The organism is Bradyrhizobium sp. CER78, from assembly GCF_029846235.1.
Lineage (GTDB): Bacteria > Pseudomonadota > Alphaproteobacteria > Rhizobiales > Xanthobacteraceae > Bradyrhizobium.
The window spans coordinates 57,045-284,305 of sequence record NZ_JARVWP010000006.1; the positions used below are offsets into that span (position 1 = coordinate 57,045).

The following is a 227,261-nucleotide window of genomic DNA, read 5'->3' on the forward strand; positions in this document are numbered from 1 at the left end:
TCATCCGTAAGGGCCAGGACAATCCGATCGACGTCACGCTGGTGCGCGACAACATCCGCGTCCGCTCGGTGCGCGCGCGCGTCGAGGCCGACGACATCGCCTATATCCGCATCACCACCTTCAACGAGCAGACCACCGAAGGTCTGAAGAAGGAGGTCGCCAACCTGCAGGGCCAGATCGGCGACAAGCTGAAGGGCTACATCATCGACCTGCGCAACAATCCCGGCGGCCTGCTGGAGGAAGCGGTCACCGTGTCCGACTCCTTCCTGGAACGCGGCGAGATCGTCTCGACGCGCGGACGCAATGCCGAGGAAACCCAGCGCCGCGCCGCGCATCCGGGCGACCTCACCAAGGGCAAGCCGGTCATCGTGCTGATCAACGGCGGCTCGGCGTCGGCCTCCGAAATCGTCGCCGGCGCGCTGCAGGACCACAAGCGTGCGACGCTGGTCGGCACCCGCTCGTTCGGCAAGGGCTCGGTGCAGACCATCATCCCGCTCGGCTCGGGCAACGGCGCGCTGCGCCTGACCACCGCGCGCTATTACACGCCGTCGGGCAAGTCGATCCAGGCCAAGGGCATCGTGCCCGATATCGAGGTGCTGCAGGACGTGCCGGACGAGCTGAAGGCGCGTACCGACACCAAGGGCGAGGCTTCGCTGCGCGGCCATCTGAAGAACGATGGCGACGAGAAGACCGGCTCGCAGTCCTATGTCCCGCCGGACGCCAAGGACGACAAGGCGCTGAAGATGGCCGACGACCTGCTGCACGGCATCAAGTCGACCTCGAACGCCACGCCGGTACCGGCCGGTGACAAGGCGCCCGGTGACAAGGCCGCTGCCGACAAGCCGGCCAACAAGTCCGCGAACTGATCCAATCCAATCCAATCGTCTAGGCGAACAGGGCGGCCCTCGGGCCGCCCTTTTTGCTTTCGGCATCCACCACCGTCCGTGCTTTGCCGGGGAGGCCGGCGCGCGGGAATGCACCGCATCGTGCTATCGTTCGCGCTGTTGATTCGGGGAGGGGCATGGCAGAAGCGGCCGACGAACTGAGCACGCCGCTTGGGCAACAGACCGCGGGCAGGACGCGCCGTTTCCGCCTGCCCTTCACGGCGATGCAGGCGCTCGCCGTGCTGCTGGGGCTGGTGCTGGTCGGTTTCGTTGGCGTTGCGTTGTTCAACGACAACCCGCTCGGCGGCGAGCCGATGGCCCGCATCACTCTCCTTAATCCCCCACCTGCATCCGCCGACGACAAGCACGCCCCGGCCGAACCGGCGGTCAAATCCGCCGCCAAGGCACCGGCCGCAGCCGGCGACGCCAAGAATGACGCGAAGAATGACGCGAGGACGGTCACCATCATCGACGGCTCGAGCGGCAAGCGCCAGGACGTGGTGATCGGCGCCGGCGACCTGGCGGCTGAGAAGGCTGACGGCGACGCGCCGCCGCTCGCGATGACCGGCATCGACCCGCGCCTGCTGGAAAAGTCGCGCTACGGCATGATCCCCGTGGTCGCCGACGGCCTGAAGCCGTTCACGGTCTATGCGGCCGAGGCCGACCGCGCCAAGGCGGCCCGGATGCCCGTGGTGGCCGTCGTGGTCGCCGGCCTCGGCGTCGGCGCCGCCAAGACGGCCGATGCGATCATGAAGCTGCCGCCGGCCGTGACGCTCGCCTTCACGCCCTATGGCGCCGACCCCGGCAAGCTCGCGGAACGCGCCCGGGCACAGCGCCACGAGATCCTGCTGCAGATCCCGATGGAGCCGTTCGACTATCCCGACAACGATCCGGGGCCGCAGACCCTGCTGACCACGTTGAGCAGCGAGCAGAACCTCGACCGGCTCTATTGGCACCTCAGCCGCCTGCAGGGCTATGCCGGGATCGCCAATTTCATGGGTGCCCGCTTCGTCGCGACCGATCCCGTGATGCAACCCATCGTGCGCGAAGCGGCCAAGCGCGGCCTGAGCTATTTCGACGACGGTTCCACCCCGCGCAGCGTGGCGCAGAACCTCTCCGCCGGCCAATCGCTACCATTCGCCAAGGCCGATTTCGCCATCGACGCCGTGCCGACCTCGGCCGAAATCGACCGCGCGCTGGTCAAGCTGGAAACGATCGCCAAGGAGCGCGGCACCGCCGTGGGCGTCGCCTCGGCGCTGCCGGTCTCGATCGAGCGGCTCGGCGCCTGGCTCAAGACACTGGATTCCAAGGGCATTATGCTTGTGCCATTGACAACGGCGATGCTGAAATCAAAATCGGGCTAAAGATCAATCTGTTGGTGCAGCATGACCTAGCCGGGGGGCCGGGTCTGATGGCATCAGGAAATGCGAGGTAGCGGCAGCATGGCACGTTATGAGGACCTGCCCTATCGAACCTGCGTCGGCATCATGCTGCTGAATACGGCCGGACTGGTCTTCATCGGACGCCGCGCGGGCGGCATCGAGCATGTCGACGACGCGCATGTCTGGCAGATGCCGCAAGGCGGCGTCGATCCCGGCGAGGACACGTTTCAGGCCGCGCGGCGCGAACTCTATGAAGAGACCAGCATCAAGTCGGTGGAGAAGCTCGGCGAGGTCTCGGACTGGCTGATCTATGACATCCCGCGCACCGTCGCCGGCCGCGCCTGGAAGGGCCGCTATCGCGGCCAGCGGCAGAAGTGGTTCGCATTGCGCTTCACCGGCGACGAGAACGAGATCAACGTCGCCAATCCCGGTGGCGGCCACAAGGCCGAGTTCATCACCTGGCGCTGGGAGCCGATGAAGAATTTGCCGGAGCTGATTGTGCCGTTCAAGCGCCCGGTCTATGAGCGCGTCGTGAAGGAATTCGCCGGTCTGGCGGCGAAGTGAACGGCCGGATGATCGGCTAACTCAACGCGCGACGCAGCCATCGAGATGTCATCGGATAAGCCCTATCGCCCCAACGTGGGCATCGCGCTGTTCAACAGCTTTGGACGCGTGCTGATCGGCCACCGGATCAAGGACGATGGTCCGGAGATCGTGCTGCCCGGCCTCGAATGGCAGATGCCGCAGGGCGGCATCGACGCGGGCGAGGATCCGCGCCAGGCCGTGATGCGCGAATTGTGGGAAGAGACCGGGGCGGTCAGCGCCGACTATCTCGGCGAGACCGACTGGATGACCTACGAATTCCCCGCCTATGACGGCCCGGCATCGCATCGGCTCGCCAAATTCCGCGGCCAGCGCCAGAAATGGTTTGCGCTGCGCTTCACTGGACGCGACGAGGAGATCGATCCGCTGACGCCGCGCAACGGCCAGCCCGCGGAATTCGATCGATGGCGCTGGGAGCGCCTCGACCGCGTCGCCGACCTCGTGGTGCCGTTCCGCCGCGACGTCTATCGCGCGGTCGCGACCCGGTTTGCGCAATTCGCCGGCTGATCCTGCGGCGGCGTGCGCCGCGCATCGCCTGGCGTCATCCCATAGGTCGCGCGGAACACGCGATAGAAGGTTGCGATGCTGTCGAAGCCGCATGCGAACGCGATCTCGTCGATGCCGCGTTCCTGCAAGCTGTAGAGCAGCCGCCTCGCCTCCTGCAACCTCGTCGCCGTCAGCGTTCGCGCGAACGACAGGCCGGTCGGCTCGAACAGCGCATGCAATTGCCGCAGTGAAATGCCGAGCTCGGTTGCGACCGCGGCCGGCGTAAGCGAGGCGCGATGCAGATCGCGCAGCAGGATTTCGCGCGCGGCATGCAGGTAGCCCGCATGCAGCGCGGCGCGGATCTCATCCTGCCGCGGCCGCAAACGTCCGCGCGCAAGCAACGCCAGCCGCACCATATGCGTGACCTCGTCGGCGAACTGCCCGGCGTGCGCCGGGTCGCGGGTCATGGCGCCGACCAGCCGGGTCAGCCGCGCATCGCGCGCCAGCGCGACCGGCGGCGCATCCTCGATTTGCGCGCCGAGCACGAACTCGTCGGAGACCGGGATCTTGAGGCTGAAGAAATGGAAACCGTCGGTCCGTTCGGGCGTCGAGAAATACGGCAGATTGGAGTGGCCGAACACCAGATCACCGTTGTGCACGAAGTGAACACGATCGCGCCCGATATTCAGGTGGCCGGGGCCACGCACCTGCCAGGCGAGTTGCAGGCTGTTGCTCGGGACGCGCGTAATGTCCGATGAGGTACGGCTGACCCGATAGGAGGATGCCGACATTTCCGCCAGCACGGCATCGCCCACCGGCGTCGCGGAAAAGTGCCCGCGGAAGTCAGGCCGCTTGTCGCGCTCGAGCTCGATCGTGACCCCGAACAGGCTCTTGCCGCGCACGTCGCACCAGTGCTCGAAACGGTCCTGCGGGCGGAGCGCATCGGTGGAGAAGGTCAGCACGGAATCTTGTCCATTACGTCCAAAGCGGAATCGCGATCCGATCAAGTCGGTTCGTCGTTGCGCCGCAGCTTGTCACTTGTGCCCGATCTCAGCTGTAAGCTGCTTCACATTTTCCGGATCGGTTCACCACTTTGCAGGTTCTAGTTCGGGCCGACCGTGAACGGGCCGATCGCGATGACATGACAATCGCTGTCGCGCCTGGCGCATTCGCCGAGCGCGGCGTCGACCGCGCCCTGCTCGTTCTCCGCCTTCAATCCAAGTCCCGGCCGTCCCTGCGTCCCGACCGCGACCGCATTCCAGCCTGCCGTCGCATCGGCAAGCTTGCGGACGACATCGGCCCGCTCGCTCGGAACGATGACCGAGCTGTCCGCCGCCCTGAGGAAGCCGGTCACACGCAACGTCGCCGGAATCGGCACCACGAAGACGTCGTCGACCGCGACGATCGTGCAGGGCACGCCGGCGACCGCGCCACAGGCTTGCAGATTGCGCCGCGCCGATTCCTCCAGCGAATCGATGCCCGCATTGAAGAAGTAGTGGCCGCCCGGGCCGAGCGCGATGGTTCGCGTCTTGCGGCCCGGCACGAACAGACTGTCGAGCCGGGCCCTGGCCGCGTCGCGCAGCAGCGGCACATCCTTGGTGGCGTACGGCTTCTCGACCAGCACATCACGCTTGACCCACGGCAAGGGCGGCACCGGAGGCTGGCCATGGGTGTACACGATCGTGTTGCCGACGGCGTATAGTTCGCATTTGCGCGGCGAGCCCGCATTGTCGGCGCGCTTCTGGCATAGATCCAGCGCCGCCGTCTTCGCCGCGTCCTCACTGGGCTGCGCCACGCTCCAGCCGACGAAGCCATTGATGTTGAGAGCGACCGCCTTGGAATCGCCTGCGGGCAAATACTCGGTCGCGAGCATGTTGCGGGTGCGATCGCTGACGAACGGAACGATGTCGGCCGCGAGCTTATCACCGAGTTTATCACCTAACGCAGTCGATGCCGTCGCCGCCAATGCCGGCGCGGGCTTCGAAGGCGCAGATGGTGCAGTCGATGCCGGCGGCGACGGCGCAACCAACGGGGCCGGTGAGGCTGATAGCAACGGCGCGGGCGCCGGTGTTGAACTCGCCACGGAAGCGGGCTTCGCCGCCGAGGTTTCCAGCTTGGTGTAGGCGAGGAAGCCGCCGACGCCGATCGCGGCGAGCAGCACCACGGTGATGGCAGCGGGCCACATCCAGGCTGGCGTACCTGAAGGCACGGCCTTGATCGGCTTCTTGACCTGCGGCGTTGCGTAGCTGCCGTCCTCGCGCCGCATCGCCACCATGTAGGCGTGCACCGGGGTCGGAATGTTCTTCACGTCCTGAGCACCGATGTCGGCGAACTGCACCGACAGCTTGTTGACGACCTGCTCGTGCACGGCGCGCGACACGCAGATGCCGCCGACCTCCGCGAGGCCCTCGAGCCGGGCTGCGATATTGACGCCGTCACCGAGCAGATCGCCGTCGCGCTCGACCACATCGCCGATGGTGATACCGATCCGGAACGACATCTGCCGGCTTGGCGGATAGGCCATGTTGCGCGTGCGCAGACTTTCCTGGATGTCGATCGCGCAACGCACGGCCTCGACGGCGCTGGGAAATTCCGCGAGCACCGCATCGCCTGCGGTGTTGAAGATGCGGCCACCGCATTTTGCAATGAAGTCGTCGGTGACCTGACGATAGGAGGCGAGCCGCCGCAGCGTCTCTTCCTCATCCTCGGCAACCAATCGACTATAGCCTGCAATATCGGCCGCAAAGATCGCCGCGATCTTGCGCTTCATGAGCACCAGCCCCGGAATCCAAATATGCCGGGGAGAATGCCGCCAGACGTTTGCGGGTGCAATAAGCATTCAACGCCCGCCAGGGTGCGGCGAGCGTTGAATCATTCAAGTCCTGACGGACGATGACTGGAAAACTGTGAGCGATTTCACAAAGGGGGCCGGCTCACTCGACACATCGGCGCGATCGCTGGTCGGCAATCGCGCCTTAGTGCATAGCCGTGGTGTTGAGCTCGTTCTGTATGCTCTTGAAGTGGTCGAGCCGTTCGATCGCGTGATCGAGCTCGGAGCCCTCCTTCTCGGCGAGCTTCTCTTCCATCTCCTTGATGGTCTCCGCGAACTTCACGCGGTCGAGTTCGGCAATCGTGGTCGCGACGTCGGCGAGCACGGTGAGGCCCTTGTCCGACATCTCGGCGAGGCCACCGAGCACGATCACCTTGTCGCGCTTGCCGGCGGCCGTGATCGTCAGGATGCCCGGACGAACCGTGGCGACGACCGGAGCGTGGCCGGCGAGCACGCCGAAATCACCCTCCACGCCGGGGACGTCAACCTGATCCACCTCGCCGGAGAAGGCGAGCTTTTCGGGAGAGACGAGATCGAAGTGGAAGGTGGCCATGGTCTTTCCGTTCTTTGCGCTGTCACCCGCGGGCTCGACCCGCGGGTCCATCAGTCAAGACAGTTTTCGTTCGATGGATCGCCGGATCAGGTCCGGCGATGACGACATCATGAAGCTCAGGCCGCTTCGGCGGCGAGCTTCTTGCCCTTCTCGACGGCTTCTTCGATGGTGCCGACCATGTAGAACGCCGCTTCCGGCAGATGGTCGTACTTGCCCTGGCAGAGATCGCGGAAGCCCTTGATGGTGTCGGCGAGGTCGACGAACTTGCCCGGCGAGCCGGTGAAGATTTCGGCGACGTGGAACGGCTGCGACAGGAAGCGCTCGACCTTGCGGGCGCGGGCGACCGTCAGCTTGTCCTCTTCCGACAGTTCGTCCATGCCGAGAATGGCGATGATGTCCTGCAGCGACTTGTAGCGCTGAAGGATCTGCTGGACGAGACGCGCGGTGTTGTAGTGCTCTTCACCGACGACCAGCGCCGAGAGCATGCGCGAGGTCGAGTCGAGCGGGTCCACCGCCGGATAGATGCCCTTTTCCGAGATCGCGCGCGACAGCACCGTGGTGGCGTCCAAGTGCGCGAACGAGGTGGCGGGCGCCGGGTCGGTCAAGTCGTCGGCCGGCACGTAGATCGCCTGCACCGAGGTGATCGAGCCCTTCTGGGTGGTGGTGATGCGCTCCTGCAGCGCGCCCATGTCGGTCGCGAGCGTCGGCTGATAGCCCACCGCCGAAGGAATACGGCCGAGCAACGCCGACACTTCCGAACCCGCCTGGGTGAAGCGGAAGATGTTGTCGACGAAGAACAGCACGTCCTGGCCCTGATCGCGGAAGTGCTCGGCGACCGTCAGACCGGTCAGACCGACGCGGGCGCGGGCGCCCGGCGGCTCGTTCATCTGGCCGAACACCAGTGCGCACTTCGACTTCACGCTCGGATCCGGGTTGTGCGGATCGGCGTTGACCTTGGACTCGATGAACTCGTGATAGAGGTCGTTGCCCTCACGGGTGCGCTCGCCGACGCCGGCGAACACGGAGTAACCGCCGTGCGCTTTCGCGACGTTGTTGATCAGCTCCTGAATCAGCACGGTCTTGCCGACGCCGGCGCCGCCGAACAGGCCGATCTTGCCGCCCTTGGCGTACGGAGCAAGAAGATCGACGACCTTGATGCCGGTGACGAGAATTTCAGCTTCGGTGGACTGGTCGGTGTAGGTCGGCGCTTCCTGATGGATGGCGCGCACGCCGTCGGCCTTGATCGGGCCGGCTTCGTCGATCGGCTCGCCGATGACGTTGATGATGCGGCCGAGCGTGCCCTCGCCGACCGGCACCCGGATCGGCTCGCCGGTGTCGGTCACTTCCTGGCCGCGGACCAGACCTTCGGTGATATCCATCGCGATGGTGCGGACGGTCGATTCACCGAGATGCTGTGCGACTTCGAGCACCAGGCGGTTGCCGCCGTTCTTGGTCTCGAGCGCGTTCAGAATCGCCGGAAGGTGGCCTTCGAACTGCACGTCGACCACGGCGCCCGTGACCTGGGTAACGCGACCGATCGGATTGGCTGCTGTAGCCATGGACTGTTCTCCTTCGAAAATCTGCCTTAGACCGCCTCAGCGCCGGAGATGATCTCGATCAGCTCCTTCGTGATCTGGGCCTGACGGGTACGGTTGTAAATCAGGGTTTGCTTGCGAATCATCTCGCCGGCATTGCGGGTCGCGCTGTCCATCGCGCTCATCTGCGCGCCATAGAACGAGGCGTTGTTCTCCAGCAGCGCGCGGAAGATCTGCACCGCGAGGTTGCGCGGCAGCAGGCTGCCGAGGATCTGGTCCTCTTCAGGCTCGTATTCATAAGACGTGGCAGGAGCCGTGCCCGCGGCGGGCGCGGCGACCTCGAGCGGGATGATCTGCTGCGCGGTCGGGATCTGCGCGATCACCGACTGGAAGCGCGAATAGAACAGCGTGCAGACATCGAACTCGCCGGCCTCGAACCGCGCCAGCACCTTGCTCGCGATGTCCTCGGCATTGACGAAGCCGATCTGCCGTACCGAACGCAGGTCGAGATGCTCGACGATCCGCTTCTCGAACGTCCGACGCAGCTGCTCATAGCCCTTGCGACCGACGCAGAAGAACTTCACTTCCTTGCCCTGCGCGAGCAGCGCGTTCGCCCGCTCGCGCGCCAGGCGCACGATGGCCGAGTTGAAAGCGCCGGACAGGCCGCGCTCGCCGGTGCAGACCAAAAGCAGGTGCACCTGGTCGTTGCCGGTGCCGGCAAGCAGTGCCGGCGCGCCGGGCGTCCCATTGGCCGCGGCTGCGATGTTGGAAATCACCGCATCCATCTTGGTGGCATAGGGCCGCGCCGCTTCGGCGGCGTTCTGCGCACGGCGCAGCTTCGAGGCTGCGACCATCTGCATGGCCTTGGTGATCTTCTGCGTCGCCTTGGTCGAGGCGATGCGGACCCGCATGTCTTTTAGTGACGCCATTCTTCGTTCACCCCGGCGATCCGACCACAATGGTCAGATCGCAAGCCTCTGTTCGTCACGCCCGGCGGCGAGCCGGGCGACGCCCCATTCGTTATGCAAACGTCTTGGCGAAGCCGTCGACCGCCGACTTCAGCTTGGCGGCGCTGTCGTCAGACAGGTCGCGGCTGTCGCGAATCGCGTTGAGGATATCGACGTGCTTGCCGCGCAGCAGCGACAGCAAGCCATCCTCGAACGCCTTCACCTTGTTGAGCGGAAGCGCATCGAGATAGCCGTTGGTGCCGGCCCAGATCACGCAGACCTGCTCTTCCATCTTCAGCGGCGAGAACTGCGGCTGCTTGAGCAGCTCGGTCAGGCGCGAACCGCGGTTGAGCAGGCGCTGGGTCGAGGCGTCGAGGTCGGAGCCGAACTGCGCGAACGCCGCCATTTCGCGGTACTGCGCGAGCTCGCCCTTGATCTTGCCGGCGACCTTCTTGGTGGCCTTGGTCTGCGCCGACGAACCGACGCGCGACACCGACAGACCGACGTTCACCGCGGGACGGATGCCCTGGAAGAACAGGTCGGTTTCCAGGAAGATTTGACCGTCGGTGATCGAAATCACGTTGGTCGGGATGTAGGCCGACACGTCGTTGGCCTGGGTTTCGATGACCGGCAGCGCCGTCAGCGAGCCCAACCCATGATCCTTGCCGAGCTTGGCGGCGCGCTCGAGCAGGCGGGAGTGCAGATAGAACACGTCGCCCGGGTAGGCTTCGCGGCCCGGCGGGCGGCGCAGCAGCAGCGACATCTGGCGGTAGGCGACGGCCTGCTTGGACAGATCGTCATAGATGATCACGGCATGCATGCCGTTGTCGCGGAAGTATTCGCCCATTGTGCAGCCGGTGAACGGCGCGATGTACTGCATCGGAGCCGGATCGGACGCCGTCGCCGCGACGACGATCGAGTATTCTAGCGCGCCCTGCTCTTCGAGCACCTTGACGAACTGCGCAACCGTGGAGCGCTTCTGGCCGACCGCGACGTAGACGCAGTACAGCTTCTGGCTCTCGTCCGGCTGGGCGTTGAGCGGCTTCTGGTTCAGAATGGTGTCGAGCGCGATCGCGGTCTTGCCGGTCTGACGGTCGCCGATGATCAGCTCGCGCTGGCCGCGGCCGATCGGGATCAGGGCGTCGATTGCCTTGAGGCCGGTGGCCATCGGCTCGTTCACGGACTTGCGCGGAATGATGCCGGGCGCCTTGACGTCAACGCGCTTGCGTTCGGTGGCCTGGATCGGGCCCTTGCCGTCGATCGGGTTACCCAGCGCGTCGACGACGCGGCCGAGCAGGCCCTTGCCGACCGGCGCGTCCACGATGGCGCGGGTGCGCTTGACGGTCTGGCCTTCCTTGATCTCACGGTCGGCGCCGAAAATCACGATACCGACGTTGTCGGTTTCGAGGTTCAGCGCCATGCCGCGCGTGCCGTTCTCGAACTCGACCATTTCACCGGCCTGAACGTTGTCGAGACCGTAGACGCGGGCGATACCGTCGCCGACCGACAGCACCTGGCCAACTTCGGTGACCTCGGCTTCCTGGCCGAAATTCTTGATCTGGTCCTTGAGGATCGCAGAAATTTCTGCGGCGCGGATGTCCATCAGCCTGCCTCTTTCATCGCGTTCTTGATCGAATTGAGTTTGGTGCGAAGCGAACTATCCACCATGCGGCTGCCGAGCTTGACCACCAGGCCACCAATAATGGAGGGATCGACCTTCACGTTGAGCGCGACGTCCTTGCCCGTCACTGACTTCAGTGCGGTCTTCAGGGCGTCGAGATTCTTGTCACTGAGCTGCTCGGCGACGGTGACTTCCGCAGTCGCCTCGCCCTTGAACTTCGCCACCAGCGCGCGGTAGGCGCGGATCACATCGGCGACGGCAAACAGCCGGCGATTGGCGGTGAGAACCTTGAGGAATTTTGCCGACGTGCCGGCGATGCCGGCCTTGTCAAGCACCGCGGTCAGCGCCTTCAGCTGGGCCTCGGCGGCAAACACCGGGCTGCGAACGAGGCGCTTGAGATCGGCGCTGTCGTTGAGCATGGCTTCGAATTTGTCGAGATCGGCCCTGACTTGATCGACGGATTGCTCGTCGCGTGCCAACTCGAACAGGGCCGTTGCATAACGACCGGAAACTCCCGAAACGGACGGATCTTCAGCAGCCACGAGCTCGCTCTTTTTTGCTGTCAAATTCGCAAGGGAAAAACCGTCGCCACCAAAGCAGCGCCTAGCGATCCAAGCCCTTGGAATTCAAGCGGGACTTCGATTTTCGACCGGCACAGGACATGCCGGGACCGTTAAAATCGCGGCTTTGCTAACATAGCAATCGCGCAGGTGCAACATGACGGCATCGTGAGAGCCGCCTTGTCGCATGCGGTTTTTCGCGACCGCGGCCGCTGGTCGAATCAGAAAAATTCGGCGCGCGGAAATCCGATGCAGCCGGCTCCGAATCGCGTCCCTCGATTTTGTTCCATCGAAATTTGCATGGCCCTATGGGCTCGGCCGCAAGGAACCCGCAGCGGGCTGCCGTTTCATTTCGCGATTACTTACTGAAAACTTACAACCAGAAAGATAATCAGTATTCGTTAGTATTCGAATCGTTAAAAATTCGTTAACGGCCAAGGTTACGGAACCTCGATTGAATACCCCAAAGCGGTAACAAGATATTTCAGCCCGAGACAATTGGGATTTACTGCCTAATTCGTGCCTCATTGCGAAACCAAACGGCCTTGGTCAACGAAGGGACGGGGGTTCCACTTGCCGTGTTAGCGGCAATACTGTCTGAGGGTCTTATCAATGCTGAATATCAAGAAGGCGGCGGGCAACGTAACCCGCTCGCGTACGGCGCTTGCGTTTGTAGCCGCAACTATCCTGGTCGGGGGCAGCGTGACCGAGGCGTCCGCGAAGTCCAGGCACCATCATCACCGCCACCATCATCACCAGGCCCGCGCCGAAGGTTCGTCCTGGCGCGATGCCAATGCATCGATCCAGCCGTCCGGCGGCCACTCGTTCTCGGGGATGGCCTCCTTCTACGGCAATGAGTCGGGCAGCCGCACCGCTTCCGGTCAGCGCTTCAATCAGAACGCCATGACCGCTGCCCACCGCTCGCTGCCGTTTGGCACCAAGGTCCGCGTCACCCATGGCGGCCGCAGCGTCGTCGTCACCATCAACGATCGTGGCCCGTTCGTCCGCGGCCGCGTGCTCGACCTCTCGACCGGCGCAGCCCGCGCCATCGGCCTGACCGGCGCCGGCGTCGGCCGCGTCACCGCCGAGGTCGTGTCCTAAGCGTTCAGTAAGCGTTGCGTTGCGTAACGGCCGCGAGGCCTGCTTCGCGCCAATAGGCCTGCCGTCGCGAATGACGGCAGGCATTTTCTTTTCGTCATTCCGGGGCGATGCGCAGCATCGAACCCGGAATCTCGAGATTCCGGGTCTGGTCCTTCCGGACCATCCCGGAATGACGGCCTCTACAAAAAGCTCTGCGGATCGACGTCGACCTCGAGTTTCAGATTGCCCGTGGTCTTCGGGCCCGCCTCGAGCCATTCGCGCAGATATTGCGACAGGTCGACATTGCGCAGCGACTTCACCAGCAGGCGGAACCGGTAGCGGCCCTTGATGACCGCCAGCGGCGCCTCGGCGGGACCGAGCACCTGGATCCGCTCATCGAGCGGCGCGACCGCGGCGAGCTTGCGGGCAAATCCTTCCGCGGTCGGGCGATCGCCGGCGGAGACGATCAGGCTCGCCAGCCGGCCGAACGGCGGATAACCGGTGCGCTCGCGGATATCGATCTCGCTGGCATAGAACGCCTCGCGGTCGTTCGCGATCAGGGCCTTAATGACCGGATGCTCCGGCTGATGGGTCTGCAGATAGCCGACGCCGCGGCCCTGCTCGCGGCCGGCACGTCCGACCACCTGGTTCAACAGCTGGAACGTCCGCTCGGCGGCGCGGGGATCGCCGTTGCTGAGGCCGAGATCGGCGTCGATGACCCCGACCAGATTGAGCCGCGGGAAATTGTGCCCCTTGGCCACCAGCTGGGTGCCGATGATGATGTCGACGCGGCCCTCGGCGATCTCGTTCAGCTCGCTGCGCATGGTCTCGATCGAGGTGATGAGATCGCTCGACAGCACCATAGTGCGGGATTCGGGAAAGATGCTCGCGGCCTCCTCCTGCAGGCGCTCGACGCCCGGGCCGACGGCGACCAGCGATTCCTCGGCCGCGCAATGCGGGCAGATGTTCGGGCGCGGCATCGAGAAACCGCAGTGATGACAGACCAGCCGCTGGCGGAAGCGATGATCGACCAGCCAGGCGTCGCAAATCGTGCAGGCGAAGCGATGGCCGCAGGCGCGGCACAGCGTCAGCGGCGCATAGCCGCGGCGGTTGAGGAACAGCAGCGCCTGCTCGCGGCGCTCGATCGCATGACGAATTTGCTCGGCCAGCACAGGCGAAATGAACCGCCCGCGCGGCGGCGGCGCGCGGCGCATGTCGATCGCCTCGATATGCGGCATGTGCTGGCCGCCGAACCGCGACGGCAGCGCGACGCGCTGGTAGCGTCCCTTGCGCGCATTGACCTCGCTCTCGACCGACGGCGTGGCCGACGCCAGCACGATCGGGATCTTGGCGATATGGGCGCGGACCACCGCCATGTCGCGCGCGTGATAATGCGCGCCGTCGTCCTGCTTGTAGGCCTGGTCGTGCTCCTCATCGACGATGATCAGCCCGAGATCGGCATAGGGCAGGAACAGCGCCGAGCGGGCGCCGACCACGACCGGCGCCTTGCCCTCTGAGATCGCCGCCCAGTTGCGCGCCCGCGTGCGCGGCGTGAGCTCCGAATGCCATTCCAGCGGACGTACGCCGAAGCGCTGCGCGAAGCGGTCGAGGAACTGGCCGGTCAGCGCGATTTCCGGCATCAGGATCAGCGTCTGCTTACCGCGGCGGATATTCTCCGCGATCGCCTCGAAATAGACCTCGGTCTTGCCGGAACCGGTGACGCCGTCGAGCAGCGCGACATGAAAACTGCCGCTCGCCGCCAGCGTCCGCAGCACGTCGACCGCACTGCGCTGCTCGCGCGAGAAATCCGGCTGGGCGTAGGAGGGGTCCGGAACGGGCGGCGCGGCCGGCGGCGGCATCGCCTCGACCGTCAGCGTGCCTTCGTCGACCAGGCCGTCGATTACGCCCGAGCTGACCCCGGCCTCCCGTGCCGCCTCCGACTTGCCGTGCAGCAAGCGGTCCGACAGCACCTCGATCACCCGCCGGCGCGCCGGCGTCAGGCGCCGCGGCGGCTCGCCGATCAGGCGGACGCCGAGCCGCGTGCGCTCCGGCCCGAGATTCTCGCCCATCCGCAGCGTCATCCGCAGCACCATGCCGCGCGCCGACAACGTGTAGGTGGAGACCCAGTCGACCAGCTGGCGCAGCTCCGCCCGGAGCGGCGGAACGTCGAGCTTCTCGCTGACGTCCTTGAGCCGGTTGTGCAGCCGCGGATCCGGCCTGGCATTCTCGGCCCACACCACCGCGACGACTTCGCGCGGCCCGAGCGGAACAGAGATCACATCGCCGGGCGCAAGGTCCATGCCGCGCGGCACACGGTAGGAATAAGTCTGGTTCAGCGCCACAGGCACCAGCACGTCGACGACACGTGTCGTCGATGCGGCGGCTGGGCTGGGGCGCGTGGTGTGATCCATTGAATCAGGGCTTTTGAATCCGAACTTTGCACCGGGCTGGAGATTTGGTTCTGAATGAATCAGAACCAAATCTCCAGCTTCTTGTTTTGACGCGTTTTCTTCACGCGAACCGGCCTCCACTTCGCTCGAAAACGCTCTGTCACCGCTGCGCGGTCTTAGCGATCGGTAAACGAAGGCAGTGCGATATAATCAGGAGATTAGCAGCGCCAATAGCCCTTTGCAGATGGCCCGGACCGATCAACCCATCCCACCGCTCGAGCTCGACTGCGCCGACACATCAGTCACGCAGGAGATGATGCGCTGGCTGTCGCATCTGCGCGCCGAGCGGCGGCTGTCGCCGAAGACGCTCGAGGCCTACGCCCGCGACGTGCGGCAATGCCTGGCCTTCCTCGCTGAACACTGGGGCGCACGCGTGACGCTTGCGGCCTTCTCCGCGCTCGAGGCGAGTGATGTCAGGGCGTTCATGGCGATGCGGCGCGCAGACGAGATCGGCGGACGGTCGCTGATGCGGGCGCTGGCGGGGCTGCGCTCGTTCGGACGCTTCCTGGAACGCGAAGGCAAGGGCAAGGTCGGCGCACTCTCGGCGATTCGCGCGCCCAAGGTGGCAAAGAGCCTGCCGAAGCCGATCCATATGGAGGCGGCGAAACGCTTTGCCGATGCCGATGAGCGTGCCGGCGAGGAGCGCGAGATCTGGATCCTGGTGCGCGACGCCGCCGTGATGGCGCTGCTCTACGGCTCGGGCCTGCGCATCTCCGAGGCACTGGGGCTGAAGCGCCGCGACGTGCCGAAGCCGGGCGAAGGCGACGTGCTGGTCGTGACCGGCAAAGGCAACAAAACCCGCATGGTGCCGGTGCTGCAGAACGTACTGCAATTGATCGAGGACTATGCGGCGATCTGCCCGCACCAGCTCAGCCCCACGGGTCCGATGTTCGTCGGTGCGCGCGGCGGCCCCTTAAGCCCCCGCATCATCCAGCTCACCATGGAGCGGCTGCGCGGCGCGCTCGGCCTGCCCGACAGCGCGACGCCGCATGCGTTGCGGCACTCCTTCGCCACCCACCTGCTGAGCCGCGGCGGCGACCTGCGCGCGATCCAGGAATTGCTCGGCCACGCGTCGCTGTCGACCACGCAGATCTACACCGGCATCGACAGCGAGCGCCTGCTCGAGGTCTACCGCTCCGCGCACCCGCGCGGCTGAATGGCCGGATCCCGGTCCAGATAGGACGCCGGATCTGGCTCGCCGTCATGCTGCGTTCATCTTCATACGGCTAACCACAAACTGCCGCCCCTTGCCTTGTGCACCGCATTCGGCAATCGTGGCACAGTCTCATCGGAGGGGAATCATGAGCGCACATGAAAGTATGGAGCAGGCGGAGCATGCCGAGCATGCGTCGGGCGAGAACAAAAAGATCGCGCTCCTGATCGCCGTGATCGCGCTCTGTCTGGCGCTGTCGGAAACGCTCGGCAAGGGCGCCCAGACCGAATCGATCAGCAAGAACGTCGAAGCCTCCAACCTCTGGGCCTTCTTCCAGGCCAAGAGCATCCGCCGCACCGCGGTGCAGACCGCCGCCGAGCAGGGCAAGCTGAACCTCGCGACCACCACCGACGAGGCGGCCAAGGCCGCGCTGCAGAAGCAGATCGACGACTGGCAGAAGACCGCGGCGCGCTATCGCTCGGAGCCGGAGACCGGCGAGGGCACCGAACAGCTCGCCGAGCGCGCCAAACACGCCGAGCATGAGCGCGACGAGGCCACTGCGAAATATCACCACTTCGAGCTTGCCTCCGCCGCCTTCCAGATCGCCATCGTGCTGGCGTCCGCGACCATCATCACCGGTATTGCCGCGCTCGTCTGGGTGTCCGGCCTGGTGACACTGGCCGGCATCGTGATGACCGTGCTCGGCCTATTCCAGCCGCACTTGCTGCCTCTGCATTGAGGCGGCAGGCTGGCGCCTTGCTATCCCCGTCATCCTGAGGTGCGAGCGGAGCGAGCCTCGAAGGATGCACGGCCACAGTGGTGGCCGTCGACCCTTCGAGACGCGCGCCATGCGCGCTCCTCCAGCGACAAAGGCATCGCCTTTGCGCGGGGGTGACGGAGCAGGAGCGCCGCCTAGAGAACCTTGCTGGTCTGATGCACGCTTTTGCGGAAGCGAGCGATCAGGCGCAGCGTGCGCGCGGCCCAGCCCTCGCCGTCGCCGCTGATCATCTCGCGGATGCGCCGCTTGATCGGCTCGACCAGCGCGGTGGCCTTGGCCCGCAGCGCCATCACGTAATTATAGAGCGCCTCGAACCAGGGCATCTCCAGCAGCTTCGATCGCGTCACGTCGAACAGGAAGGCCGTGACGCCGACGCCGAGGAATTTGGCGAACAGGATCAGCGAGACTGCGCTGAACCAATATTGGTTCGCCAGCAGCCAGAGCCCGACCAGCTTGAGCGGAAACAGCGGGATCAGCGGCACGACGAAGACGATCAGCGTCATCGCCGGCGACAGCGAATCGACCCGGTCGGCAAGCCATTGCTTGAGCGCACGGAGCGGGATCCAGGCGACCACCCGGGCCACGATCGGCTCGAGGTGGTCCCACAGCCAGGCCTCGATCAGGAAGATGATCGCAAGCAGGACCCAGAACGGCTGAAGCAGGCGGCGCAACATCGGTATGATCCTAAAGCGCGATGAGACCGAGTTGAATCATCACGCTTCAGCTCCTTGTTCGAGTATGATCTTCTCGGAAAACCGCTTCACACTTTTCCGGATCATGCTCCAGCCCGGCTCGCGCCGGACGTTCGATCATCACATATGGATGGCGCGCTTGGCTACCGCAAGCGCAGCTTCCTTGATCGCCTCGGAGCGGGTCGGATGTGCGTGGCAGGTGCGGGCCAGATCCTCGGCCGAGCCGCCGAATTCCATCAGCACGCAGGCTTCGTGGATCATTTCGCCGGCCTCGATGCCGACAATGTGGACGCCGAGCACCCGGTCCGTCTTCGCATCTGCGAGAACCTTCACGAAGCCGTCAGTGGTCTGATTGACCTTGGAGCGGCCATTCGCGGTGAACGGGAATTTGCCGACGGTATACGCGACACCCGCCTGCTTGAGGTCTTCCTCGGTCTTGCCGACCGACGATACTTCCGGCGTGGTATACACAACACCTGGAATGACGTCGTAGTTCACGTGGCCGGCCTGGCCCGCGATGATCTCCGCGCAGGCAACGCCCTCGTCTTCCGCCTTGTGCGCGAGCATCGGCCCGGCGACGACGTCGCCGATCGCGTAGATGCCCTTCACATTGGTCGAGAAGTGCGCGTCGATCTCGACGCGGCCGCGATTGTCGAGCGCAACGCCGGCCTCCTTCAGCCCGAGGCCCTCGGTGTAGGGCACGCGGCCGATGCACACGAGCACGACGTCGGCCTCGATGGTCTCCGCAGCACCGCCTGCGGCCGGCTCAACCTTGGCCTGCAGCGTCTTGCCCGAGGTGTCAACCGCAGTGACCTTGGTGCCGAGCTTGAAGACAAAGCCCTGCTTCTCCAGCATGCGCTGGAATTGTTTTGCCACTTCGCCGTCCATGCCAGGCAGGATGCGGTCGAGGAATTCCACGACCATGACATCCGCCCCGAGGCGGCGCCAGACCGAGCCGAGTTCGAGCCCGATCACGCCGGCGCCGATGATCAGCAGTTTCTCCGGCACCTTCTCCAGCGACAGCGCGCCGGTCGACGACACGATACGCTTCTCGTCGATATCGATGCCCTTCAGGCGTGCGATGTCGGAGCCGGTGGCGATCACGATGTTCTTGGTCTCGACGGTTTCGGACTTGCCGTCACCGGAGACCTCGACCTTGCCGGCACCGAGGATCTTGCCGGTGCCCTTGAGCACGTCGATCTTGTTCTTCTTCATCAGGAACTCGACGCCCTTGACGTTGCCGTCGATGCCCTGCTGCTTGAAGTTCATCATCGCGGGCAGATCGAGCTTCGGCGCCGGGACGCTGACGCCCATCTTGGCGAAGGAGTGCCCGGCTTCCTCGAACATCTCGGAGGCGTGCAGCAGCGCCTTCGACGGCATGCAGCCGACATTGAGGCAGGTGCCGCCCAGCGTCGCATTCTTCTCGACGACGGCGACCTTCATGCCGAGTTGCGCCGCGCGGATCGCGCAGACATATCCGCCCGGGCCGGTGCCGATGACGACGAGATCGTAAGAAGCCATGATGGAAGGTCCTGTAGCTAACTCTGTGACAATGAGGCGGGTCCGATCTGACCGGCAGATCGGGATCCGCGTCGGATTTATGTTTTAGCGACCGCCCGACACGTCGAGGATCGCGCTGGTGACGTAGGACGCCTCGTCCGAGATCAGCCAGACGATGGCGTTGGCGATTTCATCCGCGGTGCCGACGCGCTTCATCGGCACCATATGGGCGAGCCGATGCGCGCGATCGGGCTCACCGCCCGCGGCATGGATGTCGGTGTCGATCAAGCCGGGCCGGATGCCGGCGACGCGGATGCCTTCATTCGCGACCTCGTAGCCGAGGCCGACCGTGAAGGAATCGATTGCGCCCTTGGAGGCGGCATAGTCGACATAGGTGTTGGGCGCGCCGAGCTTCGCCGCGACCGAGGACAGGTTGACGATGACGCCGCCCTTGCCGCCGTGCTTGGTCGACATCCGCTTCACCGCCTCGCGCGCGCACAGGATACTGCCAGTGACGTTCACCGCCATCATCTGCTGGATGCGCTCGGCGGACATCTCGTCGACGCGCACACCGCTCTTGCCGACGATGCCGGCATTGTTGACGAGCGCACCGAGCGTACCGAAGCCATCCGCAGCCTTGAACAGCGCCAGGATGTCGGCCTCGCTGCCGACGTCGCACTTCACCGCGATCGCCTTGCCGTTCCTGGCCTCGATCGCGGCGACGACTTCATTGGCCGCACCCTGGTTGGATGCGTAGCCGACGACGACGCGATAGCCGCGCGCGGCAGCTGCAAGCGCGGTGGCGCGGCCAATGCCGCGGCTGCCGCCGGTGATGACAACGACCTTGTCCGTCACATTGATCCCCAAAGGTAAGCACCCAACGAATCGCGGCGCCCGATCCGATCGGACGCCGCGCGCGATATGACCTTAGAGGTCCAGCACCAGGCGGGCCGGATCCTCCAGGCTCTCCTTGACGCGCACCAGGAAGGTGACCGCTTCCTTGCCGTCGATGACGCGGTGATCGTAGGACAGCGCCAGATACATCATCGGGCGCACCTCGATCTTGCCGCCGACCACCATCGGCCGCTCCTGGATCTTGTGCATGCCGAGGATGCCGGACTGCGGCGCGTTGAGGATCGGCGTCGACATCAGCGAGCCGTAGATGCCGCCATTGGTGATTGTGAAGGTGCCGCCCTGCATCTCGTCGATCTTGAGCTGGCCGTCGCGGGCACGCCGGCCGTAGTCGGCGATCGACTTCTCGATCTCGGCAATCGACTTGTGATCGCAGTCGCGCACGACGGGCACCACCAGGCCGCGGTCGGTGCCGACCGCGACGCCGATGTGGTAGTAGTTCTTGTAGATCAGGTCAGAGCCGTCGATCTCGGCGTTGACGGCCGGAATGTCCTTCAGCCCCTGCACCACCGCCTTGGTGAAGAAGCCCATGAAGCCGAGCTTCGAGCCGTGCTTCTTCTCGAACGTGTCCTTGTAGAGGGCGCGCAGCTTCATCACCTCGGTCATGTCGACCTCGTTGAAGGTCGTCAGCATCGCGGCGGTGTTCTGCACATCCTTGAGGCGGCGCGCGATGGTCTGGCGCAGCCGGGTCATCTTGACGCGCTCCTCGCGCGCGGCGTCGTCCGCCGGCGACGGCGCACGGACCTGAACGGCGGCGGCCGGCTGGTTGACCGGGGTCGGCGCCGAGGCGGCCTTCTCGATCGCGGCCAGCATGTCGCCCTTGGTGACGCGGCCGTCCTTGCCCGAGCCCGGAACGGTCGAGGCGTCGACGCCGCTTTCGGCGGAGAGCTTGCGCACCGACGGCGCGAGCGGCGCATCCGCCGGCGGCACCTTGGGTGCGGCAGGCGCCGCTGCGGGAGCGGCGGCAGGCGCCGGCGCTGCGGCCTTGGCGGGAGCTGCGGCTGCGGCAGCGGGCTTGGCCGCTGCGACGGCACCGTCATTGATCTGGCCGAGCAGCGCGCCGACGGCAACGGTCTCGCCATCCTTGGCGATGATCTCGCCGAGCGTGCCGGCGACCGGCGCGGGCACCTCGATGGTGACCTTGTCGGTTTCCAGCTCCACCAACGGCTCGTCCACCGCAACGGCCTCACCGGCCTTCTTGAACCAGCGGCCGATCGTGGCCTCGGTTACGGATTCGCCGAGCGTTGGAACGCGAATTTCAGTCATGGTCTTTTCCTCGATAACCTTGCGGTCGAAAATTTATCCGGCCACCATCCGCCAAAGCGAACGACCCGGTACTCCGTGACGACAGCGCTTGTGCTGGATGACGCGGGATACCGGATGCCCCGCTCCAGTGCGCAATTGCGCACAAGGCGGGGCATGGTGTTGGTGAAGATCGTTAGTTCAGTGCGTCGTCGAGCAGCGCCTTGAGCTGCGCGAGATGTTTCGACATCAACCCGGTGGCGGTCGCCGCCGATGCCGGACGGCCGGCATAGCGCGGACGCTTGTTGGCTGCGTGGACCTGGTTCAGCACCCACTCCAGATAGGGCTCGATGAAGTGCCAGGAACCCATGTTGCGGGGCTCTTCCTGGCACCAGACCATCTCGGCATTCTTGAAGCGGCCGAACTCCTGGACCAGCGCCTTCAACGGCACCGGATAGAGCTGCTCGATGCGCATCAGATAGATGTCGTCGATGCCGCGCTTCTCGCGCTCCTCGTACAGGTCGTAATAGACCTTGCCGGAGCACAGCACGACGCGACGGATCTTGTCGTCCGGCACCAGCTTGATCTTCTCGTCCGGCAGCATCTGCGCGTCATCGTACAGGATGCGATGGAACGTGGCGTTCTTGCCGAGCTCATCGAGCCGCGACACGGCGCGCTTGTGGCGCAGCAGCGACTTCGGCGTCATCAGGATCAGCGGCTTGCGGATCTCGCGATGCAGCTGGCGCCGCAGCACGTGGAAGTAGTTCGCCGGCGTGGTCGGATTGACCACCTGCATGTTGTCCTCGGCGCACATCTGCAGATAACGCTCGAGGCGCGCGGAGGAGTGCTCCGGTCCCTGCCCTTCATAGCCGTGCGGCAGCAGGCAGACGAGGCCCGACATGCGCAGCCACTTGCGTTCGCCCGAGGAGATGAACTGGTCGAACACCACCTGGGCGCCGTTGGCGAAGTCGCCGAACTGCGCTTCCCAGAGCGCCAGCGCATTCGGCTCGGCCAGCGAGTAGCCGTATTCGAAGCCGAGCACGGCTTCTTCCGACAGCAGCGAGTTGATGACCTCGTAATGGCCGGTGTCTTCGCCGCCGAGATGATTGAACGGCGTGTAGCGGCTCTCGTCCTCCTGGTCGATCAGGACCGAATGGCGCTGCGAGAAGGTGCCGCGCTCGGAATCCTGGCCGGACAGCCGCACGTGATGGCCTTCCTGCAGCAGCGTGCAGAACGCCAGCGCTTCGCCGGTCGCCCAGTCGATCCCTTCGCCGGTATCGATGGCCTTGGCACGATTGTCGAGGAAGCGCTGGATGGTTCGGTGAACCCGGAAACCGTCCGGCACCTTGGTGATCTTGCGGCCGATCTCCTTGAGCACGGCGACATCGACGCCGGTGACGCCGCGGCGGGCGTCTTCTTCCTGATCGGCCGACTTGAAGCCTGCCCATTTGCCGTCGAGCCAGTCGGCCTTGTTCGGCTTGTAGCCGGCGCCGGCCTCGAGCTCGGCATCGAGCCGCGCGCGCCAGTCGGCCTTGGCCTTCTCGACCTCGCCGTCGGTCAAAACGCCGTCGGCGACCAGCCGCTTGGCGTAGATCTCCAGCGTGGTGGGGTGCGAGGCGATGCGCTTGTACATCACCGGCTGGGTGAAGGCCGGCTCGTCGCCCTCGTTGTGGCCGTGGCGCCGGTAGCAGAACATGTCGATGACGACCGGCTTGTGGAATTTCTGCCGGAACTCGATCGCGACCTTGGCCGCGAACACCACAGCTTCGGGATCGTCGCCGTTCACGTGGAAGATCGGCGCATCGATCATCTTCGCGACGTCGGACGGATAGGGCGACGAGCGCGAGTAGCGCGGATAGGTGGTGAAGCCGATCTGGTTGTTGACGATGAAGTGCAGCGAACCGCCGGTGCGGTAGCCCTTCAGGTCGGACAGGCTGAAGCATTCCGCCACCACGCCCTGGCCCGCGAACGCCGCGTCGCCGTGCATCAGCAGCGGCAGCACCGAGATGCGCATGTCGGGCGGATCGCCGTGCTGGTCCTGCTTGGCGCGCACCTTGCCCATCACGACGGGATCGACGATCTCCAGATGCGACGGGTTCGCGGTCAGCGACAGATGGATGTTGTTGCCGTCGAACTCGCGGTCCGAGGAGGCGCCGAGGTGATACTTGACGTCGCCGGAGCCTTCGACCGAGTCCGGATTGGCCGAACCGCCCTTGAATTCATGGAACAGTGCGCGGTGCGGCTTGCCCATCACCTGGGTCAGCACGTTGAGGCGGCCGCGATGCGGCATGCCGAACACGATCTCCTTCACACCGAGATTGCCGCCGCGCTTGATGATCTGCTCGAGCGCGGGGATCAGCGATTCGCCGCCGTCGAGGCCGAAGCGCTTGGTGCCGGTGAACTTGGTGTCGCAGAACTTCTCGAAGCCGTCGGCCTCGATCAGCTTGTTGAGGATCGCGCGGCGCCCCTCGGGCGTGAAGCTGATCTCCTTGTCCGGACCTTCGATGCGCTCCTGGATCCAGGCCTTCTGCGCGGCGTTGGAGATGTGCATGAACTCGACGCCGAGCGTCTGGCAGTAGGTGCGCTCGCAGATCTGCACAATCTCGCGCAGCGTGCCGTATTCGAGGCCGAGCACGTGATCGAGGAAGATCTTGCGATCGAAGTCGGCCTCGGTGAAGCCGTAGGAGCGCGGATCGAGCTCCTCGCGATCGCGCGGCGCCTCGATGCCGAGCGGATCGAGCTTGGCGTGGAAATGGCCGCGCATGCGGTAGGCGCGGATCAGCATCAGGGCGCGGACCGAATCGCGCGTAGCCTGGTGCACGTCGGCGTCGGAGAGCGCGGCGCCCTTGGCCTGTGCCTTGGCCGCCAGCTTGCTGCCGACCGCCTTTTCGACCTGGGCCCAGTTGCCGTCGAGCGCCGAGGTCAGCTCGTCGCGCGGCGTCACCGGCCAGTTGGCGCGGCCCCACGAGGCGCCTTCGGCGTTCTTCTGCACGTCGGCCGGGGCGTCCTTCAGGCTCTTGAAGAAATCCTGCCATTCGGCGTCGACCGACGACGGGTCCTGCTCGTACCGAGCATAAAGATCGTCGATGTAGGCGGCGTTGGTGCCCTGCAGGAATGAGGAGAGAGCAAAAGCGGCGTTCGCGTCTTGGCGAGACATGAGGCAGTCCTGGTGATTTTTTTCGGTTCGCGCGTAGGAGACGGCGCAAGTGCCGGTCTGGGAAGAGCGCCGGCTGGATGGATATCCTTTACCCTATCTAGGTCGGATATTCCTGCCTAAAAGAACTAAAGAATGAATCAATTTTCATATTTTATTGATCGGCGTTCTGACGGCAAAACGCATGAAAAAGGCGGGTTCTCCAAGGAGAACCCGCCCGAAATCGCGCCAATATCGCAGGGAACCTCGCCGGACGGCGATTACTTCAGCATCTCGGCCAGCGTATGCCCGAGCCGCGCCGGGGACGGCGAGACCTTGATGCCGGCGGCTTCCATCGCCGCGGTCTTGGAACCGGCGTCGCCCTTGCCGCCGGAGATGATCGCGCCGGCGTGGCCCATGCGGCGGCCGGGAGGTGCGGTGACACCAGCGATGAAGCCGACCATCGGCTTCTTGCGGCCGCGCTTGGCTTCGTCCTTGAGGAACTGGGCGGCATCTTCCTCGGCGGAACCGCCGATTTCGCCGATCATGACGATCGACTTGGTCTTCTCGTCGGCCAGGAACATCTCCAGCACGTCGATGAACTCGGTTCCCTTGACCGGGTCGCCGCCGATGCCGACCGCGGTGGTCTGCCCGAGGCCTTCCTGGGTGGTCTGGAACACCGCTTCATAGGTCAGGGTGCCGGAGCGGGAGACGATGCCGACCGAGCCGGGCTTGAAGATGTTGGCCGGCATGATGCCGATCTTGCACTCGCCGGCGGTCATCACGCCCGGGCAGTTCGGCCCGATCAGCCGCGACTTCGAGCCCGACAGCGAACGCTTCACGCGCACCATGTCGAGCACCGGAATGCCTTCGGTGATGCAGACGATCAGCGGGATCTCGGCATCGATCGCCTCGCAGATCGCGTCCGCCGCGCCCGGCGGCGGGACATAGACCACGCTGGCGTCGGCGCCGGTCTTCTCGCGCGCGTCGGCGACGGTATCGAACACCGGCAGATTGAGATGGGTCGAGCCGCCTTTGCCCGGCGCGACGCCGCCGACCATCTTGGTGCCGTAAGCGATCGCCGCTTCCGAATGGAACGTGCCGTTCTTGCCGGTGAAGCCCTGGCAGATGACCTTGGTGTTCTTGTCGATCAGAATGGACATGGTTCGAGATGCTTTCGCGAGACAGCGGTGAAGGACACTATGGTTTGAGCATGATCATATCGGAAAACCGGGGGCCACTTTTCCGGATCATGCTCAGTGGATACGCCGGTACACGCCGGTGAGCACGTCGGCCCACCCTTCCGCGTCAGGCGAGAACTGGATCTTCATGTTGTAGGTGTTGTCGTCGACGACCTCGTAGACGTGACGGGCATTGCCGCGCAGCGAGCCGCGCACCAGGATCAGCGACTTGCCCGCCCAGCCGCCGGAGGCCGGCGACGGCGGGTAGTAGCCGAGCGAATCGTGCCAGAACAATTTGTAGGCCCGATCGTCGCGGTCATAGGTGAAGACGCCGTGGGTGGCGAAGCTTTCCTTGCCGTCGCGGGTCTGCACGCTGTCCTGGATCAGATAGAAGCCGTTGAGCGCGATGCGCGCAACGACATGCGAGGTGGCCGGACCGCCGGCGGTCCAGCGCGACGGAAAGACCATCTCTTCGCCGTTCCACTCGCCGGCGAAAACCGCGAGCTTGCGGTGTTCTTCCAGTGGTGTCGGAGCGTCGAGATGATCGGCCATCGTTAGCCTCCCTTGACGGCTTTCACGATCTTCTGTGCGGCGTCATCGAGGTTGTCGGCGGGCAGAACGTTGAGACCGCTGTCGCGGATGATCTTCTTGCCCTGCTCGACATTGGTGCCTTCGAGGCGCACCACCAGCGGCACCTTGAGGCCGACCTGCTTCACCGCGGCGACCACGCCCTCGGCGATCACGTCGCACTTCATGATGCCGCCGAAGATGTTGACCAGGATGCCCTTCACGTTCGGATCGGCGGTGATGATCTTGAACGCGGCCGCGACCTTCTCGACGCTGGCGCCGCCGCCGACATCGAGGAAGTTCGCCGGCTCCATGCCGTAGAGCTTGATGATGTCCATCGTCGCCATGGCGAGGCCGGCGCCGTTGACCATGCAGCCGATCGTGCCGTCGAGCGCGACATAGTTGAGGTCGTATTTCGACGCCTCGATTTCCTTGGCGTCTTCCTCGGTCTCGTCGCGCAGCGCGACCACGTCCGGGTGACGGTAGAGCGCGTTGCTGTCGAACGACACCTTGGCGTCGAGCACGCGGAGCTGGCCCTGCTTGGTGACGACCAGCGGATTGATCTCGAGCATCGCCATGTCCTTGGCCGCGAACGCCGTGTAGAGCTGGGCGGTCAGCTTCTCGGCCTGCTTGGCGAGATCGCCCTTCAGCTTGAGCGCCTCGGCAACCGCGCGGCCGTGATGTGGCATGATGCCGGTGGCGGGATCGACCGAGAAGGAGACGATCTTCTCCGGGGTCGAATGGGCGACCTCTTCGATATTCACGCCGCCTTCGGTCGACACCACGAAGGAGATTTCCGAGGTCTCGCGATTGACCAGGATCGAGAGGTAGAACTCCTTGTCGATGTCGGAACCTTCCTCGATGTAGAGGCGGTTGACCTGCTTGCCGTGCGGTCCGGTCTGCACCGTGACCAGCGTCGCGCCGAGCATCTGCTTGGCGAACTCGTCGACCTCGGCAACCGACTTGGCGATGCGGACGCCGCCCTTGTCGCCGGCGGATGCTTCCTTGAACTTGCCCTTGCCGCGGCCGCCGGCATGGATCTGGCTCTTCACCACCCAGATCGGGCCGGGGAGCTGCTTGGCCGCCGCGTCGGCTTCTTCCGGCTTCAGCACCGGAACGCCGCGCGAGATCGGCACGCCGAATTCGTGCAGCAGTGCCTTGGCCTGGTATTCATGGATATTCATGGAAAGACGCTCCCAAACCCTCGTGCGGCGAACTAAACGTCAGCCCTGACGCTGGCATACCATATACCAAGGCTCGCGCAACTACAAAATCCGCCAGAATTTCATCATCTTGCACCCGACAGGCGATCGGAATCGCCTATCGGGTCATTGCCGATTGAGATTACTTGCCGAGCAGATCGGGCGCGATCTTCTTGCAGGCGTCGACCAGGCCCTGCACCGCGCCGACCGACTTGTCGAACGCTTCGCGGTCCTTGCCGGCGAGCTCGATCTCGACCACGCGCTCGACGCCCTTGGAGCCGATCACGGTGGGCACGCCGACATACATGTCCTTCACGCCGTACTCACCGTTGAGATAGGCGGCGCAGGGCAGCACGCGCTTCTTGTCCTTCAGATAGCTCTCGGCCATCGCGATCGCGGAGGCCGCCGGCGCGTAGAATGCCGAGCCGGTCTTGAGCAGGTTGACGATCTCGGCGCCGCCGTTGCGGGTGCGATCGACGATCTCGTCGATGCGCGCCTGCGAGGTCCAACCCATCTTGACGAGGTCGGGCAGCGGAATGCCGGCAACGGTCGAGTAGCGGGTCAGCGGCACCATGGTGTCGCCGTGGCCGCCGAGCACGAAGGCGGTGACGTCTTCGACCGAGACGTTGAATTCATCGGCCAGGAAATAGCGGAAGCGCGCGGAGTCGAGCACGCCGGCCATGCCGACCACCTTCTTGTGCGGCAGGCCAGAGGCCTTCTGCAGCGCCCACACCATCGCGTCCAGCGGGTTGGTGATGCAGATGACGAAGGCGTCGGGCGCGTACTTCTTGATGCCGGCGCCGACCTGCTCCATGACCTTGAGGTTGATGGAGAGGAGATCGTCGCGGCTCATGCCGGGCTTGCGCGGCACGCCGGCGGTGACGATGCAGACCTTGGCGCCGTCGAGCGCTTCATAGGAGTTGGCGCCGACCAGGTTGGAGTCGAAACCATCGACCGGCGACGACTGCGCGATGTCGAGCGCTTTGCCCTGCGGCACGCCCTCGGCGATATCGAACAGCACGACGTCTCCGAGTTCCTTGAGGCCAACGAGGTGCGCCAGCGTTCCGCCGATCTGTCCGGAGCCAATCAGTGCAATCTTGTCGCGTGCCATGGGAAATCAGTCCTTTGAACTGGATGCAGGAGGGAGGGAAGTCGGTTGCAAGGGTGGTTATCCCTTTCGAATGATCCATTCAAGTCAGGGCCTGCCCGATTGCGGGCCCTGCCTGCAATTCGGTCAGGCATGCCAGCAACGTCCGCCCGGAGACACGAAAAGTTGCTCCGAACCGGGCCGCGGGCAAGAGCAAATTTCGAGACCAAATTTCAGGGCTGAATGTCAGGTCTCGACCAGTCCGGTCGTCGAACCGCTCGCCGACGAATCCTTCCGGCCGTGCGGCAAAGCCAGGTAGGATTCCGAGCTCATCTCGATCAGGCGCGAAGCCGTGCGCTTGAACTCCATCGCCTCGATGCCTTCGTCGGCAAGGTACAGCGACACCGGATCGGCCTCGGCCGAGGCCATCAGCTTCACGGCATTGTCATAGAGCGTGTCGATCAGCGAGATGAAGCGCTTGGCGGCGTTGCGCTCGGCGTAATCCATCACCGGAATGTGGTCGATCAGGATCGTGTGGTAGTCGTGCGCGAGCCTCAGATAATCGGACGCGGCAAGCGGCTTCTCGCAGATGTCCATGAAGCTGAAGCGCGCGACGCCGTGCGCCGAGCACGGCACGTTCAGGATGCGCCCCTTGATCGGGATGAGGCGCGCCTTGCACGGCGCATTGCCGGTCATCTTGCGCCAGGCCGCGTTGAGCGCGGCATCGGCCGCATCGTCCGCGGGCACCAGCCACATCTTCACGCCGACGAGCTTCTCGAGCCGGAAGTCGGTGCGCGCATCGAGCCGCAGCACATCCATGTATTCGGTGATCTGCGCGATGAACGGCAGGAACAGCGCGCGATTGAGACCGCCCTTGTAGAGATCCTCCGGCGCGACGTTCGAGGTCGCGACCACGACGGTGCCGAGATCGAACAATTTTGCGAACAGCCGCCCGAGGATCATCGCGTCCGCGATGTCGGTGACATGGAATTCGTCGAAGCAGAGCAGCCAGGCTTCGTCGAAGATCGCCTGCGCGGTGAGCGCGATCACGTCGCCGTCTGAGATCTCGCCGCGCGCGATCTGCTGGCGGTAGCCGTAGATGCGCTCATGCGCCTCGGCCATGAATTCGTGGAAATGCGCGCGGCGCTTGTGCTCGACCGGGCTCTGCTGGAAGAACAGATCCATCAGCATGGTCTTGCCGCGGCCGACCTCGCCATGGACGTAGAGCCCGCGCGGCGGCTTGTCGTCCTTGTCGCCGCCGAACAGCCGTCCGAACAGGCCCTGCTTGCGCTGCGGCTTGTAGCTCGCGAGCCGCTCCTCCAGCGCGCCGAACGCATCGGCGGCGACGGCCTGCGCGGGGTCGGCCTCGATCGCGCCGGAGGCGACCAGGGATTTGTAGTGTTCGAGGAACGAATTGGGTGAGGCGGACAGCATGAGCCCACCTTACGGCCCTAGTGCGCGGCAAATTGCAAGCCGTGAATTGCGCCAAGGAGCATGCAGCAGGTATGCAAGCGCGAACCCTTGCATACCACGGCCGACCGCACGCGCCTCGCCGGCGCCTCAAACCGCGATCTCAGGAGACCTTACGCGCAGAGCTCGTAGGCATCCTCGACCACGTAGGGGCCGCCGCCTGTCGACGCACGCGACGAGAACAGCACGAAGCGGTCCGCCAGGAAGGTGCGGCTCGGGAAGTAGCCGCGCACGGACAGATAATCCGCGACGTCCTGGCTCGACGCGTCGTGCAGACGCGCGAGCGTGACATGTGGCGTGAATTTCCTGCCCTCGGGATCAAGCCCCATCCGCTGCATCATCCGCTCGAGCTCGGCCTGCAGTTCGATCAGCGGCCGGCTCGGCTCGACGGCGGCAACCACCGCACGCGGCTTGCGTCCGCCGAAGCTCGACAGGCCTTGCAGTTTGACCTCGAACGGCTTGCGGTTCACCCGAAACAACATCGTCGCGATCTCGTTGGCCCAGAGACCATCGATATCGCCGATGAAGCGCAGAGTGACGTGATAATTTTCGGGATCGATCCAGCGTGCGCCGGGAAGGCCGCCACGCAAATTGGAGAGGGATTGGCCGATATCGGCCGGAATTTCCAGACCAGTGAACAGACGCGGCATCGCTATAATCCTCGATGCTTGGCGCGGGTTTTGGGAGCCCGCACCCTGTAACAAGCCCGGCGACGAATCACCGATGCCTATTTGTACCCGAGATATGTGACTCTGCGAAGCATGAGGCGTTAACAGCTCGTAAACCTACGGACGCAGCGCGGTGCACTGCCTGCGTTTCAACTGCGTTGCCCTGATAATGCGCCGAGAAATGCCTCCACCGTGGGCAGGATATTCTTCACAAGGATGTCCACACCTTCCGCCGTCGGATGCATGCCGTCGGCCTGATTGATCTTCGGATTAGCAGCAACGCCATCGAGGAAGAACGGATAGAGCGGCACGCCGAGCGATTTCGCCAGATCCGGATAGATCGCGTTGAACTTCTCTGCATACTCACTTCCATAATTCGGTGGCGCGAGCATGCCGCACAAGAGCACCGCGATCTTGCGCGCCTGCAACTTTGTGATGATGTCCGAGAGCGCGGCACGCGTCACCGCGGGATCGATGCCGCGCAAGGCATCGTTGGCGCCGAGCTCGACAATCACGGCATCGGTTCCGTCGGCCACCGACCAGTCGAGCCGCTCGCGGCCGCCCGAGGCGGTGTCGCCGGACACCCCGGCATTGGTCATGTCGACCTTTATCCCTTTGGCCTCCAAGGCTTTTTGCAGCCGGACCGGAAATGCCGCCTCGGCCGGAAGGCCGTAACCGGCGCTCAGGGAATCGCCCAGAACCACCATTTTGATCGGTTTCGCCGGACCTTTCCCCTCAGTTGGCGTCTGCGCGCTGGCCGCCGTCATCAAGCCCATAAGCAACACGAGTATGTGCACGAAGATTCTCAACCGGGCCTCGACCGCAGCGGCGGAAGTGCCATATGACCGAACCATGGACAGTCTCATCGAATCCTCTTCACTGACCGACGTCGAGCCGGACACCATTGCCGTCAGGAACGTCAATCTCTCGCTCGGCACCGGCGCGGCACGGGTTCATATCCTCAAAGATATCAGCCTTCGTGTGGCAGCGGGTGAGGCCATCGGCCTGATCGGCCCGTCGGGCTCGGGCAAATCGACCTTGCTGATGGTGATGGCGGGGCTTGAACGTCCTGACAGCGGAGAGGTGGTCGTCGATGGCACCTCGTTCAATGCCCTCGATGAAGATGCGCTGGCGCGCTTCCGCGGCCGCCAGGTCGGCATCGTCTTCCAGTCGTTCCATCTGATCCCGACCATGACGGCGCTGGAGAACGTCGCGGTGCCGCTCGAGCTCGCCGGCAATCCCGATGCCGCCGCGCGCGCCGCGCAGGAGCTGCAATCGGTCGGTCTTGGCGAACGGCTGCGTCACTATCCGACGCAACTGTCCGGCGGCGAGCAGCAGCGCGTCGCGATCGCACGCGCGCTCGCGCCCGATCCGGCGATCCTTGTTGCCGACGAGCCGACCGGAAATCTCGACGAGACGACGGGAAAGCAGATCGTCGATTTGCTGTTCACCAAGCACGCCGAGCGCGGCATGACCCTGGTGCTGGTGACGCATGATCTCGCGCTGGCGCAACGCTGCGACCGCGTGGTGCGGCTGCGCTCCGGCCGCATCGACGGACAATCCGCGACATGAGCATTGCGTCCGAAGTCGCGGTGCAGGTCCGCACCCAGGGCCGCGCGTCGTCGCTTGCCTTCCGCTACGCGCTGCGCGAACTGCGCGGCGGCCTGCGCGGATTCTACGTGTTCATCGCCTGCATCGCGCTCGGCGTGATGGCAATCGCGGGCGTCGGCTCGGTCGCCGCGAGCCTCGGCGACGGGCTGTCGCGCGAGGGCCGCACGCTGCTCGGCGGCGACGTCGCATTCTCGCTGATCTCGCGCGAGGCCAAGCCCGACGAGGTTGCGTATCTGCGCACCCGCGGCGAGGTTTCGGTTGCGGCCACGCTCCGCGCAATGGCGCGCAGCGGCGACGGCAAGCTGGCGCTGGTCGAGCTCAAGGCGGTCGACGGCAAATATCCGATGCTCGGCGAGCTGACGCTCGAGCCCAACATGCCGATTTCAGATCTGCTCGCCGAGCGCGACGGCGTCTTTGGGGCGGCCGCCGATTCAACGCTGCTGGCGCGGCTCGACCTGAAGCTCGGCGACCGAGTCACTATCGGCAGCTCGACCTACCAGATCCGCAGCGTGGTGGCGGCCGAGCCCGACAAGCTCGCGGGCGGCGTCGGCCTCGGGCCGCGCTTCCTGGTCAGCGAAGCGAGCCTCCGCGCCACCGACCTGTTGCAGCCCGGCAGCCTGGTGCGCTGGATCTATCGCGTGAAGCTGCCCGACGGCGCCAACGACGATCGCGCCACCATCGCGCTGATCGACGGCGCGCGCGCCGCTGCGCCCGAGGCCGGCTGGGAGGTCCGCAGCCGCAGCAACGCCTCGCCGCAGCTCGAGCGCACCATCAACCGTTTCACTCAGTTCCTGACCCTCGTCGGTCTTGCAGCGCTGCTGGTCGGCGGCGTCGGCGTCGCCAATGCGGTGAAGAGCCATATCGACCGGCGCCGCGACGTCATCGCCTCGTTCAAGGCGCTCGGCGCCACCGGCCGCGACGTCTTCACGATCTACTGCACGCAAGTCGTGGTGCTGGCCGGGATCGGCTCGGTGATCGGCCTCGTGCTCGGCGCCGCGCTGCCGTTCGTCATCGTCGGCCTGTTCGGCAAGCTGCTGCCGCTGCCGGTGGTCCCTGCCCTGCATCCCGACGAGCTCGCGCTGTCCTTCATCTACGGCCAGCTCACCGCGCTGGCGTTCGGGCTGTGGCCGCTCGGCCGGGTCCACGACGTGCCGGTCGCCGCGCTGTTCCGCGAGACCGTCGCCAGCGAGTGGCACCGCCCGCGCTGGAGCTATCTGGCGCTGATGACCGTGGTGGTCGCGCTGCTGATCGGGGTCGCGATCGGGCTCGCCTATGACAAGCGGGTCGCCACCGTGTTCGTCGTCGCCTCGATCGCGGTGTTCCTGCTGCTGCGCGGGATCGCCGAGATCCTGATGGCGGTGGCACGGCGGCTGCCGCGCAGCCGCATCACCATGCTGCGGCTCGCCATCGCCAACATCCACCGACCGGGCGCGCTGACGCCGTCGGTCGTGCTGTCGCTCGGCCTCGGGCTCGCCGTGCTCGTCACCATCACCCAGATCGACGGCAATCTGCGCCGGCAATTCCTGGCCGCGCTGCCAGAACGGGCGCCGTCGTTCTTCTTCATCGACATTCCGTCCACCGAGGCCGACCGCTTCAATGCCTTCCTGGGGCAGATCGCCGCCGGCTCGACCGTCGAGGACGTGCCGATGCTGCGCGGGCGCATCGTCGCCGCGCGCGGCGTCAAGGCCGACCAGCTCAAGCCGTCGGTCGATTCCGAGTGGGTGCTGCAGAGCGACCGCGGCCTGACCTATACCGGTGAGATTCCCAAGGGCTCGAAGATCGTCGAGGGCGAATGGTGGGGCCCGGACTACAGCGGACCTCCGCTGGTCTCGATGGAGAAGAAGATCGCCGACGGCCTGTCCCTGAAGATCGGCGACGAGATCGTGGTCAACGTGCTCGGCCGCGACGTGCCGGCCAAGATCGCCAATCTGCGCAACATCGACTGGCAGGGCCTCGGCATCAATTTCGTGCTGGTGTTCTCGCCGAACGCCTTCAAGGGCGCGCCGCACAGCCACGTCGCGACGCTGACGGAACCACATGCCAGCGCGACCCAAGCGAACTCTGACAATGACGCGCGCATCATCAAGCAGGTCGCCGACGCATTTCCGATGGTGACCAGCGTGCGGGTCCGCGAAGCGCTGGAGACCATCGGCAGCGTCGTCAGCAATCTGGTGCTGGCGATCCGCGGCGCCAGCGCCGTGACGCTGATCTCGGCGATCCTGGTGCTGGGCGGCGCGCTCGCCGCCGGACACCGCCACCGCGTCTATGACGCCGTGATCCTCAAGACGCTCGGCGCCACGCGGGCGCGATTGCTCGGCGCCTACGCGCTGGAGTATCTGATGATCGGTTTTGCAACCGCGATTTTCGGCGTGATCGCCGGCTCGGTCGCGGCCTGGCTGATCGTGACGCGGCTGATGACGCTGAGTTTTATCTGGCAGGCCGGCAGCGCCGCCCTGGTCGTGGCCGCCGCGCTGGTCGTCACCGTCGGATTGGGGCTGGCCGGAACGCTGCTCGCGCTGAACCAGAAGCCCGCCTCGGTGTTGCGGAATTTGTGACAATTTGTAGCGGCGGAAGCGCCGTTTTTTGCCTATCATGCTAGGCCAGAGCGACATTCGGCCGCGCGTGGAAGCTTGCGCCGGATGTGTTAATTTCCCACATACCAATCGGGTCGGATAGTCGGTTTGAATGACACGGAATTAATGCTCCGCAAACCGAGCCATCTGAGATAGATTTACACCGGCGCCGCAAATCCCTTGCGCTCCACCGGGACCAACCACGGGAATTCGACCATGTCGGACCTAGACCGCAACTACGCTTCTCCTTTCGGCCGGGCCGCCGGGCGCATTGACGCTGCGGCCGTCGACGCCGGTCTGCGCGCCTACATGCTGCGCATCTACAACTACATGAGCATCGGCCTCGCCATCACCGGCCTGGCCGCGCTCGGCGTCTATATGGGCGCGGTGACGACCGACCAGTCCGCCGCCGTCGCCAAGTTCGGCAATGCCTATCTGACGCAGTTCGGCTACGCGATGTTCGTGAGCCCGCTGAAGTGGCTGTTCATCCTCGCGCCCCTTGCGATGGTGTTCGTCATCTCGGCCGGCATCAACCGTCTGCAGCCTGCGACCGCCCAGCTGTTGTTCTGGGTGTTCTCGGCGCTGATGGGCCTGTCGCTGTCGTCGATCTTCCTGGTGTACACGCACACCTCGATCGTGCGCGTGTTCTTCATCACCGCGGCGACGTTTGGTGCGCTGAGCCTCTACGGCTACACCACCAAGCGTGACATGAGCGGCATGGGCTCGTTCCTGTTCATGGGCCTGATCGGCATCATCATCGCGAGCCTGGTCAACCTGTTCCTGGCGAGCTCGGCGCTGCAGTTCATCGTCTCGATCGTCGGTGTGCTGGTGTTCGCAGGCCTCACCGCCTGGGACACCCAGCGGCTGAAGAACGACTACATCTACGGCTACGCCTCGCAGGGCGGCGTGATGGCAGAGCGTGCGGCAATCACTGGTGCGCTGTCGCTCTACCTGAACTTCATCAACCTGTTCACGCTGCTGCTGCAGCTGCTCGGCCAGCGCGACTAAGGGCCTCGAGCAAGGCAACCGATCCAAGCCCCGGCCACACGGCCGGGGCTTTTTTTTGCGTGGAAAGGATGAGATCAAACGGCGTAGCCCGGATGGAGCGAAGCGCAATCCGGGGGACTGTTCCCGCGGATGATACTGCCCCGGATTACGCTTCGCTCCATCCGGGCTACAAGCCAGCCGGCGCCGCCTACACCAGCGACAGCTTGCGGTCGATTACGAACAGCACCCGCTCGAGTTCGTGGCCGCGGCGCAAGATCAGGCCGGTCGCCGAAATCACGCTGTACATGCCCTGCTTGCGCGCCAGCCGGGGATCCTTCTCGATCCGGTAGATCGGCATTTCGGACGCGCGCCGGAACACCGAGAACACGGCACGGTCCTTCAGGAAGTCGATCGCATAGTCGCGCCACTCGCCGTCGGCGACCATGCGGCCGTAGAGATTAAGAATGCGGTTGAGCTCAAGTCGATTGAATGTCACGCGGTTGGGCTGGGGTGTCGCGGCGGCGGGGCGCGCCGCGGCACGGCTCCCGCTCGGATCGGTGTCCTCCGAGATCAAACTCATCGAGCGCCTCCTGTCATCCCGGTGACGACGGTTCCGAAGGCCGGTGCCCCCTGCTTCGGGATCGTCACGAGAGTGACATGATCGCGCTAAGCGCGGGGGCCTGCAAGGGGCCATTCGCACCGCAACCAGGCCCTAACCACGGTCAGGCGCGACGGATTGTCCGGAAAACCGAAGAGTCACGGGAACGTTAGCGGAATCATATTGCTGCCCCACTTCCGCCCATCGCCCGCCCCGCTGCCCTGCGAAAAGAAAATCCTGCGTTGGCCCGGTCCTTTCGGTTCCGGATTCCTCAGCCCCCAGCCCCCCGGGGCCGTCGGGATCGGGCCTGTTCGCAGGGGAGTTAAATCCCAACACTGGGCCAACGAAAGTTGGTCCTTTTTGTTTTTGGGGGTCTGCTCAGCTCCGCGCGACCTAGACGCGAGCGCAAAGCCTCGGCGCCTTCCCTTCAGCACATCACTGGATGCACGCCACCGGATGCAGGCTTGCCGCGGCACAAGGCGGCACGACGATGCGTGCGGCCCTACGACGCGCCTGACAACAGCAGTTAGCGCAGCAACGCGCTAGTGCAGCGAGGTGAATGCGGCGCCGAGCATCGGGCCTGGCTTGTCGCGATTGCCGTCCTGGACGTACACCGCGGCGGCATCGACACCATCGCGCGTGATGTTCTCCAGCGGCACGGTCCAGCTGCCGGACGAGCCGTTCCAGTCACCGACCTTCAGCAGATTGCGCACCACGTTGTGGTAGGTGATCTCGTGGCCACGGTTCTCGCCGCGCGAGATCGAGATCGGCACCGACTTCGAGATCGAGCAGATCCAGACTTCGCCGCGCGACACCGCGGGCGACTTCGACGCGGCGACCGACACGTTGATCTGCTTGCCGGTCAGCGTCATCGTCACCGGCACCGACATCACGCTGCCGCTCTTCTCGGTGCTCGTGATGGCGTCCTCGATGCTGGCGCGATCGCTGCCGATGACGTGCGCGGAGCCGTTGATCACGGCCTGCGGCGTGTAGACGTCGCGATCGCCGCGCATGTGGGAATAGGCTTTCTGGCGCGCGCTGAAACGGGAATCGGCCAGCGTGTCCTTCCAGCCGAGATAATCCCAATAGTCGATCGGCATGCTCAGCGCGATGACGTTGGGGTCCTTGGCGAGATCACCGATGATCTTGTCCGCGGGCGGACAGGACGAGCATCCCTGCGAGGTGAACAGTTCGACGACTGCACGCGGATCGGCGTGAGCGGGGCGGATGATCGCGACGATCGCGCAGATACCAAGCGCGCTGGACCATCGCGAAATCGAATTATAGGCCATCATCGCTGTCATACTGCGAACCAGTCGTGATGATTTCCATCCGTAATTGTACGGAGCATGAAGTCTGTCCCTGAACTTGCGTGCCCCAAAACGCGAGAAAGCGGCCTTTTCATAGGCCGCCTTCTTTTTAGCCGCTACTCACTAAGCAGTGAGGCACCGATCACAAATCCGCGTTGGAGCATGGCCCGGAAAAGCGTGAAGCGGCTTTCCCCCGCGACAAACGCCAGGCGTTTGCGCGGAGACCATGCTCAAACAAGGGCCCTTAGGCCGCGAGTTTGCGCAGCACGTAATGCAGGATGCCGCCGTTGCGATAGTAGTCGAGTTCGTCCAGCGTATCGATGCGGCAGAGCAGCGGGACATCCCGCTTGCCGCCGTCGGCGGAGACGATCTCGGCGGTCAGCGTCTGCCGTGGCTTCAAATCGCCCTGCAGCCCGCGGATCGTGACCTTCTCGTCGCCCTTGAGACCGAGCGAGGACCACGACGTGCCGTCCTGGAAGGTGAGCGGAAGCACACCCATGCCGACAAGGTTGGAGCGATGGATGCGCTCGAAGCTCTGGCAGATCACCGCGCGGACGCCGAGCAGGCGCGTGCCCTTCGCAGCCCAGTCGCGCGACGAGCCGTTGCCGTATTCGGCGCCGGCGAACACCACCAGCGGCACGCCTTCGGCCTGATACTTCATCGCGGCGTCGTAGATCGACATCTGCTCGCCGTCGGGCCAGTGCTTGGTCAAACCGCCTTCCGGAATATTGCCGTCGGCACCCTTCAGCATGAAGTTCTTGATGCGGATGTTGGCGAAGGTCCCGCGCATCATCACTTCATGGTTGCCGCGCCGCGTGCCGTACTGGTTGAAGTCGGCGGGGCGCACCTGGTGCTCGCTGAGGAACTTGCCGGCGGGCGAGGTCAGCTTGATCGAACCGGCCGGCGAGATGTGGTCGGTGGTGATCTTGTCGCCGAACATCGCGAGGATGCGCGCGTCGACCACGTCGGTCACCGGGTCCGGCTGCTTCTTCATACCCTCGAAATAGGGCGGGTTCTGCACATAGGTCGAGCTCATGTTCCAGCGATAGGTCTCGCTTTCCGTGGTCTTGATCTTGCGCCAGTTGGTATCGCCCTTGAACACGTCGGCGTACTTCTTCTTGAAGATCGTCGCCGTGACGTACTTCTTCATGAAGGTGTTGATCTCCTTGGCGGTCGGCCAGATATCCCTGAGGAACACCGGCTTGCCGTCCTTGCCGATGCCGAGCGGCTCGACCGCGAGATCCTTGGTCACGGTGCCGGCCAGCGCATGCGCGACCACCAGCGGCGGCGAGGCGAGGTAATTCGCCTGCACGTCCGGCGAGACGCGGCCTTCGAAGTTGCGGTTGCCGGAGAGCACCGCGGCGGCGACGATGCCGTTCTCGTTGATCGACTTCGAGATGTCCTCCGGCAGCGGGCCGGAGTTGCCGATGCAGGTCGTGCAGCCGAAGCCGACCAGGTTGAAGCCGACCTTGTCGAGATCGGCCTGGAGACCGGAATTGGCGAGATATTCGGCCACCACCTGGCTGCCCGGGGCAAGCGAGGTCTTCACCCACGGCTTGGCCTTCAGGCCCTTGGCGGCCGCTTTGCGCGCCAGCAGGCCGGCGCCGATCAGCACGCTCGGGTTGGAGGTGTTGGTGCAGGAGGTGATCGCCGCGATCACGACGTCGCCATGGCCGAGATCGAAGTCGCGGCCTTCGACGGCGTAGCGCTTCTGCTCACCCTCGGGCTTCTTGTATTCGCCGACCAGCGCGGTCGCGAAACCGGTCGACACCGCCGGCAGCGCGATGCGGCCTTCGGGGCGCTTCGGTCCGGCCATCGACGGCACGACGTCGCCGAGGTCGAGCGTCAGCGTGGTGGTGAACACCGGGTCGGTCGACTTGGCGGTGCGGAACAGGCCCTGCGCCTTGGCATAGGCCTGCACCAGCTTGACGCGATCGGCCTTGCGGCCCGAGGTCTTCAAATAATCGATGGTCGCGGCGTCGACCGGGAAGAAGCCGCAGGTCGCGCCGTATTCGGGCGCCATGTTGCCGATGGTCGCCTTGTCCGCGACCGAGAGATAGTCGAGGCCGGGGCCGAAGAACTCGACGAACTTGCCGACCACGCCGAGCTTGCGCAGCATCTGGGTGACGGTGAGCACGAGGTCGGTCGCCGTGACGCCTTCCTTGAGCTGGCCCTTGAGCTTGAAGCCCACGACCTCAGGCAGCAGCATCGACAGCGGCTGGCCAAGCATGCAGGCTTCCGCCTCGATGCCGCCGACGCCCCAGCCGAGCACCGCAAGGCCATTGACCATCGTAGTGTGCGAGTCGGTGCCGACCAGCGAGTCGGGATAGGCGACCTCGAAGGTGCCGGTCTTCTTGCCGACCGTCATCTTCTCCTTCTTGGTCCACACCGTCTGGGCGAGATATTCGAGATTGACCTGATGGCAGATGCCGGTGCCGGGCGGCACCACCGAGAAGTTCGAGAACGCCTTCTGGCCCCACTTCAAGAACTCGTAGCGCTCCTGGTTCTGCTTGTATTCCTCGGTGACGTTCTTCGCGAACGCCTTGTTGTCACCGAAGAAGTTGACGATCACCGAGTGGTCGATGACGAGATCGACCGGCACCAGCGGATTGATCTTCTCGGCATCGCCGCCGAGGTTCTGCATCGCGTTGCGCATCGCCGCGAGATCGACCACGGCCGGAACGCCGGTGAAATCCTGCATCAGGACGCGCGCCGGGCGGAACGCGATTTCGTGCTCGAGCTGGCGCTTCCGCAGCCACTTCGACACCGCGACGATGTCTTCCTTCTTGACGGTGCGGCCATCCTCGTTGCGCAGCAGGTTCTCGAGCAGAACCTTCATCGAGTACGGCAGCTTCGAAATACCCTTCAGTCCGTTCTTCTCCGCCTGGGGCAGGCTGTAATAGACGTAGGACTTGGCGCCGACCTTCATGGTCTTGCGGCATTTGAAGCTGTCGAGTGAGGTCATGCGAGGAATCCCAATTATCAGTTATACCCGGCAAGGGTAACTAAACACCGGCGAACGACACTGGCCAAGGGATGGCCCGGGGGGTGGGTTGCGGCCGCCGATTGTGTGTGCTGCATCAAGTTCCGGGCTTATAGAACCTTTCTAGAAGCACCGCCACACCGACAAGCGTGCGGCGGCATCGCGCGACCCAAAAATTCTCACGCGGTAGCGAAAGATTTCAGAGGGCTGTGACAAGACGAACCATGCGGCTCTCCGGACAAAATTTGAAATGCGTGCGCGGCGGACGCGAGGTGTTTTCCGGCCTCGATGTTTCGGCCACCGCGAGTGAGGCGCTCGCCGTCACCGGTCCCAACGGCGCCGGCAAGACCTCGTTGCTGCGGGTGCTCGCCGGACTGCTGGTTCCAGCCGAAGGCTCGATCGCGCTCGAAGGCGGCGACGCCGAGCTCAGCCTGCCCGAGCAGGCCCACTATCTCGGCCATCGCGATGCCCTGAAGCCTGCGCTCAGCGTCGCGGAAAATCTTTCCTTCTGGCGGGAATTCCTCGGCGGCAAAACCGAGGATGCCGGCCGGTGCCTGGCCGCCGTGGGGCTCGACCACGCCGCGCATCTGCCGGCGGCCTACCTCTCCGCGGGCCAGCGCCGGCGCCTCTCGATCGCGCGCCTGCTCTCGGTGCGGCGGCCGGTCTGGCTCTTGGACGAGCCGACATCGGCGCTCGATGCGGCCGGACAGGCGCTGTTCGTCGCCCTGATGCGCGACCATCTCGCGAGCGGCGGCCTGATCGTCGCCGCGACCCATCTGCCGCTCGGCATCGAAGCGCGCGATCTGCGGATGGGAGCGCCGGCATGAGCGCGCTGGCCGCATTGATCCGGCGCGACATCCGGATCGCGCTGCGCGTCGGCGGAGGCGCGTTGATCGGGGTGCTGTTCTTCCTCACCGTCACGGTACTGATGCCGTTTGCGGTGGGGCCGGATCTGGCGCTGCTGTCGCGGCTCGGCCCGGCCATCCTCTGGCTCGGCGCATTGCTGGCGAGCCTATTGACCCTCGATCGCCTGTTCACCGCCGATCACGAGGACGGCTCGCTCGACCTCATCGCGATGAGCCGGACGCCGCTGGAACTCGCCTGCGCGGCCAAGGCGCTGGCGCACTGGATCGCCGCCGGGCTGCCGCTGATTGTCGCAACCCCGGTGCTTGGCCTGCTGCTCAATCTCGACGGCACGGCAACGCTCGCGGTTGCAGCGACCCTGCTGGCGGGAACACCGGCACTGACCTTCACCGGCATGATCGGCGCGGCCTTGGCGGTGACGCTGCATCGCGGCGGGCTCTTGCTCGCGGTGCTGGTGCTGCCGTTGTCGATCCCGGTGCTGATCTTCGGCGTCGCGGCCTCGCAGGCGGCGATCTCCGGGCCGCTGCCGTTCGGAACGCCGTTCTCGATCCTCTGCGCGCTCTCGCTTGCCAGCCTCGTGATCGGCCCGTTTGCGGCCGCCGCGAGCCTGCGGCACGGGCTGGACTGATCAAATCTCGCCGAGGGGAATTCGGCCAATTGCCTCGCTCACAGCGGACGACTATCAGGGTGCCATGAAGCTGACCGAGACGCTGACCGACCTCGCCAACCCGACCAGGTTTCTGGCGCTGACCGCGCGCATCCTGCCCTGGCTCGCGGCCGCGACTGCGATCCTGCTCGCGATCGGACTGTACCAGTCGGCGGTGGCGCCCGACGACTACCAGCAGGGCGCCACGGTCAAGATCATGTTCGTCCACGTGCCCAATGCGTGGCTGTCGATGTTCGTCTGGAGCGTCATGAGCGTGGCTGCGCTCGGCACGCTGGTGTGGCGGCACCCGCTCGCCGATGTCGCCGCGAAAGCCGCAGCTCCGATCGGCGCCGCCTTCACCTTCCTTGCGCTCGTCACCGGCTCGCTGTGGGGCCGCCCGATGTGGGGCACATATTGGGAATGGGATGCGCGGCTGACCTCGGTCTTGATCCTGTTCCTGATGTATCTCGGCCTGATCGCGCTGTGGCGCGCGGTGGAGGATCCCTCGCGTGCGGCAAGGGCGGCGGCGGTCCTGACCCTGGTCGGCGCCATCAACATCCCGATCATCAAATTCTCGGTCGACTGGTGGAACACGCTGCATCAGCCGGCATCCGTGCTCCGGATGGGCGGATCGACGCTCGACAAGGCGTTCCTGTGGCCGTTGCTGGTGATGGCGATCGCGTTCTCGCTGCTCTTCATCACCCTGCACCTCGCGGCCATGCGCAACGAGATCCTGCGCCGGCGCGTGCGCAGCCTGCAGATGATGCAGGCGAGCCGCGTCTCGTTCACGACCGAGGCGGGTGCCGGCCCGCGTGAAGCAGGCGCCTCGAAAGAAATTGGAGCGGCGTGATACGATGTCGCTTGGTCCCTACGCCTCCTTCATCGTGACATCCTATGCGCTGGTCGCAGCCGTCGTGCTGCTCCTGATCATCTGGATCGTCGCCGACTATCGCCGCCAGCAGACACGCCTCAAAGAAATCGAGGCCAGCGGCGTCACGCGCCGCTCCGGCCGCAGCGCGGCGGATATCAGATGAGCGAGCAGGCGACCAACAGCCCGCCGCAAGCCCGCCGCCTGCTGGTGGTGCTGCCGCTGCTGATCTTCCTCGGCCTCGCCGGGCTGTTCCTGCTGCGGCTCTATGGCGGCGATCCCTCGCGCATCCCGTCGGCGCTGATCGGACGGCCGGCGCCGCAGACCGCCCTGCCCGCCCTCGACGGTCTTGTGAAGGACGGCACGCCTGTCCCCGGTCTCGATCCCACCGCGTTCAAGGGTAAGGTCTCGATCGTCAATGTATGGGCGTCCTGGTGCGTGCCCTGCCACGACGAAGCGCCGCTGCTGACCGAGCTCGGCAAGGACAAGCGCTTCCAGATCATCGGCATCAACTACAAGGACTCGCCCGAGAACGCGCGCCGCTTCCTCGGCCGCTACGGCAATCCGTTCGGCATCGTCGGCGTCGACGGCAACGGCCGCGCCTCGATCGAGTGGGGCGTCTATGGCGTACCGGAGACCTTCCTGGTCGGACGCGAGGGCACCATCGTCTACAAGCTGGTCGGACCGGTGACGCCTGAGAACGTCAACAGCGTGCTCAAGGCCGAGATCGAGAAGGCGCTGCGCGCCGGACAGTAAGCGCATCGTCATTCAGCGGTGCCGTGAACCGCTGCTGAACGGCGAGCGAAAATGCCTGCGGCAAAATGTTTCGACACGTTTATCTGCGGTTCATTTCGCGGCCACGGCAACGCCACGAACGCAACCCCAACTCAGCAGCGTTGACATCAACGTTCCTCTGGAGGGGACATATGCGCAAGACCACACTCGCTTCACTGCTCGCCACCGCGCTTACGCTCGGCATGCTGACGGCCACGCCGTCGATGGCCCAGAGCGTTCAGCCGGCTACGCCCGCCACCAAGTCGGAGACCGGCAAGATGGCGCCGGCGCCGAAGACGGCGGCACCCGATGCGAAGACGACGGGAATGGCGAAAGACGACCTGCTCGACATCAACAGCGCCAGCGCAGACCAACTCGACGCGCTGCCCGGTGTCGGCAAGGCCTATTCGGCCGCGATCATCAAGGGCCGCCCCTACAAGGGCAAGGATGAACTGGTGCAGAAGAACATCCTGCCGCAGGCGACCTACGACAAGATCAAGGACAAGATCGTCGCCAAGCAGAAGAGCTGAGCTCTGAAGCATGATCCGGAAAAGTGCGAAGCGGTTTTCCCTCGCGACAAACGCGAAGCGTTTGCGCGGAGATCATGCTCAAACAAGAAACCAAAGCGCGATGACGATTCAATCCAATCTTATCGCGCTTTGAGACCTCGAACGCAGCGCGGCGCATTTGCCCGCGCTGCGTTTCGATCTACTTCCGAAGGTCGCCCGCCTCCGCCTCGCTGGTTTCCAGCGAGACCGGCTCGAGGTGATAGCGCTTGGTCAGCGGCATCTGCGCGATGGCGAAGATCATGGTCAGCGGTGTTACGCCGAACACCTTGAAGTTCACCCAGAAATCCGTGCTCTGCGTGCGCCAGACGATTTCGTTGAGGATGGCCATGCCGGCGAAGAACAGCGCCCAGCGCATGGTGAGGATGCGCCAGCCCTGCGGCGTCAGGTTGAACATCTGGTCGAACATCACGGCGATGAAGGAGCGGCCAAACAGCAGCCCGCCGCCGAGCACGGCCGCGAACAGGCCGTAGATGATGGTCGGCTTGACCTTGATGAAGGTCTCATCGTGCAGCACCAGCGTCAGGGTGCCAAACACCAGGACGATCGCACCGGTCACCAGCGCCATGATCGGCACGTGCCTGGTCACCACATAGGATGCGATCATCGCCGCGACGATCGCCACCATGAATGCGCCGGTCGCGACGAACAGATGGTACTTGGCGTTCGCGATGAAGAACACGAGCAGCGGCCCGAGTTCGGTCGCAAGCTTGAACAGCGGATGCGGCTGGGTCTTGTCCATTAATTCTCTGTGTTGGTTTGAGGCATGATTTTCGAGGTCATGCCTCGATCCCGGCAATCGCCTTGGCAAAATCCTTCGCCGTGAAGGGCGCGAGGTCCTCGACGCCTTCGCCGACGCCGATGAAATGCACCGGCAGCTTGTGCTTCTCCGACAGCGCAACAAGGATGCCGCCGCGCGCGGTGCCGTCAAGCTTGGTCATCACGAGGCCGGTGACACCCGCCGTACGATGAAACGCCTCGACCTGCGACAGCGCATTTTGTCCCACCGTGGCGTCGAGCACGAGCAGCACCGCGTGCGGCGCCGACGCATCGACCTTCTTGATGACGCGCACGACCTTCTCGAGCTCGTTCATCAGCTCGGACTTGTTCTGCAGCCGGCCGGCGGTATCGATCAGCAGCACGTCGCGCGCCTGCTCCTTGGCGGCGGTCAGCGCGCTGAAGGCGAGGCTAGCCGAATCCGAACCCTGGGCGCCCGCGATGACCGGCGATTTGGTGCGCTCGCCCCAGACCTTGAGCTGCTCGATCGCGGCGGCACGAAAGGTGTCGCCGGCGGCCAGCATCACCTTGCGGCCCTCGGCAGCAAATTTGGCTGACAGTTTGCCGATCGTCGTGGTCTTGCCGGAGCCGTTGACGCCGACGACCAGGATGACGAAGGGCTTTTTCCCGGCATCGATCTCGAGCGGCTTCGCCACCGGCGCCAGCACCTTCTCGACCTCGGTCGCAACGACGTCCTTGACCTCGTCGGCCGAGATCGCCTTGTCGTAGCGGCCCTTGCCCACCGCCTCCGCAATGCGGACCGCGACATCGGTCCCGAGATCGGCGCGCAGCAGCACATCCTCGATATCGTCGAGCATGGCCGAATCGAGCTTGCGCTTGGTGACGAGGTCCGCGACCGCGGTCCCGATCGAACTCGAGGTCCGCTTCAGGCCGCCCTTCAGGCGCTGCCACCAGCTCTGTTTTGGAGTTCCTGCAGTGGTATCGTTCATGGCGCGGACGTGTTAGCCGTTTCGGTCCATAAACGAAAGTCTCGACGAATTGATCGATGTTCCCCAATTGACCGCGGAAGAAATCCTGGGCCGGGTGCTCCACCGCGACGGGCTGATGCTGGTCATCGACAAGCCGGCCGGCCTGCCGGTGCATCGCGGCCCCAAGGGCGGCCCCAACCTGGAGGCCTCCTTCGACGCGTTGCGGTTCGGCCTGCCGCGGCCGCCGGTGCTGGCGCATCGGCTGGACAAGGACACCTCCGGCTGCCTGGTCCTGGGACGTCACCGCAAGGCGACCGCCTCGCTCGGGCTGCTGTTCAAGCACAGCAAGATCTCGAAGACCTACTGGACCGTGGTCGAGGGCGGCCCTACCGAAGACGAGGGCACCATCGACATGCCGCTCGGCCGGCTCAACGCCGAGCGCGGCTGGTGGCAGAAGCCCGACCCGGACGGGCAGAAGGCGATCACCAACTGGAAGGTGCTGGGGCGCGGCGAGGGCCTCGCCTGGCTGGCGATGGAGCCGGTCACCGGCCGCACCCATCAGCTCCGGGTGCATGCGTCGGCGATGGGCTGGCCGATCGTCGGCGACAATATCTATGGCAATGGCCCCCGCTTCGGCGAACCGACCCTGCATCTGCATTCCCGCGAAATCGGCATCCCGATCTCCCGCAACAAGGACCCGGTCCATGTGGTCGCGCCGGCGCCGGGGCATATGTGGGCGCGGCTCAAGGCCTGCGGCTGGACCGGCCAGTGATCTCCGGGGTTTTACGCACAATTATCCTTTACGGAACCTTCAGCCTCGTCCGGTAGTCCTGCAGGCGGCTTAGAAAAGCGCATCGCGACGGGCTCAGGACGAGCAATGCTGACTGGCGGGCAGGCAATTGTCGACGAAGTCGAGGCGGCGATACGCGCCGGCTCCGCCGAAAAATGCATCGCCACCGCCAAGCGCGTCACCGACCTGTTCCTCGCCTCCGCCGGCAGTTTCAACAGTGAACAGGTCGAGCTGTTCGACAACGTGCTCGATCGGCTGGTCAAGACCATCGAGCTGAGGGCGCTTGCCGACATCAGCGCCCGCATGGCGCTCACCGACATCAGCGAGCAGCTCGCCCCGGTGACCCAGGCTCCGCCCGCGATCATTCGCCGGCTCGCCGGCAATGACGAGATCAGGATCGCGCGGCCGGTGCTGCAGGAGTCGTCGCGGCTCAGCGCGGACGACCTGGTCGAGATCGCGCAGACCAAGAGCGAGCAGCATCTGCTCGCCGTCGCCGGCCGCTGGTGGTTGAAGGAGGTCGTCACCGATGCGCTTCTGGCGCGTCGCTTTGCCAGTGTGAGCCACCGCCTGGTCAACAATCCCGGCGCCAAGGTCTCGCCGGACGGATTTGCCGTCATCCTCGCGCAGGCCGAGTACGATCCGGTTCTCGCGGTCGAGACCGGCATCCGCGCCGACCTGCCGTCGGAGCTCCGCCTTCAGCTGCTGCGCCGCGCGACGGAAGAGGTTCGCGGCCGTCTGCTGGAACGCGCCCCGCCCTATTTGTTCGAGGAGATCCGGCACGCGGTCGCCGCGGTCGCCGCCGGCGTCGACCGCGACATGTCGCAGGTCCGCGATTTCACCACAGCGAGGCGCCACGTCGCAAAGCTCAGGGATAGCGGCGAGCTCAATGAAGCCGCCCTGCTCGGCTTTGCCAGGCAGCGAAGATATGAAGAGACCGTTGTCGCGCTGGCGGATATTGCACAGTCGAGCATCGAGGTGATCCGCTCGCTGATGCAAAGCCTGCGCAGCCAGGGCCTGCTGGTGCCGTGCCGCGCGGCAGGCCTCAGCTGGGAGACCACCGCCGCGGTGATGGAATGCCGCTACACGACCGGCTCCATGGGCCCCGTCGAGCTCGCCCATGCGAAAGGCCAGTTCACGAAAATGACCCGCGAAAACGCCGATCGCCTGCTGCGATTCTGGCAGGTTCGCGCGTCGCAGCCTGCAAGACCCGGCGGACGCGCCCACTGAGTGCAGAGGCGCGATGACGGGACCGGTTCTGATTCAAACAGCTTGTTCCGCGTCACCACCCGCGTGCGGGTGGTTAGCGTGAGCCCACGACTCTTTCCGTGCGTCGTCCTGGCGAAAGCCAGGACGACGGCGGTGGATCGTTCTCGATTCAAGCTGTCAAACAGCGCGGTGTCATCACCAGCGCATGGCGCATGCGGGTGATCCAGTATCCCAGAGACAGCAGTGCTTGAGCCGCGGAAGCGCTAGTTTGTCCGTCGGGTTAATTTGCCGCTCCGTTTTATTGCCAGTCCGGGGCTTGTCGCAGACATCGAATTACGATGCGCAATTGCGCATCGGATGGAGACCTTTGAACGCTGCGGCTCGAGTACGGATAGGTGTCTTGCGATGAGCCCCGGCGTCACTCCGATCGGCTACTCAGAACATACCGACCTTAGCGAGAACGAGTATCTCGATCAGGACAACGACGCTCATAACCGCAACCGTAAGGAACACGTCGCCCGCGGACAGATTGCTCATGATGCACCTCGCGTTTGCGAAGCCCCATGACAATTCACCTATGTTAAAAAGGCTCGGTTCCACCGGATCGAACACGCACGTCGCGCGTTTGCGAGATCAGCAGAGGTTTTCGCAACAACGGGAACTTGAATATGGTGGATGTTCAAACCCGACCACGCGCTTTCGATGCGCAAGGGTTCCGCGCCGCTGCTCGAAGATGAAACTGTAATTCGAATGATGCTAGCCGCGACCAGCTAATGCCCTCCACTATGACCCTTCCGCGGCTTGGTTCTGTGACTGCCTTTCGGCTTCGCCCTGGCATGCGTTACGCGCTGGCGGGACGATGAGTCAGTTCTAGATCGTGAGGAAGATTTCCGACGTTGCGATCGCCGCGCTGAGGAATGTGACTTCGTAGAATTCGACGTGCGCCAGAACGCCTTCGACAGATCCTTTATGGCCTTGAATCTGAGAACCGACGGTTCGCTCTGCCGAACAATTGTTGCCTTGCTGCGCTCGTTCGGAAGCAACAGCATCGCTCGAGCTACTGCGCATCGCAGCTTCATCGAGCCATGGTTCGTAAGCTCAACAAATTCGTCCGGATTTGCTCTCATCTTGTTTCCTCAAACAAGCAAAAGCCCCGCTCATTGACAACGCCGACCTTCTGTCAAGGTTTCTGTCGTCAGCTGCAACATTTTCCGCAGCATGATTGTTGACTGCATGATCTGGACGGTTCTCTACATACTGATTGCTGCCGCTGGCGCGCTGACGTTCGAGACACGGCTGCTCGCTTGCCAACGTCACCGCCTAAACATCGCCCAATGGTTCGGTGCGGACACGGCGATTTTAGGAGTACAACATTCTAGCCAGCGTCGCCGCGCGATCCAACGAGGCGCGCGCCGTCGTGACCGGTCACGGTGAACCGCCGCACCATGCCCGGGACATCTCCCGCGATAGCCACCGGCAGGAAATGTTCGGTGCGGCCCTGCCGGTCGCTCTCGATCAGCACCTCGCGGGTTGCGCCGATCTCCGCAGCAAGCCGCCGCAGCAGCGCGGCGTCGCCGGCCGCACGCAGCCGCCTGGCGCGTTCTCTGATCGCGCCGCCTGCGACCTGCGGCATCCGTGCAGCCGGCGTGCCGGGACGCTTCGAATAGGGGAACACATGCAGGAAGGTGAGATCGCATTCCTCGACCAGATCGAGCGAGCGCGTGAACATCTCTTCAGACTCGGTCGGGAAGCCTGCGATGATGTCGGCGCCGAACGCGATATCCGGCCGCAGCCGGCGCACCTGCGCGCAGAAATCGATCGCGTCCTGGCGTGAGTGACGGCGCTTCATCCGCTTCAGGATCATGTCGTCGCCGGACTGCAGCGACAGATGCAAATGCGGCATCAGCCGCGCGTCGTCGGCGATGACGTCGAGCAAATCACGATCCGCCTCGATCGAATCGATCGACGAGATGCGCAGCCGCTTCAGCTCTGGCACGTGGCGCAGGATCTGCCGGGTCAACTGGCCGAGCTTCGGCGCGCCCGGCAGATCGGCGCCATAGCTCGTCAGATCGACGCCGGTCAGCACGATCTCGGCATGACCGCGCTCAACCAGCGCGCGGACCTGGTCGACCACGGCGCCCATCGGCACCGAGCGCGAATTGCCGCGGCCATAGGGGATGATGCAGAAGGTGCAGCGATGATCGCAGCCATTCTGCACCTGCACGAACACCCGCGGCAGGCCGCGCTCGAAGCCGTCGAGCAGATGCGGCGCCATCTCCGTGACCGCCATGATGTCGGCGACCGCGACTTTCTCGCTTGCGCCGATGTTGAATGCCGAACGTGTCGCGCGCCAGGCGTCGCCGCGCATCTTCTCGTCATTGCCGACGACGCGATCGACCTCGGCCATCTCGGCAAACATCTGGCTTTGCGTCTGCGCCGCGCAGCCGGTGACGACGATGCGCGCCGCGGGGCGCTCGCGTTTCAATTTGCGGATCGACTGCCGGGCCTGCGCCACCGCCTCATTGGTGACGGCGCAGCTATTGATGACGATGGTATCGGAAAGTCCCGCCTGCTCGGCCTCGCGGCGGATCACTTCGGATTCGAATGAATTGAGGCGGCAGCCAAAGGTGACGACATCGACGCCCATGGCAATTAAGCGACGCTGGCGAACAGCGCCGGATCGAAGCGGCCCTCATATTCGAAATCGGCGGTGCCGGTCATCAGCACGTGGTCGTCGCGCTCGCGCCACTCGATGCCGAGCTTGCCGCCGGGCAGCGTGATCTCGACGATGCGGTTGACGCGCTTCAGCCGCGCCGCCGCGACCGCCGTTGCGCAGGCTGCCGAGCCGCACGCCCTGGTCGGGCCGGCGCCGCGCTCCCAGGTGCGGATCGTGATGTGGTCGCGATCGACGATATGGGCCAGCGTGATGTTGGCGCGCTCCGGGAAGATCGGATGGTTTTCCAGCAGCGGCCCGAACCGTTCGAGGTCGTAGGCATTGACGTCATCGACCCAGAACACTGCATGCGGATTGCCCATCGAGACCACCGAGGGCGAATGCAGCACCGGATTGTCGATCGGCCCGACCTGCAGCTCGATGTAGCGGGTGTCGCGGAATTCCTCAGCCAGCGGAATGTCCTGCCAGCCGAACTTCGGCGCGCCCATGTCGACGGTGTAGAGATCCGGCGCCGGCCCCTGCCAGCAATTGAGCAGGCCGGCGCGGGTCTGGAACGTTGCCGTGGTCTGGCCGGTCTTCTCGAAGATCCGCCGCACCACGCAGCGCATGCCGTTGCCGCAAGCCCCGGCCTCCGAGCCGTCATTGTTGTAGATCGTGATGTACGCTTCGGTGCCGTCGAGCCGCGGCGGCTGCAGCACCATCAGCTGGTCATAGGGCGCTCCGGCCGGCGACGCCACGGCGCGCGCCTCTTCGGGCGACACTTGTGCCCGACCTTGCCCTTGGGAATCGCGCAGGTCGACGACGACGATCTCGTTGCCGATGCCGTTCATCTTGGCGAATGCGTGATTGGCGAGCGCGCTCATCGATTTTCCCAAATTCTGCCCGGTTATATGGCGAGTGGTGGCCGGAAGGCCAGTCTGAATGGCCCTATGACACATCTGTCATGGGACGAATGCAGAACTCGCGTGTTAGGAATATCGCACCTCGCGGACCGCGCGCGCCGGGACAGATCGAGCGGCCGTCTGAGGAAGGGGATGGAGAAGTATCAATGAACCGTATCAACACGCTCCGCGCGGCCCTGGTCGCGCTGCTCCCTTTGGCCGCGATCGCATTGGCAAGCCCGGCGCCTGCCCAGTCGCCATCCGCCTCGCCCGCTCCCGCGGCAAGCCCGAGCCCGACCCCCGCCCCGACCCCGGCGGCAACGCCCGTGCCCCCGCCGGCCGAGACCAAGTCGCCGGCTGACAGCCCCGCCGCGTCGCAGTCTCCGACACCACCGCCGGCCGCCCCGGTGCAGACCGCCGACCCGTTCGGCGAGCCGTTCACGCTGGAGCCGAAGAAGGTCGTGATGCTGAAGGGCACGGCCAATTGGGATTCCGCCTTCGACGCGCTGATCGAGGCGTTCAAGCAGCTCACCGCCCTGCTCGACAAGGACGGCATCAAGGCATCGGGCAACCCGATGATCGTCTACACCTCGACCGACGACACCGGCTTCACCTTCATCGCCGAAATCCCGGTCGATCAGGATGCGAAGAACCTCGGCAAGAACATGAGCATGGGCAATTCGCCCGACGGCAAGGCGCTGAAGTTCGTCCACCGCGGTTCCTACGACAACATGGACAACACCTATGAGGCGATCACCAATCACCTCGACGACAAGAAGCTCGAAGCAAAGGACACCTTCATCGAGGAATACATCACCGATCCGCTGAAGACCGCCGAAGACAAGCTTGTGATCAACGTCTACGTACCCCTGAAGTGAGCCAGATGACCCGCCGACTCCCGTTCGCCGCCGCCCTCCTCACAACCACCCTGCTCGCTGCACCCGCAATGGCCGATTCCGACTTCCCGCCGGCGATCTCGGTCACCGGCGAGGCCACCGTATCGGCGGCGCCGGACCAGGCGCAGCTCGACGCAGGTGTCACGACCGACGGCAAGACCGCACGCGAGGCCACCGAAGCCAACAATGTGACGATGGGCAAGGTGCTCGCGGCGCTGAAGGGCGCCGGCATCGCGGAGAAGGATTATCAGACGTCGCGGCTGTCGCTGCAGCCGCAATTCGCCAACCGTCCGCCGTCATCGCCGAGCGCGCCGCCCAGCATCGTCGGTTACCATGCGAGCAACCGCGTCACGATCAAGCTGCACGACGTGAGCAAGGTCGCCGGCGTCATCGACGTGCTGGTGGGCGCCGGCGCCAACGATATCGGCGGCCTCAATTTCTCGGTGTCGCAGGCCTCGAAACTGCTCGACGACGCTCGCGAAAAGGCTGTCGCCGACGCACGCCGCAAGGCGGAGATCTACGCCAAGGCCGCCGGCGTCACGCTCGGCGCGCCGTTGAACATTTCGGAAGTCGGCTCGGCGCCCTTGGCGATCGGGGGCAAGATGGCAAGGTTCGCCGCGGCCCCAACGCCGATAGCCCAAGGTGAGGAAACGCTGACGGTGAATGTCAGCGTGTCCTGGGCGATCAAGCCGGCGCAATAAGGGCTTGATTCAACGAAATGTTCATGATATGTTCCAAGCATTTCGAATTTTTGCACGGTCAAGTCGTTAATGATTTCTGTGCAACCCTTGAAAATTATGATTCGTTAGGATTCGAGGGAGGTGATTCTTATGAATGATATCGCGACGACTGTCCCCTTCCTTTCCACAACCCAGCTTGGTGAACTCGCGCTCGACGCCGCCTTGGAGGCTGACGACGTAATCAATCGGCGAGGAACGCAGCTAGACCTAGTTCGAAAGCTCCTCGCGGCACTGCGAAATACGCTAGCGACAGGAGCCGGCGGGGTGAACCCTGCAAAGATAGATCTCACGTATCTTCCGATTTACGAGTCTGCGTTAGGAATCGCTGCCGACGGAAGACCTGAGCGCGTTGTCGAATTTACAGAGCAGGTTGCAATGATTCTGTCCCAATTCTTTGATGCGGATGCTGACCAGAATAGTGACCTGCTTCCAAAGATACGAGACTTCTGTCTAGCGGTTCACGATGAAACGCTATCGCAACGTCTGGATGTAGTTCAGAGCGCGCAACAAACAGCTAAGCATGTCAATCGAGTTAATTAGTCCGCTTGCGAATACTAGAAGCAAGCTTGCCGGGATCATTGCCCAGATCGAAGTAGTGTCCGGCTCCGAGTATCCGTATCAGGATAGCCGAACCGCCGTCAACGAACTCCGGTCGCTAATTGATCGTATGATGCGACGATTGGATGGCTTCGAACTTTATCCACCCAATGTACAAAAATCGCTTCTTCGACAGGGCAATTACCTCATAGTTATCGTCACAGAGCTTCTCGGTTTTATTGTAAGATCTACCAGCACCCGCAATCTCTTCGAACTCTATTACCCCTTCAAAGAAATATCGAAGAAGTTCGTTGGCGAGAACGTCAGACTCATCCTTTCATCAGATTGGCAGTACTCTCCGTTCACATATCCGTACGGATTAGACGAACTCCCGACCTTCATTCTGATTGGCCTTCCTGCTTCCGAATCCGAAAACGCGCTCGTCTTCCCGACGGCCGGACACGAGTTAGGGCACAATAGATGGCGCGCAAACGAGTACGGGAAGGCACTTGCACCTGATCTAGAGGAGTCGGTGTATGAAGCCTACGAAGCGAACCGAGCTGAATTTGAACGTGTGTTTACCCTCAAGGGAGCGGACATACGAAACGACATGTTCGTTCAACCGATCATTCGACAGAGCGTAAATCTGTCACTGAGGCAATCGGAAGAGCTGTATTGCGACTTCACTGGACTCAGCCTTTTTGGAAAGTCGTACCTGTTCGCTTTCGATTATCTAATCGCACCAGGCCTATCTAGCCATCGCGATTCGAAGTATCCGAGCCTAGAAACCCGCGTATCTCTCCTATCTAAGTATGCGGGCGAGCTTGGCTTTCAGGTGAACGGATTTGCCGAGCGCTTCAACGCCGAGAAGTTGGCCGGTGCAGAAGCATCTAACTTTATGGTGCTGATGGCTGATCGAGCCGTCGAGAGCATTACTGAGCGCCTCTTTCAAATGGCGCACTCGCACGTGGCATCGACAGTCGGAAATCCGTTTTCATCGGAGAGTGAGGCTCATGCGCTTCAATGCTTCACCAATGGTGTTCCTTCGGAAAGGGTACATACCTTAGGCGATCTGATGAATGCCGCTTGGTCTGTATTTAACGGACCAGACCTGAATCAGCTTAACAACAAAGGTCAAAGCAAGACTCAGTTTCTAACGGACTTGGTTGTGAAGTCTGCCGAGAACCTTGAATACTTGAGTTATCGTGATGCTAAACACTGACGAAGTTAAAAGGCGCCTTCATCGCTTTGATGGTACACAAAGCGATGGCATCGTTATCGTTCCCAATCCTTTTGAACACGATGCGACACAAATCGGTCGAACATCTATAGATTTGCGCCTCGGTCGCTGGTTCTCGATGCTTCAGCAAACCAAGACAAGCGCCATCGACTTCGGCGTCCCGCGCAACGAGAACGCGTTCAGTGCATCGGAAGGGCGATCTTCATTCGTGCCGTTCGGCCATCCATTTGTTCTCCATCCTGGGCGGTTTGTCCTCGCATCAACTTTCGAATGGCTATCTCTTCCTAACGATGTAGCCGCCTATATTTCAGGGAAATCGGCCCTTGGGCGGATGGGGCTGATAATTGAAACAGCTGCCGGCATACACCCGGGATTCTCCGGCAGCATCACGCTTGAGCTTTTCAATTGCGGAGAGGTCCCGATACGCATCTATCCCGGCATGCCTGTATGTCAGCTATTTTTCCACCAAGTGGATGGAGCCGTCTCCAAAGAGAACTCTGCTAAAGGGACCAAATTCGGCGGACGAAGGAAGCCTGCATTTGGCAGTTACAAGCCAGATGACGCGTTGTCGTCGATGCTAGACGTCGCAGCCATCGATCAGGATCTGTTTCGCCGATCTTGATACTCGACAATTAGCGAACCCATCGACGACGACCGACGTCGCAAGTTTTGATCTATTTAGTTCGCGATGCAACTGCATCTGAAGTTGCTAAATCTCGAACACCTGTCCCGGCTTCAACGCGACGAACTTCTCGCGCGGCACTTTTGCCGCGTCGAGCGCTTCGCCGAGCGCTGTCGCCGGTGCGTCGATCGCTTCGTCGGTCAATTGGAACGTGCCGTGGTGATGCGCCAACGCCTGGGCGGCACCGCAATCAGCCAGCGCCTTCACCGCATCCTCCGGGTTCATGTGCTGGTCCTGCATGAACCAGCGCGGCTCGTAGGCGCCGATCGGCAGGATCGCGAGCCTTAAGGGTCCATGCGCCTCGGCGACCCGGCGGAAATGCCGCCCGTCGCCGTAGCCGGAATCGCAGACGATGTAGAGCTTGCCGGCCGGCGTCTCCAGCACGAAGCTCGCCCATAGCGCCTTGTTGCGATCGAACAGGCCGCGCGCCGACCAGTGCCGGGTCGGCACCAGGGTCACTGCAAGACTGCCGCCGAGCTCGACACGCTGATGCCAGTCGAACGCCTCGGCCTTGATCGCGGCATCGGACGCCCGCATCGTCACATCATTGCCGAGCGGCGTTATCACGCGAGGGCCGAACGCGGCGTTCAGCTTCGACAGCGTCGCGACGTCGAGATGGTCGTAATGGCCGTGCGACACCAGCACGACATCGATCTTTGGCAGCTTGTCGAACGCAATGCCGGGATCATTGTGCCGCTTCGGCCCAGCGAAGCTGAACGGCGAGGCGCGCATCGACCAGACCGGATCGACAAGAATATTGAGGCCCGCGGTCTGGATCAGCCAGCTGGCATGGCCGACGAAACAGAACCGCACCTTGTCGCCCTCGACGCGCGGCGGCGGCGTATCGGCATGGGGGCTCGGCGCCCATTCCGGCCAGACCGCACGCTTCCGGCCGCCCCCGAACTGCCAGCGCAGCACCTCGCCGAGCGATTTCGGCGGCGAGCCATCGGGGTCGAAGAAGTGCAGGCCGTCGAAATGATCGGAGGCGGGGCCGTCATAGGTTTTCATATAAGTCATCCAGATCGAGGGCACGCCGATCGCAGCGGCGGCTCCGGTCAAGGTTGCGAGAACGCGGCGGCGGGTGATGGGCAAGCGGGTTCCCGAATAGGAGGCAGGCTCCGTTTAATAGGAGGCAGGCTCCGTTTATATGGGTGGCACCGGCGAATTCGACATCAACGGAGCAAAACGACGTAATTTCAACATCTTAAGGTCAAACCCAGACCGGCTGCGGCGAAACTTTCCTTGACTTTGCCGCCCCGGCAGCGTTTAACGCCGCGGCTTTCTCGGAAAGCTTCGTCTTTTCGACCCGCCGACTGGTCCTGGAGGCCAGAGGCCAACGCCCGACAGCGCGATGCGCCCTCGGGCGCGAAAGTGTTTGGACCATCGTCTTGGCACACCGTCTTGGCACGGTGCCGAGACAAACTATCTGGTCATCACCCGCGAAAGCGGGTGATCCAGTATTCCAGAGGCAGCGCGGATTGAACCGAGCCGCCGCAGCGTACTGGATACCCCGCTTTCGCGGGGTATGACGAGCAACGAGTGACGCGCGCTTACGGGCGCAACGAAGGACAACGGCATTGTTCGACAATCTGTCGGAACGGCTTGGTGGCATTCTCGATCGTCTGACGGGGCGCGGTGCGCTGACCGAAAAGGACGTCGATGCCGCGATGCGCGAGGTGCGCCGCGCACTGCTCGAGGCCGACGTCGCGCTCGAAGTGGTCCGCAGCTTCATCGATCGGGTCCGCGAGCAGGCGATCGGTGCCACCGTCGTCAAGTCGGTGACGCCGGGCCAGATGGTGGTGAAGATCGTCCATGACGAGCTCGTCGCCACGCTCGGCTCCGACGGCCAGACCATCGACATCAACTCCGTGCCGCCGGTGCCGATCATGATGGTCGGTCTGCAAGGCTCCGGTAAGACCACCACCACCGCGAAACTCGCGCGCCGCATGGTCCAGCGCGACAAGCGCAAGGTGCTGATGGCCTCGCTCGACGTCTACCGTCCGGCGGCGATGGAGCAGCTCGCGGTGCTCGGCCGCGACCTCGACATTCCGACGTTGCCGATCGTCGCCGGCCAGATGCCGCCGCAGATCGCGAAGCGCGCTCTCGAAGCCGGCAAGCTCGGCGGCTACGACGTCGTGCTGCTCGACACCGCCGGCCGCACCACGCTCGACGAAGACATGATGAAGGAGGCGGCCGAGATCAAGGCCGCCGCCAACCCGCACGAAGTGCTGCTGGTCGCGGATAGCCTCACCGGCCAGGACGCGGTCAACCTGGCGCGCTCGTTCGATGAGCGCGTCGGTCTCACCGGCATCGTGCTGACGCGCGTCGACGGCGACGGCCGCGGCGGCGCCGCGCTGTCGATGCGCGCGGTCACCGGCAAGCCGATCAAGCTGATCGGCACCGGCGAAAAGACCGACGCGCTGGAAGACTTCCATCCGAGCCGCATCGCCGGCCGCATCCTCGGCATGGGCGACGTCGTCTCGCTGGTCGAGAAAGCCGCCGCCAATATCGACGCCGAAAAGGCCGCGCGTACCGCCGAGCGGATGCGCAAGGGTCAGTTCGACCTCAACGACATGCGCGAGCAGCTGCAGCAGATGGCGAACATGGGCGGCATTGGCGGCCTGATGGGCATGATGCCCGGCATCTCCAAGATGAAGAACCAGATCGCGGCCGCCGGCATCGACGACAAGATCCTGAAGCGCCAGGTCGCGATCATCGATTCGATGACGCGGCAGGAGCGCAAGAACCCGGACCTGCTGAAAGCGAGCCGCAAGAAGCGCATCGCGGCCGGCGCCGGCCAGAGCGTCGAGCACGTCAACAAGCTTTTGAAGATGCACCGGAACATGGCCGACATGATGAAGGCCATGGGCAGCGGCAAGCGCGGCCCGCTCGCCGGCATCGCGCAGGCGATGGGCTTTGGCGGCGGCATGAAGCCGCCCTCGCCCGAGGAGATGAAGGCGCTCGCCGAGAAGATGCAGGGCGGCGCCGGCGGCGGTCTGCCCAACTTGCCGAAGGATTTGCCCGCAGGACTGCGCGGCGGCCTGCCGAATGTACCGGGCCTGACCGGTCTTTCCGGCAAGCCGATGCTGCCGGGCCTCGGCGGCTTCCCGGGCAAGAAGAAATGAGGAATTCGTCGCGACGGCCCGGATGCCGGCGCGACGCGGAATGCCAATCAATCGAACACATCGACCTTTGAAGGAGAACTAGATGTCCGTTGTTATCCGCCTCGCTCGCGCAGGCACCAAGAAGCGTCCGGTCTATCACGTCGTCGTCGCCGACTCGCGCTTCCCGCGCGATGGCCGCTTCATCGAGCGTCTCGGCCACTTCAACCCGCTGCTGCCGAAGGACAACGAGGCTCGCCTGAAGCTCGACATGGACAAGGTGAAGGCCTGGCTCGCCAAGGGCGCGCAGCCATCGGATCGCGTGACCCGCTTCCTCGACGCCGCCGGCGTCAAGAAGCGCGCGCCGCGCAACAACCCGGAGAAGGCCGTGCCGCGCAAGGAGCGCAAGGCGCAGGCTGAAGCCGCCGCCAAGGCATAAGCTGAACGGCGACCACGGTGGCTGCACCGGTCTGTGTCGCCCGTATCGGCGCTGCGCATGGTGTGCGCGGCGCCGTCCGGCTGTGGACCTTCACCGAAGATCCGCTGGCCGTGAAGGATTACGGCCCGCTGATGACCAAGGACGGCACACGCCAGTTCGAGGTCACGCATGCGCGCGAGGCCAAGGACCATCTGGTGGTGACGCTGAAGGGCGTCGCCACCCGCGATGACGCCGAACGGCTCAACGGTCTCGAGCTCTACGTTCCGCGCGACCGCCTGCCGGACACCGACGACGGCGAATATTACCACGCCGATTTGATCGGGCTCGCCGCGGTGACGACGGCAGAGCAGCCGCTCGGCAAGGTGATCGCGATCCATAATTTCGGCGCCGGCGATATCATCGAGATCGCCCCGCCGCAGGGCGCGACGATGCTGCTGCCCTTCACCAATGCGGTGGTGCCGACTGTCGATCTTGCCGGTGGCCGCGTCGTGATCGACCTGCCGCAGGAGATAGACGGCGACGATCCGTCGGCGGCCTGATCCGAAGTATTCTTCAGCCTGTCATTCTGCCCTGCTGCTCGAGCCAGTCGCAGAACACCGCGCTGTGCGGATCGTTGCTGCGGCCCGCCGGAAAATACGCAAAGTAGCTCCGCGCCGGCAGACTGACGTCCGGAAACGGCGTCACCAGGCGCCCGGCCGCGAGATCGTCAGCAATCAGCGCCGTCGGTCCCATCGCGACGCCGAGGCCATCGAGCGCGGCCTGGATCGTCAGATAGAAATGATCGAAGGTCAGCGCCGCCGCCGACTCCAGCGCGGAGTGCCCCGCTTCAGTCAGCCAGTCGCGCCACAGCCGCGGCATCGACGTGACATGCAGCAGCGTGTGTCGCGAGAGGTCTGCGATCTCGTGCAGCGGCAATTGTACGAGCAATGACGGGCTGCACACCGGCAATCGCCGCTCCGACACCAGGAAGCGTGACGAGAAGCCGTGGAAGGTGTCAGGCCCGCCGCGGATCACGACATCGAAGGATTCAGGTAGCGCATCCACCGGATCGTTCGAGGTGCTCAGCCGCACCTCGATATCCGGATGCTCGGCGCGAAACCTGCTCATCCGCGGCAGCAGCCACCGCAAACTGAATGTCGCGAGCGCGTTGACGCGCAACACCGCGACCGCGGCATCGCCGCGCCGCTCGCGATGCTGCTGCACGGCGGCGGAGATCCGGTCGAGCGCCGGCGCGAATTCCGCCAGCAACGCCGCGCCGGCCGGCGTCAGCACCACGCGGCGCACCGAGCGCCGGAACAGCGCCGGCGCGCCGAGCCATTCCTCGAGCAGGCGGATCTGCTGACTGACGGCCCCGTGCGTCACGCTGAGCTCGGCGGCGGCTTCCTTGAAACTGCCAAGCCGGGCCGCGGCCTCGAAGGCGCGGACCGCGTTAAGCGGCGGCAGGCTGCGGCGTGGAACGAACATGATCCCTTCAATATCAGATTTTCTAACCCATGATCCAATTATTACTGATTTGTGACAACGGCTTTGGCAACGCATAGTGCCGCACAAGCTACTTGCTTGGCTTTCATTTTAAGGACCACCGCGAAATGCACCGCCTCCCTATCTTTAGATTTTCTTGCATCGGATGGCGGTAATGAGCGTGTCGACGGAAACCGGCATCTCACGTCCCGCCGACCAGCGGGCGACCCGCACGCTGACGGTGACCGGGCTCAACCACGCGCTCCACGACGGCTACACCGACCTGATCTACGTGCTGCTGCCGGTCTGGCAGGCCGAATTCGGGCTGAGTTATGGATTGCTGGCGCTGCTGCGCGGGCTCTATGCCGGCGCGATGGCCGGCCTGCAGATTCCAGTCGGGCGGATTGCAGAGCGGATCGACGGCAAGATCATCCTGATCGCGGGCACGGCGCTGTCGGCGCTCGGCTGTGTGTTCGCCGGCTTCTCCGGCGGCGTGATCGGACTTGGCCTGGCGCTGGCGCTCTCCGGCGCCGGCTCGAGCACGCAGCATCCGATCGCATCCGCCGCAGTGTCGCGCGCCTATGGCGCGGGCGCGCGCGGGCCGCTCGGCATCTATAATTTCTCGGGCGATCTGGGCAAGGCGGCAATTCCCGCTGCGACCTCGATCCTACTCGTGATCATGTCGTGGCGACATACGCTGCTGGTGCTCGCGCTCGCAGGCGTGCTTGTCGCGATCTGTATCGCGCTCTGGATGCCGTCGGTCGGCAAGGGCGCCGAGCACAAGGCGAGCACAGCTTCGCACCGCGCGAGCGCAGGCGGCGGCTTTCCCTGGCTGCTCGCGATCGGAATTCTCGACACCGCGGTCAGGATGGGTTTTCTCACCTTCCTGCCGTTCCTGCTGCGCGATAAGGGCGCGTCGCTGCCGACCAACGGGCTCGCGCTGGCGCTGGTCTTCATCGGCGGCGCCGCGGGCAAATTCACCTGCGGCTGGCTCGGCGAACGCGTCGGCACGCTGCGCACCGTGCTGATCACCGAAGGCGGCACGGCAGCGCTGATCGTTGCGGTCCTCGTATTGCCGCTGGCGCCGGCCATCGTGCTGCTGCCGCTGCTCGGCGTGATGCTCAACGGCACCTCCTCGGTGCTCTATGGCACGGTGCCCGAGCTGACGCCGCCGCATCAGACCGAGCGCGCCTTCGCGCTGTTCTATACCGGGACGATCGGCTCTGGCGCGGTCGCGCCGGTGCTCTATGGCCTGCTTGGCGATGCACTCGGTCCGACGCTCGCGACGGCTGCGACCGCGCTGACGGCACTGGCGATCTGTCCGCTTGCGGTGGCGCTGGCGCGGCATCTCGCGGACGAGCCAAAGGCGGCGTGACGCGCGACTAGCCTAAGCTCGTAGCCCGGATGGAGCCAACGGGTCGCGCGAATGCGCGCCCGATGACAGGCTCCGCGAAATCCGGGGCCGCTCCTCGTTACCAGCATGATTCCCGGATTGCGCTTCGCTGCATCCGGGCTACTACTTAATCGGGATGTCGAGGAGCATCCCAATGACAAGCACGCACAAGGCCTGGCGGCTGCACGCCCACAACGATCTTCGCTTCGAGGATGTCGCAACGCCCCAGCCCGCGCCCGATGGCGTCGTAGTGCGGGTCGAAGCCGGCATGGTGCTGTCCTACACCAACAAGCTGCTCTCAGGCGCGCTGCCCTACAGCCTGCCGCCGATGCCGTTCGTGCCGGGCACCAACGCGATCGCGCGCGTCGTCGCCGCCGGCGAGAACGTCACGCATGTGCGGACCGGCGACCGCGTATTCCTGAGCCCGCATCTGCGCGGCGACGTGCCGGATCGCGATCCGCCGCAGATCCTGATCGGCCTCACGGCGACCGTGACGACGCCGGAGGCGCTGGCGTTGCAGATGCGCTGGCGCGACGGCGTGTTTGCCGAGATCGCGCACTGGCCGGCCGCCTGCGCCACGCCGCTTGCCAATCTCGACGACAAGCCGGCGACCGAGCTGATCGGATTGGCCAAACTGATCGTGCCGTTCGGCGGCTTGCAGCGCTCCGGCCTGCGCGGCGGGCAGACCATCATCGTCAATGGTGCGACCGGCTATTTCGGTTCGGGCGGCGTGATGCTCGCGGTCGCGATGGGCGCAGGCCGCGTCGTCGCGGTCGGCCGCAAGCAGGCCGCGCTCGAGCAATTGCGCGACGCATTCGGCCCGCGCGTCGTTCCCGCCGTCGTCACCGGCGATGCATCGGCCGATCTTCAGACGATCCGCCGCGCCGCCGGCGGCAGCGCCGATGTCGCGCTCGATCTGCTTGGCGCCGCGAAGAGCACCTCGACCACGCTGTCCTGCCTGCGCGCGCTCAGGCGCGGCGGGCGGATGGTGCTGATGGGCAGCGCCGAGGTGCCGCTCGAACTTTCGTTCCGCGAGATGCTGGCCAATGATTGGGAAGTGGTCGGGCAGTTCATGTACGACCGCACGGCACCTAGCCAACTCGCCGGCCTCGCTGCCGAGGGCCTGCTTGACCTGCGCAAGATCAACGTCGCGAGCTTCTCGCTCGCCGATTTCCGCCGTGCGGTGGACGCGGCCGCGATGATGCAGAGCCTCGACCTCACGGCCGTGGTGCCGTAACGAGAGGCCATGACAACGCAGCAGCCCGCATGGCGCGCCACCGTGCTGACCCTGTTCCCGGACATGTTTCCGGGTCCGCTCGGCGTCAGCCTGGCCGGCAGGGCATTGGCCGGCGGCCTCTGGGCGCTGGAGGCGCGCGACATCAGGGCGTCAGCGACCGACAAGCATCGCAGTGTCGACGACACGCCGGCCGGCGGCGGCCCGGGCATGGTGCTGCGGGCGGATGTGCTGGCGGCGGCAATCGATGCCGCCGCGGTCGCGCCTGACCGTCCACGCCTTTTGATGAGCCCGCGGGGTCGGCCATTGACCCAGACCCACGTCGCCGAGCTGGCGGCCGGGCCCGGCCCCCTGATCGTCTGCGGCCGCTTCGAGGGCATCGACCAGCGGGTGATCGAGGCTAGAAGCCTCGAGGAGGTCTCGATCGGCGATTATGTGCTGTCCGGCGGCGAAATCGCCGCGATGGCGCTGATCGACGCCTGCGTCCGCCTGTTGCCGGGGGTGATGGGGAAGCTGGCCTCGGGAACCGAGGAGAGCTTCTCCGAAGGACTACTGGAATACCCCCAATACACCCGTCCGCAGGAGTTCGAGGGCCGCCAGATCCCGGAAATCCTGATTTCCGGCGATCACGCCAAGGTCGCGGCCTGGCGGCTGGCCCAATCCGAGGCCCTGACGGCGGTCCGGCGGCCCGATCTCTGGGCTAGGCGTGCCGGCCAAAAAGCCGCTCCGCGAAGGACAAAAAACACGACAGACGGGTGACAAACCCTGCGCTTTGCCTTATAGGCACGGCCTAATCCGCACACGCGCAGGATAGATGGACGTTTGCGCAGCCCCCATACAGGCTGGGCGCGCCGCCGATGGAGATTTCGATGAACCTTATTCAGCAGCTCGAAAAAGAGCAGTTCGACAAGCTTGCCGCCACCAAGGACATCCCGGAGTTCGGCCCCGGCGATACCGTCATCGTCAACGTGAAGGTGGTCGAAGGCGAGCGCACCCGCGTGCAGGCCTATGAAGGCGTTTGCATCGGCCGTTCCGGCCAGGGCCTCAACGAGAGCTTCACCGTGCGCAAGATTTCGTACGGCGAGGGCGTCGAGCGCGTCTTCCCGGTGATGTCGCCGATGATCGACTCGATCAAGGTCGTGCGTCGCGGCAAGGTGCGTCGCGCCAAGCTCTATTACCTGCGCAACCTGCGCGGCAAGTCGGCCCGCATCGTCGAGAAGCAGGACCGCCAGACCGCCGTCGGCGAGTAATCCATCCCGCAGAGGGACGTGACGAAAAGCGCGGGGCCTGCCCCGCGCTTTTTTGTTGCGGCATACTTATCTGACTTGCAGGCCCGCGCATCGATCGATTGTCGCGGGCGCGAGCCCTGTGTTAGAAATTTAGAATGGTTCCGGATCAAGCAAGCCAGCGCTGCCCAAGTCAGAGCTGTCCAAGTCAGACCTGCAAGCGCGTCGTGATCGACGATCGCTCGCGGCTGCCCGGCCGCTTCTTCGGGCGCTTTGCGACGTCGGCAACGTCTGAGCTTAGACGCGCAGCGTAACGCTGCCTGGACGCCTTCGCCTGCTCGCGCGCTTAAGTCGCGCTCACGCCATTCACCACTGAATTTCTTCTGGAGCTGAAGCTCATGTCCAAACCGACCACGTTGTACGACAAGATCTGGAACGACCATCTGGTCCATGAGGCCGAGGACGGCACCTGCCTGCTCTATATCGATCGCCACCTGGTGCACGAGGTGACCTCGCCGCAGGCGTTCGAAGGCCTGCGCGCTGCCGGCCGCAAGGTGCACGCGCCGGACAAGACGCTCGCGGTCGTCGACCACAACATCCCGACCACCGATCGCTCGAAGCCGAACCCCGACCCCGAGAGCATCGAGCAGATGCGGGTGATGGCGGAGAACGCCAAGGAATTCGGCATTGAGTATTACAACGAGTTCGACAAGCGCCAGGGCATCGTCCACGTCATCGGCCCGGAGCAAGGCTTCACGCTGCCCGGCACCACCATCGTCTGCGGTGACAGCCACACTTCGACGCATGGCGCGTTCGGCGCGCTCGCGCACGGCATCGGCACGTCGGAGGTCGAGCACGTGCTGGCGACGCAGACGCTGATCCAGAAGAAGGCCAAGAACATGCGCGCGATCGTCGACGGCAAATTGCCTGAAGGCGTGACCGGCAAGGACATCATCCTGGCGATCATCGGCGAGATCGGCACCGCCGGCGGCACCGGCTATGTGCTGGAATATGCCGGCGAGGCGATCCGTGCGCTGTCGATGGAAGGCCGCATGACGGTCTGCAACATGTCGATCGAAGGCGGCGCGCGCGCCGGCCTGGTGGCGCCCGACCAGAAGGCGTTCGACTTCCTGCGCGATCGCCCGAAGGCCCCGAAGGGCGCGGCCTGGGATGCCGCGATGCGCTACTGGGAGACGCTGCGCTCCGACGAGGGCGCGCATTTCGACCACGAGCTGCGGCTCGATGCCGCCAAGCTGCCGCCGATCGTCACCTGGGGCACGAGCCCTGAGGACGTCATCTCGATCACCGGCTTCGTGCCGGATCCGGACAAGATCGAGGACGAGGCCAAGCGGCTCTCCAAGCATCGCGCGCTGAAATATATGGGCCTGACCGCCGGCACCAAGATCACCGACATCAAGCTCGACCGCGTCTTCATCGGCTCCTGCACCAACGGCCGCATCGAGGATTTGCGCGCCGCGGCGAAGATCGCCGAGGGCAAGACCGTCAACGCCAACGTCAATGCGATGATCGTGCCGGGCTCGGGCATCGTGAAGGAGCAGGCGGAAGCCGAAGGCCTCGACAAGATCTTCATCAAGGCCGGCTTCGAATGGCGCGAGCCGGGCTGCTCGATGTGCCTTGCGATGAACCCGGACAAGCTGAAGCCGGAGGAGCGCTGCGCCTCGACCTCGAACCGCAACTTCGAAGGCCGCCAGGGCTTCAAGGGCCGCACCCATCTGGTGTCGCCCGCGATGGCCGCGGCAGCCGCGATCGCCGGCCACTTCGTCGACGTCCGCGACTGGCGGTAAGGTAAGGTTTCGCCTCAACGTCGAGCCGTTGTGGAAACGGCTCGTTAACGGGGTGCTCGCACACTGGCTCCTTGCGAAGACCAGCTTCGCAAGGAGCGCGTGCCGTGGCCGATAAACCCGAATTCGTCGATATGATCAGCGATGCGACGCGCCAGAAGCGCCGTCGTCACGCAGCGCCGCGCATCATCGATCCGCTTCCCGAGGTGAAGGAGACCTCGCGCCTCAGCCACTGGCCGCCGGACCGCTGGACGCAATGGCGGATGGAGAACCTGACGCCCTGGAAGATCAAGCCCTGGAAGCTGAAGAACTGGGACTGAGCCCGAGGCTTCGCAATCGGGCGCCAGTCGGCGCCCGTTTGTCATTTGGGCGGTGTCCCCTGCGGGATCGGTGCTGCTAGTCACACATCTCGTGGTTAAACGTCCAGCGCCCAGCCAGAAAAGTGCGTGGCATGGTGATGCACGTCGCCGTCCGGAACGGCGAGAAGGCCATTGGTATTGCCTGCTGCGTCCGTATAGAACCCGACGATGTCTCCCTTGTCATTGATCCCATTGAACACTGTCGATCCGGCCGCGTTCGGATCGTCCAGCGTGATGAATGTCCCGGTGTGGCTATCATAGATGATGCCGTGCGTGACGCCGTTGACGACGTCTTCCCCGACCGCGATGCCGTGATCGTTCACTCCAAGGAGCTCGGTCATGGTTGCGCCGGGCGCGTCCACGGTCTTGAAGACGAAATGGTCCTCCAGGAAACCGTGAGTGGCGCCCGCGCTATCCGTGTAGAAACCGGCGACCGTGTCCTTGTTGTTGATCGCCGCCGCAACGGTGCTGACCGCAAACGGATCATTGATGTCGGCTGAAAACTTGCCGCTGTTGATGTTGTAAGTGTAGCCGTGGCTGTTCCCGGACGCGTCGTTGTAGAATCCGACCGCAATATTGTGGTCGTTTACCCCCAGAAGCTGGTTTTCGATCAGGACCCCGGGATTCGGTTGGGTTGGCGTATGCGGGTTGTTCACCTCTGTAAAAACGCCGTGCCTTTCATAGAAGCCAAACTGATTGTCAACCGCCGTCCCATTGTTCGTCGGGTAGAAGTATCCGACCGCGGTGCCGTTGTCATTGAGCCCGGTCAGCTGAGTTTGAGGCACACCAGGAAAGTCCACGGAGTGAAACGTGCCAACCGTGCCGGATGTCGTGAGCAGGTATCCCTGGTTGGGATGCCCGGCGGCTCCACTGCCGTAAAATCCGGCGATCAAGCCCTGATTGTTGATCCCTAGCAATTGATTGAAGGTGAGGTCGGCCGGATTGTCGAACGTGTGGAAGTCGTACATCGTATGCTCGCGCATGCTCTGCTCCCTTGGTGAGATGACGTGCCGAAACGACAAATCCACGCAGTGAGAAGGCGCTCGTGCATTTTCGTGTTGTTCGGGAACACCCATTCGATGCGACCGTCACGGCACGCCGCTTCTTCTGTGCGGAACGCCAGCATGCTGTCTGTGTCTCAACACCGGATGAGACGATGAGAAAGCCGCACGGCTCTCGCGATTAGACGCGGGAATTCGCAGCCGCTCAAATGACAAGCATTTTAATTTCTAAAAGGAACTGGAACACGACCTACTCAAACTGGGACATGATCCCGGACGCTTTCGTGACGGGATGACAATAAGATGAAGGCAATGAGATCAAGCTGCCGCGAGTACTCGCCCGGGAAGGAATGACAGTGACCGTCTATGTGATCGTACAACTCAAGATGACCGATCGGGCCGCCTATGACCGGTATCAGGCGCGCTTCTTCGACGTGTTCAGGAAGTTCAACGGGCGGCTGCTGTCGGCCGACGAACATCCCGCGGTCCTCGAAGGCAGCTGGGATCGCGACAAGCTGGTGCTGATGTCGTTTCCTGACGAAGCCGCCTTCCGCGCCTGGGCGGAATCGCCCGAATACGTCGAGATCTCCAGGGATCGCAAAGCGGGTGCGCAAGGCATCGTGCTGCTGGCGAAGGGCTTTGCGCCATGACGTCAGCTGGCGCAGCTCCGGTCGCGCGGAGCTGCACGTGTGTCGGTCTGCTACGCCGCGCGCATCACCAGAACGGGCCGAACCCGAAGCCGAACGTAAACGGCGCCGGCGAAGCGTAAGGATACGGCCGATAGTAGTACGGCCGCCCGTAATAATAGGAGCCGTACGGCCGATAATAGGAATAGGGCTGATAGTACGGCCGGTAATAGGGCCGGTAGCCGCGGTGATAATGGTGACGATGGTAATGGCGATGATGGCGCTGCGCGCTGAAGTCGGTCGCCTTGCCCGCGTGCCGCCCTTGTGCCGCAGCCTGCGGCTCGGCTGATGTCGCGGCAGTCGCCGATGCCGGCGCCGTCAGCGCGAATGCACAAGCGAAAGCGGCGACACCGATCCATCTCGTCATGATCAACTCCTGCAGATTTCGATTGATATCATCTCGCGCGCGCGAATCTGCCGGTTTGATGGCTGAGAACGACGACAGGCCCGCTGCTCACGGGCCTGTGTCTCAACTGCGCTGATACGCCGCGAGATCAGCGGCGCCAGTGGCGGCGATGGCCCCAGCCACGGTGATGTCCGCGATGCCAACCACGATGCCAGCCGCGATGATGTCCACGGCCCCAGCGTACCTGCGTGGTGGCCTGGTTCGCGTTGTCCTGAACCGTTGCGGCGGTGCCAGGCGTCGCCAGCGACATCGCGTTCGCGCGCTCGGCCGGCGCCGCCAAAACCAGTACGGCACCGACGGCCGCAAGCCCCAGAACGTTCATCACCTTCATGAGTTGTCTCCTTGATTTTGATTCCTGGATGTCACGTCTTGCAACGACGACTCGCGTTCGAGTCGACCCCCGTTGCCGCGACGCAGATCGCAAGCGGGATGCGGACGACGTGAGCGGGAAGTGAAAGCTGCGCCACGATCATGAATGCCGGTGGCGCACTCAGGTTCCGATTGAGCCGCAGGAATTTTCGTGTCTGTGCGTAAGACCGGCATAGACAATGGTCGTATCTTGCGAGGTGGCTCTCGCTGGAGATCGCCGATGACACAACGAGACCCGCGCAAATGGTTCACGCTTGGTGCGGCCGCGCTCGCTGGTTCCATGATTTCGATTGATGTCGCGCTCGCCTCGCAAGGCCCGGGCGGCGGCATGGGAACGGCGAGCCATCTCACGCAAATGCTGATGGCGCTCGCGGTCTATGGAACGATGGGAGCGATCGCAGCTGTCGCAGTGATCAGTGCAGCACGTCGGCGAACGCGCAGCTAGCCCGGCCGCCAGAAGCAGTTCATGCGCGGCGTGATCACGGTGCCGCTCGGCCGGTGCTCCTGCACATAGGTCGCGGTGCAGTCGCGGACCGCGTTCGGACCCGGATTGTAGCGCGGGATCACATCCGGTTCCCAATGGTCGGGCGGGTTGGACCGGTAGATCGGCACGCGCTTCAGCCGGCGGCGCTCGACCACCCGCTCGCGCACCACCGGTGCGGTCTCACCGATGCGCGCTTCGGCTGCCGCGCTCTGCGCCCGCGCCTGTCCCGCCGGGAGCAAGAGCCCGACTGATGCCGCCAACAGCGCTGCCGCCACGATCCGTTTCATCACGCCACCCGAGCCCCAATTATTGGGCGCACGGTCTCCCATTGCGCAGCCAAGGTCAACTGCGCTGGCGCCGCTAGAGGCACTCGCGCTAAAGGAGTGTCATGTGGACCACAGCAAAAGCCCCCTCGCTCGCCGAGATGGAGGCCATGGCGCATGAGGTTTTCGAGCGCCTGCCCGAGACGTTCCGGGCCCTCTGCGAGGGCCTGATCATCCGCGTCGACGATTTCCCGACCGACGAGGTGCTCGACGAGATGCAGGCCGAGAGCGAGTTCGACCTGCTCGGCCTGTTCCACGGCATCGGCCTGCCGCAGCAAAGCCATGGCGACGTGGCCCGGCTCCCCAACCTGGTCTGGCTCTACCGCCGGCCGATCCTGGACTACTGGGCCGAGCACGACGAGACCCTCGGCCACATCGTCCGCCACGTGCTGATCCACGAGATCGGCCACCATTTCGGCCTCTCGGACGCCGATATGGAGGCGATTGAGGCCGATGCGGGCTAGCTCTGCAAGATTGGCCCTTTTACCGCTGTCACATTCGCGATAAACATCCGGCCCGTATCCCCAATTTTTGCCCGGGAAGAGCACCGATGGACAAGTTCACCACGCTGGAAGGCGTCGCGGCACCGCTGAAGATCATCAATGTCGACACCGACATGATCATTCCGAAGCAGTACCTCAAGACCATCAAGCGCACCGGCCTTGGCAAGGGGCTCTTCTCCGAGCAGCGCTACAAGGATGACGGCAGCGAGAACCCGGATTTCGTCCTCAACCAGTCCGCCTATCGCAACGCGAAGGTGCTGGTCGCCGGCGACAATTTCGGCTGCGGCTCGAGCCGCGAGCACGCGCCGTGGGCGCTGCTCGACTTCGGCATCCGCTGCGTGATCTCGACCTCTTTCGGCGACATTTTCTACAACAACTGCTTCAAGAACGGCATCCTGCCGATCCGCGTGTCGCAGGAGGACCTCGACAAGCTGTTCGACGATGCCGAGCGCGGCGCCAACGCGACGCTAACCATCGACCTCCCCAGCCAAGAGATCCGCGGTCCCGACGGCGGCAAGGTCAAATTCGAGATCGATCCGTTCCGCAAGCACTGCCTGATCAACGGCCTCGACGACATCGGACTGACGATGGAGAAGAAGAAGTCGATCGACACCTATGAGGCCAAGCTCAAGGAACGTGCCTGGGCCTGAGACCCGGCGTATCATCGCGCCCCGGTGCCCTCAGGCGCCGGGGTTTTTCTTTGATCGAGCTCCGTTCCGATGAGATCGGAACGGTGCTCTAGGTTCTAGTTTTGACGCGTTTTCTTCACGCGAACCGGTATCCACTTCGCTCGAAAACGCTTTAGTCGCCCTGTCACGAACCTGCTGATGGCTGACGCGCATGCTGCCTGACATCGTCACCTTCTGGCACGGCTCCATGGACGCGCTGCGCCAGACCTGCCTGCGCTCGCAGCTGGCGGCCGGACACAAGGTCACCGTCTACAGCTTCGACCCGATCCCCGGCCTGCCCGACGGCGTCGGCAATGCCGAGGCCGAGGCGGTGCTGCCGCATGCGTTCTCCGAGAAGCTGCGTCCGGCTGAGCGCGACGGTTCGTGGCGCGACTGGACCATCCTGCAATTCAGCGACTTCTTCCGGATGCGGCTGATGGCGCAGCGCGCCGGGCTCTGGCTCGATGCCGATGTGCTGTTGCTCAAGCCCGTCGAGATCGATCCGGCAAAGCCCTATTTTGCCTGGGAGCGGCCGCGGCAGCTCGGCAACTCGGTGCTGTATCTGCCGCCACATGATCCGATCGTGCGCGCATTCGAAGCGTTGATGCAGCAGGACGAGCTGACGCCGGACTGGCTGGCGCCGCGTCACCGCCTGACCTTTGCGATGCGCAAGCTGCGCGGCAAATCCAATCGCCTCTCCGACATCCGCATCGCGATCTACGGCCCCGCAGCGCTCACCGCGCTGGCGCGCCGCGAAGGTGAGTTGCAGTATGCGCTGCCGAAGCGTTCGTTCTACGCGGTGCACGCCGAGCCAAGACTGTTCTTCGAGCCATCGGATTTCTCGCGCTATTTGAGCGATCCGCAGATCATCGGCCTGCACATCTCGCCGAAGGGACGCGGCAAGGAAGCGCCGATTCCGGGCAGCCTCTATGCCTGGGCGGCGGAGATGTTTGGCAGCTGACGCGCACCCTCCCCTGGAGGGGGAGGGTCGGATCACATTGAGCGCAGCGAAATGTGAGACGGGGTGGGGTGATCTCTCAACACGGGCAGTGCTCGAATGGAGAGATCACCCCACCCCGCTGTGCATTCCGCTTCGCTACATGCCCAGCGACCCTCCCCCTCCAGGGGAGGGTTGGATCAATGCCCCATCGCGGCGATTGCGTCGGCGATCGCGATGGTGCGCTTGGCCATTTCGGCGTGCAGGCGCTCCACCATGCGGCCGTCAAGCTGGATCGCGCCGCGCGAGGCGTTCTCCGGTTGTGCGAAGGCGGCGATGATCTTGCGCGCCTCGGCGACCTCGGCCTCCGGCGGCGTGAAGATCGCGTTGCAGGCATCGATGTGGCTCGGATGGATCAGCGTCTTGCCGTCGAAGCCGAGATCGCGGCCCTGCGCGCATTCCTCGGCGAAGCCGTCGATGTTGCTGATGTCGCCATAGGGGCCGTCGAGGATTTCGAGCCCGTGCGCGCGGGTCGCCAGGATGCAATGCGTGATCATCGGGATCATCGCGGCGCGGCCCGGCTTCATGCGGATCCGGGTTTCACGCGCAATGTCGTTCGGTCCGAACACGAAGCCGGCGAGCCGGGTCTCGGAATCCTTCGAGGCCGCGGCGAGCTTGTCGGCGTCGAGCACCGCGCGCGCGGTCTCGATCATCGCCCAGACCCGGATCGAGGCAGGGGCGTTGATGTCGCTGAGGCGATCGGCGACGGCGTTGAGATCGTCGACCGTGGAAATCTTCGGAACCAGGATCCCATCCGGCTGCGCCTTGCCGGCCATGCCGATGTCGTCGACCCACCAGGGCGTATCGAGCGCGTTGATGCGGATCAGGACCTCGCGCTTGCCAAAACCCTTGGCGGCAACCGCCTTGGCGATTTGCTCGCGGGCCACCGCCTTGGCATCGGGGGCAACGGAATCCTCCAGATCCAGGATAATGCCGTCGGCTGCCAGCGTGCGGGCCTTCTCCAGCGCCCGTGCATTCGATCCCGGCATGAACAACAGGCTGCGGCGCGGACGGGTCATCGGCATTCTCCTGCGGGCTTGGGCTCCGCCGCCGTCCATTGTTTGGGCAGCGGGCAGGAACCATCCTTCAACGCTGCCGTATCATCTCAGGCGGCACGCCGAAAGTCTTGTTCCCGTCATTGGCATGTGGTTAGCCAGAGGCCATGAAATTCTTTCCGAAGCAGTTGATCGACGGCTACCGGACCTTCGCGACCCAGCGGTTGCCGACTGAACAGTCGCGCTACCGGGACCTGTCGGAACGCGGCCAGTTTCCCGAAACCATGGTGATCGGCTGCTGCGATTCCCGCGTCTCGCCCGAGGTGATCTTCGACGCGGGTCCGGGCGAGCTGTTCGTGGTGCGGAACATCGCCAATCTGGTTCCGGTCTATCAGCCCGACAGCAGCGCGCACGGCGTGTCGGCCGCGCTGGAATATGCCGTGACCGTGCTGAAGGTGAAGAACATCGTGGTGCTGGGCCATGCCCAGTGCGGCGGCATCCGCGCCTTCGTCGACAAGATCAAGCCGCTCACGCCCGGCGACTTCATCGGCAAATGGATGCAGATGTTCATCAAGCCGGGCGAGGTGGTCGAGCAGCGCGACCATGAGAGCATGCAGGACTTCGTCACCCGCATCGAGAAGGCGGCGGTGTTCCGCTCGCTGGAGAATCTGATGACCTTCCCGTTCGTCCGCGAACGCGTGGAGAGCGGCGAGACGCAACTGCACGGCGCCTATTTCGGCGTCGCCGAGGGCTCGCTGTTCGTGCTCGACCGGGCCGCGAAGGAATTCATCAGCGTCACCGACGCCCTGAAGGCCGGCGAGTAGCGCTGTCGGCTACCCCTCGTGGGCGTTGCCCCAGCGATCGGACAGCGCGAGCAACAGCGCCGAGATCACGAACACCAGGTGCACGGCGACGAGCCAGGTCATCCGCGTCGCGTCGAACGCGGCATCGATGTTCAGGAACGCTTCCAGCACGTGGATCGCGGAGATCGCGACGATCGAGGCCAGCAGCTTCTGCTTCAGCCCGGCAAAATCGATCTTGGTGATCCAGATCGGCCAGTTCGGATTGCCCGACGTGTCGATGCGCGAGACGAAGTTCTCGTAGCCCGAGAACACCACGATGAGAATGAGATTGGCGACCAGCGTGACGTCGATCAGCGCCAGCGCATCGAGGATGACTTCGGTCGATTTGTAGCCGGCCGCATGCAGGACGAATTCCCACAGCATGCGCGCGAATTTCAGCAGCAGCACCGCGAGCGCCACGACCAGGCCGACATAGAACGGCGCCATCAGCCAGCGGCTGTTGAACAGCACATATTCGAAGCCGCGCATGATGCGCGGCGTCGCCGGACTTGCTGGGGTGGGGACCGATTGTTCCGACATGGCTCAGCCCCCCGTTTTGGTCTGTCTTAAGCCGCTTTTTGCTTGGCGGTGATCAGCTTGCGGTTGATCAGGACTTCGGCGATCTGCACGGCGTTCAGCGCCGCGCCCTTGCGCAGATTGTCCGAGACGCACCAGAACGCCAAGCCATTCTCCACGGTGGCGTCCTCGCGGATGCGGCTGATATAGGTGGCGTCCTCGCCGGCGGCCTCATAGGGCGTGACGTAGCCGCCCGGCTCGTGCTTGTCGATCACGAGGCAGCCCGGCGCATTGCGCAGAATATTGCGCGCCTCGTCCGCGGTGATCGGATTGGCGAATTCGACATTGACCGCTTCGGAGTGACCGACGAAGACCGGCACGCGCACGCAGGTCGCGGTCAGCTTGATCTTGGGATCAAGGATCTTCTTGGTCTCCGCCATCATCTTCCACTCTTCCTTGGTGAAACCGTCTTCCATGAAGACGTCGATCTGCGGAATGACGTTGAAGGCGATGCGCTTGGGAAACTTCTGATTGATCAGCTCGTCATTGGTGTAGACGGCCTTGGTCTGCGAGAACAGCTCGTCCATCGCGTCCTTGCCGGCGCCAGACACCGATTGATAGGTCGAGACCACGACGCGGGTGATCGTCGCCTTGTCGTGCAGCGGCTTCAGCGCGACCACGAGCTGCGCGGTCGAGCAGTTCGGGTTGGCGATGATGTTCTTCTTGGTGAAGCCGGCGGTCGCATCCGCGTTCACCTCGGGCACGATCAGCGGCACGTCCGGGTCCATGCGCCAGGCCGACGAATTGTCGATCACGACCGCGCCGGCGGCGCCGATCTTGGGCGACCATTCCTTGGAGACCGAGCCGCCGGCCGACATCAGGCAGATGTCGATGTCGGAGAAATCATAATGCTCGAGCGCCTTCACCTTCAGCGTGCGGTCGCCATAGGAGACCTCGATGCCGACGCTGCGGCGCGAGGCCAGCACGACGACCTCGTCGGCGGGGAATTTGCGCTCATCGAGAATGTTGAGCATTTCGCGCCCGACATTGCCGGTCGCACCGACCACCGCGACTTTGTAACCCATCGTTCACTCTCCGACGAAATATGCCCGTTCCCCCGCAATGCGCGGAAAGGGAAGAGGCAGCGCTTCTATGCGAGAAACCCCGTCAAGACAACGTTGCGTAGCGTTTGAGCATTTTGATGCGTTTATTTCGGGCCGATCCGGCCGCACCCCATCATACGAGAAATCCGTCTGCGCTGACGAGCTTCGTCGACGAGGTGTACGCAACGCTCTCCGGGCTGTTCGCCTATGCCGCCGTGCTCGCGCTGTTCGTCGTCCTCGGCGTCTATCTATGGCGGCAGCTGCCGGACGCAACGGCGATGCCGGTACCCGCCGCCGCGGGCTGGAGCCTGGCCGGCCGCCAAGCTCCGGCCTTCGCCATCAGCAGGCTAGATCAGCGAGATAAAACAGAGGCTTACGAAGTCCTCCGGCATCCCGGGGGCGGCCACAAGGACATCTTCCGCTGGGCCGATGCCAATGGCGCGCCGGCCGCTGAGCTGGAAATCTACCGCCCCGGCAGCGAGGCCGCGGGACCTGCGGTCGCCGAGATCGCCGGGCGGCTCGACCCCGGCGGCGTCCGCGAGCTCGAGGCCGCCGGTATCGTCGACAGCAAGTTCGGCAGCGTCACCCTGCTGCGCCCCGCGCGGCAGGACGGCAGCCACACCTGCCTCGGCTTCCTCAAGCAGGCCGACGCACCCGATCTGCGCATCTCCGGCTGGACCTGCCTAGGCGCGAGCCTGCCGGCCCAGCGCGCCGCGATCGTCTGCATGCTGAACCGTCTGACCCTGCTGGCCGCCGGCAATGACCCGAGGCTCGTCGCGCTGTTCGCGCATGCCGAGCTCAAGCGCACCGACTGCGTTACCTCCGGTCAGCCCGCTTTGTCGGCCGACTGGGTGATGGGCAGCGAGAACCCGCTCCTGCGCGGCGCGCTTTGATGGCGAGACCGTGGCAAGGCACTGGTTTTCATGAAACTTTTGCGCCTGGACACTAATTATCTCTGATGGTGTGGCGCAATTGACCTAGTGACGGCCCACCCACCATGGCTACAATGTGTTCCGAGTGATTTTGGCGGACGCGCCAGCCCCGACGGGGCCGTAATGACGAGGATGCGATGACCTTGAAATTCCCTGCCGCGAACAAGCTCGTGGTGTTGCTTGCAGCGGCTGCCGTCACCGCAACCGCATTCGGCATGACCGCGGCGAGCGCGCAGAGCCAGACCCCGAGCAAGCGCAAGCAGCAGGAGCAGTATGACCGCGACGGCCGCCGTTATTACGGTGCGCAGGGTCCGAACCGGGTCTATCAGCAGGGCCCGCGTACCCGCGTCTACGTCACCACGCGCTCGTGGCTCGATGCCGGCACCGAAGTGCTGCCGGGCGACCGCAAGTTCAACGACTACGCCTATCCGCCCGACGTGGGCTATCCCTCGTTCGGACGCGAGAACAACAACCGCCCGATCGACCGCCAGCCGCTCAGCCCGCCGTCCGACCTCGGTGGCTATCCGCGGACCTTCCCGCTGTACTGAGAATTCCGGCAACCAGCCGATACGAAAATGCCCGGCTCTCGCCGGGCATTTTTTTGGTTTCGTCATTCCGGGGCTCGCGAAGCGAGAACCCGGAAGCTCAAGATTTCCCGATGCGCAATTGCGCATCGGAGGTTCGACGCTCCGCATCGCCCCGGAATGACTCCGAACTCTTACGCGTGCAGCTTCTGCAATTCCTTCAGGATTGCTTCGCCCATCTGGCTCGTGCTGGCAGGCGTGGTGCCTTCCGACTTGATGTCGGCGGTGCGCAGGCCGCTGGCGAGCACGGCTGCGACCGCGGCATCGACCTTGTCGGCGAGATCGCCCATGTCGAAGGAATAGCGCAGCGCCATGCCGAACGACGAGATCATCGCGATCGGGTTGGCGAGGCCCTTGCCCGCGATATCGGGCGCCGAGCCGTGCACCGGCTCGAACAGCGAGCGCCGCTTCTTCGTCTTGGAATCGACTTCGCCGAGCGAGGCCGACGGCAGCATGCCGAGCGAGCCGGTCAGCATCGCCGCGATGTCGGACAGCATGTCGCCGAACAGATTGTCGGTGACGATGACGTCGAACTGCTTCGGCGCCTTGACCAGGTTCATGCCGCCGGAATCGGCGAGCTGATGCTCCAGCGTGACGTCCTTGTATTCGCGCGCATGAACCTGGGTCATGACCTCGTTCCAGAGCACGCCCGACTTCATGACGTTGCGCTTCTCCATCGACGTCACCTTGTTGCGGCGCTTGCGCGCCAGGTCGAAGGCGACGCGGCCGATGCGCTCGATCTCGTAGGTGTCGTAGACCTGGGTGTCGACCGCGCGCTTCTGGCCGTTGCCGAGATCGGTGATGGTTTTCGGCTCGCCGAAATAGACGCCGCCGGTGAGCTCGCGGACGATCATGATGTCGAGCCCCTCGACGACGTCGCGCTTCAGGCTCGAAGCCTCCGCCAGCGCCGGGTAGCACACCGCCGGACGCAGGTTGGCGAACAGGCCGAGATCCTTGCGCAGCCGCAGCAGGCCGGCCTCGGGCCGGACCTCATAGGGCACGCTGTCCCACTTCGGACCGCCGACCGCGCCGAAGATCACGGCATCGGCCGCGGTCGCCTTGGCCATGTCGCCTTCGGAGATCGACACCTTGTGGGCGTCATAGGCGGAGCCGCCGACCAGGCCCTGCTCGGTCTCGAACTTGGCGATGCCCTGCGCATTGAGCCAGTCGATCACGCGTTGCACCTCGGCCATCACTTCGGGGCCGATGCCGTCGCCGGGGAGAAGCAGCAGTTTATGGGTCGCCATGGTCGTTACCTCACTCAATCGGGCATGCCCGTCATCGTCAGGCGCGAGTGCTAAAACGCCCCGGGCGGATTGGCAAGGCACCCCGAGCAGGGCCAAAATGGCCCTTGAGCGAGCCCGCCGCGCCCCAAGAAGCTAACAAGAAGCCAACAAGACGGACCTCATGACCGCAGCCATCGTCTACGCCTTCGCCTCGGCGATTTTCCTCGGCGCCGGGGTGGTGCTGGCGCAGCTGGGCTTGCGCACCGTCGAGCCGCTGTCGGGCGCAGCGATCAGCGTGCCGTCCTTCACTTTGCTGTTCCTGTTGCTGTCGCCGCTGATCCTGCATGGCGAGCCGGTGGTCTGGCGCGCGCTGCCGATCTTCATGGCGATCGGGCTGTTCTTCCCGGCTTCGCTGACGCTCTTGACCTTCGCCTCGAACCGGGCGCTCGGGCCGGTCATCACCTCGACGCTGGGCAATCTGGCGCCGCTGTTCGCGGTCACCGCCGCCGTGGTGCTGCTGCACGAGCCGTTGCTGCCGCAGCAGCTGATCGGCCTCGTGGTCGCGGTGGCGGGCGCTGCCGTGATCACCGTGACCCGGCCGCGCGATCTCGGCCATTGGCGCAGCTGGGCGCTGTTGCTGCCGCTCGCGAGCGCACTGGTGCGCGGCATCGTGCCGCCGATTGCCAAGCTCGGGCTGGCGATCTGGCCGAGCCCGCTATGGGCCTGCCTGGTCGGCTATGTCATGTCCTCGCTGGTGGTGCTGACCGTGCAGCGGATCCGCAAGGGCAGCTTCATGGTGCAGGCGCCGCGCGAGGGCCGGCTCTGGTTCGCACTGACCGGGATCAGCAACGGGCTCAGCGCGCTCAGCCTGTTCGCCGCAGTCCGCAACGGCCCGATCACGCTGGTGGCACCGCTCGCCGCGATCTACCCGCTGGTCACCGTGGCGCTGAGCGCGGTCATGCTCAAGCATGTCGAGATATCAGCGCGGATCGTCGCCGGAACCCTGCTGACCGTTGCCGGCGTCGCGCTGGTCCTGATCGCCTGATTGCCCGATACGCAAGACAGTGTTGCGGCCTCTGGTGCTGGGCAGGATCGCCGCGGCCTGCCACAGTGGCGGTATTGCCGGAGTGAATTGTGAGAGCCCCCGCCCCATCCTATCCGCATCCCGCGCGGCTGATCCTGATTTTGTCGCTTGCACCGACGGTCGGTCTCGGGATCGGCCGTTTCGCCTATTCCCTGGTGCTGCCCGACATGCGCGATGCGCTGGCGTGGTCGTATTCGGCCGCCGGCTTCATGAATACGATCAATGCCGCGGGCTATCTGGTCGGCGCTCTGTTCGCCTCCCGCCTGATCCAGCGCTTCGGGCTCGCCACGTCGGTGCGCTGGTCGACGCTGGCCTGTGTGCTGTCGCTGGCGCTTTGCGCCCTCTCGGGCAATTTCGCGGTGCTGAGCTTTGCCCGCCTCCTGGTCGGCTTCGCCGCCGCGATCGGCTTCGTCGGCGGCGGCGCGCTTGCGGCAACGATCGCGCAGTCGCGGCCGGAACGCGCCAACTTCCTGCTCAGCCTGTTCTATGCCGGGCCGGGCATCGGCATATTGGCATCCGGCCTGATCGCACCCTTCGTGCTGCAGGGTTTTGGCGCCGGCTCGTGGTGGATCGTGTGGTGGGCGATGACCCTGCTCTCGGTCATCATGACGGTGCCGCTGCTGCTGGCGCCATTCCACGCCAGCGCTGCCGCAGGCGGCATCGTGCGGACCAAATTCGCCGTCAGGCCGGTCCTGATCTACCTCGCCGCCTACTTCCTGTTCGGCGCCGGCTACATCGCCTACATGACATTTATGATCGCCTATGTCCGCGACGGCGGCGGCGGCGCGGTGGCGCAGAGTGCGTTCTGGAGCCTGATCGGCGTCAGCGCGTTCGTCACGCCATGGGTGTGGCGGCGGGTGCTGGCGCTCGACCGCGGCGGGCTCGCCACAACGATCATCCTCGGCGTCAACGCGCTCGGCGCGGCTCTGCCGATCTTCGGCCATTCGCCGCTGCTGCTCGGGATCTCGGCACTGGTGTTCGGCGTCGCATTCTTCGCCGTGGTCGGCTCAACCACCGCCTTCGTGCGCTACAATTACCCGCCGGAAGCCTGGCCGACCGCGATCGCGGCGATGACCATTGCCTTCGGCGTCGGCCAAACGCTCGGACCGATCGTGGTCGGCGCGATCACGGATGCGGTCGGCAGCCTGTCATTTGCGTTGAACGTCTCAGCCGCGATGCTCGCGCTGGGGGCGCTGCTGTCGGCGTTTCAGAGGAAGGTCGGGCCGTAAGGCAATCTGTCGTTCCGGGATGGTCCGAAGGACCAGACCCGGAATCTCGAGATTCCGGGTTCGATGCTAACGCATCGCCCCGGAATGACGCTACGCGTCAGCTTCCGCTGAATGAATTATATCCCTGGTCTTCCCAGTAGCCGCCCTTGTAGTCGTTAGTGACTTCCATCGAGAGCACGTATTTCGGGTTCTTGAAGCCGAGTTTTGTGGGCACCCGGATCTTCATCGGAAAACCGTAGGCGCGTGGCAGGATCTGGTCGGCGAACTTGAACGTCATCTGGGTCTGCGGATGCAGCGCCGAGCGCATGTCCAAAGGTGAGTTGTAGCCGTCCTTGTCGGCGCACTGGAACCAGACATATTTGGCGCGCGTGTCGGCGCCGACGAGCTTGAGGAAATCGCGCAACGGCGTGCCGGTCCAGCTGCCAATCGCGCTCCAGCCCTCGACGCAGATATGGCGCGTCACCTGCTTGACCTGCGGCAGCTTGTACAATTCGTCGAGCGTCCACGACTTCTTGTTGTCGACCAGCCCGCGCACCTCGAGCTTCCAGTCCGCGCCCGCGATCTCGGGCGCATCGTCGAGATCGTAATAGGCGTTGAACGGAAACGGCTTGGTGATCATACTCTCCGGGAAGGTCGGCGCCAGCGCGTCCGGATTGAACATCCAGGCCTGCACCGCGTCGTTGAACTTGGAAACCTTCTTCAGCAATTCCTCCGCCGACGACGAATCGACCACGTCGCAGCCGGTCAGCAGCGTCAGCGCACCGAGGCTGGTGCCCGCCGTGATGAAGCGGCGGCGGGTCAGCTCCGGCATCGTCTTCACCGCATCGCGCACGAGCAGCTTCTTGTCGACACCGGGGATCAGGAGTTTTCTGAGACGACCCATAATACCCTCCCTCAACGCCCGATGAGCATCGCGCGCAGGCTCTTCGGCACCAGCAGCGCGAGCGCGACATGGATCACCAGGAAGGCGACGATCAGCGCCATGCAGGTGAAGTGAACGTAACGGGCGATGTCGTAGCCGCCGAACAGCGACACCAGCCAATGCAGCTGCACCGGCTTCCACAGCGACAGGCCTGAAAGCACGATGACGACGCCGACGGTGATGATGCCGGCATAGAGCAGCTTCTGCACCGAATTGTACTTGCTGAGATCGTCATGCGACAGCTTGAAGGTCAGCGCCGCCTTGGTGTCGGCAATCACGCCGCTAGGTGTGATCGGCAACAGCTTCTTGCGGAAGCGGCCGGTAGCGAAACCCAGCGCCAGATAGACCAGGCCGTTGACCATCAAAAGCCACATCGCGGCGAAGTGCCAGAGCAGCGCACCGCCGAGCCAGCCGCCGAGCGTGATGCTCCGGGAGAAGGTGAAACCGAACAGCGGCGAGGCGTTGTAGATCTGCCAGCCGGACATGATCATCAGGATCATCGCGAAGGCGTTGACCCAGTGCACGATCCGCACCCAGACCGGCTGGATCGCCTTCGCGGGTGTTGCGGTCTCTGCCTGGTGGTCGCTGACGGCAAGGCTCGTCATGGAAGTTCTCTGCTCGTGGTCGTTACCGGCTTATACGCCGGGAACCGGCGTTCCGTTACGGGGTGGCGCATCATCAGTTTGATATAGGCCACCTCATGTGGTCACAAAAATGCGAGCCGGGGCGAAGCTCCGGCTCGCTATTTCGTCGGACCGGTCAGGGACTAAACCGGGCGGCCGGGTGTTACGACGCCGGCATCAGCACGGTGTCGACCACATGGATGACGCCGTTCGACTGGTTGACGTTGGAGATCGTCACCATCGAGGTGCCGCCCTTGGCATCGACGATCCAGACCTTGCCGTCCTGCCGCTTCACGGTCAGCTCCTCGCCCTCGGCGGTCTTCAGCATCTTGCCGTCGGTGAGGTCGGAGGCCTCGAGCTTGCCGGGCACCACATGGTAGGTGAGGATCTTGGTCAGCGTCGCCTTGTTCTCGGGCTTCACGAGACTGTCGACGGTTCCGGCCGGCAGCTTGCCGAACGCGGCGTTGGTCGGCGCGAACACCGTGAACGGGCCCTTGCCTTCCAGCGTGCCGACCAGGCCCGCGGCCTTCACCGCCGCGACGAGGGTGGTGTGGTCCTTCGAATTGACGGCGTTCTGGATGATGTTCTTGGACGGGAACATCGCGGCGCCGCCGACCATCACGGTCTTTTCCTCGGCGCGGACCGGCGCGATGACGGTGGCAGTGATCGCGAGCGCGCTGAAGGCTGCGGCAGCGAGATAGGCAATACGCTTCGACATGATTTCGTCTCCCGATGGGTAATCCGGCCGGCGCGTTTCCGCCGGCGATGAAGGGGCAACAACGGCGCGGGTTGGTTGATGAAAGCGCCATCGTTGAGCTGAGCTACGCGAGGTTTTCCGGGCGGTTTCCGGAAATAATTCTTTGTGATTCCTGAAACCGGCGGCGCCGCGCTTCGTACTCGCGCTCATCGCACGATCTGCGCGCCATTCCATTCAGCGGAATGGGCGGGTGCGCTGCCGCGAGCAATTTGCTTGCCGCCCTGGTTCGATTGGTTCAGCCTGAGATTGCGGCGCAGCTTCGCCGCCGGCGGTCGTGGGGATGCCAATCATGAGCAGCATTACGGCGGATGGGCGCGCCGCGCCTATGGTCAACGATGCCGACAGCGACGTCGGCCCGCTCGAACAGAAACATCTGCAATACGCCAACTACCGCGCCGTCGCCGGCAGCGCCGAGCTCACGAAGACCCATTGGCACATCGCCACCGCCAACGCGCTCGGCTGGGGCTTCGACGGCATGGACGGCGTGATCTTCGCGCTGATCTCGCCGATGGTGATCAAGGACTTTGCGCTGACCCTGCCGGAGTATCGCTCCGGCATGCAGATCGCGCTGTTCGTCGGCATCGCCGGGCTCTATTTCTGGCCGTGGCTCGCCGACCGCTACGGCCGCCGCACGCTGCTCGCCGTCAACATCGCGCTGTTCTCGCTGCTGATGCCGGTGGCGGCGCTGTCGCCGACCTTCGCGGTGTTCGTAATCGCGCGCTCGCTGCTGTTCTTCGCGCTCAACGGCGAATGGTCGCTCGGCTCGATGCTGGTGGCGGAGACCTGGCCGGCGCGGTTGCGCGGCCGCGTCATCAGCATCACCCGCTCGGCATGGTGCCTGGGCGCCACGCTCGCCGGCGCGATCACCGGCCTCGTCGCCGCCAATTTCGGCTGGCGCATCGCCGTGATGGTGCCCGGTGCGATCGCGCTGCTCGCGATCTATATCCGCTCCACCTGCCCGGAATCGCCCTATTGGGTACGATCGCAGGACCGCAAGCGGCGCATCTCGGAGACGCTGGCGCGCGGCGGCACGGTCAGCGACGACGACCGCAACTGGTTCACCAAGGCCAAGTCTGTCGGCATCAGCCAGGTGTTCATGCCCGACGTGCTGCCCTCAACCTTGGTCGCGTTGTTCGTCGCCTGTGCCTCGACCTGCATCTACGGCACGGTCGGCGCCTGGATGCCGCTTTATCTGTCGACCGAGAAGCACTGGTCGACCGCCGAATACAGCCTGTTCTACGTGTTCTACGGCCTGTGCGGGTTCGTTGGCCTGTGCGTCGTCGGCTGGCTGATCGACAAGATCGGCCGCCGCCGCACCTTCATAATCACCCTGATCGAGGGCACGATCTTCATGACGCTCTGGGTCTATTCCGAAGACCGCGTCCTGCTGTGGACGTTCGGGCTTCTCTGGTGTCTCGGCTTCCTCGGCTTCTGGGGCCCGAGCACGACACTGACCGCGGAAATCTTCCCGACCCGGATTCGGGGCGCTGCCAACGGCGTGGTCTGGGCGATCGCCTATTTCGTCGGCTTCGTGCTGTTCCCCTTCGTCTCGATCGCGCTCCAGCAGCACACCGGCTCGTTCGCGCTGGCGTTCCTCTGCATCCCCGTGCTGATGATCGCGATGGCGATCGGGGTGTTCCTGTTCGTGCCGGAGCATACCGGCAAGGAGCTGAACGAGATCAGCGAGTGAGCTTGTAGGGTGGGTTAGCGAAGCGTAACCCACCTCTTCTCCCGCCGCGGAGCAAATGGTGGGTTGCGCCTTCGGCTAACCCACCCTACGCGTCGGCTTTCTCTAATCCCTGTTCGCGGGCGTCTGGATGAATCCTCGATTATGCGTCGGGCTGATCAGGATCTCGTTCATGCAGACCCGCGCCGGCATGCTGGCGACGAAGGCGATGGTGCGGCCGCAATCCTCGGGCTGCAGCATCTTGGCCTGCTCGGCTTCGCTCGGCACCACCGGCCGCTGCTTCAGGATCGGGGTCGCGACCTCGCCCGGCGACAGGCAGCAGGCGCGCAGGCCGTTGACGCATTCATCCATGTTGAAGGAATGGGTCAACGCCAGCACCGCATGCTTGGTCGTGGTGTAGGCCGGGCCCGGCATCTTCGAGACGTGACGGCCGGCCCAGGAGGCGACGTTGATGATGCAGCCATCCTGCTGCTTGCGCATCGTCGGCAGCACCGCGCGCATGCAGTAGAGCACGCCGTTGAGGTTGACCTCGACCAGCTTGTCCCAGCCTTCCAGTTCCATGTCGGCCCAGCTGCGCTTCGGCACATTGATGCCGGCGCTGTTGACCAGGAGGTCGATGCGGCCGTGCTTGGCGACGATCGTCTCGGCCGCCTTGTTGACGTCGGCCTTGTTGCTGACGTCGAGCGGGATCGCCTCGGCCTTGCCGCCCTTTTTCGTAATGTTGGCCACCACGCGGTCCAGCTCTTCCTTGCGGCGGCCGGAAATCACCACCGTCCAGCCGTCCGCAGCCAGGAATTCCGCCCCGGATTCACCGATTCCCGTTCCACCGCCGGTGACCCAGGCCACGCGTTTCCCATTATTTATCATGCAAACCGTCTCCGTTGCTTTCCGAAGGGCGTTTTTGCTAATCCAGCCAGACCTTTCCGGCTCTTTTTCGCCCTTCGGGGGATGTTGCATGAACACGACCACCAACGCCAACCTGTTTTCCCGGCTGTTCGACGGCCTCGACGATCCCAACCGGCTCGCGATCGAGCAGCTCGACGGCAGCCGCATCTCCTACGGCGATTTGATCGCGCGCGCAGGGCAGATGGCGAATGTGCTGGTTGAGCGCGGCGTCAGGCCGGGCGACCGGGTCGCGGCACAGACCGAGAAGTCGGTCTCGGCGCTGGTGCTCTATCTCGCCACGGTGCGCGCCGGCGGCGTCTATCTGCCGCTCAACACCGCCTATACGCTGAACGAGCTCGAATACTTCATTACTGACGCCGAGCCGTCGCTGGTGGTCTGCGATCCCGCCAAGCTCGACGGCATCAAGGCGATCGCCGCCAAGGTCGAGACGCTCGATGCAAGCGGCAAGGGCTCGCTGACCGAAGCTGCCGACAAGGCGGCGAAGGAATTCGCCACCGTGCCGCGGGCAAACAACGATCTCGCCGCGATCCTCTACACCTCTGGCACCACCGGCCGCTCCAAGGGCGCGATGCTGTCGCACGACAATCTCGCCTCGAACTCGTATTCGCTGGTCGACTACTGGCGCTTCACCGACAAGGACGTGCTGATCCACGCGCTGCCGATCTATCACACCCACGGCCTGTTCGTGGCGAGCAACGTGACGCTGTTTGCGCGCGCCTCGATGATCTTCCTGCCGAAGTTCGATCCGGACGCGATCCTCAAGCTGATGGCCCGCGCCACCGTGATGATGGGCGTGCCGACCTTCTACACCCGCCTGTTGCAGAACCCCGGCCTGAACAAGGATGCTACCAAACATATGCGGCTGTTCATCTCGGGCTCCGCGCCGCTGCTCGCCGACACCCACCGCGAGTGGTCGGCGCGCACCGGACACGCCGTGCTCGAGCGCTACGGCATGACTGAAACCAACATGAATACCTCGAACCCCTATGACGGCGACCGCGTGCCCGGCGCGGTCGGCTTCGCGCTGCCAGGCGTCACGGTGCGGGTCACCGATCCCGAAACCGGCAAGGAGCTGGCGCGGGAGACGATCGGCATGATCGAGGTCAAGGGCCCGAACGTGTTCCAGGGCTACTGGCGGATGCCGGAGAAGACCAAGTCCGAATTCCGCGGCGACGGCTTCTTCATCACCGGCGACCTCGGCAAGATCGACGACAAGGGCTACGTCCACATCCTCGGCCGCGGCAAGGATCTCGTGATCTCCGGCGGCTTCAACGTCTATCCAAAGGAGATCGAGAGCGAGATCGACGCCATGCCCGGCGTGATCGAGTCGGCCGTGATCGGCGTGCCGCATGCCGATTTTGGCGAAGGCGTCACCGCCGTGCTGGTCTGCAGCAAGGGCGCCGATGTCAGCGAGGCCTCGGTGCTGAAGGCGCTCGACGGACGGCTCGCCAAATTCAAGATGCCCAAGCGAGTGTTCGTCGTCGACGAATTGCCGCGCAATGCGATGGGCAAGGTGCAGAAGAACATTCTGCGGGATACGTATAAGGATATCTACGCGAAGTAGCTCAGCTTCGTAGCCCGGATGGAGCGAAGCGAAATCCGGGACCAGCCTATCCTGCAAAGAACCCCCGGATTCCGCTTCGCTCCATCCGGGCTACGCATTAATGCCCGCCGACGAGGCTGATCACAAACCGCCCACCGACGATGAAGAGATAAGCCCCGAACGCCACCTCGAGCGCCCGCTTCGACAGCGCGTGCGCGACCTTGACGCCGAGCGGCGCGGTGACGAGCGTAGTCGGCATCACCAAGAGCGCACCAATCAGCGAGACGTAGCCGAGCGCGAACGGCAGCTGCAATGCGGCGACGTCCGGAAAGCGCGCGGCGGCGGGCCAGCCGGCATAGACGTAACCCAGCGCGCCGGGGATCGAGATCAGCACGGCGAGCGCGGACGAGGTCGCGACTGCCTGATGGATCGGCCGGCCGTAGAAGGTCATCAGCAAATTGGCGAACAGGCCGCCACCGATGCCCATCAGCGTCGACAGCAGGCCGACGAAGAAACCATAGACGCGCATCAGAAAACCCTTCGGCACGTCGTCGCCGAACTTCCAGGTCTCGCGCGCCAATAGCAGCCGCGCCGCCGCCGACCAGGCCACCATCACGAACACGATCTTGAACAGCCGCTCCGGCGCGAACCGCGCGGTGACGCTGCCGGCGGCGACGCCGATCATGATCGGCAGCCACCAGCGCTTCAGGATCTCCATGTCGACGGCGCCGCGCCGATAATGGGCGCGGAACGAGCTCAGCGAGGTCGGGATGATGATCGCAAGCGAGGTGCCGATGCAGAGCGGCATCCGCACCTCGAGCGGGACGCCGGCGAGACGGAAGCACTCGTAGAACACCGGCACCAGGATCGCGCCGCCGCCGATCCCGAACAGGCCGGCGAGAAAGCCGGACAGCGCACCGACCGCGACCAGCAGCAGCGCAAGCTCGAGCAATTCCTTGGGGTCGAGGCCGGCCATCATGTCCTTCGCGCAGTGTTCGGCGGGCGGTCGCAGCACATGCATGGCTTTGCCCACGCCCTGGCGCCGTCTTCAGTTGGTGTGCGGAGAGCAATAGCCCCTTTTGGGATTCGGGAGTATCTATGCTCTTAAGCAGGCTCTGTTGCGAAATGCGGAAGGATCGAGCTTGGACCAGCTTGCGGCGATGGCAGCGTTTGTCCGCGCGGTCGAGACCGGCAGCCTGTCGGCGGCGGCGCGGTCGCTGCCGAGCTCGCTGACCTCGGTCAGCCGTCAGATCAGCGCGCTCGAACAGCATTTCGGCACCCGCCTGCTGCTGCGCACCACGCGCCAGCTCGCGCCGACCGACGACGGCCGGATTCTCTACGAGCGCGCGAAATCGATTCTTGGCGAGGTGAAGGAGATCGAGGCGGCATTGGCGCGGGACCCGCATCAGCCGTCGGGCCGGATTCGGCTGAGTTCACCGAGCCTGGTCGGGCGGCTGGTGATCGCGCCGATGCTGGTCGAGTTTCTGCGCCGCTATCCGGCAATCTCCGTCGACCTGCTGTTGATCGACCGCACGGTCGACATGGTCGAGGAGGATATCCATCTCGCTGTCCGCATCGGCCGCTTGCGCGACTCGCAGCTCGTCACGCGCAAGCTCACCGACCTGCAGATGATCGTGTGCGCGGCGCCGGACTATCTGGCGCGGCGCGGCGAACCGCAGACGCCGCACGATCTTGCTGATCATGACTGCCTGGTGTTTTCCGATTCGCCCGGCAGTGCCGCGTGGCGTTTTGCCGACGGCTCGAAGACGGGTCGCAAATTCCGCATATCCGGTCGGCTCTGGATGAATAGCCTCGACGCACTGGTTGCTGCGGCGCGGGATGGTGCGGGCATCGTCCGCGTGCCGTCCTGGCAGGTGCAGTCCGATCTCGCGAGCGGCCGGCTGCGACGGCTACTGTTGGATCATGAGCCGGCCCCGACGCCGCTGCATCTCATGCTTCAGCCGTCGCGTCTCGCATCGCCTAAGATCAGGGCATTTGTCGATTATCTGGTGGAACAGTGGGGCAAGATCGACGCCTTTCGGGCCCCGTCAGCGGTGAGTTGATCGTGGCAGCAGCCATCGAGAATTTTGATTCACTTCTTGGTTCACTCGACCTTGCATCTGGTATACCACGCTGCGGATCAACCAGAATTCGGCAAAGCTAGTAATGAACTTCGGTTCGACCGAAGGCTATTTGGCCGTTGCGCGGGCTGATCCTAGTCCGTAAATAGAACTCCTCTACCGCGTTCCCCGATGGGCCGGGCGCGGTCCCTCACATCATAAAGCCCGCCGATGACCGCCAGGATCGAACGACCGCTTTCACCCCATTTGCAGACTTATCGGTGGACGCTGACGATGGCGCTGTCCATCGTCCACCGCGCCACGGGTTTGGCCCTCTATTTCGGCACCCTGCTGCTGGCCTGGTGGCTGATCGCCGCCGCCTCCGGCCCCACCGCCTACGCCAACGTGCAGGCCTTCACCGGCAGCGCGATCGGCAAGCTGATCGTGTTCGGCTACACATGGGCGCTGATGCACCATCTGTGCAGCGGCATCCGGCATTTCGTCTGGGACCTCGGCTACGGCTTCAAGGCCAATGAGCGCGAAGCCCTGACCTGGGGCGCACTGGTCGCCGGCATCGCGCTGACCGTGCTGATCTGGATCATTGCCTACGCTGTTGGAGGTGGACGATGAGCGGCCCCTCCTCGATGCGCACGCCGCTGGCGCGCGTCCGCAATCTCGGCGCCTCGCATTCCGGGACCTCCGATTTCTGGCGCCAGCGCCTCACCGCGGTCGCGATGACGCTGCTGATCGTCCCGGTGGTCGTCGTGGTGATCATGCTGATCGGCCGCAACCATGCCGGCGCAGCGCAAATCCTCGGCTCGATCCCGATCGCCATCATCCTGCTACTCTTCATCATCGCCAGCACCTGGCACATGAAGATCGGCATGCAGGTCGTGATCGAAGACTACATCCACAATGAGAAGTTGAAGATCGCCAGCGTGATGGCCAACAACTTCTTCTGCGTCGCGGTCGCATTGGCCTCGATCTACGCAATCCTCAAATTGTCGTCGGGAGTTTGACCCATGGCCGGTGAAGGAAACGGCAAGGCCACCAATGGCGGCCCGGCCACGAACGGCAAGGCCTACCCGATCCAGGACCACACCTACGACGTCGTCGTGGTCGGCGCCGGCGGCGCGGGCCTGCGCGCCGTGGTCGGCTGCTCGGAAGCGGGGCTGCGCACCGCCTGCATCACCAAGGTGTTCCCGACCCGCTCGCACACGGTTGCTGCGCAGGGCGGCATCTCGGCTTCGCTCGGCAACATGCATCAAGACGACTGGCGCTGGCACATGTACGACACCGTGAAGGGGTCGGACTGGCTCGGCGACCAGGACGCGATCGAATACATGGTGCGCAACGCGCCCGACGCGGTCTACGAGCTCGAACATTGGGGCGTGCCGTTCTCGCGTACCGAAGACGGCAAGATTTATCAGCGCCCGTTCGGCGGCATGACCATGGACTACGGCAAGGGCCAGGCGCAGCGCACCTGCGCCGCCGCCGACCGCACCGGTCACGCCATGCTGCACACGATGTATGGCCAGTCGCTGCGCCACTCGGCCGAGTTCTTCATCGAATTCTTCGCCATCGACCTGATCATGGACGACCAGGGCGTCTGCCGCGGTGTGATCGCGCTCAAGCTCGATGACGGCACGCTGCATCGCTTCCGCGCCCAGACCACGATCCTGGCGACCGGCGGCTATGGCCGCGCCTACGCCTCCTGCACCTCGGCGCACACCTGCACCGGCGACGGCGGCGGCATGGTGCTGCGTGCCGGCCTGCCGCTGCAGGACATGGAGTTCGTCCAGTTCCATCCGACCGGCATCTACGGCTCGGGCTGTCTCGTCACGGAGGGTGCCCGCGGCGAGGGCGGCTACCTCGTCAACTCCGAGGGCGAGCGCTTCATGGAGCGCTACGCGCCGTCGGCCAAGGACCTCGCCTCGCGCGACGTCGTCTCGCGCGCGATGACGATCGAGATCCGGGAAGGCCGCGGCGTCGGCAAGAAGAAGGATCACATCTTCCTGCACCTCGATCATCTCGATCCGAAGGTGCTGCACGAGCGGCTGCCGGGCATCTCCGAATCGGCGAAGATCTTCGCCAATGTCGACGTCACCCGCGAGCCGATCCCGATCGTGCCGACCGTGCACTACAACATGGGCGGCATCGCCACCAACTATCACGCCGAGGTGCTGACCAAGCGCAACGGCGACGACAATTCGGTGGTGCCGGGCCTGATGGCGATCGGCGAAGCGGCCTGCGTCTCGGTGCATGGCGCCAACCGCCTCGGCTCCAACTCGCTGATCGACCTCGTGGTGTTCGGCCGCGCCGCCGCGCTACGGCTGGCCGACAAGCTGACCGCGAACGCCAAGCAGCCGGAGCTGCCGAAGGATTCGGCCGACCTCGCGCTCGGCCGGCTTGATCACTTCCGTCACGCCTCCGGCGGCACGCCGACCGCGAAGCTGCGCGACAGCATGCAGCATGTGATGCAGAACAATTGCGCGGTGTTCCGCACCGGCGACGTGCTGCAGGAAGGCCAGAACCTGATCCACAAGGTCTATGGCGGCGTCGGCGACATCTCGGTCTCGGACCGCTCGCTGGTGTGGAATTCCGACCTGGTCGAGACGCTGGAATTCGACAATCTGATCGTGCAAGCGGTCGTGACGATGGATTCGGCGGCGAACCGCACCGAGAGCCGCGGCGCGCATGCCCGCGAGGACTTCCCGGACCGCAACGACAAGGACTGGATGAAACACACGCTGACCTGGATCGATCCGGCCGGCAAGACCGCGATCGAGTACCGTCCGGTGCACAGCTACACGATGACCAATGACGTGCAGTACATCCCGCCGAAGGCGCGGGTCTACTGAGAACGAAGGCGAGCAAGCATGGTTGAATTCGCACTTCCGAAGAATTCGAAGATTTCCGGCGGCAAGACCTGGCCGAAGCCGGCCGGCGCTACCGAGACCCGCGAATTCCGGGTGTATCGCTGGAACCCGGACGACGGCAAGAATCCGAGTGTCGACACCTACTATGTCGACACCCATGATTGCGGTCCGATGGTGCTCGACGGCCTGATCTGGATCAAGAACCACGTCGACCCGACGCTGACCTTCCGCCGCTCCTGCCGCGAAGGCGTCTGCGGCTCCTGCGCGATGAACATCGACGGCCAGAACACGCTGGCCTGCACCAAGTCGATGCACGACGTCGGCGCGGGCGGCGCGGTGAAGGTCAATCCGCTGCCGCACCAGCCGGTCGTGAAGGACCTGGTCCCCGACCTCACCAATTTCTACGCCCAGTATGCCTCGATCGAGCCGTGGCTGAAGACCACGACGCCGACGCCGCAGAAGGAGTGGAGGCAGAGCCACGAGGACCGCGAGAAGCTCGACGGTCTCTACGAGTGCATCCTGTGCGCCTGCTGCTCGACCTCGTGCCCGAGCTACTGGTGGAACAGCGAACGCTTCCTCGGCCCGGCCGCGCTGCTGCAGGCAACGCGCTGGGTCACCGATTCCCGCGACGAGGCGACCGGCGAGCGGCTCGACAATCTCGAGGATCCGTTCCGCCTCTATCGCTGCCACACCATCATGAACTGCGCCAAGGCCTGCCCGAAGGGACTCAATCCCTCCGAAGCGATCGCCGAGCTCAAGTTCAAGATGGTGGAACGCCAGATCTGATCCGACGCGGCCGCGGCTGGCGCTGATGGTATCAGCGGCCAGCCACCGCGGGCCGGATTAAAATATCCGAGCCGACCACATCGACCCCCGGCTTGCGGAGGTCGAGCACGACGTCGACGATGCTGTGGTCCTCCGGATCCATCGTGACGGTGAAGCCGAGATCGCGGCACATCCCGATCATCGTGGTGTTCTCGGTCAGCACCTGGCCGGACAGGCGCTTCAGTCCCTCCGACTGCGCATAGTGGATCAGGAGCTGCATCAGCGCCCAGCCGAGGCCTTTGCCCTTGAGATCGGACTGCAGCAGAATCGCGTATTCGGCGTTCTCGTACAGCGAGTCCGAATGCAGCCGGACTGCGCCCATCATTTCGCCGGTGGTTGGATCGAGCGCCACGAACGCCATCGCGCGCGCATAGTCGAGCTGGGTGAGGCGTGCGATGAACGCGTGCGAGAACTCCTTCATCGCGTGGAAGAAGCGCAGCCTGAGATCTTCCGCGGTGACGCGCGTGAAGAACTCGCTGACCATCGGCTCGTCCTCCGGCCGCATGGGGCGCACCGTGACGTGCGAGCCGTCGCGCAGCGCCAGCTCGCCCTCCCATTGCGACGGATAAGGCCTGACCGCGAGCCGGGTCTGACCGGCAAACAGCCGCGTGGGCTTGCGGATCGCGACCCGCGCATCGAGCGCGAGCACGCCGCTCTCGTCCGCCAGCATCGGATTGATGTCGAGCCCGGCGACCTCGGGAATGTCGGCTGCCATCTGCGCGAGCTTGACGAGGGTGAGCGGCACCAATTCGGCCGGGACGGCCGGCACATCGCCATAGCCGCCGAGCAGCCGCGAGACGCGGGTGCGTCCGACCAGCTCATGGGCGAGATTCATGTCGAGCGGAGGCAGCGCCAGCGCCTTGTCGTTGATCACCTCGACTGCCGGACCACCGCGACCGAACACGATCACCGGACCGAAGGTCGGATCGTCGGCGATGCCGAGGATCAGTTCGCGCGCAGCACGCCGCACGATCATCGGCTGGATCGTTACGCCCTGCAGCGTAGCATCCGGCCGCGCGCTTCGCGCCCGCGCCATAACGGTCCTCGCGGCCTCGATGACGCTGTCCTTGGTACGCAGGTCGAGGATGACGCCCCCGACGTCGGACGCGTGCCTGATGTCGCGCGAGAACACCCTGACCACGATGGCGTGGCCCTCGGCGAGGAACGGCGCCGCCTTCGCACCGGCGTCCTCGGCACTGTCGGCGACAAGCGTCGTCACGATCGGAATGCGATAGGCCTCGAACAGGGCGACGATCTCGGCCGGATCGAGCCATGCCCGTCCCTCCGACAGCGCTTTCACGACCACGTGCCGCGCCGCCGCAGTCTCCGGCGTGAACACCGACGCGACGCCGGGCGGGGTCGCGGCGAGCGCCGTGGAGGCCTCGCGATAGCGCACCAGATACATGAAGGCGCGGACCGCGTCGTCCTCAGTCGGGAAGTGCGGAATCCGCGCCGCCTCGAAGATCGCACCGGTGCGCTCGTCGGCGCCGACCCAGGCCGCAAGCACCAGTGCGGCGACCGCGCTCCGTTTTGACCGGCGATCGCGCACGCATTGCGCCACCGCCTCGGCAATTCCCACGGCCGGCGCCACCGCCGTCTCGACATTTGCGACCAGAACGGCGTCGCTGTTCGCGTCGTCGAGCAGCGCGTTGAGCGCCACCACGTAGCGGGCGGCGTCGGCGTCGCCGGCGATGTCGACCGGATTGGCGCATGACCAGCTCGTCGGCAGCATCTTGTCGAGCCGTTCGATCGTCTCGGCCGCAAGCGTCGCGGGAACGCCGCCGAGCTCGGCGAGCCGGTCGGTCGCCAGGATGCCGAGGCCGCCGCCATTGGTCAGGATCGCGAGCCGGTTGCCGCGCGGGACGAAGCCGCGGCCGAGCAGCTCGGCACAATCGAACAGCTGGCGAAGATCGTAGACGCGCAGCATGCCGGCGCGGCGGAACGCGGCGTCATAGACCGCATCGGAGCCGGCCAGCGCGCCGGTATGGGTCGCGGCGGCCTTCGCCCCCTCCGCCATCCGCCCCGATTTGACGATGACGACCGGCTTCATGCGTGCCGCGGCACGCGCCGCCGACATGAACTTGCGCGCATCCTTGACCGCTTCGAGGTAGATCAGGATCGCATTGGTATGATCGTCGAGCGCGAAATAATCGAGAAGGTCGGCGACGTCGACATCGAGCTGGTCGCCGATCGAGGCGATGCCGGAGAAGCCGAGCCGCCGCTCCGCCGCCCACTCGATCATCGCCGACGCGACCGCGCCGGACTGCGAGATCAGGGCGACATGCCCGTCCGACGGCTGATGCGAGGCGAAGCTCGCATTGAGCTTGGCGCGCGGCACCATGACGCCGAGGCAGTTCGGCCCGACCAGGCGCATGCCGTGCCGCCGCGCCGTCTGCTCCACGACCGCCGCGAGCGAGCCCGCGCCATGACCGAGACCAGCCGACAGGATCGCCGCGCCGGCAACGCCGGCGGCGCCTGCTTCCGCCACGATCTCCGGAACCGCAGCCGCCGGTGCGCTGATGACGACGAGGTCCGGCGTGAACGGCAGCGACTTCAGGTCGGGAACGGCCGGCGCGCCATCGACGTCGGCATAGTGCCGGTTGACGACGCCGAGCTTGCCGGCGAAGCCGCTCGTCTTGATATTCCGGAGCACCGCCGCGCCGAGCGACGACGACCGTGGGCTGCCGCCGACCACCGCGATGCTTCGCGGCGAAAATACCCGCTCCAGGCCGAACGTCGACATAGCGTGGTCCCGCAGGAAGCGCGTGATGCGCTTCGAATGAAGTCTACTTCCTCGTTCGACCCATTGTACCCGTTGCGCCCCTTGGCTGGTATGACGGAACTCAATCCTCCGTCTAATGCAGTCCCAACGCCTGCGCCAGGTTGAAGGTCAGGAAGCTCGCGACGTAGGCCAGCGCGAGCATGTACAGGAACGTCACCACCATCCACTTCGCGCCGCCGGTCTCGCGGCGGATCACCGCCAGCGTCGAGGCGCATTGCGGGGCGAAGATGTACCACACCAGTAGTGACAGCGCGGTCGCCAGCGTCCATTTCTGCGCCAGCACCTGGCCGATCTGATCCGCCGCTTCCTTGCCGCCCTCGATCGAATAGACGGTGCCGAGCGCCGCGACCGCGACCTCGCGTGCCGCCATGCCCGGGATCAACGCCACCGCGATCTGCCAGTTGAAGCCGATCGGCCGCAGCAGCGGCTCGAGCGCATGGCCGATCATCGCGGCAAAGCTGTAATTGATCGCCGGCCCCTCGGCGCCGGCCGGCGCCTGCGGGAACGAAGCCAGGAACCAGATCAGCACCATCATCGAGAGGATCGTGGTGCCGGCGCGATACAGAAACATCTTGGCGCGGGTGAATACGCCGATCGCGATGCTCTTCAGCCGCGGCATCTTGTAGTCGGGCAATTCCAGCATGAACGGCGCCGGCGCATGGTCGCGCCACAGGAAGAATTTCGCGATCGCCGAGACCGTCAGCGCGCTGGTGATACCGGCGGCATAGAGGCCGAACATCACGAGCCCCTGCAGATTGACGAAACCCCACAGCGTCGTCGCCGGAACGAACGCCGAGATGATCAGCGTATAGACCGGAATCCGCGCCGAGCAGGTCATCAGCGGCGCGATCAGGATCGTGGTCAGGCGGTCGCGGCGGTTGTCGATCACCCGCGTCGCCATGATGCCGGGAATGGCGCAGGCGAAGCTCGACAGCAGCGGAATGAAGGCGCGGCCATGCAGCCCGGCGCCGCCCATGATGCGGTCCATCAGGAATGCGGCGCGCGCCATGTAGCCGAAATCTTCCAGCAGCAGGATGAACAGGAAGATGATGATGATCTGCGGCAGGAACACGATGACGCTGCCGACGCCCGAGATCAGGCCGTTCTGCAGGAAGCTTTGCAGCAGGCCCCAGCCTTCGGGCATCACGTCATGGATCAGCTGCCCGAGCGCAGCGAAGCCGTCGGACAATAGCTCCATCGCCGGCTGCGCCCAGGTGAACACTGCCTGGAACATCACGAACAGGATCACGGCCAGGATCACGAGACCCCAGACCGGATGCAGCACGACCGAATCGATCCGGTTGGTCAGCGTGTCCGGCTTGGTCGGCAGCGTCACCACTGCCGCGATGATGCGATCCGCCTCGCGCTGCGCCGCCTTGAGGTCGGCAATCGTCGGCGTCGTCCACTCGCTGGCCGCCGCCTCATGCGGCTTCGCCAGGAATTCGTCGGTCCGCTTCAGGAGCTCGCTGACGCCCCCCTTGCGGACCGCGACCGAGGTCACGATCGGCAGGCCGAGCTCCTGCGACATCCGGTCGAGGTCGATCGTCACGCCGCGGCGCTTTGCGATGTCGATCATGTTGAGCACGAGCATCATCGGCCGGCCGACGCGCTTCAGCTCGAGCACCAGCCGCAGGGTCAGCCGCAGATTGGTGGCGTCGGCGACGCAAAGCATGAGATCCGGCACCGCCTCGCCGTCGAAGCGGCCGAGCACGATGTCGCGGGTGATTTCCTCGTCCGGGCTGCGGCCGCGCAGCGAATAGGTGCCGGGCAGATCGAGCACGGTGACGCTCCGCCCTTCCGGCGTGACGAAGCTGCCGGATTTGCGCTCGACCGTGACGCCCGGATAGTTGGCGACCTTCTGGCGGCTGCCGGTCAGGCTGTTGAACAACGACGTCTTGCCGGTGTTCGGCGCGCCCACCAGCGCCAGACGCAGGGATGCAGTTGTCATTCGACGATCACGGCCATGGCTTCGCTCCGGCGCAGCGCGATCGTGATGTTGTCGACGCGCACCGCGATCGGATCCCGCCGGATCGTGCCTTCATGCAGGATTTCCACGCGCGCGCCCTCGACAAATCCCATCTCCACCAGGCGCTGCTCCAGCTCCTGCGGAGAGAGCGATGAGCCCGTCACGAGCGCATCGAGCCTGATGATCTTTCCGACAAAACCGCGATCCGCATGTCCGAGCCGGATGTCCTGAAGATTATCCTGGGAAGTGTCTGGATCGCCTGTCATGCGGCCTGTTTTTCAGCAGGTAGTCACAGGGTCAAGCATTTGCCCGTGAGAGGTTTTAGAACCCCTAAAAACAGCACCCGCGCCCGTCATCCCGGCCGATTTTCCGCTTGACTGCCGCGCTCCAGCTAACGAGGTCGTGATCCTTCCGGGTCCTTCCGGGCGTCGGCTTCCCGGCATGGCCGGCTGCCCGAAACTCGGCCAGCCACGCCGGCGGTATCGCCCCTCCACGCCGGACCTGAACGCGAGCCGGCAGCCGATCGAGCGCCCCGCAAGGACTTTCGTTACCACGAACGGCGGACGAGCTTCGGTACGGCCATCCTGGACGGGGATTTGCTTCCTCCGGCACAATGGTTTGCGTTAAGGTCTGCAAGGAGCCGGAGCGCCCGTGCCGACCGCACAACGCAATTCGCTGAAACTGCTGCAATGGATGATGGCCGCCTCGCTGGCCCTTCCGCTGGCACTGTTCCTGTTCGCTTCGGCGATGTCCCGGATCTCCAACAGCGAGGCCGCCGACCAGGAGATCCAGCGGACCCTCGACGTCACCCATGAGCACGCGCTCAAGGTGTTCGAGACCATCGACCGCAGCCTCGGCGAGGTCACCGAGGTCGTCCGCGGCATGAGCGATGCCGAGATCGTCGCGCGCGAGAGGAGCCTGCACGAGCGGCTGCGCCAGGTCGCCGAGGCGCTTCCGCAGGTGAAATCGATCTGGATATTCGATGCCAGCGGCCATGCCCTGGTCAACAGCCTGGTGGAGCCCGCTCCCGATATCGATTTCTCGGATCGGGACTATTTCAGGATCCATGCCGAGCGCGACATCGGCACCTATATCGGCGAGGTCTTGATCCCACGGCCGCCCTATCAGGGCGCGCGATTCTTCAGCGTCGGCCGGCGCCGCACCAACGCGGACGGCAGCTTTGGCGGCGTGATCCAGGCTTCGGTGCTTCCGGAGTATTTCGAGAACTTCTATGCGCGGATCGGCCGCGAGCCCGGCAGCTTCCTCGCGCTGATCCGGACCGACGGCGCGGTGCTGGCGCACTACCCGGTTGTCGACCACGAGGCCAGGTTCGAGCCGAGCGGTCCGCTCGGACAACAGATGGCCGCCAATCCGCAGGCCGGCACCATGACGATCCGCTCCCCCGTCGACGGCATCGAACGGCGCATGCGCTATGAGCGGCTGTCCGAATACCCGATCTATGTCAGCGCCGGCCTCGAAACCCTGGCGATCCGGGCACGCTGGATCACGACCATGGCCCAGCACCTGATCTTCGGCATCCCGGCGACCGCGCTGCTGTTCGGCTTGCTGGTGCTCGCCTATCAGCGAACCGAGCGCCTGGAGGAGGAAGCCAACAAGCGCATCGAAGCCGAGGAGGCATTGCGGCATGGCCAGCGGCTCGAGGCACTCGGGCAACTGACCGGCGGCGTCGCGCACGACTTCAACAACCTCCTCACCGTGATCCGCGCATCGGTTGACATGTTGCGGCGGCCGGACCTGCCGGAGCCGCGGCGGCAGCGTTACATCGATGCGATCTCCAACACGGTGAACCGTGCCGCCAAGCTGACCAACCAGCTGCTCGCGTTCGCGCGCCGGCAAACCCTCAAGCCCGAAGTGTTCGATGCCTGCCAGAACGTCCGCACCCTGAGCGAGATGATCGCGACCCTGATCGGCTCGCGCATCGAGATCACGGCGCAGGTGCCGGACCAGACCTGCCTCGTCAACGCCGATGCCGGCCAGTTCGAGACCGCCATCATCAATATGGCTGTCAATGCACGCGATGCGATGGACGGTGTCGGCCGGCTCACGATCGCGGTCCGCGCCGTCGACAAACTGCCGTCCGAGACCAGCACGCCGCCGAGCCCGCACGGTCATGTCGCGGTGTCGGTGGCCGATACCGGCGTCGGAATTCCGCAGGAGCTGTTCGGCCGCATCTTCGAGCCGTTCTACACCACCAAGGAGGTCGGCCACGGCACCGGCCTCGGCCTGTCGCAGGTGTTCGGCTTCGCCAAGCAATCCGGCGGCGAGGTCACCGTCACCAGCGAAGTCGGCAAGGGCTCGACCTTCACGCTGTATCTCCCGCGCGTCGTCGGCAGACACAACGCGCAATCGCTGCTCACGGAGGATGCGCCTTCGGTCGATCCAACCAGCGCGTCGGTCCTCATCGTCGAGGACAATGCCGAGGTCGGAAAGTTCGCGGCCGACACGCTGACCCAGCTCGGATGCACCTGCGTGCTGGTGGAGAACGCAACCCACGCGCTGGAGGAACTGGCCGCCGACCCCGGCAGGTTCGATCTTGTGTTCACCGATGTCGTGATGCCCGGCATGAGCGGCATCGAGCTTGCGGAGGAGATCCGCCGGCAGCGGCTCGATCTGCCGATCGTGCTTGCCTCCGGCTACAGCCAGGTGCTGTCGCAGCAGGGCAGCGGCGGCTTCGAGCTGCTGCAGAAACCCTATTCGGCCGAGCAACTGGCGCGCGTGCTGCACAAGGCCGCGCGGTCGCGCCGGCTGCGGAGGGATCAGGCGCCGGCGGGGTGAGGTGATTAGCGAAGTGGCCTCAACGGCGCTGTCGTCCCGGCGAAGGCCGCGACCCATAACCACAGGGTGACGTCGTTGGAATACAGGCTGTGGCCCTAGCGTCGCGCAACAATTCGCATTCGGGGTAATGGGTCCTGGCCTTCGCCAGGACGACGCTGGGGATAGATCGATTCAAGACTTCAGCCATGCAATGACAAGCGAGGATGCTCGCGGCCGGCTGCCGGAAACGGGATGGAACCGGCTGATTTCCCTGGCGTTGACGTGCCATGGGCAAAGCCGCGGCAAAATTCGGATCTGCGTGCAAGCAATCCTCGAGCAAGGCCGCACCGCGTCGGAAGGCAAGCGCAAAGCGAAGCGATTCTGAAAGCAAGGACCACGCGAAGACCGAAGCGGACGACAAGTCCGAACTCGTCGAAGTCGTCGCCGAAGACGACGACCATGTCGAACCGCCGCCGCCGGAAACCCTCGAACCCGATCCTGAACTGTCGCCCGAAGAGGCCGAACGGGCGCGCAAAGACTATCTGCTGACGCGGTTCTGGATCACCGCGCGCGGCTATTGGGGCCGCAATGGCGACCGGCTGGCGTGGCTGTTCACGATCGGCCTGCTGCTGCTGATCGTCGCCAACGTCGCCGTCCAATACGGCATCAACGTCTGGAATCGCGCGATCTTCGATGCGATCGAGAAGCGCGATTCGGTCAGCGTCTTCCACCTCACCGCCATCTTCTTTCCGCTCGCAATCGGCAGCGTCCTGCTGGGCGTCGCGCAGGTATTCGGCCGCATGGGGATTCAACGGCGCTGGCGCGCCTGGCTGACCAACGCCGTCGTATCGCGCTGGCTGACCAACGGCCGCTACTACCAGCTCAATTTGGTCGACGGCGATCACAAGAATCCGGAGTACCGCATCGCGGAGGACCTGCGGATCGCGACCGACTCGCCGGTCGACTTCATCGCCGGGGTGACTTCGGCGCTGCTGTCCGCCATCACATTCATCGCCGTGCTCTGGACGATCGGCGGCGCTCTGACGCTGACGCTCGGCGGCACGTCCATCAGCATTCCCGGCTTCCTGGTCATTGCCGCGATCATCTATGCGGCGATCGCGTCGGGCTCGATCGCGGCGATCGGCCGCAGCTTCGTGCAGATCTCCGAGGACAAGAACCAGGCGGAAGCGGAATTCCGCTACATCCTGACCCGCGTCCGCGAAAACGGCGAAAGCATCGCGCTGCTTGGCGGTGAAACCGAGGAGCGCGACGGCATCGACAAGACGTTCTCGAAGGTGCTGCGGCAATGGGCGCGACTCGCCGGGCAGCACATGCGCACGACGCTGGTCTCGCAGGGATCGAACCTGATCGCACCGGTGGTCCCGCTGTTGCTGTGCGCCCCGAAATTTCTCGAGGGCAGCATGACGCTCGGCCAGGTGATGCAGGCAGCATCCGCCTTCACCATCGTGCAGACAGCGTTCGGCTGGCTGGTCGACAATTATCCGCGGCTCGCCGACTGGAACGCATGCGCACGCCGCATCGCATCGCTGATGATGTCACTCGACGGACTCGAACGCGCCGAGACCGGCGACGGCTTCGGACGCATCGAACGCGCCGAGACTGAGGGCGAGGCGATGCTGAGCCTCAACGACCTCTCGGTCACGCTCGATGACGGCACCGCCGTGGTCGCCGAGACCGAGGTCGTGGTCGAGCCTGGAGAACGGCTGTTGGTCGCCGGCGAATCCGGCACCGGCAAGAGCACGCTGGTCCGCGCCATCGCCGGCCTGTGGCCGTGGGGCGGCGGCAGTGTCGGCCTGCATGCGGACCGCCGCCTGTTCATGCTGCCGCAAAAGCCCTATGTGCCCTCGGGCACGCTGCGGCGCGCAGTGGCCTATCCCGGCGCGGCGGAGGATTGGAGCGTCGAGGAGATCGGCGATGCCCTGCACAAGGTCGGCCTCGACCATCTCAAGGACAAGATCGAGGAGGATGCGCCGTGGGACCAGACCCTGTCCGGCGGCGAGAAGCAGCGGCTCGCCTTTGCCCGTTTGCTGCTGCACAGCCCCGACATCGTCGTGCTCGACGAGGCGACCTCGGCGCTCGACGAGAAGAGCCAGGACAAGATGATGGAGACCGTGACGACGGAATTGCCTAAGGCGACCATCGTCAGCGTCGCCCATCGCGTCGAGCTCGAAGCGTTCCATAGCCGCAAGATCGTACTGGAGCGCCGCAAAGGCGGCGCCAAGCTGGTCAGCGACGTCGACCTGATCCCGCGCAAGGGCAAGCGAAAGCTGCTCGGCCGCTTCCTGGGCCAGCGGCAGGCATCGGGCAAGGCGGCGTAACGGGCGTTGGCGCTCCCGTCAAAACCGGCTATGCATGCCGCGCTTTTGACGAGGGCAATGCGTGATCCCCAGCAACGACATTTCGCCGGCGCCGTTCGGCGCCCTGGCGCCCAATGCGGCGCAGGCCGCCATCATCCGGCTTGCGCATGGCACCGGATTGAAGCGCGGCGCGTTCCGGCCGTGGCTGTCGCGGCTGGTCAATCTGTTCGGTTCGGGACCGCTTGATGTGACCTACCAGGGCGCATCGTTCCGCTTCTATCACCAGCACAGCGCGACCGAGCGCGGCGCGTTGTTCAATCCCGACTACAACCTCGAAGAGCTCGCGTTCCTTCGCCGCCATGTCGGCGCTGGCGGCACCTTCGTCGATCTCGGCGCCAATGTCGGCACCTATGCGCTGGCGCTGGCGCGCGATGTCGGCCCCGATGGCAAAGTGATTGCGATCGAGCCGCATCCGATGACGCATGCGCGGCTCAAATTCAACACTCAGGCCTCCGGCTTCCCGCAGGTGCGCCTGGTTGCGGCGGCCGCAGGCCCCACCGACGGCGAGTTGATGATCGAGACCGACGGCGACAATCTCGGCGCCAGCCACATCGTCACCGGCACGCCCACGGGCAAGGCATTCAAGGTGCCGTCGCTACGGCTGCAACGGATCCTCGAGGAAGCCGGCACTGACAAGGTCGATGCGCTGAAGATCGACGTCGAAGGTTTTGAGGACCGCGTGCTGATCGGCTTCTTCCGCGACGCGCCGGAGCAACTCTGGCCGCGTGCGGTCGTGATCGAACACCTGTCGAAGGACGAATGGACCGACGACTGCATCGCGGACATGCACACGCGTGGTTACGTCGATCAGGGCCGGACGCGAAGCAACACGCTGCTGGTGCGGAGTTGAGCTGCGCGCGCGGCCGAATTCGGTCGCGCCGGAAGACTGATCGTAGCCCGGATGAAGCGCAGCGAAATCCGGGACTGGACTATCCGCGGTTAGCAGCCCCGGATTGCGCTTCGCTTCATCCGGGCTACATCTTCACGTCCCCCTTTAAGGGAAGGTGAAACGAGAACGCAGATACCAATGCTGCACAACAAGGGAGGCTCGCGATGATCGACCATATCGGCTTTTCGGTCTCTGACTACGAACGCGCGAAGGCGTTCTACCAGGCGGCGCTGGCGCCGCTTGACTACGGCCTGATCATGGAAGTGCCCGCGGAAGTAACCGGGCACGCGCCGGCGGCAGGCTTCGGCGCCAACGGCAAACCGGATTTCTGGATCGGCGGCGAAGGCGCGATGGACAAGCCGGTGCACATCGCCATCACGGCCAAGGACCGCGCCACCGTCGACGCCTTCTACAAGGCTGCGATGGCAGCGGGCGGCCGCGATAACGGCGCACCGGGCATTCGCGCGCATTATCATCCGAACTATTACGGCGCGTTCGTGCTCGATCCCGACGGCCACAACATCGAGGCGGTCTGCCACGCGCCGTGAGGAGGCGCAGAGGAACAGTGTCGCGCGTGATCCGTTGTCGCTTCGAACTGCGATGGAGCGATCGATGCGCGCGACGCGACCTGACAGCGGCAGATTTGGCGTCGGCATCCGCCGCCCGGTGTCGATGTGATGCCGATCGAGCCTCCGGACATTCCGCCGGCAACTCCGGGCACGCCGAGGGAGCCGCCACCGGGAATTCCGCCCGGCAATCCGCAGCCGGAGATTCCTCCGCCGGTGCGCGAACCCGGCGAACCATCGCGGCCGGACGAGTTACCCGGCAACACGCCCGACGAATCACCAGTGCGCGGACCGCCTGGACCATCGGGCCCGCCGCCTGCGACAGATCGACCCGCAGCGCAGTGAATCACCCTCGCGCCTTAGTTCCACATCGATTGCGACTGTGTCGAAGCGTTTCTTCTGAATGTCCAGTGAACAAAGGCACATGCAACCCGTTATAATGTCGAAATAAACTTCGCCGATGATTCGGCGCTCGCCACAATCCGGCCTAACGGCTGGCAATTCATCGTCCTGCCGAATTGTTCGGTTCTGACTTTCTCTCCTTCCTGCCCAGACTTTCTGCCGGGGACTCCAAGATCATGACAAAGCTTCGTCTCGTGCTGCTTGCCACGACTGCGCTGACGGTGATGCAATTCGCCACCTCAGCGTCGCACGCCCAAACTTCGCCGCTGGTCGTCGCACAGGCGCAGCAAAAGGAAGAGCTCGGACCTGACGGAAAGCCGAAGCCAAAGCCGGCACCGGGCGCACCCGCACATCCTGCACCGCCGGCCGCCGCCCCGCATCCGCAAGCACCGCCGCCCGCTGCCGCGCCGCCTGCGCATCCGGCTCCGCCGCCGGCCGCAGCGCCCGCGAAGCCGACCCCACCTGCAGCACCTGCTCGGCCCGAGCCGCCCGCGGCTGCCCCCGCAAAGCCGACGCCACCCCCGGCAGCTGCACCGCATCCGGCGCCGCCCCCTGCTCCCGCACGGCCTGAACCGCCTGCCGCGCGCCCGGCACCGCCGCCCCCGGCTGCAGCGCCCGCAAGGCCCGAGCCGCCTGCCGCAAAGCCGGCGACGCCGCCGCCTTCGGCTGCGCCCGCACACGAGCCCCCTGCTGCGAAGCCTGCGCCGGCACCGACACCCGCACGGCCGGAGCCGCCCGCGGCTGCACCCGCGAAGCCCGCGACGCCGCCGGTGGCTGCGCCCGGACATCCCACGCCGACCCCGCCGCCGCCTGCTGCAGCACCGCAGCGGCCGGGCACGCCGCCGACTCCGGCACCGGGAGCCGCGCACACGCCGCCGACTCCTGCGCCAGGTGCCGCAACACCGGCACCGGGTGCTGCTGCCCCGGCTGCACGCCCCGGCACGCCGCCCGCCGCCGCAACACCGACGCCAACGCCCTCGCCAACAACGGCGCCGGCCGAGCGCCGGCCTGGCGAACGCCCTGCTGGCGAACGTCCGGGTGGCGCCAAGCAACCGCCGGGCACGCCGCCTGGTGCAACATCGCCGGCAACGCCCGCGCCGGGCGCGACACCGCCAGCACCGGGTGCCGCTGCTCCGCCAGCGCGCCCCGGCACGCCGCCGGCCGCCGCAACGCCAACCCCGGCCGCACCTGCAACACCGGGAGCTGCAACACCGGCACCGGGTCAGCAGGGACGTCCCGCGACACCGCCCGGAACGCCCGCGACTCCGGGCGCCGCTATGGGCGCCCCCGGCGCCACACCGGCTCCGGGTCAGCCAGCCCGTCCGGGCGCTGCGCCCGGCGTCTCGCCGGCGCAGGGAGCCGCCATGGGCGCGCCGGCACCGTCGGTCGTCCCCGGCTCGGCCGCCGCAACGCCCCCGCCCGGCCAAGCGCAATACGCACCGCCGACGGTTTCGCCCGCGTTCCGGGCCGCGCCAGCGGTCGCAGCACCGCTGCCGCCGCCGCCGCGCCATGACAACATCACGCCGCTCGCGATCGGCGCTGCGGTCGGTGCCGGCGTGGTGGCCGGCGCCATCATCGGCGGGAGCATCGCCGACTTGCGCGGCCAGCGGCAGGAAGTGGTCGAAGACGGCCGCACCATCTACACCGAGCCGGACCGCGTCATCATCCGCGACCCGAGCGGCCAGGCCTATGTGCGCGGCGACGACGTCTATCGTTTCCGCTATGGCGCGCGTGACATCCGCACCGAAACGATCGGCGGCGAGACCCGGACTATCGTGGTCCGTCCCGACGGCAGCGAGATCATCACCGTGGTCGGTGCCGACGGTCAGATGCTGCGCCGCATCCGCAGGGATCCCGGCGGGCGCGAGCTCGTCATCATCGACAACAGCTATCGCGATCCGCGGGCGGTCGGCGGCTTCTATGTCGACGTGCCGCCGCCGGTGGTCAACATTCCCTACGATCGCTACATCGTCGACGCTCAGGAGGCGTCGCCGGACGTGATCTACGAGACCATGGAGGCACCGCCGGTGCAGCGGATCGAGCGGCGTTACTCGCTCGAAGAGATCCGCTACAGCCCCAACGTCCGCATGCAGATGCCGAGCATCGACCTCAACACGATCAACTTCGACTCCGGATCGTGGACCATCCCGCCGGATCAGGCGGCGAGGCTGCAGGTGATCGCCGACGGCCTCAACCGGGCCATCCAGCGCAATCCGCGCGAGGTGTTCCTGATCGAAGGCCATACCGATGCGACCGGCAACGACACCGACAATCTGTCGCTGTCCGACCGCCGCGCGCAGTCCGCCGCCGAGTTGCTGACACAGCAGTTCGGCGTGCCGGCCGAGAACCTGACCTCGCAGGGTTACGGCTCGCAATATCTGAAGGAGCAGACCGACGGACCGAGCCGCATCAACCGGCGCGTCACCGTCCGCCGCATCACCCCGCTGCTCAACGGCGGTACGGCCTCGGCCGCCCCGCCGCGCTGAGCCGGAAAGGCATCAGAAGACGAAATGGCCGGGAGCGATCCCGGCCATTTTTGCTTGGTGAAAGGCTTGCAGCACGCGTCAGCAGGCCAAGCTTACCAGCCCCGTCATTGCGAGGAGCGTTGGCGACGAAGCAATCCAATTCTCCGCTTGCTGCGCAATGGATTGCTTCGCTTCGCTCGCAATGACGGTGCGGCTACTGCCTCTGATCATCGCGCCATCTGCATGGGATCGTAGAAGAAGCGCTCCTCGACCAGCTCCTCGCCGCGCCAGGTCTGCCAGGCGACCTCCTCCATGCTGCGGACCTTGCCGTCCTTGCCGGCGAATTCGAACCGCCAGCAGATCGCCGAATGGTCGCCGTCGAGCAGCAACGGCCCGAGCCGCGTGGTCTTGACGCCGGAGACCGCGGCGAGCACCGCCGCCTCGCGCGCCGCCAGCGCCTCGCGGCCGACGCGCCATTCGCCGTCATTCTCCTGGGTGCGGGCATCGGCCGTGTAGAAGTTCCTGATCGCACCGACATGGTCGTTGGCTTCGACCGTGTCAGCGAAGGCTTGCAGCGTCTTGAGCGAGGGCATCGGGCAATCTCCATTTACCGACTGATGGTCGGTATTTATCGACTGTCAGTCGGTAAGTCAATTGGCTTGCGGATGGAACTGGGCTAGACATGCGCCATGGCAACACAGGCCGAACGGCGCGAGAAAACCAGAGCTTCGATCGTCAAGGCGGCGCGGCGCATTTTTGGCGAGCGCGGCTTTGCGGCCGCGACGATGGACGACATTGCGAGCGGCGCGCGGGTCGCCAAGGGTGCGGTCTATCATCACTTCGCGACCAAGGAGGCGGTGTTCGAGGCGGTGTTCGAGCAGGTGTCGATCGACCTCGTCGCCGATCTCGACCGCATCTCGCGCGCCGAGAACGATCCACTCGCGGCAATGGCGGCGGGAACGCAGGGCTATTTCGCGGCGTGCTCGAAAGGCCCGACCGGCCAGATCATCCTGCGCGACGGCCCCGCCGTGCTCGGCTGGGAGCGCTGGCGCGAGATCGACGCCAAGCATTTCGGCGGAAAATTTCCGCGCGCGCTGGCGGCCGCGATGGAGGCCGGCGTGATCGCGAAGCAGCCGATCGAGCCCTTGGCGCGACTGTTGCTCGGCGCAGTGACGGAAGCCGCGGTCGCGGTGTCAGCGGGCCCCGACATCGGCAAGACCGGCACGGATTACGCGCGGGCGTTCCGTTCGCTGCTCGATGCGCTGAGGGTGAAGTGAATCTGCAATTGTTAGGCTTTTGTACTGGGCAGGCGAAGCGTACCCATAATCTCATAGCCCCGTCACCCTGAGGAGCGCGTAGCGCGTCTCGAAGGGTCGACGGCCACCAGCCGGGCCGCGCATCCTTCGAGGCTCGCAAATGCTCGCACCTCAGGATGACGGGATGGACCGCTTCGCCTGCCCGGGACGACAGCGAGTTTGAGGCGCGGTTCGCGCCCAGCTCAGTCCTTGTCGTTCTCGAGCTGGAAGATCTGCGAGCCTTCGCCGCTCGAGATGAGACCGGTCTTGTTGTAGAGGCCGAGCTTGGCGCGGGTGTCGGCGATGTCGAGGTTGCGCATCGTCAGCTGGCCGATGCGGTCGGCCGGCGTGAAGGCGGCGTCCTCGACCTTCTCCATGCTGAGCCGCTCCGGCGCATAGGTCAGGTTCGGGCTCTCGGTGTTGAGGATGGAGTAGTCGTTGCCGCGGCGCAGCTCGAGCGTCACCTCGCCGGTGACGGCGCGCGCCACCCAACGCTGCGCAGTCTCGCGCAGCATCAAGGCCTGCGAGTCGAACCAGCGGCCCTGATACAGCAAGCGGCCGAGCCGCATGCCGCTGATGCGGTACTGCTCGATCGTATCCTCGTTGTGGATGCCGGTGACGAGCCGCTCATAGGCGATGTGCAGCAGCGCCATGCCGGGCGCTTCATAGATGCCGCGGCTCTTGGCCTCGATGATGCGGTTCTCGATCTGGTCGCTCATGCCGAGGCCATGGCGGCCGCCGATCGCATTGGCTTCCAGGAACAGCGCGACCGGATCGGCGAACGTCTTGCCGTTCAGCGCGACCGGCTGGCCCTCCTCGAACCGCACTACCACTTTCTCGGGCTTGACGTCGCAATCGGCGCGCCAGAACGGCACGCCCATGATCGGGTTCACGATGGTGATGCCGCTCGACAGGCTCTCGAGATCCTTGGCCTCATGCGTCGCGCCGAGCAGATTGCTGTCGGTCGAATAGGCCTTCTCCGCGCTCATCTTGTAGGCGAAGCCCTGCGCGGTCATGAACGCCGACATCTCGGCACGGCCGCCGAGCTCGTCGATGAATTGCTGGTCGAGCCAGGGCTTGTAGATGCGCAGGCTCGGGTTGGTGAGCAGGCCGTAGCGATAGAAGCGCTCGATGTCGTTGCCCTTGAAGGTCGAACCGTCGCCCCAGATGTTGACGCCGTCCTCCTGCATGGCCGCAACCAGCATCGTGCCGGTCACCGCGCGGCCGAGCGGGGTGGTGTTGAAATAGGTGATGCCGCCGGTCGAGATGTGGAACGCACCGGACTGGATCGCCGCGATGCCCTCATGAACCAGCTGGGTGCGGCAATCGACCAGACGGGCCTTCTCGGCGCCGAAATCCATCGCCTTGCGCGGGATCGCGTCGTAATCGGCCTCGTCGGGCTGGCCGAGATTGGCGGTGTAGGCGAACACCTTGGCGCCCTTCAGCTTCATCCAGAGCAGCGCCGCTGAGGTGTCGAGCCCGCCCGAGAACGCGATGCCGACTTTTTCGCCGGTGGGCAGGCTTTTCAGAATCGTACTCATGGGACGGTCCAATCGATCGAAATGGATGAGGTTTGACGAGGCCGAATATCAAATTTCCGAAGGCGGGGCACGCCTTTAATCAGGCTTCGGGCTTGGCTGGCTCCGCTTGGCCGCCCCGGCGCCAGCGCTGCATCCAGCGGTAGCCGGGCATTGCGAGCCGGGTCAGCGCGGCATCGACCTGGGCGTCGGTCAGCCGCGTCGCGGCCCAGCGGTAGATCAGCGCGTAAAACAGCCAGACGGTGAAGAACGACACTAGGCCGGCGATCGCCACATCGGTGAAGAAATGGCCGCCAAAGGCCATTCGAAGCCCGCTGGTGACGATGCCGAACACGGTCGCCCCGGCAAAGGCCAGCGGCCGCCAGGCAGGCGGCGTCAGCGCCGCCGGCGCATAGGTCCAGAACGCGGTGGCGCCCTCGCCGGAGAAGAACGAGCAGTTGCGGGGGCAGCCGCCGCGCGGATCCCACCACGGCATGAATTGCAAATCGCCGCCGAACTGCGTTACGAACACCGGCCGCGGCCGGCCCCAATAATTCTTGAAGGTGAAATTGGTGAGGACACCGGCCGAGAGCAGCATCGTGGTGAGCAGGAACACCGCGGCGCGGCCGGACATCAGCATCGGCCGATCCGGCCGGATGAATTTCCAGACGATGGTCACGATCGCCGGCAGAACCAGCGCCCAGGCGATCCACATCGCCGCATCGCGCGCGAACTGCGCCACCGCATCGAGCTTCAGCGGGAAGGTTTTCTCTGCGACGTCGTAGAACAGCGCCGCCAGCTTCAGGTCGAGCTCGGGATAGAGCCCGAACAGAATGCCGACGATGAGCGCCAGCGCCAGCGCGATGAAAAGTCCGGTCCGGTTCATGGCGCGCGGTTTAGCCGAGGCGGGAGGGCATGGAAAGTGCGTCGGCTTGCCTTACCCTCCTCTGGAGGGGAGCGTAAGCGTTGCATCACGGCCGCGGCGATTGCGACGGCAATGGCGGGGGTGGCGGCAAGGGGCGCGGCGGCTCGCGCCAGGCGCCGGCGGTGCGGCCGGCGATCAGCCAGTAGACCAGGCCCGCGACGATGCCGGCGCCGGTCATGATCTCCATGTGCCGGCGCACGATGCCGTGGAACTGCATCGTGTCGGGATCGAACGGGATCAGGCCGAGATAGCAGGCCGCGCCGACGATCGCGCCGCCGACGGCATAGGCCAGCACGCTCCTGATGAAGAACGCCTCGGTGATCAGCACCACGATCAGCGCGGGCAGCAGCGCAAAGCCTGAGATGAAGATGAAACCGAAGCCGAGCACGATATCGATCGCACTCTGGTCGATCTGCCCGCCGAAATCAGAGATCTCGGGATATAGCACCGCGCCGACCACGATGATCCCCGCCACGAAGCAGGCCATCAGGAAGCCGAACGCAACGACGAACAGGCGGCCGATCAGGGCCATGCTAGAGCCTCACCGTCATTGCGAGCGGAGCGAAGCAATCCATCTCTCGGCTCGCGGAGATATCGATTGCTTCGTCGCTTCGCTCCTCGCAATGACGGATTGCATGGAGAGTGGCACTGCTCAATCCGTCATCGCCATCGCGCGCAACGCCTGGCGCTCGCGGGCGGAGAGTTTTTCGGTCTCCGACTTGAGCTGGCCGCAGGCGGCGAGGATGTCGCGGCCGCGCGGCGTGCGCACCGGCGAGGAGTAGCCGGCGTTCAAGATGTATTCGGAGAATTTCTCGATCTGCTCCCAGTCCGAGCATTCGTAGGCGGTGCCCGGCCATGGATTGAACGGGATCAGATTGATCTTGGCCGGAATACCCTTGAGCAGCTTGACCAGGAGCTTCGCGTCATCGAGCGAATCGTTGATGCCCTTGAGCATCACATATTCGAAGGTGATACGTCGCGCATTCGAGGCGCCGGGATAGTCACGGCAAGCCTGTAGCAGCTCCTTGATCGGATATTTGCGGTTCAGCGGCACCAGCTCGTTGCGTAGCTCGTCGCGCACCGCATGCAGCGAGATCGCGAGCATGACGCCGATCTCGTCGCCGGTGCGCTGGATGTTCGGCACCACGCCCGAGGTCGACAGCGTGATGCGGCGGCGGGAAATGCCGATGCCTTCATTGTCGCCGACGATCAACAGCGCATCGCGCACCGCGTCGAAATTGTAGAGCGGCTCGCCCATCCCCATCATCACGATGTTGGTGACGCGGCGGGTGCCGTCCTCGCGGTCGGCCCAGTCATTGAGCCGGTCGCGCGCCACCATCACCTGGCCGACGATCTCGCCGGCGGTGAGGTTGCGCACCAGCCGCTGCGTGCCGGTGTGACAGAACGAGCAGTTCAGCGTGCAGCCGACCTGCGAGGAAACGCACAGCGTGCCGCGATCGGTCTCCGGGATGTAGACGCACTCGACCTCGTGCGGCCGCTCGACCTTGTCGCCGCTCGGGAGCCGCAGCAGCCATTTGCGCGTGCCGTCATTGGAGATCTGCTCGGCGACCACCTCGGGACGGTCGACGGTAAAATGCTTCTCGAGCTCGGCGCGCATGTCCTTCGAGACGTTGGTCATCTCGGCGAAGCTCTTGGCACCACGGAAATACATCCAGTTCCAGAGCTGCTGGGTGCGCATCTTGCGCTGGCCGGCCTGCACACCGATTTCGCCCAGGCGATCTGATATCTCCGCGCGCGACAGCCCGATCAGCGACGGCTTGGCCGGCGGCACATAGGTCTCGAGCGGAACCTTTTCGACCAGCGCGCTGGCGCCGGGCACGGCAGTGGGGATCACGGTGTCGGTCATGAAACCTCAAATAGGCCTTCCAGCCGGTGCTGGAAAGCCACCAAATACCTCGATTTTACGTCTCTGAGCGGACTTTGTCGGCCGGATCGCGCTCTAGCGCCGGCAGTCCTGCCCCAACCGGTCGAGCGCCTGCGCCAGGCCCTTCAGCGAGAAGCTGTCGATCGTCTCGGTACCCTTCGCCGAGACGGCTTTTACCGTCAGATCGGCCGATTTGCGCATGGCTTCCACCATCCGCTCCTCCTCGGCCGCATTCTTGATCCAGAGGCCGTCGCCCTGCGTGTACATCGCATAGGTCCCGCCGCCGACCTGCAGCGTCGATTCCGAGCCCGGCTTCACTGTGTAGCCGATCATGATCGAGACTTCGTTGACGACCTTTTCGGCCGGACGGGTCGAGATGAAGGCATAGGCCGGATCGCGCGGCCGGTTCGGCGGGTTGGTCTTCGACGACGACGGCTTGGCGAGCGCAAAGCACACCTTCTTGCCGTTCGGCGAGGCGGTGTAGGCACCCCAGGTGCCGAATTGGCCGATCAAGGTCGGTTCCGCACCGCCGGCCGCAGCCGCGGCGGCCGAAGGCGCCGGCTTGGCCGCTTCCTTCGCCGTATCCCTCTTGGGCGCAGCCAGCGTCGGTGCAAGGGTAATGATCCCGCACAGAACACAAGCCGCCAGTGATGTCAGAATCTGCCGCACGGCCAACTGGTTCCCCCATCATTGTGACTGCAAGATGGCCCGGCGATTCCCCCTCCGCCGGCTCGGATGGATAACCGGGAAACGCTTTTTTGGGAAGGCAGTTAGGCTTGGGCGCGCGTCAGCCAAAAGCCGCACGCGCGTTGTCGCACCTCGATGCTTGTTGTCGCTGATCAGCCTTGATCATGCCTTGGCGCGTGCTGCGCGCTGGCTCTCCCACTGCGCATCGGTCCATTGCAGCAGGTCCTCGGCACCGGAACTGCGCAAATGCGAGCCGCCGTCCTGCACCACCATCTCGCCATTGATGTAGCCGGCCTGATCCGAGATCAGGAAGGTCGCAAGATTGGCGAGCTCCGAATGCTCGCCGGCGCGGCCGAGCGGATTGCGATGCGACCAGGTCTCACGGCGCCCTTCGGGACGCAGCTGTCCGGTAGCACCTGGCGTCGGGAACGCGCCGGGTGCGATCGCCACGGTGCGAATGCCCTTCGGGCCCCATTCGACGGCAAGGCTCTTGGTCATCGCCAGCACCGCGGTCTTGGCCATCGACGACGGCACGGTGAAGGCGCGGCCGGTGATTGTCGAGGTCGACAGGATCGAGAGCACCACGCCCTTGTGCTTGCCTTCGATCCAGCGGCGGCCGGCAGCGAGCGTGCAGTACATCGTGCCGTGCAGCGTCGGCGCGAGGATCGCGTCCGCCGCACGGAATGACAAATGTTCGCTCTGCGCAATAAAGGTTGCGGCAGCATTGTTGACCAGCACGTCGATCGGCGCGTCCTGCCACACCTGGTCCATCATCGCTTCGACAGCAGCGCCATCGCGGATATCGCAGCGCGCGGTCGAGACCTTGGCGCCGAACTCGCTGCGGAATTTGCCTGCGGTTTCCTCCAGCAGCGCCTCGCGGCGCCCGCAGATGATCAGTTCGGCGCCGAGTTCGGCAAAGCGGGCGCCCATCGCCGCGCCAAGGCCGGAGCCGCCGCCGGTGATCAGGATGCGCTTTTTCGCTAGCAGGCCTTTTTCAAACATAGTTTGATCCCTCCGCTTTGTATTGTCGCTCCGCCGCAAATCCGGCATGAAGCTTGTAGTGCAAGATCTTGCAGCTCTTTCTGCGTCCGAAACTCAGGTGTGTCCATGAAAGCCATCCTCTGCTCGCAATACTGTCAACCCGACGATCTCGTGCTGGCAGACGTGCCCGATCCGGTGGCCGGACCTGGCGAAGCCGTGATCGCGATCAAGGCGGCGGCGCTCAATTTCTTCGACATCCTGATGATTCAGGGCAAGTATCAGATCAAGCCGCCGTTCCCGTTCTCGCCGGCCGCCGAAGTCGCCGGCGTGATCGAAAGCATCGGCGCTGGTGTCACCGATCTGAAGGTCGGCGATCGCGTCGTGGCTTCATGCGGTCACAACGGCGCGCGTGACAAGATCGCGCTGCCGGCGAATACGATCGTGAAGATTCCTGACAATCTCGATTACGATCGCGCCGCCGGCATCATCATCATCTACGGCACCGCGCTGCATGCGCTGGAAGATCGCGCGAGCCCGAAGCCGGGCGAGACGCTCGCGGTGCTGGGCGCCGCCGGCGGCACCGGCCTTGCCGCGTGCGAGCTCGGCAAGCTGATGGGCCTGAAAGTGATCGCCTGCGCATCGTCGGACGAGAAGCTTGCATTCGCCAAGCAGCACGGCGCCGAGCTGACGCTGAACTACGCCAAGGAAGATCTCAAAGAGGGCCTGCGCAAGCTGACCGACGGCAAGGGCGCCGACATCGTGTTCGATCCGGTCGGCGGCGCCTATGCCGAAGCCGCGTTGCGCTCGACCGCATGGGAAGGCCGCTTCCTGGTGATCGGCTTTGCCGCAGGTGACATCCCGAAGATCCCGCTCAACCTCGCGCTGCTGAAGGGCTGCGATATCCGCGGCGTGTTCTGGGGCGCGTGGGCGCGGCAGAATCCCGAGAAGAACCGCAAGAACCTCGAGAAGCTCGTGCAGTGGACCGCCGAGGGTAAGATCTCCTCCCATGTCGACCGCACCTTCCCGCTGTCGCAAACAGCGGAAGCCCTGAAGGTGCTCGCCGGCCGCAAGGCGATGGGCAAGGTGATCCTGCATCCGGGCAGCTGAGCTGGGAAACCGCGTTCCCCTATCACCGTCACCCTGAGGAGCGCGTAGCGCGTCTCGAAGGGTCGACGGCCCTGGACCGGGCCGCGCATCCTTCGAGGCTCGCAAGAGCTCGCACCTCAGGATGACGGATCAAGAGTTTAGTAGCCCGGATGGAGCGTAGCGAAATCCGGGACTGAACCATCAGCAGCTAGAGTGGCCCCGGATTGCGCTTCGCTTCATCCGGGCTACGCGTACGCGCACTCACTCCGCCTCAGGCACCCCGCGCTTCAACGCCGTGCGTGCGGCTTCGCGGTGGTCCGGCGTGATATGGCTTGCCACCATGCGGATCGCGGTTGCGAGCACCGCCGCATCGTCGGTGAAGCCGAGCACCGGCAGCATGTCCGGAATGAAATCGAACGGCAGGATGAAATAGGCGATCGCGCCGAGCAGCGCGGCCTGGACATGGCGCGGCGTCTGCCGATCGAAGGCGCAGTAATAGGCGGCCAGCAGGTCCTCGGCGAAAGGCAGGCGCGCCACCACTTTCTTGAACTTGATCCAGAAACGGCGGCGCACGCTTTCCGGGTCCTGCGCCAGCCGGTCGGCAGGCCCAAATCGCATACCGTAGTCGCTCGTTGCCATCGCCAGGGTTCCTCGACGCCGCGACAGTTCGGCGGCGGACGAAGCGAATCTGGGGATGTCCGCCAACCGGCGCAAGGCTGCGGGCAACAGGGTCAGTTGACCCCAAGCTGCCTTGCGATCGCGTTCATGGCCTTGGCGAGCTCGATATCGCGCTTGGTCACCCCGCCGACGTCATGGGTCGCGAGCACGACCTCGACCGTCTTGTAGACGTTCTTCCATTCCGGGTGATGATCGTTCTTCTCGGCGACCAAAGCGGCGCGCGCCATGAAGCCGAAAGCCTCGTTGAAGTCCTTGAACACGAAGGTCTTTGCGATCGCCTCGCGATCGGCCAGCTCGGTCCAGCCGGCCAGTTCCCACAGCGCGGCCTTCCGTGCTTCCGCTGACAGCTTTTCGACCATGGTAACCCTCCCGTTTGCCGCCGACCTTAGCCTAACAATCGGCCTCCGGGTGGGATCCATGCCGAAATTAAGGCCGAAATCGCGTCCTATCGCCGCTGGTAACCATGACGGAGATGTAACATCTGTCCGTTCAGTAATTTGCTACAAACAGAGGATGTATCCCCGTTGGTAGTTTGCGAAATTGAGCCCAGACGGTTGTTTGCGAGATCGATGATCCAAGGCCGATGACAGACGGCTCCGCCAGCATATCGCCCAAGCCGTTGCGCTCCGCCAAGCGCCGGCTGATGTTCGTTTTGATCGCGGGCGCGCTCGCCATCATCGGCGCAACGGCCGCCGGCTACTATTTCGCGGTGCGTCCGGTGACGCTCAAGATCGCGGTCGGCCCGGCGAACAGCGATGACCTCAAGGTCGTGCAGGCGCTGGCGCAGGCCTTCAACAACCAGCAGCATACCCAGGTCAAACTTCGACCAGTGCAGACCGACGGCGCCACCGCGAGTGCAAAGACGCTGGCCGACGGCAAGGCCGACCTCGCCATCATCCGCGGCGATCTCGAGGTGCCGAAGAATGCGCAGGCGGTCGCGACCTTGCGCAAGAACGTCGTGGTGATGTGGGTTCCGCCCGCAAAGGGCAAGGTTCGCAAATCCGCCAAGATCACCAAGATCGCGCAGCTTGCCGGCCGCAAGATCGGCGTCGTCGGCCGCACCCCGGCCAATGTCGATCTGCTGAAGCTGATCCTGACGCAATACGGCGTCGACCCGATGAAGGTCGAGATCGTGCAATTCCCGGCCAATGAAGCGCCGGACGCCATCAAGAACCTGAAGGCCGACGCCTACCTTGCCGTCGGTCCGGCCAACAGCAAGCTCACGATCGATGCGATCACGGCATCGACCAAGGACGGCGGCGAGCCGACCTTCCTGGCGATCGACGCGTCCGAAGCGATCGCGCAAAACCATCCGGCCTATGAGGCCGCCGAAATCCCCGCCGGCTCGCTCGGCTCGGCCGACCGGCCCGACGACGAAGTCAAGACGATCAGCTTCTCGCACCACATCGTCGCGCGAAAGGGCCTGTCGGACTCGACAGTCGCAGCCTTCACCCGGCAATTGTTCGCGATCCGGCAATCGCTCAAGAACGACTTCCCGCTCGCCGCAAAGATCGAGACGCCCGACACCGACAAGGACGCCACCATCCCGGTGCATCCCGGCGCGGCTGCCTTCGTCGACGGCGAGGAAAAGACCTTCCTCGACCGCTACAGCGATTACATCTGGTGGAGCCTGATGGCGTTCTCGGCGATGGGCTCGGCCGGTGCGTGGTTCGCCGGCTATCTCAAGCAGGACGAGCGCAACACCAACACCTCGCAGCGCGAACGCCTGCTGGAGATGCTGAAGGCCGCACGGCAGAGCGATTCGACCGATGAGCTCGACCAGCTGCAGGCCGAAGCCGACGACATCCTGCGCCACACGCTGGACTGCTTCGAGCATGGCGCCATCGAGGAAGGTACGTTGACCGCGTTCAACATCGCGCTCGAGCAGTTCCACAACGCCGTCGCCGACCGCAAGGCACTGCTGCTGAGCATGCCGCAGAACTTGCAGCGGACCGCGACGCAGTTTCGCGCGGCGGGCACGGCGTAGCCGTCAATCCCTCTCCATCCGCGGACACTCTTCGCCTCCTCCGCTTGCGAATGACTCCGTCCGTTTTCTCATCCGAAGACTTGTGAGGGAGTCACCGGCGGTAGGGTTCCCTCCCCCCTTGCGGGGGAGGGTTAGGGAGAGGGGTGCCACACGACGTGCTCTCTCCGTATGCGGTTCGACACAAGTGAGCTGCGAAGGCACCATTCTCATGTGCATCTCGCCCGGGGCCCACCCCTCTCCCCACCCTCCCCCGCAAGGGGGGAGGGTGCCTGACGTGCGTGCTCGCCTTACGAACGAAGCCCGGATCAGCTGCAAACTTCACGCACGCTGATGATCCGCCGTCCCGCCCTGTAATCTCACCGTCATGGAATTTTCCTACGTCTTTGCGAGCCCGCGGCGCATTGTCGCCGCGACCTGAGGAGGCTCCCCATGACGATCCGGTTCTCGCGAAATCTCACCCGCCGACGCTTTCTTGCCACGGCAGCGGCTACCGGCGCCGGCGTGATCGCGATGCCTTATCTGTCGCGCGCTGCCGATCGCCCGGTGATCACCCACGGCGTGCAGTCCGGCGATGTCGGCGTCGACGGCGGCGTGGTGTGGGCGCGCGCGGACCGGCCGGCGCAGATGATGGTCGAGGTTGCGACCACGGAATCGTTCAAGGACGCCCGTGCGCTGCCGCCGATCACGGCGCTGCCGGAGAGCGACTTCACCGCCAAGATGCTGCTGGAGAACCTGCCCTCGGGCCAGGACATCTTCTACCGCGTCCGCTTCCGCGACCTCGCCCATATCGACATTGTCGGCGAGCCCGTGGTCGGCCGCTTCCGCACCGCGCCGAGCGACCGCCGGGATGTTTCGTTCGTGTGGGGCGGCGACGTTGCCGGCCAGGGCTGGGGCATCAATCCCGACGACGGCGGTATGATCACCTTCGCCGCGATGAAGAAGCACAATCCGGATTTCCTGCTGCATTCCGGCGACACCATCTACGCCGACGGCGTGATCCCGGCCGAGGTGAAGCTCCCCGACGGCAAGATCTGGAAGAACATCACGATCCCGGAGAAAGCCAAGGTCGCCGAGACGCTCGACGAATACCGCGCCGCGCATAAATACAATTTTCTCGACTCCAACCTGCGCGCCTTCAATGCCGAGGTGCCGATCTTCGTGCAGTGGGACGATCACGAGGTGACCAACAACTGGTCGCTGTCTAAGCAGCTGCCTGCGGCCTACAAGGAGCGCGACATCACCGTGCTGGCGGCGCGCGCGGCCAAGGCCTTCCACGAGATGTATCCGATGCGCGAGAGCATCGTCGAGCCGGGCCGGGTCTATCGCACGCTGAGCTACGGCCCGCATCTCGATGTGTTCATGCTCGACGAGCGCAGCTATCGCGGCCCGAACGGTCCGAACCTGCAAGAACAATATGGCCCCGACGCCTATTTCATCGGGCCGGACCAGATGACCTGGCTGAAGCGCGCGCTGCTCAACTCGCGCGCCACCTGGAAGGTAATCGCCTCCGACATGCCACTGTCGCTGATCGTCTATGACGATGCCGCCAACAAGAAGGGCTCGGAAGCGTTTGCGCAGGGCGACGGCCCGGCGCGCGGCCGCGAGCTCGAGATCGCCGACATCCTGCGCTTCATCAAGACCGCGGGGATCGTCAACACGGTGTGGCTGACCGCCGACGTGCACTACGCGGCGGCGCACTACTACAACCCGAACAAGGCCCAGTTCCAGGAGTTCGATCCGTTCTGGGAATTCGTCTCCGGCCCGCTGCACGCCGGCACGTTCGGCCCGAACGAGCTCGACAACACGTTTGGTCCCGAGGTGAAGTTCGTCAAGGCGCCGGGCGAGGCCAACCAGAACCTGCCGCCGTCGGCCGGCATGCAGTTCTTCGGCCACGTCAAGATCGACGGCAAGAGCGGGCAGATGACGGTGAGCCTGCGCGATCGCGTCGACGCCGAGCTGTGGGCGATCACGCTCGATCCGAAGCCGGTGTAATCCGGCCGCCGCAGCGGGGGAACCAGACGCCCTGACCGCGATGCCCTTGTCCGAGAGGCAAGGGCATCGCGATTGACGGGGGATGGACGCGACCGGCCTCTTCCGGTACCGATATCACAGCCGTTATGCTGGGGGCCCGGAGGGGCGGAGCATGAGGCGCTGCGAGTTCTTTCGCGTGCTCGGTGGCATCGTCGCGAGGCTTCGGCCTCGCCGCTTGATTGTTGTCGCGATCGCCGTGTTCGCGCTGCTGCCGATCGAAGTCAGCGATGCCGGCTGGCTGCCTGATTTCTTCAAGACCTCGTCCAAGCATGCCAAGGCGCCAAAGCGCGCGAAGTTGGCAAGGTCGGCCAAACTGGCACGGCACCGCGCGCCGGCAAAGCACCACGCCACGCGGCTTGCCGCCCTTGGGCCGGTCGCCCTGCCGCCTTCCGTTCTCAAGCCGGCCGCAGGCAAATGCGATCCCGCGACATTCCGGATCGTTGTCGATGTCGGACATACCGCTGAATCGGAAGGCGCGATGAGCGCCCGCAACGTCGCCGAATTCGCCTTCAACCTGCGCCTTGCACGGCAGATCGAGGAGACCCTGAAGGCCGAAGGCTTTGCCGAAACCAGGCTGCTTTTGAGCGAAGGCAAAGCAAGACCCAGCCTGTTCAGGCGCGTCGCCGCCGCCAACAATCTGCACGCTGATCTCCTGCTGTCGATCCACCACGACTCCGTGCCCAACAAGATGCTCGAGGATTGGGAATTCGAGGGCAAGAAAAGCCATTTCAGCGACCGCTTCAGCGGCTACTCCGTGTTCGTCTCCCGGGAGAATCCGGATTTCGCGACGAGCTTGCGGTTCGCCGAACTGGTCGCGAAGGAAATGAAGGCCGGGGGGTTGCACTATGCCGTGCAGTACAGCCTGCCCATCATGGGTCACGACCAGCACCCGCTGCTGAACAAGGACACCGGCGTCTACAGCTATGATGAGTTGATCGTGCTGCGGAAGACCGCGATGCCCGCGGTCCTGCTGGAGGCGGGCTCGATCATCAATCGGGACGAAGAACTCGCAATGGACTCGCCGGAACGCCGCAACATCATCGCCGGCGGAGTCGCGTCTGCGGTGAAGGAATTCTGCGATCCGCACTGGGCCCTGCTCGGTCCGCTCTGACGGCCGAGCGATCGGCACGTCCTCGCTCAGCCCGGTTTGGCCGCCTTGAGCTCGCTGAGCTTGGTCAGCGCTTGTTCGAACTTGGCGTTGAACAGCCACATCGCATCGAGGATTTCGCGGAAGGTCGCGGATGATTTGGCCCGGTCGGCGCGGCCGAACGCGAAGACGCTGTTGTTGCGCAGATATCCCATGATCCTGGGATCGGAAATCCTGTAGCCGACGAGGTTGCCTGACTTCAGCGCGGCCCGCGTTGGCGTCGGAATGATCTGGATCAGTTCGAACAGCTTCATTTGATCGATCGGATCGGGCAGCGCCTTTGCGATCGCCGGGACCTGCGGGAAAATGTCCGCGTGTGCGTTCATGAGCGCGTCGCGCACCGCAGTCCAGTGATTGAACCGATGGTCGAGATTGCCGGCCCGGGCCTCTTCCGTGTCGTCGCGACGGCTCAGCGCGGGATCGAGGGCTGCGACCGATCCCTTGATGGCGGCCCACTTCTTTCGACCGTTGCGATCTTCGGACGGGCCGGTCTGCAGGCTACCCTTGTAAGTGTTCGACCGCGCATTTCCCGCATTCTGCTTGCCGTTTGTCTCGGCAAAGAACAGGCCGAGGCTGATACGGCCCGCGGTCGCGGCAGCAACGGGATCGAGCCCCTTGGCGCGCGCGATCACCGTCGCCAGGTCGACCACGTCCTTGAATGGCGTATCGGAGCTTTGCGCGTCGGAGGGCGGCGCCTCCATGACGTCGAACAGCTTCCTGTACTCGTCGAGCAGCGGCTCATTGTCGGCGTCGAAATAGGCCGGAGGGATTCCGGATCTGCCTGACTTGCCGATCCTGGATGGAAGCGCATCGGTGAGATCCTTGTATGCGCTCATCATTTCGACCCGGGCAAGGTAGAGCGCCTGACCCGGCAGGGTGGGCAGCGGCTGCCTGGAATCGATCTGCGCGCGCCGCTGTCGCAGGATCGAGACGAAGTTCTTCAGCGCATTGTCGTAGGCCTTGAGCGCGGCGGCTTGCTCGCTCGTGAGCGCGGCCGGCTCAGCGATGGCTGGACGCGCCACAACCGGCGCGAGGAGCAGCCCGAGAGCGAGCGCTGCTGCGCGCGCAGCGGCAGATATTCTGATCGCCATCCTGATTGCCATGACAGATTCCCGGGCCTGTGCGTCGCCGAATCCGATATTCCGGATCGTAGACTGCGTGGCCGAAGCCCGGCAATCCGTCAAAGCTCGTTTCTCAGCGCAGCTTCAAGCGTCTCGCTCGAGCACGGCTTGGTCAGCCGCGGTTTGTCGGCGAGCGATTCCGGCAGCCTGATGTCAGCGCCGTACCCCGTGACGAATGCGAAAGGCACCTTCAGCGCAGCGAGCCGCTCGGCGATCGCGAACGTCTTCTCGCCCCTGACGAGGCCGACGTCGAGCAGCGCGAAATCCGGCGCGCGTTCGGCGATCAGTTCGAGCGCACGGGCGACGTTCGCAGCGGTGCGTACCGTCCGGGCGCCGAAGCCGAGGATGGTATCTTCGAAATACAGCGAGATGATCGGATCGTCCTCGACCACTAGGACATCACCGGGCATGCCGGCATTGGGGGCGGATTCCATGACGCGGTGTCCAATTCTTCGATGATGGATAAAAGACCGGATCAGTCCGGCCGGATGGCCCGCGACCGGCGCCGAAAGCACGCCGGCTGTTCCCGAGATGAAACCCACCACATCGCGAGCTACCGCGTCTGTTCACTAGTGAACATAAAAGCTGGAACATTTTCAGTATGGTCCGCGTTGGGTTTCAGGATTTTCTAATGATTGCCAAACGAACCGATTTGGCCGGGACGAGCGACCGGCCATTCAACAATCTCTTGCGCCGGCTGAATGCCGCCGATTACGAGCTGATCGCACCGCATCTTGCGGTGGTCGATGCTGCGGCCGGCGACCTGCTCTACAATCCCGGCGACGACGTCCAGATCGTGCATTTCCCATGCGGGCCGAGCCTTGCGTCCTACATGGTGGCCAACGAGGACGGACGCGATGTCGAAACCATCCTGGTCGGCCGCGAGGGCGCCGTCGGCGGCATCGTCAGCCAGGGCTTCCTGCCGGCCTATACCCGCATCACCGTCAAGTTCGGCGGCCCGTTTGTGCGGCTGCCGATCAGCAAGCTCGACGCCGCCAAGCTGAAGTCGATCTCGGTGCGCAACATCTTCGCGCGTTATGCCGATTGCATGCTGGCGCAGATCTTCCAGTCGACCGCCTGCAACGCGATCCACTCGATCGAGCAGCGCGCCGCAAAATGGATCATCTCGGCGATGGAGCGCACCAACGGCAATGGCGTGGTGCCGCTCACGCATGAGCAGCTCTCGACCTTGCTCGGCGTCGGCCGCAGCTACACCAGCCGGGTGATCCAGAACTTCAAGGCGGAGGGCGTGCTGGACACCCGCCGCGGCGCGATCGTGATCCGCGACCCGGACAAGCTCCGGCTGCGCTCCTGCATGTGCAACGAGGCGGTGAAGGATCACTTCGAGGAAGTGCTGCGCGGGGTCTATCCAAGCGAGGACAACCCGGCGAACTAGGCTCACCTCGCCCCGCTTGCGGGGAGAGGTCGGATTGCATCGCCAGATGCAATCCGGGTGAGGGGGTGCAGGTCCCTCAACGTACACTGCCTGGCGGAGAGAGCCCCTCACCCCAACCCTCTCCCCGCAAGAGCGGGGCGAGGGAGAACAACTATCGCGGGCCGCGAAAATCACGCTACACTCGCCTCATGAGTGGGGCTGAACTTCACGCCGTCTTCGACGTCGCAGCATGGGGCGCGGCTGCGGCCGCCATGTGGTGGCTATCGCGTATACGCGGGCTGCAATTCCCGCGGCAATCCTTCGAGCTGCCCTACATCGCGGTGCTGGTGTTCGGCGCCGGCATCGGCGCCTACATCTTCGGCACGCTGAACCTGTGGTTCTCGGGCATGCCCGGCATCGCCCGCTCGGTCGAGGGCGCGCTGGCCGGCGGCATCGTCGCGATCGAGCTATACAAATGGCTGCACGGCATCTCGCTGCGAACGGGTGCGCGGTTCGCGCTGCCGCTTGCGATCGGCGTCGCGGTCGGCCGGCTCGGCTGCTATTTCGCGGGCCTCGAGGATTTCACCTATGGCACGCCGACCACGCTGCCCTGGGGCCATGATTTCGGCGACGGCGTGCTGCGCCATCCGGTGCAGCTCTATGAAAGCCTGGCGATGGCGGCATTCGCGGCCTTCTATGTCTGGGCCGTATTGAACCGCAACGCCGCTGTCATCACCAATGGATTCTACCTCGTGCTGTTCTTCTACGGCCTGCAGCGCTTCGTCTGGGAGTTCATCAAGCCCTACGGCGCGCTGATCGGCCCGTTCTCGCTGTTCCACCTGCTGTCGCTGTTTGTCATGGTCTATGCCGCCGTCATGCTCGCGACGGCGCCGAATGCGAGTGTGAAGCATGAACGCGCCGCTGCGTAAGTCCCGCCCCTACATCTTCTGGGGCCAGACCCAATCGCTCTGTGAGACCTGCCTCACCCTGGTGCCGACCAAGATCCAGATATCAGGCAACGAGGTCTGGTACGAGAAGCGCTGCAAACAGCACGGCGTGCAATCGACGCTGGTCTCGACCGATTCAGCCTACTGGCGGCTGTGCAAGGATTTCATCAAGCCCGGCGACCGGCCGCTCGCCTTGCAGCGCCACACCGAATTCGGCTGCCCCTATGATTGCGGGCTGTGTCCGGACCATGAGCAGCATTCCTGCCTGGCGCTGATCGAGATCACTGAGCACTGCAACCTGACCTGCCCGGTGTGCTTTGCGGATTCCTCGCCGGCACGCACCAGCTTCACGCCGCTGGCCAAGATCGAGAAGATGCTGGACGCGCTGGTGGCGAGCGAGGGCGAGCCTGACCTCGTGCAGATCTCCGGCGGCGAGCCGACGCTGCATCCGGACTTCTTCGCGATCCTTGATGCGGTGCGCGCCCGGCCGATCCGCCATGTCATGATCAACACCAATGGCCTCAGGATCGCGCGCGAACCCGACTTCGTGGCGAAACTCGCCGAGAACAAGCGCGGCCTTGAAGTCTACCTGCAATTCGATTCGCTGAAGCGCGAGGCGCTGGTCAATCTGCGCGGCGCGGACCTGCGCAAGATCCGCCAGCAGGCGCTGGAAAATCTCGAACACTACGGCGTCTCGACCACGCTGGTCGCCACCATCAAGCGCGGCGTCAACGACGCCGAGATCGGCGACATCGTCCGCCATGCGCTGACCTGGAAATGCGTCCGCGGCGTCACGCTGCAGCCGGTGCAGGACGCCGGACGTAACAAGAATTTCGACAAGAATACCGACCGCATCATGCTCTCGGAGATTCGCCAGCACGTGATCGAGACGGGGGTGTTCGGCGACAAGGACATGATCCCCCTGCCCTGCAATCCCGAGAGCATTTCGATCGGCTACGGCCTGCGCAACGCCGACAAGGTGCTGCCGCTGACCTCGCTGATCCCGCAGGAGCAGCTCGTCGCCGTGATGCCGAACACGATCAGCCCGGAAAAATATCCGGTATTGCGGGAGAAATTCGTCGACCTGTTCTCGCTGTCGTCGGGGCCGCTCAACACGAGCGAGCGGGTCTGCGAATTGCTGTGCTGCCTGCCGAGCTTCGAGGTGCCGGAGGGGCTGACTTATGAGAACGTGTTCCGCGTCACCATCGTGCAATTCCTCGATCGCTTCAGTTTCTGCGTCGGCAACGTCAAGCGAAGCTGCATCCACTTCGTCACCGAGAGCGGCGCGATCATCCCGTTCGACACCTACAATCTGTTCTACCGTGACGGGAAAATTGACGGCATCCGCGCAAGCCTGGCCGGCCAGACCTATCGCGAGGCACGGCAGGGTGAGGAGGTGCCGCGATGAGCGACGAGGGCCGCCCCATCAATCCGGACGGATCTCCGCCCTCGCTGCCTCCGCCGCTGCCGCCGCAACGCGGCGGCTGCGCGACCGCCTTTATGGCGCTGTTCGGGCTGTTCCTGCTGCTGCCCGGGCTCTGTGCGCTCCTGATCGGCGGCAGCACCTTCTTCGATTCGCGCCCCGATCCCTCGCTACTTTTCCTGGCTCTGCTCGGGCTCGCGGTCGGCTTTGCCGGCGTGATGCTGGTCCGGGCCGCGATCAAGGGGAGCTCATGAGCCATCCCGACCAGCCCCCTCCGACCGAGCCGCCGTGGCGGGAATCCCGCCTGCCGCCCGGCTGCGCGATCTTCATGCTCATCATCGGGGTGCTTTTGCTGGTCCCGGGCGCCCTCTGCGTGGTCCTCAATGTCACCCTGGGCGGGTCCGGTGACCCGCTCACCGGGGTCTCGGTGCTGGTGACGCTTGTTGGCCTCGGGTTGATTGTGTTCGCGCGGGCGCTGAAACGAGGTTGAATCACCCCCGAAAAGTCCCTCAAAACCCGCTTCCGGAACCAAAATCAGTCACCCAAACGGCCAATAAACCGTTGTTTTTTGGCGTTTTCTGACTATATTGCGCCGCAACGCGCAAGGTGCCCGGTCCTCTGACCGGGCTTCCTTTTTGGGGTGATGCGTCCCCGTCAAATTTCTTGGGTATGAGCGTGATCCGGGCCCCTGATGGGCCACGCGAGCGAGCGGCCGGCCAAACTGGTCCGGCGAGATCGCGCATCTGACCATTGCACGACCAGAAGAAGAGCCATGAACCTTCGCAACGTCGCCATCATCGCCCACGTCGACCACGGCAAGACCACCCTCGTCGACCGCCTGCTGCAGCAATCCGGCACCTTCCGTGAGAACCAGAAGGTCACCGAACGCGCCATGGACTCCAACGACCTGGAGCGCGAGCGCGGCATCACCATCCTGGCGAAAGCCGCCTCGGTGCAGTGGAAGGACATCCGCGTCAACATCGTCGACACCCCCGGCCACGCCGATTTCGGCGGTGAGGTCGAGCGCATCCTCAACATGGTGGACGGCGCGCTGGTGCTGGTCGACGCCGCCGAGGGTCCGCTGCCGCAGACCAAGTTCGTGGTGTCGAAGGCGCTCAAGATCGGCCTGAAGCCGATCGTCGTGATCAACAAGGTCGACCGCCCCGATGCGCGCCCGACCGAAGTCATCAACGAGGTGTTCGACCTGTTCGCGGCGCTCGACGCCAGCGAGGAGCAGCTCGATTTCCCGATCCTCTACGGGTCGGCCAAGCAGGGCTGGATGGCCGAGAGCCCGGAGGGTCCGAAGGACCTCGGCATGCAGCCGCTGTTCGACCTGATCGTGCGCCATGTCGAGCCGCCGAAGGTCGAAGAAGGTCCGTTCCGGATGATCGGCACCATCCTCGAGGCCAACCCTTATCTCGGCCGCATCATCACCGGCCGCATCTCGTCCGGCTCGATCAAGCCGAACCAGCAGGTCAAGGTGCTGGGCGCCGACGGCAAGCTGATCGAGAGCGGCCGCCTCACCAAGATCCTCGCCTTCCGCGGCCTTGAGCGCACGCCTCTCGAAGAGGCCGAGGCCGGCGACATCGTCGCGATCGCGGGCCTGACCAAGGGCACCGTCGCCGACACCTTCTGCGACCCCTCAGTCGAGACGCCGCTGCCGGCGCAGCCGATCGATCCGCCGACGGTGTCGATGTCGTTCATCGTCAACAACTCGCCGCTCGCCGGCACCGAAGGCGACAAGGTGACCTCGCGCATGATCCGCGACCGCCTGATGCGCGAGGCCGAGGGCAATGTCGCGCTGCGCGTCGTCGAGGCCGCCGACAAGGATTCGATGGAAGTCTCCGGCCGCGGCGAATTGCAGCTCGCGATCCTGATCGAGACCATGCGCCGCGAGGGTTTTGAGCTCTCGGTGTCGCGCCCGCGCGTCGTGCTGCAGAAGGACGAGGCGACCGGCGGCTGGCAGGAGCCGATCGAGGAAGTCGTGATCGACGTCGACGAGGAGCATTCCGGCGTCGTCGTGCAGAAGATGAGCGAGCGCAAGGCCGAGATGATCGAGATGCGCCCGTCCGGCGGCAACCGCCTGCGGCTGGTGTTCTACGCGCCGACCCGCGGCCTGATCGGCTACCAGGGCGAACTGCTCACCGACACCCGCGGCACCGCGATCATGAACCGCATCTTCCACGGCTATGCTGCCTACAAGGGCGAGATCCAGGGCCGCCGCAACGGCGTCTTGATCTCGAACGACCAGGGCGAAGCGGTGGCCTATGCGATGTTCAAGCTGGAGGACCGCGGCCCGATGATGATCGAGCCGGGCTGGAAGGTCTACAAGGGCATGATCGTCGGCGAGCACACCCGCGACAATGATCTCGAGATCAACGTGCTGAAGGGCAAGCAGCTCACCAACATCCGCACCACCTCGAAGGACGAAGCGGTGCGCCTGACGCCGCCGATCCGGATGACGCTGGAAAAGGCGCTGGCCTATATCGAGGACGACGAGCTCGTCGAGGTGACGCCGAAGTCGATCCGGCTGCGCAAGAAGCATCTCGATCCGAACGACCGCAAGCGCGCCGAGAAGGCCAAGGAAGCCGTAGCGTAAGCGGTGGCGTAAGCTATCGCGTAAACCAAACTGTCGTGCCCCGGCTTGACCGGGGCACCCAGTACGCCGCGGCCTATCGGCTCAATAACAACCGTCTCTGGAATACTGGATCGCCCGCTTTCGCGGGCGATGACAGTCATGCGTGAGGCCGCTTCAGGCCCGGCGGCGAACGTGCTAGAGCCGGGACATGAGTTCGCTTCCCTCCACGGTCGATGTTGCCATCATCGGCGCCGGCGCCGCAGGCCTCGGCGCCGCGCATGCGCTGAAGGGCACCGGCCTCTCCAGCATCGTGCTGGAAGCCCGCGACCGCCTCGGCGGCCGCGCGCACACGATCCAGGCCGCGCCTGACGTGGTGTTCGACGTCGGCTGCGGCTGGTTGCACTCGGCCGACCAGAACAGCTTTGTCGGCATCGCCAAGCAACTCGACTTCGAGCTCAACAAGGACCTGCCGCCGTGGCGCGAGCGCGCCTATGGCAAGGCATTCCCGCAGGCCGATCGCGACGCGTTCATGCTTGCGCTCGACGAATTCTACGATCGCCTCGAAGAGGCCGCGCGCAGTGGCAAGGACGGCTCGGCCGATCGCTACCTCGAGCCCGGCAACCGCTGGAACCCGATGATCGATGCGATCTCGACCTATGTGAACGGATGCGAGCTCGACCAGCTGTCAATCCTCGATTTCGACGCCTATGAGGACAGCAACGTCAATTGGCGGGTGCGGCGCGGCTATGGCGCGCTGGTCTCGGCCTACGGCGAACAAGTATCGGTCGCGCTGAACTGCGAGGTCAGGCTGATCGATCACTCCAGCAAGCGGATCCGCATCGAGACCTCGCGCGGCGTGCTGGAGGCGGACCGGGTGATCGTCACCGTGCCGACCAACCTGATCGCCGATGAGGCAATCCGCTTCTCGCCCGCGCTGCCGGACAAGCTCGATGCCGCGCGCGGGCTGCCGCTCGGCCTCGCCGACAAGGTGACCTTGGCGCTCGCCGAACCCGAGGCGCTGCCGAAGGAAGGCAATCTGCGCGGAGCCACCATGCGCACCGAGATGGGCACCTACCACATCCGCCCGTTCGGCCAGCCCTGCATCGAGGGCTTCTTCGGCGGCCGCTTTGCGCAAGCGCTCGAAGATGCCGGCGACGGCGCCATCGCCGCGCACAGTATCGACGAGATCGTCTCGTTCCTCGGCAATGATTTCCGCCGCAAGCTGCAGCCGCTCAGCGAATCCCGCTGGGCCCACGACCCGTTCGCTCGCGGCTCCTATTCGCACGCGCTGCCCGGCCACGCCGACAAGCGTGCCATGCTGGCCGCCCCGGTCGACGGCCGGCTGTTCTTCGCCGGCGAAGCGACGTCGCCGCATTTCTTCTCGACCGCCCATGGCGCGCGGGACAGCGGTGAGAGGGCGGCGAAGGAAGTGTTGTCCCGCAAGTAGCCGCATCGTCATTGCGAGCGAAGCGAAGCAATCCATTTCACCGCTTGCTGAGACATGGATTGCTTCGTCGCTTCGCTCCTCGCAATGACGGCAGAAACTACTCCAACACCCGCGCCCGCATGTCCGTGTCGGGCACGAAACACGTCTCATACTTGCCGAAGATCTTGTAGCGGTTGCGTGCGATGAGGCTGTAGACGGCGTCGCGCAGCGGTTTTGGCACCGCGAACAGCGCGCTTGTCCAGCCCCAGCCGGGGAGATGGCTCAGCACCGTCAGCGCGGCATCCGACTTCATCCAAGCGATGCCGCCATGGACAACGGCGTTGGTGTCGGGATCCTCGGGGTCGATGCCGAAGGTCTTCGCCAGCCGCGTGCCGTAATCGGACTGGATAGGGGTGAAGCGAAAGCGGCGAGCCTTATCTCGGGCGACGACGAAGCGGACCCAGCGCGAGCAGAAGATGCAGACGCCGTCGTAGAGGATCACGTCGTCGTCGGGCCAGCTCGTCATCTTGTTTTCCTTCGACGCGTTTTCTTCACGCGAACCGGTCCCACTTCGCTTGAAAACGCTATCGGTTATCCAATGTCAGCAGCGCCACCAGCATCAGCACGATCGCAGGTCCCGTCTTCACCAGCGCGCCGAGCGGCTCGATCCAGAGATCAGGCGTCAGGACCGCCGATCCCGCCATGTAGCCGAGCGAGGCAATGATGCCGGCAACAAGGCCGAACGCCGCGGTGCGGCGGATCACGATCAGCACACCGATGCTCATGTCCATCAGGCTGGTCAACACCGTCACCGGTCCGACCAGGGCAGGAGGGAAGTGATGCGCGCTCAGAATACCGGCGGCGGCATCATAGGAAATGACCAGCGCGATGAAACCGGAAGCAACCCAGAACAGCACGAGGCTTGCGAAGATCAGCGCCTTGATCAGGAACAGCCGCGCAAACCATTTGTCCTGGATCGTCGCGGGACGGCCGCCGACCGCCTGCGCGATCGTCTTCGGCACGATGCCGGTCGCTGCCATCCAGGCCGTGGGATCACCGGTGACGCCGCGGCGCAGCTCGGCGATCGCATTGGAGCGCATCGGCGGCATCCAGCCGAGACTGCTCGTGAGATCGCCGAGACGGGCGCCGAGATCGATCAGGAACGACGGGGACGCGATGCGAAAATGTTTCGCCGTGCCGAATGACCAGCGGAACTGGGCGATGACGCCGCCGAGCGAGACCGGCTGTGGCTGCATCAGGTCCCATGTCACCGAGCGCACGGCTTCGTCGGCGACATCGCGCGCCGCGAGCCAGGCGATAGTCGCGGCGATGTCCTCGACCGCAACCGGCTGGAACGGCGTTGCCGCCTCGTCGGCCGGCAAATCCACCGGCAGCGCCGCCAACGCGCGCAGCATGGCGCTACCGCCATAGGCCGATGGCGCAATCACAAAACCGGGGCGCAGGATCGCGTAGGCGATGCCGGACTCAGCGATCAGCCGTTCGGCCTCGCGCTTGGTGGTGCTGAAGGCCGTGCGATCCTCACTGGCTGCGCCGGGAATCGAAACGTGCACCAGACGGATGGCGCGATGGCTGTCGCGGATCGCTTGCAGCAGTCGCGCCACGAAGTCGCGATGCACCGCGCGCGTGTCGCTGCCCGGACCGTCCTGCAGCACGCCGAGGCAGTTCACGACGACATCGGCCTCATGCGTGCGAAGCAGTTGCGTCAGCTCAGCGACATCCATCGCCATCACGGGCAGTTCGAGGTCGGCTGCGCTCATCTTTTGTGCGGCCGTGAAATGCCGCGCGATCCCGATCGCGCGGAAGCCGCGCGCCCTCAGATCGTCGGTGACATAGCGTCCGATCAGGCCCGACGCGCCGAGCACGAGGATATTGTGTGATGCACCGTCACTCATGGGGCCCTAGACTATCGTGTGCCGTCATTCCGGGGCGATGCGAAGCATCGAACCCGGAATCTCGAGATTCCCCGGTGCGCAATTGCGCACCTGAGGTTCGCTCCGCGCCCCGGAATGACAACACTGGACTAGAATGGTTTCGCGATCATCAGCCAGAGGATGATCATCACCGAGCCGAAGCCGGGAATCCCGAACAGAAACCAGCGGCGAAACAGCGCAGCGTAACGCGGCGGCAGTGGAAGACCCTTATCGGCCGCCGCCCGTGCGAGGTCGCGCATCTCCATCTGCATGAAGACAACGGGAACCCAGAACATGCCGGCCAGTGCGTAGAGCGCCAGCGACAGCAAGAGCCAACGCTCGGTCAGACTGGTTGCCGACAACCACATCAGCAGCCCGCCGCTCACCGGCTGCAGCAGCACCGCGCTCAGCGTGAAGATCATGTCCGCGACCACGACGGTCGACGCCGTGCGCGCGATGAAAGACGCGCTTTGCGTGCGATGCGCCGCCAGCATGAAGAAGGCGATGCCGGTCCCGGTGCCGAGGATCACGATGGCGCCGAGCACATGCAGATATTTGATCAGGAAATAGAGCGTCATCGCAGTCCGCTCGCGATCGGGCCGGTTTAGGCGCGCACAAATGCCGCCGCTGCCATAGGCCGTGCGCGCGCAAAAATCCACTGCGGCTGCGCACCCGGAGTACCCACATCGCGCTTAGCCCGCACGTCAAATCCTCACGGCGAATCAGCCCCGAATGCGCTTTTTCCAAGCGCCGGCACTGTCATACTGCGCGCGCGATTCACGCTTTGCACAGGGCCGAACCAGCGATCGCTCGCTTGAACCCGGCAAGTGTCCTTTTTCGGAACAAGTTTTCATGACACTGATGCAAAAAGCCCACAGGTTAACCGATAATTAACGATGGACCTTGAAGGCGGCCCTCCGACTTGCTTTGATTAGATGCATGAGCACAACGCTAATCGAGGTCCGGCCAGCCAAAGCTGCAGACGCAGCCTCGGTGGCGTCTACCCATGACGAAGCCTGGCGCTCGGCGTATCAGGGCATAATCCCCGGCGCCGAACTCGAAAAGCTGATCAATCGCCGTGGCCCGCAGTGGTGGGACAGCGCCATCCGCAAGGGCAGCCGCGTCAGCGTGCTGGTGTTCGGCGACAGGATCGCGGGCTATGCCAATTACGGCCGCAACCGCGCTCGCAGCCTGCATTTCGAAGGCGAGATCTACGAGCTCTATCTGCGGCCGGAATTCCAGGGCCTCGGCTTCGGCCGGCGCCTGTTCGCCGCAGCCCGCCGCGACCTGATGCAGAGCGGCCTGAAGAGCATGGTGATCTGGGCGCTCTCCGACAACGAGCCGGCGACCGAGTTTTACCGCGCGCTGGGCGGCCGGATGGTGGCGCGCTCCTCGGAACGGTTCGGGCCTAAATCGCTCGACAAGGTCGCTTTCGCCTGGGCCAACTGAAAATCCTGCTTCTCTCGCAGCTGCGGCAAGGCTAAACCTGCCTGAGCGTTGCGCGCGACGGCCAGCCCGGCTCCACGGCCGGGCCTGATGCCGTTTTGCGGCCTGGCGGCGCCAAACAAAAAATCACATCATTCTCAACTTCCAAAAGGCCACGCGGAGCAATCCATGCGTATCGACGCCATATCGATCGGAAAAAACCCGCCCCACGACGTCAACGTCATCATCGAGGTTGCCGTCGGCGGCGAGCCCATCAAGTACGAGATGGACAAGGAGGCCGGCACGCTCGTGGTGGACCGCTTCCTCTACACGCCGATGCGCTATCCCGGCAATTACGGCTTCATTCCGCACACGCTCTCGGGCGACGGCGATCCCTGCGACGTGCTGATCGTCAACACCCGCGCGATCGTGCCGGGCGCCGTGATGAGCGTGCGCGTGGTCGGCGTGCTGCTGATGGAAGACGAGGCCGGCGGTGACGAGAAGATCATCGCGGTGCCGTCATCGAAGCTGACCCAGCGCTACGACAAGGTGCAGAACTACAGCGACCTGCCAGACATCACGCTGCAGCAGATCCAGCACTTCTTCGAGCACTACAAGGATCTCGAGAAGGGCAAGTGGGTGAAGGTGCTGCGCTGGGGCGACGCCGACGAGGCCCGCAAGCTGATCCTCGAAGGCATCGAGCGCGCGAAGAAGAAGTGACGGCGTAGCCGTCATTCCGGGGCGATGCGTCAGCATCGAACCCGGAATCTCGAGGTTCCGGGTTCGCCCGCTCCGCGAGCGCCCCGGAACGACATCACTACACCGCGGGCGCCGGCAGGCCGGCAATCGCGCAGGCAGCGCGCAGCGTGTTGACCAGCAGGCACGCCACCGTCATCTGTCCGACGCCGCCAGGCACCGGCGTGATCGCGCCGGCGACATTGAGCGCTTCCTGGAATGCGACGTCGCCGACCAGCTTCGGCTTGCCGCCGGGCACTGGAATGCGGTTGATGCCGACATCGATCACGGTCGCGCCCGGCTTGATCCAGTCGCCACGCACCATCTCCGGACGGCCGACCGCGGCATAGACCAGGTCGGCCTGGGCGCAGAGCTTTGCCAGATCGCGCGAGCGCGAATGCGCGATCGTCACCGTCGCGTTCTCGTTCAGCAGCAACTGCACCAGCGGACGGCCGACCAGATTGGAGCGGCCGATCACGATCGCGTTCATGCCCTCGAGCGAGGCATGCACGCTCTTGGTCAGGATGATGCAGCCGAGCGGCGTGCAGGGCGACAGCGCCGCCAGGCCGCCGGCGAGCCGGCCGGCATTGTTCGGGTGCAGGCCGTCGACGTCCTTGGCCGGGTCGATCGCGTTGATGATGGTCTCGGTGTGCAGCGATTTCGGCAGCGGCAGCTGCACCAGGATGCCGTGCACCAGCGGATCGCGGTTGAGCCGCGCGATCAGCGCCAGCAGATCGGCCTGCGACACGTCCTCCGGCAGCTTGTGCTCGAACGAGGCCATGCCGGCGGCCTGGGTCTGGGTGTGCTTGCTGCGGACATAGACTTCGCTCGCCGGATCGTGGCCGACCAGCACCACGGCGAGCCCCGGCGTGAGCGCATGCTCGCGCTTGACGCGGGCGACCTCGTCGGCGACGCGGGTGCGAAGCTCGGCGGCGATGGCTTTTCCGTCAATGATGCGCGCAGTCATGTCAGTCCTTCGTCTTTTGGTTCGGCCCGGCCGCCGTCAGCTTACGCAAGGTCTCGCCGAGACCCTTCGGGTCGCCGGCCACCGCCACCTGCTTCAGCCGCGAGGTGGCGCCGGACAGCAGCTTCACCCTGGCCTTGGGCACGCCGAGCGCCTTGGCCAGCAACTCGGTCACAGCGCGGTTGGCCTCGCCGCCTTCCGCAATGGCACGCACCCGCACCTTCACCACCGAGCGGCCGTTGGCCAGCGTTTCGATCCCGTCGATGTCGTCGCGGCCGCCGCGCGGCGTCACGCGCAAGGCGATGCTGATGCCCTCGGTGGAGTAGCGCCAAGGCTCCATCAAAAAGGATCCATCAGCGGCGGTCCATCGGCGCAGGATCAGATCACGTTGGGATAGATGTAATAGGCGATCACCCGCTGGAGGAACATGATGATCAGGATCACAATGATCGGCGAGATATCAAGGCCGCCCAGATTCGGCATCACGTTGCGAATCGGCCGCAGCACCGGCTCGGTGATCCGGTACAGGAACTCGGCCACCGCCGAGACGAACTGGTTGCGCGTGTTGACCACATTGAAGGCGACCAGCCAGGACAGGATGGCGGAGGCGATCAAGAGCCAGACATAGAGGTCGAGGACGATGATGACGATGTCGAGAACAGCGCGCATATGTTGGGGGCTCGCGGGTGGGACGACCAATTGAAGCGCAACGAGACCGGACTGAGCCGCCATCGCGCGTCTTGTTTGAGCAGGATCTTTTCGGAAAACCGCTACACGCTTTTCGCTAACGCGGCCTGCCGGGTCCGGATCATGCTCTAAATATCGGTTCATTCCCCCGCAAACAAGGGAAGTTCCCGGCGAGATGGGCTGAAAACCGTTGTTTCACCGTTCTTGACTTGGCCTTGGGCCGGACTGTAAATGGCGCCCGACTGACGGCCGGGATACTCAGCAACACCCGGCCGCGATGGGGCCATAGCTCAGCTGGGAGAGCGCGTCGTTCGCAATGACGAGGTCGGCGGTTCGATCCCGCCTGGCTCCACCACGCTTCGCCCTTCGGGCTACGCGTGGCGCAGCCACGCAGGAGCCTGAAGGGCGAAGCGTGGTGTCCGGCGAAGCCCAACGGGCGAAGACGGACTAAACCCCCTCCCCCCTCACGTCCCCGTAAACCGCGGCGGCCGCTTCTCCACAAAGCTCGCGACGCCTTCCCGGAAATCATTCCCCTTCAGCGCGATCTGCATCTCGCGGTTGGCGTCGATGGTGGCCTCGGCGAGGGTCTGGAACGGCACTTCGTAGACCTGGCGCTTGATCACCGCGATCGCGCTCGGGGAGACGAAATCGGCGAGGTCGCGGGCATAGGCGTAGGTTTCCTCGCGCAGCTTCTCCGGCGGCGAGAGCCGGTTGACGAGGCCGATGCGCAGCGCCTCCGCGGCCGACACGCGCCGTGCCGACATCAAGAGATCGAGCGCGTTGGCATGGCCGACGATGCGCGGCAGCATCCAGCTGATGCCATGCTCGGCGATCAGGCCGCGCCGTGCGAAGGCAGTCGTGAACACCGCGCTGTCGGCGGCGAAGCGCAGGTCGCAATACAGCGCGTGAACCAGGCCGATGCCGGCGGTGGCGCCGTTGAGCATCGCGATCACGGGCTTCTTGATGGCGGGGTAGTAGGCGTAACGCGTCTGCCAATCGGCGCGGCGGTTCATGTCGAACGGAATGCTCTCGCCGCGCCTGACCTCGTTGGGATCGATCCCCTGCAGCGCTTCCATGTCGGCGCCGGCGCAAAAGCCCCGGCCCGAGCCGGTCAAGATGATGACGCGAACATCGTCGTCGTTCGATGCAGCCTCCATCGCGTGGCGCACGTCGCGCTCCATAATCGCGGTCCACGCATTCATGCGGTCTGGGCGGTTGAGCGTGATGGTCGCGATCCGGTCGCTGACCTCATAGAGGATGTGCTGGTAGCTCACGGCGATCTCCCTGTGCCTTGTTGTTATTGATCCGCGCGGCGAGCCGCGCGCGGCAACCGACAGTAGCACATCCATCAGAATGAATAGGCGCCGCGAAATTCCGCGCGGCGGCTATTCGGCGGCCTGCAGCAGCACCGGCTGCGGCACACGCGCGATCCAGCCGTCGATGAAATGCTTCAGCCACGCGCGCTCGGCGGCATCGTGCACCGCGCGCTCGGCGAAGTGCAGATGACGCGGTTGCGCGCCAGGGGAATCCATTCGCGCGCAACCGCGCGCGGTCCAGCGATGCATCATCGCGTAGGTCACGTCGGGATGGAATTGCAGGCCGAAGGCGTTGCCGAACTGGAACGCCTGCACCGGAAAATCGTCGCCCGCTGCAAGCAGGTCCGCGCCCTCGGGCAGTTGAAATCCCTCGCCATGCCAATGATAGACGCGCGCCGGCCAGTCCGGGCACAGCGTGCGGCCCGCTTCCGTCGGCCTGACCGGGTAATAACCGACCTCGACACGGCCTTGCGGATGCGGCGCGACGCGCGCGCCGAGTTGCCGCGCCAGCATCTGTGCACCGAGACAAATGCCCAGGAACGGGCGCTGCTCGCGCAAGGGAATTGCGATCCAGTCGATCTCGCGCCGTATGTAGTCGTCGGGATCATTGGCGCTCATCGGGCCGCCGCAGATCACCGCGCCGGCATGCGCGTCGAGCGTTGCGGGCAGCGCGTCACCGAAGCGCGGACGGCGGATGTCGAGCGGGTAGCCCAGCGCACGCAGGGCGTTGCCGATCCGGCCGGGAGTCGAGGTCTCCTGATGCAGCACAATCAGCACCGGCCGGCGCGAAACCTGATCCAAGGTCTGATCCCAAATCTGATCTACCGGCGTGACCGCGGCCGGCCTTCGGTTTGCGAAGGGCACCACGACACGGGTTTGGTCAGACCGGAACGACATTGCCTCTGCTTGAAGGTTTGGCCTCTGCTTAAGGATTCGGCACGTAAGGTGCGATCATAGCTAAGTGGTCGTTAACATCGTGTGAGTTTGCGCACAGACGCACGAAGCAAATCGCGGGCCAGAAACAGCCTTAACGACGATCGAGGGACGTTTCGGGGAGAAGCGAGCAGCGGCTAGCGCTTGCGGAGCTGGAAACCGCCGACCGCCGTCAGGATGAAGGAGCGCGGAAACAGCCGCAGCAGGAACGGCACGACCTTGATGAAGGCGCCAGGCAGCACGGCACGCTTGTTTGCCATCAAGCCGCGATAGGCCTGGCGGGCGACCTCATCCGGCGCGACGTTGAGAATCGCGGAATCGAAGCCAGGCGCGAAGCCGGCGCGGTCCTGGAACTCGGAGGGCACGGGACCCGGGCAAACCACGGTGACGCGCACGCCCTTCGGCGCCAGCTCACAGCGCAATGCCTCGGAGAACGAGAGCACATAGGCCTTGCTGGCATAGTATACGGCCATGCCGGGGCCGGGCAGGAAGCCGGCGATCGAGCCGAGATTGAGGATACCACCGCGGTTGCGAATCAGCTGATCCGCAAAGCGCAACGTCAGGTCGGTCAGCGCGCGGATGTTGACGTTGATGATGTTGAGCTGCTCGGCACGGTCGCGCTCGATGGCGAGGCCGAACAGGCCGAAGCCGGCATTGTTGACGAGATATTCGACCTCGACCCCGGCCTCGGTCAGGGCCTGCGCGATCCGGTCGCCCGCATCGGTCTGCTGCAGGTCACAGGGGATCACGATCGGCGCCGCGGCGCCCTTGGCCCCGAGCTCGTCGGCGAGCGCCTTCAGGCGGTCGGCGCGCCGCGCCACCAGCGCCAGCCGGTGACCATTCGATGCAAACACGCGCGCCAGTTCGGTGCCTATGCCCGCCGATGCCCCGGTTATCAGCGTCACACGCTCAGTCACGTTTCAAACTCTTACTGCAAATTCTAGTGAGGTCCCCAACAAGGCGACGAGAGCATAGGCATGCGGTGGGACGCAAGCCGTGTATGGGCTTGTGGACAGCGGCCGGTGCGCCGATTTCGGGACGAAACGACCAATTTTCAGTCGGATCGCCCCCAATCGCGGCCGACATTAAAGTTTCGTCATCCGTGATGCCGGCGACGATGCTCCCGCTCGCGCGGCTGACCGTGTCAGATTGCCGCGTCCGCCGTGCCCCAGGGGCCTTTCGGCAGCTCCGCCTGCTTCTCGGCGACCCGGTGCTTGAGGTCGATGCGGTCGCGTGAGGAAATGCCGAGCAGATCGGCAGCGCGCCAGACCACATTGTCCTCGAACTCGCTGACCTGGCCGTCGGCATAGACCAGCTCCCACATCATCTCGACGATGCGCAGCCGTCCCTCCTCATTCACCGAGCGCATGATCACACTGGTAAAGTGATAGAGATCCACCGCCTCGCCTTCGACGCGCATCGCGGACGCTATCAACTTGTCGGCGGTGCCGGGATCAAGCTGGAAACGGCTCTCGATCAGGCTGTGCAGCTTGCGCGTCTCGGCGGGCGTCGGCTCGCCGTCCAGCGAGACGACATGCACCAGCAGCGCGGTGGCCGCCAGGCGATAGTCGCCGTCATCGAAGTTGCGGTCGGCCTTTGCATCGGGGGAGACGATATCGGCAATGAATTGGCGGAGTCCGTCGAGCATCGCTCTCTCTGTCGAATGAAGAAGTCTTTGATCAGGAGCATCATCTGTCTGGAAAACCGCTACACACTTTTCCGGATCATGCTCCAAAATCTATATGGCGTGGAAACAGAACCGGCGCAATCCGCGCGGGTTCCCGCTGCGGCATTACGTTTCGGCAAGCATTACATATCTGCAATATGACTACGGTATCTCGTACACCACGAGCTTGTCGGCAATGCCGCGCAGTGCGGCTTCCTTCTGGATCGGCTTGATCGCCGCGCGATCGAGGATGCCCGCAACCTCCGCCGATTCCATCACCGGCTGGGTCAGATGGATTTCCTGCGACGTCGACAGGCTCTGCACCCTGGCTGCGATATTCACGGTCTGGCCGAAATAATCCTGCCGCTCGTTCAGCGTCACCGCGAGGCACGGCCCCTCATGGATGCCGATCTTGACGACCAGATCCTCCTTGCCGCGCTCGGCGTTGAGTTCTTTCATCGCAGCCCGCATGCGCAGGCCCGCCGACAATGCGTGCTCGGGCCGGATGAAGGTCGCCATCACGGCATCGCCGATGGTCTTCACGACCGCACCGCGCTCGGAGGCGATGATCTCGAGCAGCGCGTGGAAATGCGCGCGCACCAGATCGAACGCGGCGAGATCGCCGACCCGCTCATAGAGCGCGGTCGAGCCCTTGAGATCGGTGAACAGGAAAGTCAGCGCGGTGATCTTCAGCCGCTGGTCGACGGTGAGGTTGTCGGCCTTGAACACGTCGCGGAAGGTCTGGTTCGACAGCATCCGCTTCGCGGTGAGGATCGGCTTGCGCTTGCCGAGCAATTTGTGCAGCGGATCGCCGGCGATCCATACCGATGGCAGCACGCGAACGTCAGCGTGATTTTCCAGCGAGAGCCGCAGCGGCCCGGGCCGCATCGTCGAGGTGCCGGTCGGCGCGTGTGTCTTGTTGAACGCGATCGAGAACTGCTGACGCTCGGTGGTCGGCTCGCCCTCGATGGCAAAGAAGTGCGCCGAATGCGTCACCGGCTCGAACACGATGACGAACTGGTTGGGCAGGTTGAGCGACAGGATCGCCTTTTCACCGGGCGGCAGCTCGAGCCCTTCCAGCGTCACCTCGTTGATCAGGGTCGACACCGAACTCTCGTCGAACTCGATCCCGGAACTCCAGAACATCTGGCGGAAGTATTCCCAGATCGGCAGCGTGTTGGGATCGTGCGCGGCAATGTGCCGGACGCGCGGGCTGACGGTGAAGGCAACCTCGACCAGCTCATCGACCGAGGCCTCGTAGCCGGCCGCGCACAGCGCGCAATTGTAGTCGTCATGGCGCAGCGACTTCAGCGTCGTGTGGGCATCGAGCACGCCGCCACAGCCCGGACACAGCACGTTCCAGCTCATGTCGAACAGGCCGAGCCGCGACGCATGAAGGAAGCCGGAGATCACCTTCTCCTGGTCGAGCCCGGTGCGCCGCGAGAAATCCAACACGTTGATGCGATTGAGCTCGCGATCATGGCCATCGGCGATCAGCTGCTGCATGGCATCGACGACGGCCGGATCGGTCGTCTGCTTGAGGACTGCGAAACTGGCCTGTGTATCGCTCATGGTGAGCCCTTAAGTGAGCATTGCGACATCGCCGCGCAAGGTCAGCGCGGCTTGATCGTGAACACCGGAGAGCGGTTCGGCTGAGTCGTCACCACGCCGATCGGAATCACCGGATCCTTGTCGGCCAGCGCGACGCGGAACGCGCCGACGATCTTCGCGAGCGCGAGCGTCGCCTCGACCAGCGCAAAATGCGCGCCGATGCAGACCCGCGCGCCAACGCCGAACGGCAGATAGGCAAAGCGATCGGGCGGCGTTCCCGTCAGGAAACGCTGCGGCACGAACGCATTCGGGTCGCGCCACAACTTTTCATGCCGGTGCAACAGCCACGGCGCGATCAGGATTACGTCATGCTTCCTGACCGGACGGCCCATGATGGTGTCGGGACCGCCCGCCGCACGCGCAATCAGGAACGCCGGCGGATACAGCCGCATGGTTTCGTCGATCACCGCGCGGGTGAACTTCAACTGCTCAATGTCGAGCGTGCCATCTGCTGCCACGCTCCTGACTTCTGCTGCCAATTGTTCCTGGGTCTCGAGATCGAGCGCCAGCAGATAGAGCGCCCAGAACAGCGCGGTCGCGGTCGTCTCATGGCCGGCCAGGATCATGGTCGCGACCTGGTCGCCGAGCTGGGCATCGGTGAAGGCCTGGCCGGTTTCAGGATCGCGCGCGGCGCCCATCAGATCGAACAGGTCGCGGGCCGGCGCGTTGTCATCCTTGCCGGCAGCGCGGCGCTCGGCCATCAGCATGCCGACGAATGCGGTCCAGCGCTTGCGGAAGCGGGCGCGCCGGAAATCCTGCGGGGTCGGCCAATTCACGGGCAATAGCAGGTCCAGCATGTGCGGCCGCGCCAACGTGTCGCCATACTCCATCACGAAGTCGCGCAGCGCGGCGCCGTGGCGATCCATGCCGAACGAGAACATGCTGCGGCCGGCAATCTCCAGCGTCATGCGCTGCATCACTTCGCGTAGATCGACCGGTCCACCGCTCGCGGTATTCAGTTTGGCGATCGTCTCGTCGACCGCCGCGATCATGTAGGGGACGAGCGTCGTCACCGCGCGCGGCGTGAATGCCGGCGCCAGCGTGCGGCGCTGATGCTTCCACGCGCGGCCCTCGGCGATCAGCAGTCCCTCGCCGAGCATCGGACGCAGCACGCGCAGGCCGGCAGGCGTGCGGTGGTAGTTCTCGTAATTGTCGACCAGCACATGGCGGATCGCATCCGGTGTGTTGAGGATGAAGCTCGAGTGGTTGAAGAAGCGGCCCTGGACGATGTCGTCCTCATAGGCGCGCTGGCCCCAGGTCTCGATCGGCGAGTTGCGCATCACCCGCATCCGCTGGAACGCGCCCATGTCGGCAGGCGCGCGCGGCGGGGCCGGCGGGACCAGGGGACGCCGCGTGACCGTGATATCGTAGACTTCGGCTATGCTCATGGTCCTCGCTTCCTGCCTCACGCAACGGCCGATCCGGCCATGCGATCCCGGCGCCATGAAGGCACGCGGACCCTCTACCAGACCTAATAAGTCAGCTCGGCGACCGCAATCCGGTTCTCGGACGCCGGCCAGGCCCGCATCACGATGCGCTCGGCGTTGAAGATCGCGGCCACCGGACGGCCGACCTCGGTGGCGGCGAGCCGCAACGTCGTCACCGCGTCCGTCGGCACGCCGGATTTGACGTCGGACGGCTCCTTGCCGTCGAACAGCACGATATCGCGCGGCAGCCCAAAATAACCGCGCGGCCGCGACATCAGCACGACGGCGCCTGCACCGGCATCGGCCGGCTGCATCGGCCGCGCCGCGCGCAAATGCACGATCTCGGAAGAGCGCGGAAACGGCGAACGATAAATGTGCGTCGTCACAGCTCCCGAAGAAGTCAGCACGAACTCAAGCGGCCAGGACGGATCGACCTGCGCCGGCCCCCAGCGGCCGTCGGCGCCGGTCTGCGAGCTGTGCAGCGGGCCGCCGATGCGCTCGCCGGTCTCCGCCGACACACGATAGATATCGACCGTTGCGCCCGGCACCGGCCGGTTGGTCGGCGCGCCGCCCGGCGTGCCCGTGACGAGGCCGCTCAACCGCACCGCCGTCTCCGGCACGATCTCGATCCGCGACGGCTCACGCCCGGCGATGAATTTGTAGATCTCGCGAAAGGCGCGCGGATGATACGCGGTCTCGCGATGATCGACCGCGCCGAGCACCAGATTGGTCGCGCCTTTCAGCGCCGGGCCCTCGGTCGTGACGTTGGTCGGCGTGCCCGGCTTGCCGATGAAGCGGCCGTCGGCTTGCGCATATTTGTCGAGACCATCGCTGCGCAAGGTCAGGAAGGCGGTGCCCGCGGTCACTTCGCTGTCGCCGTCGTTCAGCCCGCGCAGGAACGGGCCGCGCCCGTTGAACTCGTTGCCGAGGCCGTCGTCGGACGCATACACACCGTGATTGGGCGTGCCACACAGCACCGCGTGGCTGATGTCGCCGCCGCCACCGTTCTTGATGGTGTTGCGGATCGCATTGCCGCCGCGCGAATTCCCGACCAGGGCGATGCGCGCGGCGCCGCTCGTCTGCTTCAGCTCCTTGACCGCCTCGGCGAGTGCGCGGCGCTGGTCCTCGGTCGAGGAGCGGCCCGCCTGTTCGACCTGGTCGTCGGCACGTGCGAGGGGATCGATGAAATTGATCGCAGCCATGCGCTCGCGCGGCACGCCGTTGCACTCCATCCGCCACAGCGTCGTCATCCAGAGCGCGGCGTGATCGCCATTGCCGTGCACGAACAGGATCGGCGGGATGTCGCCGGCCGGCGCGGACTGGGCCAAGGCCGGGGCAGCGAGGCGGCCGGCCAGCAGGGTAAGGGCGCCGGCCCCTTGAAAAAATCTCCGCCGCGACAGCGCCATTGGTCCCCTTCCCCAAGCCTTTCAGGGCTTTAGCTGTGTCCTACACCCGTAAAGGATACCGTAATCGCTGGACAGGACACGCGTTTGCCGGGCATCAGTTGATGCAGCCGGAATCATTCACAAACCATAGCAGGCCAACCGGAACCGGATATGACCGAACCGCCGAAGCGCCCAGACAGTATCACTGCACCGTTGCGGCATTCAATCTTCAGGCGGATCTGGCTCGCCAGCCTGCTCTCCAATCTCGGCATCCTGATCCAGGGCGTCGGCGCCGCCTGGGCGATGACCCAGATGAGCTCGGAGGCCGACAAGGTCGCGCTGGTGCAGACCGCGCTGATGCTGCCGGTGATGCTGATCGCGATGCCGGCCGGCGCCATCGCCGACATGCATGACCGCCGCATCGTCGCGCTGGTGTCGCTTATGATCGCGCTCTCCGGCGCCACCACACTGACGGCGCTGGCCTGGCTCAATCTGGTGACGCCGAACATCCTGCTGGCGCTGTGCTTCGTCGTCGGCAGCGGCATGGCGCTGTTCGGCCCGGCCTGGCAATCCTCGGTCAGCGAGCAGGTGCCCACGGAGACGCTGCCCGCCGCGGTCGCGCTGAACGGCATCAGCTACAACATCGCGCGCAGCTTCGGCCCGGCGATCGGCGGCATCGTGGTCGCCTCCGCCGGCGCCGTGGCGGCGTTCGCCGCCAATGCCGTGCTGTATCTGCCGCTGCTCGTCGTGCTGTTCCTGTGGAATCGCATCAGCGAGCCGTCGCGGTTGCCGCGTGAGCGGCTGAACCGGGCCATCGTCTCCGGCGTGCGCTACATCACCAATTCGCCGTCGATCAAGATCGTGCTGACCCGCACCATGGTGACCGGCATCATCGGCGGCTCGGTCTCGGCGCTGATGCCGCTGGTGGCGCGCGACCTCCTGCATGGCGGCGCGCAGACCTACGGCATCATGCTCGGCGCCTTCGGCATGGGCGCGGTGATCGGCGCACTCAACATCAGCGAGATCCGCAGCCGGCTCAGCGGCGAAGCCGCGGTGCGAACCTGCGCGCTGCTGATGGGCGTCGCGATCGCAATCGTTGCCGTGAGCAAGCAGCCTGTCATCACCGCAGCCGCACTGGTGGTGGCCGGCGCGGTGTGGATGCTGGCGATCGCGCTGTTCAATATCGGCGTGCAACTCTCGGCGCCGCGCTGGGTCGCCGGCCGTTCGCTGGCGGCCTTCCAGGCCTCGATCGCCGGTGGCATCGCGATCGGAAGCTGGTGCTGGGGCCGCATCACGGACGTCGGCGGCGTCGAGTTGGCGCTGTTGATCTCCGCCGGGTTGATGCTGCTGTCGCCGCTGCTCGGCATATGGCTCCGGATGCCGCCGGTCGGCGCGCGCAACGAGGATGCGACCGAGACCCTGGCTGATCCCGAGGTGCGGCTGCAACTGACCGGACGCAGCGGGCCGCTAGTGGTCGAGATCGAGTACCGGGTGGCGCAGGACAATGCCCGCGCCTTCCACAATGTGATGCAGGACGTGCAGCTGAGCCGCCAGCGCAACGGCGCCTATGGCTGGTCGATCGCGCGCGACATCGCCGATCCCGAATTGTGGACCGAGCGCTATCATTGCCCGACCTGGCTCGACTTCCTGCGCCAGCGCAACCGCGCCACCCAGATCGAGCGCGAGCTGCATCAGAAGGCGGCAGCTTTCCATATCGGCGCGGAGCCGATCCGCGTGCGCCGGATGCTGGAGCGGCCGTTCGGCTCGGTACGCTGGAAGGACGAGACCCCGGACCGCGCCGCCAAGGAAGTGATCCCGGTGGTCGCGACCGCGGCGGGCAGCAGCACGTAGGTGCGACTGTCATTCCGGGGCGCGCGAAGCGCGAACCCGGAATCCAGAAGTTATGAGCTCGAGATTCCGGGTTCATCGCTGCGCGACGCCCCGGAATGACGGTTGATTCGTCTACTGCCCGTTATCGGTGAGCGTCTGCTGGCAGGCCTTGCTGAGGCGGCTGCGATGCTCTTTCAGGCAGGCCAGCACGACCTGATCGCCTTCGCTGAGATGGGCGCGGCAGAACCGCGAGGCATCGCGCGAACAGGCATCGCGCCCCTGCTGCTGTGCCGGGGCGGCCGACGTCAACAGAACCAGTGGAACGACGGCGAACAGAAAACGGGTCATCTCTCAAAGCCTCTAAGGAATAGAAGGCTGGTTCTATAGCGTTTCGGGGGTGCGAAGAAGCTTGAAACGGCAGACCCGGCCAGTTCCCACGGCGCCAATCACTCCGCGGCGGCCCGGCGCTGCGCGGCGAGATCGCGATCCAGCACCACGCGGCAGCCGCTGCTCAGCTGGGAGCGATTCTTGACCATGCAGGCGGTGATCCTGGGAATGTTCGGGATCTCGGCGCTGCACAGCCGGAACGCGTCGCCCGAGCACATCTGCTGCGCCTCGGCGCTGAACGCAGAGCTCGCGGTCGGCGACAGCACGGCAATTGTGGCCGCAACGGCCAATGCTACGCCGGCTCTGCGCCCGGCACGCTCAAGATCCTGAGTCCTGAAGATGGTGATCATGATCGGCTCCCATCGGCGCCGCAAATGGCGGGGCCCTTGCTTGATAGTCCGATCCTGCACGGGAGCGAGCTGGCCGACCGTGACGGTCGTCACGCACGGATAAGGCCCGCATTTTCTTGCCGTTCCGCCGTCTTGTTGGGACCGCGTTAAGACCTTGTTGGCATTAATGGCTCGTTACGGCTGTGGCGTATCCTTAAGTTCCGAGAGAGTGTGTAGCGATGCGTAGTGCGTTGGGCCTGATGCTGGCCAGTGTTGTAGCGGCGATCGTGATCGCCGGCGTGTGGTTCTGGACCTCCTCCCCGCGTGCCGACGCGGCTCCTCCGCAGACAACGGCAGCAAGCCAGGCCGATCCGCTCCCTGCGGCGGCAAGGCAGGCCGCAAGGGACGACGTCGACACGACCGCCGCGCTGTCGAAGCGCGCCGACGCCACCCAGGCGGCAGCCCCGGCCGCGGCCCCCGCACCGGCTCCGGTGCCGGCCCCCGTCGCGGCCGCGCCCAAATGCGCCAATCCCGATGGGCTCGGCATCAGCCGCACCGTCGTGGTCGACACCACAGGCGGCCCGGGCTTCGGCTTCCTGCAGTACAAGCAATATGACTTCCTGACCGACCATGAGGTCGTGCTGACCTTCGACGACGGTCCGTGGCCGACCACGCCCGCCGTGCTCAAGGCGCTGGCCGATGAGTGCACCAAGGCGGTGTTCTTCCCGATCGGCCTGCACACCACCTATCACCCGGATATCCTCCGCCAGGTCGCCGCAGCCGGCCACACCATCGGCGCTCACACCTGGTCGCACGCGCATCTGGCCAGCAAGAAGATCACCGAGCAGCAGGCCAAGGACGAGATCGAGAAGGGTTTCAGCGCGGTGAAGCTGGCGCTGGGGGCTAACCCGGCTCCGTTCTTCCGCTTCCCGGCGCTGGCACACACCCCGGCGACGACCGCCTATCTCGGCACCCGCAACATCGCGATGTTCTCAGTCGACGTCGACTCCAACGACTTCAAGTCCAAGAGCTCGGATGAGGTGATCAACAACGTGATGACCAAGCTCGACAAGGAGCACAAGGGCATCATCCTGATGCATGATTTGCAGAAGCACACCGCGCAGGCGCTGCCGACATTGCTGCGCAAGCTGAAGGCGGGCGGCTACAAGGTGGTCTGGATGAAGGCCAAGACCCAGATCGAGACGCTGCCCGAATACGATGCGATGATGGCAAAGACCGAGAAGCCGGTCGCATCGGGCCGGCCGATCGGCAACGTCGTGCAGACGGTCGCCGAGTAAACGCAGCCAACGCACCGAACACGCTCAACGCAAAGCGCCCCTGGATCCGATCCAGGGGCGCTTTCGTTTGTGGCGTCGGCGTCGACGACCGGCAGATCACTGCGGGCGCCGGTGGCCAAGTTCCCTGCCGCAGACGTGCGCGGCCAAAATATCGAAAACAACCCCATGCAAAGGAGCTGGCGGGTGCCGGCGCGCGACAAGACGCGCCGTTGCGCAGGTGCCCTGGCATGATCAAACCGAACACGCGGCTACCAGTAAATCCCGTGGCGATGCAACTCGCCGATGATGCGGCTCTCGGTCCAGCGCCGTGCGTGGCTGCGATGGCGCGGCCGGTGCGCGGTCGCGGGCCGATCCGGTGTCGGCCTTACGTCCGATGCCGCTGACGGCTGGACGTTGGCCTGCTGCGCTGGCGCCCGCTGCACGGTCGGCTGAGCTTGCGGCTGCGGTGCCGGTGCAGCGGCCGGCGCTGCCCGCTCGACATATTTTGGCGCCTCGGGCGGCTGCGGTGGCGCTTCGACGGCTGATGTCACCGGCGCATCGGCACCCTCGCCCGCCGTTTTGACCGAACTCGATGCGGCCACCGGCAGCGACGCTGCCCCGCCCAGCGACAGGCTTCGTTCGCCGGCCTGCGCGGACGCGGACGCCAAAACCATCGCAGTAACCAGGATGAGTTTGCGCATTGTTGTTCTCCCGTTGTTGGGCGGGAGACTAATGCGGTCGAGCGACGAACTTTGTGAGATGCGTCACGCCGTCAAGACAGCCCCTGCCAACGGGTTGGCCTGGTCCAGTCGGATTGTCGGAACCTGGTCCTATCGGCGGGCCCGCATCACGGTACGCGGTAGGCTATGGCCTCGAGACATGGTCTCGGCGCAACGCCCTTCGCCCATGCAGCCCAGCGTCGACAGCACAGGCTTGTGTGCCGCGCCTCCGACGACGACCTGGAATAGATTGGTCGGTCTGGCCTTCTCCTTCACGATGCCTGAACTCCGGAGAAACTCAGTGAGTGCATTTGAACAAGGTCGCGTCCGGCCCGGCGATGATGGCTTGGCGAACACGGCCGCCGAAAAACTCCGTTCGATGGTGCCGGCGGCCGGCGCGATGGCTTATCCGTTTCTGCTCGATGGATTTCATCTCGCCGTCTCGTCCGCGAGCGGCCAGCTCCCGCCCGGCCGGATGGTTCTGGCAGCGCTCTGCCTGTTGGCCGCGACCGCCGCGCCCTTGCTGGGTCTTGCCTGCGCCTATTGGATGACCAAGCGAGCGCCGTCATCCTTCGAGCTGCGCGCCCGGCGGCTCGCCTATCTCAGCATCGCCGCGCCGCCCCTGTTCGTGCTGACCGGCGTCGCTCTCGGATTGCTGCACATTCCTGTCAGCGACGAGCTGGTATGGGTCGCGGGCTGGCTCGCCGCGTCTCTCTGCGTGCTGCTCGGCAGCGAGCAGCAGCGACCGGCGAAGTCAGCCGCGATCGCCCCGTCCATTGCCCGATGGCGCGTCACGCATGGCGTCGCCGCCGCGGTCATTCTGCTCTACGTCGCGTTTCATCTCACCAATCATCTGCTGGGACTGCTCGGCCCCGAGGTGCATGGCGCCGTGATGAAGATAGGACGCACGGTCTATCGCTCCTCCGTGATCGAACCGATCCTCGTCGCCTTGATGCTGTTCCAGGTCGCAGTCGGCGCGCGGCTCGCCTGGCGCTGGAGCGCGCTGCCGGCAGATGCGTATCGCGTGTTTCAGATCGGCTCCGGCGTCTACCTCGCGGCGTTCATCGTCACCCATCTGAACTCGGCATTGGTGTCGGCGCGCGCCGTGCATCACATCGACACCAATTGGGACTGGGCGTCCGGCGCGCCGACCGGCCTGATCCACGACGCCTGGAGCATCCGCCTGGTGCCGCATTACGCGCTCGGCGTGTTCTTCGTGCTCGCGCATCTCGCGTCGGGATTGCGCGGCGTCCTGATCGCGCACGGCACGGCAACCACGATCGCCAACCGGATCTGGGTAACTGGGCTCGCGGGCGGCGCGATGGTAGCGGTCGCGATCATGAGCGGACTGTGCGGGGTGCGGATCTAGCCTTCAGGCAGGTGGCGAGAGTGAGCCGCGCTGAGAAAACATCGATCCCGTCAAGCTGACGTCGACTTGTTGCGGTCACGCCAAAGCGCAAAGATCGCTGTTGCGAGCTTGTTCGGCCGGTCGAGCCTCGCATGGCTGACCACCGGCTTGCTGGGATGATTTCTCATCAGTTCCCCAGCATCTCGTAATCAAGTTCGAGGCCGAACTTTTCGTACGGGATGGATTCGGACTTGGCTCCCTGCACAATGTAGAAGATATCGACGCGCGCCGTGTCTTTTGCGATTGCCGCGGCCTCCTGCAAGGTGGGCAGCCGTACGATCTGTATTCCTAGGAAGGATCGCTGAAGTGAAGGATCTTGCGGGTGCTGTCATCGAGCTTGCCGCGTTCTGCTTCAGAGGACGGGGGGACAAGCAGGCTGAATTTCTGCAGATTTCCGCAAGTCATCTGCGGTCCTTAAGCGTCTGTAATTGCTATTAATTTGGTCAGCAGTATAGAAATCAAAATTCGTCTTTTAAGGAGGGCGTAAGGCGCCGTGATTTTTTGGATTTGGCCGGTTCACAATTCTCTGAGCCGATCTCCTTGAAGGGACCGTCAGACGCGAGCCAAGCGGCAATTTGTCCAGCGACCGCCTCGGCGCCTTTCTGCTTGAGCGCACACTCCCAAACTACTGCTAGGCGCCAACCAAGATGCTGCAGCGCTGCAACGTTTCGCTCGTCGCGCTCGACCGTCTGATCAAATTTTGTGTTCCAGAAGCGAGCATTCGTGGCTGGCGTGGTAGCGAAGGCGCACCCCTTGTGCCTGTGCCAAAAGCAACCGTGAACGAGGATGGTCGCACGATGGCGCGGTAGCACGATGTCCGGACGCCCCGGAAGGTCCGTTGCGTGCACACGATATCGAAGCCCAAGGCGATGGAGGGCACGCCTCAGGTTCAATTCAGGCCTAGTGTCCTTTCCTCGGATGCCAGCCATCATGCGCGAGCGGGTTATTTTGTCGACGATGTCTCCCATTCGGTCTTTTTCCAGAGTCTGCTTCCAGGTATTCAACTATGGTCAGAGTCGACCTCGCTGAGACAAGCAGATGAACACGGAATATGCCATTGTTGACCTATTTGCCGGCCCCGGTGGGCTGGCAGAAGGCTTTGCCAGCATTCGCAATAAGGACGACTCACGACCTTTCCGAATCGCGTTGTCCGCGGAGAAGGAAGAATCCGCATTTGAAACGCTTCGGCTCCGAAGCTTTGTTCGCCAATTCAACGGCAAAGCACCCGCCGAATACTACAATTTTCTCAATGGGAAAGTTCCAGAACCAGATTGGAGCCTGTTGTATCCCAATGAGTGGAAAGCCGCATGCAACGAGACTGTGAGGCTTGAGCTGGGATCGAAAAAGGGAATCGAGGAAATCGATGAGCGCCTCTCGGAGATCGCTCGAACCTATAAAGGCAACGTGGTTCTGATCGGCGGCCCACCTTGCCAAGCCTACTCTCTCGTTGGAAGAGCCCGCAATAGAGGCACGAAGGGCTACGACCCGAGCAAGGATCATCGGCACTTTCTGTACAAGGAATACATCAGGATCTTGAAGAGACTGATGCCAGCTGCCTTTGTCATGGAAAATGTGAAGGGGCTACTCTCGTCATCTGTGAATGGCGAGCGCGTCTTTGATCGGGTTCTGGATGATCTCGCGAGAGTCGGAGATGGCTCGTACACGCTTGTCCCACTCGCACCGCGGTCGAAACAAGCCTTCTTCAACAGTTTGGGGCACCCGCCCGCAAGCGATTTCGTGGTTCGTGCGGAAGATCATGGGATTCCGCAGTCGCGTCATCGCGTCATCGTTGTCGGTGTTCGTGCCGACATAGCCGCGGGCCTTGATCACGTCCAAATTGCTGACGCTTTGCTTCGCCAATCTGAAGCGCCGGTTACGGTTCGACAGATCCTCAAGGGTATGCCGAGGCTCCGGAGCGGGTTGAGCGACCTTAATGATAGCGACGAAGCATGGCAGTCCGAGGTTTCCCGGCTTATGCGAAATGTTTCAAAAGTTCAGACCGACCTGCCAGATCAAGAAAGGAAGCAATTTCGCGAACTTGCCGAGAGTTTGGCTCTGCGATTGGCGAGAACCGCACGGATCGCACCGCGCGCGGGTGGATCTTACGTTGGCGTACCGCCGCCCTGTCCTCCGGAGTTGATAGAGTGGCTAGTTGACCACAAAATAGAGCGGTTTCCCAACAATGAAACTCGCGGACACATGGAGTCGGACCTGCGTCGCTACTTTTTTGCGGCGCTGTACGGCCGGATCACCGGTGCATCACCGAAAGCGAACAGTTTTCCCCGCGAACTCGCACCAAATCACCGGAACTGGAAAACAGGCAAATTCGCCGACCGCTTCAGGGTTCAGCTCTGGAACACTCCTGGGACAACAATCACGAGCCACATCTCGAAAGATGGGCACTATTTCATCCATCCTGACGCAGCACAGTGCCGCAGCCTCACAGTGAGGGAGGCCGCGCGTCTTCAGACATTTCCGGATAACTACGTCTTCAAGGGCAACCGGACGCAGCAGTTTGTCCAAGTTGGAAATGCCGTCCCGCCATTCCTGGCGCGCAAGATCGCATTATGCCTTCGTGGACTGCTTCTTAACGCTCCCACACGACGGCACAAGAGCGGCAACTATCGCGGCCGAAACGCTGGCATATCGGAGCCGGCATTGCCGTAGCTGCTGACCGAGGTCAGCTTCTGGCCCTCGCCTCGCCGGAGGCATCTGACACAGCGCCCGACCGCTGTCCCGCGGTCCTCGTTAAATGCCGTTTCCATCCCCCAAATTCATCCGGCAAGATCGTAATAAGACCCTCGTCCGACATAATTTCCGGATCATAAGTTAGGGCAAGCTGTCGGAGCACCATACCAAACCGATGTGCGCTGCCCCGTCCCCTTCCGGCGACACCCTTCCGGGGCCTCCCTGTCGATGGGTCCAAATACAGTTTGTTCGCTGCAGCGATGATGGGCTTACTCGCCAGAACTTGCTGCCGCCCACCTACCTGCTCGAGGATTTCGCCGTGAACACTTAATGGGTGATTGTTTTGTTTGGACGCAACCAGCAGGAACCGAGCGTTCTCACCGTGTTGACGCACGAGATACCATGGCGACCGCACAAGGTGTCGGTAATAGTGCCGGTAGTCACCACTGAGGATGTACCGATACTCCTCCATGACGTCGCGCAGACCATCGCTTCCTTTTGGACAGATTTGCTCAAACCATAGAAGGGCAAGCGAGGTCCAGAGATTGCGGTCACCTGAGATTACGGCTGCATCGAAAGCACCGAGAATGCTGTTCAGGTAAACGCCCAACTCATATCGGCTGTCGAACACCTTCTCACTCACAAGTACCGCCGGGACAAGCTGGTCAGATGTCTCAGGATTGTCCAATAGTGACAGAGGAGCATCACCAGAAGCACCGGCAGCCAGATACTCGGCAAATCGCCGCATGCCCTCATCATTAAGTTTCCGCAACCGCTTGGTCATGCTTCCTCTTCCTGATTCCGATCTTGCTTTCGAATTTCCCGCACAAACCCATACTCGGCGGAAAATCTGTCGACCGCGTCCTCAATCCAGCTTTGCCGCTCGTCGGGATCATTCGGAGGAGGAGCTGCTAGACCCAGCCGTTCTTGGCAGAATGTCAGCCACTCCGTCTGCCATGGCGGACTCTCGGCCTCGTCGTCGCCATCGTCATCGTTTGGGGCGGCGGAGAGAGCCTCCATCACGATACGGAATGCCGGCGGGAAGAGCGTCCCCTTCATGAACACATCGGTCTGGAGCCGATGCTGGATCCCAGGAAGATCGCGGTTGAGAATTAGTTTCGGTCGATCTCCTTCGTTGATTTCGACCTTCCACACCTGCTGCCCAAGGCTCCTGTAAAGGACCGGGAAAAGGGCCCGGCGGTCCTTGCTTTCGTCTTCACTAAGCGGCTGAACTCTTTCAGCCGAACCCAAAAGGCGACCGCGTTCGCCATCGCCGTCCGTTACCTTCACGCGAAACAGTACGGAGCCGCTCTGATCTACTTGATCCAGCAGCAGCACCGGCGGGATGCTTTGATTTCCAACGGTCCCGCACTCAAAACGCATCCCTGATGACCGATGGTATGCCTCAATCGCCAGCAGCGCATCGGCAGGAAACTTGTAGCTGGAGAGGTCGATAGCGGCAGAAGCACGCAGAGATTCGCCTGGAACAGCCGATAGCATCCGAATGTCGATGCTCTCGCGACTGATGCGCTTCCTACCAGTCGAATTGATACGACGTTTCGATTTCATATTAGGTAGCCCTTGCTTCGACGACAATGTCCCGTCGAACATCAAATCCCATGCACTCGAGTCGGAAATTCTTCGATTGCGCCGTAACCTTCAGAATGTTGGCCTTGACCGGCTCGCAAATAGCGTCGTTGGCCTTGATGTCGATCGCGTTTGCCGAGAGATCGAAGTCGAACGGGCTGTGCCGTGAGAACGGATTGGCACCGATCATGTCGTAAGCCACACGAACACGTATCGCGCGAGGGTAGGTCCAGTTTGCCGCACCCGGGCCAGCGGCTATCTCAAACCCTCCTTTCCGAGGTCTGATGGTGATAGCTGTTTCGCGCGGCGGGACATCGACCTTAACCTTTGTCACTTTTGGCTTTTTGCCCTTTCGCTTTTGATCCTCGTCAAGGATCGCGAAGAAGTCGATGAGCGCATCCTTGTCCTCGCTCTCGGGTTGTTCTGCAATTAGCCCATAGAAGTGGCGAAGAGAGTGACGGATGGCTGAAAGCGTATCCGCAGGTGAGCGCCAGCCTGTAGCAAGCTTCTTTGCCTTACTGTTCCAAGCGGTATGTGCCGGGTTTTCGGCATCGCCAAGAAAGCCCGATACGCCTTCGTCGTTCGCAATCAGCGAAGCATAGGCCGCGGCACCGGCGAAGTAACGACGTTCACCTGGAAGAGTAACTGCGTTCCTAGCAATCAGCGCAAATGGCTTTTCGTTTTCGGGAAGCGTCTTGAGATAGAGGTCAATATGGCTGCTAAGATCGCCGCCGGCTTTGGGCTTCAGCGTTACAGGCACGCGCACGCGCACTAGTTTGCCACTCACAAAGTCTTTCTTCATCTGAGCGATCTGCTCGGGCTTGAACGACGCACTATCGAGCTCGGCCTTGCCCAAGGCAGTTTGGGCTGTGGTTTGAGCTGGATCGTCTATCGTCCGGCTGATCTGCTCAACGAAGTCAAACGGGATAGGATGGAGAGGTTTATACTTATCTGCAACCGACAAGAACGACGACTTGTCGATCACGACGTTTCCAACCTCGACGATCAATCGACCAGCAAGAATGGGGAAATAGTAGTTGCTGATCACGCCTGAAATGATCGAAGTCTCGTCAATGCCGTCGAGCAAGTATGGAATTATGAGCGAAAGGCCCGTCTGGTTCTTGCGAGCCAGGCCGCCGAGCTTACAGAACTGCGCGACTTCCTCGCCCATAATCGGCTGCTGAAGCTGGAGCGGCGCAGACCTTCCGCTGAAATAGAAGCCATGCGCAGGATGAAAGGAGTTTCCGATCCTGTGGTTCTTCAGGACAACTTGGCCTAGAAGCGACGGCTCGGGGCGATCCGCCGTAACAGTTAGGCCATAAAAGAGCTTAAGCGCGGAGGCCGACGAATAGACCAGTTTTCCCAAACCCCAGCGTCCGCCGGCCTTGCCCTTTTTCCCGGAGTCGCCTACCGCGCGCCAGAAGCGATCGAAATTGCCGCCATCCACATCAACGACGCTGCCGGTAAGCCCGCGCGTATTGAAGTCCTCGATAGCGAGAACGCGAAAGCGCTTGGCCTCTATAGCTTCGGCGTCAAATTCGCATTCTTTGTAGTGACTCAAGAGTGGTTTGAGCTGCTCGGAAAGCCACTTAGCTTCGGCTCCCGAAACCTCTCGGATTGCGAAGCGGACCTTCACCGCCACGTTGGGCGATGTTGGCGCGTCCGACGAGTTCTGAATCGATTCTCGAACAAGTGCTTCCGCGAGCGAGACCTCATCGTTGTTGAACTGGTCGGCCTGTGTGACCTCCATGCGCACGGAGGACGGCTGGACGCTGTCAAATTCCCAATGCCCCACTTGATTAGTCCCTTTTCCCAATGTTGCAACAAATAGCATCCGCGCGACTTTGCGCTCAACCTCGAATTGTAATCTCGATCTGATCCGGGCGAACGCCGAATGTTCGCGCAAGACCCTCCTTTGCCTCGGCCAGCGTTAATCCCCGGATAGGGACCACGGGAGGCTTGTTTTCAATCTGGTTTGCCTGCGGAGATGTCGCTGCCAACGGCTCCGACCACAGAGCCCTTGCCCCGAAACCATCCCCCGTTCCGCGAACACCTCGATCATGCTCGTGGAATGGCGCGATCCAGCACGGCACTTTTTCCATGCCCGCCTTCTGCTGAGCTGCGAGGTTTGCCTCGAAGGCTTCCTTTAGTACCTGCTGATCGAACATGCTGACCGTGACGTCGTCGCCATCGAGCTGGGTGGGCGCCACGATTGCAACGCGATCGCATTCCGAAAGCCCGCTCCAAGTTCCGTCCGGACGTCGACCAAATGAGATGCGGCCGCCAGAACTTGTTTTGATCACGCAGCGGACTCGCTTGCCGCCTTCGTCGAACTCGATCCGCTGACCTTTCGCAATTCCTTGGCCCGACACAATTTGGCATGCGCCATGGCGGGCGCGGACCTTGTCATGAACCATAGAGAGAAGCGCCTCTCCGCTAGGTCTCTTCACTGAAGTCTCCTCGGATGGAACCCGACCTTTCTAAGGTATCGAAATTAGACCGTCAAGAACATTCCTAAGGTATCTTCATAGGTAACTTCTGACCAAGACAAAGTTACCTTGTGTGCGACAGTAAATGGCCTTTTGCGCCTAGAAGGACGGCGCCATGGGGCCCCAAAAGGGTCGGTAACTTTGGAGAAAAAATTGGCTGATGGCCTGCATCGGCTTGACCGAGGGCCCGGCTCAATTGGTAGTTACTAGGTGGTTCCAGGCAAGCAAAGCTTGTCCTCGGATCAGCGGAGATGAGCCACAAAAAAGAGCTATTTTCGAAGGGAAAAGCGTGGTGCCGCAAGAGGGACTCGAACCCCCGACCCCGTCATTACGAATGACGTGCTCTACCAACTGAGCTATTGCGGCGAACCGGTCGGCAACTGCCTGATCACGCGGCCACCTGATATCGGGCATGACCCCGATTGGCAAGATTGACGCGGTTATTTAACCGCACACCCGGTTATCTAACCGCGAATCAGCTTCCCAAACGTGACAGAAATCCGCGCCAACCGCCGATCTGGGCCTTGGGCGGGCCGATTTGTTCCGCAAACTCGTCCACGGCACCGTCCTCGTCGACCCCGGGGTCATCAGGGGCCCGGATGATCGGAATCACGGCCGGAATTGGCGCCGGCGGTGCCTTGGGCAGATCGGTCCGGGAACGGAACAGCGGGGCCGGCGCCGGAGGCGCCGATTCGGCCGCCGGCGGCGGAGCGGGCTCCGGTGCCGGGGTGCCGTCCGAAGCGGGGGCCGGCTCGGCCTCGATGGCTGCCGGCAGCGGGGCGTTATCCTGCACGGTCGGCGTGGCGGGCTCGACGGGTTTGGGCTCAATCGGCTTGGCCTCGGCCATCTCAGCCGGCTTGGCTGCCTCCGGCTCGATGGCCACCTCCTCAGTCGGTTCTTTGGGCTGCTCGACCCGACGCGGCGCCAGCATCGCCTCCTCGAACGGCGAGGGCTCGATCGCATTGCCCTTGTCGGACGGCAGCGCCGCCACCGGCGTCTGCCACTGGAAGGCATCGAGGCGGCCGGTGACCGGCGACACCGGACGCCAGCGGTCCGAGACATAACCGTCCGCGGTCCATGCCGGATCGTGCAGCGCGCGCACCGCGCGCAAGGTCCAGGCCCGCGCCCGGCCGCTGTCGCCATGCTCGGTGCGCTCGATCTCGGCCATCAACAGCGCGACGCGCTGCGTCGGTGCCGCTGTGAACGGCTCCAGCGCGGCGCGCGCTTTCGCAAACTCGGACGCATCGATCGCGGCGCGCGCGATCGCCAGCGCGCCCTCGATGTTGCCGGGCGTCTTCGCCGCCAGCGTCTCGACCCGCACCAGGCGCTGGCGCGCGGAATCGCCGAGCCGCACATGCGAATAGGCGTCGGCGAGATCGGGGTGCGGCTGCGCCAGCCACGCGGTCTCGACGATCCGCATGGCGCGACGGATCTGATGCGCCTCGCTCTCGAATTTGGCGGCGAGCACCGCGGCCGGGATCAGCGTCGGCGCCAGCTTGAGCGCCTCCATCGCACTCGAGCGCGACAGGTCACGATCGACGGTCTCGAGCTCCATCGCGCGCGCCGTGAGCAGCACGCCGCGCTGCCGCCGATAGGTCGCCTTGTCGATCAGTCCGGCGGTCTGGTTGTTGTCGATGATCGACAGCGCGCCGGCCCAATCACCCTTGGCGCAGCAGAAACCGAGCACCGCATGCGAAGCCCATGACGAGGACGGCGACGTCTTCAGCGCTTCCTCGGCGATCATCACGGCCGCCACCGGATCGTCGGCGCGCTGCGCCTCGATGAACAGGCCGCGCAGGCCGAGCAGCCGCGTGTCGGCGCGCTCGGCCATGGCGCGGAAGGCGCGCTGCGCGCCGTCGCGATCGCCGTCGAGCTGCGCCGATTGCGCGTGCAGCAACAGCGCCAGCGGATCGCCTGCCGCGTGACGCCGCGCCACCTCCGCATGCGCACGCGCCGCCGACGAATCGCCATGCCCGATCGCGAGCAGGCCTTGCGTGATGGCGTGACGGCCGCGGGCGTGGCGCCGCTCGCGCTGGCCGCGGCGGATGTGCCCGGGGACCTTCCACAGCGCGCGCAGGATCACGCCCGCGACCATCGCGACGACGATGACGAGGCCGAGCAGGTACATCGGCTGCTTGGACGTCAGCCGCAAGCCGCCCCAATTCAGCACGAGATCGCCGGGCTGATCGGCCAACCAGGCGGCACCCGCTGCAGCGAGCGCGATCAGCAGCAGGAACAGAATGATCCGGATCATCAAGAACCTATTGCAAGAATCTATTGATTGACCGTGGCGAGCGCCGCCATGGCGTTGTCGGCAAATTTCCGCGACGCGTCGAGCGCGGCGCGGCGCGCGTCCACCTTGGCGAGCCAGGGTTGCGCCGCCGTGCGATCGGCCGGCGGCAACGACTTCAATTCGCGTTCGGTCAATGCGAGATCATTATGCACGGCGGCGGATGTCACGCGCGCGACGATGCTGCCGCGGTCGGTGCCCGTGCCGTCGGTCCGCTCGATGCGGATCAGCTTGGACGCACCGGCCTGCAGACGATCGACCAGCCCGGTGCTGGCTGCCGCAGCTTCCGGCGGCGGCGGTGCGAGCTGCGGCACGATCTCGATCAGCTCGCGGCATAGTTTGTTCGGATTCGGCACGCCCGAAGCAGCGAAGACGTCGAGCGGTTTCAGCAGGTCGGGATTGTCGCTGATCGCTTTGGCGGCCTCGAGCGCCGAGGCGTAGGGATCGCCGTGACGCACCGCGACGTCGAGCAGCGATGCGGCGACCACGCGCCGCAGCGGCACGTCGTCCGCCTTCGCCTCGGCCTTGGTGTCGGCGATCTTGCTGTCTTGCCTCGCGATCGCGGCGCCCTGCGCCTTCACGGCGCCCTCGACCTTGTCGATCCGCGCCGTGATGCCGGAGATGTCGGGCGCAGCCGCGCCATCGCGCGGCGCGGCCTTCGCATCATTGACCGCAGCGGCAAGCTTGTCGGATTGCGCCCGCGTCGCGGCGAGCTCGGAGCGCAACGCGGCGATCGACTTGTCGAGCGCCTCGAGCCGCGCGGTTGCCGCTGGATCGGCGGCCGCGGCGAGCGGCTTGCTGGCCTTCGACTCAAGCGCGCTGATACGCGTGCCGAGCTCGTCGACCGTTGCGGCACTGGGCTGCGGCGCGGGCGCCGGCGGCACCGCGGGCCAGCCGAGCAGCCAGCCGACCCCGATCACCAGCGCCGCGGCGACCGCGCCCGATACCGGCGCCACCACCCAGGGCGACACCGGCCGCGGCGGCTCGGACGGCGCGGAGGCGGCCTCGGGCTGCGGCTCTGCATGAGGGGCAGGATCGGGATGGGGCTCCGCCTCAGGCGCCGCCGCTTCCGCTGCCTTGTCAGCGTCGCTGGCGGCTTCCGCGCTGCCCTCGGCCTTCGACGGCTCGCTGGAGATCTCGGTCGCCTGAAGATCGATGGTCGGCGGCGCGCGCTTGGGCCGGGAATCCGGCGAAGGTCCTGTGTCGTCGGGCCTTTCTTCAGCCATCGCGAGGGTCCTCAAAACTACTGGCCGCACACTCTACCAGAATCGGCCCGGGTTCTTAGAGCACGATCCGAAAATCGGAGCATTGCCTAACATCATGGTCAGACGAAAGAATTAATTCCGGTCACGGCCGCAGGGCGCGGTCGAGCGCCTCCAGCAGGGCATTTTCGTCCGGCCGCGCCGCCACCACCACCTTGGTCGCGCCGGCGTCATGGAGCACGGAGGCGACCGCCGCCGAGATGCAGCATTGCGGCAGCGCGAGCGCCGAAATCTCCAGGCCGTCGGCCCGGATTGCGTCCAGGAACGCCTGCGCGCTGCGGCGGGAATAATGCAGCACCGCCGTGATCCGGTTCGCCATGAAGGCGTCGCTGACCTCCCTTGGAAGAGCGGCCACCGGCGCCATCCGGTAGGTGGTGTGGGTGACGACCGTCAGGCCCTTTTCGCTGAGTTCGCCGGCGAGATCGCGCGACAGGTCGGCGCCGGCGAGATAGAGCAGCGTGGCGGACGCGGGCAGTTCGCCGGCCTTGACCCGCGCCAGCACGAGATCGCGCAGCGAGATCGCATCGCCCTTGGCCGCGATCACCCTGTCGAAGCCCGCGGCGCGCGCGGCATCGGCGGTGTGGGCCCCGACCGCGAACAGCGGCAGCCGCAACAGCCGGCTGCCGGCAAGATCGATGGCCCGCGGCGCATTGGCGCTGGTCAGGATGACCGCGTCATAATCCGCATCGTCGTCATGGAACGGCAACGGCTCGAAGCGCAGCACCGGCGCCGCGATCGCCTCAAAGCCGCGTTGGCGCAGCGTCGCGAGCGTCGCCTCATTGTCCGGATGCGGTCGTGTGACAAGGATGGTCACGGGTCAGGCCTCCCGCATTACGAATTGGCCCCTGCAGATTGGACCTTGGCGACCGATTGCACTTTGAGACCTCGCAATGCTACCCCGGAGGGGACATTTGATGAGCATGATCTTGCCGGAAACCGGTTCCGGCCTGTCCGGATCATGCTGGTAGCACAAGGGCCGAAATTGGGACACGAACCACCGATGCTGGTGTTGGGGATCGAGACCACCTGCGATGAAACCGCAGCCGCCGTGGTCGAGCGCCAGCCTGACGGGCAGGCGAAAATCCTCTCCAACGTCGTGCGCTCGCAGACCGACGAGCACGCCCGCTTCGGCGGCGTGGTGCCGGAGATCGCGGCGCGCGCCCATGTCGACCTGCTCGACGGCATCGTCGCCTCCGCCATGAAGGAGGCCGGTGTCGGCTACGGACAATTGTCGGCGGTGGCGGCTGCCGCCGGCCCCGGCCTGATCGGCGGCGTGATCGTCGGTCTCACCACCGCGAAAGCGATCGCGATGGTGCACGACACGCCGCTGATTGCGGTGAACCATCTCGAGGCGCACGCGCTGACGCCGCGGCTGACCTGCGCGCTGGCGTTTCCCTATTGCCTATTCCTGGCCTCGGGCGGCCACACCCAGATCGTCGCCGTGGTCGGCGTCGGCGAATATGTCCGGCTCGGCACCACGGTCGACGATGCGATGGGCGAGGCGTTCGACAAGGTCGCGAAGATGCTGTCGCTGCCCTACCCCGGCGGACCGCAGGTCGAGCGCGTGGCGGCCGGCGGCGACCCGACGCGGTTCGCGTTTCCGCGCCCGATGCTCGGCCGCCCCGATGCGAATTTCTCGCTGTCGGGATTGAAGACGGCGGTGCGCAACGAAGCGAGCCGGCTGGAGCCGCTCGAGCCGCAGGACATCAGCGACCTCTGCGCCAGCTTCCAGGCCGCGGTGCTGGAAGCGACCGCCGACCGGCTGACCGTCGGCTTGAAGCTGTTCCAGGAGCGATTCGGCACGCCGCGCGCGCTGGTCGCGGCCGGCGGCGTCGCCGCCAACCATGCCATTCGCAGCGCGCTGCAGGATGTCGCGGCGAAGGCGCAGACCACGCTGATCATTCCGCCGCCGGCGCTCTGCACCGACAACGGCGCGATGATCGCCTGGGCCGGCGCCGAGCGGATGGCGCTCGGCCTCATCGACACGCTGGAAGCGCCGCCGCGGGCACGCTGGCTGCTCGATGCCAACGCCAAGGCGCCGGCCGGCCACGCCAACAGCCGCGCCGGATATTGAGTCATGTTTAACAACGCGCGCCACGGACACCGCTTCACCTCGCCCCGCTTGCGGGGAGAGGCACAGGCCGCATCTCGCGGCCGTCCAAAACAACGCCGAAGCAAAGCTTCGGCTATGTTGCATCGAAGATGCAATCCGGGTGAGGGGGGCTCTCCACACGCCAGGCGCCTGCGGATGCAGCCCCTCACCCCAACCCTCTCCCCGCAAGAGCGGGGCGAGGGAGCGCAGTCGAGCTAGGGGTTTCCGATGCCCGCGCATATGTCAGTCAGCGTGATCGGAGCCGGCGCCTGGGGCACGGCGTTGGCCGAGGTCGCGGCGCGCGCCGGACGCAAGGTGACGCTGTACGCACGCAATGCCGAGCATGCCGCGCAGATCGAGGCGACGCGGATCAATCCGAAGCTCGCCGGCGTCCAGCTTCAGCCAAGCATCGCGGTGACATCGGATATCGCCGCCGCGGCGCGCGCCGACATCATCCTCGCGGTGACCCCCGCGCAGCATCTGCGCGCGGCGGTCAGCCATTTCGCGCCGCATCTTGCGCCTGCTACGCCGGTGATCGCCTGCGCCAAGGGCATCGAGCATGGCACGCACAAATTCATGACCGAGGTGGTCGCGGAAGCCGCGCCGCGCGCCGTGCCTGCGATCCTGTCGGGACCGAGCTTCGCCGACGACGTCGCGCGCGGACTACCGACCGCGGTCACGTTGGCCGCCGGGGACGAAGAGCTCGCACGCGCGCTGGTCCAGGCGCTCGGCTCGGCGACCTTCCGGCCCTACCACACGTCAGACGTACGCGGGGTCGAGATCGGCGGCGCGGCCAAGAATGTGCTGGCGATCGCCGCCGGCATCGTCGTCGGCAAGAATCTCGGCGCTTCGGCGCTCGCCGCACTGACCACGCGCGGCTTCAGCGAGCTCGCGCGGTTGGGCCGAGCCTGCGGCGCGCGCACCGAAACCCTCGCCGGCTTGTCGGGGCTCGGCGATCTCCTGCTCAGCTGCTCAACCGCGCAATCGCGCAATTTCGCGCTCGGCCTCGCGCTCGGGCGGGGTGAACCAGCGCCGGTCGGCAAGCTCGCCGAAGGCGCGTTCACCGCGCCGGTGCTCTGCGAACTCGCCGCGGCGCGAAAGGTCGACATGCCGGTGTCCAATGCGGTCGCCGCGATCCTGAGCGACCGGCTGACGATCGATGACGCGATCGAAGGCCTGCTGACGCGGCCATTCAAGGCCGAAGGCTAGCGCTTGCCGCAGTGACGCGCTTTCTCCTCGCGACCGGTGTTGGCTTCGCTTGACTACGCCCTGTCACGGCGCCGTCGCGAAGGCGACGAGGTCGTGCAGTCCCGCCCCCGCTCCATCGGGCGTCACGCCGAGTTCCTCGGCTGACGCGTTGGTGCGATTGACCCAAAAGGTCGGATAACCGAACCATCTGGCGCCGGCCACGTCCCATCCGGCGAATGCGGCAAAGACGATCTGCTCTTTCTTCAGGCCGAACGCGTCGACAGCCATTTGATAGGCGCGCGGATCCGGCTTGAAGGCCGAGACCTTGTCGGTGCTGAGGTGATCTTCGAACAGGCCTTCGAGCCCGGAATTCCTGATCACCGCGTCCAGCATCGGTGCGGTGAAATTGGAGAGAAACGCCAGGCGCAAGCCGGCGGAGCGAAGTTGCACGAGCGCCGGCACGACGTCGGGCCATGCCTTGAGCTCCAGGTGGGCCTGCATCAAGCGGTCGCGCTGCTCGGGCGAGAGCGAGATCTTCATCGCCTTCGCCGCGAACAATAGCGCGTCCTCGGTGACCCGCCAGAAGTCGGCATATTGCCCGCCGAGCGTCCTGAGCCAGCTGTATTCGAATTGCCGCGTGCGCCACACCGCGCCCAGCTGCGCTCCCATGCCGGGGAACATCTCCTCCAGCCGGGCGCCCACGGGACGCGGATCGATCACCGGGAAGCCGTCGAAAGCGACGGCCCGGAAAGGCGGGCGGCCCGCCGCGCGCGACCGATCAGGCAGCACCGCGCTGGCCGTGACAGAAGCCGCGGCCAGGGTCGTAAACGTCCGGCGGTCCAGAACCATGTGGTTTCCTCGCGTTGCACGCCGTCAACGTTCACACAATTGCGTGTTGGCACAATCGCCCGATTTCAGCAGTTATCGTTCCGCGCCTCAGAACAATCAGGGAGAGATGACGATGGACCGGCTCGACGAACTCCGCCTGTTTCTCGCGATCGTCGACAGTGGAAAGTTTGCGGCCGGCGGCCGGAAATTCGCGCGCTCACCCTCCTCGGCGACGAGGATCGTCGCCGAGCTCGAGCGGCGCCTCGGCACGCGGCTGCTGCAACGGACCACGCGAAAGCTGTCGCTGACCGACTCCGGCGCGCGGCTTGCGGCGCAGGCGCGCCGCCTGCTCGCCGATTATGACCAGGCGATCGACGGCGCGATCGGAGCGGCCACAAGCCTGCGCGGCAACATCAAGCTGTCGGCGCCGACGCTGTTCGGCAGCCGTCACATCGCACCGCTGGTGCGCGCATTCCTGGAACGTCACCCCGACATCACGCTGCAACTGGCGCTCGAGGATCGTCTCGTCGATCTCATCGACGAGCGGATCGACATCGCGCTGCGGATTGGCCATCTGACGGACTCGTCGCTGAGGGCCCGGCGCGTCGGGGAAGTCCGCCGCATTGTGGTAGCCAGCCCGGATTATCTGAAGCGGCACGGCCGGCCGCGCAGTCCCGACGATCTCGCGCAGCATCACGCCGTGACGTTCGTCAATCAGGCGAACCCCACGGCCTGGTCCTTCCGGCACAAGCAAAGCCGCCCGCGGAAGATCAAGATATCGAGCCGCATCGAGGTCAACCGCGCCGAGACGGCGATCGGGCTGACCCGCGACGGCATGGGCTTGACGCGCGTGCTGTCCTACCAGGTTGCCGGTGAACTCGCAGCGGGGTCGCTGGTCCGCGTGCTGACGGAGTATGAAGTCGCGCCGATACCGGTCCAGCTTGTCTATCCCAGCGCACGCCTGATGGCGCCTCGCATTCGCAGCTTCCTGGACTTCGCCGCCGGCGAGATTCCGCAGATCGCGTTCAACCACTCATAGCGGGTCCGCGGCTGCCGCGCTTGACGGGTGCGGACTTCCGCGCCGAGATAATGCGCGCCGCGACGGCGTTGCGGCGACCGCCGGATCCCGTTCCAACAACAAGAAAACAATCTTGGGGAAAGCACATGCGTCAGCCGCGTTTCGTTATCGCCTCGGTGAGCGTTCTGTTTGCCGTCGCCGCCTCGTCCATTGCGGTCCGCGCCCAGACCGCAACCTCATACGACGACCTCGCAAAGATCGAGGCGGCCGCCAGCGCGCCGGCGTGATTGCCGATCTCAATGTCTATGAGGGGCAGTCCCACGCCCAGTACCAGATGAACATCGATGCGCCCGAGACCAGGAAGGCGTTCACCGATATCGCCAAATTCTTCGATCGATATCTGAAGCAGTGAGCATGGGGCTTCTTCATCTGACGCGTTTTCTTCACGCGAACCGGCATCCATCCCGCATCGAGTGCGGGACAGGCTTCGCTCGAAAACGCTTTGGATCAGATGCCAGCGCTTGTCGCGGGCATCGAGCTGACTGTAGATTGCCGCGCAATCGGCGTTCGAGAACGGGGTAAAGTCGCGATGAATTACTGGCTGGTGAAATCCGAACCGTCGACCTGGTCATGGGACCAGCAGGTCGCCAAGGGCGCGAAGGGCGAGGCGTGGACCGGCGTGCGCAACTTCACGGCGCGGCAGAACCTCGTCAACATGAAGAAGGGCGACAAGGCGTTCTTCTATCATTCCAACGAGGGCAAGGAGATCGTCGGCATCGCCGAGATCATCAAGGAAGCCTATCCCGATCCGACCGACAAGACCGGCAAGTTCGTCTGCGTCGACATCAAGGCCGACAAGCCGCTGAAGACGCCGGTGACGATGGCTGCGATCAAGGCCGACAAGAAGCTCGCCGACATGGCGCTGGTGAAATATTCGCGGCTCTCGGTGCAGCCGGTCACCGCGGAGGAATGGAAATACGTCTGCAAGATGGGCGGGCTGTAAGCGTCCCAACGAACTCCACCGTCGTCCCGGCGCAGGCCGGGACCCATAACCACAGGGTTGCGTTGTTGAAGCGCGCTGTGGCCACAGCTCGTCTCTGCAATCAAGATTTGGGGTTATGGGTCCCGGCCTTCGCCGGGACGACGATGTAGGATTGGACGGAGCTTACGCCCCGGCCGCCATCACCACCTGCGCCAGCAATTGCTCGCGCTTGCTCTGGGTGCGGTAGCCGCCCATCGTCGCGGCGAAGCGCTCCAGAATGCCGTCCTCGAACGCGGTGACGATGGTGTCGTGGACATAGCTCTTGCGGCAGATCGCCGGCGTATTGGAGAGCTGGTCGGCGGCGGCGCGGATCGCGTCCAGCACCTGACGCTTGCGGCCGCGCTGGCTGGCGGCCGGCGTGATCCGCGACAGCGATTCCACGACGACGGCCGACGCCATCAGGGTGCGGAAATCCTTCAGCGAGATCTTGATGCCGGCGAGCTCGCGCAGGAACGCGTTCACCGCCGCGGTCGAGGCGGCGCGCACGACGCCGGAGCGGTCGTAATACTGGAACATGCGCTTGCCCGGGACGTCGCGCAGGATGCCGACCGCGCGCACCAGCTTGGCCGCGTCGCATTCCTTGCGCACGGCCTTGCCGCCCTTGGCCTTGAAGGTCAGCACCAGAGAATCGTCTTCCAGCGTGACGTTGGACTTCAGCAGCGTGGTGGCGCCGCGGGTGCCGTTGAGGCGGGCATAGGATTCGTTGCCGGGCCGGATCGCGGTGCGCGCGATCAGCTCGATCACCGCCGACAGCGCGAATTCGCGCGTCGGCTCGTCGCCGGACAGGAACGCCGAGACCTTGCGCCGGATCTTCGGCAGCGCGGCCACCAGCTTGCCCAGGCGATGCGCCTTGCGCTGCTCGCGGACCTTCTCCCAATCGGCGTGATAGCGATATTGCAGCCGGCCGGCGGCATCGAGACCGACCGCCTGCAGATGCGTGTTCGGATCGGTGGAGTAGCGCACCCGGCGGTAGGCCGGCGGCATCGCCATCGCGTGCAGCCGGCGGATCGTGCGAGCATCGCGAACGCGCGAGCCATTGGCGCGAACGAATGAATAATTCTTGCCGCGCTTGACGCGGCGGATGGTCAGCTCGTTCTGGTCGCCGAGCCGCAGGCCGAGGTCGCGCGCCAGATCTTCAACTGACGTCTTGATGGCAGCTGCGGCCGGGGCGTCGAACTTGATCTTGGACTTGGGTGACGGCTTGGGCCATTGGCCCAGCGCCTTCGCCAGGGCGACAGCGGGATCGGCGGACATGGGCCGCACAGCCGCGATGTTCTGCTGATCCATCATACTACTCGTCAGACGCCTTGTTCCGCTGTTCTCCCGGTAATGCCGTTGCTTCGGGCTTCGTTCCGGTGGGGCCGTCCGGCCTCGGAATGGCGATTTAGGGCGTCGGGACTGACATTGCGAGTCGCGAATCGGTTATCTACGGTTTCTAAATACCTTTCATGGGTGCCATTCGCCCGCTAACCTTGATTTTGGGCTGTCCGTCATCGGTCAAAACAACGGGAGCGCGGTCCGGGAGCCGGGCTTTGAAGGGCCCGTGACGAGGACAGGAACCGCCGGAGACAGGTCAGGGACCGTGCCGTTTCCCGCCCGGTCCCCCGAGGGACGCGCCACGGTAGCTGCGGCGGCGCTCCGGCGCGAAATCGTCGGCGCAGATGATCGCGACTGCCCTTCGACATTTCATCGAAGCGCGCAGTGAGCGGTCCAGCACGATGGGTGTCGATGCGCTACGTCCGATCGTGATTGCGAATTCTTTCGCACCACCGATCGGCTCCGCCGACGACACGAGGCGCAAGCGAGCGGCGCGGCGAACGATACCACTACGACCAAGAGACCAGTGACCTAGAGCACACGATGGCGCATAGGTTTCACTCGTCAACGAGGCGCGGTAAACCGCCCAATCAGATGTGGCAGCCGGCGCAATACCCGGCGGCTTCGACGCGACGAAAGTGACAGTCCTTTTCCCTTGCCGGGCCGGAATGCGGCAACGCATAATCGCGGCAATGATCAGGACGGCTTGCCACCGCGTTGTTTGCGATCGGCAATGAGTGGAGGAAAATGATGTCCGAGAAGATCTATGACGTGTCGGCCGATTGGGCCAAGCGCGCCTATGTCAACGACGCCAAATATCGCGAGATGTATGCGCACTCGGTCAAGGACCCGAACGGCTTCTGGGCCGAGCACGGCAAGCGGATCGACTGGATCAAGCCCTTCACCAAGGTCGAGAACGTCTCCTTCGCGCCCGGCAACATCTCGATCAAATGGTTCGAAGATGGCGTGCTGAACGTCGCCTGGAACTGCATCGACCGCCATCTCGAGAAGCGCGGCGACCAGACCGCGATCATCTGGGAGGGCGACGACCCCTCCGAATCCAAGCACATCACCTACCGCCAGCTGCACGACGAAGTCTGCAAGATGGCCAACATCCTGCGCACGCGGAACGTCAAGAAGGGCGACCGCGTCACGATCTACCTGCCGATGATCCCGGAAGCCGCCTACGCGATGCTGGCCTGCGCGCGGATCGGCGCGATCCACTCGGTGGTGTTCGGCGGTTTCTCGCCGGACAGCCTCGCCCAGCGCATCAAGGACTGCGATTCCAAGGTGGTGATCACCGCCGATGAAGGCCTGCGCGGCGGCAAGAAGGTGCCGCTGAAGGCCAATGTCGATGCCGCGATCGCCAAGACCGGCGGCGTCGATTGGGTCGTGGTGGTGAAGCGCACCGGCGGTGCGATCGACATGAACCCGACCCGCGACCTCTGGTATCACGAGGCGGCCAAGGTGGTGACATCAGAATGCCCGGCCGAGCACATGCACGCCGAGGACCCGCTGTTCATCCTCTACACCTCGGGCTCGACCGGCACGCCGAAGGGTGTGCTGCACACCTCGGCCGGCTATCTCGTGTTCGCGTCGATGACGCATCAATACGTGTTCGACTATCACGACGGCGACATCTACTGGTGCACCGCCGACGTTGGCTGGGTCACCGGCCACAGCTACATCCTCTACGGGCCGCTCTGTAACGGCGCGACCACGCTGATGTTCGAGGGCGTGCCGAACTACCCGGACAATTCGCGCTTCTGGAACGTGGTCGACAAGCACAAGGTCAATATTTTCTACACCGCGCCGACCGCGATCCGTGCGCTGATGCAGGGCGGCGACGAGCCGGTGAAGAAGACCTCGCGCAAATCGCTGCGGCTGCTCGGCTCGGTCGGCGAGCCGATCAATCCGGAGGCCTGGGAGTGGTATTACCGGGTGGTCGGCGACGATCGCTGCCCGATCGTCGACACCTGGTGGCAGACCGAGACCGGCGGCATCCTGATCACGCCGCTGCCCGGCGCGACCAAGCTGAAGCCGGGGTCGGCGACGCGGCCGTTCTTCGGCGTGGTACCCGAGATCGTCGATGCCGACGGCAAGACGCTGGACGGCGAGACCTCGGGCAATCTCTGCCTGACCAAGTCATGGCCGGGCCAGATGCGCACGGTCTATGGCGATCATGCGCGGTTCGAGCAGACCTATTTCTCGACCTACAAGAACAAGTACTTCACCGGCGACGGCTGCCGGCGCGATGCCGACGGCTATTACTGGATCACCGGCCGCGTCGACGACGTCATCAACGTCTCCGGCCACCGCATGGGCACCGCCGAGGTCGAAAGCTCGCTGGTCGCGCACGAGGCGGTGTCGGAAGCCGCCGTCGTCGGCTACCCGCACGACATCAAGGGCCAGGGCATCTACGCCTATGTCACGCTGATGAAGGGCACCGAGCCGACCGAGGCCTTGCGCAAGGAACTGGTCGCCTGGGTCCGCAAGGACATCGGCCCGATCGCCTCGCCGGATCTGATCCAGTTCGCGCCCGGCCTGCCGAAGACGCGCTCCGGCAAGATCATGCGCCGCATCCTGCGCAAGATCGCCGAGGACGAGCCGTCGAGCCTCGGCGACACCTCGACCCTGGCTGATCCCGCCGTGGTCGATGACCTCGTGCAGAACCGGCAGAACAAGAAGTAACCCGGCGACGGCAATATCGAGACATGCAGCAAGGGCCGCGCGCGATCACCGCCGCGGCCCTTCGCTTTCGTCCCACATCCCTCGAAAACGCGGTGGAAGCGGCCATTTCACGGGATTGTCAGAGGCAAGGCGCGATTGCGGCGCGTTTGTGGCCAAGTGTTGTTTTCAGGTCATTTACTTTAATCCGAACTTTTTCTTTTCTGCCCGCCATCAGGACGTGTCTCGCGGCCGGTGTGAAACCACCCGGTTAAGACACGCGGTTAATATTGCGTGCGTGAGACCGGCGGGCCCGGTTTTTTCAGGGCTCTGCACCTTCGTTTTTGGCGCCCTCACGGGAGCTGTTGGGAAGTGGAGAGGTTGATGTCGATGAAGTTTGCGGTGGCGTTCGCTGCCACCCTTGGTGCGGTTGTTTTGATGTCGCAGACGGCCGAAGCGCGGCCGGAAATGGTCGGAATCCACGCCGATAATTATGAGCCGGGCACCATCGTGGTGAAGACCAACGAACGGCGGCTCTATCTCATTCTCGATTCCGGCCACGCGATGCGTTACCCGGTCGGCGTCGGCAAGTCCGGCAAGCAGTGGGCCGGCACCACCCGGATCGACGGCAAGTATCGCAACCCGGCCTGGTCGCCGCCCGCCGAGGTCAAGCGCGACAAGCCGAGCATTCCGGACGTGATCGCCGGCGGCTCGCCGCGTAACCCGATGGGCGTGGCGGCGATGACGCTGGCCGGCGGCGAATACGCCATTCACGGCACCAACGTGCCGGGCTCGGTCGGCGGCTTCGTCTCCTACGGCTGCATCCGCATGCTGAACACGGACATCACCGATCTCTATTCGCGCGTCTCGGTCGGCACGACGGTTGTCGTCACCCGCTGATCGCGTTCAGCGATTCTCCGAAAGAAAAGCCGCACATCTGCGCGGCTCTTTGTTTGCGTCATCGGCGTCGTTGGCGACCACGAGGCGATGGCCTGACGCATGATGAGATTAGGTTGGGCTGCAACGGCGTCGAAAGTCCACCTCTCCCTTGGGAGAGGTCGATTTGCGCAGCAAATCGGGTGAGGGGCTACGGTCCATCGAGAGAGCAAGAGCCCTCACCCGGATTGCACTGGACGATGCTTCGCATCGCCAGGCGCAATCCGACCTCTCCCCGCTGGGGAGAGGTGGAACCAAGACCGCGTCAAGCCGATTTAATCAAACCCCTCGCGCTCTAACGCGCAAAATATCCGCACCAGCCGAAGCGGTGGCCGCCATTGTAGGCTCGGGCATGACCGGCCGCGAGCAGCGCGGCCGAGACGTTGTCGGTTTTCCTGGTCGCGACATCGGCGACGACGCGGCCCTGATACTTGTCGGGACCGACATTGTAGATCGCGACATCGCCCTGGCCGAGCAGATCGCGCAGCGCGACCGTCGCCGCTTGCGCCATTTGCAACTCGCGCGCACAGGATGCTTTCAGCTCCGGCGCATCGATGCCACGCAGGCGGACCCGCGTATAGAAATCCGGGCCCGGCGCGAGATGCACCCGCGCTTCGAACGTGTCGCCATCGATCGTCCTGATCACATCGACGCTGTGCCGCGCATCAGACGCACCCGAGTGCTGCAGGATCATTTCGGCATCGCGCGATCGGCTCAACGACCAGTGCGGCGGCAAGGGCACCCATTGAGGCACATATCGGCGGATCGGAAGCATGCTGCCGACGGCGATGCCGAGCACGAACACCCAAGGCAGCGCCGCGGAGACGCGGCGGCCCCAAGGGGACCTGCGGAAGGGCGGTCGCCCGGTCCCACGATAAGGATTTATTCTCTCGTATGGGGACATATTCCCAGACTGACTTGAGTCGGGCCGACAGGCAAGACAGCCAAAAGACTCTCAGAAGTCCGAGGCGATGCCCTTGGTCTCCCAATCGCCGTAACGCGTCGGTTCCAGTCCCTTCGGGCCCTGGAATTCCTTCGGCCGCGCGGCCGCATCCTTCGCGGCCAGCTCCTCGGCAGCCTTGCGCCGCGCTTCGGCTTCGGCGAGCGCGCGCTGGGCTTCCGGCGTCAGCGGCTTGCGCGGCGCGGGTTCCGATGGCGATGGCGATTTGTCATTCATGGTAAGCTTTCTCGGCAAGCTTTCTCGGCAAAACTTTCTGCCCGCGAATTTCGTATCCCGGTGTTGGCTCAGTGACGGCATCACGATCACGAAATCCCGCAACACGATTCTTACATTTGGCATATTCGCATGCCAGAGGTGGTTTCGAGTTGATGGGCATGAGCCGAATGTAACTCAGCACCTTCGAGATATCTCCGCTTCATGCCCCCTTCAAGATTTGCAGTTCCTGCCGAAGTCCCCGGTCTCGCGGCGCGCCGTATCGCGGCCGACATCCTCGACGGCGTGCTGCACAAGCACCGCACGCTCGACGACCAGCTCGACGGCGCCGGCGCGCATCCCGGCCTGAAATCGCTGGCCGATCGCGATCGCGCGCTGATGCGCCGGCTGGTCTCGACCATTCTGCGCAAGCTCGGCACGCTCGGCCACCTGCTGTCGCGCCTGCTCGATCGCGGCATCCCGACCGATGCGCCGCGCGCGCAGAGCGCGCTTCTGATCGGCGCCGCGCAGATCCTCTGGATGGACGTGCCTGACCATGCCGCGGTCGATCTGTCGGTGCGGCTCGTGCAGTCGGACCGACGCGCGGCGAAATATGCCGGGCTCGTCAACGCCGTGCTGCGCCGCTGCGCGCGCGAGGGCCAGGGGCTGATCGACGAGATCAGCACGCAGACGCTGGACCTGCCGCCATGGATGCTGGCGCGCTGGAACGCGCATTACGGCGAGGCCACTGCGCGCGAGATGGCACTGGCGCTCGGTCACGAGCCGTCGCTCGACCTCACGGTGAAGTCGGACCCGGCGCAATGGGCGAGCCGGCTGCACGGCGAGACCTTGCCGACGGGAACCGTGCGCACGCTGCTGCAGGGTTCCGTCACGATGCTGCCGGGCTTTGCCGAAGGCCAATGGTGGGTGCAGGACGCCGCCGCGGCGCTGCCGGTGCGGCTGTTCGGCGGTATCAAGGATAAGGCGATTGCCGATCTCTGCGCTGCGCCCGGCGGCAAGACGGCTCAGCTCGCGCTGGCCGGCGCGCAGGTCACCGCGGTCGACCGCTCGCCGGCGCGGGTCGCGCGGCTGCGCGAAAATCTCACGCGGCTGGCGTTGCAGGCAGACACCGTCGTCGCCGACGCCGCCGAATGGCCCGCCGAGGCCGCAAGCTTTGACGGTATCCTGGTCGATGCGCCCTGCACCTCGACGGGAACCATCCGCCGCCATCCCGACGTCGCCTGGCTGCGGCAGGAAGGCGACATCGCCGCGCTGTCGGCGCTGCAGAAGCGGCTGTTGCAAAAGGCCACCCATCTGCTGAAGCCCGGCGGCACGCTGGTCTACTGCACCTGCTCGCTGGAGCCGGAGGAAGGCGAGCACGCGATCGCCGCGCTGCTAGCGAGCGAATCAGGCCTGCGCCGTGCGCCGGTCGAGAAGGGCGAGGTCGCCGGCCTCGACGACATCATTACCGCCGACGGCGATTTGCGCACCCTGCCGAGCCATCTTCCCAACGCCGACCCGAGGCTGGGCGGGCTGGATGGCTTTTACGCAGCCCGGCTGGTTAAATCCTGATTTTAAACTTCAGTCCTCTAAGCTCGAAGTGATTCGCGCGGTAATCAAGAGGGTGTCTTGTTTATCAAGAAGGTGTCTTGGCCGCGTTTCCGGATTAAATAAGGATTCGTTGAAAATTCCCTCCCCGCAAGGTTAGGCGTGTCGGTCGCTCAAAGCAGACGCATCTCGACGCTGATTGCTGGCCGCTTTGCCCGCAGCATGCTCGCACGCGCCAGCGGAAGCACGGTTGCGCTGTCGCGGCTGTGGCCGGGCCGCACCGACCGGCTGATCATCGCCCCGCACGATCTGCGGACCGCCGACGCCACCCGCGCTGCCGAGATCTATGCCGGGCGATTCGTGTTCGCCGGCAAGATCGTCACCTGCCACGGCCGCTCGATCTTCGATCTCGAGCCGCCGTCGGAGGATTGGGAAGCCGCCCTGCTCGGCTTCGGCTGGCTGCGTCACCTCCGCGCCGCCGACACTGCGCTGACCCGCGCCAATGCCCGCTCGCTGGTCGATGATTGGATTTCGAATCAGGCGCGCAAGCGGCCGTTGGAGCGGCGCGCCGATGTGCGCGCGCGGCGCGTGATCTCGCTGTTGTCGCAGGCCCCCTTGGTGCTCGGCGACACCGACGGAAAGTTCTACCGGAAATATCTGCGCGGGCTGGCGCGCGAGATCCGCTATCTGCGCCACTCGACGCTCGACAATGACGGCGTGCCGCGCCTGCAGGTGTTGATCGCGCTGTGCTACGCCTCGCTCTGTCTTGCCAACCAGGCGCGCAATATCAAATCCGCGACGCGAAGATTGTCGGACGAATTGCAGCGCCAGATCCTGCCCGACGGCGGCCACATCTCGCGCAATCCCGGCGCGCTGGTCGAGCTGCTGAGCGATCTGCTGCCGCTGCGGCAGACCTTTGCCGCACGAAATATCGCGCCGCCGCCGGCGCTGCTCAACGCGATCGACCGCATGATGCCGATGCTGCGCTTCTTCCGGCACGGCGACGGCAGCTTCGCGCTGTTCAACGGCATGTCGACCGCACCGTCCGATCTGGTGGCGACGCTGCTCGCCTATGACGACACCCGCGGCGTGCCGATGGCGAGCATGCCGCATACCGGCTTCCAGCGCCTCGATGCCGGCAACACCACGCTGATCATCGACACCGGTCCGCCGCCGCCGGCGAGCGTCAGCCAGGATGCGCATGCCGGCTGCCTGTCGTTCGAGCTCTCCTCGGGTCCGAGCCGCATCGTCGTCAATTGCGGCATGCCGTCGACGGGGCGCGACAATTGGCGGCCGTTCGCGCGCTCCACCGCGGCGCATTCGACGCTGACCTATCGCGACACCTCGTCGTGCCAGTTCGTCGAGCTGTCGGCGATGAAGCGGCTGCTGCGCGGCGCGCCGATCACCAGCGGCCCGAGCAATGTCGAAAGCTACCGCGAAGCCATTCCCGGCGGCGACGTGCTCACCGCCTCGCATGACGGCTATCTCTCACGCTTCGGGGTGATCCATCGCCGCGTCCTGATGGTCTCCCAGGACGGCACCCGGCTGGAGGGCGAGGACCAGCTGACGCCGGCGCCGGGTGGCCGCATCAAGGGCAGCGAGGCCGATTTCGCGCTACGCTTCCATCTGCACCCCTCGGTGAAGGCGAGCCGGCTGTCGGATGCCCGCGGCGTGATGCTGGTGCTGCCGAACCGCGACGTCTGGACCTTCGAGGCTATGGACGACAAGGTCGACCTCGAGGACAGCGTGTTCCTGGCCGGCAATGACGGCCCGCGCCGCACCTCCCAGATCGTGATCCGGCAGGACGCGAGGCAAGCCGCCACCATCCGCTGGTGCTTCGTGCGCTCCTCGACCTCGGCCACCGCCACCAACGCCCGCCGCAACGCCCGCCGCGAGCCGGAACTGCCGCTTTAGGGGTGGCCGGGCGTATTGCTTCCATTCAGTGCGATTTGAACCGTCACCCTGAGGAGCGCGCACTGGCGCGCGTCTCGAAGGGTCGACGGCCACCAGCCGGGCCGTGCGCCCTTCGAGGCTCGCAAGAGCTCGCACCTCCAGCGACAAAGGCTTCGCCTTTGCGCGGGGACGACGGGGACGGTTCGGATCACCGCCATTTTCCCCGGAATCCGCCGCATGTACCGGTTTCGTACCGCACAAAACCATGCTACCCGGCTGCCTTAACAGCCAAGGATTTTCCGATATGACCGAGCAGCTTCGCCGCGTGACCCGCGCTCTGTTGTCCGTTTCCGACAAGACCGGACTGATCGATTTCGCCAAGGCGCTGGCCGACCAGGGCGTCGAGCTGGTCTCGACCGGCGGCACGGCCAAGGCGATCGCGGCGGCCGGGCTGAAGGTCAAGGACGTCTCCGAGCTCACCGGTTTCCCGGAGATGATGGACGGCCGGGTCAAGACGCTGCATCCGAAGGTGCATGGCGGCCTGCTCGCGATCCGCGACAACAAGGAACACGCCGCGGCGATGGCCGCGCACGGCATCGCGCCGATCGACCTGCTCGTCGTCAACCTCTATCCGTTCGAGGCCACCGTCGACAAAGGAGCAGGGTTCGAGGAGTGCATCGAGAACATCGACATCGGCGGCCCCGCGATGATCCGCGCCGCGGCCAAGAACCATGACGACGTCGCCGTGGTGGTCGAGGCGCAGGATTATCAGGCCGTGCTCGACGAACTCGCCGCGCACAAGGGCGCGACCTCGCTCGGCCTGCGCCGGCGGCTCGCCGCCAAGGCCTATGCGCGCACCGCGGCCTATGACGCCGCGATCTCGAACTGGTTCGCCGTGCAGCTCGACACCAAGGCGCCGGACTTCCGCGCCTTCGGCGGCAAATTGATCCAGTCGCTGCGCTATGGCGAGAACCCGCACCAGACCGCGGCGTTCTACGCGACGCCGGAGAAGCGGCCGGGCGTTGCCACCGCACGCCAGCTGCAGGGCAAGGAGCTGTCCTACAACAACATCAACGACACCGACGCGGCCTATGAATGCGTCGGCGAGTTCGATCCGCAGCGCACCGCGGCCTGCGTGATCGTCAAGCACGCCAATCCCTGCGGCGTCGCCGAAGGTCCCGATCTCGCGACCGCCTATGCCCGTGCGCTCGCGTGCGACTCCACCTCGGCCTATGGCGGCATCATCGCGGTCAACCGCACGCTCGATGCGGATGCGGCGCGCGCTATCATCGGCATCTTCACCGAGGTGATCATCGCGCCCGACGCGACCGAGGAGGCGATCTCGATCATCGCCGGCCGGCGCAATCTGCGCCTGCTGCTCGCCGGCGGCCTGCCGAACGCGCGCGCGCTGGGCCTCACCGCCAAGACGGTCGCCGGCGGCCTGCTGGTGCAGAGCCGCGACAACGCGGTGGTCGAGGACATGAACCTGAAGGTCGCGACCAAGCGCGCGCCGACCGATGCCGAGCTGCGCGATCTCAAATTCGCCTTCCGCGTCGCCAAGCACGTCAAGTCGAACACCATCATCTACGCCAAGGATCTCGCCACCGTCGGCATCGGCGCCGGCCAGATGAGCCGGGTCGATTCCGCGCGCATCGCCGCGCGCAAGGCGCTGGATGCCGCGGCCGAGCTGAAGCTCGCCGAGCCGCTGACCAAGGGTTCGGTGGTCGCCTCTGACGCGTTCTTCCCGTTCGCCGACGGCATGCTGGCCTGCATCGAAGCCGGCGCCACCGCCGTGATCCAGCCCGGCGGCTCGATGCGCGACGACGAGGTGATCAAGGCCGCCGACGAGCACGGCATCGCCATGGTGTTCACCGGCGTGCGGCACTTCAGGCACTGATCTCTCAGCATGGTCGTCCCGGCGAAAGCCGGGACCCATAACCACCGGCCATACTTGGCGAGGGACAACTAACCCCAGCGCGCCGTCGATAGATCACGCGGTATGGGTCCCGGCTCCCGTGCGCAATTGCGCACTAGGCCGGGACGACAGCGGTGGTTTACTCGCGCACCCTCACCAGCAACCCCAGTCCCACCACGAAAAACGCAACCAGCACCGCCATGCCGGCCTTCTGGCTCGCGGTCGCCGCGGTGATCGCGCCGATCAGCAGCGGGCCGATGAACGAGGTCACCTTTCCGGTCAGCGCAAACAAGCCGAAATATTGCGCGATGCGATCCTTCGGCGCGAGGCGGATCAAGAGCGAGCGCGAGGCTGCCTGTAGCGGCGCGCCGGTGGCGCCGATCAGGCAGCCCAGCACGATATAGGCGCGCTCGGCCACACCGGCGAACAGGGGACCACTAGGCACCGGCGGCGCGACCGAGATGAACAGGATGGAATCCTTGTTCACGGTGAGGATCACCACGATCGCAAACAGCAGGATCACAAGACTGCCGGTGATCACGCGCTTCGGCCCGAACGCATCGTCGAGCTTGCCGCCGATCAAGCCGCCGAACGTGCCGGCAACCGCGAGGATGATGCCGAAGGTGCCGATCCGGATCGTGTCCCAGCCGAAGGTGCCGGCCGCATAGATGCCGCCGAATGCGAACAGCGAGACCAGCCCGTCGGTGTAGATCATGTTCGCCAGCAGGAACCACGCCAGCGATCTCTGCTTCGGCAGGCTCGCAAACGATTCTCTGAGCTCGCGCAGGCCTTCGCCGAGCGCCTCGCGCATCGGACGTTTCGCCGGATAGTCCGGCGTGAACAGGAACATCGGCGTCACGAAGATGATGAACCACAGCCCGGTCAGCGGCCCGGTGATGCGGTCGCCCGCGTGCGTGACCGGATCGAGGCCGAACAGCGGCGTGAAGCCGAACAGGGTCTTGCCGGTGTCGGCATTGGCCGCGAGGAAGCCAAGCACCAGCACGAGGCTGAGGATGCCGCCGACATAGCCGGTGGCCCAGCCGGTGCCTGAAAGTCGCCCGATCCGGTCCGGCGGCACCAGAGTCGGCATCATCGCATTGTTGAACACGGTCGCGAATTCGACGCCGACGCTGGCGATCGCATAGGCGAGCAGCAGCATGGGGATGATGTCGGGATTGCCGGGCGTGCCGATCCACATCGCGCTCGATCCGATCACGAGCAGCGCGCCGAACACCGCGATCCAAGGCTTGCGCCGGCCGCTGGCATCGGCGATCGCCCCCAGCACCGGCGACAGCAGCGCGATCGCAAGTCCCGCCGCGGCAGTCGCAAAGCCCCACAGCGCCTGCCCGCTCGCGGCATCTGATGCGACGAAGCTCGCGAAATAAGGCGCGAACACGAACGTCGTGATCAGCGTGAAATAAGGCTGCGCGGCCCAGTCGAAGAAGATCCAGCTGACGACGGCTGCGCGGCCAGGATAGATCTTGGTGTCGGCCTTCGCTTCACCCGCGCCCGTCTGCATTGTTGCCGTCATCGCCAAAGATATTCCTTGAGATCGAGCCACAGGCAGGCTTTTGCCGCTTCAAGCCGCTCCCATATAGCATGGGCCGGTTTGGCTGATACCGCGATGAACAGGGCAGGACATTTCGATGGCGCTGACACCAATGATGTCGCGGCGGCTGTTTGCCGCTCTCCTGGTGATCGGCATCGCAACGCCGGCCCTCGGCCAGGTCCAGCGTCACGCCTACGAACCATCAGCCACCGACACGATTCGCAGCATTCGCGCCGAAAACGGCATGGTGGTGGCGCAGGAGAAGCTCGCCGCGCGGGTCGGCGCCGACATCCTGCGGCAGGGTGGCAATGCCGTCGACGCCGCGGTCGCCACCGGCTTTGCGATGGCGGTGACCTATCCGCGCGCCGGCAATATCGGCGGCGGCGGTTTCATGGTGATCCATCTTGCCGGCCGCAATGAGGATGTCGCGATCGACTATCGCGAGACCGCGCCGCAGGCTGCGACGCGCGACGTGTTCCTGAACGCCGACGGCAAGCCCGATCCCGACAAGTCGCGCAACTCCGCGCTCGCGATCGGCGTGCCCGGCACGGTCGCGGGCCTCGCGCTGGCGCTGGAGAAATACGGCTCCGGCAAGTTCACGCTGGCGCAGATTCTCAAGCCGGCGATCGATCTGGCGCGCGACGGCTTCATCGTCACCGACGATACAGCGGATACGCTGGCGGACATGTATCGCCGCATGTCGCGCTGGCCCAACTCGGCCAAGACGTTCTCGCACGCCGACGGCACACCGCTGCATGAGGGCGACCGCCTGATCCAGGGCGATCTCGCCGGCGTCTTGACCGCGATTGCCGAACAGGGGCCGCGCGGCTTCTACGAAGGCGCGGTCGCCGAGAAGCTCGTCAGCGGAATCAAGAACGCCGGCGGCATCTTCACGCTTGCCGATCTGAAATCCTACCAGGCGGTGGTCCGCACGCCGATCCGCGGCACCTATCGCGGCTACGACATCGTCTCGATGCCGCAGCCTTCCTCCGGCGGCGTCGTGCTGCTTGAGATCCTCAATATCCTCGAAGGCTTTCAGATGTCGGACATGAAGCAGGGCTCGGCGGCCTCGCTGCATGTGATGATCGAGGCGATGAAGCGGGCCTATGCCGATCGCGCCCGCTATCTCGGCGATCCCGCTTTCGTCGACGCGCCGACCAAGCTGCTGGTCGACAAGGACTATGCCGCGAAGCAGCGCGCGACCATCGACCTTGCCCGCGCCACACCCTGGACCGACGTGCGCAACGCCAAGCAACCGCACGAGGGCGACAACACCACGCATTATTCGGTGGTCGATGCGGAGGGTAACGCCGTCAGCAACACCTACACGCTGAACTTCCCCTACGGCGTCGGCCTGGTCGCCGACGGCACCGGCGTGCTGCTCAACAACGAGCTCGACGATTTCACCGCAGCGCCCGGCGCCTCCAACGCCTTCGGCCTGGTCGGCTTCGAGGCCAATCTGCCGGGCCCCGGCAAGCGCCCGCTGTCGTCGATGTCGCCGACCATCGTGCTGAAGGACGGCAAGCCGGTGCTGGTGACGGGATCGCCGGGCGGCAGCCGCATCATGTCAGCGGTGACGCAGATCATCGTCGACGTGATCGACTGCAAGATGGACATCGCAGCCGCGGTCGCCGCGCCCCGCATGCACCATCAATGGCTGCCCGACGAGGTCCGGATCGAGCGCGGCTTTCCGGACGAGGTGCTCGCCGATCTGCGCGCCAAGGGCCACAAGCTGGTCGAGCCGCTCGGCTACTCCTCCGCGAACTCGATCCTCGTCACGACCAATGGTCTGCTCGGCGCGCCTGATCCGCGCACGCGCGGCTCGGAGGCTGCGGGATACTGAGCATCATCCGGAAAAGTGGCAGCCGGTTTTCCGAAAAGATCATGCTCAAATAAGGGAATGCGGGTAAGGCCGCCTTTGCCCCGCCTGCAACATCGCGATAGATTGGCGGTCCGCGCAACTCCGGCCGCGGATCGCAAAGTGCCGGTGAAAGATTTCTCCGGGGAACGCGCATGAGCACGGCCGAATCCAAATCGATGGAAGTCGCAGAGATCGAGGACACCAGCCTCCTCGCCTTCTATCGCGACATGAATTTGCAGGAGCGGCGCACGTTCTGGGCCTGCGCCTCGGGCTGGACGCTCGACGGCATGGATTTCATGATCTATCCGCTCGTCATCGGCACCATCATCACGCTGTGGAAGGTCGATGCCGGCACCGCCGGGCTCGCCGGCACCGTGACGCTGCTGGCCTCCGCCATCGGCGGCTGGCTCGGCGGCTATCTCTCCGACCGCATCGGGCGGGTGAAGACGCTGCAGCTCACCATCATCTGGTTCTCGTTCTTCTCGCTGGTCTGCGCCGTGGTGCAGAATTTCGATCAGCTGCTCATCGCCCGCGCGCTGCTCGGCCTCGGCTTCGGCGGCGAATGGGCGGCCGGCGCGGTGCTGATCGGCGAGGCGATCCGGCCGCAATATCGCGGCCGCGCGGTCGGCTCGGTGCAGTCGGGCTGGGCGGTCGGCTGGGGCCTTGCGGTGCTGGCGCAGGCGGTGCTGTTCTCGGTGCTCCCGCCGGAAAACGCCTGGCGCTGGATGTTCGTGATCGGCGCGCTGCCGGCGCTGCTGGTGTTCTATCTGCGCCGGTATGTCACCGAACCCGAGATCTCGGCCGCGACGATGGCCCAGCAACAGGCGTCCGGCAGCGGCCCCGCCGCATTGTGGGAGATCTTCCAGGGGCCGATCCTGAAGACCACGCTGCTGGCCTCGCTGGTCGGCACCGGCATGCAGGGCGGCTATTACGCCATCACCTTCTGGGTGCCGCGTTTCCTCACCACCGAGCGCAAGCTCTCGGTGGTCGGCTCGACCGGCTATCTCGCGACGCTGATCATCGGCTCGTTCATCGGCTATCTCGTCGGCGCCTGGCTTGCCGACCGGATCGGCCGGCGCAACCTGTTCCTGATCTTCTCGCTCGGCGCCATCGCGGTCGTGCTGCTCTATACCCAATTGCCGCTGTCCAACGAGGTGCTGTGGGTGCTGGGCTTCCCGCTCGGCTTCTTTGCCTCGGGCTATTTCTCCGGCATGGGCGCGTTCCTGACCGAGCTGTATCCGACGCGGTTGCGCGGCTCCGGCCAGGGCTTCTGCTACAATTTCGGCCGCGGTGTCGGCGCGCTGTTTCCGTTCCTGGTCGGCGCGCTCTCGACCACGACGACGCTCGCCAACGCGATCGCGATCTTCGCGGTGGCGGCCTACGCCGTGTTCTTCATCGCCGCCTACGCACTGCCGGAAACGCGCGGGCGCGTGCTGCATGCGGGTGGGTGAGTGCTCGCAGCGGCACTACAATCGTGCCGCTTGCTCGGTCGTCCCCTCCCCCCTTGCGGGGGAGGGCTAGGGAGAGGGGTGGCCGCGAAGGCAGTGTGTGTGGCTTACCCCTCTCCCCAACCCTCCCCCGCAAGGAGGGAGGGAGCCCTGCTGGTGTGCGTCCTTAACTGCAGAGGAGTGGTCTCATGACGTCGCTCAAAGCCAAGACGCTGTTCATCTCCGGCGCGAGCCGCGGCATTGGGCTCGCGATCGCGCTGCGGGCGGCGCGCGACGGCGCCAATGTCGCAATCGCGGCGAAGACCGCCGAGCCGCATCCGAAGCTGAAGGGCACGATCTACACCGCCGCCGACGAGGTCCGCGCCGCCGGCGGCAAGGCGCTGCCTGTGATCTGCGACATCAGGGACGAGGCCCAGGTGATGGCGGCGATCGAGCAGACCGTCGCCGAGTTCGGCGGCATCGACGTCTGCGTCAACAATGCCAGTGCGATCAGCCTGACGGATTCGCAGGCCACCGACATGAAGCGCTACGACCTGATGACCGATATCAACACCCGCGGCACTTTCATGGTGTCGAAATACTGCATCCCGCACCTGAAGAAGGCGGAGAATCCGCACATCCTGATGCTGTCGCCGCCGCTCGACATGAAGACGAAATGGTTCGAGCACTCGACCGCCTACACGATGGCGAAATTCGGCATGAGTATGTGCGTGCTCGGGTTGGCCGGCGAGCTGAAATCGGCCGGCGTCGCCGTCAACGCGCTGTGGCCGCGCACCACGATCGCAACCGCTGCGGTCGGCAACCTGCTCGGTGGCGATGCCATGATGCGCGCGAGCCGCACCCCCGAGATCATGGGCGATGCGGCCTATGCCATCATCACGCGGCCGTCGCGCGAATTCACCGGGCATTTCTGCATCGACGACAAGGTGCTCTATGCCAACGGCGTGCGCGACTTCGAGCATTACCGCGTCGATCCCTCGGTACCGCTGATGTCAGATTTCTTCGTGCCCGACGACGACGTGCCGCCGCCCGGCGTCACCGTGCAGGCGCTGCCGGCGCGCTGAAGCATGATCCGGAAAAGTGCGAAGCGGTTTTCCGGAAAGATCATGCTCAAAAAAGACTACACCACAGACGCGTTCAGCTGTGCGCGCCAGTGCGCCACGCGCTCCTTGAGCAGCGTGTCTCGCACATAGGCGAGTTCCTCTTCTTCGATCCGCTCCAGCGTTTCGAGCGACAGATTGTCCGCGCCATGCGCCGACCAGGCGCGCTGCAGCTCGGCATTGCGATGATTGCCCATCCGCAGCGTGAACCAGATCCGGTTCTGGATCTTGTCGAGATCGAGCGCCTGCCCGACCCAGACCGTGCCGGTCGCGCGGCAGCGGATCGCGAACACGCCGGCAACGCTCGCGCGCTTCTTGTAATCGGCGATGGCCAGCTTGCGGTCCTCGGTCTTCATGGTGGCTCCTCTCGCCTCGGTGAGATGATTTATACCCGGGCATTATTGACAAAGCAATTATGCCCGGGTAAAAAATGCCATCCGAACCCGATGGGACGACCAACATGGACACCACCTGCTATCTGGAGCCGACCTGGAACGCCGGGCGCGACTTTGCCCAGCGCGAGATCACGGGCGAGCTGGTGATGCTCAACCTGCTGCGCTTCCGCGAGATCGCCGATTATTCGCAAGACCCCGAGCTCGCCCCGCCGCAGCCGATATCAGGCGCGGAGGCGTACGACCGCTATGTCGCGCGCACGCTCCCGCATCTGCAGAAGAGTGGCGGCGACATCCTGTTCATGGGTGACGGCGGGTCGTTCCTGATCGGGCCCGAGGCCGAGCGCTGGGACCGTGCGATGCTGATCCGGCAGAAGAGCCGCGGCGCGTTCCTCGCCTTCGCGCTGGCGGACGCCTATCTCGCAGGGATCGGGCATCGCACGGCGGCGCTCGCCGATTCACGGCTGCTGCCGCTGGTCGAGCTGCCGCGATGAGCGCGTGTTTATCGGCCGACCTCGTACGGCCCGCCCTTCTCCAAGGCCCGCGCATAGGCCGGGCGGGCGTGGATGCGCTCGAGGAATGCGACGCAACGGGGGTGGCCGTCCTCGAGCCCGCCGCGCGCGGCGGCCGCCTCCAGCGGAAAGCTCATCTGGATGTCGGCGCCGGAGAATTCGCCACCGGCGAACCACTCGCTCTTGCCGAGCTCGCCTTCCCAATAGGCCATGTGCTGCTTGAGCTGCGGATTGACCAGCGTGGACAGCGCCTGGTTCGAGACCTTGCGCACCAGCGGCCGCAGCAGCGCCGGCGCGCGCTTCGGCATCAGCGTGAACAGCAGCTTCAGCAGCAGCGGCGTCATCGCCGATCCCTCGGCGTAGTGCAGCCAATAGGTGTAGCGCAGCCGCTCCGGCGTATCGGCCTGCGGGATCAGGCGGCCGTTGCCATAAGTCGCGATGATGTATTCGAGGATCGCGCCGGATTCCGCGATGGTGTTGCCGTTGTCGGTGACAACAGGCGACTTGCCGAGCGGATGGACCGCGCGCAGCTCCTTCGGCGCCCGCATGTCGGGCTGCCGCTGGTAGCGCACGATCTCGTAAGCAACGCCCAATTCCTCGAGCAGCCACAGCACGCGCTGCGAGCGGGAATTGTTGAGGTGATGAACCGTCAGCATGGGCGTCCTCTCAGATGTCAGCGCAATCGGGCGGCGTTTGGTGCCAGCCCGCCGCAAGAAAGTCGAGACGTCCGCGCCTGGATTACCCCGAATTACCCGGGCAATATGCCGCGCAACCGAAGAGATCAGCGATGAACCCAGCCTATGTCGCCTTTGAAAAAGAGCACCGCATCGCCGCCGGTGATCTCCCCGAGGTCGCCCGCGCCGTCAAGCAGCTGCTCGACCAGCACAAGGATGCCGCGGTCCTGGTGTTCAACGGCCGCACTTCGGCGCTGGTCGATATCGACTTCCGCGGCTCGGTCGACGACGTGCTGGCGCGGCTGCCAAAGCCCGCCCGCCCGCTCGATGAGGAGCCGGCGGTGCCGGCCGCGCCGCGCGGGCCGGGACGACCAAAGCTTGGCGTCGTCGCGCGTGAGATCACACTGTTGCCGCGACACTGGGACTGGCTCGCGCAGCAGAAGGGCGGCGCGTCGGTTGCGATCCGCAAGCTGGTCGACGAGGCCCGGCGCTCAAGCGGCGACAAGGACCGCACGCGCGCAGCGCAGGATGCCGCCTATCGCTTCATGACCACGATGGCCGGCAACCGGCCGCATTATGAGGAGGCGATCCGCGCGCTGTTCGCGCACGACCGGCGGCGCTTCGCGACCCTGATCGCGGACTGGCCGGCCGATATCCGCGACCACGCCATCGCGCTCGCTCATAGCGATCAAGCGGACTGACTCGTGGTGAGATTAGGTCGAACACCAACCGCGACGGCGCAGCCCCCTCGCCCCGTTCTTACGGGGAGAGGGTTGGGGTGAGGGGCCGCCTCCGCATACTCGGCGATAGTTGAATTTGCGGAGACTCCCCCTCACCCGGAACGCATCTCCCGATGCGTTCCGACCTCTCCCCGCACGCGGGGCGAGGTAAGCAGCACCTGCTCCCACTGCCGTCCTGACGATCTCAGTTTTTGGAATTTGAACGTGTCCAACCCTCCCTCCCTACGCAAAGCCTTCTTGTCGTTCCTGGCGCCGATGCTGCTGAGCAATGTGCTGCAGTCGCTGTTTGGCACCATCAACGGCGTCTATCTCGGACAGATGATCGGCGTCGACGCGCTGGCGGCGGCATCGGTGTTCTTCCCGGTGATGTTCTTCTTTATCTCCTTCGTGATCGGCCTGAGCGCGGGCGCCTCGGTCATGATCGGCCAGGCCTGGGGCGCCGGCGAGCCCGACCGGGTGAAGGCCGTTGCCGGCACCACCATGACGGTGACGCTGCTGCTCGCGCTGGCGATCGCAATCCTCGGCGGCCTGTTCGCCCGCCCGCTCTTGATCGCGCTTGCCACGCCGCCTGATGTCCTCGACGCCGCGGTGTCCTATGCGCGGATCATGATGATCACGATGCCGGTGACGTTCGCATTCCTGCTGCTCGCGGCGATGATGCGCGGCGTCGGTGACACTGTGACGCCGCTGGTGGCGCTGACGGTCTCGACCGCTGTCGGCCTGGTGGTGACGCCGGCGCTGATCCGCGGCTGGCTCGGCCTGCCGATGCTGGGCGTCGCCAGCGCCGCAATTGCCTCCGCCGTCTCGGGCGTGGTGACGCTGCTCTGGCTGCATGTCCACATGCTCAGGCACAAGCACCCGCTCGCCTTCGACACAGCGTTCCTGCGCGCGATGCGGCCGAAGGGCGCGCTGCTGCGCATCGTGCTGCGGCTCGGCATTCCGACCGCGATCGGCATGGTGGTGGTCTCGCTCGCCGAACTGGTGCTGCTCGGCCTCGTCAACGGGTTCGGCTCGGACGCCACCGCCGCCTATGGCGCGGTCAACCAGGTGATCGGCTATGTGCAGTTTCCGGCGATCTCGATCGCCATCACGACCTCGATCTTCGGCGCGCAGGCGATCGGCCGCGGCGAACCCGGCCGGGTCGGCGCCATCGTCAGAGCCGGGCTCGAGATGAATCTCGCGCTGACCGGCGGGCTGGTGGTGCTCGGCTATCTCTTTGCGCGGCCGCTGATGGGCTTCTTCATCGTCGACCCGACGGTGCTCGCGCTAGCCCAGCAGCTGCTGTACATCGTGCTGTGGAGCATGGTGCTGTTCGGCATGGCCACGGTGTTTTCCGGCGCGATGCGCGCCGGCGGCACGGTGTGGATGCCGCTGTTCATCTCGACCCTGGCGATCGCGGCGGTCGAGGTGCCGGTCGCGACCCTGCTCAGCCGCGCCATCGGCATCAGCGGCATCTGGATCGCCTATCCCGTCACCTTCGCAACTATGTTCCTGTTGCAGATGGCCTATTACGCCCTGGTATGGCGCAAGCAGACCATCAAGCGGCTGATTTGACATCATGCACTGCTACTCACATGATGAGTATCATATTCTACCGATGGCACCTGCGACAGCAGGCCCATGCTACAATGAGCCCAAACGAGACAAGCTGAGGGAGAGACCGCCGTGAGCCAAAATCCGCAATTCCTGTTCGATTTCGGCAGCCCCAACGCGTTCCTCAGCCACAAGGCGATCCCGGCGATCGAACAACGCACCGGCGTCAAGTTCGAATATGTCCCGATCCTGCTCGGCGGCATCTTCAAGGCCACCAACAACAAATCGCCGGCCGAAACGCTGGCGGGGGTCAAGAACAAGCCCGAGTTCATGAAGATCGAGACCGAGCGCTTCCTCAAACGCTTCAACGTCAAGCCCTACACCTGGAACCCGTTCTTCCCGGTCAACACGCTGAACCTGATGCGCGCGGCGGTCGCCGCCCAGTTCGAGGGCGTGTTCGAGAAGTATATCGAGGCGGCTTTCCACCACATGTGGGTCGAGCCGAAGAAGATGGACGATCCGGAAGTTGCCGGCAAAGCGCTCGCGTCCTCCGGCCTGGATGCTGCAAAGCTGTTCGCCCGCGCGCAGGACGCTGACGTCAAGGGGAAGCTGATGGAATACACCCAGTCGGCCGTCGAGCGCGGCGCGTTCGGCTCGCCGACCTTCTTCGTCGGCAAGGAGATCTTCTTCGGCAAGGAGCAGCTGCGCGAAGTCGAGGAATTGGTGTCGGGAAAGTGACGTAGTCATTCCGGGGCGATGTGCAGCATCGAACCCTCAGGTGCGCAATTGCGCACCGAGAATCTCGAGATTCCCCGCTGCGCAATTGCGCAGCTGCGGTCTGGTCCTTCGGACCATCCCGGAATGACGCTAGAGCCTGATGAGATTAGGTTGAGCTGGAATGGCGTCGAAGGTTCACCTCTCCCTTGGGAGAGGTCGATTTGCGCAGCAAATCGGGTGAGGGGTTATGGTCTATCGAGAGGGCAAGAGCCCTCACCCGGATTGCTTCGCAATCCGACCTCTCCCCAACGGGGAGAGGTGAACCGAGACCGCGCCAAACCGATTCAACCAGAACTCATCCCGCTTTAGAGCCGGTAGCGAATAGTGATTAGCCAATCGCGAACCAGCATCTATATGTGTTCCCCATTCGCATTTGCTCAATCAAGAAGGAAAAATTCCCATGCGTGTTCTCGTGGTCGGCGCCGGTGCGATCGGCGGGTATTTCGGCGGACGGATGCTTCAGGCCGGCCGTGACGTCACCTTCCTGGTGCGGCACCGCCGCGCCGCCGAGCTCGCTTCGGCCGGGCTCGTGATCAAGAGCCCGAACGGCGATGTCACACTGAACAATCCGCCGACCGTGCAGGCCGACAAGCTCTCGGACAAGTTCGACGTCGTACTGCTCAGCTGCAAGGCGTTCGACCTCGAGGACGCGATCAAGTCGTTTGCACCCGCGGTCGGCGACAAGACCGCGATCATCCCGCTGCTCAACGGCATGCTGCATCTCGATGCGCTGGAGAAGAAGTTCGGCGCCCAGCATGTGCTCGGCGGCCTCTGCGCGATCGCGGCGACGCTGAACGAGAAGCGCGAGGTGGTGCAGCTGCAGCCGATGCAGTCGCTCGGCTTCGGCGAGCGCGCCGGCGGCACGTCGGACCGGGTGCGCGCGATCGCCGACACATTCTCCGTCGTCAACGGCGCGGCTGCCAGCGACCACATCATGCAGGACATGTGGGAGAAGTGGGTGTTCCTGGCATCGCTCGCCGCCTCCACCAGCCTGATGCGGACCTCGGTCGGCAACATCCTTGCCGCGCCCGGCGGCCAGGATTTCCTGCTCGGCATCCTCGACGAATGCAGCGCGATCGCGGCCGACGCCGGCCACATGCCGGGCGGCCCGTTCTTCCAGCGCACCCGCGGGCTGCTCACCACCGAAGGCTCGCCGATGACCGCATCGATGTTCCGCGACATCAAGGCGGGGCTGCCGGTCGAAGCCGATCACGTGATCGGCGACCTGATCGTGCGCGCCGACGCCGCGAAGATCCCGGTGCCGAAGCTGCGCACGGCGTATACGCATCTCAAGGCGTACGAGAAGCAGCGGGGCTGATCTCCACCCTCCCCTGGAGGGGGAGGGTCGGCTCACGCCGAGCGAAGCGAGATGTGAGGCGGGGTGGGGTGATCTCTCAACACGGGCAATGTTCGCGTGGAGAGACCGTCACCCCACCTCGTCGCTCATTGCATTCGCGCCGATCCTCCCCCTCCAGGGGAGGATGGCCGAGTGCCGTGCCGCTACAAATGCGCCAGATAATGCGCGAGCGCGGTGATCTCCTCGTCGCTCAAGGGATACGCGACATCGGCCATCGCCGCCTGCGCGCCGCCGGAGCGCTGCCCTGACTTGTAGTCGTGCAGCGCCTTGACGAGATATTCCTCGCGCTGGCCGGCGATGCGGGCGACCGCCTTGGTGCCGGCAAAGCCGTCGCCATGGCATGAGGCGCAGCGGCGGCCGACCGCGGCCTGCTTGCCCTTCTCGGACAAATCAGGGTTGTCGTCCTTGCCGCCCTTGAATGGCGGCAGCGACGCGAAATAGGCGCCGAGATTGCGGATGTCGTCGTTGTTGAGCTGCTCGACGATCGGCTGCATCTGCTCGTTCTTGCGCGCGCCGGCGCGGAAGTACACCAGCTGCCACTGAATGAATTGGTCGAGCTGGCCGGCCAGCGATGGAATGTTCTCGGTCTGCGAGATGCCGTTGTCGCCATGACAACCGGCGCAGATTTCGGCCTTCGCCTTGCCGGCAGCATTGTCCGCCGCTTGGGCGAACGACGTCAGCGCGACCGCCGACGCGAACAGCATTCCGAGGGACACAACGCGCATTGTCAGTTTCTCCGGCGGTCATTGCCGGGCGTCTGTCCCCGAGCTGATCGAGGAAGCCCCGGCAATCCATCAGGTTTAAAAAGGGTTCTTGTTGGATGGATGCCCGGATCAAGTCCGGGCATGACGAGGTTGTTCCGTTACCCGATCGCGACAGAAGCTGCGGCCACCTCACGGCCACCGCAGCCCCCGCTCGTTCGACTGTTACTTCTTGCTGTAGCTGATGCGATAGATCGCACCGGCCCAATCGTCGGCGACGAGGATGGAGCCATCCTTGTCGAGCAGGATATCGGCCGGACGGCCGAGATAGCCCTGGTCACCCTCGATCCAGCCGGAGGCGAAGATTTCCTGCTTGGCATTCTTGCCGTCGGGGCTCGCGGTGATCTTCACGATGCGGCCGCCCTGGTACTTGTGCCGGTTCCAGGAGCCGTGCTCGGCGATCAGGATGCTGTTCTTGTAATCGGGTGGGAATTGGCTGCCGGTATAGAACTTCATGCCGAGCGGAGCCACGTGGGCGCCGAGATTGTACACCGGTGGGGTGAACTCCGAGCACTTGTGACCCATCGCGAACTTGGTGTCCGGCAGGTTGCCCTGGTGGCAATAGGGATAGCCGAAATGCTCGCCGATCTTCGAGATCATGTTGAGCTTGTCGCTCGGCAGATCGTCGCTGATCCAGTCGCGGGCGTTTTCGGTGAACCAGTACTTGCCGGTGCGCGGATCGACGTCGCCGCCGACCGAGTTGCGAACGCCGAGCGCCCAGATCTCCGCATTGCCGGTCTTGGGATCGACGCGGCGGATCTGCGACACCGAGGTCGGCGGGATGCCGATGTTGAAGGGAGGTCCGAACGGAATGTAGAACCAGCCATCCTTGTCGACGGCGATGTATTTCCAGCCATGCGCCGCATAGGACGGCATGTCGTCATACACCACCTTGCCGCTGCCGAGATTGTCGAGATTGGCTTCGGCATTGTCGTACTTGATCAGCTTGTCGACCGCGATGACATAGAGCGCGCCGTCGCGGAAGGTGAGGCCGGTCGGCATGTTGAGGCCCTTGAGGATGGTCTTGACCTCTTTCTTGCCGTTGTTGTCCTTGATCGCATAGACGTTGCCGAGGCCGAACGAGCCGACGAACAGCGTGCCCTTGTCGCCCCAGGCCATCTGCCGCGCCGCGAGCACGTTCGAGGCATAGACCTCGATCTTGAAGCCCGGTGGCAGCTTGATCTTCTTCATCATGCTGGCGAGTTCGGCATCGGACGCGCCGGTCGGCGGACCGGACGGCGGGGCAAGGCCCTTCTGCGCTTCGGTCTCGTCGCCGAGGAACCAGTCATCCGGCGGATGGGTCCAGAATTCCTTGGTGCCGGATTCGTATTTCTTCAGCGCCCGGTTCTTGTCAGTTTGTTGCTGCGCATTGGCGAAGGTTGTCCCCGCCAGCAGCGCAACCGCCGCGAACGCAAGTATCGATCGATTGAAAGCCGATTTCATCGCGTCACTCCCCTATGCAAGCCGTTGCAGCTTGCCTGTTATTGATTTTGAACGCCCTGAGAGATGATGGTGGCGGTCTGGAGGTAGGTCAGACGGCAAAATGGTAGCACATCCAACGACGCTGAAAAGCGCGTGCAGCGGTGTGCGCTGCGTCAAAACAAGTTGAGACGATATTTTCCTGCGCACTCTGCCTGCGGGCAAGGCATTCTGCACCGCAGCGTGATATTCGAACGAAGCTAACGCTTGGAATCTATCGCGACGACAGGCGCGCCAGGCCGAGCGCCTGCGCTTTGGCCTTCGAGAGCGGCCTGAACAACACGCTGCGCCGCTCCCCACCGGTGATCGCCGCGATCTTGAAGCCATCATCGGCGGCGATGATGTCGCCGGTCCGCAGCGTCATGTCGTCCTCGATCGCAATCGGCGACAGGCCGGTTGAGGCGCTGGCGCTGCACGAGCATTGCGGCACGATCTCGCGCTGAAACCGGAATGCATTTGCGAGCGTCCTGTAGGCCTCGCCCTGTTCGGTCCTGGCGCTGTCGATGTCGGAGCCGGAATACAGCTTCACCTCGGCCGCGGGACAGGCCGCCTCACACGACCTGACGTCGGCGGCCCCGCTGACGCGCGGCAGCGGGAAGAAGCGGCCGTCGCAGGTCCGAACGCAGAAGTTCTGCCGGCCGCCCCAATGCGAGCGCGTCGTGATGTAGACCCGGGTCCGCGGCTGCTGCGTGGGCTCGAAGCCGGGCGCCGGCGCAAAGCCGGGCATGGGAAAGAAGCTGGGTGCCGGGGCGTAGGCGGAGTCGCTCGGCAATTGCTGCGCTGAAGCCGGCGAACATATCCCGACGCCGGCAAGCGCGATCAGCGCTGCAACGCTTGCGCGAGCAACGCGGCGCTCCAAGGCGGGATCCGGCGTCCAGCTGATCGGCATCATTCACTTGCGTGCCGCGTCGAGAGGCGAGCGGCAGCCATTTCAAGGCCGAGACAACCACAGATTTCTATCAGTTTTGAGAATGGGCTATTTGCCGGTTAACGAGGCCGGAAGCGGCCATCACGGGCTGCGGCAAACGGCAAGACGGCGCCAACAAAAAAGCCCGCAATGGTGGCGGGCCTTCATCAGACTGTCAGCTCTGTCGGCGAGATATTCGGTCAGCGAGAGATTTTGGAGCGGGCGAAGGGGCTCGAACCCTCGACCCCGACCTTGGCAAGGTCGTGCTCTACCACTGAGCTACACCCGCATCCGAAATGGCGGCGATCACTCGCCGGCAACGGCAGACCTATGCCAAATGCTGTCTGTGAATGCAACACAAGAGCGCGGTCTGACCCTCACGAAATCGCACGGTTTCGCTAAAAATTGACCCCGAATCGGCCGAAACCGGTCGCTGCGACGATTTCTTTTTATGTTTCCGCCGGAACCGGCCTCAAAGCCATCTCGTCCCGGAGCGATTCGAGCCAGCTCTCGAACCAGCCGGTCAGGGTCTGCGCCAGTTCGACGCGGCGCTCGGCCTCGCAATCGAACACCGCCCACCATTCGATAAAGGCCCGATTGCCGTCGACCACCGGGGTCACCCGCAGGGTTGCGCTGAAATCCGTCATCGGCAGGGTCGGAGGGCCGGCAAATTCGTAGGTCTGGAAGCGCTCGACGTCGGACTGCGCGAGCAGCCGCTGCCGGATCCGCCGTTCCCGGTACAGCACGTTGCGCACCGCACCGACGGTGTCGCCGGACTTGCCGTCCTCGATCTCGCTCGTTCCGGCACCACGGACCCAGACCGGGTAATTGTTGAAATCGCGGATGATTTTCCAGACTTCGCCGGCCGGCTGCTCGAACACGGTGCTGTAATAGGCCTTTGCCATGGGTGTTCCCCGTTGCCATCAAGGACGGCCATCTTCCGCCGTCCCGGGGGACAGGCCCACCCGATCTCCGATCGAACGGGATAGGAGGCAGGCAATTGAATTTTGCCGGGTCACCGCCATGTACTGGGCGTGATCGTCGGAAAACCGGTTCCCACTTTTCCGGGATCATGCTCTAGGCTCACAGAACGGCTGAACGTGCCGTGCGGAGCGTGCTAGAACGCCCCCGGAATTCCGACCTCAGAAGCAGGCGAGGACAACGTGACGATAATGGAGCAGGGCGGCCCCACGCCCCAGGCAGCGCCCGATCTGATCAAGGAGACGACGACCCAGACCTTCGTCAAGGACGTCATCGAGGAATCGCGCCGCCAGCCGGTCATGATCGACTTCTGGGCGCCGTGGTGCGGCCCCTGCCGACAGCTGACGCCGATCCTGGAGAAGGCGGTCAAGAACGCCAAGGGCCGGGTCAAGCTGGTCAAGATGAACATCGACGAGCATCCGCAGATCCCCGGCCAGATGGGCATCCAGTCGATCCCGGCTGTGATCGCCTTCGTCAACGGCCAGCCCGCCGACGGCTTCATGGGCGCGGTGCCGGAGAGCCAGGTCAACGCCTTCATCGAGAAGATCACCAAGGGCGTGCCGGCCGCCGGCGAGCCCAATCTCACCGAGGCCCTGGCCGAGGCCGACGCCGTGCTTGCCGAGGGCGACGCCGAAGGTGCGGCGCAGATCTACGCCGAGGTGCTGGCGCACGACGCCACCAATATCGCGGCGCTGGCCGGCCTCGCCAAATGCTACATGACGACAGGCGCGGTCGAGCAGGCCAAGCAGACGCTCGCGATGGTGCCGGAATCCAAGCGCAGCGACGCCGCGGTGAAGGCGGTGCAGGCGGCGATCGATCTCGCCGAACAGGCGCAGTCGGTCGGTCCGATCGCCGAGCTCGAACAGAAAGTCGCCGCAAACCCGCTCGATCATCAGGCCCGCTTCGATCTCGCGACCGCGCTCAATGCGATGGGCAAGCGCGCGGAGGCGACGGAGCAATTGCTCACCATCGTCAAGCGCGACCGCAAGTGGAACGACGACGGCGCGCGCAAGCAGCTGGTGCAGTTCTTCGAGGCGTGGGGCGGCACCGATGAGGCAACCGTCGAGGGGCGCAGGCGGTTGTCGACCATCCTGTTCTCGTAAAGTACGCCCGTCACAACAGCGGGACCGCAGATGCCGATCAATGCCGAATATCGCGGGCCCGGCGAGCTCCCCGAGGTGATCCCGGTGTTCCCACTGCCCGGCGCGCTGTTGTTGCCGCGCGGCCAGATGCCGCTCAACATCTTCGAGCCGCGTTATCTCGCGATGATCGACGACGCGCTGCGCGACGGTCACCGCCTGATCGGCATGATCCAGCCGGACGTCGCGCATTCGCAGAAAGAGGCGAAGCCGGTGCTGTTCCGCATCGGCTGCGTCGGCCGCATCACCCAGCTCGCCGAATCCGGCGACGGCCGCTACATCCTCGAACTGACCGGCGTCGCGCGCTTCAAGGTGGTCGAGGAATTGAACGTGCAGACGCCATACCGGCAGTGCAAGGTCGACTTCTTCTCCTTCACCGGCGACTTCACTGCGCGCAAGGGCGAGGAGGCCGTCGACCGCAAGGCGCTGCTCGAGGTGCTGGCGGATTTCCTCGAAGCCAACAATCTGAAGGTCGACTGGGAGGGCATCGAGTCCGCGCCGAACGAAGCGCTGGTCAATGCGCTGGCGATGATGTCGCCCTATGGTCCGGCCGAAAAGCAGGCGATGCTCGAGGCGCCCGACCTGAAGACCCGCGCCGAGATCCTGATCGCCGTCACCGAGATGGACCTCGCCAAGAAGCGCACCTCGGGCGACCCGCCGGTGCAGTAGGCCCCTCACCGCGACTCGCGGCGGCCTAGCCAGACGTGAAGCGGAAACATCATCGACAGGGTAAACCCCGCACTGAGGTGGATCCAGCTCATCCAGGGCCTGACCACCTCCGAACCGAGGTAATACAGCCCGAAGGCGGTTGCGATCAGCGCGGCATTGAACGTCGCCATGATCGATCCCGAAATGCGATTCTTCCGGCTCCGCCACGCGCGCAACAGATGCACGGGAACGAGCGCTCCGAGCAACAGCAGTGTCAGCATGGCGACACCGCCGTGAACCATCAGCAAGTTGGCGGCGACCAGCTGCCAAATCTCGTCGCCGGCGATGTTTTTCTGCCAATCCGCCACCAACCAGCCGGCGCCTGTCAGCAACAGCGCCGCAAACGCGGCATACATCGCGTAACGAAATGAACGTTTAAGCCGCAAGATGCACCACCTGTCGCCAGTCGGACGTGACCTGAATGTCCCCGTCGGCCGCGATCAACAGGGCGTTTGCTCCGTAATGCTCAAGCAGGTCGCCTGCATCGGTCCCCGAGATCATCACGACCTTGGTCAGCGCATCGGCAATGATGCATGAGGACGCGCGGACCGTGGCGCCGACGATCGCGGTAGCCGGCTCGCCGGTGGCGGGATTGACGATCGGAGAGGCGCCCGGACAAGTGCCCTCCGCCAGATCAAATCGACGCGCCGTCGACGCCAGCGCCTCTCCGATCATCTCGACCCGCGCGAGCAGGCGCAGCGGGTCGCGCGGATCGCGCAGATCGACCCTCTGCGGCTCTGTTCCGAACACCCGGAGATCGCCGCCGGCATTCACCAGCCCCGCCGGAACGCCGAATCCACGCAATACTTCGATGGCACGGTCGACCGCAAAGCCCTTAGCGATTCCTCCGAGATCGATCGTGATTTCAGGAGCTCGAAAGCGCACAGTGCGTTCCGGCAACAACTCGATCGCGTCGCCAACGCACGGCCCGGACGCGACGACCCGACCGCCGTCCGGTCCGGGCAGCAGGCCGGTGGCTTGCAACGCCGGCGCAACGGTCACGTCGAAGATCCCCCGAGAGCGCCGGTGAATCTCGACCGCCACCTCCAACACCTCGAATGTCCAGGCATGAACCGGTGTCGGCAGAACGCTGGCCTCTCGATTGAGGCGGCTGACATCGCTGTCGCGCTCATGAAAGCTCATCAGCCGATGAACATGCGCGACGGCATCGAATGCGACGTCAATGGCGGCATCCGCTTCGGGGCCGGCGGCTGCGACCTCGATCTCGACGAAGGTGCCGAGCAGCGGCCGCGCGCGGCGGGTCCTATCGGAGACGATTGGCATAGGCGGCTAGGATCCTCTTCACGCCCTCGGTGACATGTGTCGATGACAGCGTCGCGCCGGAGATATTCCTGATGTCGCCGTTGATCTTCAATGCGCTGGCGCTGCTCTTGCCGACGAATTGCGCCAGCCAGCTCGGACTTCTGACCTCACCGCCATAGGATTCCCGGTACTCCAGGATTTCGACCTTATGCACTGCGCCGCCCGGGGTCAGCGCCACCGCATAGTCGATGAACAGGTGTTTGCCGATGACCCGGTCGAAGATGAAGAAGCCCGCGACCTTGCCGCCGGCTTCAGCCTTCCACACGCGTCCTGCCTGAACTTCGGTGAACTGCGTCGCCGACGGAAATGCCTGCTTCTGCGCCTCCGCGATCGACAGGTACTGAACGGCATAGGCGGGCGAGGCAACCGACACGAGCGCCGCCGCCGGCAACGTATATCGAACCCACGTCATCTTTTACGCAACTCCTGTTGTTCAATGTCTCGCCGTGGCGGCGCTCGTTCCGGCGCGCCCCGCTGGTCTCAGAAGAAGAAGCCGACGCCGCCGAGGAACGAATCCGACATCGCGCCGGTGATGCTCTTGTCGATGACATGCTGATAGGTCGCCTTGAGCGCGACCTTCGGCGACGGGAACAGCGCGAAGCCGGCGGTATGGAATTGTCGCTCGCCGGCGCCGGTCGGCAGGTTGGCGTCCGTACCGGCAAAGCCTGCGGTCTGCAGGTTCTGATAAGTGTAGCGATAGAACGGCACCGCCTCCCACTCGCTGTTCAGGACAGTCCCGAGCGGCACGTGATAAGCGACCTCGCCGGAATAGCCGTACATCGTCTTGCCGACGTTGTTGGTGGGATCTGAATCGTTGTTGGCGCGCAGGTTCTCCGGACGGCCGAATTCCGCGCGGACATATTCGCCACGCAGTTCAAGACCCGTGTCGGGAACGCGATAGCGGAACTCGGCGTCGAACATCGTCAGGCTCGAGTGTCCGAGGAAGTTGCCGAGATCGTCATGCGCGCCGCGCGGCGTCGTGTTCGGCGAGTAATAGGCGCTGACGCTTCCGGCGAGGCCGGGCAGGAATGTCGGCGTGAAGTCGAGCCGCCCCGATACGGCCACGGCATTGTTGAGTTGCTGGAAGTCACCGAGCGGCGGCCTCGAGAAGGCGAGGGCATTCAGGCCATCGATGCCTGCGGCGTAGGGGGTGCCAGGAAGCGGCACGGTCTTGGCCGCGGTCCGGTTATCAAAGGAATCGCCGAAGTCCTCATTGCTGGTGCTGACCATCACTTGATACTTCAGGTCTTCGGTAATGGTTCCGTAGACACTCGAGGACGGCACTTTCCAGGTCGACGGAATGAGACCGTTATACAACTCGGGCCGGTTCACGCTGTAAAACTGCGTCGGCTCGTGGTGTTGGTTGATGTAGCCGATCGGTACGAGATCGATACCCGGCGAGCGCACGTTGAACTGGTCGATGATCTTGAAGTCGATCCAGACCTGCTCGATCTCGGCAGTGCCGTGCAGCTTGTCATCGTTGTCGAAGCCGGAGCCTGCGTGCTCAAACTCGATCTCTGCATTGAAAATGATGTTTGGTGTGATCGCGTAGGTCGGCAACAGCACGAATCGCGCTGCATCGAAGCCGTTCTGCCATTGGCCGTTGGCGGCGGGATTTTGCACGCTGCCGAACTTGATTTCGCCGTAGGCACCGATGCTGAGGCCCGGCACGGGAGAGTCGACGAGCCCGAGGATCGGCTTGTCCCCCACCGACGGAAGCGGCGGAAGATTCAGCATAGGCTTGGCCGGTGTCCCTGCCGACTGCGCCTCGGGCTTGCCCTTGGCATCCTTCGCGTCCTGCTTGGCATCGGTCGTCCTCCCAGGCTCGACAGATGACGCTGCGGCATTGGCGCTTCGAGTCGAGGCCGGCCGCGGCGCCGGCTTGGCGGCGGCGTCCTTCTGCTTCAGTTCGGCTTCGAGCGCCTGGATACGCTGCTCCATCTTGTCGAGCTTCTTGAGCAGCGCTTCGTTCGCGTCGCCTTCGGCTGCAGCAGCGCTGACGCTACCGACGATCGAGAGCGCGGTCGCCGCGAGAAGCGCGGCACGCCGCGATTTGAGGCCGCGTTTGAGTTTCGATCCACCCAATCCCGTGTAACGATGCGATGACATGCGCCCCCTCCGTATTGTCTGCAGATACGCAATCCGCGACATTGGGACGCACCTAGCATTGTCCGGAAACAATTCGCGAAGAATCGGCGATGGGAGGACGCTGCGCTTTTAGAATCCCTCAAGTTTAGAATGGAAATAAGAAGCAACCAAAGCCGGACATTCGGGAAAAATCGGCATCTAAAGCAGCATGAAGCTGCGAAGCAGCCCGACCGACAGGACTTAAGAGCGATCCCGAAGCTGCTTGCGGCCGGTGAACATCGCGCGCACCAGGTTCTGACGCTGAAGCAAGCCCACCACGATGACGCCGAGCACGTGCAGGGCGACCAGGATGATCACCGCATCCGAGGCATAGGCGTGGGTGTCCTCGACCCACCAGACGCCGAAGAAGGTGACGGTGACCTCCATCGCACCCGTGATCGCGGAGACCGCGAGCGTGAGCAGCAGCGCCACCAGCATCACGGTGCCCGCCGGATTGAGCCCGATATAGCGGCCGGTGATGCCGCGGCGGAGATTCCAGATGTAGCGCGGCGCGGCGCGCAGCCGGACGCCGAGCTTGCCGAAACGCGCATAGCGCGTGCCGGCAAAGCCCCAGATCAAGCGGAACGCCAACAGCCCGATCACGGAATAGCCCGCCAGCCGGTGCAGCCGGTCATAGACGCTGGGCGTCACCCACGCGACCAGGACGAGGATGGCGAGCGCCCAGTGCCACAGCCGCAGCGGCAGGTCCCAGACCTGCACGCTGGTCGCGCCGCGGGCGTCCGGCGCCGCCTCCGTCATCGCCGCCGCTTCACTTGGCGATCGTATGCTTCAGGCTGAGATCTTCCGGGCTGTAGAACAGCTCGTAGAGCTTGCCTTCCTTGACGCCGTACACTTCGTAGCAGGAGCCCTCGACCTTCGTGCGGCGTACCTCATAGCCGGCCGCCTTGGCCTTGGCTTCGGCATCGCTTGCCGGCTTCCACGACGCCTTGTCGAGCTTGGTGCAAGTCTTGTAGCCGTCGGCGAACGCCGCCGATCCCGTCAGTCCCAGAACACCAGCTGCAAGCACAGCGCTCAAAATCACTCTCACGCGCATCTCCCCTCCGTTGACGATCCTGCCCACAACGCACATCGCGCAGAGCACATGGGTGAACAATGCCGAGGGGATTGCCAAGTCAAGGAAGCGCGGCAGCGGCAGGCTTTAGAGAAATTCTAACCGCCGCGAAAACCGCTTTGCGCCCCACGCGCAATTCGGTTTTGACCGCGTGCTGCGGCCTTACGCCTCATGGAAATCCGAATCTGCCGGCGCGCGCCTTCGATCAGGAGGCGGCACCCGCCATTGCGAGACGAACCGCAGCAGGACGTTCGGCCGCTGCCGGGACCCGCTCACCGATCATCTGCGCGACCTTCTCGCTCTGCACCGGCGGGCTGAAGTGGAAGCCCTGCACTTCCACGCAGGCGTCGGCGCGGAGGATATCGAGTTGCTCCCTGGTCTCGACGCCTTCGGCCGTCGTGGTCTTGCCGAGGCTGACGGCGAAGCGAACGATCGCGCGCGCGATCCGGCGCGACTCGTCCGATGCGCCGGAGAGTTCGGAGACGAAGCTGCGATCGATCTTGACCTTGTCGAACGGAAACTTCTGCAGGAAGCTCAGCGAGGAATAGCCGGTGCCGAAATCGTCGAGCGCAATCCGCACCCCGAGATCGTGTAGCTGGCTGAGCGCGGCGAACACCGCTTCGCTGTCCTGGATGATGGCCGTTTCGGTGACTTCGAGCTCGAGCCTGTTGGGAGAAATTCCCGCACTCGCCAGCGCGTGCGCGATCACCGGAACCAGCTCCGGGCTCCTGAACTGCACCGGCGACAGGTTGATCGCGATCTTGAGATCGTCGGGCCATTTGGCGGCTTCCGCACAGGCGGTGCGCAGCACCCATTCCCCGAGCGGCACGATCAGGCCGGTCTCTTCCGCGAGCGGAATGAACTGCGCCGGCGAGACCATGCCGCGCTGCGGATGGTGCCACCGCAGCAGCGCTTCGAAGCCGCAGGTCTCCCCGCTCGCGACATGGATGAACGGCTGATAATGCAGCTCGAACTCGCCATTGGCGAGCGCACTGCGCATGTCGCGCTCGAGGCTGCGTCGGGCCTGCAGCAACCGATCGAGCTCCGGCTCGAAGAAACGGAACGAGCCGCGCCCACCGCTCTTGGCCGAGTAGAGCGCAAGATCGGCGCTGCGCAGGACCTCGTCTGAATCGGTGCCGTCGCGCGGTGCGAGCGCGATGCCGATGCTGGTCGTGGTGGTCACCCGATGATGGCCGAGATCGATCGGTTCGCTCAGCGCCTTCCTGATCTTCTCTGCGAGCAAGCCGGCCTCGGTGACCGGATCGCTGACGTAGTCGATGACGGCGAACTCGTCACCGCCGAGCCGCGCGACCAGCGTGGTATCGCTGACGCAGCGGCGCAGCCGCGCGGCCACCGACATCAGCAACGCATCGCCCGCCGGATGTCCAAGCGTGTCGTTGACGTCCTTGAAGCGATCGAGATCGAGCATCAGCACCGCAAGGCTTGGCCCACCGCACCTCGCGCCCGCGAGCGCCTGCTCCATCCATTCCTTGAGCAGCACGCGATTCGGCAGGTCGGTCAGCGCGTCGTGTTGCGCCATATGCGTGATCTTGGCCTCGGAGCGCCGCTGCTCGGTGACGTCGCGATGCGTTGCGACCCAGCCGCCACCGGGCATCGGCTGCCGCGTCACGCAGATCAGCCGGCCGTCGGCAAGCTCGTCGACTCGGCTGCTGATCTCGTCGGCCGGCAGCGCGTTCAGCGTGGCGAGCTTCTCGGTCGCGGCGCTGTCGCTGGTCTCGCCCTTGAGAAGGCCATTGGCGATCCGATGCGTGATGATCTCGCGGTGGGCGGTGCCGGCCATCAGCAATTCGGGCGGCAGCCGGTACATCTTGGCGTAGCGGTCATTGCACACGACCAGGCGCTTCTCCGCATCGAACATGCAGAGGCCCTCGCCCATGTGGTTGATCGCGGTATCGAGCCGGAACCTCTGTTGCTCCAGCTCCTTCTGCGACGCCTCAACCTGCTGGCGCGCCAGCGACAGCTGGCTGATGATCTCCTCGAAGCGGCGGGTGCGAAGCGCGAGGCGCCGGTCCGCGAGCACGCCGACCAGGCTCATCCCGAGCACCGAGAGCGCCACGCCCGCTATCACGATGGCGAGGAAGGCGGGAGAGAGCGACAGGGCCTCCGGAGCCAGCAACGGATCCGGAATGATCTCGACCGCGCCCATCGCGGTGAAATGATGCGACACGATCGCAAGCGTCAGCAACAGCGCCGCGACCAGCGACGACCAGCGATCCTGGTAACGGACCGCGGTCGCCAGCGCGGCGTAACCGAACAGCATGCCGAGCACTATGGACGCGGCCACGAGGTCCATCGACCACACCACGTGGCCCGGCACTTCCAGCGCCCACATTCCGAGATAATGCATGCTGGCAATGCCGGCTCCGATCACGGCGCCGCCGACTGGCGCGCGCCAGGGGCTGGAGTCGCTGGCGGCAAGGCCGAGGCCGCCTGATGTCAACATCATCGCCACCGCAAGCGACAGCGCGGTGAGAACGATGCCGTAGCCGGTCGGCACGCCCGGCTCATAGGCCAGCATGGCGATGAAATGCGTTGCCCAGATGCCGTAGCCGATCGCAGCTCCCGCGATCGCGATCCAGATCAGCCGCGTCCTCGCCTGCGAGGCGATCGCGCGATGGAAGATGTTGACCGCAACAATGCTGGCAACGAAGCAGACCAGTCCAGCCAGCAGAACCAGCCGCCAGTCATGCTCACCTGAGAGGCACGTCAGAACACGAAACATGCGTCGGCCCGTGGTTGTCCGCGCGGACAAGCTAGGCCGATTGAATTGTCTTCTCGATAATTTTCTACAATTTTCAGTGGCATGGTTATCCGCGCGTAAGCCGATTCCGCACGGAAATTGATGCCCCCATAGATTTTGAACACGCCCTTCAATCGCGTGTCTTCAACCCGCGAGCGGGACGAGCACGGTTTCACCGGTTGCGACCAGCGACGCCTCGCCCTGTTCGCTCTCCGCAAACAGTTCGGCGCGCGCAAAGATCTGTCTGCGGCCGGCGCGCACCAACGTGCCCTTGGCGATGAAGCCGTGGCCCATCGCAGGCCTCAGGCAATTCATCGAGAAATGCGATGCAGTGACCGAGCCCACGACCGATGCGGCGGCAAAGCCGCAGGCGGTGTCGAGCAATGCTGCGATCACGCCGGCATGCAGGTGGCCTGCATATTGGGTGAGATCGTCGCGCCAGGGCATGCGCAGTTCCACCTCGCCGGCGCCGGCGGAAATCACCTCGAGGCCGACAAGCCGGTTGAAGGCCGCCGACGCATTGGTCGCGATCAGACGCTCCAGATCGAATCCCGCTCCAGTGGTCATGCAAACCTCCATTGCGGCGGTCGTCGTTCGAGATTGGCCCTGACCGCCTCGATGTGATTGGGCGCGCCAAGTAGCAGCGCCTGCTCGGCTGTCTCGGCCGCGAGCCCCGTCGCCGCATCGCGATCGGCGGCAAGATTGAGCAGCCGCTTGACGGCGCGGATCGCATCGGGACTGCGGTCCGCGATCGCGCGGGCGGTCTCCAGCGCGGCGGCGCGCGGGTCTTCGACGATCCGGGTGGCGAAGCCGTAACCGAGCGCTTCGTCGGCGGAGAAGACGCGCGCAGTATAGGTCAGTTCTCGCACTACGTCCTCGCGCGCGAGATGGCGCATCAGCTGCGTGCCGGCCATGTCCGGCACCAGCCCCCATTTGGCTTCGATGATGGCAAGGCGCGTGGCGGGTGCGAGATATCTGATGTCGGCACCGAGCATCAGCTGGAAACCGCCGCCGAACGCGATGCCATGGACGGCGGCAATCACCGGCATCGGCAGCTCGCGCCACAGCCACACCAGATGCTGCGCGAAATTTGCGATGCCGTGCGTGCGCTGGCCGAGATCGGCAAACGGGAGGATCGACTCGCCTTCCGTCGTCGCGACCAGGCGCTCGAGATCGAGGCCGGCGCAGAAGGCCTGGCCCTCGCCCGACAGCACCACGGCGCGGAGCTTTGAGTTGTCGGCGAGCTGCGCGCCGATGTCGGCGATCGCGGTAAACATCGACGGATCGAGCGCATTGAGCTTGTCGGGGCGATTGAGCCTGACATCGGCGACGCCACCCGCGATGCTCAGGCTGATGCGGTCAGTCGGCATCGTTGCGCTCGCTAGTAACCGGCGGCAGCGAGCGCCACGACCACGCTCATCGCCATCCAGCCGATATGACGGAAGCGGGTCGCAACCGCATTCGCCAGCGCGGCGCAGCCGAACACGACCGCGAGCGTCGCCACGATCCAGTGCCGCGCAGCATCGGAGGCCATCGCGGGCGCTGCAATGAGCAGCACGCCGCCGCCGATCCAGGCGACGGTGCCGGCCTGATAGACCAGGCGGAGCAGCAGGCGCAGCCGCGGCGGCTCGACGGTGGCGCGGGCGAAGATCTTGGTCTCGCCGAGGACGCCATGGATCAAGCTGACCAGGATGGCGATGGCACCGGCGCCTTGCAGCAGAAGATCACGCATCGCCAAGTCCTCATGTAATGGACCATACAGTACTGTATGGATGAGACACCGGACGCTGGCGCCTGTCAATACACTTGTGTATGGTCGGCGGCGCAGACGGGGAACCATGACGGAACAGCTCTCAGCCAAGGACTGGCTCGATCAGGGCCTGAAGACGCTGGCGCGGCGCGGCTTCACGGCGCTCAAGGCCGAGCCGCTGGCCAAGGCCATGGGCGTCTCGCGCGGCAGCTTCTACTGGCATTTCGCCGACATCGGCGCCTACCGCGCCGCGATCCTCGACCATTGGCGTGAGGTCGCCGCCGAGCAGGTGATCGCCGAGCTCGAGACCATTCCGCAAGGCGGCGACGCGCTGGCGCTGCTGCTGCGTCGGACCTTCTCGGCGCGGCTGGCGCTGGAACGCGCGGTGCGCAGCTGGGCCACCACTGACGCCGCGGCGCGCGCCGCCATGCTCGAGGTGGACCGGCGCCGGATCGGCTATATCGAAACCCTGCTCCGGCAGGCCGGATTCCCCGACGACGTGGCGCGCGGCCGGGCGCAGATCTTCTATTGGGCGTTCATCGGCTACGCGCTGTCCGAGCAGACGCTGCCGAAAGCCCAGCAGCAGGCGGCGATCGACGAGCTGCTGCGGATGACGAAGCGCTGACAGCCGACATTTGGATGTGCTAGATGTCGGCGAGCCGGAGACCGCAATGAACTCGACGATCGACCACCTCGAAAGCACCGCCGACCCAAAGCTGCTCGAGATCCTGGTGTGCCCGATCACCAAGGGACCGCTGGAATTCGACGCCGCGCGGCAGGAGCTGATCTCGCGCTCCGCAAAACTCGCCTATCCGATCCGCGACGGCATCCCGATCATGCTGCCGGAAGAGGCGCGCAAGATCGATTGACGTGATCGCGTAGCCCGGATGAAGCGCAGCGCAATCCGGGACCGCTCTATCCGTGGATGATCTTACCCGGATTTCGCTCCGCTCCATCCGAGCTACGAATCTGCGAAAGCCTACAGCGCCTCACCCTTCAGCAGCCGCGGCACCTCGCCCGACAATCCCGCCGCCTGGCGGATGAACATGCTCTTCAGCGGCGGCGCGCGATCGACCAAACCCAATCCGATGTCGCGCACGGTGCGCAGCAGCGTCGATTCGTTGGAGAACAGGAAGTTCAGCGAGTTGGTGGCAACGCCCATCGCCATGGTGTCGAAGCGCCGCCAGCGCTGATAGCGCTCGAGCACGTCGGCCTGTCCGAGATCCATGCCGAGCCGCGCCGCGTCAACCACGACCTCGGCCAATGCTGCGACATCCTTGAGGCCCATATTGAGCCCTTGCCCGGCGATCGGATGGATCACATGCGCGGCGTCGCCGATCAACGCCAGCCGTTCGGCGATGAAGGAACGCGCGACGAAATAGCCGAGCGGAAACGCACGCGGCTTGTCGAGCGCCTTGATCTCGCCGAGATGCAAACCAAAACGCTGCTCGAGCTCGGCGTGGAATTGCTCTTCATTCAAGGCAACAATACGCGTGGCGTCCTTGCGCGTCTCGGTCCACACCAGCGACGAGCGGTTGCCGGTCAGCGGCAGGATCGCGAACGGACCTGCGGGCAGGAAATGCTCCTCGGCGCGGCCGCGATGCTCACGCTCGTGGCCGACCGTGACCACGATGCCGGATTGATCATAGTCCCAGCCATGGGTCGCGATCCCGGCGCGCTCGCGCAGCTTCGAGCGTGCGCCGTCGGCGGCGACCAGCAGGCTCGCATCGATCTCGGTGCCGTCGGCCAGCCGTACGCTGACGCCGTCGGGGCGTGACTCCGTTGCCGACACTGCGGTGGCGCGCAGCTCGACGCCTTCGGCCTCGGCGCGCGCCGCCAGCGCATCGATCAGATAGCGGTTCTCGACCATATGGGCGAACGGCTCGCCGGGCTCGACATTGCCGGCGAAGGTCAGGAACACCGGCCGCGTGGCGTCCTCCAGCTTGGAATCGGTGACGACCATGTCGGTGATCGGCTGCGCGGTCGGCGCCACCTGGCCCCAGACGCCGAGGGTCTCGAACAGCCGCCGGCAGGCCGCCACGATCGCGGTCGCGCGCGGATCGCGGCTCGGGCGCTGGCTCAGCGCAGGATCGGCCACGATGACCGGGATGTCCGGCCCCAGCCCCTGGCGCAACGCGACCGCCAGCGCCAGCCCGGCAAATGCGCCCCCGCAGATCACGATACTTCGTTGTGCCGGCATGCCTTTTCCTTACGCGCCCGACGCCATCAGACTGTGCTTGCTACCTGATAATAGCTGGGCGAAACAGGGGGCAGAAACAAGCCTGATCGTCATTCCGGGGCTCGCGCAGCGAGAACCACAGGTGCGCAATTGCGCACCGGGGAATCTCGAGATTCCGGGTTCGATGCTGTCGCATCGCCCCGGAATGACGGTTTAACCAACCGAAAGCCACCGAATGTCCAAGAGCCTGATCGACCTGCTGTCCATCCTCGATCTCGAGCAGCTCGAGGTGAATTTGTTCCGCGGCAATAGCCCGAAGACAAGCTGGCAGCGCGTGTTCGGCGGCCAGGTGATCGGTCAGGCGATGGTCGCGGCGTGCCGCACCGTCGAGGGCCGCCTGCCGCATTCGATCCATTGCTACTTCATCCTGCCGGGCGATCCGCAGATCCCGATCATCTACCAGGTCGAGCGGCTGCGCGACGGCAAGAGCTACACCACCCGCCGCGTCACCGCGATCCAGCACGGCAACGCGATCTTCTCCATCATGGTGTCGTTCCATGCCGATGAAGAGAGCAACTTCAATCATCAGGAGAAGATGCCCGACGTGCCGCCGCCGGAGAAGCTGACCGCGGAGGAAGTGTCGAAGCAGCCGATGTTCAAGGAGATGCCGGAGTTCATCCGCCGCTACTATGAGAGCGACCGGCCGATCGAGCTGCGCCCGGTCGAGCTCGGCCGCTATTTCGGCCAGAAGATCGACGACGGCCGCATCCATGTCTGGATCCGCACCGCGGCGAAGCTGCCCGACGATCCGGCGCTGCATCTGTGCGCGCTCGCCTATGCGTCGGATTTCTCGCTGCTCGATGCCGTGATGGCGCGCTATGGCCGCACGCTGTTCGACCGGCGCATGATGCCGGCGAGCCTCGACCACGCGATGTGGTTTCACCGCCCATTCCGCGCCGACGAATGGCTGCTCTACGCGCAGGATTCGCCGAGTGCGCAGTCGGGCCGCGGTCTGACCCGCGGCCTGATCTTCAAGCCCGACGGCACGCTGGTGGCGTCGGTCGCGCAAGAAGGCTCGGTGCGCGAACGCAAATAACCTTTCAGCTACCCGCGGCCGCGCCGCGCTCGGTCAACGCGAATTGCGAGATGAACCAGTTGGCGTACCAGCGCAGCACCCACGGAATCGGAATCAGGAAGCCGCAGCCGACCGCGAACACGATGGTTCGCCACAGCACGTCGAGGCCGGAGGCATTGAAGGTGACCTCGCGGCGCGTGCCCTCGACGTTGCGGCAGATCCAGCGCAGCCATGCGGTCATCACCCAGGCCCAGCCGATGATGGTGATGGACGCGATCACCATCAGCACGTACCAGCCGACATAGACGGCCGGGCTGCCGTTGAACGAGATCGGCAGGTCCTGGCCGCTCGAGCTGAGGCGGCCGAAGATCCAGCGCACGATCATCCAGCTCAGGAAGCCCTGCAACAGCAGCGAGAGCAGCGTGACGATGTTGCTGTTGGCGGCTCCGGCATAGGTCAGAAGGCCGAGCACGATGAAGACGTACCAGATGTCGAGAGGCTGCCCGGTGAAGGCGAGGTGCGGCCGGCCGGGCACGCGAATATAGGGAATCGCAAAGCGGTACAGGCCGGTCGCGGTCCACGGCGCGGGGATGACGAAGATCTGGCCGATGAACATCAGCACGCTGCGTCCGAACAGGCCCCAGATCGGGAAGTCGGCCGACAGCGCGCCGCCGCTGTAGCTTGCCGATGCCGCAACCGGCGGCGGTGCACCGGCCTGCGGAAACGCCGGCGGAGCCCCCGCGCTCGGAACAAGTCCTGGAATCTCCCCGGCCTTCTGCCAGCCGGCCATTCCCTCGGTCCACACCAGCGTATCGGCGCCCACCATGCCACGGGTGATCAAGTCGCGGAGCTGAGCTTCAGGCAGGGGGCCTTTTTGCTGGCCTTCGGATGCATAAAACCAGTTTCGGTTCGACATTTCTTGTTCCTCGGGGCGCGCGCATGGGGACGCGCGGTAGGCGAAACGAGCCAGCGGGACCGCTGGCCGGGGCGGGAAAGCCATATTCTGGCGGAGGGTTGTCGTCTCGTACAGTGACGGAGTTCACCCGCCGCGCACGTTTTCCCCTTCAACCTGCAACTTTTTTGTGCCATTTGCCCAGAAAGCTGCCAGATTTGGCGGACGCGAAATAACCGGGATGGCAAATTGCCGCTCCGGGGACGGCAAGCGCCGCTTCGGGGACGGGCGGACACGGAAAATCTCAAGGAAATAAAGGCCTGAACCATGAAACTCGTCGTCGCGATCATCAAACCGTTCAAGCTTGACGAAGTGCGCCAGGCCCTGACCGCGATCGGCGTCCACGGCATGACGGTGACCGAGGTGAAGGGCTATGGCCGCCAGAAGGGCCACACCGAGATCTATCGCGGCGCCGAATATGTCGTGAATTTCCTGCCCAAGCTCAGGATCGAGATCGCCGTCGACACCGAGCTCGCCGACAAGGCGGTCAGCGTCATCACCCAGCACGCCCGCACCGGCCAGATCGGCGACGGCAAGATCTTCGTGACGCCGATCGACCACGCGCTGCGCATCCGCACCGGCGAGACCGATAACGACGCGCTCTGAGTTCTATCGAGGTCGCGCCGGCAACGACGCCGGCGCGCCAAAATCCACACCAAGAAACGACGACACGCCGGGGAATGATGATGGGGGCACGAGCTCTTCGTGCAGCGATATCAGCTGCGCCGATCACTGCTGCAATCCTGCTCGCGTGGAGCGCGCCGGCCTTGGCGCAAGATTCTGCAGCCAACTCCGGCATCAACGCCGCCGACACCGCCTGGATGATCGTCGCCACCGCGCTGGTGCTGATGATGACGATCCCGGGGCTGGCGCTGTTCTACTCCGGCATGGTGCGCAAGAAGAACGTGCTGGCGACGATGGCGCAGAGCCTCACGGCCGTCGCTCTGATCTCGATCCTCTGGGTCACCTTCGGCTATTCGCTGACCTTCGTCGGCAACGGTCCTTGGCTCGGCTCGCTCGACAGCTGGTTCCTGGCCGGCATCACCATGGACAGCGTCAATCCGGCGGCAAAGACCATCCCGGAAGCGCTGTTCATGCTGTACCAGATGACGTTCGCGATCATCACGGTGGCGCTGGTTGCGGGCTCGGTCGCCGACCGCATGCGATTCTCCGCCTATGTACTGTTCTCGATCGGCTGGTTCATCTTCGCCTATGTGCCGCTGGCGCATTGGGTGTGGGGCGGCGGCTTCCTCGCATCAGTGGGCGTGCTGGATTTCGCCGGCGGCCTCGTCGTGCATCTCTCCGCCGGCATCAGCGGCCTCGTCGCCGCCAAGGTGATGGGCAACCGGCACGGCTATGGCCATGACAACCTGTCGCCGTTCGATCTGTCGCTCGCCGTGGTCGGCACCGGCCTGCTCTGGGTCGGCTGGTTCGGCTTCAACGGCGGCTCGGCGCTCGCGGCCAATTCGCGTGCGGTGATGGCGATCACCGCCACGCATCTTGCGGCCTGCGCCGGCGCGCTGACCTGGGGCGCGATCGAATGGGCGACGCGCCGCAAGCCGTCGGTGCTCGGCATGATCTCGGGCGCGGTCGCGGGGCTCGGCACCATCACCCCGGCATCCGGATTCGTCGCGCCGTGGCACGGCGTCATCATCGGCATCATTGCCGGCCTGGTCTGCTTCTGGGCCTGTACCTGGCTGAAGCATCGCTTCAAGTATGACGACTCGCTCGACGTGTTCGGCGTGCACGGCATCGGCGGCCTGACCGGCACGCTGCTCGCGGGCATCTTCGCGGCCTCCGCGATCGGCGGCACGTCCGGCCTGCTCGAAGGCAATCCGAATCAGCTGCTGATCCAGCTCTATGGGGTCGGTGTTACGGCGCTCTGGTGCGGCGGCGTCACCTTCGTGCTGCTCAAACTGGTCTCTGCCTTCGTCCCGCTCCGTGTCTCGATGCAGCAGGAGATGGAAGGCCTCGACATCTCGCAGCACGGGGAAGCGCTACAGTAGAGCTCACAGGGCCGGTGGGAGCCTGGCGGCAAATTCGCAAAACAACCCCATGCAAAGCACCCCAGCGCTCCCGACGTCACGCAGCACGGCGTGAGGACAGTTCGGGCTTGCGCGACACATAAGTGTATGCTTATGTATCGGCATGATTGAAGCTGATATCTTCAAGGCGCTGGCCGATCCGACCCGCCGCAAGGTGTTCGAGAAGCTGGCTGGCGGCAGCCTGAACGCCAGCGCCTTGCGCGACGGCCTTGAGATCAGCCAGCCGGCGATGTCGCAACATCTCGCGGTGCTGCGCGCGGCGGGCCTGGTGCGCGAGCAGCGGCAGGGCCGTTTCGTGAATTACGAGGTCGACCCGGACGGCATCGCCAGCATCGGCAGCTGGCTCGCCCGCTACCGCGCCTATTGGCCGAAGCGCATCGAAGCGCTCTCCGGCCTGCTGAAGGACATGGATCAATGAGCGATGCAGTCGAGCCTGACGCGGACCAAGCCCTGGTGCAAGCCCTCGTGATCGAATACGAGCTCGACGCACCGCCTGAAAAAGTCTGGCGCGCCGTGACCATTCCGGCGCTGCGCGAACGCTGGCTGCCGGATTGCGATCTCGCCGGCGCCGAGCCGGAAGCAACGATCACAGGCGAAGAGGTGCGTTACCGGCTCCGCGAGTCCGAGCCGCCGTTTCGCGAAAGCCATGTCACCTTCCGGATCGAGCCGAACGAGGCCGGCGGCACCCGCTTTCGCATCATCCAACAAGCCTGCGACGAGCGAGCAAGACTGCCGCAGGCCGCCAACAGCAACCGCCGCACCGTGATGCGCGCGGCCTGATCGCAAACTTCACCGCTGAGACGTCATCACCTGCAGACATGGAGGTCGCCGATGCGCGACATGATGCAACTCATCCCCATGGTCGTCGAACAGTCGACCCGCGGCGAACGCTCCTTCGACATCTATTCCAGGCTGCTGCGCGAGCGCATCATCTTCCTGAACGGCGAGGTCAATGATGCGATGTCCGGGCTGGTCTGCGCGCAGTTGCTGTTCCTCGAGGCTGACAACCCGAACAAGCCGATCAACCTCTACATCAACTCCTATGGCGGCGTGATCACCAGCGGGCTTGCGATGTACGACACCATGCAGTTCATCAAGGCACCGGTGCACACGCTGTGCATGGGCACCGCGCGCTCGATGGGCTCGTTCCTGCTGATGGCCGGCGAGCCCGGTCACCGCGCCGCGCTGCCGAATGCGAGCCTCCACGTGCATCAGCCGCTTGGCGGCTTCCAGGGCCAGGCGTCCGACATCCTGATCCACGCCACCGAGATGCAGGAGACCAAGCGGCGCATCATCCGCCTTTACGCGCAGCATTGCGGGCGCACCGAAGCCGACGTCGAGCGGACGCTGGACCGCGATCACTTCATGTCCGCGCAGCAGGCGCTCGAATGGGGCTTGATCGATAAGGTCTTCGCGGCACGCGACGCCGCCTAATGGTCCGGCATCGCCCTATTTGGATACCCATTACTGCTCCCCCACTGAGCAGAATTGTGTCCGGACCCTGGCTTGCTCACGAATTGAGCCAACCTGATTAGATTTTAGGCGCGGCGGAATAGCGCAGGGGCACCGCGCTCCCGCAATGCGGGAAAACATCCGGATTCATAATCCATTAGCGAACGCCGGCCGGTTGGCACGGCATTTGATTCTAAGGGTCCCGGCTGTGCCCGCGTAGTGGATGTCCTCCGCGTGGTGAATCTCAGTCGAAACTCCCGGTGCTCGTTCGCACCGGGTCCAAGCGGGGATAGGACTCATGAAAATTGTTATGGCGATCATTAAGCCATTCAAGCTGGAAGAGGTCCGTGACGCCCTGACCGCCATTGGCGTTCACGGTCTCACGGTGACGGAAGTCAAGGGGTACGGCCGTCAGAAGGGTCACACGGAAATTTATCGCGGCGCCGAATATGCCGTGAGCTTCCTGCCCAAGATCAAGATCGAGGTCGCAGTCGGCTCCGACCAGGTCGACAAGACCATCGACGCCATCACCTCCGCCGCCAAGACCGGACAGATCGGCGACGGCAAGATCTTCGTCATCAGCCTCGAGCACGCCGTGCGCATCCGCACCGGCGAGGCCGATGCGGCGGCCCTCTGATTTCGCGCTCAAACCTTAAGACCTCAGGAGTAATATGACATGACGTTCAAGCGTCCCTATGGCGCGGGACTGGCGGCCCTCGCAGTCGGCCTCTTTGCCGCAACCGCCGCCTACGCCGAGCCAACCGTCAACAAGGGCGACAACGCCTGGATGCTGACATCGACGGTGCTGGTGCTGTTGATGACCATCCCGGGCCTCGCGCTGTTCTATGGCGGTCTCGTCCGCTCCAAGAACATGCTCTCGGTGCTGGCGCAGGTGTTCTACACCGTCTGCATCGTCACCGTGCTCTGGGCCCTCTACGGCTACAGCCTCGCCTTCACCGGCGGCTCCGACTTCATCGGTGGCTTCTCCAAGGCCTTCCTGATGGGCGTCACGCCGGACTCGAAGGCGGCGACCTTCTCGGTCGACGCCAACATCTCGGAGCTGGTTTACGTTTGCTTCCAGATGACCTTCGCGGCGATCACGCCGGCCCTCATCGTCGGCGCCTTTGCCGAACGGATGAAGTTCGCGGCGATCGCGCTGTTCATCCCGATCTGGGTCACCGTGATCTACTTCCCGATCGCGCACATGGTCTGGTACTGGCCGGGCCCGGACGCGATCCAGGATGCTGCCAAGGCACTCGCCGCCGCGGCTGAGGGCGATGCCAAGACGAAGGCGCAGGCCGCCCTCGACGCGATCAATGCCGACGCCGGCTGGATCTTCAAGAAGGGTGCGATCGACTTCGCCGGCGGCACCGTCGTGCACATCAACGCCGGCATCGCCGGCCTGGTCGGCGCGCTGCTGATCGGCAAGCGCACCGGCTACGGCAAGGAGCTGATGGCTCCGCACTCGCTGACCATGACCATGATCGGCGCCTCGCTGCTCTGGGTCGGCTGGTTCGGCTTCAACGCCGGCTCCAACCTCGAAGCCAATGGCGGCGCGGCGCTCGCCATGACCAACTCCTTCGTGGCGACCGCCGCGGCGGCGTTGTCCTGGATGTTCGCGGAATGGATCATCAAGGGCCATCCCTCGCTGCTCGGTGCGCTCTCGGGCGCGGTCGCGGGCCTCGTCGCGGTGACGCCGGCGGCCGGCTATGCCGGTCCGATGGGCGCCATCGTGCTCGGCCTCGTGGTCGGCGTGGTCTGCCTGTTCTTCTGCACGGTGGTGAAGAACGCGCTCGGCTATGACGACTCGCTCGACGTGTTCGGCGTCCACTGCATCGGCGGCATCGTCGGCGCGCTCGGCACCGGCATCCTGGTCAACCCGGCACTCGGTGGCGCCGGCATCATCGACTACACCGCGATCCCGCCGAAGGTCGCCGATTACGACTTCGCGGCGCAGATGATCTCGCAGGTCTGGGGCGTCTGCACCACGCTGGTGTGGTCGGGCATCGGTTCGGCGATCCTCTACAAGATCGTCGACGTGATCGTCGGCCTGCGCGCCAACGTCGAGACCGAGCGTGAAGGCCTCGACATCACCGAGCACACGGAGCGCGCCTACAACATGTGAGTTCTCCCGGGACTCTGGCTCCCTCCGGGGCCAGGTCCAGAACTACGGTCCGGGCACATACCCGGCAATGTCCGGACCGTTGAGGGGCTCCAGCGCAAGTTGGAGCCCCTTTCTTTTTTCTGCGGCTTGAGAAAATAATGTCGGAATTGCCTGCCATCATGGAATGACAGGCTACAAACAATGAAGCCGACAACAAGAACGGGAGGACGTCATGAAGGTGCAAGGCAGGTGCTATTGCGGCAACGTGCGCTATGAGGCCGAAGGCGAACCGATGATGGCGGCGCAATGCCTGTGCCGCGAATGCCAGTACATCACGGGCGGCGGGCCGAACCTGTTCATGGCGATGCCGGCCACCGGCTTCAAATACACCGCAAGCGAGCCCAAGCAGTTCACGCGCAAGGATCTCGAACGCGCCGTGACCCGGGAATTCTGCCCCGAATGCGGCACGCATCTGCTGACCAAGGTGCCCGGCCTGCCCGCGACGATCCTGAAGGTCGGCACCTTCGACGACCCCAGTGTGTTCACTCCGCAGATGACGATCTACGCCTGCGACAAGCAGACCTTCCACCATCTGCCCGAGGGCAAGCCGTCGTTCGAGAAGCTGCCGGCGCGGTAGACGCCGCGCATCGCGGGCCGTAGCCCGGATGGAGCCAACGGGTCGCGCGAACGCGCGCCCGATGACAGGCTCCGCGCAATCCGGGAACGGTATTCCGCCTGGAAAGATCGCCCCGGATTTCGCTTCGCTTGATCCGGGCTACAGGTGCTCACGCCGCATCACGTGCGTGCTCGACGCGGTCGCGGCCGTGGCGCTTGGCGGCGTAGAGCGCCTGGTCGGCGGTGCGCATCAAATTGCCCAGATCGAAGTCGGTCTCCTTCACGGTGAAGCCGATGCTGATCGTCACCGGCAGCCGGGTCACGCCGTCGAGGATGGTTCTTTCAGCGCAATCGCGGCGGATTTCCTCGGCGCCGTGCGCGGCCTGCTCGTGGCTCCGGCCTGTCAGCACCGCGGCGAATTCCTCGCCGCCATAGCGGGCGACCAGCGCGCCGTGCCGGACCGCGAACTGGCGCAGCACATCGGCGATCTCGACCAGCACCTTGTCGCCGATCTCATGTCCGTAGCGGTCGTTGATCGACTTGAAATGATCGATGTCGCACATCAGCACCGCCGCTGACGCACCATTCGTCTCCGCCTTCTCGAGCGCGATCGTCGCCTCGGCATCGAAGCCGCGACGGTTGAGCAGCCCGGTCAATTGGTCGGTCTGGGAGATCTGCGCGAGCTCACGCCGGGTCCGCGCCAGCTCCAGCATCAACAGGCCGGCGCGATACGACATGGCGCCGCTGAGCGTAACGGCGATGAAGACGCCGGCGGTGAGTCCAAAGGCCTGCATCTGGCCGACCGTGATCTGCGCCGCCAGATCGCGGCCGAACACCAGCATGCCGATGGTGAAGGACATCACTGCGGTCATGCCGGCGGCAATGACCATCACCTTGCCGGTGCGGCGCAGGACATCGCCGCGTGTCTCGATCTTGATCGCCATTTCCGTCTGCACGACCTCGCAATACGCGGGATCATTCATTCCTGCAGTATTGCAAATTGCTGAAGGATTTCGTGACGCGCGTGCCGGGCTTAACGGCGGGTAAAGCGGAACGCTCGAATCGGCGGCAATGACCGGCCAACGGCGTCAGTCGACCAGGACTTCCTCTTCCGGAAGCTCGCGCGGCGCGCCGTCGCGCAGGTAGCCTTGCAGGATCGTGGCGAGCGCCAACGGGGTGAGGCGCTCTTCCGCGCTGGATAGATCGGCGATCGGCCACCAGCGGAAGCAATCGAGCACCTTCGCTTCGGCCGCATCGGTCATGACGGGGTCGAATCGGTCGGCGTAGACGATGCGGTATTCTTCTTTCTGCGAGATCCGCCGTCCCCCCCAATTGAAGGTGTGATGGCGTCGCCAGACGAGAGGGCCGTGCGCGAAGCCGGTCAGCCCCACTTCCTCGGCCAATTCCCGCTGCAACGTCGCCTCCGGCGTCTCGTCGCCCTCGCTGCCGCCGCCGGGCGCGATCCAGAAGCAATCGCCGTGCGGCGGGCGAATCCGCAGCAGCAGGACTTCGCGCTCGCCCGTGATGATGAGCGCCCTGACGGCGCGGCGATGGATCATGGCTCGGTGCAATTTCGCTGCGGTTTTGTTCGGCCAGCGCTGATATCACGCGCCGGCCGACCGCGCCCGCCGCCGATGGTTAATCGCGTCTTAACCTCGCCCTATCTATGGTGACTTGATCGGTTTACGGTCGGCGCCCCTCAACCCCGACCGCAGTGAAAGTGCTGGCATTTCAACCATGGCAATGACCGCCTCATCCGGCTTGGCGCAGGGCGCCGGCGATGTCGCATCCGCCGGCCAGGCCGAGCGTTCCCCATTCGTGCGTACCACCGAGCTCCTGGCGCCCTACCAGCCGGCTAAGCCATTGATTACGCTGTCGGTTGGCGAGCCGCAGCACCCGGTGCCGGACTTCGTCGGGCCGGTGCTTTCGAAGCACACCGCCGAGTTCGGCCGCTACCCGATGGCCAAGGGCATCGAGCCGTTCCGCCGCGCGGCCGCGGCCTGGCTGTCGAGCCGGTTCCAGTTGCCGCGCCCGGTCGACCCGGAGAGCGAGGTGACGGTGCTGAACGGCAGCCGCGAGGGGCTGTTCTTCGCCGCGATCACGGCAGCCCGCTACGTCTCGCCGCGCAAGGGCCGACCGGCGATCCTGATGCCGAATCCGTTCTATCCGGCCTATGGCGCCGGCGCCCGCGCGGCCGGCTGCGAGCAGATCTATCTGCCGACCACGCTCAGCAACGGCTTCCTGCCCGACCTTGATTCGATCGACGAGGCGACGCTGGCGCGTACCGTGGCGTTCTTCCTCGCCTCGCCGGCCAATCCGCAGGGCTCGGTCGCCTCGCGTGCCTATTTCACGCGGCTGAAGCAGCTCGCCGATCGCCATGGCTTCATGATCCTGAGCGACGAGTGCTACTCGGAGATCTACACCCGCGAAGCACCGGGCAGCATGCTGGAATGCGCCGGACCCGACTTCACCAATGTGGTGGCGTTCCAGTCGCTGTCGAAGCGCTCGAACCTGCCGGGCATGCGCGTCGGCTTCGCCGCAGGCGACCGAAAGTTCATGGCCGCGTTCCTCGAGCTGCGCAACGTCGCCGCGCCGCAGGTGCCGGTGCCGCTGCAGCATGTCGCGGTCGCCGCCTATGGCGACGAAGCGCATGTCGAGGAGAACCGCAGGCTCTATCGCATCAAGTTCGATCTCGCCGACCAGATCCTCGGCAGCCGCTACGGCTACAAGCGGCCCGCCGGCGGCTTCTGCGTGTGGCTCAACGTCTCCGATCGCGGCGGCGACGAGGCGACGACGGTGAGGCTCTATCGCGACGCCGGTGTTCGCGTGATTCCCGGCAGCTATCTGGCGCGCGAGCAGAACGACGGTTCCAATCCGGGCGCGGGCTATATCCGCCTCGCGCTGGTCTCCGATAGTGAATCGACGGCCGAGGCGATGCATCGCCTGGTCGAAACCCTGGGTTAATCGCGAAGCGCGAAGATTGAGTATGCCAGCGATCGAACGTGTCATCCCCCTGGTCGGCCATCTGCCGCTCTCGCTGCGCGAGGCGCTGGCGCGGCGGCTGCGCGAACTGACCGGGCTCGGCCTGATCGCGCTGTCAGGCGGCATCGCCGCGGCACTGATGACCTGGTCGGTGCAGGACCCGTCGCTGAGTCACGCCACCTCGCGCGCGATCCGCAATGTGCTCGGCTATCCCGGCGCGATCGGCGCCGACCTCCTGATGCAGATTCTCGGCCTCGGCGCGATCATGCTGCTGCTGCCGGTCGCGGTGTGGGGCTGGCGGATGCTGACGCATCGCCCGTTCGACCGCGAGGCATTGCGGCTCGGCTGCTGGATCCTGTGCACGGTGATCGCGGCGGGCTTCGCCAGCTGCTGGCCGCACAACACCGCCTGGCCGCTGCCGACCGGGCTCGGCGGCGTCGTTGGTGACGCGCTGCTGCGCGCGCCGGCCGTGGTGTTCGGGCCGCCCGGCTTCGTCTACCGCGTCGTGCTCGGGCTGATCCTGTTTGTCGCGATGGCCGCGTGCTTCCTGTTCGCCTGCGGCTGGGGCGCCAAGGAGCAGGACGACGAGCTGACGCCGATCTCGGACGACGACGAGCCGTTCGTCGAGGACGACGAGGACCGCAGCTCGGTCTCGCTGGGCTGGCTGTTCCACGCGCTGATGAGCGCGAAGGCCCGGCTCGGCTGGCTGTTCACAACAGCCTATAAATCGCTGGTGTCGAGCGGATCGCAGGGCCGCAGCGCCGCGTTCGAGCGTCAGGAGCCCAATATCGGCGGCGGCCGTTCGGCGCCCTCGATCGCGCCCGCGCATCACGATCACGACGAGGACGAAGACGAGGCTGAGGCTTTCGACGACGAGGAAGAAGAGGACGAGGAGGAGGAGGAAGCTCCCGCCGCCCGCGCCCCGCGCAGGAAGGCCGAGCCGAAGCCGAAGAAGAAGAATTCCGACAAGTTCGAGCTGCCGTCGGTCTCGGTGCTCAGCGCGCCGAAGGCGAGCGATCGCCAGCCGCTGAGCAAGGCCGAGCTGGAAAGCAATTCGCGCGCGCTGGAAGGCGTGCTGCAGGACTTCGGCGTGCGCGGCGAGATCGTCAAGGCCAATCCCGGCCCGGTCGTCACGCTATACGAACTGGAGCCCGCGCCCGGCATCAAGTCATCGCGCGTGATCGGGCTGTCCGACGACATCGCGCGCTCGATGAGCGCGCTGTCGGCCCGCGTCGCCGTGGTCGCCGGCCGCAACGCGATCGGCATCGAGCTGCCGAACGCGCATCGCGAGAAGGTCTACCTGCGCGAGCTGCTGGTCGCCAAGGAGAGCACCGAGTCGGTGGCAAAGCTGCCGCTGTGTCTCGGCAAGACGATCGGCGGCGATCCCGTCATCATCGATCTGGCGCGCACGCCGCACATGCTGATCGCCGGCACCACCGGCTCCGGCAAATCGGTCGCGATCAACACCATGATCCTGAGCCTGGTCTACCGGCTGCGCCCGGACCAGTGCCGCCTGATCATGGTCGACCCGAAGATGCTCGAACTCTCCGTCTATGACGGCATTCCGCACTTGCTGACGCCCGTCGTCACCGACCCGAAGAAGGCGGTGGTCGCGCTGAAATGGGCCGTGCGCGAGATGGAAGAGCGCTACAAGCGGATGGCCAAGCTCGGCGTCCGCAACATCGACGGCTACAATGCGCGCCTCGTCGAGGCCAAGGGCAAGGGCGAAGAGCTGACGCGCACCGTGCACACCGGCTTCGACAAGGAAACCGGCAAGGCGATCTACGAGGAAGAGAAGCTCGACCTCGAGCCGCTGCCCTACATCGTGATCATCGTCGACGAGATGGCCGATCTGATGATGGTCGCCGGCAAGGACATCGAAGGCGCGGTGCAGCGCCTCGCGCAGATGGCGCGCGCCGCCGGCCTGCATGTGATCCTCGCCACACAGCGTCCGTCGGTCGACGTCATCACCGGCACGATCAAGGCGAACTTCCCGACCCGCATCGCCTTCCAGGTGACCTCGAAGATCGACAGCCGCACCATCCTCGGCGAGATGGGCGCCGAGCAGCTGCTCGGCCAGGGCGACATGCTCTACATGGCGGGCGGCGGCCGCATCAGCCGCGTGCACGGCCCGTTCGCCTCCGACGAGGAAGTCGAGAAGGTGGTGCGTCACCTGAAGACGCAGGGGCAACCGGAATATCTCGAAGCGGTCACCGCGGAAGAGCCGACCGACGAGGACGGCGCCGTGTTCGATGCCACCGGCATGGGCGGCGACGGCGGCGGCGACCTGTTCACGCAGGCGGTTGCGATCGTCAAGCGCGACCGCAAGGCGTCGACCTCCTACATCCAGCGCCGGCTGCAGATCGGCTATAACCGCGCCGCCTCGCTGATGGAGCGGATGGAACTTGAGGGCATCGTGGGACCCGCGAATCACGCCGGAAAGCGCGAAATCCTGGTCGGGGAGGAAGAAGGCCAGTTCTGATCGGGGGCGATCATCACGGAAAAACCATATCTCCCTCGGAAGAGGCGGGATAAAATCCGGCGAAGCGGGACGAGCGTCGAACAGAGACCTGACATATCTGATGGCAAAACACCTCATTGACCGCGGCGCGCGCACTGCGCTGGCTCTTTTCGTCACCGCCGCGATCGCAGGCGGCGCGACTGCGCAAAATGCGCCGTCGCCGAAACCCGCCGCACCCAAGGCAGCACCGAAGGTCAAGGACGCCGGCGCGCAGAGCAATGCCGACAAGGGCCCGACCACCACAGGTGCCACCCAGGCACCGCCAGACCCGGTGATTCCCGATCCGCGCCGCAACGTGCCCGCCAGCATCTTCCAGACCTTCGACGCCAACCAGAAGGCGCAGGCCGCCAAGGTCTCGGCCTATCTGTCGTCGCTGCAGACCCTGGTCGGGAATTTCGTGCAGGTCGGCCCCGACGGCACCAAGACCAAGGGCGATTTCTACATCCAGAAGCCCGGCAAGCTGCGCTTCGAATATGACAATCCAAGCACGATCGAGGTGATCGCCGACGGCTCGTCGGTCGCGGTGCGCGACCGCAGGCTCGCCACCCAGGACATCTATCCGCTGTCGCAGACCCCGCTGCGCTATCTGCTGTCGGACCGCATCGACCTGATGAAGGACACCAACGTCGTCAGCGTCACCGCCGATGACGTGTTCGTCAGCATCACGATCGAGGAGAAGCAGGCGCTGGTCGGCACCAGCCGCTTCCTGCTGATGATCGGCGCCAAGGACGGCAAGCTCAAGCAGTGGACCGTCACCGACCCGCAAGGCTACGACACCACGGTTGCGGTCTACAATCTCGACGCCACGCAGAAGCCCGATCCGGGCCTGTTCAAGATCGACTTCACGACCTATCCCGGATCGTCGCCGGGCTAGCCGAGATGCCGTAACCGTAGGGCGGGTTAGCCGAAGGCGTAACCCGCCATTCCCTCCGCGCAAGCATGGTGGGTTACGCTGCGCTAACCCACCCTACGCACCGTTGCTTGTGGACAAAGCGCCGACCCGCACTGAGAACCATGCTAAGACGCAGCTCTCATGCGGTTCTCCGTCACCACCTGGAACATCAATTCGGTGCGCCTGCGCATCGATATCGTCGCCAAATTCCTGAAGAGCGCCCGGCCGGATGTGCTGTGCCTGCAGGAAACCAAGTGCATCGACGATGCGTTTCCGTTGAAGCGCTTCAAGCGGCTCGGCTATGAGCATGTCGCGCTGAACGGGCAGAAGGGCTATCACGGCGTTGCCATCGTCTCGCGCCTGCCGTTCGAGACGACCGACATCCGGACGTTCTGCGACAAGATCGACTCGCGGCACATCTCGGTTTCGTTCGGCGAGAAGGCGCAGATTGCAAAGCCGCTGGTGCTGCATAATTTCTACGTGCCGGCCGGCGGCGACATTCCCGATCCCGCGCTCAATCCGAAGTTCGAGCACAAGCTGCAATTCCTTGACGAGATGAAGAGCTGCGAGCCGCTGCATCCGCGCGGCGACGATCGCCACATCCTGGTCGGCGACCTCAACGTCGCGCCGCATGAGAACGACGTGTGGTCGCACAAGCAGCTGCTGAAGGTGGTCTCGCATACGCCGGTCGAGACCGAGAAGCTGCTCGCGGCGCAGGCGCATGGCGAATGGTTCGACATCGCGCGCGAGCGGATCCCGATGTCGGAAAAAGTCTACACCTGGTGGAGCTATCGCGCCGCGGACTGGACCGTCGGCGACCGCGGCCGCAGGCTCGATCACATCTGGGTCTCGCGCGCGCTGAAGGATCACGTCAGCGATTTCAAGATCACCCGCGACGCCCGCAGCTGGGAGCGGCCGTCGGATCATGTGCCGGTGACGGCGGTGATGGAGGTTTGATTCACTGGTAAAGCAGCAACGTGATCCGTCACCCTGAGGAGCGCGAAGCGCGTCTCGAAGGGTGGACGGCCACCAGCCGGGCCGTGCATCCTTCGAGACGCGCGTTCCGCGCTCCTCAGGATGACGGATTGGAGAGCTGTCGCCCAGTGACGACAATTTATGTGCTCAACTTCCCGCCCGCCATCAGGATATCGCTGGCGAGCTGGCTGGTGCGCAGCGCAAGTTCGTCGCGCAGGCGGCGGGCTGCGGCTGGGTCGCTCTCCAGCACGCGCTGGAACAGGCTGCGCGCGACGCGGATCACCGAGCCGCGCTCCAATGCGGTCGCGGTCGACGGGCGTTTCATCGCGACGATCAATGCGAGCTCACCGATCAGCGCGCCGGGGCCGGCGATGATCTCGGCGCCGCCTTCCTCGACGCGGAAGCTGCCGCGCTGCACGACATAGCCGGCGTCCGCCGCGTCGCCGACCTTGAACAGCACCTCGCCTGCGTTGAAGTCGCGTTGCTCGGAGCCGATCGCCAGCATGCGCAAGGAGCTCTCGCCCAACAGACGCATCGTCGGGACCCGCTCGAGCAGGGCTACGTCATCATCGATCGACATTCAGGTCCGGTAACCGCGGTGCGCCTCGATTTCACGAATCGTTGAGCGCGAAGCGTATCACGGCACCAGCTTGTAGCCACCGGCTTCCGTCACCAGGATTTCCGGGTTGGCGGCGTCCTTCTCGATCTTCTGGCGGAGGCGGTAGATGTGGGTTTCCAGCGTGTGGGTGGTGACACCGGAATTGTAGCCCCAGACTTCCTGGAGCAGGGTCTCACGCGACACCGGCATCTGGCCGGCGCGGTAGAGGAAGCGCAGGATCGCGGTTTCCTTCTCGGTCAGTCGCACCTTGCGGGCATTGGCGCCGGTGAGCATCTTCGAGCCGGGACGGAACGAGTAGGGGCCGACCGAGAACACCGCGTCCTCGCTGGCCTCGTGCTGGCGCAGTTGCGCCCGGATCCGGGCCAGCAGCACCGCGAAGCGGAACGGCTTGGCCACATAGTCGTTGGCGCCGGACTCCAGGCCGAGGATCGTGTCGGAATCGGTGTCGTGGCCGGTCAGCATGATGATCGGGGCCTTGAAGCCACCCTTGCGCAAGCTGCGGACCACTTCGCGGCCGTCGGTGTCGGGCAGGCCGACGTCCATCAGGACCAGATCGGGAGAATTGGCTTTGGCGGCAGTGGCGCCCTTGGCGCCGGTGTCGACTGCGGAGGCTTCGAATTCCTCGTGCAGGGACAGTTGCTCCACCAGCGTATCGCGCAGATCGGTATCGTCATCCACGATCAAGATCTTGCGGGCATTGGCCATAGGTACAATCCTTCGGGGGCGGGGCGGTCAGAGGCGGAGGGCGCTTAAGACCGTAACATCGGCTAGATATGTGCTCAGGTAGGCGATTGTTACCGATTCACAAGGCAACGGCAGTCTACCTCAAATCCGGCGGGGCAGGACGTGAATGTCCTGTAATGCCGGGTGATAGAATGATCCGAACATCCTAGGCAAGTTCAGTTTGGAACGATTCTTGAGGGAAGATCAGCTATTTCAATCACTTATATGACAGCGAAACGTGATCGCCCGCTCTCGGCCATCGAGGTCCGCGCCGCCGCCGGCAATCCGCGCCGGGGCTGGCTGACGGCCGACGGCTGGACGGTTCCCGTGGCGCTCGGACGCGGCGGAATCCTCGCCAACAAGCGCGAGGGCGACGGCGGCACGCCGCGCGGCATCTTCCATCCGCTGCAATTGTGGTGGCGCGCCGACCGGCACCGGCGTCCCCTGACCTTCCTGCCGACCCGGCCGATCCGCCGCGAGGACGCCTGGTGCGAGGACCCCGCCGACCGCCATTACAACCAGCCGATCCGGCTCGACCGCGAGCAGACCGGCGACCGCCTGACCCGCGAGGATCATCTCTACGACTTCATTGTCGAGATCGACCACAACGCTGCGCCGCGGATCGCCGGCCGCGGCAGCGCCGTGTTCCTGCATCTGGCGCGACCGAATTTCGGACCGACCGCGGGCTGCGTCTCGATGACGAAGGCGTCGATGCTGCGGCTGTTGCGGCGAATGTCCCCGCAGACCCGTATCATCATCGGGTAGGGCGTTTTGCGTTCCGATCGCATCGGCGCGCGAATGTTCTGGATGGTTGGAATAGCTGAGCATCGGTTTTCCCACGCGACAGACGCGACGCGTTTGTGCTGAGATTGCTCGCGACCCAAAAACATTCCCCAAAATAAATCTCGCGGGAGCGAAAGCATGCTCGACACCAACCAGATCGCGGCCGCTGCAAGAGTCCTGAGCGAGCACTGGCACGCAGGGACAAAACTCGGCGCACTCGACAGCTCAATCCGGCCGCGCGATCGCACCGAGGGCTACGCGGTGCAGGCCGCGCTGGAGAAGACGTCGCGCGAAAAACTGTTCGGCTGGAAGATCGCGGCGACCAGCGCGGCCGGCCAGAGGCACATCAACGTCGCCGGGCCGCTGGCAGGGCGCATCCTCGCCGAAACAGTGATCGCGGATGGCGGCACCGCGTCGATGAAGGGCATCGAGATGCGCGTCGGCGAACCGGAATTCGCCTTCCGCATGGCGCGTGATCTCGTGCCGCGCACAACGCCGTACAGCGTAAGCGAAGTGTTGGAGGCGGCCGGCACGCTGCACCCCGCGATCGAGATTCCGGATTCGCGGTTCGCCGATTTCGTCTCCGCCGGCGAAGCGCAGCTGATCGCCGACAATGCCTGCGCGCATCTGTTCGTGCTCGGAGCTGCAACGACCGCGGACTGGCGCGCGATCGATCTGGTCGAGGAGCGCCCGACCATCGCGCTGCGCGGCGAACGCTACATTGGCCACGGCAAGAACGTGCTCGGCGATCCCCGCGTGGCGCTCGCCTGGTGTGCCAACGAATTGCGCGCGCTCGGGCTGACGTTGCGGGCAGGGGAGGTCGTCACGACAGGCACCTGCCATCCCCCGCTGCCGATCGCGGCGGGTGATGTGTTCGCAGCGGACTTTGGCGCGATTGGAAAGGTGTCTGTGCGGTTCGCGTAGGCTGCGCATTCTCCACATCGTCGTCCTGGCGAAAGCCTGGACCCATACGCCGCGGCCTCAGGAAAGGACACGCGGCTAACATTCAGTCTGCAACCGACGACGGAGGCAAGGGGTCCTGGCTTTCGCCAGGACGACATCAGTTATGCGGCACGGTCCGCGTGCCAAAAATCGCCGAGCCCACCCGCACGTGCGTCGCGCCCATCGCGATTGCCACGGCGAAATCCGCGCTCATGCCCATCGACAAATTCTTTAGGCCGTTGCGCGCGGCGATCTTGGCGCAGAGTGCGAAATGCGGCGCCGGCGCCTGGTCGACCGGCGGGATGCACATCAGTCCGGAAATCTGCAGGCCATACTTGTCGCGGCACGCCGCGATGAAGGTATCCGCGTCCTGCGGCGCGACGCCGGCCTTCTGCGGCTCCTCGCCGGTATTGATCTGGACAAACAGTTCCGGGTGCTTCTCCTGATTTTTGATTTCCTTGGCTAACGCTTCGCAAATGCTGGCGCGATCGACCGAATGGATCGCATCGAACAGCGCGACCGCCTCCTTGGCCTTGTTCGACTGCAACGGCCCGATCAGGTGCAGCTTCACGCCGGGATGAGCCTGGGTCAGCTCCGGCCACTTGCCCTTGGCCTCCTGCACCCGATTTTCGCCAAATACGCGCTGTCCGGCGCCGATAATCGGCAAAATTGCGTCGGCCGCGAATGTCTTCGACACCGCGATCAGCGTCACCGACGCGCGGTCGCGCCGCGCCTCCTTGCAGGCACGCGCGATCTCCTGCTCCACGGCGGCGAGGCCATGTGATGAATCAGCCGATAACGGCGTGGTCGGGCTTTGCGTCATGCTTGTGCCGTTCTCTGACAGGTGCGGGGGTTGGCTCGAATTTTACCAAATTCGGGAAAGGCTTTTTGAATCCCAGCATTCTACCTTGTGCGCGGGCAAGGGAATAGAATGTCGGGCGTCACTTTCAACCGCAACCGGGTCAGGCTCAAGAAGGTTCTGGGTATCCGTGCCCGGCTCGCCTTGCTTGCGGTGATGCTGGTCGCGCCCTTGATGCTCGATCGCGTCCGCACGCTGGAAGATTCCCGCAGCAAGCAGATCGCCCAGGCCGCAGCCGGCTATGCCAACCTCACCGCACACGCCGCGGAAACCCAGCGCGAAGTGGTGTCCTCGGTCGAGACCATGCTGAAGTCGGCCGCCTATATCCGCGCCTCCGGCGGCGTTGGGCAGAGCTGCGAGGTGCTCCGCGCCAGCCTGCCGACGGTGCTGCCCTGGATCCGCAGCATCATGTTCGTGTCGAGGGACGGGCTGGTGCAATGCTCGACGCTGAACAGCCAGGTCGGGCTCAGCATCGGCGATCGTGAATATTTCAAGAAGGCGCAGGACAACCGCGGCTTCGTGTT

219 protein-coding genes, 3 tRNA genes and 1 pseudogene (2 of these 223 cut by a window edge) are annotated in these 227,261 nt (G+C 64.7%); 113 read left to right on the forward strand and 110 right to left on the reverse strand.

The window, feature by feature from the left end:
* The 4 genes from QDT69_RS14370 to QDT69_RS14385 form a co-directional block, all read left to right on the forward strand.
* Positions 1-866 carry the 3' portion of a S41 family peptidase gene (locus tag QDT69_RS14370; RefSeq protein WP_279707178.1) on the forward strand. The gene continues 511 nt to the left of window position 1, outside the view, so 866 of the gene's 1,377 nt are visible here — the last part of the coding sequence; the start codon falls outside the window, past its left edge; it ends in the stop codon at positions 864-866.
* A 155-nt stretch (positions 867-1,021) separates the two neighbouring features.
* Positions 1,022-2,248 carry a divergent polysaccharide deacetylase family protein gene (locus QDT69_RS14375; RefSeq protein ID WP_279707179.1) on the forward strand — a complete coding sequence of 409 codons (1,227 nt, stop codon included), beginning with the start codon at positions 1,022-1,024 and terminating at the stop codon, positions 2,246-2,248.
* 78 nt (positions 2,249-2,326) lie between these two features.
* Positions 2,327-2,830 carry an RNA pyrophosphohydrolase gene (locus QDT69_RS14380; protein WP_016843816.1) on the forward strand — a complete coding sequence of 168 codons (504 nt, stop codon included), beginning with the start codon at positions 2,327-2,329 and terminating at the stop codon, positions 2,828-2,830.
* 45 nt (positions 2,831-2,875) lie between these two features.
* Complete coding sequence (locus tag QDT69_RS14385) at positions 2,876-3,376, forward strand: RNA pyrophosphohydrolase (RefSeq protein ID WP_279707180.1); 501 nt, start codon at positions 2,876-2,878, stop codon at positions 3,374-3,376.
* On the opposite strand, the gene QDT69_RS14390 is transcribed toward QDT69_RS14385, so the two are convergent.
* The 7 genes from QDT69_RS14390 to QDT69_RS14420 all read right to left on the reverse strand — a co-directional run bounded on the left by QDT69_RS14390 (position 3,334) and on the right by QDT69_RS14420 (position 11,383).
* The gene (locus QDT69_RS14390) at positions 3,334-4,317 is read right to left on the reverse strand and encodes an AraC family transcriptional regulator (RefSeq protein WP_279707181.1); all 984 of its coding nucleotides are present in this window, start codon (positions 4,315-4,317) and stop codon (positions 3,334-3,336) included. The genes QDT69_RS14385 and QDT69_RS14390 overlap by 43 nt on opposite strands.
* Positions 4,318-4,457: 140 nt before the next feature.
* Positions 4,458-6,125 (reverse strand): adenylate/guanylate cyclase domain-containing protein, encoded by a 1,668-nt coding sequence (locus QDT69_RS14395; RefSeq protein ID WP_279707182.1) that lies wholly within the window; start codon positions 6,123-6,125, stop codon positions 4,458-4,460.
* 205 nt (positions 6,126-6,330) lie between these two features.
* Entirely contained in the window at positions 6,331-6,738 is a 408-nt protein-coding gene (locus QDT69_RS14400) for a F0F1 ATP synthase subunit epsilon (RefSeq protein WP_050424279.1), read from the reverse strand.
* 116 nt (positions 6,739-6,854) lie between these two features.
* Complete coding sequence (atpD, locus tag QDT69_RS14405; protein ID WP_279707183.1) at positions 6,855-8,297, reverse strand: F0F1 ATP synthase subunit beta; 1,443 nt, start codon at positions 8,295-8,297, stop codon at positions 6,855-6,857.
* A 26-nt stretch (positions 8,298-8,323) separates the two neighbouring features.
* Positions 8,324-9,202 (reverse strand): F0F1 ATP synthase subunit gamma, encoded by an 879-nt coding sequence (locus tag QDT69_RS14410; protein ID WP_279707184.1) that lies wholly within the window; start codon positions 9,200-9,202, stop codon positions 8,324-8,326.
* Between the two features lie 91 nt (positions 9,203-9,293).
* A complete protein-coding gene (atpA, locus tag QDT69_RS14415) occupies positions 9,294-10,823 on the reverse strand; it encodes a F0F1 ATP synthase subunit alpha (protein ID WP_021078776.1) in 1,530 nt (509 codons plus the stop codon).
* Positions 10,823-11,383, reverse strand: coding sequence for a F0F1 ATP synthase subunit delta (locus QDT69_RS14420; RefSeq protein ID WP_279707185.1), 561 nt, complete (start codon positions 11,381-11,383; stop codon positions 10,823-10,825). The genes atpA and QDT69_RS14420 overlap by 1 nt, the downstream gene beginning before the upstream one ends.
* A 630-nt stretch (positions 11,384-12,013) precedes the next feature.
* On the opposite strand from QDT69_RS14420, the gene QDT69_RS14425 reads away from it, so the two are divergent.
* Positions 12,014-12,502 carry a septal ring lytic transglycosylase RlpA family protein gene (locus QDT69_RS14425; protein WP_279707186.1) on the forward strand — a complete coding sequence of 163 codons (489 nt, stop codon included), beginning with the start codon at positions 12,014-12,016 and terminating at the stop codon, positions 12,500-12,502.
* A gap of 179 nt (positions 12,503-12,681) precedes the next feature.
* Here the strand turns inward: QDT69_RS14425 and QDT69_RS14430 are convergent, their stop codons facing one another.
* Positions 12,682-14,892 carry a primosomal protein N' gene (locus tag QDT69_RS14430; protein WP_279707187.1) on the reverse strand — a complete coding sequence of 737 codons (2,211 nt, stop codon included), beginning with the start codon at positions 14,890-14,892 and terminating at the stop codon, positions 12,682-12,684.
* Positions 14,893-15,115: 223 nt separating this feature from the next.
* Here QDT69_RS14430 and QDT69_RS14435 point away from each other — a divergent pair, with 223 nt between their 5' ends.
* Entirely contained in the window at positions 15,116-16,087 is a 972-nt protein-coding gene (locus QDT69_RS14435) for a tyrosine recombinase XerC (RefSeq protein WP_279707188.1), read from the forward strand.
* Between the two features lie 145 nt (positions 16,088-16,232).
* Positions 16,233-16,823 (forward strand): DUF4337 domain-containing protein, encoded by a 591-nt coding sequence (locus QDT69_RS14440; RefSeq protein ID WP_279707189.1) that lies wholly within the window; start codon positions 16,233-16,235, stop codon positions 16,821-16,823.
* A 173-nt stretch (positions 16,824-16,996) separates the two neighbouring features.
* Here the strand turns inward: QDT69_RS14440 and QDT69_RS14445 are convergent, their stop codons facing one another.
* From QDT69_RS14445 to QDT69_RS14500, 12 genes are all read right to left on the reverse strand, one after another.
* Entirely contained in the window at positions 16,997-17,536 is a 540-nt protein-coding gene (locus QDT69_RS14445; RefSeq protein ID WP_279707190.1) for a hypothetical protein, read from the reverse strand.
* Between the two features lie 138 nt (positions 17,537-17,674).
* Positions 17,675-19,075 (reverse strand): dihydrolipoyl dehydrogenase, encoded by a 1,401-nt coding sequence (lpdA, locus tag QDT69_RS14450; protein WP_279707191.1) that lies wholly within the window; start codon positions 19,073-19,075, stop codon positions 17,675-17,677.
* Between the two features lie 84 nt (positions 19,076-19,159).
* Entirely contained in the window at positions 19,160-19,909 is a 750-nt protein-coding gene (locus tag QDT69_RS14455; protein ID WP_279707192.1) for an SDR family oxidoreductase, read from the reverse strand.
* 72 nt (positions 19,910-19,981) lie between these two features.
* On the reverse strand, positions 19,982-21,232 hold the full coding sequence (gene odhB / locus QDT69_RS14460) for a 2-oxoglutarate dehydrogenase complex dihydrolipoyllysine-residue succinyltransferase (RefSeq protein WP_146989850.1): 1,251 nt from the start codon (positions 21,230-21,232) through the stop codon (positions 19,982-19,984).
* A gap of 172 nt (positions 21,233-21,404) precedes the next feature.
* Entirely contained in the window at positions 21,405-24,365 is a 2,961-nt protein-coding gene (locus tag QDT69_RS14465) for a 2-oxoglutarate dehydrogenase E1 component (protein WP_279707193.1), read from the reverse strand.
* A gap of 257 nt (positions 24,366-24,622) precedes the next feature.
* Positions 24,623-25,504, reverse strand: coding sequence for a succinate--CoA ligase subunit alpha (gene sucD / locus QDT69_RS14470; protein ID WP_279707194.1), 882 nt, complete (start codon positions 25,502-25,504; stop codon positions 24,623-24,625).
* A 93-nt stretch (positions 25,505-25,597) separates the two neighbouring features.
* Positions 25,598-26,074 carry a DUF1579 family protein gene (locus QDT69_RS14475; protein ID WP_146989856.1) on the reverse strand — a complete coding sequence of 159 codons (477 nt, stop codon included), beginning with the start codon at positions 26,072-26,074 and terminating at the stop codon, positions 25,598-25,600.
* Between the two features lie 2 nt (positions 26,075-26,076).
* The gene (gene sucC / locus QDT69_RS14480) at positions 26,077-27,273 is read right to left on the reverse strand and encodes an ADP-forming succinate--CoA ligase subunit beta (protein ID WP_279707195.1); all 1,197 of its coding nucleotides are present in this window, start codon (positions 27,271-27,273) and stop codon (positions 26,077-26,079) included.
* Positions 27,274-27,433: 160 nt separating this feature from the next.
* Positions 27,434-28,402, reverse strand: coding sequence for a malate dehydrogenase (gene mdh, locus QDT69_RS14485; RefSeq protein ID WP_021078790.1), 969 nt, complete (start codon positions 28,400-28,402; stop codon positions 27,434-27,436).
* Positions 28,403-28,624: 222 nt separating this feature from the next.
* Complete coding sequence (gene zapE, locus QDT69_RS14490) at positions 28,625-29,812, reverse strand: cell division protein ZapE (RefSeq protein ID WP_279707196.1); 1,188 nt, start codon at positions 29,810-29,812, stop codon at positions 28,625-28,627.
* 149 nt (positions 29,813-29,961) lie between these two features.
* Positions 29,962-30,498, reverse strand: coding sequence for an RNA 2',3'-cyclic phosphodiesterase (thpR, locus tag QDT69_RS14495; RefSeq protein ID WP_076864751.1), 537 nt, complete (start codon positions 30,496-30,498; stop codon positions 29,962-29,964).
* A gap of 167 nt (positions 30,499-30,665) precedes the next feature.
* Entirely contained in the window at positions 30,666-31,313 is a 648-nt protein-coding gene (locus QDT69_RS14500) for an arylesterase (RefSeq protein WP_279707523.1), read from the reverse strand.
* 55 nt (positions 31,314-31,368) lie between these two features.
* On the opposite strand from QDT69_RS14500, the gene QDT69_RS14505 reads away from it, so the two are divergent.
* From QDT69_RS14505 to QDT69_RS14515, 3 genes are all read left to right on the forward strand, one after another.
* The gene (locus QDT69_RS14505) at positions 31,369-32,088 is read left to right on the forward strand and encodes an ABC transporter ATP-binding protein (RefSeq protein ID WP_279707197.1); all 720 of its coding nucleotides are present in this window, start codon (positions 31,369-31,371) and stop codon (positions 32,086-32,088) included.
* Positions 32,085-34,682 carry an FtsX-like permease family protein gene (locus tag QDT69_RS14510; RefSeq protein ID WP_279707198.1) on the forward strand — a complete coding sequence of 866 codons (2,598 nt, stop codon included), beginning with the start codon at positions 32,085-32,087 and terminating at the stop codon, positions 34,680-34,682. Before QDT69_RS14505 ends, QDT69_RS14510 begins: the two co-directional genes overlap by 4 nt.
* A 234-nt stretch (positions 34,683-34,916) precedes the next feature.
* Complete coding sequence (locus tag QDT69_RS14515) at positions 34,917-35,708, forward strand: Bax inhibitor-1/YccA family protein (RefSeq protein ID WP_050424276.1); 792 nt, start codon at positions 34,917-34,919, stop codon at positions 35,706-35,708.
* Between the two features lie 187 nt (positions 35,709-35,895).
* Here the strand turns inward: QDT69_RS14515 and QDT69_RS14520 are convergent, their stop codons facing one another.
* The 3 genes from QDT69_RS14520 to acnA form a co-directional block, all read right to left on the reverse strand.
* Positions 35,896-36,267, reverse strand: a complete 372-nt coding sequence (locus QDT69_RS14520; protein ID WP_050400886.1) for a DUF2794 domain-containing protein — start codon at positions 36,265-36,267, stop codon at positions 35,896-35,898.
* Between the two features lie 560 nt (positions 36,268-36,827).
* Entirely contained in the window at positions 36,828-37,589 is a 762-nt protein-coding gene (locus QDT69_RS14525; RefSeq protein ID WP_279707199.1) for a DUF1223 domain-containing protein, read from the reverse strand.
* 250 nt (positions 37,590-37,839) lie between these two features.
* The gene (gene acnA, locus QDT69_RS14530) at positions 37,840-40,560 is read right to left on the reverse strand and encodes an aconitate hydratase AcnA (RefSeq protein WP_279707200.1); all 2,721 of its coding nucleotides are present in this window, start codon (positions 40,558-40,560) and stop codon (positions 37,840-37,842) included.
* Between the two features lie 242 nt (positions 40,561-40,802).
* Between acnA and ccmA the strand changes: the two genes are divergently transcribed.
* The 6 genes from ccmA to QDT69_RS14560 all read left to right on the forward strand — a co-directional run bounded on the left by ccmA (position 40,803) and on the right by QDT69_RS14560 (position 44,260).
* Complete coding sequence (gene ccmA / locus QDT69_RS14535; protein WP_279707202.1) at positions 40,803-41,405, forward strand: heme ABC exporter ATP-binding protein CcmA; 603 nt, start codon at positions 40,803-40,805, stop codon at positions 41,403-41,405.
* Positions 41,402-42,070: a heme exporter protein CcmB gene (gene ccmB / locus QDT69_RS14540; protein WP_279707203.1), complete on the forward strand. Its 669-nt coding sequence runs from the start codon at positions 41,402-41,404 to the stop codon at positions 42,068-42,070. The genes ccmA and ccmB overlap by 4 nt, the downstream gene beginning before the upstream one ends.
* A 64-nt stretch (positions 42,071-42,134) precedes the next feature.
* Positions 42,135-42,938 carry a heme ABC transporter permease gene (locus tag QDT69_RS14545; protein ID WP_279707204.1) on the forward strand — a complete coding sequence of 268 codons (804 nt, stop codon included), beginning with the start codon at positions 42,135-42,137 and terminating at the stop codon, positions 42,936-42,938.
* A 4-nt stretch (positions 42,939-42,942) separates the two neighbouring features.
* Positions 42,943-43,122, forward strand: coding sequence for a heme exporter protein CcmD (ccmD, locus tag QDT69_RS14550; protein WP_279707206.1), 180 nt, complete (start codon positions 42,943-42,945; stop codon positions 43,120-43,122).
* On the forward strand, positions 43,119-43,712 hold the full coding sequence (locus QDT69_RS14555) for a DsbE family thiol:disulfide interchange protein (protein WP_279707207.1): 594 nt from the start codon (positions 43,119-43,121) through the stop codon (positions 43,710-43,712). Before ccmD ends, QDT69_RS14555 begins: the two co-directional genes overlap by 4 nt.
* A gap of 170 nt (positions 43,713-43,882) precedes the next feature.
* Positions 43,883-44,260, forward strand: a complete 378-nt coding sequence (locus QDT69_RS14560; protein WP_279707208.1) for a helix-hairpin-helix domain-containing protein — start codon at positions 43,883-43,885, stop codon at positions 44,258-44,260.
* A gap of 178 nt (positions 44,261-44,438) precedes the next feature.
* On the opposite strand, the gene QDT69_RS14565 is transcribed toward QDT69_RS14560, so the two are convergent.
* Positions 44,439-45,038, reverse strand: a complete 600-nt coding sequence (locus tag QDT69_RS14565; RefSeq protein WP_279707209.1) for a septation protein A — start codon at positions 45,036-45,038, stop codon at positions 44,439-44,441.
* Between the two features lie 37 nt (positions 45,039-45,075).
* The gene (gene ftsY / locus QDT69_RS14570; RefSeq protein WP_279707210.1) at positions 45,076-46,023 is read right to left on the reverse strand and encodes a signal recognition particle-docking protein FtsY; all 948 of its coding nucleotides are present in this window, start codon (positions 46,021-46,023) and stop codon (positions 45,076-45,078) included.
* 49 nt (positions 46,024-46,072) lie between these two features.
* Between ftsY and QDT69_RS14575 the strand changes: the two genes are divergently transcribed.
* Both QDT69_RS14575 and QDT69_RS14580 read left to right on the forward strand, forming a co-directional pair.
* Positions 46,073-46,774 (forward strand): RNA pseudouridine synthase, encoded by a 702-nt coding sequence (locus tag QDT69_RS14575; protein WP_279707211.1) that lies wholly within the window; start codon positions 46,073-46,075, stop codon positions 46,772-46,774.
* Between the two features lie 105 nt (positions 46,775-46,879).
* Positions 46,880-48,019 carry a DUF2336 domain-containing protein gene (locus QDT69_RS14580; RefSeq protein WP_279707212.1) on the forward strand — a complete coding sequence of 380 codons (1,140 nt, stop codon included), beginning with the start codon at positions 46,880-46,882 and terminating at the stop codon, positions 48,017-48,019.
* Between the two features lie 1,354 nt (positions 48,020-49,373).
* Here the strand turns inward: QDT69_RS14580 and mtaB are convergent.
* Complete coding sequence (gene mtaB / locus QDT69_RS14585; protein WP_279707213.1) at positions 49,374-50,645, reverse strand: tRNA (N(6)-L-threonylcarbamoyladenosine(37)-C(2))-methylthiotransferase MtaB; 1,272 nt, start codon at positions 50,643-50,645, stop codon at positions 49,374-49,376.
* Between the two features lie 5 nt (positions 50,646-50,650).
* A complete protein-coding gene (dapF, locus tag QDT69_RS14590; protein WP_279707214.1) occupies positions 50,651-51,535 on the reverse strand; it encodes a diaminopimelate epimerase in 885 nt (294 codons plus the stop codon).
* A gap of 185 nt (positions 51,536-51,720) precedes the next feature.
* Here dapF and QDT69_RS14595 point away from each other — a divergent pair, with 185 nt between their 5' ends.
* The 5 genes from QDT69_RS14595 to dcd all read left to right on the forward strand — a co-directional run bounded on the left by QDT69_RS14595 (position 51,721) and on the right by dcd (position 55,588).
* On the forward strand, positions 51,721-52,431 hold the full coding sequence (locus QDT69_RS14595) for a GyrI-like domain-containing protein (protein ID WP_279707215.1): 711 nt from the start codon (positions 51,721-51,723) through the stop codon (positions 52,429-52,431).
* A 5-nt stretch (positions 52,432-52,436) separates the two neighbouring features.
* The gene (locus QDT69_RS14600; RefSeq protein ID WP_279707216.1) at positions 52,437-53,150 is read left to right on the forward strand and encodes an SIMPL domain-containing protein; all 714 of its coding nucleotides are present in this window, start codon (positions 52,437-52,439) and stop codon (positions 53,148-53,150) included.
* A gap of 129 nt (positions 53,151-53,279) precedes the next feature.
* A complete protein-coding gene (locus tag QDT69_RS14605) occupies positions 53,280-53,729 on the forward strand; it encodes a hypothetical protein (protein ID WP_279707217.1) in 450 nt (149 codons plus the stop codon).
* Positions 53,710-54,948, forward strand: coding sequence for a hypothetical protein (locus tag QDT69_RS14610; RefSeq protein ID WP_279707218.1), 1,239 nt, complete (start codon positions 53,710-53,712; stop codon positions 54,946-54,948). The genes QDT69_RS14605 and QDT69_RS14610 overlap by 20 nt, the downstream gene beginning before the upstream one ends.
* On the forward strand, positions 54,935-55,588 hold the full coding sequence (gene dcd / locus QDT69_RS14615) for a dCTP deaminase (RefSeq protein WP_279707219.1): 654 nt from the start codon (positions 54,935-54,937) through the stop codon (positions 55,586-55,588). Before QDT69_RS14610 ends, dcd begins: the two co-directional genes overlap by 14 nt.
* Before the next feature lie 87 nt (positions 55,589-55,675).
* On the opposite strand, the gene QDT69_RS14620 is transcribed toward dcd, so the two are convergent.
* Complete coding sequence (locus tag QDT69_RS14620; RefSeq protein WP_279707220.1) at positions 55,676-56,740, reverse strand: MBL fold metallo-hydrolase; 1,065 nt, start codon at positions 56,738-56,740, stop codon at positions 55,676-55,678.
* Positions 56,741-57,225: 485 nt separating this feature from the next.
* On the opposite strand from QDT69_RS14620, the gene ffh reads away from it, so the two are divergent.
* The 3 genes from ffh (at position 57,226) to rimM (ending at position 59,727) form a co-directional block, all read left to right on the forward strand.
* Positions 57,226-58,773: a signal recognition particle protein gene (gene ffh / locus QDT69_RS14625; RefSeq protein ID WP_050631463.1), complete on the forward strand. Its 1,548-nt coding sequence runs from the start codon at positions 57,226-57,228 to the stop codon at positions 58,771-58,773.
* Between the two features lie 82 nt (positions 58,774-58,855).
* Positions 58,856-59,188 carry a 30S ribosomal protein S16 gene (rpsP, locus tag QDT69_RS14630; RefSeq protein ID WP_050424979.1) on the forward strand — a complete coding sequence of 111 codons (333 nt, stop codon included), beginning with the start codon at positions 58,856-58,858 and terminating at the stop codon, positions 59,186-59,188.
* Positions 59,189-59,205: 17 nt separating this feature from the next.
* Positions 59,206-59,727 (forward strand): ribosome maturation factor RimM, encoded by a 522-nt coding sequence (rimM, locus tag QDT69_RS14635; RefSeq protein ID WP_279707221.1) that lies wholly within the window; start codon positions 59,206-59,208, stop codon positions 59,725-59,727.
* 13 nt (positions 59,728-59,740) lie between these two features.
* On the opposite strand, the gene gcvA is transcribed toward rimM, so the two are convergent.
* On the reverse strand, positions 59,741-60,652 hold the full coding sequence (gcvA, locus tag QDT69_RS14640; RefSeq protein WP_279707222.1) for a transcriptional regulator GcvA: 912 nt from the start codon (positions 60,650-60,652) through the stop codon (positions 59,741-59,743).
* A gap of 172 nt (positions 60,653-60,824) precedes the next feature.
* On the opposite strand from gcvA, the gene QDT69_RS14645 reads away from it, so the two are divergent.
* The 6 genes from QDT69_RS14645 (at position 60,825) to QDT69_RS14670 (ending at position 66,624) form a co-directional block, all read left to right on the forward strand.
* On the forward strand, positions 60,825-62,024 hold the full coding sequence (locus QDT69_RS14645) for an MFS transporter (RefSeq protein WP_279707223.1): 1,200 nt from the start codon (positions 60,825-60,827) through the stop codon (positions 62,022-62,024).
* 172 nt (positions 62,025-62,196) lie between these two features.
* On the forward strand, positions 62,197-63,279 hold the full coding sequence (locus QDT69_RS14650) for a zinc-binding alcohol dehydrogenase family protein (RefSeq protein ID WP_279707224.1): 1,083 nt from the start codon (positions 62,197-62,199) through the stop codon (positions 63,277-63,279).
* A gap of 9 nt (positions 63,280-63,288) precedes the next feature.
* On the forward strand, positions 63,289-64,035 hold the full coding sequence (trmD, locus tag QDT69_RS14655) for a tRNA (guanosine(37)-N1)-methyltransferase TrmD (RefSeq protein WP_279707225.1): 747 nt from the start codon (positions 63,289-63,291) through the stop codon (positions 64,033-64,035).
* A gap of 110 nt (positions 64,036-64,145) precedes the next feature.
* Positions 64,146-64,526: a 50S ribosomal protein L19 gene (rplS, locus tag QDT69_RS14660; RefSeq protein ID WP_018269387.1), complete on the forward strand. Its 381-nt coding sequence runs from the start codon at positions 64,146-64,148 to the stop codon at positions 64,524-64,526.
* Positions 64,527-64,900: 374 nt separating this feature from the next.
* Positions 64,901-66,307: a 3-isopropylmalate dehydratase large subunit gene (leuC, locus tag QDT69_RS14665; RefSeq protein ID WP_279707226.1), complete on the forward strand. Its 1,407-nt coding sequence runs from the start codon at positions 64,901-64,903 to the stop codon at positions 66,305-66,307.
* Between the two features lie 104 nt (positions 66,308-66,411).
* Positions 66,412-66,624 carry a hypothetical protein gene (locus QDT69_RS14670; protein WP_279707227.1) on the forward strand — a complete coding sequence of 71 codons (213 nt, stop codon included), beginning with the start codon at positions 66,412-66,414 and terminating at the stop codon, positions 66,622-66,624.
* Between the two features lie 95 nt (positions 66,625-66,719).
* On the opposite strand, the gene QDT69_RS14675 is transcribed toward QDT69_RS14670, so the two are convergent.
* Complete coding sequence (locus tag QDT69_RS14675; protein WP_279707228.1) at positions 66,720-67,646, reverse strand: hypothetical protein; 927 nt, start codon at positions 67,644-67,646, stop codon at positions 66,720-66,722.
* A gap of 374 nt (positions 67,647-68,020) precedes the next feature.
* On the opposite strand from QDT69_RS14675, the gene QDT69_RS14680 reads away from it, so the two are divergent.
* Positions 68,021-68,314, forward strand: coding sequence for a DUF1330 domain-containing protein (locus QDT69_RS14680; protein WP_279707524.1), 294 nt, complete (start codon positions 68,021-68,023; stop codon positions 68,312-68,314).
* Between the two features lie 64 nt (positions 68,315-68,378).
* On the opposite strand, the gene QDT69_RS14685 is transcribed toward QDT69_RS14680, so the two are convergent.
* Positions 68,379-68,717, reverse strand: a complete 339-nt coding sequence (locus tag QDT69_RS14685) for a hypothetical protein (protein ID WP_279707229.1) — start codon at positions 68,715-68,717, stop codon at positions 68,379-68,381.
* A gap of 127 nt (positions 68,718-68,844) precedes the next feature.
* The gene (locus QDT69_RS14690; RefSeq protein WP_279707230.1) at positions 68,845-69,087 is read right to left on the reverse strand and encodes a hypothetical protein; all 243 of its coding nucleotides are present in this window, start codon (positions 69,085-69,087) and stop codon (positions 68,845-68,847) included.
* 258 nt (positions 69,088-69,345) lie between these two features.
* On the opposite strand from QDT69_RS14690, the gene QDT69_RS14695 reads away from it, so the two are divergent.
* On the forward strand, positions 69,346-69,570 hold the full coding sequence (locus QDT69_RS14695; RefSeq protein ID WP_279707231.1) for a hypothetical protein: 225 nt from the start codon (positions 69,346-69,348) through the stop codon (positions 69,568-69,570).
* On the opposite strand, the gene QDT69_RS14700 is transcribed toward QDT69_RS14695, so the two are convergent.
* The gene (locus QDT69_RS14700; RefSeq protein WP_279707232.1) at positions 69,567-69,896 is read right to left on the reverse strand and encodes a hypothetical protein; all 330 of its coding nucleotides are present in this window, start codon (positions 69,894-69,896) and stop codon (positions 69,567-69,569) included. The two genes, QDT69_RS14695 and QDT69_RS14700, sit on opposite strands and share 4 nt — an antisense overlap.
* 101 nt (positions 69,897-69,997) lie before the next feature.
* On the opposite strand from QDT69_RS14700, the gene QDT69_RS14705 reads away from it, so the two are divergent.
* From QDT69_RS14705 to QDT69_RS14715, 3 genes are all read left to right on the forward strand, one after another.
* Positions 69,998-70,396, forward strand: a complete 399-nt coding sequence (locus QDT69_RS14705; RefSeq protein WP_279707233.1) for a metallopeptidase family protein — start codon at positions 69,998-70,000, stop codon at positions 70,394-70,396.
* 86 nt (positions 70,397-70,482) lie between these two features.
* The gene (gene leuD / locus QDT69_RS14710) at positions 70,483-71,085 is read left to right on the forward strand and encodes a 3-isopropylmalate dehydratase small subunit (RefSeq protein ID WP_050424965.1); all 603 of its coding nucleotides are present in this window, start codon (positions 70,483-70,485) and stop codon (positions 71,083-71,085) included.
* A gap of 190 nt (positions 71,086-71,275) precedes the next feature.
* Positions 71,276-72,064 carry a hypothetical protein gene (locus QDT69_RS14715; protein ID WP_279707234.1) on the forward strand — a complete coding sequence of 263 codons (789 nt, stop codon included), beginning with the start codon at positions 71,276-71,278 and terminating at the stop codon, positions 72,062-72,064.
* A gap of 176 nt (positions 72,065-72,240) precedes the next feature.
* Here the strand turns inward: QDT69_RS14715 and QDT69_RS14720 are convergent, their stop codons facing one another.
* Entirely contained in the window at positions 72,241-73,119 is an 879-nt protein-coding gene (locus QDT69_RS14720) for a CoA ester lyase (protein ID WP_279707235.1), read from the reverse strand.
* Between the two features lie 143 nt (positions 73,120-73,262).
* Between QDT69_RS14720 and QDT69_RS14725 the strand changes: the two genes are divergently transcribed.
* Positions 73,263-73,919: a carbonic anhydrase gene (locus QDT69_RS14725; protein ID WP_279707236.1), complete on the forward strand. Its 657-nt coding sequence runs from the start codon at positions 73,263-73,265 to the stop codon at positions 73,917-73,919.
* 9 nt (positions 73,920-73,928) lie between these two features.
* Here QDT69_RS14725 and QDT69_RS14730 read toward each other — a convergent pair whose 3' ends face one another.
* The gene (locus QDT69_RS14730) at positions 73,929-74,477 is read right to left on the reverse strand and encodes a TIGR00645 family protein (protein WP_279707237.1); all 549 of its coding nucleotides are present in this window, start codon (positions 74,475-74,477) and stop codon (positions 73,929-73,931) included.
* Positions 74,478-74,503: 26 nt separating this feature from the next.
* Entirely contained in the window at positions 74,504-75,538 is a 1,035-nt protein-coding gene (locus QDT69_RS14735) for an aspartate-semialdehyde dehydrogenase (RefSeq protein WP_279707238.1), read from the reverse strand.
* Positions 75,539-75,654: 116 nt separating this feature from the next.
* Between QDT69_RS14735 and QDT69_RS14740 the strand changes: the two genes are divergently transcribed.
* Positions 75,655-76,449, forward strand: coding sequence for a hypothetical protein (locus QDT69_RS14740; protein ID WP_279707525.1), 795 nt, complete (start codon positions 75,655-75,657; stop codon positions 76,447-76,449).
* Between the two features lie 176 nt (positions 76,450-76,625).
* Positions 76,626-77,036: a hypothetical protein gene (locus tag QDT69_RS14745; RefSeq protein ID WP_279707239.1), complete on the forward strand. Its 411-nt coding sequence runs from the start codon at positions 76,626-76,628 to the stop codon at positions 77,034-77,036.
* A 170-nt stretch (positions 77,037-77,206) separates the two neighbouring features.
* On the opposite strand, the gene leuB is transcribed toward QDT69_RS14745, so the two are convergent.
* Positions 77,207-78,319, reverse strand: coding sequence for a 3-isopropylmalate dehydrogenase (gene leuB / locus QDT69_RS14750; RefSeq protein ID WP_279707240.1), 1,113 nt, complete (start codon positions 78,317-78,319; stop codon positions 77,207-77,209).
* Positions 78,320-78,479: 160 nt separating this feature from the next.
* Here leuB and QDT69_RS14755 point away from each other — a divergent pair, with 160 nt between their 5' ends.
* Together QDT69_RS14755 and QDT69_RS14760 are read left to right on the forward strand one after the other, a co-directional pair.
* The gene (locus tag QDT69_RS14755) at positions 78,480-79,343 is read left to right on the forward strand and encodes an EamA family transporter (RefSeq protein WP_279707242.1); all 864 of its coding nucleotides are present in this window, start codon (positions 78,480-78,482) and stop codon (positions 79,341-79,343) included.
* An 89-nt stretch (positions 79,344-79,432) separates the two neighbouring features.
* Positions 79,433-80,611, forward strand: a complete 1,179-nt coding sequence (locus QDT69_RS14760) for a YbfB/YjiJ family MFS transporter (protein ID WP_279707244.1) — start codon at positions 79,433-79,435, stop codon at positions 80,609-80,611.
* A gap of 97 nt (positions 80,612-80,708) precedes the next feature.
* Here QDT69_RS14760 and QDT69_RS14765 read toward each other — a convergent pair whose 3' ends face one another.
* The 3 genes from QDT69_RS14765 to QDT69_RS14775 all read right to left on the reverse strand — a co-directional run bounded on the left by QDT69_RS14765 (position 80,709) and on the right by QDT69_RS14775 (position 82,874).
* Positions 80,709-81,494 (reverse strand): molybdopterin-binding protein, encoded by a 786-nt coding sequence (locus QDT69_RS14765; protein ID WP_279707245.1) that lies wholly within the window; start codon positions 81,492-81,494, stop codon positions 80,709-80,711.
* An 11-nt stretch (positions 81,495-81,505) separates the two neighbouring features.
* Positions 81,506-82,138 (reverse strand): cytochrome b/b6 domain-containing protein, encoded by a 633-nt coding sequence (locus tag QDT69_RS14770; protein WP_279707246.1) that lies wholly within the window; start codon positions 82,136-82,138, stop codon positions 81,506-81,508.
* A gap of 181 nt (positions 82,139-82,319) precedes the next feature.
* Positions 82,320-82,874 (reverse strand): fasciclin domain-containing protein, encoded by a 555-nt coding sequence (locus tag QDT69_RS14775; RefSeq protein ID WP_146986053.1) that lies wholly within the window; start codon positions 82,872-82,874, stop codon positions 82,320-82,322.
* 328 nt (positions 82,875-83,202) lie between these two features.
* Between QDT69_RS14775 and QDT69_RS14780 the strand changes: the two genes are divergently transcribed.
* Positions 83,203-84,603, forward strand: coding sequence for an MFS transporter (locus tag QDT69_RS14780; protein WP_279707248.1), 1,401 nt, complete (start codon positions 83,203-83,205; stop codon positions 84,601-84,603).
* Between the two features lie 102 nt (positions 84,604-84,705).
* Here QDT69_RS14780 and QDT69_RS14785 read toward each other — a convergent pair whose 3' ends face one another.
* Positions 84,706-85,467, reverse strand: a complete 762-nt coding sequence (locus tag QDT69_RS14785; protein WP_279707250.1) for an SDR family NAD(P)-dependent oxidoreductase — start codon at positions 85,465-85,467, stop codon at positions 84,706-84,708.
* 88 nt (positions 85,468-85,555) lie between these two features.
* On the opposite strand from QDT69_RS14785, the gene QDT69_RS14790 reads away from it, so the two are divergent.
* Entirely contained in the window at positions 85,556-87,070 is a 1,515-nt protein-coding gene (locus QDT69_RS14790; RefSeq protein ID WP_279707252.1) for a malonyl-CoA synthase, read from the forward strand.
* Between the two features lie 97 nt (positions 87,071-87,167).
* Here QDT69_RS14790 and QDT69_RS14795 read toward each other — a convergent pair whose 3' ends face one another.
* Positions 87,168-88,028: a sulfite exporter TauE/SafE family protein gene (locus QDT69_RS14795; RefSeq protein ID WP_279707526.1), complete on the reverse strand. Its 861-nt coding sequence runs from the start codon at positions 88,026-88,028 to the stop codon at positions 87,168-87,170.
* A 163-nt stretch (positions 88,029-88,191) separates the two neighbouring features.
* Between QDT69_RS14795 and QDT69_RS14800 the strand changes: the two genes are divergently transcribed.
* From QDT69_RS14800 to QDT69_RS14820, 5 genes are all read left to right on the forward strand, one after another.
* Positions 88,192-89,112, forward strand: a complete 921-nt coding sequence (locus QDT69_RS14800) for a LysR family transcriptional regulator (RefSeq protein WP_279707253.1) — start codon at positions 88,192-88,194, stop codon at positions 89,110-89,112.
* A 228-nt stretch (positions 89,113-89,340) separates the two neighbouring features.
* Positions 89,341-89,739 carry a succinate dehydrogenase, cytochrome b556 subunit gene (sdhC, locus tag QDT69_RS14805; protein ID WP_279707254.1) on the forward strand — a complete coding sequence of 133 codons (399 nt, stop codon included), beginning with the start codon at positions 89,341-89,343 and terminating at the stop codon, positions 89,737-89,739.
* A gap of 14 nt (positions 89,740-89,753) precedes the next feature.
* Positions 89,754-90,128 (forward strand): succinate dehydrogenase, hydrophobic membrane anchor protein, encoded by a 375-nt coding sequence (gene sdhD, locus QDT69_RS14810; protein WP_279707527.1) that lies wholly within the window; start codon positions 89,754-89,756, stop codon positions 90,126-90,128.
* Positions 90,129-90,131: 3 nt separating this feature from the next.
* Entirely contained in the window at positions 90,132-91,970 is a 1,839-nt protein-coding gene (sdhA, locus tag QDT69_RS14815) for a succinate dehydrogenase flavoprotein subunit (RefSeq protein WP_146986067.1), read from the forward strand.
* Positions 91,971-91,988: 18 nt separating this feature from the next.
* The gene (locus tag QDT69_RS14820) at positions 91,989-92,774 is read left to right on the forward strand and encodes a succinate dehydrogenase iron-sulfur subunit (RefSeq protein ID WP_050424944.1); all 786 of its coding nucleotides are present in this window, start codon (positions 91,989-91,991) and stop codon (positions 92,772-92,774) included.
* 31 nt (positions 92,775-92,805) lie between these two features.
* Here QDT69_RS14820 and QDT69_RS14825 read toward each other — a convergent pair whose 3' ends face one another.
* The 3 genes from QDT69_RS14825 to QDT69_RS14835 form a co-directional block, all read right to left on the reverse strand.
* A complete protein-coding gene (locus QDT69_RS14825) occupies positions 92,806-95,556 on the reverse strand; it encodes a bifunctional acetate--CoA ligase family protein/GNAT family N-acetyltransferase (RefSeq protein ID WP_279707255.1) in 2,751 nt (916 codons plus the stop codon).
* Between the two features lie 112 nt (positions 95,557-95,668).
* Positions 95,669-97,543, reverse strand: coding sequence for a ferrous iron transporter B (locus QDT69_RS14830; RefSeq protein ID WP_279707256.1), 1,875 nt, complete (start codon positions 97,541-97,543; stop codon positions 95,669-95,671).
* Positions 97,540-97,827, reverse strand: a complete 288-nt coding sequence (locus QDT69_RS14835) for a FeoA family protein (protein WP_050424942.1) — start codon at positions 97,825-97,827, stop codon at positions 97,540-97,542. Before QDT69_RS14835 ends, QDT69_RS14830 begins: the two co-directional genes overlap by 4 nt.
* A 385-nt stretch (positions 97,828-98,212) precedes the next feature.
* Here QDT69_RS14835 and QDT69_RS14840 point away from each other — a divergent pair, with 385 nt between their 5' ends.
* The 6 genes from QDT69_RS14840 (at position 98,213) to QDT69_RS14865 (ending at position 107,057) form a co-directional block, all read left to right on the forward strand.
* Positions 98,213-100,357, forward strand: coding sequence for a hybrid sensor histidine kinase/response regulator (locus tag QDT69_RS14840; RefSeq protein WP_279707257.1), 2,145 nt, complete (start codon positions 98,213-98,215; stop codon positions 100,355-100,357).
* Between the two features lie 266 nt (positions 100,358-100,623).
* Complete coding sequence (locus tag QDT69_RS14845) at positions 100,624-102,675, forward strand: ABC transporter ATP-binding protein/permease (RefSeq protein WP_279707258.1); 2,052 nt, start codon at positions 100,624-100,626, stop codon at positions 102,673-102,675.
* Between the two features lie 61 nt (positions 102,676-102,736).
* Positions 102,737-103,564: an FkbM family methyltransferase gene (locus QDT69_RS14850; RefSeq protein ID WP_279707259.1), complete on the forward strand. Its 828-nt coding sequence runs from the start codon at positions 102,737-102,739 to the stop codon at positions 103,562-103,564.
* Between the two features lie 203 nt (positions 103,565-103,767).
* Positions 103,768-104,151 (forward strand): VOC family protein, encoded by a 384-nt coding sequence (locus tag QDT69_RS14855; RefSeq protein ID WP_279707260.1) that lies wholly within the window; start codon positions 103,768-103,770, stop codon positions 104,149-104,151.
* A 129-nt stretch (positions 104,152-104,280) separates the two neighbouring features.
* Positions 104,281-104,514, forward strand: a complete 234-nt coding sequence (locus QDT69_RS14860) for a hypothetical protein (RefSeq protein WP_279707261.1) — start codon at positions 104,281-104,283, stop codon at positions 104,512-104,514.
* 233 nt (positions 104,515-104,747) lie between these two features.
* Positions 104,748-107,057: an OmpA family protein gene (locus QDT69_RS14865; RefSeq protein ID WP_279707262.1), complete on the forward strand. Its 2,310-nt coding sequence runs from the start codon at positions 104,748-104,750 to the stop codon at positions 107,055-107,057.
* Between the two features lie 206 nt (positions 107,058-107,263).
* On the opposite strand, the gene QDT69_RS14870 is transcribed toward QDT69_RS14865, so the two are convergent.
* A complete protein-coding gene (locus QDT69_RS14870) occupies positions 107,264-107,629 on the reverse strand; it encodes a nuclear transport factor 2 family protein (RefSeq protein ID WP_279707263.1) in 366 nt (121 codons plus the stop codon).
* Between the two features lie 96 nt (positions 107,630-107,725).
* On the opposite strand from QDT69_RS14870, the gene QDT69_RS14875 reads away from it, so the two are divergent.
* Complete coding sequence (locus tag QDT69_RS14875; protein WP_279707264.1) at positions 107,726-108,313, forward strand: TetR/AcrR family transcriptional regulator; 588 nt, start codon at positions 107,726-107,728, stop codon at positions 108,311-108,313.
* Between the two features lie 221 nt (positions 108,314-108,534).
* Here QDT69_RS14875 and argG read toward each other — a convergent pair whose 3' ends face one another.
* From argG to QDT69_RS14905, 6 genes are all read right to left on the reverse strand, one after another.
* Positions 108,535-109,872 (reverse strand): argininosuccinate synthase, encoded by a 1,338-nt coding sequence (gene argG / locus QDT69_RS14880; RefSeq protein ID WP_279707265.1) that lies wholly within the window; start codon positions 109,870-109,872, stop codon positions 108,535-108,537.
* Between the two features lie 79 nt (positions 109,873-109,951).
* Complete coding sequence (locus QDT69_RS14885; RefSeq protein WP_279707266.1) at positions 109,952-110,734, reverse strand: phosphatase PAP2 family protein; 783 nt, start codon at positions 110,732-110,734, stop codon at positions 109,952-109,954.
* Between the two features lie 85 nt (positions 110,735-110,819).
* Positions 110,820-111,305, reverse strand: coding sequence for a hypothetical protein (locus QDT69_RS14890; protein ID WP_050425736.1), 486 nt, complete (start codon positions 111,303-111,305; stop codon positions 110,820-110,822).
* 120 nt (positions 111,306-111,425) lie between these two features.
* Complete coding sequence (rlmN, locus tag QDT69_RS14895; RefSeq protein WP_279707267.1) at positions 111,426-112,640, reverse strand: 23S rRNA (adenine(2503)-C(2))-methyltransferase RlmN; 1,215 nt, start codon at positions 112,638-112,640, stop codon at positions 111,426-111,428.
* 93 nt (positions 112,641-112,733) lie between these two features.
* On the reverse strand, positions 112,734-113,327 hold the full coding sequence (locus QDT69_RS14900; RefSeq protein WP_279707268.1) for an invasion associated locus B family protein: 594 nt from the start codon (positions 113,325-113,327) through the stop codon (positions 112,734-112,736).
* Positions 113,328-113,507: 180 nt separating this feature from the next.
* Complete coding sequence (locus QDT69_RS14905; protein ID WP_279707269.1) at positions 113,508-114,347, reverse strand: SDR family oxidoreductase; 840 nt, start codon at positions 114,345-114,347, stop codon at positions 113,508-113,510.
* 105 nt (positions 114,348-114,452) lie between these two features.
* On the opposite strand from QDT69_RS14905, the gene QDT69_RS14910 reads away from it, so the two are divergent.
* Entirely contained in the window at positions 114,453-115,433 is a 981-nt protein-coding gene (locus QDT69_RS14910) for an NADPH:quinone oxidoreductase family protein (RefSeq protein WP_279707270.1), read from the forward strand.
* A gap of 240 nt (positions 115,434-115,673) precedes the next feature.
* On the opposite strand, the gene QDT69_RS14915 is transcribed toward QDT69_RS14910, so the two are convergent.
* Together QDT69_RS14915 and QDT69_RS14920 are read right to left on the reverse strand one after the other, a co-directional pair.
* On the reverse strand, positions 115,674-116,051 hold the full coding sequence (locus QDT69_RS14915) for a YkvA family protein (protein ID WP_279707271.1): 378 nt from the start codon (positions 116,049-116,051) through the stop codon (positions 115,674-115,676).
* A gap of 92 nt (positions 116,052-116,143) precedes the next feature.
* Complete coding sequence (locus QDT69_RS14920; RefSeq protein WP_279707272.1) at positions 116,144-116,449, reverse strand: 4a-hydroxytetrahydrobiopterin dehydratase; 306 nt, start codon at positions 116,447-116,449, stop codon at positions 116,144-116,146.
* Between the two features lie 284 nt (positions 116,450-116,733).
* Between QDT69_RS14920 and QDT69_RS14925 the strand changes: the two genes are divergently transcribed.
* The 3 genes from QDT69_RS14925 (at position 116,734) to QDT69_RS14935 (ending at position 121,219) form a co-directional block, all read left to right on the forward strand.
* Entirely contained in the window at positions 116,734-118,077 is a 1,344-nt protein-coding gene (locus tag QDT69_RS14925; RefSeq protein ID WP_347952043.1) for a TAXI family TRAP transporter solute-binding subunit, read from the forward strand.
* A gap of 429 nt (positions 118,078-118,506) precedes the next feature.
* Positions 118,507-120,069: an alkaline phosphatase D family protein gene (locus QDT69_RS14930; RefSeq protein ID WP_279707274.1), complete on the forward strand. Its 1,563-nt coding sequence runs from the start codon at positions 118,507-118,509 to the stop codon at positions 120,067-120,069.
* Positions 120,070-120,220: 151 nt separating this feature from the next.
* Positions 120,221-121,219, forward strand: coding sequence for an N-acetylmuramoyl-L-alanine amidase (locus tag QDT69_RS14935; protein WP_279707275.1), 999 nt, complete (start codon positions 120,221-120,223; stop codon positions 121,217-121,219).
* A gap of 26 nt (positions 121,220-121,245) precedes the next feature.
* Here QDT69_RS14935 and QDT69_RS14940 read toward each other — a convergent pair whose 3' ends face one another.
* Positions 121,246-122,346, reverse strand: a complete 1,101-nt coding sequence (locus QDT69_RS14940) for a hypothetical protein (protein WP_279707528.1) — start codon at positions 122,344-122,346, stop codon at positions 121,246-121,248.
* 89 nt (positions 122,347-122,435) lie between these two features.
* Positions 122,436-122,810, reverse strand: coding sequence for a response regulator (locus QDT69_RS14945; RefSeq protein ID WP_279707276.1), 375 nt, complete (start codon positions 122,808-122,810; stop codon positions 122,436-122,438).
* Between the two features lie 197 nt (positions 122,811-123,007).
* On the opposite strand from QDT69_RS14945, the gene QDT69_RS14950 reads away from it, so the two are divergent.
* The 7 genes from QDT69_RS14950 to QDT69_RS14980 all read left to right on the forward strand — a co-directional run bounded on the left by QDT69_RS14950 (position 123,008) and on the right by QDT69_RS14980 (position 130,146).
* Positions 123,008-123,772 carry a Crp/Fnr family transcriptional regulator gene (locus tag QDT69_RS14950; RefSeq protein WP_050425742.1) on the forward strand — a complete coding sequence of 255 codons (765 nt, stop codon included), beginning with the start codon at positions 123,008-123,010 and terminating at the stop codon, positions 123,770-123,772.
* Between the two features lie 188 nt (positions 123,773-123,960).
* Positions 123,961-124,680: a prolipoprotein diacylglyceryl transferase family protein gene (locus tag QDT69_RS14955; RefSeq protein WP_279707277.1), complete on the forward strand. Its 720-nt coding sequence runs from the start codon at positions 123,961-123,963 to the stop codon at positions 124,678-124,680.
* On the forward strand, positions 124,661-126,106 hold the full coding sequence (locus QDT69_RS14960) for a radical SAM protein (protein ID WP_279707278.1): 1,446 nt from the start codon (positions 124,661-124,663) through the stop codon (positions 126,104-126,106). The genes QDT69_RS14955 and QDT69_RS14960 overlap by 20 nt, the downstream gene beginning before the upstream one ends.
* Positions 126,103-126,375: a hypothetical protein gene (locus tag QDT69_RS14965; RefSeq protein ID WP_279707279.1), complete on the forward strand. Its 273-nt coding sequence runs from the start codon at positions 126,103-126,105 to the stop codon at positions 126,373-126,375. The genes QDT69_RS14960 and QDT69_RS14965 overlap by 4 nt, the downstream gene beginning before the upstream one ends.
* Complete coding sequence (locus QDT69_RS14970; RefSeq protein ID WP_279707280.1) at positions 126,372-126,611, forward strand: hypothetical protein; 240 nt, start codon at positions 126,372-126,374, stop codon at positions 126,609-126,611. Before QDT69_RS14965 ends, QDT69_RS14970 begins: the two co-directional genes overlap by 4 nt.
* A 282-nt stretch (positions 126,612-126,893) precedes the next feature.
* Complete coding sequence (typA, locus tag QDT69_RS14975; RefSeq protein ID WP_050425748.1) at positions 126,894-128,720, forward strand: translational GTPase TypA; 1,827 nt, start codon at positions 126,894-126,896, stop codon at positions 128,718-128,720.
* Positions 128,721-128,907: 187 nt separating this feature from the next.
* The gene (locus QDT69_RS14980) at positions 128,908-130,146 is read left to right on the forward strand and encodes an NAD(P)/FAD-dependent oxidoreductase (protein WP_279707281.1); all 1,239 of its coding nucleotides are present in this window, start codon (positions 128,908-128,910) and stop codon (positions 130,144-130,146) included.
* 97 nt (positions 130,147-130,243) lie between these two features.
* Here the strand turns inward: QDT69_RS14980 and QDT69_RS14985 are convergent, their stop codons facing one another.
* The 3 genes from QDT69_RS14985 to QDT69_RS14995 form a co-directional block, all read right to left on the reverse strand.
* Complete coding sequence (locus tag QDT69_RS14985; protein ID WP_279707282.1) at positions 130,244-130,651, reverse strand: thiol-disulfide oxidoreductase DCC family protein; 408 nt, start codon at positions 130,649-130,651, stop codon at positions 130,244-130,246.
* Positions 130,652-130,709: 58 nt separating this feature from the next.
* Complete coding sequence (locus QDT69_RS14990) at positions 130,710-132,038, reverse strand: SDR family oxidoreductase (RefSeq protein WP_279707283.1); 1,329 nt, start codon at positions 132,036-132,038, stop codon at positions 130,710-130,712.
* Positions 132,039-132,166: 128 nt separating this feature from the next.
* A complete protein-coding gene (locus tag QDT69_RS14995; RefSeq protein WP_279707284.1) occupies positions 132,167-132,634 on the reverse strand; it encodes a DUF2269 domain-containing protein in 468 nt (155 codons plus the stop codon).
* 361 nt (positions 132,635-132,995) lie between these two features.
* On the opposite strand from QDT69_RS14995, the gene QDT69_RS15000 reads away from it, so the two are divergent.
* Positions 132,996-133,505, forward strand: coding sequence for a GNAT family N-acetyltransferase (locus tag QDT69_RS15000; protein ID WP_021078234.1), 510 nt, complete (start codon positions 132,996-132,998; stop codon positions 133,503-133,505).
* A gap of 165 nt (positions 133,506-133,670) precedes the next feature.
* Positions 133,671-134,201 (forward strand): inorganic diphosphatase, encoded by a 531-nt coding sequence (gene ppa / locus QDT69_RS15005; RefSeq protein WP_016847249.1) that lies wholly within the window; start codon positions 133,671-133,673, stop codon positions 134,199-134,201.
* 97 nt (positions 134,202-134,298) lie between these two features.
* Here ppa and folD read toward each other — a convergent pair whose 3' ends face one another.
* Genes folD through QDT69_RS15020 form a run of 3 tightly spaced genes read right to left on the reverse strand, consistent with a single transcriptional unit; the run spans position 134,299 to position 135,849 of the window.
* Entirely contained in the window at positions 134,299-135,183 is an 885-nt protein-coding gene (folD, locus tag QDT69_RS15010) for a bifunctional methylenetetrahydrofolate dehydrogenase/methenyltetrahydrofolate cyclohydrolase FolD (protein ID WP_279707285.1), read from the reverse strand.
* A gap of 1 nt (position 135,184) precedes the next feature.
* Positions 135,185-135,520, reverse strand: a complete 336-nt coding sequence (locus QDT69_RS15015; protein WP_146986124.1) for a DUF167 domain-containing protein — start codon at positions 135,518-135,520, stop codon at positions 135,185-135,187.
* 38 nt (positions 135,521-135,558) lie between these two features.
* Positions 135,559-135,849: a YggT family protein gene (locus tag QDT69_RS15020; RefSeq protein WP_050425753.1), complete on the reverse strand. Its 291-nt coding sequence runs from the start codon at positions 135,847-135,849 to the stop codon at positions 135,559-135,561.
* A gap of 297 nt (positions 135,850-136,146) precedes the next feature.
* On the opposite strand from QDT69_RS15020, the gene QDT69_RS15025 reads away from it, so the two are divergent.
* Positions 136,147-136,222, forward strand: a tRNA-Ala gene (locus QDT69_RS15025).
* A gap of 109 nt (positions 136,223-136,331) precedes the next feature.
* Here the strand turns inward: QDT69_RS15025 and QDT69_RS15030 are convergent.
* The 7 genes from QDT69_RS15030 to QDT69_RS15060 form a co-directional block, all read right to left on the reverse strand.
* The gene (locus QDT69_RS15030; RefSeq protein WP_279707286.1) at positions 136,332-137,141 is read right to left on the reverse strand and encodes an enoyl-CoA hydratase; all 810 of its coding nucleotides are present in this window, start codon (positions 137,139-137,141) and stop codon (positions 136,332-136,334) included.
* 111 nt (positions 137,142-137,252) lie between these two features.
* Positions 137,253-138,080, reverse strand: coding sequence for a glutamine amidotransferase (locus QDT69_RS15035; protein WP_279707287.1), 828 nt, complete (start codon positions 138,078-138,080; stop codon positions 137,253-137,255).
* Positions 138,081-138,253: 173 nt separating this feature from the next.
* Positions 138,254-139,033 (reverse strand): SDR family oxidoreductase, encoded by a 780-nt coding sequence (locus QDT69_RS15040; RefSeq protein ID WP_279707288.1) that lies wholly within the window; start codon positions 139,031-139,033, stop codon positions 138,254-138,256.
* Between the two features lie 227 nt (positions 139,034-139,260).
* Positions 139,261-139,764: a TerB family tellurite resistance protein gene (locus QDT69_RS15045; protein WP_279707289.1), complete on the reverse strand. Its 504-nt coding sequence runs from the start codon at positions 139,762-139,764 to the stop codon at positions 139,261-139,263.
* Positions 139,765-139,944: 180 nt separating this feature from the next.
* The gene (locus QDT69_RS15050; RefSeq protein ID WP_279707290.1) at positions 139,945-141,354 is read right to left on the reverse strand and encodes an adenylate/guanylate cyclase domain-containing protein; all 1,410 of its coding nucleotides are present in this window, start codon (positions 141,352-141,354) and stop codon (positions 139,945-139,947) included.
* Between the two features lie 41 nt (positions 141,355-141,395).
* Positions 141,396-142,781 (reverse strand): cytochrome P450, encoded by a 1,386-nt coding sequence (locus QDT69_RS15055; RefSeq protein WP_279707291.1) that lies wholly within the window; start codon positions 142,779-142,781, stop codon positions 141,396-141,398.
* Between the two features lie 83 nt (positions 142,782-142,864).
* Positions 142,865-144,226, reverse strand: coding sequence for a hydrolase (locus QDT69_RS15060; protein ID WP_279707292.1), 1,362 nt, complete (start codon positions 144,224-144,226; stop codon positions 142,865-142,867).
* Positions 144,227-144,376: 150 nt separating this feature from the next.
* Between QDT69_RS15060 and QDT69_RS15065 the strand changes: the two genes are divergently transcribed.
* The gene (locus QDT69_RS15065; protein ID WP_279707293.1) at positions 144,377-146,056 is read left to right on the forward strand and encodes an MFS transporter; all 1,680 of its coding nucleotides are present in this window, start codon (positions 144,377-144,379) and stop codon (positions 146,054-146,056) included.
* 111 nt (positions 146,057-146,167) lie between these two features.
* Here the strand turns inward: QDT69_RS15065 and QDT69_RS15070 are convergent, their stop codons facing one another.
* Positions 146,168-146,383, reverse strand: a complete 216-nt coding sequence (locus QDT69_RS15070) for a cysteine rich repeat-containing protein (RefSeq protein ID WP_050426126.1) — start codon at positions 146,381-146,383, stop codon at positions 146,168-146,170.
* Positions 146,384-146,481: 98 nt separating this feature from the next.
* Positions 146,482-146,772, reverse strand: a complete 291-nt coding sequence (locus tag QDT69_RS15075) for a hypothetical protein (RefSeq protein WP_279707294.1) — start codon at positions 146,770-146,772, stop codon at positions 146,482-146,484.
* Between the two features lie 218 nt (positions 146,773-146,990).
* Between QDT69_RS15075 and QDT69_RS15080 the strand changes: the two genes are divergently transcribed.
* Positions 146,991-148,049: a polysaccharide deacetylase family protein gene (locus QDT69_RS15080; RefSeq protein WP_279707295.1), complete on the forward strand. Its 1,059-nt coding sequence runs from the start codon at positions 146,991-146,993 to the stop codon at positions 148,047-148,049.
* 248 nt (positions 148,050-148,297) lie between these two features.
* On the opposite strand, the gene QDT69_RS15085 is transcribed toward QDT69_RS15080, so the two are convergent.
* The gene (locus tag QDT69_RS15085; RefSeq protein ID WP_279707296.1) at positions 148,298-148,729 is read right to left on the reverse strand and encodes a hypothetical protein; all 432 of its coding nucleotides are present in this window, start codon (positions 148,727-148,729) and stop codon (positions 148,298-148,300) included.
* A 364-nt stretch (positions 148,730-149,093) separates the two neighbouring features.
* Between QDT69_RS15085 and QDT69_RS15090 the strand changes: the two genes are divergently transcribed.
* A complete protein-coding gene (locus tag QDT69_RS15090) occupies positions 149,094-150,116 on the forward strand; it encodes a hypothetical protein (protein WP_279707297.1) in 1,023 nt (340 codons plus the stop codon).
* Between the two features lie 497 nt (positions 150,117-150,613).
* Here the strand turns inward: QDT69_RS15090 and vsr are convergent, their stop codons facing one another.
* On the reverse strand, positions 150,614-151,123 hold the full coding sequence (gene vsr, locus QDT69_RS15095) for a DNA mismatch endonuclease Vsr (protein WP_279707298.1): 510 nt from the start codon (positions 151,121-151,123) through the stop codon (positions 150,614-150,616).
* A gap of 70 nt (positions 151,124-151,193) precedes the next feature.
* Between vsr and QDT69_RS15100 the strand changes: the two genes are divergently transcribed.
* Entirely contained in the window at positions 151,194-152,822 is a 1,629-nt protein-coding gene (locus QDT69_RS15100; protein ID WP_279707299.1) for a DNA cytosine methyltransferase, read from the forward strand.
* Positions 152,823-152,835: 13 nt separating this feature from the next.
* Here QDT69_RS15100 and QDT69_RS15105 read toward each other — a convergent pair whose 3' ends face one another.
* From QDT69_RS15105 to QDT69_RS15140, 8 genes are all read right to left on the reverse strand, one after another.
* Positions 152,836-153,627, reverse strand: coding sequence for a hypothetical protein (locus QDT69_RS15105; protein WP_279707300.1), 792 nt, complete (start codon positions 153,625-153,627; stop codon positions 152,836-152,838).
* A complete protein-coding gene (locus QDT69_RS15110) occupies positions 153,624-154,454 on the reverse strand; it encodes a hypothetical protein (protein WP_279707301.1) in 831 nt (276 codons plus the stop codon). Before QDT69_RS15110 ends, QDT69_RS15105 begins: the two co-directional genes overlap by 4 nt.
* Complete coding sequence (locus tag QDT69_RS15115) at positions 154,414-156,336, reverse strand: hypothetical protein (RefSeq protein ID WP_279707302.1); 1,923 nt, start codon at positions 156,334-156,336, stop codon at positions 154,414-154,416. Before QDT69_RS15115 ends, QDT69_RS15110 begins: the two co-directional genes overlap by 41 nt.
* Positions 156,281-156,847, reverse strand: a complete 567-nt coding sequence (locus QDT69_RS15120) for a hypothetical protein (protein ID WP_279707303.1) — start codon at positions 156,845-156,847, stop codon at positions 156,281-156,283. Before QDT69_RS15120 ends, QDT69_RS15115 begins: the two co-directional genes overlap by 56 nt.
* 362 nt (positions 156,848-157,209) lie before the next feature.
* Positions 157,210-157,285: transfer RNA gene (locus tag QDT69_RS15125), tRNA-Thr, on the reverse strand.
* Positions 157,286-157,394: 109 nt separating this feature from the next.
* Positions 157,395-159,173, reverse strand: coding sequence for a heme biosynthesis HemY N-terminal domain-containing protein (locus tag QDT69_RS15130; RefSeq protein ID WP_279707304.1), 1,779 nt, complete (start codon positions 159,171-159,173; stop codon positions 157,395-157,397).
* A gap of 20 nt (positions 159,174-159,193) precedes the next feature.
* The gene (locus QDT69_RS15135; protein ID WP_279707305.1) at positions 159,194-160,435 is read right to left on the reverse strand and encodes a hypothetical protein; all 1,242 of its coding nucleotides are present in this window, start codon (positions 160,433-160,435) and stop codon (positions 159,194-159,196) included.
* A 121-nt stretch (positions 160,436-160,556) separates the two neighbouring features.
* On the reverse strand, positions 160,557-161,285 hold the full coding sequence (locus QDT69_RS15140; protein WP_279707306.1) for a uroporphyrinogen-III synthase: 729 nt from the start codon (positions 161,283-161,285) through the stop codon (positions 160,557-160,559).
* Positions 161,286-161,471: 186 nt separating this feature from the next.
* Here QDT69_RS15140 and tsaD point away from each other — a divergent pair, with 186 nt between their 5' ends.
* Positions 161,472-162,545 carry a tRNA (adenosine(37)-N6)-threonylcarbamoyltransferase complex transferase subunit TsaD gene (gene tsaD / locus QDT69_RS15145; RefSeq protein ID WP_279707307.1) on the forward strand — a complete coding sequence of 358 codons (1,074 nt, stop codon included), beginning with the start codon at positions 161,472-161,474 and terminating at the stop codon, positions 162,543-162,545.
* Between the two features lie 246 nt (positions 162,546-162,791).
* Positions 162,792-163,772 carry an NAD(P)-dependent glycerol-3-phosphate dehydrogenase gene (locus QDT69_RS15150; protein WP_279707308.1) on the forward strand — a complete coding sequence of 327 codons (981 nt, stop codon included), beginning with the start codon at positions 162,792-162,794 and terminating at the stop codon, positions 163,770-163,772.
* 63 nt (positions 163,773-163,835) lie between these two features.
* Here QDT69_RS15150 and QDT69_RS15155 read toward each other — a convergent pair whose 3' ends face one another.
* Positions 163,836-164,600 carry a haloacid dehalogenase type II gene (locus tag QDT69_RS15155; RefSeq protein WP_279707309.1) on the reverse strand — a complete coding sequence of 255 codons (765 nt, stop codon included), beginning with the start codon at positions 164,598-164,600 and terminating at the stop codon, positions 163,836-163,838.
* A gap of 112 nt (positions 164,601-164,712) precedes the next feature.
* Between QDT69_RS15155 and QDT69_RS15160 the strand changes: the two genes are divergently transcribed.
* From QDT69_RS15160 to QDT69_RS15175, 4 genes and pseudogenes are all read left to right on the forward strand, one after another.
* Positions 164,713-165,618: a LysR family transcriptional regulator gene (locus QDT69_RS15160; RefSeq protein WP_279707310.1), complete on the forward strand. Its 906-nt coding sequence runs from the start codon at positions 164,713-164,715 to the stop codon at positions 165,616-165,618.
* Between the two features lie 125 nt (positions 165,619-165,743).
* Complete coding sequence (locus QDT69_RS15165) at positions 165,744-165,884, forward strand: hypothetical protein (protein WP_279707539.1); 141 nt, start codon at positions 165,744-165,746, stop codon at positions 165,882-165,884.
* Positions 165,872-166,009, forward strand: a pseudogene (locus QDT69_RS15170) (alpha/beta hydrolase); the annotation flags it as partial. The gene QDT69_RS15165 and the pseudogene QDT69_RS15170, both read left to right, overlap by 13 nt.
* A 177-nt stretch (positions 166,010-166,186) precedes the next feature.
* The gene (locus QDT69_RS15175) at positions 166,187-166,600 is read left to right on the forward strand and encodes an EVE domain-containing protein (protein WP_029080905.1); all 414 of its coding nucleotides are present in this window, start codon (positions 166,187-166,189) and stop codon (positions 166,598-166,600) included.
* Positions 166,601-166,762: 162 nt separating this feature from the next.
* Here QDT69_RS15175 and QDT69_RS15180 read toward each other — a convergent pair whose 3' ends face one another.
* The gene (locus tag QDT69_RS15180) at positions 166,763-167,929 is read right to left on the reverse strand and encodes a DNA topoisomerase IB (RefSeq protein ID WP_279707311.1); all 1,167 of its coding nucleotides are present in this window, start codon (positions 167,927-167,929) and stop codon (positions 166,763-166,765) included.
* Between the two features lie 777 nt (positions 167,930-168,706).
* Between QDT69_RS15180 and acs the strand changes: the two genes are divergently transcribed.
* Entirely contained in the window at positions 168,707-170,647 is a 1,941-nt protein-coding gene (gene acs / locus QDT69_RS15185; protein ID WP_279707312.1) for an acetate--CoA ligase, read from the forward strand.
* A gap of 360 nt (positions 170,648-171,007) precedes the next feature.
* Positions 171,008-171,523, forward strand: coding sequence for a L,D-transpeptidase (locus tag QDT69_RS15190; RefSeq protein ID WP_279707313.1), 516 nt, complete (start codon positions 171,008-171,010; stop codon positions 171,521-171,523).
* A 331-nt stretch (positions 171,524-171,854) separates the two neighbouring features.
* Here the strand turns inward: QDT69_RS15190 and QDT69_RS15195 are convergent, their stop codons facing one another.
* Positions 171,855-172,463, reverse strand: a complete 609-nt coding sequence (locus QDT69_RS15195; RefSeq protein ID WP_279707314.1) for a thermonuclease family protein — start codon at positions 172,461-172,463, stop codon at positions 171,855-171,857.
* Positions 172,464-172,514: 51 nt separating this feature from the next.
* Entirely contained in the window at positions 172,515-172,736 is a 222-nt protein-coding gene (locus QDT69_RS15200) for a DUF1674 domain-containing protein (RefSeq protein WP_279707315.1), read from the reverse strand.
* Positions 172,737-172,937: 201 nt separating this feature from the next.
* On the opposite strand from QDT69_RS15200, the gene QDT69_RS15205 reads away from it, so the two are divergent.
* The 3 genes from QDT69_RS15205 to purH all read left to right on the forward strand — a co-directional run bounded on the left by QDT69_RS15205 (position 172,938) and on the right by purH (position 178,050).
* Entirely contained in the window at positions 172,938-174,284 is a 1,347-nt protein-coding gene (locus tag QDT69_RS15205; protein ID WP_279707316.1) for an RsmB/NOP family class I SAM-dependent RNA methyltransferase, read from the forward strand.
* 138 nt (positions 174,285-174,422) lie between these two features.
* Positions 174,423-176,174, forward strand: a complete 1,752-nt coding sequence (locus tag QDT69_RS15210; protein WP_279707317.1) for a heparinase II/III family protein — start codon at positions 174,423-174,425, stop codon at positions 176,172-176,174.
* A 283-nt stretch (positions 176,175-176,457) separates the two neighbouring features.
* Positions 176,458-178,050, forward strand: a complete 1,593-nt coding sequence (purH, locus tag QDT69_RS15215; RefSeq protein ID WP_279707318.1) for a bifunctional phosphoribosylaminoimidazolecarboxamide formyltransferase/IMP cyclohydrolase — start codon at positions 176,458-176,460, stop codon at positions 178,048-178,050.
* 157 nt (positions 178,051-178,207) lie between these two features.
* Here the strand turns inward: purH and QDT69_RS15220 are convergent, their stop codons facing one another.
* Positions 178,208-179,587, reverse strand: coding sequence for an MFS transporter (locus QDT69_RS15220; protein WP_279707529.1), 1,380 nt, complete (start codon positions 179,585-179,587; stop codon positions 178,208-178,210).
* Between the two features lie 127 nt (positions 179,588-179,714).
* On the opposite strand from QDT69_RS15220, the gene ggt reads away from it, so the two are divergent.
* The 3 genes from ggt to QDT69_RS15235 all read left to right on the forward strand — a co-directional run bounded on the left by ggt (position 179,715) and on the right by QDT69_RS15235 (position 183,990).
* Positions 179,715-181,460, forward strand: a complete 1,746-nt coding sequence (gene ggt, locus QDT69_RS15225) for a gamma-glutamyltransferase (protein WP_279707320.1) — start codon at positions 179,715-179,717, stop codon at positions 181,458-181,460.
* A gap of 170 nt (positions 181,461-181,630) precedes the next feature.
* Positions 181,631-182,929, forward strand: a complete 1,299-nt coding sequence (locus QDT69_RS15230) for an MFS transporter (RefSeq protein WP_279707322.1) — start codon at positions 181,631-181,633, stop codon at positions 182,927-182,929.
* Between the two features lie 185 nt (positions 182,930-183,114).
* Positions 183,115-183,990, forward strand: a complete 876-nt coding sequence (locus tag QDT69_RS15235) for an NAD(P)-dependent oxidoreductase (RefSeq protein WP_279707323.1) — start codon at positions 183,115-183,117, stop codon at positions 183,988-183,990.
* A 56-nt stretch (positions 183,991-184,046) separates the two neighbouring features.
* On the opposite strand, the gene QDT69_RS15240 is transcribed toward QDT69_RS15235, so the two are convergent.
* A complete protein-coding gene (locus tag QDT69_RS15240) occupies positions 184,047-184,382 on the reverse strand; it encodes a GIY-YIG nuclease family protein (protein ID WP_279707324.1) in 336 nt (111 codons plus the stop codon).
* 104 nt (positions 184,383-184,486) lie between these two features.
* Between QDT69_RS15240 and QDT69_RS15245 the strand changes: the two genes are divergently transcribed.
* Positions 184,487-184,912, forward strand: coding sequence for a DUF1330 domain-containing protein (locus QDT69_RS15245; protein ID WP_279707325.1), 426 nt, complete (start codon positions 184,487-184,489; stop codon positions 184,910-184,912).
* Positions 184,913-184,920: 8 nt separating this feature from the next.
* Here the strand turns inward: QDT69_RS15245 and QDT69_RS15250 are convergent, their stop codons facing one another.
* Positions 184,921-185,586 carry a glutathione S-transferase gene (locus QDT69_RS15250; RefSeq protein WP_279707326.1) on the reverse strand — a complete coding sequence of 222 codons (666 nt, stop codon included), beginning with the start codon at positions 185,584-185,586 and terminating at the stop codon, positions 184,921-184,923.
* A 131-nt stretch (positions 185,587-185,717) separates the two neighbouring features.
* Between QDT69_RS15250 and QDT69_RS15255 the strand changes: the two genes are divergently transcribed.
* The 4 genes from QDT69_RS15255 to panE all read left to right on the forward strand — a co-directional run bounded on the left by QDT69_RS15255 (position 185,718) and on the right by panE (position 189,972).
* On the forward strand, positions 185,718-186,305 hold the full coding sequence (locus tag QDT69_RS15255; protein WP_279707327.1) for a DUF2239 family protein: 588 nt from the start codon (positions 185,718-185,720) through the stop codon (positions 186,303-186,305).
* A gap of 237 nt (positions 186,306-186,542) precedes the next feature.
* Positions 186,543-187,898, forward strand: coding sequence for an MATE family efflux transporter (locus QDT69_RS15260; protein ID WP_279707328.1), 1,356 nt, complete (start codon positions 186,543-186,545; stop codon positions 187,896-187,898).
* A gap of 111 nt (positions 187,899-188,009) precedes the next feature.
* A complete protein-coding gene (locus tag QDT69_RS15265; protein WP_279707329.1) occupies positions 188,010-188,615 on the forward strand; it encodes a 2-hydroxychromene-2-carboxylate isomerase in 606 nt (201 codons plus the stop codon).
* Positions 188,616-189,054: 439 nt separating this feature from the next.
* Positions 189,055-189,972 carry a 2-dehydropantoate 2-reductase gene (gene panE / locus QDT69_RS15270; RefSeq protein ID WP_279707330.1) on the forward strand — a complete coding sequence of 306 codons (918 nt, stop codon included), beginning with the start codon at positions 189,055-189,057 and terminating at the stop codon, positions 189,970-189,972.
* Positions 189,973-190,154: 182 nt separating this feature from the next.
* Here panE and QDT69_RS15275 read toward each other — a convergent pair whose 3' ends face one another.
* The 5 genes from QDT69_RS15275 to QDT69_RS15295 all read right to left on the reverse strand — a co-directional run bounded on the left by QDT69_RS15275 (position 190,155) and on the right by QDT69_RS15295 (position 194,063).
* Positions 190,155-190,715, reverse strand: a complete 561-nt coding sequence (locus QDT69_RS15275; protein ID WP_279707530.1) for a c-type cytochrome — start codon at positions 190,713-190,715, stop codon at positions 190,155-190,157.
* Between the two features lie 222 nt (positions 190,716-190,937).
* Positions 190,938-192,215 (reverse strand): PQQ-dependent sugar dehydrogenase, encoded by a 1,278-nt coding sequence (locus tag QDT69_RS15280; RefSeq protein WP_279707331.1) that lies wholly within the window; start codon positions 192,213-192,215, stop codon positions 190,938-190,940.
* 250 nt (positions 192,216-192,465) lie between these two features.
* A complete protein-coding gene (locus QDT69_RS15285; protein WP_279707332.1) occupies positions 192,466-193,140 on the reverse strand; it encodes a DUF2865 domain-containing protein in 675 nt (224 codons plus the stop codon).
* A gap of 232 nt (positions 193,141-193,372) precedes the next feature.
* Positions 193,373-193,447: transfer RNA gene (locus tag QDT69_RS15290), tRNA-Gly, on the reverse strand.
* 160 nt (positions 193,448-193,607) lie between these two features.
* Positions 193,608-194,063: an SRPBCC family protein gene (locus QDT69_RS15295; protein ID WP_279707333.1), complete on the reverse strand. Its 456-nt coding sequence runs from the start codon at positions 194,061-194,063 to the stop codon at positions 193,608-193,610.
* A 258-nt stretch (positions 194,064-194,321) separates the two neighbouring features.
* Here QDT69_RS15295 and trxA point away from each other — a divergent pair, with 258 nt between their 5' ends.
* Positions 194,322-195,242: a thioredoxin gene (gene trxA / locus QDT69_RS15300; RefSeq protein ID WP_279707334.1), complete on the forward strand. Its 921-nt coding sequence runs from the start codon at positions 194,322-194,324 to the stop codon at positions 195,240-195,242.
* A gap of 30 nt (positions 195,243-195,272) precedes the next feature.
* Positions 195,273-195,947, forward strand: a complete 675-nt coding sequence (locus QDT69_RS15305) for an LON peptidase substrate-binding domain-containing protein (protein ID WP_279707335.1) — start codon at positions 195,273-195,275, stop codon at positions 195,945-195,947.
* A gap of 5 nt (positions 195,948-195,952) precedes the next feature.
* Here QDT69_RS15305 and QDT69_RS15310 read toward each other — a convergent pair whose 3' ends face one another.
* From QDT69_RS15310 to QDT69_RS15355, 10 genes are all read right to left on the reverse strand, one after another.
* Complete coding sequence (locus QDT69_RS15310; protein WP_279707336.1) at positions 195,953-196,342, reverse strand: hypothetical protein; 390 nt, start codon at positions 196,340-196,342, stop codon at positions 195,953-195,955.
* Positions 196,343-196,361: 19 nt separating this feature from the next.
* Positions 196,362-197,270: an FAD:protein FMN transferase gene (locus tag QDT69_RS15315; protein WP_279707337.1), complete on the reverse strand. Its 909-nt coding sequence runs from the start codon at positions 197,268-197,270 to the stop codon at positions 196,362-196,364.
* Complete coding sequence (locus QDT69_RS15320) at positions 197,251-197,721, reverse strand: FMN-binding protein (RefSeq protein ID WP_279707338.1); 471 nt, start codon at positions 197,719-197,721, stop codon at positions 197,251-197,253. The genes QDT69_RS15315 and QDT69_RS15320 overlap by 20 nt, the downstream gene beginning before the upstream one ends.
* A gap of 68 nt (positions 197,722-197,789) precedes the next feature.
* Positions 197,790-199,490: a hypothetical protein gene (locus QDT69_RS15325; RefSeq protein ID WP_279707339.1), complete on the reverse strand. Its 1,701-nt coding sequence runs from the start codon at positions 199,488-199,490 to the stop codon at positions 197,790-197,792.
* Between the two features lie 147 nt (positions 199,491-199,637).
* Positions 199,638-200,195, reverse strand: coding sequence for a cytochrome b/b6 domain-containing protein (locus QDT69_RS15330; protein WP_279707340.1), 558 nt, complete (start codon positions 200,193-200,195; stop codon positions 199,638-199,640).
* 10 nt (positions 200,196-200,205) lie between these two features.
* Positions 200,206-200,490 (reverse strand): PepSY domain-containing protein, encoded by a 285-nt coding sequence (locus QDT69_RS15335; protein WP_279707341.1) that lies wholly within the window; start codon positions 200,488-200,490, stop codon positions 200,206-200,208.
* Between the two features lie 223 nt (positions 200,491-200,713).
* Positions 200,714-203,251 carry an EAL domain-containing protein gene (locus tag QDT69_RS15340; RefSeq protein WP_279707342.1) on the reverse strand — a complete coding sequence of 846 codons (2,538 nt, stop codon included), beginning with the start codon at positions 203,249-203,251 and terminating at the stop codon, positions 200,714-200,716.
* Positions 203,252-203,413: 162 nt separating this feature from the next.
* A complete protein-coding gene (locus QDT69_RS15345; protein ID WP_279707343.1) occupies positions 203,414-203,836 on the reverse strand; it encodes a PaaI family thioesterase in 423 nt (140 codons plus the stop codon).
* Complete coding sequence (locus QDT69_RS15350; RefSeq protein ID WP_279707344.1) at positions 203,833-204,639, reverse strand: crotonase/enoyl-CoA hydratase family protein; 807 nt, start codon at positions 204,637-204,639, stop codon at positions 203,833-203,835. The genes QDT69_RS15345 and QDT69_RS15350 overlap by 4 nt, the downstream gene beginning before the upstream one ends.
* 11 nt (positions 204,640-204,650) lie before the next feature.
* Positions 204,651-205,001 carry a hypothetical protein gene (locus QDT69_RS15355; RefSeq protein WP_146986167.1) on the reverse strand — a complete coding sequence of 117 codons (351 nt, stop codon included), beginning with the start codon at positions 204,999-205,001 and terminating at the stop codon, positions 204,651-204,653.
* 106 nt (positions 205,002-205,107) lie between these two features.
* Here QDT69_RS15355 and QDT69_RS15360 point away from each other — a divergent pair, with 106 nt between their 5' ends.
* Together QDT69_RS15360 and QDT69_RS15365 are read left to right on the forward strand one after the other, a co-directional pair.
* Positions 205,108-205,644, forward strand: a complete 537-nt coding sequence (locus QDT69_RS15360; protein WP_279707345.1) for a TetR/AcrR family transcriptional regulator — start codon at positions 205,108-205,110, stop codon at positions 205,642-205,644.
* 46 nt (positions 205,645-205,690) lie between these two features.
* On the forward strand, positions 205,691-205,888 hold the full coding sequence (locus QDT69_RS15365; RefSeq protein WP_279707346.1) for a Trm112 family protein: 198 nt from the start codon (positions 205,691-205,693) through the stop codon (positions 205,886-205,888).
* Positions 205,889-205,998: 110 nt separating this feature from the next.
* On the opposite strand, the gene QDT69_RS15370 is transcribed toward QDT69_RS15365, so the two are convergent.
* Positions 205,999-207,219 (reverse strand): ubiquinone biosynthesis hydroxylase, encoded by a 1,221-nt coding sequence (locus QDT69_RS15370; protein ID WP_279707347.1) that lies wholly within the window; start codon positions 207,217-207,219, stop codon positions 205,999-206,001.
* 214 nt (positions 207,220-207,433) lie between these two features.
* Here QDT69_RS15370 and tesB point away from each other — a divergent pair, with 214 nt between their 5' ends.
* Entirely contained in the window at positions 207,434-208,294 is an 861-nt protein-coding gene (tesB, locus tag QDT69_RS15375; RefSeq protein ID WP_166213056.1) for an acyl-CoA thioesterase II, read from the forward strand.
* Positions 208,295-208,298: 4 nt separating this feature from the next.
* On the opposite strand, the gene QDT69_RS15380 is transcribed toward tesB, so the two are convergent.
* Positions 208,299-209,189: a DUF4339 domain-containing protein gene (locus QDT69_RS15380; RefSeq protein ID WP_279707348.1), complete on the reverse strand. Its 891-nt coding sequence runs from the start codon at positions 209,187-209,189 to the stop codon at positions 208,299-208,301.
* A 303-nt stretch (positions 209,190-209,492) separates the two neighbouring features.
* Here QDT69_RS15380 and QDT69_RS15385 point away from each other — a divergent pair, with 303 nt between their 5' ends.
* From QDT69_RS15385 to QDT69_RS15420, 8 genes are all read left to right on the forward strand, one after another.
* A complete protein-coding gene (locus QDT69_RS15385; RefSeq protein WP_016841426.1) occupies positions 209,493-209,831 on the forward strand; it encodes a P-II family nitrogen regulator in 339 nt (112 codons plus the stop codon).
* 80 nt (positions 209,832-209,911) lie between these two features.
* Positions 209,912-211,231, forward strand: coding sequence for an ammonium transporter (locus QDT69_RS15390; RefSeq protein ID WP_279707351.1), 1,320 nt, complete (start codon positions 209,912-209,914; stop codon positions 211,229-211,231).
* 142 nt (positions 211,232-211,373) lie between these two features.
* Entirely contained in the window at positions 211,374-211,688 is a 315-nt protein-coding gene (locus tag QDT69_RS15395; RefSeq protein ID WP_279707352.1) for a metalloregulator ArsR/SmtB family transcription factor, read from the forward strand.
* Positions 211,685-212,050, forward strand: a complete 366-nt coding sequence (locus QDT69_RS15400; RefSeq protein ID WP_279707353.1) for an SRPBCC domain-containing protein — start codon at positions 211,685-211,687, stop codon at positions 212,048-212,050. Before QDT69_RS15395 ends, QDT69_RS15400 begins: the two co-directional genes overlap by 4 nt.
* 51 nt (positions 212,051-212,101) lie before the next feature.
* A complete protein-coding gene (locus QDT69_RS15405) occupies positions 212,102-212,704 on the forward strand; it encodes an ATP-dependent Clp protease proteolytic subunit (protein WP_279707354.1) in 603 nt (200 codons plus the stop codon).
* Positions 212,705-213,020: 316 nt separating this feature from the next.
* Positions 213,021-213,359, forward strand: coding sequence for a P-II family nitrogen regulator (locus tag QDT69_RS15410; RefSeq protein ID WP_021082517.1), 339 nt, complete (start codon positions 213,021-213,023; stop codon positions 213,357-213,359).
* A gap of 39 nt (positions 213,360-213,398) precedes the next feature.
* Positions 213,399-214,847, forward strand: coding sequence for an ammonium transporter (locus QDT69_RS15415; protein WP_279707356.1), 1,449 nt, complete (start codon positions 213,399-213,401; stop codon positions 214,845-214,847).
* A gap of 211 nt (positions 214,848-215,058) precedes the next feature.
* On the forward strand, positions 215,059-215,463 hold the full coding sequence (locus QDT69_RS15420) for a GFA family protein (protein WP_279707357.1): 405 nt from the start codon (positions 215,059-215,061) through the stop codon (positions 215,461-215,463).
* A 148-nt stretch (positions 215,464-215,611) separates the two neighbouring features.
* Here the strand turns inward: QDT69_RS15420 and QDT69_RS15425 are convergent, their stop codons facing one another.
* Together QDT69_RS15425 and QDT69_RS15430 are read right to left on the reverse strand one after the other, a co-directional pair.
* Positions 215,612-216,424, reverse strand: a complete 813-nt coding sequence (locus QDT69_RS15425; protein WP_279707358.1) for a diguanylate cyclase — start codon at positions 216,422-216,424, stop codon at positions 215,612-215,614.
* Between the two features lie 105 nt (positions 216,425-216,529).
* Positions 216,530-217,000: an NUDIX domain-containing protein gene (locus tag QDT69_RS15430; protein WP_279707360.1), complete on the reverse strand. Its 471-nt coding sequence runs from the start codon at positions 216,998-217,000 to the stop codon at positions 216,530-216,532.
* Positions 217,001-217,178: 178 nt separating this feature from the next.
* Between QDT69_RS15430 and QDT69_RS15435 the strand changes: the two genes are divergently transcribed.
* The 4 genes from QDT69_RS15435 to QDT69_RS15450 all read left to right on the forward strand — a co-directional run bounded on the left by QDT69_RS15435 (position 217,179) and on the right by QDT69_RS15450 (position 222,793).
* Positions 217,179-218,405 carry an aminotransferase class I/II-fold pyridoxal phosphate-dependent enzyme gene (locus QDT69_RS15435; protein ID WP_279707361.1) on the forward strand — a complete coding sequence of 409 codons (1,227 nt, stop codon included), beginning with the start codon at positions 217,179-217,181 and terminating at the stop codon, positions 218,403-218,405.
* Positions 218,406-218,421: 16 nt separating this feature from the next.
* The gene (locus QDT69_RS15440; protein ID WP_279707362.1) at positions 218,422-220,905 is read left to right on the forward strand and encodes a DNA translocase FtsK; all 2,484 of its coding nucleotides are present in this window, start codon (positions 218,422-218,424) and stop codon (positions 220,903-220,905) included.
* Between the two features lie 100 nt (positions 220,906-221,005).
* Entirely contained in the window at positions 221,006-221,818 is an 813-nt protein-coding gene (locus tag QDT69_RS15445; protein ID WP_279707363.1) for an outer membrane lipoprotein carrier protein LolA, read from the forward strand.
* Positions 221,819-221,977: 159 nt separating this feature from the next.
* On the forward strand, positions 221,978-222,793 hold the full coding sequence (locus QDT69_RS15450) for an exodeoxyribonuclease III (protein ID WP_050425198.1): 816 nt from the start codon (positions 221,978-221,980) through the stop codon (positions 222,791-222,793).
* Between the two features lie 157 nt (positions 222,794-222,950).
* Here the strand turns inward: QDT69_RS15450 and QDT69_RS15455 are convergent, their stop codons facing one another.
* Both QDT69_RS15455 and QDT69_RS15460 read right to left on the reverse strand, forming a co-directional pair.
* Positions 222,951-223,391, reverse strand: coding sequence for a cyclic nucleotide-binding domain-containing protein (locus tag QDT69_RS15455; protein WP_050425197.1), 441 nt, complete (start codon positions 223,389-223,391; stop codon positions 222,951-222,953).
* A 57-nt stretch (positions 223,392-223,448) separates the two neighbouring features.
* Positions 223,449-224,135, reverse strand: a complete 687-nt coding sequence (locus tag QDT69_RS15460; protein WP_016841446.1) for a response regulator transcription factor — start codon at positions 224,133-224,135, stop codon at positions 223,449-223,451.
* A 243-nt stretch (positions 224,136-224,378) separates the two neighbouring features.
* Between QDT69_RS15460 and QDT69_RS15465 the strand changes: the two genes are divergently transcribed.
* Positions 224,379-224,918 (forward strand): L,D-transpeptidase family protein, encoded by a 540-nt coding sequence (locus QDT69_RS15465; protein WP_279707364.1) that lies wholly within the window; start codon positions 224,379-224,381, stop codon positions 224,916-224,918.
* Positions 224,919-225,074: 156 nt separating this feature from the next.
* Positions 225,075-225,860: a hydratase gene (locus QDT69_RS15470; RefSeq protein ID WP_279707365.1), complete on the forward strand. Its 786-nt coding sequence runs from the start codon at positions 225,075-225,077 to the stop codon at positions 225,858-225,860.
* A 136-nt stretch (positions 225,861-225,996) separates the two neighbouring features.
* Here the strand turns inward: QDT69_RS15470 and QDT69_RS15475 are convergent, their stop codons facing one another.
* The gene (locus tag QDT69_RS15475) at positions 225,997-226,701 is read right to left on the reverse strand and encodes a YggS family pyridoxal phosphate-dependent enzyme (RefSeq protein WP_279707366.1); all 705 of its coding nucleotides are present in this window, start codon (positions 226,699-226,701) and stop codon (positions 225,997-225,999) included.
* A 108-nt stretch (positions 226,702-226,809) separates the two neighbouring features.
* Here QDT69_RS15475 and QDT69_RS15480 point away from each other — a divergent pair, with 108 nt between their 5' ends.
* Positions 226,810-227,261 carry the 5' end (the start) of a diguanylate cyclase gene (locus QDT69_RS15480; protein WP_279707367.1) on the forward strand. It continues 1,240 nt past the right edge of the window, so 452 of the gene's 1,692 nt are visible here — the first part of the coding sequence; it begins with the start codon at positions 226,810-226,812; its stop codon lies beyond the right edge, outside the window.

Coding starts and splice junctions, on each gene's coding strand:
- QDT69_RS15470 (WP_279707365.1), top strand. CDS start 225,075: ATGCTCGACACCAACCAGATCGCGGCCGCTGCAAGAGTCCTGAGCGAG.
- QDT69_RS14425 (WP_279707186.1), top strand. CDS start 12,014: ATGCTGAATATCAAGAAGGCGGCGGGCAACGTAACCCGCTCGCGTACG.
- QDT69_RS14890 (WP_050425736.1), bottom strand. CDS start 111,305: ATGGCCCTGATCGGCCGCCTGTTCGTCGTTGCGTTCGGCTTCCTGATG.
- QDT69_RS14445 (WP_279707190.1), bottom strand. CDS start 17,536: ATGTTGCGCCGCCTGCTTCAGCCGTTCTGGGTCCTGCTTGCGATCATC.
- QDT69_RS15230 (WP_279707322.1), top strand. CDS start 181,631: ATGAGCACGGCCGAATCCAAATCGATGGAAGTCGCAGAGATCGAGGAC.
- QDT69_RS15200 (WP_279707315.1), bottom strand. CDS start 172,736: ATGAATGACAAATCGCCATCGCCATCGGAACCCGCGCCGCGCAAGCCG.
- QDT69_RS15045 (WP_279707289.1), bottom strand. CDS start 139,764: ATGCTCGACGGACTCCGCCAATTCATTGCCGATATCGTCTCCCCCGAT.
- lpdA (WP_279707191.1), bottom strand. CDS start 19,075: ATGGCTTCTTACGATCTCGTCGTCATCGGCACCGGCCCGGGCGGATAT.
- QDT69_RS15475 (WP_279707366.1), bottom strand. CDS start 226,701: ATGACGCAAAGCCCGACCACGCCGTTATCGGCTGATTCATCACATGGC.
- QDT69_RS14725 (WP_279707236.1), top strand. CDS start 73,263: ATGAAATTCTTTCCGAAGCAGTTGATCGACGGCTACCGGACCTTCGCG.
- QDT69_RS15425 (WP_279707358.1), bottom strand. CDS start 216,424: ATGAATGATCCCGCGTATTGCGAGGTCGTGCAGACGGAAATGGCGATC.
- QDT69_RS15410 (WP_021082517.1), top strand. CDS start 213,021: ATGAAAATTGTTATGGCGATCATTAAGCCATTCAAGCTGGAAGAGGTC.
- QDT69_RS15320 (WP_279707338.1), bottom strand. CDS start 197,721: ATGACGTGGGTTCGATATACGTTGCCGGCGGCGGCGCTCGTGTCGGTT.
- sucD (WP_279707194.1), bottom strand. CDS start 25,504: ATGTCCATTCTGATCGACAAGAACACCAAGGTCATCTGCCAGGGCTTC.
- QDT69_RS15310 (WP_279707336.1), bottom strand. CDS start 196,342: ATGTATGCCGCGTTTGCGGCGCTGTTGCTGACAGGCGCCGGCTGGTTG.
- QDT69_RS15235 (WP_279707323.1), top strand. CDS start 183,115: ATGACGTCGCTCAAAGCCAAGACGCTGTTCATCTCCGGCGCGAGCCGC.
- QDT69_RS15155 (WP_279707309.1), bottom strand. CDS start 164,600: ATGGTTCTGGACCGCCGGACGTTTACGACCCTGGCCGCGGCTTCTGTC.
- QDT69_RS14970 (WP_279707280.1), top strand. CDS start 126,372: ATGAGCCATCCCGACCAGCCCCCTCCGACCGAGCCGCCGTGGCGGGAA.
- leuC (WP_279707226.1), top strand. CDS start 64,901: ATGTCCAAACCGACCACGTTGTACGACAAGATCTGGAACGACCATCTG.
- dapF (WP_279707214.1), bottom strand. CDS start 51,535: ATGAGCGCGCTCGCCAATCACGCATTCGCCAAGATGAACGGCATCGGC.
- QDT69_RS14830 (WP_279707256.1), bottom strand. CDS start 97,543: ATGACAACTGCATCCCTGCGTCTGGCGCTGGTGGGCGCGCCGAACACC.
- QDT69_RS15330 (WP_279707340.1), bottom strand. CDS start 200,195: ATGACGGAGGCGGCGCCGGACGCCCGCGGCGCGACCAGCGTGCAGGTC.
- QDT69_RS14960 (WP_279707278.1), top strand. CDS start 124,661: ATGAACGCGCCGCTGCGTAAGTCCCGCCCCTACATCTTCTGGGGCCAG.
- QDT69_RS14510 (WP_279707198.1), top strand. CDS start 32,085: ATGAGCATTGCGTCCGAAGTCGCGGTGCAGGTCCGCACCCAGGGCCGC.
- QDT69_RS14690 (WP_279707230.1), bottom strand. CDS start 69,087: ATGAAGGTGATGAACGTTCTGGGGCTTGCGGCCGTCGGTGCCGTACTG.
- QDT69_RS15180 (WP_279707311.1), bottom strand. CDS start 167,929: ATGATGGATCAGCAGAACATCGCGGCTGTGCGGCCCATGTCCGCCGAT.
- sdhD (WP_279707527.1), top strand. CDS start 89,754: ATGCGCACGCCGCTGGCGCGCGTCCGCAATCTCGGCGCCTCGCATTCC.
- QDT69_RS15050 (WP_279707290.1), bottom strand. CDS start 141,354: ATGAGCGATACACAGGCCAGTTTCGCAGTCCTCAAGCAGACGACCGAT.
- QDT69_RS15405 (WP_279707354.1), top strand. CDS start 212,102: ATGCGCGACATGATGCAACTCATCCCCATGGTCGTCGAACAGTCGACC.
- ggt (WP_279707320.1), top strand. CDS start 179,715: ATGGCGCTGACACCAATGATGTCGCGGCGGCTGTTTGCCGCTCTCCTG.
- QDT69_RS15035 (WP_279707287.1), bottom strand. CDS start 138,080: ATGTCGTTCCGGTCTGACCAAACCCGTGTCGTGGTGCCCTTCGCAAAC.
- QDT69_RS15445 (WP_279707363.1), top strand. CDS start 221,006: ATGGCAAAACACCTCATTGACCGCGGCGCGCGCACTGCGCTGGCTCTT.
- QDT69_RS14925 (WP_347952043.1), top strand. CDS start 116,734: ATGTTCGTTTTGATCGCGGGCGCGCTCGCCATCATCGGCGCAACGGCC.
- QDT69_RS14375 (WP_279707179.1), top strand. CDS start 1,022: ATGGCAGAAGCGGCCGACGAACTGAGCACGCCGCTTGGGCAACAGACC.
- QDT69_RS15415 (WP_279707356.1), top strand. CDS start 213,399: ATGACGTTCAAGCGTCCCTATGGCGCGGGACTGGCGGCCCTCGCAGTC.
- QDT69_RS14885 (WP_279707266.1), bottom strand. CDS start 110,734: ATGAACCGGACCGGACTTTTCATCGCGCTGGCGCTGGCGCTCATCGTC.
- QDT69_RS15400 (WP_279707353.1), top strand. CDS start 211,685: ATGAGCGATGCAGTCGAGCCTGACGCGGACCAAGCCCTGGTGCAAGCC.
- QDT69_RS15120 (WP_279707303.1), bottom strand. CDS start 156,847: ATGGTTCATGACAAGGTCCGCGCCCGCCATGGCGCATGCCAAATTGTG.
- sdhA (WP_146986067.1), top strand. CDS start 90,132: ATGGCCGGTGAAGGAAACGGCAAGGCCACCAATGGCGGCCCGGCCACG.
- QDT69_RS14990 (WP_279707283.1), bottom strand. CDS start 132,038: ATGAGTGACGGTGCATCACACAATATCCTCGTGCTCGGCGCGTCGGGC.
- QDT69_RS15175 (WP_029080905.1), top strand. CDS start 166,187: ATGAATTACTGGCTGGTGAAATCCGAACCGTCGACCTGGTCATGGGAC.
- QDT69_RS14675 (WP_279707228.1), bottom strand. CDS start 67,646: ATGCGCGAGCATACGATGTACGACTTCCACACGTTCGACAATCCGGCC.
- QDT69_RS14730 (WP_279707237.1), bottom strand. CDS start 74,477: ATGTCGGAACAATCGGTCCCCACCCCAGCAAGTCCGGCGACGCCGCGC.
- QDT69_RS14400 (WP_050424279.1), bottom strand. CDS start 6,738: ATGGCCACCTTCCACTTCGATCTCGTCTCTCCCGAAAAGCTCGCCTTC.
- QDT69_RS15105 (WP_279707300.1), bottom strand. CDS start 153,627: ATGACCAAGCGGTTGCGGAAACTTAATGATGAGGGCATGCGGCGATTT.
- acnA (WP_279707200.1), bottom strand. CDS start 40,560: ATGACCTCACTCGACAGCTTCAAATGCCGCAAGACCATGAAGGTCGGC.
- QDT69_RS15305 (WP_279707335.1), top strand. CDS start 195,273: ATGCCGATCAATGCCGAATATCGCGGGCCCGGCGAGCTCCCCGAGGTG.
- QDT69_RS15255 (WP_279707327.1), top strand. CDS start 185,718: ATGAACCCAGCCTATGTCGCCTTTGAAAAAGAGCACCGCATCGCCGCC.
- QDT69_RS14965 (WP_279707279.1), top strand. CDS start 126,103: ATGAGCGACGAGGGCCGCCCCATCAATCCGGACGGATCTCCGCCCTCG.
- QDT69_RS15000 (WP_021078234.1), top strand. CDS start 132,996: ATGAGCACAACGCTAATCGAGGTCCGGCCAGCCAAAGCTGCAGACGCA.
- acs (WP_279707312.1), top strand. CDS start 168,707: ATGTCCGAGAAGATCTATGACGTGTCGGCCGATTGGGCCAAGCGCGCC.
- QDT69_RS15465 (WP_279707364.1), top strand. CDS start 224,379: ATGACAGCGAAACGTGATCGCCCGCTCTCGGCCATCGAGGTCCGCGCC.
- QDT69_RS15420 (WP_279707357.1), top strand. CDS start 215,059: ATGAAGGTGCAAGGCAGGTGCTATTGCGGCAACGTGCGCTATGAGGCC.
- QDT69_RS15340 (WP_279707342.1), bottom strand. CDS start 203,251: ATGTTTCGTGTTCTGACGTGCCTCTCAGGTGAGCATGACTGGCGGCTG.
- QDT69_RS15460 (WP_016841446.1), bottom strand. CDS start 224,135: ATGGCCAATGCCCGCAAGATCTTGATCGTGGATGACGATACCGATCTG.
- QDT69_RS15100 (WP_279707299.1), top strand. CDS start 151,194: ATGAACACGGAATATGCCATTGTTGACCTATTTGCCGGCCCCGGTGGG.
- QDT69_RS15435 (WP_279707361.1), top strand. CDS start 217,179: ATGGCAATGACCGCCTCATCCGGCTTGGCGCAGGGCGCCGGCGATGTC.
- QDT69_RS15060 (WP_279707292.1), bottom strand. CDS start 144,226: ATGGCGCTGTCGCGGCGGAGATTTTTTCAAGGGGCCGGCGCCCTTACC.
- QDT69_RS14915 (WP_279707271.1), bottom strand. CDS start 116,051: ATGGCAACGAGCGACTACGGTATGCGATTTGGGCCTGCCGACCGGCTG.
- QDT69_RS15165 (WP_279707539.1), top strand. CDS start 165,744: ATGCGTCAGCCGCGTTTCGTTATCGCCTCGGTGAGCGTTCTGTTTGCC.
- QDT69_RS14995 (WP_279707284.1), bottom strand. CDS start 132,634: ATGACGCTCTATTTCCTGATCAAATATCTGCATGTGCTCGGCGCCATC.
- QDT69_RS15385 (WP_016841426.1), top strand. CDS start 209,493: ATGAAACTCGTCGTCGCGATCATCAAACCGTTCAAGCTTGACGAAGTG.
- QDT69_RS15110 (WP_279707301.1), bottom strand. CDS start 154,454: ATGTTCGACGGGACATTGTCGTCGAAGCAAGGGCTACCTAATATGAAA.
- QDT69_RS15335 (WP_279707341.1), bottom strand. CDS start 200,490: ATGCGCGTGAGAGTGATTTTGAGCGCTGTGCTTGCAGCTGGTGTTCTG.
- QDT69_RS15355 (WP_146986167.1), bottom strand. CDS start 205,001: ATGCGTGATCTTCTGCTGCAAGGCGCCGGTGCCATCGCCATCCTGGTC.
- QDT69_RS14935 (WP_279707275.1), top strand. CDS start 120,221: ATGAGGCGCTGCGAGTTCTTTCGCGTGCTCGGTGGCATCGTCGCGAGG.
- ccmB (WP_279707203.1), top strand. CDS start 41,402: ATGAGCGCGCTGGCCGCATTGATCCGGCGCGACATCCGGATCGCGCTG.
- QDT69_RS14700 (WP_279707232.1), bottom strand. CDS start 69,896: ATGAAACGGATCGTGGCGGCAGCGCTGTTGGCGGCATCAGTCGGGCTC.
- folD (WP_279707285.1), bottom strand. CDS start 135,183: ATGACTGCGCGCATCATTGACGGAAAAGCCATCGCCGCCGAGCTTCGC.
- thpR (WP_076864751.1), bottom strand. CDS start 30,498: ATGCCGCGTCTGTTCACTGGTCTGGAAATTCCGGCCGATATCGGCCAA.
- QDT69_RS15350 (WP_279707344.1), bottom strand. CDS start 204,639: ATGCCGACTGACCGCATCAGCCTGAGCATCGCGGGTGGCGTCGCCGAT.
- QDT69_RS14930 (WP_279707274.1), top strand. CDS start 118,507: ATGACGATCCGGTTCTCGCGAAATCTCACCCGCCGACGCTTTCTTGCC.
- QDT69_RS15190 (WP_279707313.1), top strand. CDS start 171,008: ATGTCGATGAAGTTTGCGGTGGCGTTCGCTGCCACCCTTGGTGCGGTT.
- QDT69_RS14475 (WP_146989856.1), bottom strand. CDS start 26,074: ATGGCCGATCATCTCGACGCTCCGACACCACTGGAAGAACACCGCAAG.
- QDT69_RS14785 (WP_279707250.1), bottom strand. CDS start 85,467: ATGATAAATAATGGGAAACGCGTGGCCTGGGTCACCGGCGGTGGAACG.
- QDT69_RS15395 (WP_279707352.1), top strand. CDS start 211,374: ATGATTGAAGCTGATATCTTCAAGGCGCTGGCCGATCCGACCCGCCGC.
- QDT69_RS14985 (WP_279707282.1), bottom strand. CDS start 130,651: ATGACGAGCTGGCCCGACGACGACGTGATCCTCTACGACGGCGTCTGC.
- QDT69_RS15390 (WP_279707351.1), top strand. CDS start 209,912: ATGGGGGCACGAGCTCTTCGTGCAGCGATATCAGCTGCGCCGATCACT.
- QDT69_RS15455 (WP_050425197.1), bottom strand. CDS start 223,391: ATGTCGATCGATGATGACGTAGCCCTGCTCGAGCGGGTCCCGACGATG.
- QDT69_RS15065 (WP_279707293.1), top strand. CDS start 144,377: ATGACCGAACCGCCGAAGCGCCCAGACAGTATCACTGCACCGTTGCGG.
- ppa (WP_016847249.1), top strand. CDS start 133,671: ATGCGTATCGACGCCATATCGATCGGAAAAAACCCGCCCCACGACGTC.
- QDT69_RS14955 (WP_279707277.1), top strand. CDS start 123,961: ATGAGTGGGGCTGAACTTCACGCCGTCTTCGACGTCGCAGCATGGGGC.
- QDT69_RS14565 (WP_279707209.1), bottom strand. CDS start 45,038: ATGGACAAGACCCAGCCGCATCCGCTGTTCAAGCTTGCGACCGAACTC.
- leuB (WP_279707240.1), bottom strand. CDS start 78,319: ATGGCGACCCATAAACTGCTGCTTCTCCCCGGCGACGGCATCGGCCCC.
- QDT69_RS14505 (WP_279707197.1), top strand. CDS start 31,369: ATGGACAGTCTCATCGAATCCTCTTCACTGACCGACGTCGAGCCGGAC.
- QDT69_RS14650 (WP_279707224.1), top strand. CDS start 62,197: ATGACAAGCACGCACAAGGCCTGGCGGCTGCACGCCCACAACGATCTT.
- QDT69_RS15280 (WP_279707331.1), bottom strand. CDS start 192,215: ATGAAATCGGCTTTCAATCGATCGATACTTGCGTTCGCGGCGGTTGCG.
- QDT69_RS15365 (WP_279707346.1), top strand. CDS start 205,691: ATGAACTCGACGATCGACCACCTCGAAAGCACCGCCGACCCAAAGCTG.
- QDT69_RS14705 (WP_279707233.1), top strand. CDS start 69,998: ATGTGGACCACAGCAAAAGCCCCCTCGCTCGCCGAGATGGAGGCCATG.
- QDT69_RS14755 (WP_279707242.1), top strand. CDS start 78,480: ATGACCGCAGCCATCGTCTACGCCTTCGCCTCGGCGATTTTCCTCGGC.
- purH (WP_279707318.1), top strand. CDS start 176,458: ATGACCGAGCAGCTTCGCCGCGTGACCCGCGCTCTGTTGTCCGTTTCC.
- rplS (WP_018269387.1), top strand. CDS start 64,146: ATGAACCTTATTCAGCAGCTCGAAAAAGAGCAGTTCGACAAGCTTGCC.
- QDT69_RS14695 (WP_279707231.1), top strand. CDS start 69,346: ATGACACAACGAGACCCGCGCAAATGGTTCACGCTTGGTGCGGCCGCG.
- QDT69_RS14865 (WP_279707262.1), top strand. CDS start 104,748: ATGACAAAGCTTCGTCTCGTGCTGCTTGCCACGACTGCGCTGACGGTG.
- QDT69_RS15295 (WP_279707333.1), bottom strand. CDS start 194,063: ATGGCAAAGGCCTATTACAGCACCGTGTTCGAGCAGCCGGCCGGCGAA.
- QDT69_RS15150 (WP_279707308.1), top strand. CDS start 162,792: ATGCCCGCGCATATGTCAGTCAGCGTGATCGGAGCCGGCGCCTGGGGC.
- QDT69_RS14950 (WP_050425742.1), top strand. CDS start 123,008: ATGATTGCCAAACGAACCGATTTGGCCGGGACGAGCGACCGGCCATTC.
- atpD (WP_279707183.1), bottom strand. CDS start 8,297: ATGGCTACAGCAGCCAATCCGATCGGTCGCGTTACCCAGGTCACGGGC.
- QDT69_RS14435 (WP_279707188.1), top strand. CDS start 15,116: ATGGCCCGGACCGATCAACCCATCCCACCGCTCGAGCTCGACTGCGCC.
- odhB (WP_146989850.1), bottom strand. CDS start 21,232: ATGACTGAAATTCGCGTTCCAACGCTCGGCGAATCCGTAACCGAGGCC.
- QDT69_RS14580 (WP_279707212.1), top strand. CDS start 46,880: ATGCTGACTGGCGGGCAGGCAATTGTCGACGAAGTCGAGGCGGCGATA.
- QDT69_RS15220 (WP_279707529.1), bottom strand. CDS start 179,587: ATGCAGACGGGCGCGGGTGAAGCGAAGGCCGACACCAAGATCTATCCT.
- rpsP (WP_050424979.1), top strand. CDS start 58,856: ATGTCCGTTGTTATCCGCCTCGCTCGCGCAGGCACCAAGAAGCGTCCG.
- QDT69_RS15430 (WP_279707360.1), bottom strand. CDS start 217,000: ATGATCCATCGCCGCGCCGTCAGGGCGCTCATCATCACGGGCGAGCGC.
- QDT69_RS14765 (WP_279707245.1), bottom strand. CDS start 81,494: ATGGGTCGTCTCAGAAAACTCCTGATCCCCGGTGTCGACAAGAAGCTG.
- QDT69_RS14715 (WP_279707234.1), top strand. CDS start 71,276: ATGCTGCCTGACATCGTCACCTTCTGGCACGGCTCCATGGACGCGCTG.
- QDT69_RS15380 (WP_279707348.1), bottom strand. CDS start 209,189: ATGTCGAACCGAAACTGGTTTTATGCATCCGAAGGCCAGCAAAAAGGC.
- ccmA (WP_279707202.1), top strand. CDS start 40,803: ATGCGGCTCTCCGGACAAAATTTGAAATGCGTGCGCGGCGGACGCGAG.
- QDT69_RS15285 (WP_279707332.1), bottom strand. CDS start 193,140: ATGCCGATCAGCTGGACGCCGGATCCCGCCTTGGAGCGCCGCGTTGCT.
- tsaD (WP_279707307.1), top strand. CDS start 161,472: ATGCTGGTGTTGGGGATCGAGACCACCTGCGATGAAACCGCAGCCGCC.
- QDT69_RS15055 (WP_279707291.1), bottom strand. CDS start 142,781: ATGAGCATAGCCGAAGTCTACGATATCACGGTCACGCGGCGTCCCCTG.
- tesB (WP_166213056.1), top strand. CDS start 207,434: ATGTCCAAGAGCCTGATCGACCTGCTGTCCATCCTCGATCTCGAGCAG.
- QDT69_RS14775 (WP_146986053.1), bottom strand. CDS start 82,874: ATGTCGAAGCGTATTGCCTATCTCGCTGCCGCAGCCTTCAGCGCGCTC.
- ftsY (WP_279707210.1), bottom strand. CDS start 46,023: ATGAACGATACCACTGCAGGAACTCCAAAACAGAGCTGGTGGCAGCGC.
- QDT69_RS14945 (WP_279707276.1), bottom strand. CDS start 122,810: ATGGAATCCGCCCCCAATGCCGGCATGCCCGGTGATGTCCTAGTGGTC.
- QDT69_RS14410 (WP_279707184.1), bottom strand. CDS start 9,202: ATGGCGTCACTAAAAGACATGCGGGTCCGCATCGCCTCGACCAAGGCG.
- QDT69_RS15195 (WP_279707314.1), bottom strand. CDS start 172,463: ATGTCCCCATACGAGAGAATAAATCCTTATCGTGGGACCGGGCGACCG.
- QDT69_RS15020 (WP_050425753.1), bottom strand. CDS start 135,849: ATGCGCGCTGTTCTCGACATCGTCATCATCGTCCTCGACCTCTATGTC.
- QDT69_RS14610 (WP_279707218.1), top strand. CDS start 53,710: ATGTCAATCGAGTTAATTAGTCCGCTTGCGAATACTAGAAGCAAGCTT.
- argG (WP_279707265.1), bottom strand. CDS start 109,872: ATGAGTACGATTCTGAAAAGCCTGCCCACCGGCGAAAAAGTCGGCATC.
- ccmD (WP_279707206.1), top strand. CDS start 42,943: ATGTCGCTTGGTCCCTACGCCTCCTTCATCGTGACATCCTATGCGCTG.
- QDT69_RS15160 (WP_279707310.1), top strand. CDS start 164,713: ATGGACCGGCTCGACGAACTCCGCCTGTTTCTCGCGATCGTCGACAGT.
- QDT69_RS15360 (WP_279707345.1), top strand. CDS start 205,108: ATGACGGAACAGCTCTCAGCCAAGGACTGGCTCGATCAGGGCCTGAAG.
- QDT69_RS15315 (WP_279707337.1), bottom strand. CDS start 197,270: ATGCCAATCGTCTCCGATAGGACCCGCCGCGCGCGGCCGCTGCTCGGC.
- QDT69_RS14910 (WP_279707270.1), top strand. CDS start 114,453: ATGAAAGCCATCCTCTGCTCGCAATACTGTCAACCCGACGATCTCGTG.
- QDT69_RS14595 (WP_279707215.1), top strand. CDS start 51,721: ATGAACCGTATCAACACGCTCCGCGCGGCCCTGGTCGCGCTGCTCCCT.
- QDT69_RS14560 (WP_279707208.1), top strand. CDS start 43,883: ATGCGCAAGACCACACTCGCTTCACTGCTCGCCACCGCGCTTACGCTC.
- rlmN (WP_279707267.1), bottom strand. CDS start 112,640: ATGACCGACACCGTGATCCCCACTGCCGTGCCCGGCGCCAGCGCGCTG.
- QDT69_RS14790 (WP_279707252.1), top strand. CDS start 85,556: ATGAACACGACCACCAACGCCAACCTGTTTTCCCGGCTGTTCGACGGC.
- QDT69_RS14430 (WP_279707187.1), bottom strand. CDS start 14,892: ATGGATCACACCACGCGCCCCAGCCCAGCCGCCGCATCGACGACACGT.
- QDT69_RS14825 (WP_279707255.1), bottom strand. CDS start 95,556: ATGTCGACGTTCGGCCTGGAGCGGGTATTTTCGCCGCGAAGCATCGCG.
- mdh (WP_021078790.1), bottom strand. CDS start 28,402: ATGGCACGCGACAAGATTGCACTGATTGGCTCCGGACAGATCGGCGGA.
- QDT69_RS14720 (WP_279707235.1), bottom strand. CDS start 73,119: ATGACCCGTCCGCGCCGCAGCCTGTTGTTCATGCCGGGATCGAATGCA.
- QDT69_RS14745 (WP_279707239.1), top strand. CDS start 76,626: ATGACCTTGAAATTCCCTGCCGCGAACAAGCTCGTGGTGTTGCTTGCA.
- QDT69_RS14920 (WP_279707272.1), bottom strand. CDS start 116,449: ATGGTCGAAAAGCTGTCAGCGGAAGCACGGAAGGCCGCGCTGTGGGAA.
- QDT69_RS14780 (WP_279707248.1), top strand. CDS start 83,203: ATGAGCAGCATTACGGCGGATGGGCGCGCCGCGCCTATGGTCAACGAT.
- QDT69_RS15240 (WP_279707324.1), bottom strand. CDS start 184,382: ATGAAGACCGAGGACCGCAAGCTGGCCATCGCCGATTACAAGAAGCGC.
- QDT69_RS14820 (WP_050424944.1), top strand. CDS start 91,989: ATGGTTGAATTCGCACTTCCGAAGAATTCGAAGATTTCCGGCGGCAAG.
- QDT69_RS15075 (WP_279707294.1), bottom strand. CDS start 146,772: ATGATCACCATCTTCAGGACTCAGGATCTTGAGCGTGCCGGGCGCAGA.
- QDT69_RS14940 (WP_279707528.1), bottom strand. CDS start 122,346: ATGGCGATCAGAATATCTGCCGCTGCGCGCGCAGCAGCGCTCGCTCTC.
- QDT69_RS14875 (WP_279707264.1), top strand. CDS start 107,726: ATGGCAACACAGGCCGAACGGCGCGAGAAAACCAGAGCTTCGATCGTC.
- QDT69_RS14545 (WP_279707204.1), top strand. CDS start 42,135: ATGAAGCTGACCGAGACGCTGACCGACCTCGCCAACCCGACCAGGTTT.
- zapE (WP_279707196.1), bottom strand. CDS start 29,812: ATGCTGTCCGCCTCACCCAATTCGTTCCTCGAACACTACAAATCCCTG.
- QDT69_RS14770 (WP_279707246.1), bottom strand. CDS start 82,138: ATGACGAGCCTTGCCGTCAGCGACCACCAGGCAGAGACCGCAACACCC.
- QDT69_RS14860 (WP_279707261.1), top strand. CDS start 104,281: ATGCCGATCGAGCCTCCGGACATTCCGCCGGCAACTCCGGGCACGCCG.
- QDT69_RS14905 (WP_279707269.1), bottom strand. CDS start 114,347: ATGTTTGAAAAAGGCCTGCTAGCGAAAAAGCGCATCCTGATCACCGGC.
- mtaB (WP_279707213.1), bottom strand. CDS start 50,645: ATGGGCGTCGATGTCGTCACCTTTGGCTGCCGCCTCAATTCATTCGAA.
- QDT69_RS15450 (WP_050425198.1), top strand. CDS start 221,978: ATGCGGTTCTCCGTCACCACCTGGAACATCAATTCGGTGCGCCTGCGC.
- leuD (WP_050424965.1), top strand. CDS start 70,483: ATGGACAAGTTCACCACGCTGGAAGGCGTCGCGGCACCGCTGAAGATC.
- QDT69_RS15370 (WP_279707347.1), bottom strand. CDS start 207,219: ATGCCGGCACAACGAAGTATCGTGATCTGCGGGGGCGCATTTGCCGGG.
- dcd (WP_279707219.1), top strand. CDS start 54,935: ATGCTAAACACTGACGAAGTTAAAAGGCGCCTTCATCGCTTTGATGGT.
- QDT69_RS14515 (WP_050424276.1), top strand. CDS start 34,917: ATGTCGGACCTAGACCGCAACTACGCTTCTCCTTTCGGCCGGGCCGCC.
- QDT69_RS14465 (WP_279707193.1), bottom strand. CDS start 24,365: ATGTCTCGCCAAGACGCGAACGCCGCTTTTGCTCTCTCCTCATTCCTG.
- QDT69_RS15245 (WP_279707325.1), top strand. CDS start 184,487: ATGGACACCACCTGCTATCTGGAGCCGACCTGGAACGCCGGGCGCGAC.
- QDT69_RS14385 (WP_279707180.1), top strand. CDS start 2,876: ATGTCATCGGATAAGCCCTATCGCCCCAACGTGGGCATCGCGCTGTTC.
- vsr (WP_279707298.1), bottom strand. CDS start 151,123: ATGGGAGACATCGTCGACAAAATAACCCGCTCGCGCATGATGGCTGGC.
- QDT69_RS15085 (WP_279707296.1), bottom strand. CDS start 148,729: ATGCGCAAACTCATCCTGGTTACTGCGATGGTTTTGGCGTCCGCGTCC.
- QDT69_RS14870 (WP_279707263.1), bottom strand. CDS start 107,629: ATGCCCTCGCTCAAGACGCTGCAAGCCTTCGCTGACACGGTCGAAGCC.
- QDT69_RS14600 (WP_279707216.1), top strand. CDS start 52,437: ATGACCCGCCGACTCCCGTTCGCCGCCGCCCTCCTCACAACCACCCTG.
- QDT69_RS14440 (WP_279707189.1), top strand. CDS start 16,233: ATGAGCGCACATGAAAGTATGGAGCAGGCGGAGCATGCCGAGCATGCG.
- atpA (WP_021078776.1), bottom strand. CDS start 10,823: ATGGACATCCGCGCCGCAGAAATTTCTGCGATCCTCAAGGACCAGATC.
- QDT69_RS14855 (WP_279707260.1), top strand. CDS start 103,768: ATGATCGACCATATCGGCTTTTCGGTCTCTGACTACGAACGCGCGAAG.
- trmD (WP_279707225.1), top strand. CDS start 63,289: ATGACAACGCAGCAGCCCGCATGGCGCGCCACCGTGCTGACCCTGTTC.
- QDT69_RS14645 (WP_279707223.1), top strand. CDS start 60,825: ATGAGCGTGTCGACGGAAACCGGCATCTCACGTCCCGCCGACCAGCGG.
- QDT69_RS15205 (WP_279707316.1), top strand. CDS start 172,938: ATGCCCCCTTCAAGATTTGCAGTTCCTGCCGAAGTCCCCGGTCTCGCG.
- QDT69_RS14605 (WP_279707217.1), top strand. CDS start 53,280: ATGAATGATATCGCGACGACTGTCCCCTTCCTTTCCACAACCCAGCTT.
- QDT69_RS14795 (WP_279707526.1), bottom strand. CDS start 88,028: ATGATGGCCGGCCTCGACCCCAAGGAATTGCTCGAGCTTGCGCTGCTG.
- QDT69_RS14395 (WP_279707182.1), bottom strand. CDS start 6,125: ATGAAGCGCAAGATCGCGGCGATCTTTGCGGCCGATATTGCAGGCTAT.
- QDT69_RS15345 (WP_279707343.1), bottom strand. CDS start 203,836: ATGACCACTGGAGCGGGATTCGATCTGGAGCGTCTGATCGCGACCAAT.
- QDT69_RS14735 (WP_279707238.1), bottom strand. CDS start 75,538: ATGGGTTACAAAGTCGCGGTGGTCGGTGCGACCGGCAATGTCGGGCGC.
- panE (WP_279707330.1), top strand. CDS start 189,055: ATGCGTGTTCTCGTGGTCGGCGCCGGTGCGATCGGCGGGTATTTCGGC.
- gcvA (WP_279707222.1), bottom strand. CDS start 60,652: ATGTTCGTTCCACGCCGCAGCCTGCCGCCGCTTAACGCGGTCCGCGCC.
- sucC (WP_279707195.1), bottom strand. CDS start 27,273: ATGAATATCCATGAATACCAGGCCAAGGCACTGCTGCACGAATTCGGC.
- QDT69_RS14685 (WP_279707229.1), bottom strand. CDS start 68,717: ATGACGAGATGGATCGGTGTCGCCGCTTTCGCTTGTGCATTCGCGCTG.
- typA (WP_050425748.1), top strand. CDS start 126,894: ATGAACCTTCGCAACGTCGCCATCATCGCCCACGTCGACCACGGCAAG.
- QDT69_RS14525 (WP_279707199.1), bottom strand. CDS start 37,589: ATGACAGCGATGATGGCCTATAATTCGATTTCGCGATGGTCCAGCGCG.
- QDT69_RS15130 (WP_279707304.1), bottom strand. CDS start 159,173: ATGATCCGGATCATTCTGTTCCTGCTGCTGATCGCGCTCGCTGCAGCG.
- QDT69_RS15275 (WP_279707530.1), bottom strand. CDS start 190,715: ATGCTGTTCGCGTCGGCGGTCGCGCTGACGTCGTTCGCCCAAGCGGCG.
- QDT69_RS14845 (WP_279707258.1), top strand. CDS start 100,624: ATGGGCAAAGCCGCGGCAAAATTCGGATCTGCGTGCAAGCAATCCTCG.
- QDT69_RS14835 (WP_050424942.1), bottom strand. CDS start 97,827: ATGACAGGCGATCCAGACACTTCCCAGGATAATCTTCAGGACATCCGG.
- QDT69_RS14740 (WP_279707525.1), top strand. CDS start 75,655: ATGCGTTTATTTCGGGCCGATCCGGCCGCACCCCATCATACGAGAAAT.
- QDT69_RS15080 (WP_279707295.1), top strand. CDS start 146,991: ATGCGTAGTGCGTTGGGCCTGATGCTGGCCAGTGTTGTAGCGGCGATC.
- sdhC (WP_279707254.1), top strand. CDS start 89,341: ATGACCGCCAGGATCGAACGACCGCTTTCACCCCATTTGCAGACTTAT.
- QDT69_RS14980 (WP_279707281.1), top strand. CDS start 128,908: ATGAGTTCGCTTCCCTCCACGGTCGATGTTGCCATCATCGGCGCCGGC.
- QDT69_RS14555 (WP_279707207.1), top strand. CDS start 43,119: ATGAGCGAGCAGGCGACCAACAGCCCGCCGCAAGCCCGCCGCCTGCTG.
- QDT69_RS15250 (WP_279707326.1), bottom strand. CDS start 185,586: ATGCTGACGGTTCATCACCTCAACAATTCCCGCTCGCAGCGCGTGCTG.
- QDT69_RS15015 (WP_146986124.1), bottom strand. CDS start 135,520: ATGGAGCCTTGGCGCTACTCCACCGAGGGCATCAGCATCGCCTTGCGC.
- QDT69_RS15070 (WP_050426126.1), bottom strand. CDS start 146,383: ATGACCCGTTTTCTGTTCGCCGTCGTTCCACTGGTTCTGTTGACGTCG.
- QDT69_RS14520 (WP_050400886.1), bottom strand. CDS start 36,267: ATGAGTTTGATCTCGGAGGACACCGATCCGAGCGGGAGCCGTGCCGCG.
- QDT69_RS15135 (WP_279707305.1), bottom strand. CDS start 160,435: ATGGCTGAAGAAAGGCCCGACGACACAGGACCTTCGCCGGATTCCCGG.
- QDT69_RS14380 (WP_016843816.1), top strand. CDS start 2,327: ATGGCACGTTATGAGGACCTGCCCTATCGAACCTGCGTCGGCATCATG.